Raw genomic sequence first — 223,647 nt, forward strand, 5'->3', positions numbered from 1 at the left:
CGCGTGCGGGACAGCGCCACCGCGCGTTGCTGCCCGTCGACGATCCACGCGGGTTTCGGCCGTCCGTTTTCCGCCATGGGGATGGAGAGCGTACCGGTGATGCCGAGCTCATCTCCCGGGAGCCGGTCGCCGCGGATTTTCTTGAAGTGCACTCTCGACGACAACGCCATGATGATCGGGTTGGGGAAGACCGCAACGTCGCTGTTCAGGTACTCGACGATCTCCTGGATATGTTTGCGCACCTCAGGGCGTTGATAGCCGATGAGCTTGCCGGCATGGTCACGACTGACCCGGGAGATCTCCGCGACCTGCAAAATCTCCTCGGCCCGGAGGGTGAAGACATATAGGGGATATTCGGTGCTCTGCGCGATGCACAAGGCCCGACGGACCATGCTGTTGGGAGGCGGTGAGGCAGGCATCAGGGGCGCGCCCCCCATGCCATCACCTCGGCGAAAAGTTGCCCGAAGCGGGCTTGCTCACATGACCGTCCCGACAGGCGAAGGCGTCGCAGCAATCCCGTCGCGGTGACTGCCCGTTCGCCCGCATGCCCACGGATGAAGGCGCGCACCTCTTCGTCGGTGAGACGCTGTCCAGCGGTGCGAGTTGCGGGAACTGGCGTTGCTTGGGTTGTCTGTTTCACACGCTCGCGCAGTCGTGCGCGCCGTAGGTCGTGATCGTCATCGACCGACGAGCGCAGCAGGAACGCTGCGACGCGGGCGTTGAGTGATAGCAGGCTGCCGCCGAGGTGAGGTTGCAGCCTGGCGGTCACCGGTACGACGAGGTCTTCGAGGTCATTAGTGGATGGCCCGACAACGGATAGTTGCTGCGTGTCGTGCAACAGACTGGCCGCAACGGTGACATCCGTGGCGCAGGCTCGCTGGTAGGCGTCAGAGAGCACCGCGATAATCGTGGCGTGTGGATCACGACGGGCTAGGTCCGCGAATGATCGCGGTTGGTCTGCGTCGGGGCCCGGCCACTCGGTCAGCCTTGTCCACCAGTCGCGGGCGGCGGTTTTATCCTTACCGACCGAATCGACCCCGCCCGAGGCGAACGTTGCCGCATAGGGCCGGATCGCCGTCGATGCGGCGATGAGCCCGTAGCCTGCTGAGCAGACCCATAACGTCGCGGTCCGCGGTGCGATCTGGTCGGGCAGGGTCCGGGCAATCTGCCAATGCTCACCGGCGTACAGATCAATGGCAGGGAAGCTGCTGGCAGAACTGGTCAACAGTCGGTTTGTCCAGGTGGCGAATCGCTGACCTGGAGCGCGTTCACGGAGGTGACCCACCCGTAGCCGGTCTGGCACTGTGTGTCGTTTCCGGTTGCTGCAGGTGACCACAACGTGCACGTTGGCCGGGCCGGAGTGACCGGTGCTAGCCATCGGTGGAGTTTCGAGTCGTTGCGGTCAGCGTCCAGGGGATCTGCGCGAAGGCGGCGTGGTTGTGGATGCTTTCGTCGTTGACCACGCGGATCCGGTACTCGGCGATGCGGACGTCGTGGTCCAGTGCCCCGGCAACGGTGCGGATCATGTCCTCAACGAAGACGGGGTTGTCGTAGCCGGCCATGGTCACGTGGCGTTCGTCCGGACGTTTGAGTAGCGCGTACACCGGCGATGATCCGGCTGCCTCGGCGATGTCGATGAGGTGGTCGAACCACAGGCCGGTGGCGGGGGTGTGTGGGCGGGCGTCGATGGTGACCCAGCCGCGTTGGTTGTGCGCGCCGCGGTCGCTGATCGCTTTGCTGCACGGGCACACGCTGGTGACCGGCACCTTCACGGCGAGCACCACTTCGTCCCCACGGTCGCTGGCGGCGGCGGTCAGGGTGCAGGTGTAGTCCATGAACGAGGCGATGCCGGTGACCGGGGCGAGGCGTTCCAGGAAGTACGGGAAGGTGAGAGCGACGCGGGCGGTAGCACAGCCCATGCGTTGGCGCAGGTCGTCGGCCATCAAGGTGACGGCTTGGCTGCTGAGTCGGTCGCGCCAGGTGTGCAGCACGTCGACGAAGCGGCTCAGGTGGGCGCCTTTGACGTGGTCGGCGAGGCTCACCGACATGGTGACTGTCGCGACGGTCTCGCGCTTGTTGCCACGCGCGTCGGAGATGAGCAGGGGGTAGCGAAGGCCCTCGACACCGACCTCGTCGAGGGCGATGCCCCGAGTGTCCGGTAGGGCCTGAACGTCTTGCAAGCTGTCGCCCTTCATCTCACTGATCGTCATGCGTCGCCTCGGTAGACGCAGCCTGACGTGCAGGTTTCCCGGACGAGGATCTCTGACAGCGGCAGTTGATCGATGAGTCGTTCCCAGATCCAGCGGGCAAGGTTTTCGCTGGTGGGGTTGTCCAACCCGGGGACATCGTTGAGGTAGTAGTGGTCGAGTTGGTCGTGCAGCGGGCGGAACGCCTTCTTGATCTCGGCGAAGTCCATCACCCAACCCGTCGCCGGATCGACGGCCCCGCGGACGTGTACCTGCACTTTGTAGGAGTGGCCGTGGAGGCGGGCGCACTTGTGCCCTTCGGGCACGCGAGGAAGCCGGTGGGCGGCCTCGAAGGTGAACTCGCGGTAAATCTCCATCAGGCTATTCCTAAATACTTGTGGGTCTGCAGGCTCAGTTGCCACTGCGGGTGAGCCAGGCAGTAGGCCACCGCCGCGCGGGTGTTGGCCTCCTGCTCTGGGCCGTCCATCGGCTGCAACCGCATGAACGTGAACGCGAGGTCCTCGAAAAGCTCAGGCATCGCGGCGGGCTGGGGATAGACGAGCTTGAGTTCGTCGCCGGCGGTCAACACCAGATCGGCGCCGGCCTTCGGGCTGACACAGATCCAGTCGAGGCCAGTGGGCGCCGGTTTGGTGCCGTTGGTTTCCACCGCAACCTCGAAGCCCTCGGCGTGCAGCGCCGCCACGGCGTCATCGTCGAGTTGCAGCAGCGGCTCCCCTCCGGTGCACACCACGTACGGCTTGCTACGGGAGTGCGGCAGGCCCTGCCATGTCTTGGCCACCGCTGTGGCGAGGTCCGCGGCGCTGGCGAAACGGCCCCCGCCAGGCCCGTCGGTGCCGACGAAATCGGTGTCACAGAACTGGCAGATCGCGCGGTGCCGGTCGGTCTCGCGTCCGGTCCACAGGTTGCAGGACGCGAACCGGCAGAAGACTGCGGGTCGACCAGCGTGGCTGCCTTCACCCTGTAGGGTGTAAAAGATTTCCTTGATCTTGTACATGACCCTGTTCAGCTCTGTGACGTCGTCAGGGCCGGATCGGTCAACCCCAGCTCGGCAAAGCCGCGGTTGCGCAGGAGGCACGAGTCGCACGTGCCGCAGGCGCGGTCGTCGACCGGGTCGTAGCAACTGTGGGTGAGGGCGTAGTCCACACTTAGTTCGAGGCCTCGCCGGATGGTGTCTGCCTTGGTCAACTGAATCAGGGGAGTGTGGACCTTCAGTCTCTGGCGGCCCTCGACCCCAGCCCTAGTGGCAAGGTTCGCCATCTCCTCGTAGGCCTTGATGTATTCCGGACGGCAGTCCGGGTAGCCGCTGTAGTCGAGTGCGCTGACCCCGATGAAAACGTCCGACGCGTCAAGCGTCTCGGCCCATGCCAGGGCGAACGACAAGAAGATCGTGTTGCGTGCTGGGACATAGGTGACGGGAATGTCATCGGCTGTGAGGTCGTCAACGCTGTCGTGATGTGGTACCGCGATCGACGCGTCGGTGAGCGCCGATCCACCGAAGACCCGCAGGTCAATGTCGGCTACCACATGCTTGGTCGCTCCCAGTGCGGCGGCGACGCGCTCTGCCGCCTGCAACTCGACCGTGTGGCGTTGTCCGTACCTGAAGCTCAGCGCGAAGGTCTCGTACCCTTCGTTCCGGGCGATCGCTAGCACCGTCGCCGAGTCCAAACCGCCGCTAAGGAGGACTACCGCCTTGCGCTGCGCCATGTCTGTGACCTGATCTTCCGTTCGGGATGAAACTGCAGACCCTCGGCAAACTACGGCAGTGTAGTTTACCGCTTGTTACGGTACCGAACGGATCGTCAACATCAAGTGCCGCGCCCAGAACCCCTGGCTAAGATCAGGCGGTCGAGGTGGTCGACAAGCTGGCGCTTACGACCTTGGGCAGCAACGACCCGAGCTCTAGGTCGTCTGAGTGTAGAAACTGCCACCCTGCGGCCAAGCACAGAGCTGCAGTTTACGCGATCACACTGCGTAGCTTCGTTGTCTACTCCGCCACTAGGGGTGCACGTCATGCCTTCCGCATAAACCCGATGTCCAGAATCAGGGGTCAAGCCTCATCAGCTGTTGGCCACGGCCGCTATCAGCGCCCCGGCGACCAAGTACGGACCGAAGGCGATGCTGTGCGCACGGCGCAGCGCCAGGCGTGCCAGCGCTTCGGGTACGGCGAGCACGAAGGGCAGTAGGCCGCCGAGTAGCACCGCAGGCCAGCTGATGGCGCCCAGTGCCGCGCCGAGCAGCGCGGCCAGCCGCACGTCACCCAAGCCCATTCCGCTGCCTCCTACGAGGACCAAGGCCAGGTACAGGCCACCGAGCGCAGCTGCGGCGAGCGCGGCGGTGAGCAGCGTCTGGGCTTGGCCCGTCGTCGCTGCCTGGCCGGCCAGCACGACGCCGACGCTCAGGGCGGCGGCGCTGATCACTGGGGTGGGTAGCCTGCGGACCGCGACGTCGACGGCGGTGAGCAGCACGCCGGTGTGCATCACTACCAGCCAGACCGCCAGCGGAGGCAGGGGTCTACTGCACCGATAGGTGACATCTGAGATGGCTTGCCCTGGTGGCGGGCTGGAAGGATGTCGCTGTGCCCAAGCCCTACCCTCGTGAGTTCCGCGATGACGTCGTTCGGGTGGCCCGTGACCGGGATCCGGGCGTGACGGTCGAGCAGATCGCCAAGGACTTTGGAGTCCATCCGATGACGTTGTTCAAGTGGCTGCGCCAGGCTGACGTTGACGCGGGAGTCAAGCCGGGTGTCAGTGGCAGCGAGTCAGCCGAGCTGCGTGAGGCCCGCAAGCGGATCAAGCTCCTCGAACAGGAGAACGAGGTCCTGCGGCGGGCCGCCGCCTACCTGTCGCAGGCGAACCTGCCGGGAAAAGGCTCTACCCGCTCGTGAGCGAGCTGGCCGCCGACGGGATCCCCGTCGCGGTGACGTGTCGGGTATTGACCATCGCTCGTCAGCCCTACTACCGGTGGCTCGCCCAGCCGGTCGGCAACGCCGAACTCGTTGCCGCTCACCGGGCGAACGCCCTGGTGGCCGCCCACCGCGATGACCCGGAGTTCGGCTACCGGTTCCTGGTCGACGAGGCCCGCAACGCCGGACAGGCGATGGCGGAGCGAACCGCGTGGAAGATCTGCTCGGACAACGGCTGGTGGAGCGCCTTCGGCAAACGCAAGAAGCGCGGCAAGGGTCGCAAGGTCGGGCCGCCGGTCCATGACGACCTCGTCAAACGCGACTTCACCGCCCACGGCCCGAACCGGCTGTGGCTGGCCGACATCACCGAACACCGCACCGGCGAGGGCAAGCTCTACCTCTGCGCCATCAAGGACGTGTGGTCGAACCGGATCGTCGGCTACTCCATCGACTCACGGATGAAGTCCCGGCTGGCCGTCACCGCGTTGCACAACGCCGTAGTCCGACGCGGCCCAGTGGCCGGCTGCGTGCTGCACACCGACCGCGGGTCGCAGTTTCGCAGCCGCAAGCTCGTCCGCGCACTCAACCAGCACCACATGATCGGGTCGATGGGAAGAGTCGGCGCCGCCGGCGACAACGCCGCCATGGAATCGTTCTTCGGCCTGCTGCAGAACAACGTCCTCGACCGGCGGACCTGGACCACCCGCCAGCAACTCAGGACCGCGATCGTGACCTGGATCGAACGGACCTACCACCGCCGCCGACGACAACACTCTCTGTCCCGGTTGACCCCTATCGAGTACGAGACCATCATGACCCCACCGGCCAGTCAGGCCGCGTGACTGCACCTGTCACCTATCGGTGCAGCAGACCCCTCGACCCGGACGACGGCAAAAGCAGCGTAGAGGTGCCGCCAGACACCGCCGGGGCCGTGGCCTACTGGTACCGCCAGGACCCGTCCCTTCACCCAGCCGACATCGCCACCAGAATCGGCCGGTCCGAGCGCACCGTCCGCCGATACTGGCCACCCGTGCCGCGAACCGCGAAAGGACGCGACACCAGCCGTGCCACCGAGCAGGTTGGCGCCTCGTAGTCGCCCGTTCCAGCCGGCCCGTATAGGCCCTACAGAGCGATGAGTTGCGAGCCGATGCCGAGGCTCCTGAGGTCGTCCATCAACCGCCAGTACACGTCAGACTCGTAGAAGCCCTCGGCGTCGCTGTTTCCCTCGGCGGGATCGATCTTGTAGATCTCCGGGACGTCATAGGTGAAGGTGTATCCCGCCTCAGAGTTGTTCCACTCAACGCGGACAACCATGTCGGCAGTGCCGATGTCGTAGTTGTCGTTCCCGTGGTTCTTGGCGATGTATTCGAACTGATATGTGAAGGTGTAGCTGTCGTCTTTCTTGAGCGACCGCAGATAGTCCTGCTCGTTTACGAAGCCATGGTTATCGGACTCACTCCACATGACAGCAGCATACGACCACCCAAGCCCGGCGAGGCCGCAGGCGCTGGTCTGCGGCTGCCGACGGCACGATGATCGAGCAGACGCAGATCCCGACCACCCATACCTGGCCGCCCTCGTTCATGCGGTCGGCGTCGCTCCCGCGGGCGGCTGGCGCGAACGGCGCGACGCGCGTTCGCGACAGTGAGCCTTCCAACCCTATCCGCGCTGCTCTTCGGTGTGTTGAAGGACGAGGACCCTAGGGGTGAGCGCGGCGGCTCGTAAGGGCGGCAGCGCACTACGTAGCAGGCGCCAAGCCTTGAGCGTGGCGTTCGCTCGTTCGCCGATGCCGCAGCGCCCGGTGAGTGTGCGGCACGGGTCTTCGGTGATCCAGACTGGCAGCGAGGTCAGTGCGGTGCAGTCGTCGATGGGCTCGGTGAGGGCGTAGACGGTCATCTCGCCGGGGACCGGGTGGCTCATTGGCTGGCGTTGACGAGCTGGCCGCGGGTTTGGGCGAGGCGCCAGCCCGCGAGTCCCGTCGGATCGCCGCGAACAGGTCAACCTTCCGCACTGGCGCCAGCGGCAGGCTCCCGTCTGTCCGTTGACACGGAATCTGAATCAGGGTCACCGCACTGACCAGGGCCCTGTTACAGCTGGGCGATGAGCGGCTGTGCGTGCGGGTCGAAGTTGTACCCGTCGTCCCAGGGGAACCGGCCCCCCTGGTCGGGCCACACCAGCTGCTGGAGGCGGATCTGGTCGCGGCCGTAGCGGTTGATCGCCATCGCGGGTAGCAGCTCGTCGGTGGGTGGTCCGTCGATGATGATCGCGTCGTAGCCGGCGATGAGATCGCTGATGCGCTGGCCGTGGGCGAACCGTTCGGCCTTGTCGTAGACCCGGCGAGCCAGGTCGTTGAGGAGGCTGTGGGCGACCTCGGGTGGCAGTCCGGCGGCGATTAGTTCGGGGTAGTCGTGGGCGGTAAGTCCGACGGTGTAGGCGAATGGGGCAGTGGTGTCGGGGTCGTCGTCGGTGGGCAGGACGTGGGTGACTGCCCAGCCGGTGGTGTCGATGATCTGGTCTTGGCGTCGGAGGAAGTCGTTGATGTCACGCATGGTGGGTGTCTCCTGGACATTCCGGGGTAGGGGCGGGGTTCGGGTCGGGTGGCTCGACGTCGACGAAGCCCCAGAGTCGTTCCATGACCTGACGCACACCGGCAGCCCCGAGACGATCCTCGTCTGCATCCGCGGCAACTCCGGTTCCGGGAAGAGCACCATCGCCCGCGTGATGCGGCGCCGGCACGGCCGCGGCTGCGCCCTCGTCGAGCAAGACCATCTACGCCGGATCCTGCTCAGAGAACGCGACAAGCCAGGTGGCCTGGCACCCGCGCTCATCGCGCAGAACGTCCGTTTCTGCCTCGACCACGGTTACCACGTGATCCTGGAAGGGATCATGCACGCCGCCCGGTACCGCACCATGCTCACGGAACTGCGCGAAGCCCATCGCGGGCGGACGTTGTTCGCCTATCTCGACGTGTCGCTACCCGAGACACTGCGGCGACACGAAACGCGCCCGGAGGCGACGGAGTTCACCCCCGACATCATGCGCAACTGGTACGCCCCGCGCGACCTTCTCGGCTGGCCGGGCGAACTCGTCCTGCCCGAGAGCACCTCAATGGAAGAAGCGATCGGCCTCATCGCCACTGCCGCCGGCCTACCGTTGACTGGTCGCGACAACGACCTACTACCAGCCGTCCCGTGACCACGCCTCACGTGACAACCCCGGACCGGGCGGGCGTTCCGATGGGCGCGGCGGGCATCGGGTGCGCGGCGCTCGTCGCCGGTGCCGCGCCCGCCGGGGTGGGCATCGAGCGGGTCGTACACCGCTCGGACAAGGCCGTCGTCGCCATCGGGCGCCAGGACGGCCAGCCAGTAGTAGCGAAACGTCCCATGGATGATCCTTACTGGGTGGGCCGGCGCCAGCTCCGCATCCGCACCCGCCTACCGGCCGCCGGCCTGCCCAGGTCTCGACTCGCGCAGTTGCGCCAGACGCTGCGGCAGGCACGTCGTGACCCTCGGGCACTGACGCGGTGACCAGAAGCCGGACGACCGCCAGCGTGCCCGCCCACCATCGGCCACCGGCCGCTGGTGGGGCATCGTCGCCTCTGAGCCGTGACTTCTACCGCCTGTGGGGCGCCTACTCGGTCAGCGAACTGGGATCGTCTGTTGGGGCCGGCGCGCTGCCACTGGTCGCGATCCTGCTGCTGGACTCATCGATTTTGCAGGTCTCCCTGCTCGCGGTGATCTCCGGCATCGCCTCAGCGGTCATCGTCCTGCCCCTGGGACCCTGGATCGAGTTCCGCCGTAAGCGACCCGTCATGTGCGGCGCCGACCTGCTGCGCTGTGCGGCCCTCGCCAGCATTCCTGTCACCGCCGCGCTGCACGAGCTGACCTATGCGCAGCTGTGCGTCGTGGCAATCGTCCAGACCACCAGCGGTATCGCGTTCGGCGCTGCCAGCGGCGCACACCTGAAGAACCTGGTCACGACCGAGCAACGCGTCACCGCCATCGGCCGGCTCGACACCTCCCAGTGGACTGCGAACAGCATCGGGTCACCCATCGGCGGGATCCTCGTCTCCTGGCTCGGCACCACCGCGTCCGTCACCGTTGACGCCGTTAGCTTCCTGCTGTCCGCACTCGGAATCCGCCGCCTGCGCACCCCCGAGCCACCACCGCCCCCACGCCACCCCGCGACCCGAGGCATGGAAATCGTCGAGGGCTGGCGGTATATCCTCCACCACGCCAGCCTGCGGGGGTTGCTGATCAACGCGGTCATCTTCGGCGGCGCCATCATGGCCGCCATGCCCGTCGTCACGGTGCTCATGCTCCGCGACCTACACCTCGCGCCATGGCAGTACGGCCTAGCCCTCGGGCTGCCCTGCGTCGGCGGAATCCTCGGCTCCCTGACCGCTGGCCCCCTCACCAACCGCTACGGCCTCCACGCGGCACTGCTCACCACCGGAGTGGGCCGCACCCTCTGGATGGGTCTCATCCCGCTCGCCCAACCCGGCACACCCGGCCTGATCGTCATCGTGATCGCGGAGACGCTCCTGCTCTTCTTCGCAGGCGCCTTCAACCCCACCTTCGCCACCTACCGCATGACCCACACCAGCGAACACTGCCTGTTCCGCGTCCTGACCGCCTGGTCCATCAGCAGCAAACTGACTCAGCCGATCTTCATCGCGGCGACTGGCATCCTCGCAGCCGCCACCGACCCCCGCACCGCCATCACCGCCACGGCTGCCCTCACTGCCGCCAGCGCCGCATTCCTGCCCTGGAATGCGACCTTGCGCAACCTGCCGGTGCAGCGTGGGTGCTAGCTCGGCAACCTCAAGCACCATGATCGACGGCTACACCGTCATGGCAGAAGGTGCGAACGGGTATTGCAATTCTCTGCTCCTGCCGGTCCCGTTAGTCGTTGCCCGGCGCCGTCGGGGCGGCGTAGCCGAGCAGTTTCATGGCGGTGCGGTTGTCGGCGCGGGACCAGAACAGCTCGTGGAGATCCTCAGGCAACTCGTCGCGGTGACTGCCGGTACGGCCGCGGCGAAAGAACTGGTCGTCGGCTTGGCGAAGTTCGGCGAGGGACGGGATCGAAGCATCCGCGAGCGGTGTGAGTTCGGGGGTCGTGGCGGCGATGACGGCTTGCACGGTCGCTGCTGGTGCGCGGGTCAGGTCCTCGTAGCGCAGCACGTATCGGTGCGGCACCGGTGGCTGGAGCCAGCTGAGGACATTGCTGCCCCAGCTGCCGGTACCGACCACGCTCTGGCGAAGGATCTTTGCGCGGAGTTCAACCTCGTAGCGGCTCGAATCATCTTCACTGTCCTGGCGGGCCCAGGAGACCAGAGCGTCGCGACCGTCACGGATCAGACAGATGGCGCGGTCATCGTCGTGGACGTCCGCGTCACGCTGCCGGTGGGTCTTGATGAAGTACGCATCGGGCGCCACCCGCAGCTCGTCGAGTGGTGCAAAACGCTCGGTGAAGCCGATGAGATCTGGCCCCAGGCGGGCGGCCACGCCATCGACGTCATAGATCGTTGAGGTACGGAGGCCGTACATGCGATGCAGGACGATCCGCAGGAAGGTGTTGCCGGAGCGGGGGAACGACGCGACCCACACAATCATCCACGAACTGTAACGATCTGATGCACAGGCGTGTAGACGTGAGGGCCTGCCGGGCTGTCACCCATCGACGCCGACGGGGCACCTTTCCTCGATGTCACACCCGCAGGCGTATCGCCCTGCACGCTGCCCGGCCGCGACGGGCGACCGCCCGCGACGGAAGCCTCTACCAGCAACAGCGGGTGAACGACCTACGCAGGCACGACCTCACGGTAGGGTAACGACTTACATCGAAGACCGCCTCTGGCCGGCACCCAGTTATCTCGCTTAGCCAGCCGAGGTGCGATGGCCCCGGGGAGGCGGCGGTGGCAGATCCGCACGACGTAAGCGAAGCGTGGCGCGCGCTCGGCCAGCAGTTGGCCGCGTACCGCAAGGCGGCCGGTCACACCCAGCACTCACTGGCACCCAGGATTACCGGCCGCAGCACGATCGCGAATACCGAAGTCGGACGCCAGCACCCGGACCGGGCCTTCTGGAAACGCTGCGACGAGGTCCTCGACACCGACGGCGCCCTCACCGCCGGGTACGACCAGGTCGCGGCCATTGAACAGAAGTACCGCCGGGCCAGGGGAGCAGCAGCATTCACCACCGCTCTGACCGCAGCCGGCACCACCCTGGTGACCGACACGAACGGGCAGCCCGCAGGGGAGGCGGATATCTTGGTGACTGTGGCAGACGGGCGAGGACGGCACGTTCAGGTCAGCCGCCGGGCTCTTCTGCAGGCGGTCCCCGGCAGTGTGGTGGCGTCCCTGGCGAGTGCGGAAACCGCTGCCCGCAGCGACACGGGCGGCGCAAGTTGATCCGGCCGTCGTGGAGCACTTCGCGGCACTGCGGTCGGTGCTCGTGGAATCTGACAACCGGGTCGGCGCCGCGGCGATCCTCCCAACGGCCCGACAGCAGCTCGGTCACATCGCTGGCTACCGCCGAGCCGCACGGGGCAGCCTGCGCGACGCGCTGTTGAGTACCGAGGCCCGGTGGGCAGAATTCGCCGGCTGGCTCAGCGACGATATGGGCGATCGGGACGCCGGCGAATGGTGGCTCGCCCAAGCGTTGACCATGTCTCAAGAAGCTGGCGACATGGAGTTCACCGCTTACGTTTTCGCTCGCATGGCGCAGCGGGCCAGCGACGCCGCCGACCAGGACCGCGTACTCGGGCTCGCCCGTGCCGCCGAGCGCGCTGGCAGCATCCGGGAGCAGGTGCGCGCGTTCGCGGCGGTGCAGCGCGCCCACGGGCACACGGTCGAAGGTGACACTGGCTCGTTCCGAGCCGCCATCGACGAGGCCCACCACCTCGCTGCCGCCACCGGAACAGACGGCGGTGGGCTCGGCGCGTTCTGCACCACGGCTTACATCAGTGCGCAGGAGGGCGAGGGCTGGCTTCGGCTGGGCCGCCCCGGCGCCGCCGTCCGGTGTTTCGGCGAGGCTCTCGATGCGTGGCCGGAAACGTACCGACGTGAACGGGGTCGCTATCTGGCGCGTACCGCCGTCGCCCACGCTGGCGCCGATGAACCCGGGCTGGCCGCTGCCGCTGCCCTAGCCGCGCTCAACCTGGCCAACCTCACCCGCTCGGTACGAATTCAACGCGAGGTCGCGATCGCAGGCCGTCAGCTTGCGGCGTTTCCCACCGAGCCCGGAGTGCAGCAGTTGAATGCCGCCCTGGCCGCTTCCGCGGCGAGCTCGTGACCGACAGCAGCGGTGCCGGCAACAGGGTCGATGTCGTCTTCGTCGGCCGGGCTAACATCGACCTGACCATCCATGTACCCCACCGTGCCCGGCCCGGCCGCACCGCCATCGGCTCGGCTTTGCCCGTCAATGCTGGCGGCAAAAGCCTCAACCAGGCCATCGCTGCCGCCCGCCGTGGCGGGCGCGCCGCCCTGATCGCCAATGTCGGCGCAGACACCTGGGGCCACCAGATCACCACAGCACTGACCGACGCCAGGGTCGACACGCGCCGCGTCCGGCTCGTCCCCGACGCCACCACCGGAGCGGCCATCATCGAGGTGACCCCAGACGGCGAAAGCTACATCACCCTCGCACTCTCACCCGCCACTGAACTCACCACCGACGATATCCACCGCGCCACCGCCGGCCTCGCCGCAGAAGCCGTGATCGTGCAGCTCGACTTACCACCCGAACCCGTGACCACGCTGCTGAGCCACCGCCGGGCGCCGATCCTCGTTGGCAATCTCGTCCCTAACCCCGACCTCGACCCCCGGCTGCTCGCGGAACTCGACGTCCTCGTGGTCAACCAGCACGAAGCCGCCGCCATCCTGCGCACCACCGCCGGCAACCCGCTCGAATCCGCCGCCGCGCTGCAACGCCTCGGCCCACCTACCGTCGTCGTCACCGCAGGCCCCAATGGCGCCGCCTTCACCCACCCCCACGGATCCGGCACCGTGCCGGCACCTGCCGTCCCGGTCGTCGACACCACCGGAGCCGGTGACGCATTTCTCGGCTCTCTTGCCTTGGACCTCGCCCGCCACACCCCGCTACCCGACGCCATCACCGCCGCCGTCCACGCCGGCTCCCGCACCGTCGGGCACAGCGGCGCTCACATCCGACACACCAACTCCCCTGGCGGAGGCCCTCGCTGAAGGGCGGCTGCTCAGTCGCTGCCATTCACCTGCAACTGAGCGTCGAGACGAGGTCTATCGGTGGACGTTACGTTGACAGGCAGCCGCCTCATCCACCCTCGCCGGCGGTTTCGGTGACACCGCGCACCCACTGCAGGTACGGCCGTGAACCTGCGACCACTGGCAGCGCGACGATCTCCGGGTTGGACCACTCGTGATGCTTCCTCAGAAAGCTCTCCAACTGGGGATACGCTCCGGCACTGGACTTGAGCACCACCTGCCACTCCTGGCCGGTGCCGAAAGACCCCTCATGCCAGAAGGCTGACTCGGCCGGCCCCACGACCTGGCCACCAGCCGCCAACCGCTCCCGCACTGCGCCCTGCACCAACCGCCGCGCGACCTCCAGATTGCCCGTAGCGGTGTAGACATACAGGACCTCATTCATGAAGCTGACACTACTCAGGAGGCAGCTGAGCTCGGCGGAGCTCACTGCGATATCGATGCGCGGGTAGCCGCATTCGACGGGAGATGACGGATGGCGCGCCGTGACTATTTCAACGACCCCAACGCGCCAGCTGCCAACAGCGTGGTGCCGTCGGTTGTGGCGGCAGTGCGTAACCAGCGCGGTGAGCTGTTGATGATCCACCGCACCGACAACAACCTGTGGGCGCTACCCGGCGGTGGTCACGACATCGGCGAGTCGATCTCCGACACGGTGGTGCGGGAGGTGCGCGAGGAAACCGGCATCGAGGTGAAGGTCACCGGCCTGGTCGGGATCTACAGCAACCCCCACCACGTGATGGCCTACGACGACGGTGAAGTACGCCAGCAGTTCTCGATCTGCTTCACAGCCCGACCCGTCGGCGGGAAACAGACGACCTCCAGCGAGTCGCGTCAGGTCCGCTGGGTGACCCCCGCCCAGCTCGACCAGTTGGACATCCACCCCTCGATGTGGCTGCGTATCGACCACGCCCTCAAGGAGCGGGCGACGCCGTACATCGGTTGAGCAAGGAGGGGCGCGTCACCTTGATGACGCAGAAAATCCCCTGTCTATGGGCCTGTGGCGATGGTTAGGTTGCGCAGATGAGCGCAACCTCGGTAGCCGCGCCGCGCCTGCAGTTCTGCACGACCCTGACCGAGTTCCTCGCGGTAGCTGGCGACCACCTGGCCGCCGACCCGGTAGTCAGCACGGTCGTGACCACCGTCGCGCACCGGCTGCTGGCGCTGCAAACCGATGGGATCGCGCAGCCCGACCGCAATTGGTGGTTGGTGGTTAGGGGTGCATCCGGCACGGTCGTCGGTGCCGGTATGCGAGCGGCGCCGTTCGCACCCTATCCGCCGTTCCTGCTGCCGATGCCCGACGAGGCGGCCGTGGCCCTGGCCTACGCTCTGCACGAGCGCGGGGAGGAGGTCCTTGCGGTCAACGGGGCCGTTCCTGCCGTTGCGCTGTGCGCCACCGAGTTGACCCGGCTCGGCGGGGGCAGGGTCCAGGTCAACCAGCACACGCGGCTGCACGAGCTGGCTCGTCCGGCGGCAGTGCCTGGCAGCCTGGAGCTAGCTGTAATGCCCAGCACCGTTGTTGACGCGGGTGATGGGTGGTTTGCCGCCGAGTGAGGTGTGGTTGCGGTGGTGGTTGTAGGTGTGGATCCAGGTTGGTAGGGCGTCGGTGCGGTGTTGGTTGCTGGTGTAGGGCTGTTGGTAGGCCCATTCGTCGAGGAGGGTGCGATTGAAGCGTTCGGCTTTGCCGTTGGTCTGTGGGCGGTAGCGGCGGGTGAAGCGGGCTTGGGCGTTGAGGTCGGCCAGGGCGTCGCGCCAGGCTCGTGAGCGGCGGTAGGCCATGGCGTTGTCGGTCATGACTCGTTCGATGTGGGTGATGCCGTGGGTGGTGAAGTGCTCGGCGGCGCGGCGGAGGAAGCTGGCGCAGGTGTCGGCTTTTTCGTCCGGGTGGATTTCGGCGTAGGCGAGGCGGCTGTGGTCGTCGATGGCGCAGTGGACGTAGTCGAAGCCGACGCGGGTGGCGTAGCGGGCGCGGCGGCTTTCGATGCTGTCGCGGCCGTGGACGCGCCAGCCGCCGCCGTCGCGCAGGCGGCCGAGCTTCTTCACGTCGACGTGGATCAGTTCGCCCGGCCGGTCCCGTTCGTAGCGGCGGATCGGCTCGCCGGTGGGCCGGTCCAGCCAGGCCAGACGGTGTAGGCCGTGGCGGGTCAATACCGCGTGCACCGTGGAGGCCGGTATGCCGAGTAGCGGCGCGATCCGGCGAGGTCCGAGTTTGCGGTCCTGACGTAGTTGACAAATCGCTGTCTCGACCGTGGCTGGAGTCTTGTGGGGCAGATGGTGAGCGGTGCTGGGTCGGTCCCGTAGTCCTTGATCTCCCTCAGCACGCCACCGGGCCAACCACTTGTAGCCGGTGGCGCGGGAACAACCCAGCTCTTTCACGACGTGGGCCACGGGTCGGCCCTCGCCGACGACACGCGCGATCAACAGCCGCCGGCCGTGCACTGTCAGACGGGCATTACGGTGGGGCATGAGACCTCCGGTCCGGTTGTGGGCGTCAGCACCTCACACCTCGCCGGAGGTCTCACCTCATATCAAGCCGCCACGCCGTCAACAACGCTCATGGTCACTACAGCTAGCGGTCGAGAAGGACGTCGAGCTGGTCATGAAGTGGTTCGGCGAGTTCGTGGGCGACGCTCACGAACAGGCGGGCCGCCGACGGGGTACCAGCGCACATGAGGTGCCCGACCGTGCGGAATTGCTGCGCCGACTGCGGGCCGGGCATCTGTGGTTCTGGGTCGACGGGACTGGAGAGCGGGTGCACCTCACCGGTGCCAACCCCCCATCGTTCGGGGTCGCGCGCATCGGCCCGGTGTACACGCCGCCAGCCCAGCGCGGGCGTGGATGGGCCAGCAACGCGGTTGCCGAGGTTTCCCGGCGGATCCAGGCCGACGGTGCGCGGGTGTGCCTGTACACCGATCAAGCAAACCCGACCTCGAACAAAATCTACGCCGCGCTTGGCTACCGGCCGGTGGTAGACATGGCCAACCTCGTCATCGTCCGCTGACGGGAATGGCGCCCACGGCGATGTCATGGTCGACCACTGCCCGCCCCGCACCGTTGGCGAGATAGGCAATGTTCATCGCCGATGGACTCGTGGCCTGCGCGCCTGGTGTATCCATAGGAGTTCAATAGCCTGTCCATGACTTCCACCCTGTTACTGATTGTCGGGAGCCGTGCGGCTAGGGCGCAGTTTCCGCCGGGCTGCCCTTGTTTTGCTGATGCCAATACGGGAGATCATATGGTGGCGAAGGTCGTGGTGGATAAGGTTCTCTGCTACGTGGTGCGAGAGGGGCGGTTGCTCGTCTTCCGTCACACCGACTACAGCTATGAGCAGGTGGGCGTCGAGGTGCCGGGAGGCACCGTTCGTGTAGGTGAGGCGCCGGAGGACGCCGCGCTGCGCGAGGCCCGCGAGGAGACCGGGCTGACGGGCTTTCGCGTTGTCCGCAAGCTGGGGGAGGTTGAGTACGACATCACTCCGCTCCGGTCCGAGATTCAGTACCGTCACGTCTTTTAGTTGGAACTCGTAGGGCCAGCGCCCGAGCGGTGGGCTAGTCAGGAAGACCACGACGGTACCCAGGAACCCACCCACCTCGAGTGTTTCTGGATACCGTTGAAGGCTGCGCATATCCTGCAGGCTGGCCAGGGTGCTCTCGTGGCCAAACTTTGTTCGTGATCGGGTGTACATCGCGAGGTTGGCAATGCGCGGCTATGGGACCGAAGTGCGCCAACGGCATTGCCTGATCATTGGCAATGCCGTTATGCCAATATCCCGCCATGCGTTGTGAGGCGACCGCGAGACCCGGGTGCGGATGCAGGCCGGTCGGATTGTTCTACATCCCTGCGGCAGGATGCGGCGGTGGCTCGACTGGCGACTCCGGTAGCTGGCGTTCGCCTCGGAGCAGCGCCCCAAGCCGCGGGCACTGGACCAGCACCGCACCCAGATCCCGCTCTTCCGCGACGGCCGCGATGAGGCGGAGCGCGTCGGTGGCCAGACCGAGTGCGCCGGGTTCCACGACCGTGCCGGCCTCCCCTTCCAGCACCGGGTCCATCCGCCGGGTCCAATCCGGCAGCAGGACCCACGACGCGTACAGGCGATCGTCGAGCCAGGCGACGGGCTGAGCCGCGAGGAACTCCTTCCGGTCGGTGGGGACCTCGACGAACACTGGGGTCGAGTAGACCGGATCCATCTGGGCGGCGGCCAGCAGAAGCGGATCCTGAACCAGGGTGGCGTCCACGAGCTGCGCGAACGACGGCGTCCAGACGACCATATGGCCATTCGTGGTGCCATCGGGGTGGACGACCGGCGGTCGTCTCCACACGCCGACCTCGGACACCTCGGTGAACGTGTCGGTCACCCGGTACAGCGTGGCGCACGCAGCGACCGCCTCGGCCTCGAAGCCAAGGTGCCGCAGCGCCCCACTGACCTGATGACTCGTCGGAACACAGGTGCCCACCGGCCTGCCACTCTGCGCCTGGTGCAGAACAGCTAGGACGGCGAGCAGTGGCACCATCTCCACCGGCGCGTCGAAAAGCCGCCCAAACATGGGGCTGTATTCGTAGACCGGCATCAGCGCCGTCTCGTCCGGGTAGCGAGGGCGCCGGCTGCCGGGCACGCGGGTGGGCGGGATCATCCGGCGGATCGGCTCCCGCCGCTGTTGACGGCCACTGCGCTTGCGATTACCCACCGAGCCTCCCGACGCGAACACCCGCACCGCCGTCCTCTCGATGCTGACACGTCGACAACCGCACAGGGCAGCGACAGGCCCCACGCGTTGGGGTGGATGCCTGTTGCCGACCGCCTTGCCGTGTCTGGTGGCCCCGCAAGGGACCCGGTAGTTTCAGCTGACGGGCACTTTCACTTTCGTTGATGGGGGATGCCGGTCACGTGTCGCAGATCGAGAAGATCGCCGGTGAACTCCGCGCGTTGATGGCCGGGGTCGAACGCGCGCACGGGTTGGCAGCCGCCGCCGACAGCCAGGCGCAGGAGGTGGCGCTACGGGCCGCGGGCGCGGGCTTCGTCGCCGTGGCGGCGGGTGTGGCGCGGGTCCGTAACGCGATCGCGGGCATCCAGGGCGGCCTGGGAAGTCTCGCCGGTGCGATCGGTGAGGCGACGAAGGCCACCGCAGCGGTGCCGAACGAAGCCACCCCGCAGGAGACGATCGCCGCGCTGGCGCCCGTGCAGAGCGCCGTGGACGCCGCTCGTGACGCGGCGACCGGGGCCATCACCGGAGTCGGTGAGGCGCAGCAACTCGTCGCCATGGTCCTGCAGGGCGGGCAGCCCGGGCCGCTGTTGCAGGCCCTGGACGGCATCAAGCAGGTCCTGGTGCTGGTCGTTGCGCGCACCGGCGGGGCCCGGCAGGCCGTCCAAGCGGCGATCGCGCAGGCCCGGCAGTTGGGCTCGTCGGGAAACTGACAGGGGCTGGCGGTCACCCACCGGCCAGCCCCACCCCTTCCCAGTACGGTGACCCGCCGAGACTTCATGCAGCCGGCGACACCTCATCAGCTGACCGTGACCACGGCACGCCTTGGACCAGGCAGCCAACCGGCGTCCCGGGCGGGACGCCGACCGGTCCGAGAACCAGAATTCCACCCAGGTTGGACGACGAAGGGCGGCGTCCGTTGGAGCTCGAGAACGAATGCGCCGATATAGTCGCCAGCAAGAGCTACCGGGTCCACCAGAACCCCACCAGGCAGGAGATCGCCGACGCCCGGCTCCGCACCGGCGACTCCGGCAACCCGAACAAAGACCCGGACTACCTGATCGAAGGTCACGTGTTCGACTGCTATTCGCCCACTCTCGGCAAGCCGGTGCGGGGTGTCTGGAGCGAGGTCCGCGCCAAGGTCGACAAGGAGCAGACCCAACGCGTGGTGCTGAACCTGCACGACTGGCACGGAGACCTCGCGGCCCTGCGGACACAGTTCGACACCTGGCCCGTCGAGAGGCTGAAAGAACTCGTCGCGGTAACGCCGAGTGGCGCGATCGTGCAGATCGTCCGTCGAGACTGAGGAGAGGCACAGAGATGGCTGTCGAGTTCAGGTTGACCCTGGCGGGTGACCTGCCCCTGGACCACGTGGCTGATCTCGTGGCGCCGGACGCCGCCGAGAGGCCCAGGCCGAGCGGCACCAACCCGCGGCTTTTCAGCGCTCGCCTCTACGACACCTGCGGGTACGCGCTGACCGTCTCCTCAGGGAGCCAGGGCTATTTCGATGCCGAGGCCGACGACGGTGCCCGCTGGGAGTGGGAGCCGGAGACGTACGTCGACATCGACTTCTCCATGCGGGCAGACGACGTGGTCGACAAGGGGATCCCGAACATGATGCAGGCCGTCGCCCGTGTGTTGGCCGCCCGGCAGGAGGACGCGGCGCTGGTCCAGAACGGCAACTGGCTGTTGCTGACCCGCACCGCGGGCGAACTCCGCAGGTATCGGCCTACCTGGTGGAGCCACTATGGCATAGCCGACCTCATCACCCCATGAGCCAGCCGAGCGCGGGTGCCCCGCTGACGGACGACGCGGCTTCGACCCGCCGTCCGTGCGTGATATCGACGTCGTCTTCCTCGACCCGGCGGACCTGACCCGCGACAACGACGACCGGGCCGCCGCAGCGCTGATGGCGACGTGGCCGGACCCCATGTGGGAGGCGACGCCAGCCAGGGAAGCGGGTAGCCCCAAATGATCTTCGATGATGTGCGCGGTGTGTGCTCTCCAGCGAATGCCAACCCGGGTGAACCGGTACCAACGCGGGTCACTGCGGCCGACCGCCGGTCGCAAACCGGGGTTCGTGTGCTCCGGGTGCTCCTGGGCTGGGAGAACGCGGTCCGGGGAACGTGGGGGAACGTGGGCCACTCCCTGCCACCCCAGGTGAACCCCCAGGTCGCTAGACTATGCGCTCGCGCCCTCGTAGCTCAGGGGATAGAGCATCGGTTTCCTAAACCGTGTGTCGCAGGTTCGAATCCTGCCGGGGGCACCTCGAAGATCAGCAAAAACCTCTCGATCCGGCGGCGGATGTCGGGGTCGGCGCCACCGGACACCTCTACACCGCAACCCTCCAGGTCCGTCAGGTCGCAGTCCTCGACCAGCCCTCCGGCGGATCCGCTGAACGTCAGACCACTGCCCCGTCCAGCGGAGATCCGGCATCGACGCACCGTCGGGCGGACTCGCGCACTCGCCAGCACCGCCCCCTGGCGTACACCCGTGAAGTCGCAGTCCTCGACGGTGCCGCGACCGCCCTCGAACGCTTCGAAGCCCTGACCGACGTTCTGGATATGGCAATGCCTCACAAGCGGCTCGCTATCCCGCTTGGACAGCACGGCGTACTCGTCGAGGTCCCAGAGTCGGCAGTGATCGACCAGGCCGCTGGAGTCGACGAAGGCGATACCCCGGCGCATCCCGCTGACAGAGCAGGTGCGTAGCTGGGCAGCACCCTGCTCGCACAACACGGCATTGATCGCTTGTCCCGTGACAGCGCATGACTCCATGGACAGGATTCCCCGTACCGCTGACACGGTGGCAGGGGCGTCAGCGCTCGACGTACGCAGCACCAGCCCCTGCAGCGGGACCTGTGCGTCTTCGCACCAGAGCGCGGGCGCAGCGTCGCGGTTCTCCACCACCACCGGCGCTGCACCTGGTGCGGCAGCCCGGATGGTGACTGCCTTTGCCCGTACCACGACCTGGCCGTCGTAACGGCCCGGCTCCACTACGATCACCGCGCCGTGAGGCGCAGCCGCCACCGCCGGCCCGATCCCTCGGTACGCGTTTGGCCGGGTCAGCGAGACGACCAGGGTCGGTGTCCCCATTTGGTCCTACCTTCCCCCGATCGTGCCGCTGTCAGCGGCTGCGACGAACCATCGCCGGAAGCATGGAACCCGCATACCGACTGATAGGTACCGCTGAGAACCGCAACAGGGTGCGGTGCCGGCGTCCGTACGAGCCGTAAGGTCCGCATGACGTGGCGGGCCGGGCGGCGGCCCACTCCCCAGCGGGGCCGTCCGGGTCCTCAATGATCAGTGCGGTTCAACGACCTCCCGCAGGATCTTCAACAGGTCCTTCGGCGCGTCCCGCATGAGGTTGTGCCGGCTGTCCAGTGCGTACGTCGTCCAGGCGGGGTCCGCACGCAGCCGGTGGTAGAAGGGGGTGAACGGTGACTCGCCGTCCCACCCGGCTGCGTACACGTAGACCCTGCGCCGGATGTGCGCAAGGTCGCTGGTCAGCTGTAGCGGCTGAAGCAATGAGGCGAGCGGGTGAGGCGTGGCCCGTGCGTCGAAGAACGGCAGAGGCCGCACACCGTAGCCGTTCTCCACGACGTCCAGGTACCACCGCCGCTCCTGGTCAGAGACCAGGGCCCAGCAGGAGTCACCGTTCGCCGGCACCACGGCGTCCAGGTACGCCAGAGAGTCGACCCGTTCGGGCATACGGTCGGCGACCGCCGTGATCACCATTCCCCCGTAGCTGTGTCCGACCAGCACCGCATCCTGGATGTCCTCAGCCGCGAGTACGCCGGTCACGTCCTGGATGTGCGTTTCGAGGTTCACCGTGGAGTGCAGGAGATGGCTGCGCTCGCTGATCCCGGTCAACGTGACTGGGTGGACGCGATGCCCATCGGCGCGGAGTTGTTCGGTGAGTTCTCCGAAGGACCAGCCGCCATGACACATGCCGGGGATGAGGACAAACGTTGCCACGATCGTGCTCCTTGTCGTTGCTTGACTCTGTTACTCGGACGCGGCCGAACTGCCGCTGGCCGTGTTGGGCTTCGGATGCGAGTTCACTGGACCCTGGCCTCAGGCACCTGTCTCGGTGACGCCGGGTCGCGCACCGTGGTCGCGGTGGAGTGACGGGAACGGCCTGCGGTGGCGGCGATCAGGGCCGCCACGGCGCACAGGATCGCGGTCCACGCCAGGGTGGCTTCGGTCGAGGTGTGGTCGGCGACGATGCCGGCGATCCAGGGGCCAGCCGTCTGACCCACCGCGAACAGCGTGGTGAAGGCCGCCAGTGTGGCGGTCCAGTCGGCGGGCGGGGTGTTGGCCCGGATGAGCGCGGTGACGGCGGCGGGAACGCTCATGAACGTGGCCCCGTAGGCGATCGCGGAGGCGATGATGACCGGCGGCGCGGGCGCCGCCAGCGCCAGTGCTGCTCCACCGGCCAGGACGCCGAGCAATGTGGCCAGGGCCCGGGTGCCGGGCCAGTGGGTGGTCGGACGGCTCCACAGCGCGGGTGCCGCCACCACGGCCAGACCCAGTGCCGTCCAGATGGCCACCACCTGCACGATTGGGGTGTGCCGGTCGGCGAGGTAGGCCGACAGAAAGGTGATGTAGGTGATGTATCCGGCGGCGAACAGCAGGTAGGCCAGGGCGGTTCCCCACAGCGGGCGTACCCGTGCCCGTCCGGCGGTAGAGCCCGTCGCGTCCCGCTCCGTACGCGCGGCGGTCCAGCTGACCAGCGTCGCCGCAGCGGCGGCGACACCCAGGGCGACCCAGGCGAGGCGCCATTGATCCCCTAGCGCTGGGATCGTCGCGCCGCTGAAGACGATGCCCAACCCGGTGCCCGCGAAGTAGACGGTGATGGGCACGCCGGAGGCGACTCGGGCGGCGATGCGCGATGCGATCACGCCACCGGCGATGAACACCACTGCCCCCGCCGCTCCGGCCGCCGCTCGCGCGGTCAGTAGCGCCAGGTAGTCATCGCCGGCCGCAGTCGTGGCGAGCGCCACCGCGGTGAGGGCCATCCCCCATCGGAAAGCGGCGGCGGCGCCCAAGCGGTGGACGACGGGGGCGGTCGCCAGTGCGCCGACGAGGTAGCCGAGCCCGTTGGCGGTGCCCATGGCCCCGGCTTCGGCCAGGGTCCATTGCAGGTCGTCACGCATGGCCGGCAGAAGCAGTCCGTAGGCGAAGCGCGCGAGACCGAGGGCCGAGGCGGTGCCCAGCGCCAGTCGCGCCGCCTGCCGTACGCCCTGGCGCAGGACCGGTGACCTCATCGGTCCTGGGTCTGGGACGTGGCGCGGCAGCCGCGGGACGGGCCAGGCAGCCGAAGCGCCCCGATCGCTGCGGGGGCCGATGAGGGGCAGGCTGGCATGGCAGGCTCCAATGGTCAAACCGATCGGTTCGATCTCAGACGGTAGCAGTTGATCGAACCGATCGGTACCATCTCTGTCATGCCAGTCGCCAAGGGCTCCACGATCGATCCGGAGCGCACCCGCGCCACCATCCTCGAAGCGGCCACCCCGGTCCTGTACGAGCGTGGGCTCGACGGCATCGGTGTCGCCGAACTATGCGCCCGGATCGGGGTGTCCAAGGAGACGCTCTACCGGCATTTCGGCACCAAGGACGCGCTCGTGGAAGCCGTGCTGGAGGCGCGCAGCGACCGGGTGACGAGCTGGCTGGCCGGTGCCGTCGCGGCGGCCGGAGAAGACCCCGCCGACCAGCTCAGCGCGGTGTTCGACGCACTTCAGCAGTGGTACGACGAGCCCGCCTTCCGCGGCTGCGCGATGCTGAACGCTGCCGCCCAGCACCATGTCGAGGCAGTACGTGCCATCACCGCGCGCCACCTGGGCCGCTACCTCGAACTCCTGACCGGCATCGCCAGCCGCGCCGGAGCCGCCGATCCGCCCGCACTGGGGAGGCAGTTGCTCATCCTGCTGGAGGGTGCGACGGTCGTCGCCGCACATCACTCTGCAGTCGGCGCCGGCGACCACGCTCGCCGTGCCGCCCTCATCCTGCTGTCGGCCGCCCGAACCAGCGTCGAAGGTTGACGCGGGGTTGGAATCTCCTCAATCCGCACCTACGTCCGCCGCTTCTGCCGGGCAATCAACAACTCCTGATACTCCACCGCCACTCGGCTTTGGAGTTGGGCGTGGCGCGGGTACGAGGAGGGCCACCGTACGTCTGACACGATCCTGCCTCCGGGAGCGTGTCCGGCCGCTCGCGGCGCGCCGCGCGAGAACGCTGCAGCCACGGGTCGGACGCGACATGATGAAGAGCGTGAATTCCTCCCTCGACACTCTGCCGAAGATCGGCGCACCAGCGACGCGGGCCTTGAACAACGCTGGTTACCCGGCCCTGCGCGACCTTGTAGGGGTGCCGCGCGCCGAGTTGGCCAAGCTGCACGGCATGGGGCCGAAAGCGCTCGAGATCATCCAGAGTGCGCTCGGGCAGCACAACCTGAGTCTGGGTTAGTCACTCAACGTCTCTTGATCTTTCGGCTGGTTCGGTGAGCGCGTCTGCGCTGGTAGCGGGATCGACGGGCCACGGCCACCGCACGATCTTCGGTTGCCGTGACGATCGCGAGGGTGACCGGTCACCGCCGAGGCCCGGGCGATCACTGCCGCGCCGCTACGCGGCTTGCCACCGGGTATCGCGGTCCAGTCGCGCGGCCGAACACCAGCGTCGTCGGTCACGCGCACCTAGGGAGGGCTTCAGAGATAGGAGTACTTGGCCAGTACGTCGGCGTGCCGAGCGAGGAAGTAGCGGAGGTGGTCGTCGGTAAGGTGGTTCCGCCAGTCTCCAGCGACTCCTTTCCGGAAGTGGCTGCCATTGTCGGGGACACCCGGCGTCCGGCCGCCGCTCATCCGGGAAAAGCTGTTCGCGTCCAGTACTTCTGCGAGCCTTTCCGTACCGACCTGCGGCATGAGCCCGAGGAAACGAAGGATCCCGGTGAACCCGCCGACCTCGTCGGCCATCAGGTCTTCCAGTTTCACCTCGAGAACGTCGGGTCGCTGCGACCACTGCCGGAGGTCGTCGAACATCGGTTCGAGGAAGTCCATCACGGCATAGAGGCCCTGTTCCTTGGGCATCCCGGCGAGCTGTTTACGGTGCCGGGCCAGGGCCGGAAAATCGTCGATGTCGTGTGAGAGAAGGTGCGAGAAATAGGCGGAGACCACGATGTCGCGGGGATCCCGCACCACGTGGAACGATCGCGTACCCGGTGGGAAGAGATCCACGTGGCGCGGATGCGCGTCGGTGAACGCGAAGGACCGGGCACCGAGACTGAGCCCTGCGGTCAAAAAATCCGTAGCGTAGAGCTGGTCGATTGGTTTTTCATCCGGGTCGAAGACCAGCCATGAACTGTAGGCGACGTACTTGAGCCCCAACCCGGCGCTCAGTTCCTCGAAGACGCGCCGGATCCAGAGGCTTGCGCACTTGTGATGGCCGAAGTACGCGTAAACCTGCCCGAATTCCCGCGACACCGGTGCCTGTGCCTGCGCCATCAGGCCGTCTCCTCTCTCGACATCAACTTACCGGGGTTGTAACCGAGGAGCAGTTGTTGGCGGTATCCCGACTCACTCGGCGACAGCCACCGGCATTCGGCGAACCCGGCCGCCTGTGCCAGCGACAGCAGCTCAGCACGGGGCCAGGCCCGGTAGCGGACCAACCGCTCCTTGACCGTCCACTGCGCCTCCGGCTGGCGTGACATCAGGAAGTAGCGGAGCCGGTACACGTCCGTCGACTGCCATTCCCACGCCTGGAAGGCCAGGCGATTGCCGTCGTCCATGATCCTTGGCGCCGTTCCGGTGATCTTGGCCGCGCGGTCGGAATCGTAGTCACGCGTGCTGACCAGCATTACTCCGCCAGGTCGGAGTCGGCTACGCATCGACGAGAAGGCCTGCATGATGTCCTGTGGTTCGAGCAGGTGCGAGATCGCGTTTTCAAGCGCCAACAGGGCGTCGTAATCACCCGGCACAACCTCTTCCAGGTGGCGGAAGTCCGCTTGCCGGAACTGGATCTGCGTCCCGAGGCGCTCGGAATTTTTGCCCGCCCGGGCTACGGCCGTTTCGCTGAGGTCGGTTCCGGTGACGGCGTAGCCCAGACCGGCGAGACCGACAGCCTGCGTTCCGATACCACACGCGCAGTCAAGTATCCGGCGGGCCGGAAACGGCAGCACGGATCGGAGAATAGCGTCGAGCCTGCCGGCTTCGTCACGCGTATGATCCTCCCAGTCCGAGTACAGAAGTTCGTAGTCCGACGCGAGGCTGTCGTAAAAGTCGGTTACTTCTTCTTGTCGTTCCACGGTGCCCTATCTGTCACGCTGCGCGACTGTCCCCTGACCCGTGACTCAGTTCCGGCCCAGTGATCCAATTGATAACATCTTTCCGTGGAATCCGCGAGCCATCCCTCCTTGCCGCTTCCGGCTCCGACCTGCACGGGAACGCCGGCACGCCCCAGCGCGTCACCGGCTCGCCGCACGGGCTACTGACACATCTGCCCATGACGCAGACTGCGTCTCAGTGGTTGGACTGGGCACCGCCGGCGACATGCGGCACGCTGCGGACGGTGCCTCGCGTCGGGGAGCCCGTCCCTTAGCATGGTTGGCCCCTGTCCAACCGTCGAAGCAGGCAGCCCCATGACCGGTACGGTTTTCGAGAACGCCCGGATCCACACGCTCGACCCCGCCCGGCCGCGCGCCGAGGCCATGCTGGTGCGCGGCGAGCGGATCGTCGCCGTCGGAAACCGCGACGAGTGCCGGGACCGGGCGGGCGGCGGAGCGCGTCGGGTCGACCTCGCCGGGATGACCGTGCTGCCCGGGATGATCGACAGTCACATCCACTCCGCGCTGTACGTGCGCGGCTTGGAGCAGGTGGACCTGCGCGGCACCGCCAGCCTCGACGAGGCGTTGACCCGGATCGGGCGGCACGCCGCCACCCTGCCGCCCGACGCCTGGCTCTTCGGTGGGCGCTGGGACAGCCACAAGTGGGCCCGGCCGGTGCAGCCGACCCGGGCCGACCTAGATCGGGTCTGCCCGGACCGCCCCGCCGTGCTGCCCAGCATCGACGGGCACACCACCTGGGTCAACAGCGCCGCCCTGCGGCGGCTCGGCATCGACGCCGATACCCCCGATCCGGTCGGTGGGCAGATCGCCCGCGACGAACGCGGCGAGCCGACCGGCATCCTGCGGGAGGCGGCCGGGGACGCGGCCTACGACATCTTGCGCTCCTCCGTCGCCGGGGACATGGTCGAGCAGTTACGCACCCACCTGCCCCGGTTGCTCGCCGTCGGCCTCACCAGCATCCACGACCTCGACGGGCAGGACTGCCGGGCCGCCTACGAGACCCTGTACGCCCGGGGCGAACTGCCGCTGCGGGTGCACAAGTCGATCCCGTCGACCGCGTTGGACGAGGTGATCGACCTGGGCTGGGCGACCGGCGACGGGGACCGGTGGCTGCGTACGGGACCGGTGAAGATCTTCACCGACGGGGCGCTCGGCTCGCACACCTGCCTGATGAGCGAACCGTACGACGGTGAGCCGGACAACCACGGCATCGCGGTCACCCCGGCGGAGGAGTTCGAGCGGCTGGTGGCGAAGGCGGCCGGGGCCGGTATCGCCGTGGCGGCACACGCCATCGGCGACGCGGCGAACCGGATGGTGCTGCGGGCGTACGCCCGCTGGCAGGAGTCGGCGCGCACCGACCCGACCGTCGCCGAAGCGGCACGGCGGCTGCGGCACCGGATCGAACACACCCAGCATCTTCGGCCGGAGGACGTGCCGCTGCTCGCCCGGCTGGGCGTGATCGCCTCGATGCAGCCGACCCACTGCACCAGCGACATCCCCCTGACCAGCAGGATGCTCGCCGGCCGGGACCTCGCCTCGTACGCCTGGCGGAGCCTGCTGGACGCTGGCGCGACGGTGGCGTTCGGCTCGGACGCGCCGGTCGAGGACCCGGATCCGTTCTACGGAATCCACGCCGCGGTGACCCGGCAGCAGCCCGACGGCAACCCGCCGGGAGGCGTGGACCCGCACGAGCGGCTCAGCCTCGACGCGGCGCTGCGGGGGTTCACCGTCGCCGGCGCGTACGCCTCCTACGAGGAGCACCTGAAGGGGCGACTCAGCCCCGGCATGCTCGCCGACTTCATCGCGCTGCCCGCCGATCCGTACCAGGTAGAGCCCGCGGACCTGCGTGACCTCACGGTGGCGCTCACCGTGGTCGGCGGCGTCGTGCGCTGGCAGCGCTGACCCCACAGCCCGACCGGATCGGGCACAGGATGTCGGGTCCGGCCGGGGTCGTCCTTCCTAGCGTGGTGGACATCAGAGAGGGAGATCCGGGTGCTGGACCGGCTGAACGAGGCGATGACGTACGTCGAGCGGCATCTCGACCAGCGGATCGAGGTGGCCGAGATGGCGCGGATCGCCGCCACGTCGGAGTACCACCTCCGGCGGATGTTCTCCGCGCTGGCCGGCATGCCGCTCTCCGAGTACGTCCGGCGTCGACGGCTCACGGTCGCCGCCGCCGAGGTGCTCGCGGGGGAGGCGACGCTGCTCGACATCGCCGTCCGGTACGGCTACGGCTCGGCCGAGGCGTTCGGCCGGGCGTTCCAGGCGGTGCACGGGGTCGGCCCGGGCGAGGCCCGGCGGACCGGCGCGGTGCTGCGGTCCCAGCCCCGGATGTCCTTCCGCCTCATCGTCGAAGGGGGCGCCAGCATGCGCTACCGCGTCACCGAGAAGGACGCCTTCCACCTGGTCGGGCGGAAGGCCCGCGTCCCGCTCGTGCACGAGGGGATGAACCCGGCCATCGTCGCGTTCGTCAGGGGCATCGACGCCGGGACGGTCGAGCGGATCGAGGCCCTCTCCGACCAGGAGCCGCGCGGGATCGTCAACGTCAGCGACAATCTGGGGGACAACCGGGAGGAGGGCGTCGAGCTGGACTACTGGCACGGCGTCGTCACCGGCGTCACCCCGCCGGAGGACCTGGACGCCATGCCGGTGCCCGCCGGCACCTGGGCGGTCTTCTCCAGCTCGGGCGAGTTCCCGCAGACCCTCCAGAACATCTGGCGGGACGTCTTCACCGAGTGGTTCCCGGCCAACCCGTACCGCAGCCGGCCGGGCCCGGAGATCCTCCAGGCCCGGGTCTCGGCGGACGGCACGCGGGCCGACGCCGAGCTGTGGATCGCGGTGGAGCGGGTCACGGCCTGAGCCGTCCGTCGCCCCGCCGCCGACGCGGCGCGGGGTGGGGCGACGGACAGCGGCCCGGCGGCGTACGACTCCTCCAGGGCGGGGCGGCTACGGCTCAGAGCGCCGCGCGCAGCGCCTCGGCGAGGGTGGTCGGCGGGCGGCCGATCAGCTTCGCCAGGTCGTCGCCCTCGACGTACAGGTCGCCCTGGGACAGGCCCCGGTCGCTGTCGGCGAGGAGGGTGGCGAACATCGCGGGGACGCCCGCGCCGGCCAGCACCTCGGCGTACTTCTCCGCCGGCAGGTCGGTGTACCCGACGGTGCGGCCGGTCTGCCGGGACAGCTCCTCGGCCAGCTCGGTGAGGGTGAACGCCTCGCCGCCGAGCTCGTACACTCGGCCGGCCTCGCCGGCGCCGGTGAGCGCCGCGGCGGCGGCCTCGGCGAAGTCCGCGCGGGTGGCGGCGCTGACCCGGCCGTCACCCGCCGCGCCGGTCACCCCGTACCGGAGGTACGTCGGGAGCTGGTCGGTGTAGTTCTCCAGGTACCAGCCGTTGCGCAGGATCACGTACGGCAGGCCGGCGGCGGCGATCTCCCGCTCGGTGGCCAGGTGCTCCCCGGCGAGGATCATGCTGGACCGGTCGGCGTTGGCGACGCTGGTGTAGACGACCAGCCCCACGCCGACCTCGCGGGCGGCGGCGACGACGTTGCGGTGCTGGGTCTCCCGCTGCCCGACCTCGCTGCCGGAGACGAACATCAGCTTCTCGGCCCCGGCGAACGCGGCGCGCAGCGAGGCGGGGTCGGTGTAGTCGGCCCGCCGGGTGACCACCCCGCGTCCGGTGAGGTCGGCGAGCTTGCCGGTGTCCCGGCCGAGCGCCACGATCTCCCCGGCCGGTACGCCCCGACGCAGCAGCGACTCGACGATCAGGCGGCCGAGGTGGCCGGTGGCGCCGGTGACGACGATGGACATGGTGAACTCCTCGAAGGTGTCGATGATCCTCGTTCGGTACCAACAGGGCGCTCTTCCCATCGCTTCCCGCTGGACGCCCGCTGATCCTCGCCGGCTGTCGGGGGCTGGCGCGCCCGGGCGGGAGGGGGTAGAAACATGGCGATCCCCCAAATCGTGAAGGGATGCCGGACGGCAGATCGAGAGAGCGCTCTCACGATCCGCCGCCCGGCCCCCACCGCCACCCGACAGGCAGGCCGATGACACCTCGCACCCGCCGCCACCTCCTGGCCCTGGCCACCACCACCGTCTCCCTCGCCGCCGCCGGTCTCGCCCCGGCGCCCGCCCTGGCCCATCCCAGCCACCCCGACGACCGCGACCCGGACCTCGGCCCGTACGTGCACGTCTACGACCCGTCCACCCCGACCGCCGAGATCCAGGCCACCCTCGACGCGATCTTCACGAAGCAGGAACGCAACGAGATGGGCACCGACCGGCACGCGGTGCTGTTCAAGCCCGGCCGGTACGACGTCGACGCGAAGCTCGGCTACTACACCACTGTGGCCGGCCTCGGCCGCTCCCCGGACGACGTCGACATTCACGGCGCGGTCCGGGTCGTCGGACAGCCCGACCCGAACTCGCCGGCCGGCATCTCCGCGCTGACCAACTTCTGGCGCTCGGCGGAGAACCTCTCCGTCACCCCCACCGACTGGTCGAACCAGTGGGCGGTCTCCCAGGCGTCCCCGATGCGCCGCGTGCACGTGCGCGGCACCCTCTGGCTCGAACCGGGCAACGGCGGGTACTCCAGCGGCGGCTACATCGCCGACTCGAAGGTCGACGGGACCACCATCAACGGCTCGCAGCAGCAGTGGCTGACCCGGGACAGCGAGCTCGGCGGCGACTGGAGCAACGGGGTCTGGAACCAGGTCTTCTCCGGCGTGACCGGGGCACCCGCCCAGGCCTTCCCCGACCCCCCGTACACCACGCTCCCGACCAGCCCGGTCACCCGGGAGAAGCCGTACCTGTTCGTCGACGGCAACGACCGGTGGCGGGTGGCTGTACCGGGCCTGCGGCACGACACCGCCGGCATCACCTGGGGGGCCGGCGGCCAACCGACCCCCTCGCTGTCGCTGCGCGACTTCTTCGTCGCCCGGCCCACCGACAGCGCCCAGCGGATCAACCGGGAACTGGCGCGGGGGCGGCACCTGCTGCTCACCCCGGGCGTGTACCGGCTGGACCAGGCGCTGCGGGTCACCCGGCCGAACACCGTCGTGCTCGGACTCGGCATGCCGAGCCTCGCCCCGACCACCGGCGACGCCGCGCTGCGGGTCGCCGACGTCGACGGGGTACGCGTCGCCGGGCTGCTGGTCGACGCCGGCCGGCGCGAGTCCGACGTGCTCGTCGAGATCGGCCGGCGCGACGGTCGCCGGGACCACGCCGCGAACCCGACCTCGCTGCAGGACGTCTTCTTCCGCATCGGCGGCCCCTGGGTCGGCCGGGCCCGGACCAGCCTCGCCGTGCACAGCGACGACACCCTGCTCGACAACATCTGGGCCTGGCGCGGCGACCACGGCAACGGCATCGGCTGGACGGCGAACACCGCCGACACCGGTGTGCTGGTCACCGGCGACGACGTGACGGCGTACGGGCTCTTCGTCGAGCACTACCAGCGCTACCAGACGGTGTGGACCGGCGAGCGCGGCCGGACTGTCTTCTACCAGAGCGAACTGCCCTACGACCCGCCGAGCCAGGCCGCCTGGGCCAGCCCGACCGGGCGCGGCTGGGCGTCGTACAAGATCGCCGACTCGGTGCGCCGACACGAGGCGTGGGGGCTCGGCGTGTATTCGTACTTCAACCAGGGGGTCGACATCCGGGCGGACCGGGCGATCGAGGCGCCCCGCCGGCCGGGCGTGCGGTTCCACGACATGATCACCGTCTTCCTCGACGGCAGCGGCGGCATCGAACGTACGGTCAACGACGCCGGCACCCCGGTCGTCGGCTCGTTCGGCACCAGCCCGGTGGTCAGCTACCCCTGACCGGACGACCGCCCGGGCGGACCCGCTGACCGGGTCCGCCCGGCGCGGCTCATGCCGAGAGCTGGTCGACCCGGGTGAGCACCTTGTCGATCAGGCCGTACTCGCGGGCCTGCTCCGCGGTGAACCACCGGTCCCGGTCCCAGTCCTGCTGGATCTCGTCCAGGCTCCGCCCGCTGTGTCGGGCGATCAGCTCCTGCATGGTGCGCTTGACGTGCAGCATGTTCTCCGCCTGGATGGTGATGTCGGCGGCCGTGCCGCCCATTCCGCCCGACGGCTGGTGCATCATGATCCGCGAGTGCGGCAGCGCGTACCGCTTTCCGGCCGTCCCCCCGCAGAGCAGGAACTGCCCCATCGAGCCGGCGAAGCCGAGCGCCAGGGTGGCCACGTCGTTGCGGATGTACCGCATCGTGTCGTACACGGCCATTCCGGCGCTGACCGAGCCGCCCGGTGAGTTGATGTAGAGGTGGATGTCCCGCTCGCTGTCCTCCGCGGCCAGCAGCAGGAGCTGCGCACAGATCTGGTTGGCCGACTCGTCGGTGACCTCGGTGCCGAGGAAGACGATCCGCTCCCGCAGCAACCGTTGGAACACCTGGTCGCCGAAGGCCGGCTGCCCGCCGTCCAGCATCCGTACGTCGTACCTGATCATGTCGACCTCCGCCGCGCCGGTGGGCGATTTCGACCGCCCCGGGGACCGGCCCGTCCAGCGTGCGCCCGCCCGGGGCGGCGACCCCAGCGCTTCTGCCGCTGGCAGATTCGCCGACGGCAGAACCGGGCGGGGCGCCGGCAGCCGGGCGACGCGGTGGGGCGACGTCCCTAGACGGTCACCGGCCGCCGCAGGCCCGCCGGGGCCCGCCCGCAGTGCACCAACCCGGCGGTACGCGGACCGACGGCGAACGGCGTCCCGGGCAGCGCCCGGTGCACGTCGCCCCCCCGCCGAGCACCGGTCAGCCGGTCACCAGGCCGCTCCAGCCGGGCCATCCGGTCGCCGTACCGGGGCAGCGGCAGCGCGACGGCGTGCGCCCCCACGGCAGCCCGGGGGCCCACCGGGGTGCGCGGCTCGACCCGGCGCAGGTCGTCCCGGGCCTCCTCCAACAAATCGGACAGGCGGATGCCGAGGGCACGGCAGATCGCCGCGAGCACCTCCGACGACGCCTCCTTGCGGCCCCGCTCGACCTCGGACAGGTAGGGCAGCGACACGCCGGCCGCCTGGGCGACCTCACGCAGGGTGCGGCCCTGTCTCGTCCTGATCCGGCGGAGCACCCCGCCGATGACCCGTCGCAGCAAAGACATGCGGCCTCACCCCCGGTCGTCTCTCCGCAGACAGCCCCATCATGCCCGGTGCGGGGCCGCCGGGCAGCCCCGGTCCGGCGAGCCGGTGCGGCCGGACGCGTCCCGATGGCACCCCGGGGTGCGGATCCCCGGGTACCGGCTATGTTGTGCACGTGCAGGCGACGGAGGCGGAGCAGGTTCGACGGTGATCCATTTTCCCGCGCAACGACGGGGCCCGCTGAGCGCGTTGAGCCTGCGCCTCGCCGCCGCCCTGGGCCTGGTCCTCGCCGTGGTCGCCGCGGTCTATCTCGACCGGGACGGCTACCGCGACGTCAACGAGGACGGCCTCACCCTCCTCGACTGCTTCTACTACGCGGTGGTCTCCCTCTCCACCACCGGCTACGGCGACATCACCCCGGCCGCCCCGTCCGCGCGGCTGGTCAACGTCCTGTTCGTCACCCCCGCCCGGGTGATCTTCCTGATCATCCTGGTCGGCACCACCCTGGAAGTCCTGACCGAGCAGTACCGGACCGGCCGGCGCCTGTCGCGGTGGAGGAGAAGCGTGAAGGACCACGTCATCATCTGCGGCTACGGCACCAAGGGCCGCAGCGCCGTCTCGGCGCTGTTGGAGAACGGCCTGGACAGGTCCCGGATCGTGGTGGTCGAGCGCAGCCCGACCGCCCTGCGGCAGGCCACCTCGGCCGGGTTGGTCGCGATCGAGGGTTCGGCGACGCGTTCGTCGGTGCTGATCGAGGCACACGTGAAGAACGCCAAGTCGGTGATCATCGCGACCGACAGCGACGACGCGTCGGTCCTGGTGGCGCTCACCGTCCGGCAGCTCACCGCCGGCCAGGTGCGGATCATCGCCGCGGTTCGGGAGGCCGAGAACGCGCCCCTGTTGAAGCAGAGCGGCGCCCACCACGTGATCGTCTCGTCCGCCACGGCGGGGCGGCTGCTCGGGCTGTCGACCTCCGCGCCGCCGCTGATCGACGTGGTGGAGGACCTGCTCACCCCGGGCCAGGGCATGGCGCTGGCCATGCGCTCGGCCGAGCGCAGCGAGGTGGGCCGTTCGCCGCGCGAGCTGGACTCCCTGGTCATCGCGCTGGTCCGCCGGGGCAAGGTGGTCACGCTCAGCGATCGGGCCGGTGCGGTGATCGAGACCGGCGACATGCTCGTGCACGTCCGTGACGATCGCCCCCAGCAGGCGAACACGCCGGGCTGACCCCGGCACCGGAGATCGGCGGTGGCTGGCGACACCCACCACGGAACATCGGCGTTGGTCGGGGCCTTCAACCTGCTCTTCTGATCGCCTGGGGTTCCCCCGCTGACGAAAGGGCCCGCAACCTGCGAAGGTTGCGGGCCCTTTTCCGTGTCGCGGGGCGGCGACGTCGTGCCGCCGTCAGCGGCGGGTCAGCGGATCGTCCAGGTGTCGCCGCTGGCGAGCAGGCCGGCGAGCTGCTGCTCCGGGGTCTCGGTCACCGCGGCCTTCGCCGCCGCGAGCTGCTCCTGCACCACGCTGTCGTAGGACGGGCGGTCGACCGAGCGGAACACGCCGATCGGGGTGTTGCGCAGGTCGAGCCCGGGCAGCCGGGACAGCGCGAACGCGTACGCCGGGTCGTTGACCGTCGCGTTGTGCACGACGATCTCCTCCGGGCTTACCGAGGCGGTCTCCCGCACCTCCAGGCCGAAGCCGCCCGGCGGGTGCACGACGCAGAACTGCCCGTCGGAGCCGAAGGTGATGGGCTGCCCATGCTCCAGCCGGATCAGGAAGTCGTCCCGGGTGCCCGGGTCCTTGAGCTGCTCGAACGCGCCGTCGTTGAAGATGTTGCAGTTCTGGTAGATCTCCACGAACGCCGAGCCCTGGTGCTCCGCCGCGGCCCGCAGCACCGACTGGAGGTGCTTGCGGTCCGAGTCGATGGTGCGGCCGACGAAGCTGGCCTCCGCGCCCAGGGCGAGCGAGAGCGGATTGAACGGCGCGTCCGCCGAACCGGCCGGGGTCGACTTGGTGATCTTGCCAACCTCAGAGGTGGGCGAATACTGCCCCTTGGTCAGGCCGTAGATCCGGTTGTTGAACAGCAGGATCTTCAGGTTGACGTTGCGGCGCAGCGCGTGGATCAGGTGGTTGCCGCCGATCGACAGCGCGTCGCCGTCGCCGGTGACCACCCACACCGACAGGTCCGGGCGGGACACCGACAGGCCGGTGGCGATGGCCGGGGCGCGGCCGTGGATCGAGTGCATCCCGTAGGTGTTCATGTAGTACGGGAAGCGCGACGAGCAGCCGATGCCGGACACGAAGACGGTCCGCTCCCGGGGAATGTTCAGCTCCGGCATGAACTGCTGCACGGCGGCGAGGATCGCGTAGTCACCGCAGCCGGGGCACCAGCGCACCTCCTGGTCGGACTTGAAGTCCTTCGCGGTGAGCTTGAGGGCGACGGGCTCAGACATTCTTCAGGACCTCTTCCAACATCGTCTCCAGCTCGACGGCGGTGAACGGCAGGCCGCGGACCTGGTTGTAGCCGATGGCGTCGACCAGGTACTTGCCCCGGATCACCTGGGCGAGCTGGCCGAGGTTCATCTCGGGAATGACCACCCGGTCGTAGGAACGCAGCACCTCGCCGAGGTTCGCCGGCATCGGGGACAGGTGCCGCAGGTGCGCCTGGGCGACGGACAGGCCGCGCTGGCGCAGCCCCCGGCAGGCGGCGCCGATCGGCCCGTACGTCGAGCCCCAGCCGAGCACCAGCACCCGGGCGTCGCCGTCCGGGTCCTCCACCTCGACGTCCGGCACCGGGATCGTCTCGATCCGGGCCGCCCGGGTGCGCACCATGAAGTCGTGGTTCGCCGGGTCGTACGAGATGTCGCCGGTCTTGTCGGCCTTCTCCAAGCCGCCGATCCGGTGTTCCAGCCCCGGCGTGCCGGGGACGGCCCACGGCCGGGCCAGGGTCTCCGGGTCCCGCAGGTACGGCAGGAAGGTGCCGTTCTCGCCGTTGGGCTCGGTGGCGAACTCGACCCTCAGGTCGGGCAGGGACTCCACGTCGGGCAGCAGCCACGGCTCGGAGCCGTTGGCGACGTAGTTGTCCGACAGCAGGATCACCGGGGTGCGGTACGTCAGCGCGATCCGGGCCGCCTCGATGGCCGCGTGGAAGCAGTCCGAGGGCGACTTCGGGGCGATCACCGCGACGGGGGCCTCGCCGTGCCGGCCGTACAGGGCCATGTTGAGGTCGGCCTGCTCGGTCTTGGTCGGCAGGCCCGTCGACGGGCCTGCCCGCTGCACGTCCACGATGACCAGCGGCAGCTCCAGCGCCACCGCGAGCGAGATCGTCTCGCTCTTGAGCGCCACGCCGGGGCCGCTGGTGGTGGTGACGCCGAGCGACCCGCCGTACGACGCGCCGAGCGCCGCGCCGACGGCGGCGATCTCGTCCTCGGCCTGCATGGTGACCACGCCGAGCCGCTTGTGCTTGCTCAGCTCGTGCAGGATGTCCGACGCCGGGGTGATCGGGTATGCCCCGAGGAACACTGGCAGGCCGGAGCGCACGCCCGCGGCCACCAGACCCAGCGACAGCGCCGCGTTGCCGGTGATGTTCCGGTACGTGCCCGGCAGCATCTTCGCCGGCTTCACCTCGTACCGCACCGAGAACGAGTCGGTCGTCTCGCCGAAGTTCCAGCCGGCCTTGAAGGCCGCGATGTTCGCCGCGACCAGCTCGGGACGCTTGGCGAACTTGCGCTCCAGGAAGCGCAGGGTCGACCCGTACGGCCGGGAGTACATCCAGGACAGCAGGCCGAGGGCGAACATGTTCTTGGCCCGCTCGGCGTCCTTCTTGGACACCTCGTTCTCGGCGAGCGCCCGGACCGTCATCGAGGTGAGAGCGACCGGGTGCACCACGTAGCCGGCGAGGGAGTCGTCGTCCAGCGGGCTGGACTGGTATCCCACCTTGGCCAGGTTGCGCTTGGTGAACTCGTCGGTGTTGACGATGATGTCGGCGCCGCGCGGCAGGTCGGCCAGGTTGGCCTTGAGCGCGGCCGGGTTCATCGCCACCAGCACGTTCGGCGCGTCACCCGGGGTGAGGATGTCGTAGTCGGCGAAGTGCACCTGGAAGCTCGACACGCCCGGCAGGGTGCCTGCGGGGGCGCGGATCTCGGCCGGGAAGTTGGGCAACGTGGAGATGTCGTTGCCCAGCTGCGCCGTCTCCGAGGTGAACCGGTCGCCGGTCAGCTGCATGCCGTCGCCGGAGTCACCGGCGAATCGGATGACCACCCGGTCGAGTTGACGGATCTGCTTGGTCACGCCTGAACCTCGCTTCGCTCGGCGCGGTGGCGCGGGCGGCTGAACATGATGGCGACCTTGCCTTGCCCGGCCACGCGACCTCCTTGACGCAACGCTGCCCCGCACCGCCCGTGGCTGGTCCGGTCCGCTGTAGTTCCTCACCTGAGAGCCTACGTCGAGTGGGGGGCCGAACTCGCCTTGTGGTCCGCCGAATGGGATCGAATCCGGTGCTGTTGTGCCCTGTTTAATGCTGTTTTGACGCGCCCGCCGTAATCAGAATCACCGGTCCGCCTCGGCTTTCGGTGGAAGACCGTGGGCGGGCCCGGACCCGTCGGGGCGACCGGAGCCGGGCGGTCGGTGGCGGGCGGGCCCCGGGTCAGTCCGACGGGGCCGGCGCGGGATTGGCCGGGCCGGCGAGCCGGCGGCGCAGCGAGGTGGTGGCCAGCACGAGCGCCAGCACGACCAGCAGCACGGAGACCACGATCAGGACGACCGCGCTGCGTTGCACCGAGGTGAGACCGCCGGCCGGGTCCGAGCCCACGCCGGCCGCGGCCAGCACGCCCTGGGAGCCGCCCGGGGCGGGGGTGGCGATCGGGGTGGACATCGCGGCCGCCGCGGTGATCCGGAAGCTCATCTGGAGCTGCCGGGCCTGTCCGCTGCGCGGGTCGACCCGGCCGATCACGGCGCCGGCCAGCGGCGCTTCCCGCTGGGCCTCGGCGGTCGCGCTCACGGGGAGCCGGACGGTGACGGCGCCGCCGGCCGGCACCGTGCCGACGTCGCAGCGGGTACGGGCGGGGCTCAGCGCGACGCAGCCGGGGGGCGGGGTCGGCACGGTCACCCCGGCGGGCAGGACCACCTCGATCCGGCCGGCGGCATCGGCCTTGCCCGTGTTGCCCAGCCGGACGCCCAGCTCGCTGGCGGCCCCGCTGATGTCGAAGGCCACCCCGTCGGCGTCCAGGGAGATGCCCGGCACGGGCGGCCCCGGCGGGAAGAGCACCGCGAAGCCCTCGTTGTCCTCGGCCGAGCCGGCCACGCCGGGGGCGCTCGCGCTCACCCGGACCGCGCCGCTGAGCGGCATCTGCCGCCAGGCGGCGCCGTCGACGCGCACCTTGACCAGGGCGCTGAACCGGTCGCCGGGCGCGGCCTGCCACCCGCCGCAGTGGTGCTCGCCGCCGCCGGCCTCGGCGCACCCGGGGGTGCCGGCGTCGGTCAGGCCCGCCGGGAGGGTGTACGAGAGCCGGATCAGCTCTGCCACCTCGCCGGTGTTGGTCACGGTGACCCGCAGGGTGGCCGTCGTGTTCTCCGCGTTCCAGTACGCCTCGGTCAGCGTGACGTCCTCGGTGCTGACCCGCACGCCCAGCCGGCTCGGCGCCGGTGCACCCGTGCCGGGGGCCGACGGGCGGGGCGGCGGGGCGGAGGTCGCCGGCGGCGGGAGGGACGGAGCGGTGGTGGCCGGAGCAGTGGTGGCCGGCGGGTCGACGGGCCCGGCCGGCGTGGTGGCCGCAGGCTCGGTGGGCGTGGGCGCCGGGGCGGTGGTCTCCGATGGTGGCGGCACGGTCGGTGGTGCCTCGGTGGGCGTCGGGTCGGTCGCGGTGGGCTCGACCGGAGGGGTCTCATCGACGGGCTCGCCGGCCGGGTCCACGGGTGGGTCGGCCCGCGCGACCGCCGCGCGGGCCACGGCGGGGGCGGCGGTGGCCCAGCCGGGCAGCGCCGCGACACCGAACGCGATGGACGCCGCGAGCAGTACGGCGACACGTCGATCGGCTACCCGCCGAACGGGGCGTACGTCCACGCGGGCCATCTCTCTTCCGGGACCATCAGGGCGAATTCATTATTCGGTAATACTTGCCGCAGGACACCAGTCCCGCCGGGAAACAGTTCCGTAACATGTCCGGTATGCGGCCGGGCGGGACACGGTAGGCTGACTCACCGTGACCGGCTACCTGGGCTCGTACGCGACGCTCGGGCTGTTGCTGCTCGCCGGCGTCCTCTTCTTCGTCGCGGCGTTCTCCGCGAACCGGGTGTTACGCCCCGCCCGCCCCGCGGACCCTCCCGGCAAGCGGGCGAGCTACGAGTGCGGCCTCGACCCGGTGGGCGGCGACTGGGCGCAGATGCAGATCCGCTACTACGTCTACGCCTACCTGTACGTGCTGTTCGCGGTCGAGGCGGTCTTCCTCTTCCCCTGGGCGGTGGTCTTCGACCGGCCCGGCTTCGGCCTGGTCACCGCCGCCGAGATGGGCATCTTCGTGGCGGTGCTGGCGCTGGGCATCCTCTACGCCTGGCGCCGGAACATCCTCCGCTGGACCTGAGCCCACCAAAAATCGGCGGCGACGCTCGGTGGCGTTGCTCTTGGCGGCGGGTTTCGGGGCTGACGCCAGTAGCCGTGCGGTGACGTTGGCATTGGGATTGCGGTTAAAGCTGCTTCGTGTGCCCGGGTAGCTCCGCGTCAGCGATGCCGGCGAGGATGTCCCCCAGCGAGAGCGGCTGGTCCACCAGGCACGTGCCATTGGACAACAGCAGTGCCGGCACCTTCGTGGTGAGCTCGGCCTCGCTCAGCACCCCGGCCAGGGCGCACAGCGCCTCCCCCTGTGCGCGGATGCGTTTCCGCAAGCCCGTCTCGCCGCCTGCGAGCGCGATGACGTGGTCCAGCGTCCACGGGTCCTGGGACGGGCGGTTGTCGTAGGTCGAGATCGTCCCCGACGCGACCGCAACGACAGTGCTGATGGTGGCCGCGCTGACGAGGGAGACGTGGGCCAGGATCTGCTCGGTGTTCCACTCGCCGGGCGGCGGTACGGCTCGGGGATTGGCGGCCAGCAGCGCGTCGTAGGCCTGCCGGAGCGAATTGGTGTTCATCGGGTCGGGTTCCTTTCAGGCGTGCGCGCGGTCATCTCCCACGGCTGCTGTGGAAGCGTGTCGCCGGTCTCCAGGAGGGACTTCAGGTTCGACAGGACGGCCGGCCAGCCGCTCGAGATGCCGTTGAACATGTCGAGGTTGGCGAGGTTTTCGTGCGTCACCGTGAGGCGCACGATGTCTTGGTGCGGTTCGACGAGGAACGTGACGACCGACGGCTCCCGATTCTCGAACGGGGTGTCCTCGAAGGTGATGACCAGGCGGCTCGGCGGCTCGGCGGTGAGCACCTTACCCACGACGTCGGCGACACCTGATCGGTCGGTGCGCTGGTGCTCCCACGTGGAGCCGGGCTGCCAGTCGGAGAGGTTGGCGTGGCCCCAGTACCGCGCCGTCAGGTCGGCGTCGGTTAGCACCCGCCATACCTGCTCGGCGGTGGCGCGGATGTAGGTGACGTATGCGTACGTCGGTACGGACGTCATGGCGTGTTCCTCTGCTTGGTGTTTGATGGCGCTTAGTGCACGCAGGCGGGGCTTGTCGAACCCGGAGATCCAGCGTTCCTCGATCTCGTGGATCGGTGCCGGGTTCAGGTAGTGCAGGCGCTCCCGCCCCCGTCGCACGACGGTGACGAGGTTGGCCCGCACGAGGATGTCGAGGTGCTGGGTGGCCGACTGACGGGCCATGGACAGGTGCTCGCAGAGTTCGCGCAGCGTCTGGCCGTTGCGTTCGCGAAGGCGGTCGAGCAGGAGCCGCCTCGTCGGGTCGGCCAGCGCCTTGAAGACCAGCTCCGTCTCACTCACGCCGCATTATGCAGGCATTCACCTGCCTAATGTCAACTCGAACCCGGGTCGCCGTAACGCCGGACCTGAGCCCCCCACCCGACGGGCGCTCAGGCCAGGCCGCGTCGGGTCAGCGTCGGCTGCCGGTCGCCCCGGATCGACGCCACCATGTCCAGCACCCGGCGGGTGGGCAGCACCTGGTGGGCGCGAAACACCCGGGCACCCAGCCAGGCCGACACCGCGGTCGCCGCGAGGGTGCCCTCCAGCCGCTCGGCGACCGGCAGGTCCAGCGTCTCGCCGATGAAGTCCTTGTTGGACAGGGCCACCAGCAGCGGCCAGCCCGTGCCGGACAGCTCGGCGAGCCGACGGGTGATCTCCAACGAGTGCCGGGTGTTCTTGCCGAAGTCGTGCGCCGGGTCGATGAGGACGCCGTCGGGGCGTACCCCCAGGGCGACCGCGCGCTCGGCGAGGCCGGTCACCGTCGCGACCACGTCGGCCACCACGTCGTCGAAGGCGGCCCGGTGCGGGCGGGTGCGTGGCGCGAGCCCGCCGGCGTGCGAGCAGACCAGCCCGGCACCGGTCTCGGCGGCGACCCGGGCGAGCGCCGGGTCGGCGCCGGACCAGGTGTCGTTGAGCAGGTCGGCGCCGGCCGCGATCGCCTCCACCGCCACCTCGGCCCGCCAGGTGTCGATGGAGATCACCACGTCCGGGAAGGCGGCCCGGACCGCGGCGATGGTGCCCACCGTGCGCCGGATCTCCTCGATCACGTCCACCTCGTCGCCGGGGCCGGCCTTCACCCCGCCGATGTCGATGATCTCCGCCCCGTCCGTGACCGCCCGCTCCACGGCGCGCAGCGCGCTGTCCTGGGCAAAGGTGGCGCCCCGGTCGAAGAACGAGTCCGGGGTGCGGTTGACGATGGCCATCACCGCCAGCTCGCCCGGCGCGAACGTGCGACTTCCGAGCCGAAACGCCCCGCTCATGCTCGCCTCCCGATCTCGCCACGGCCGTGCGACCCGGCCCGCCCTGCGACGCTAGCCGGTCGGCCGGCGTCCGGTCCGCCCTGCGACGCTAGCCGGTCGGCCGGCGTCCGGTCCGCCCGGCACGGCCCACAGATCCGCACCGATCTGTGGGAGGACCGCCCGGCGGGGTCGCTCCCGGCCCGTCCGCGTGCCACGATCTCCTACATGGGTCAGGTGCTGCTCCTGCTGGTCGTCGCGCTCACCGTCGCGGCGGTGGTCTTCGGGGTGACGGTGCTGGTCACCGGACGAGATCCCGGCCTGGCGCCGGTCGAGCCGGACGGGCGGGCGGTCCCGCTGCCCGCCAGCCGGCCGCTGCGCGAGTCCGACGTGGGCGACGTCCGTTTCGACACGGCGGCGCGGGGGTACCGGATGGCCCAGGTCGATCAGGCTTTGCGCCGGACGGCCTACGACATCGGGTACAAGTCCGAGCTGATCGGCGTGCTGGAGGCGGAGGTCACCGCGTTGCGCGAGGGACGGGCCGCGGACGCCGACGAGCTGCGCCGCACCCGCGAGCAGGCCGCGGCCGCCGCCGAGGCGGCCGACGCCACCCCCGTCGGCGACCCCGGCGAGGTCGCGTCCGCCGACGCCGACGGGCCGTCGACGGCGGGTGCAGAGGCCGACGGCCCGGCTGCGGTGTCCGCCGACGCCGATGAGCCGACTGCGGTGTCCGCCGACGCCGACGAGCCGACTGCGGTGTCCGCCGACGCCGACGAGCCGACCGCGGTGTCCGTCGACGCCGACGAGCCGACCGCGGTGGGCCCCGCCGACAAGCCGGCAACGGTGCCCGCGCGGGCCATCGACGCCGACGCCCCGGAGGCAGCCCCTTCCGGGGCCGGCGAGCCGGCGGACCCGGCCGGTGGGCGGGGGCCGGCGGTCCGGTCGGAGCCGGCGTGACCGGCGGGGCGGACGGCGACAGCCTGCGCGAGGCGGCCCAGCCCGGCGCGGGCGAGGTCACCGCGACGGTCATCGTCAACGCCCCGGCCGAGCGGGTGTTCGCCGCCCTCACCGCGTGGGAGCGGCAGTCGGACTGGATCCCGTTCACCACGGTGAAGGTGGTCGAGGGCGACGGTGGCGAGGGCAGCCTCGTGGAAGCGGTCACCGTGCTGGGCCCGGCGGTTCTGCGGGACGAGATGAGGGTGGTGCGGGTCGACGCGCCCTACGAGGTCGGCGTGGTGCACTGCGGCCGGCTGCTGCGCGGTCCAGGGGTGCTGCGCTGCACCCAGATCGAGGGCGGTCGGACCCAGGTGGTCTGGCACGAGTGGTTCCACCTCCCCGCCGGCGCCGCCGGCCGGGTGGCCTGGCCGGTGCTCTGGCCCGGCTCCAAGGTCAGCCTCACCCAGGCGCTGAAGAAGTTCGGCCGGCTGGTGGAGCAGGGCCGCCTGCCCTGACGGCCGGCCCCCGGGGCACCCGCCAGGTCGGTGACAACGCGGTTTCCCGGTGCCCGGACACCCCGGTTACGGCGGCACGGCGGCGGGCCGTCGGCGTCCCGGTCTAGCGTGTACGCCGTGACTGACCTGGTGATCGACGCGCACGGCCTGTCCCGTTGCGCGTGGGGGGCGAGCACCCCGGACTACGCCGCCTACCACGACGGGGAGTGGGGCCGGCCGCTGCGCGGCGACGACGCGCTCTACGAGCGGATGACTCTGGAGGCGTTCCAGTCGGGGCTGTCCTGGCTCACCATCCTGCGCAAGCGCCCCGCCTTCCGGCTGGCCTTCGACGAGTTCCGCATCGAGGCGGTGGCGGGCTACGGGGAGGCGGATGTGACCCGGCTGCTGGCCGACGCCGGCATCGTCCGGAACCGGGCCAAGATCGAGGCGACGATCGCCAACGCCCGGGCCGCCCTGGACCTGCCCGACGGGCTCTCCGCCCTGCTCTGGTCGTTCGCGCCGCCGCCCCGAGCCGCCCGGCCGGAGACGTTCACCCAGGTGCCGGCGCTGACCCCGGAGTCCACTGCGATGGCCAAGGCGCTCAAGAAGCGTGGGTTCCGGTTCGTCGGCCCCACCACGTCCTACGCGTTGATGCAGGCCACCGGGATGGTGGACGACCACCTGGTCGGCTGCCACGTCAGCGCGGCAGAGCCGGCGTGATGGGATGGTTTACATGACCGACACCGATCGCCGCGTGAGCGGCACGATCCACGTCCGGGGCGAGGGCGGGCCGGGTGACGGCGCCTGGGCTGTGCTCCTCCCACCTGGCCGGTACGACGCCGAGCGGCTCGTCCACCACGACACGCTGGAGCTGACCGGGCTCGACGCCGCCGGTGTGGCCTACCGGGCGGGTGCGGCCCTCGCCGGGCCGACAGCGCCCGCCAGCCCCCGCCCCGCCGGGCCGACCGCACCCGCCGGGCCCCGTCCCGGCGATCCGGTGGCGGTACTGACCGAGGGGCCGCTGCGGCTGGTGGCGCTGGGTCGGGTCGCCCGGCCCACCGTCGAGCGCCGGGAGGACCCGGACGACCCCCAGTCCGATCCCGCCGCCGGCTCGCTCGTGGTCGCGTACACCCGAAGGGCCTTCGACGAGCCGGTGGCGGCCGAGGGACTGACCCTCGACGGGCCGGTCACCGCGCTGCCCGCCGGCGCCTACCGGGAGCTGGCCGAGCGGCTCGGGCCGCCGCCGGCGCGCCGGCGGTGGCTGGTCAGCCTCGACCTCCCGATCGAGGCGGATACCCCGGCCGAGGCGGTCCGGTTGTTCTGGTCGTACGTGCGCGACCTGGGCCCGCAGGAGCTGCCCGCGTTCGTCTCGCCGTCCGGGAACGAGCTGGCCATGCAGGCGTTCGTGCTCGGCGCCGAGGCCAACCAGGACCCGGAGGAGGACGACTAGGCAGGGGCTCGCCGGGTAACGAGGGCTCGTGGCGGTCCGGCATCGACGCCCGGCCCAGGGGAGGTGCGATGCGGTTCCAGGACAAGGTCGCGTTCATCACCGGTGGCGCCTCCGGGCTCGGTGAGGCCGCCGCCCGGCGGTTCGCCGCCGAGGGGGCCAGGGTGGTGATCGCCGACATCAACGCCGCCGGCGGGCAGCGGGTGGCCGGCGAGCTGCCGGACGCGCTCGCGGTCACCGTCGACACCGGTGAGGCGGCGTCGGTCGAGCAGGGCTTCGTGGACGCCGTGCAGCGTTACGGCCGGATCGACGTGATCTTCAACAACGCCGGCATCGACGGCAGGCAGCAGCCGCTGCACGAGATGGACCTGGAGAACTGGGAGCGGGTCAGCCGGATCAACGGCGACGGCGTCTTCCACGTCCTCAAGTACGGCATCGAGGCGATGCTGCACGGCGACGGGGGCGCGATCGTCAACACCTCCTCGACCGCGGGGCTGGCCGCCCAGGAGAACATCTCCCCGTACACGTTCACCAAGGCCGGCATCATCGGGCTGACCCGCTCGGCCGCCGTCGAGTACGCGACCCGCGGCATCCGGGTCAACGCGGTCGCCCCGTCGGTGGTGGTGACCCCGCTGACGGAGCACTTCATCGCCAGCGCGCCGGACCCGGCGCAGATGCGCCGGCAGATGGAGTCGTTCAACCCGAAGCCGGGCATCCCCACCCCGGACGACGTGGCCGGGGTGGTGCTCTTCCTCGCCTCCGACGACGCGGCCTGGATCACCGGCCACACCGTCCCGATCGACGGCGGCTACGTGGCCCGCTGACCGCCGGCCCCACCGGGCCGCCCGCCCGCGGCTGGAGCGGATCGCGCTCAGCGTCCCTCGAAGACCGGTTTCTGCTTGTTCACGAAGGCCGTGGTGGCGGCCCGGTGGTCGGCGGTGGCGCCGCAGATCGACTGGGCCTGCGCCTCGGCAGCCAGGGCGTCGGCGAGGGTGCCGGCGTCGGCGACGGAGAGCTGGCGCTTGATCGCCCCGTACGCGACGGTCGGGCCGGCGGCGAGCCGGGCGGCCAGCTCCTGCGCGGCGGGCAGCACCTGCTCGTCGTCGTCGACCAGCCGGGTCAGCAGGCCCAGCCGGTGCGCCTCCTCGGCGGACACCGGCTCGGCGAGCATCAGCAGCTCGACGGCCTTGGCGTGGCCGACGAGCCGGGGCAGCGTCCAGGACGCGCCGGTGTCGGCGGCGAGCCCTACCCCGGCGAAGGCCATCAGGAAGCGGGTCTTCGGCCCGCCGACGCGGAAGTCGGCCAGGAGGGTCAGCGACGCGCCGGCCCCGGCGGCCATTCCCCGGACCGCGGCGACCACCGGCTTGGGCAGGCTGGCCAGCCGGGCCGCGATCGGGTTGTAGTGCGCTCGGACGGTGGCCAGCGGGTCCGCCCCGGCCGATTCGAGGGTCTGCACGTGCTCGCGCAGGTCCTGGCCCGCGCTGAACGACCCGCCCGCCCCGGCCAGCACCACGGCCCGGCAGCTGCGGTCGGACTCCAGCCCGGCCAGGGCGTCCCGGAGCGCCTCTTTGAGCGCCACGTCGAGCGCGTTCATCGCCGTCGGGCGGTTCAGCGTCAGGGTGACGACGGAGTCGGTGCGATCGACGAGCAGCGGCTCGGTCACGTTCTAACGACCCTTCTGTCGGGGGGTGCGGTTCGTGGCGTCGAGGCACTGCTCGACGTACCGGTCGGCGGCTGGCCGCAGCCGGGCGGCGTGCCGGTCGAAGAAGCTGGCCGCGGCGGTGCCGGGCCAGCGCTCGGGCAGCAGCGCCGGGGGGAGCTGGGGGTCCCGGAAGAGGAAGGTACGCCACGCGTGCACGAGCCGGAACCGTGCCGCGTACGCCTCCTCGTCGTCGCTACGGGCGGTCACCATGGCCAGCAGCGGGCGCTGCTCGGCGACGAACTGCTCGTAGGCCCGCCCGATCTCGCTGAGGTCCCATGCCCGGCGGACCACCTCCACCGCGCCCCGGGTGCCGGCGGCGTGGGACGCGGTGAACCGCTCGTACCGCACGCCCGCGTCGTCGAGCAACAGGTCGACGTCCTCCGCCGGCCGGGTGGCCACCCACGTCTGCTCGTCGAGGGTGCCGTAGCCGAGGAAGCTCAGGTTCGCGGCGAGCCGCTGCCGTTCCCGGCGGGAGGTGGGGGTCGACAGGACGAGTAGGTCGAACCGTCCGTCCCAGCTGACCCGGCCGGTCCGGTAGATCCGGGCAGCCGCCTCGTCGAGTCGTCGGGCGGCTTTCGGTGTGATCGAATATCCCGGCCCGGAGACCAGGCGGAGCGGGTCGAGCCAGCCCTGGCGGACCATCCGGCTCACCGCCGTCCGCACCGCCGGAGGCGCGATCCTGAGCGGCGCGAGCAGCTTGACCAGGGCGGCAACCGGCGCGCGGCCACCCCTGGGTCGGAGGTGGTCGCCGTACAGGTCGAAGAGTGCCGACCGTGCCTGCATGACCGCACATTGTGACAGGCCTTCTCAGGATATGCTAGATGCTGTTACATCAATGCTGCTTCGGTTTGGGTCCGGCGGTGTTCATCAGGGAAAATCGTCATCGGGCCGCCGTGCAAGTTGCGGCGGGCGATGGCGAAGAGGCTGTGGGGCAACCCACCGACCCTGGCGTAGGTCTGAGGGGAGACAACATGGCGGCGATGAAGCCGCGGACGGGCGACGGTCCGCTGGAAGTCACCAAGGAGGGCAGGGGCATCGTCATGCGCGTCCCGCTGGAGGGTGGTGGCCGGCTCGTCGTCGAGATGACTCCCGACGAGGCCAACGCGCTCGGTGACGCACTGAAGGCAGCTGCCGGCTGACCGAGGAGCGGTCCGGCCGACGGTCGTCGAGCGGACGGTTCGTACAACCCTGAGCCACCGGCCCCGCCGGTGGCTCAGGGCCTTCATCTTTGGTACGGGTGCCGGGCCCGTTCTCCCGGTCGTTCTGGAGGTCGTTGCAGCGTGCTGGCCATCCGTCTGGTGAGCGGGCCCGCGCGGCCCGACTCCCTGGCCCTGCCCATCCGACCCGCGTCGGCTGCCGAGGGCGGGGACGCCCCGGCCGCGCTGCCGGTCGGCCTGCCCGTGCCCGACGACGACGTGCTGGCCGAGGCGGCCGCCCTCGCACCTGCGGCCCGGGCCACCGGCCGGGCCGGCGAGGTGCACATGCACCTGCGCCCCGGGCGCACCCCGGGCCGGCTGCTGCTGGCCGGGATCGGGGCCGGCGACGAGGCCGGATGGCGTGCGGCGGGGGCCGCATTGGCCCGGACTGCGGGAGGTGAGACACATCTCACGGTCGGGCTGCCGGACGACGCCCCGGCCGAGGCGGTGCGCGGCCTCGTCGAGGGGCTCCTGCTGGCGTCCTACCGGTTCCGGCTGACCGAGGCCGGCGAGCGGCCCGCCCTGGCCGGCGTCGACGTGCTGGTGACCGACCCGTCCCGGTACGCCGGCGTGGTGACCACGGCCGAGGTCACCGCGCGAATGACCCACCTGGCCCGGGACCTGACCAACACCCCGTCCTCGGTGAAGAACCCGCAGTGGTTCGCCGAGCAGGTCGAGGCGGCGGTGGCCGACCAGCCCGACCTGCACGTGCGCGTGCGGCAGCCGGACGAACTGGCCGCCGAGGGCTTCGGTGGCATCCTCGCCGTCGGGGGCGGTTCGGCCAGTGGGCCCCGCCTCGTCGAGTTGGACTGGCGGCCGGCCGGGGCGCGTACCCATGTGGTGCTGGTCGGCAAGGGGATCACCTTCGACACCGGCGGCATCTCGATCAAGCCGGTGGCGGCGATGAAGCTGATGCGAAAGGACATGGCCGGGGCCGCGGCGGTGGTCGCCGCCACCCTGGGCGCGGCGGCGCTGGGGCTGCCGGTCCGGGTCACCACCCTGGTGCCGCTGGCGGAGAACGCGGTCAGCGGGTCGGCGTTCCGCCCCGGCGACGTCGTCACGCACTACGGCGGCATCACCAGCGAGACCACCAACTCCGATGCCGAGGGCCGACTGGTGCTCGCCGACGCGCTGGCGTACGCCGTCGCCGAGCTCAAGCCCGACCTGCTGCTCGACCTGGCCACCCTGACCGGCGCGAACGCGGTGGCGCTCGGCAAGCGCACCGGCGCCCTCTACTCCGACAACGACGAGCTGGCCGCCGACCTGCTGACGGCGATCGACGCGGCCGGCGAGGCGGCCTGGCGGATGCCGCTGCCGGCCGACTACGTCGAGCACCTCGGCAGTGAGGTGGCCGACCTGTACAGCGCCCCCAACCAGGGCGCCGGCTCGGTGCTGGCCGCGCTCTATCTGCGCGAGTTCACCGGCGATCTGCGGGGACGCTGGCTGCACATCGACATGTCCGCGCCGTCCTGGGCCGACGGCGACGCCGCCGAGCTGGCCCGGGGGGCCACCGGCTGGGGCGTCCGGGGCCTGCTGCGCTGGCTCGGCACCCTTGACTGACCGCCCCGCCGTCGCGCCCATCGGCTCGGCGTCTCCGATCGGCTTGGCGTCTCCGATCGGCCCGGCGTCTCCGGCCGGCCGGCTTTCGCGCCGGCCGGCCCGGCGTCGCCGCTGAGCGGTGCACCCGGCTGCGGATGGCGGGGCCGCCTACCGAACCGGGCGGTCCGTGAGGCTCAGCGGCCGGCGGGGGTGCGCGGGTGGTGGCTGCTCAGCATTTGACCGCGGCGAGCAGGCCGTGCCCGACGGGGAGCAGCGCCGGCGTCCAGTGCTCGGACTCCCGGATCGCCTTGATCGTCTCCCGGGTGGTCACCGTCTCCACGTCCCGGGCGGCCGGGTCGCCGATCCGACCGCCGGCCAGGGTGCCGTGCAGCGCGAGCACCCCGCCGGGGCGCAGCAGCCGCAGCGCCGCGTCCACGCAGGAGCTGAAGCTGGTGGCCTCGGTGTCGACGAAGACCAGGTCGTACGCGCCGTCGGCGAGCCGAGGGAGGACGTCCAGCGCCCGGCCGGTGATGATCCGGGTACGCCCGGCGGGGAAGCCCGCCTCGGCGAAGATCCGGCGGGCGATCCGCTGATGCTCCACCTCCACGTCGATCGTGGTGAGGACGCCGTCCACGCGCATGCCGCGCAGCAGCCACAGCCCACTGACCCCGGTGCCGGTGCCGATCTCCACCACCGCCCGAGCGCTGCCGGCGGCGGCGAGCAGCCGCAGTGCCGCCCCCGCACCCGGGGTCACCGCGTCGAGGCCCACCTCGTGGGCGAGGCTGCGGGCGGTCCGCAGCACGAGGTCCTCGGTGACGTACGACTCGGCGAACTGCAACGTCTGGAGCATGGAACTGCCGGAACTGGCGGCCGTGGCGATGGGACACCTCCGTCAGGGGCGGGTTGGCGCTATGAGCCTAGAGGCGGGGCCGGACGGACGCAGCCGCGAGTCCGGTCTCGGACGATCATGTGGACGTGCCGGACGGGGTTGCCGGCCGACGATCACCGACGGCAACCGCTGACTGCACGCGCGGCGTTCGTGTAATCCTGGATGCGGTATCCCCCGTCGTCGGGATCGGCCTCCCGTGCCGGTCCGAAGCGGGGGAGCCGGGGGACGACTGGGAGGCCTACGTGACCGACGGCTGGGACTGGCGCCAGCCCGGGGAAACTCCGACGCCGGCGGGCCCGCCGGGGAGCGGGGCGACGCCGGCGGGGTCCCCGAGGGCGTCCGACGGCCCTCCGGGCGGACCGACGAGTTCGCCCTGGTGGTCCGACGCGCTCGCCGACCCGTGGCGGGACCCGTACGCCCCCGCAGCGGTGGTCGTGCCCGGCCCGGTCGGGGGCGCCGACGCCGAGCCGGAGCGGGTCACCGACCCGGACGTGCCCGGCCGGCCGGCTCTGCGCCAGTTGCTGCTGATCCCGCTGATCACCGCGCTGCTCGCCGGCACCCTCGGCGGCGCCCTCGGGTACGCCTTCGCGGTGCGCGGCGGCGTGGCCGGCGGGACCGTGCTCGGCGCCGGTGCCGGCGCCGCCGACCCGCCCGCGCTCGCCCAGCGCCGGCCGGAGTCGCTGGCCGGGGTCGCCGAGAAGATCCTGCCCAGCGTGGTGACGGTCCGGGTGGCCGGCCTGGGCGGTACCAGCGAGGGCTCCGGCTTCATCGTCAGCACCGACGGGCACGTGGTCACCAACGACCACGTCGTCGCTGGCGGCGCTGGCAAGGTGGCGGTGGTCCTCAACGACGGCAGCACCGCCGCCGCCACCGTGGTCGGCCGGGACCCGGAGTCCGACATCGCGGTGATCAAGGTGTCCCGTACCGGCCTGCGGCCAGTGGAGTTCGGCGACTCCGACGCACTCGCGGTCGGCGATCCGGTGCTGGCCGTCGGCTCGCCGCTGTCGCTGGCCAACACGGTGACCGCCGGCATCGTGAGCGCCGTGGACCGGACGATGCAGGCCGGCGAGCCCGGCGGCCCCACCCGCTACTACGCGGCCATCCAGACCGATGCCGCGGTCAACCACGGCAACTCCGGCGGCCCGCTGGTGGACGGGGCGGGGCGGGTGGTCGGGGTGAACTCGACGATCAAGTCGCTGGTGGCAGACGGCCAGGAGGCCGGCAACATCGGGCTCGCCTTCGCCATCCCGATCAACCAGGCGAAACGGGTCACCCAGGAAATCATCGGCACCGGCAAGGCCCGGCGCACGGTGATCGGCGCCCAGGTCGGCGGCACCGGCGCGGCCAGCGGCGGCGCGGGCGGCGTACGGCTGGCGGCGGTGGAACCGGCCGGCCCGGCGGCCGGGGCCGGGCTGCGGGCGGGGGACGTCATCCTGCGGCTCAACGGCCGCCCGATGGCAGACTCCACCGACCTGATCGCTCTGGTACGGAAGTTCGCCCCGGGGTCGGTGGTGACCGTGGAGTATCGACGCGGGTCGAACCGACAGAACGCGTCGGTGACCCTCGCCGCGGACGCCAAGTGAGACCCGTTACCCCCTCCCGGTCGGGCGTCCGACGTGCGTAGTCTTGGCTGACGCCGACGAGGAGGCCCAGCAGTGTTCGACAACCTGAACTGGTGGGAGATCGGTGCGCTGCTGCTCCTGGCGCTGCTGATCTTCGGTGACCGGCTGCCCGTCGTGATCAACGACGGGCTGCGGATGGTCCGCAACCTGCGCGCCATGGCCCGCAACGCGACCGGCGACCTGAGCCGCGAACTGGGCACCGACATCCAGCTTGAGGACCTGCACCCGAAGGCGTTCATCCGCAAGCACCTGCTCAGCGAGGAGGACGAGCAGGCGATCCGGAAGCCCCTCCAGGGTGTGTACGACAACCTGCGGGCCGACGTCACCGGCGTGCACGACGACCTCAAGGACGTGGCCGCCTCGGTCGACCTGCGGACGAAGACCCCTGGCGGTTCGGCCGCAGGTGGCGCCGCGACGGCCCCCGCCCCCCGCACGGCAAGCTACGACGACGCCACCTGACCGGCCCGCCCCGGGCCGGGAGCCGAACGGGGACGGCGTGCCCCGTACGGAGCGCGCCGCCCCCGTTCGATACGACGGGTGGCCGGGTCAGCGGCCGGCGGGCTTGAGGCCGAGCGGCTTGCCGAGCAGGGACTCCCGCCGCACCGCCAGCCGGTCGGCGACCCCGTTCAGGGCCCTCGCCGCCGGCGACTCCGGCTCGGCCAGCACGATCGGGTTGCCGGCGTCGCCGGACTCCCGGACCCGGGTGTCCAGCGGGATCTGACCCAGCAGCGGCACCTGGGCGCCGATCGTCCGGGTCAGCGACTCGGCGACCGCCTCGCCGCCGCCGGAGCCGAAGACCTCCATCCGGGTGCCGTCGGGCAGTTCCAGCCAGGACATGTTCTCGATCACGCCGACCACCCGCTGGTGGGTCTGCACCGCGATCGCGCCGGCCCTCTCGGCCACCTCGGCGGCGGCGGCTTGCGGGGTGGTCACCACGAGGATCTCCGCGTTCGGCAGGAGCTGGGCCAGCGAGATGGCCACGTCGCCGGTGCCCGGGGGCAGGTCCAGCAGGAGCACGTCCAGCTCGCCCCAGTAGACGTCGGCCAGGAACTGCTGCAACGCCCGGTGCAGCATCGGGCCGCGCCACACCACGGCGGCGTTGCCGGGGGTGAACATGCCGATCGAGATGACCTTCACGCCGTGCGACTGCGGCGGCATGATCATGTCCTCGACGCGGGTGGGACGGGCGTCCGTGCCGAGCATCCGGGGCACCGAGTGTCCGTAGATGTCGGCGTCCACCACGCCCACCGACAGGCCCCGGGCGGCCAGCGCGGCGGCCAGGTTGACCGTGACGCTGGACTTGCCCACGCCGCCCTTGCCGCTGGCCACCGCGTAGACGCGGGTGCGGGAGCCGGGCTGGGCGAACGGGATCACCGGCTCCGCGGCGGCGCCGCCACCGCGCAGCTTCGCCTGGAGGCCCTGGCGCTGCTCGGGGCTCATCACCCCGAACTCGATCTCCACCCCGGTCACCCCGGGCACCGCGCCCACGGCGGTGGTGATGTCGGTACGCAGCTTGTCCTTCAGCGGGCAACCGGCCACGGTGAGCAGCAGCTCGACCCGGACCACGCCGTCGTCGCCGACCTGGGCGGAGCGGACCATGCCGAGATCGGTGATGGGCCGGCGGATCTCCGGGTCGTCGACGGTGGCCAGGGCGGCCTGGATGGCGTCCTCGACGGTGCTGACGGGTGCTGACATGCCCGCAATGCTACGTCGGGGGCGATCCGTGCCGGCCGCCGCCGGGACCGGTGTGAGCGAATCGATGGCCCCGACGACCACCGCTCCGGTCCGGGCCGTCAGCGTTCCCGGTCCGGGCCCTCCGGGCGGCCGTCCCGGGCAAAGTCGCCGTCCAACTCGTCGATCGGCTCGTCGAGCGGCTCCCCGGCCCCAGGCGGCTCCCCGGCCTTGAGCGGCTCCCCGGCCTCACGGGCCTGCCTGGCCTCAGGCGTCTCATCGCCCCCAGGGGCCTCCCTGGCACCACGGGGCTCCCCGCGACCACGTCGTTCACCGCGAGCGCGGGGCTCCCCGGCCCTGTGCGGGGCCGGCTTGTCCTGCTGCCGGCGCTCCAGCCGTTGCCGGCGCTGGCTGGCCTCGTCCAGCTCCTCGGCCAGCCGGGCCAGCTCCGAGCGGAGGAAGTCCCGGGTCGCCACCTCGCCCAGCGCGATCCGCAGCGCGGCGACCTCCCGGGCCAGGTACTCCGTGTCCGCCTTCTGCATCGTCGCCCGGCGCCGGTCCTCCTCCATCCCCACCCGGTCCCGGTCCGTCTGCCGGTTCTGCGCGAGCAGGATCAGCGGTGCCGCGTACGAGGCCTGCAGGGAGAGCACCAGGGTCAGGAAGGTGAAGGTGTACGGGTCGAAACGCAGGCTCGCCGGGGCCAGCGTGTTCCAGACGAACCAGGCGGCGATCACCACCGTCATGTAGACGATGAAGTTGGCCGTGCCCATGCCCCGGGCGATCCCCTCGGACCAGCGGCCGAACGCCTCCGCGTCGAACCGGGGCAGCTTCACCCCCCGGGGCTCGCGCGGCTGGTCCAGCCGCTCGGCCCGACGCTGCTCACTCATCCGCGCCGTCCAGCACCACGGGCCCGCTCGGGGCGGACTCGGCGTCCCGGTCCCGCCAGTCGCGCGGCAACGAGTGGTCCAGCACGTCGTCGACCGTGACCGCGCCGACCAGCCGGTTGCTCCGGTCCACCACCGGCATGGCGACCAGGTCGTACGTGGCCATCCGGCGGGTGATCTCCGGCAGCGGCGTGGCGGGGCGCAGCGGGTCGATGTCGTTGACCACCACCCCGCCGAGCAGGTCGGCCGGCGGCTCGCGGAGCAGCCGCTGGAAGTGCACCATGCCCAGGAAACGCCCGGTCGGGGTGGTCATCGGCGCGCGGGTCACGAAGACCTGGGCGGCCACCGCAGGGGAGAGGTGCTCCTCCCGGATCCGGGCGAGGGCCTCGGCGACCGTGGCGTCCGGGGGCAGGATCACCGGCTCCGAGGTCATCACGCTGCCGGCCGTGCCGGAGGTGTACTTCAGCAGCTGGCGTACCGGGTCTGCCTCGTTCGGCTCCATCAGGTCGAGCAGCATGTCCTGCTCGGACGGGGGTAGCTCGTTGAGCAGGTCGGCGGCGTCGTCCGGGTCCATCTCCTCCAGTACGTCCGCGGCCCGCTCCCGGTCCAGCGCGGCGAGGATCTCCACCTGGTCGCGCTCGGGCAGCTCGCTGAGCACGTCGGCCAGCCGCTCGTCGTCCAGCGCCGCCGCCACCTCGTTCCGTCGGGCGTCGGGCAGGTCCTGGAGGGCGTTGGCCAGGTCGGCCGGTCGCATGTCCTCCAGTACGGCGAGCAGGTTCGCCGTACCCCGGTTCTCGCCGATGCCGCTCAGGCCGCGTACCCGGTCCCAGTCGACCTGCTGGAGGTGGCCACGGCGGGTGAGTCGGCCAGTGTGTTCGCGGACGGCCACCCGGCTCAGCGACCACTCGCCGCCCCGGCTGTGCTCCATCGCCACGTCGACCACCGCGCCCGGCTGGCCGCCCGGGTCGATCTGCACCCGCCGGTCCAGCAGTTCCTGGAGCACCAGCAGCTCGTTGGGGCGCTTCTCGAACCGGCGCAGGTTGAGGGTGCCGGTGCCGAGCACCACCGCGTCGGCGTCGATGGAGGTGATCCGGTTGATGGACAGGAAGATCCGCCGGCGCATCGGCATTTCCGCCACCAGACCCACGACCTCGGGCGGGCGCTGGGTCGGCCGGATCCGGGCGACCGCGTCCCGCACCCGTCCTACCTGGTCGCCGTTCGGGTCGAAGACGGCGACTCCGGCGAGTCGGGCGATGTAGACCCGGTTCGGCGTGCTCACGGGCACCAGCCTAAGCGCCTACTGTTTATCAACATGTCGACCTTGGCGTACGAGATCGTGGACGTCTTCACCGACCGCCCCTTCGCCGGCAACCCGCTGGCCGTGGTGTTCGGTGCCGAAGGGCTGGCCACCGAGCAGATGCAGGCGCTCGCGCTGGAGTTCAACCTGTCCGAGACGGTGTTCGTGCTGCCTCCCACGCAGGTCGGGGTCACCTACCGGGCGCGGATCTTCACCCCCACCGACGAGCTGCCGTTCGCCGGGCACCCCAGCGTCGGCGCGGCGGTGACCGCGAGCCGGCGCGGGATGTTCGGTGTGGGGCAGGTCACCCAGGAGTGCGGGGCGGGGGCGCTGCCGATCGAGGTGACCGCGACCGGCGCGACGCTGACCGGCGGCATTCCCACCCTCGGCCCCGAGCTGGACCTGGAGCCGCTGCTGGAGACGACCGGCCTGACCGCCGACGACCATGCCGGCCCGGCCCCCCGGGTGGCCGGCTGCGGGCTGGAGTTCCCGTACCTGCCGGTGCGGCCGGACGCGGTGGCCCGCGCCCGGGTCAACGTGGCGGCGGCGGAGCGGTACGGGATCGAGCATGTCAGCGTCTTCTCCTGGGAGGCCGACTCGCAAACCGCACACGCCCGGGTGTTCGTGCCCGGGCACGGCGTCCCGGAGGACCCGGCGACCGGATCGGCTGCCCTCGGGCTCGGGGTGTGGCTGGTCGCCAGCGGCCTGCTACCGGGCGACGGCCGTTCCTCCTACGCCGTCCGGCAGGGCGCCGAGATCAATCGCCCGTCCTTTCTGGCCTGCACGGTCACGGCGGCCCACGGCGCCGCGGTCGGCGCCACGGTGACCGGCGACGTGATGGCGGTGGCCCGGGGCGAGATCGCCGTTCCGCCCTTCATCGGCTGAGCGGCGCGCCGGGCCCGCGTCGACGGTGCGGTGTGTGTGCGGGTGCGGCGGGCCGGCAAGGTCCGACCCGTGGTAGCGGTGCGGTCGCGCGGGCCCGAGGACATGCGGGAGGATGCCGGGGTGACGGACGAGGTGGACGAGCGGGTCACGACGACGCCCCTGGTCGACGAGGCGGTGAAGAAGGCCGCCGTCGCCTGGGTGGGCGTCGCGGGCGAGCCGGCACGGGCGCTGTGGTGCGTACCGTTCGAGGGGTCGCTCCTGGTGGTGAGCGGTCCCGGCGAGCAGGCGGCACCCGGCCTGGCAGAGGCAGCTGAGGCGCAGGTCACCCTGCGTGGCGACCACGGCGGGCGGATCGTCGCCTGGCCGGCCCGGGTGGCCCGGGTGACTCCCGACAGCGAGGAGTGGACGGCCCTGGCCCCGACGGTGGCCGCCAAGCGGCTGAACGCCTCCGGCCCCACGGCCGACCTGGTGCGGCGGTGGGCCACCGAGGGCTGCGCCCTGGTCCGGCTGGTTCCGGCTGGCGAGCCCACAGCCGGCGCCCGGCTTCCGGACTCCTCGCTCGCTGAGCCGCCCCGACCGGCCCCGGTGGTCCGGGTCACTCGCAGTCCGTTCCGCCTGCACCGGGTCCGCCGCCGCTGAACCGCCCCCCGCTTGCCGCGGTGGGGCAGCGCACTGCCAGCAGGTCAGAGCGGCCGGCCGTGAGATACCAGCGTGCCTGGCGCACCGGCGCGCCCCTGAGGCCCATCGGCCGCCCTCCGACCTGCCTACGGTGCCGGGCCCCCCGCCGCCACCCGGCGCGCGGTAAAGAGCGCCGGCCGGGCGGCCGTAGTCGTCAGTGGGTCCGGGCGGCGTTCGCGGCCCAGCCGGCCCGGAGTCGGGCGGCCGGCGGTGTGGCGGGTCAGGCCGGCACGGCGGCCGGGTCGACCAGCTCGATGACCTCGGTCAGCGAGCGGAGCACCGGCCCGGTCCAGTCCGGTTCGGCGTCGAACACCATGTGCTCGGCCAGGTCCGGGGCAGCCAGCCGCACCGCCGTCAGGCCCGCCTGCTCCGCGCCGGTGAGCTCCCGGCTGCCCCCGTCGCCGACGTACAGGCAGTCGGTCGGCGGCAGCCCCAGCAGCCGGCACGCGGCCAGGTAGAGCGCCGGGTCGGGCTTGCAGCGACCGAGCTCCACCGAGAAGACCCGCACGTCGAGCAGCGGATCGACGGCCAACTGGGGCAGGAACGCCGGCAGTTCGTGGGTGCAGTCGCTGACCAGCCCGGTGCCCAGGCCGCGCTGGCGCAGCGCCGCCAGCACGGGCACCGCCTCGTCGCGCAGCCGGGTGTCGGCCCGGACCGCCCGGTGCCGGGACCGGACCGCCGCGCGCAGCGCGCTCTCCGGCGGGTTCACCCCGGCCTGGTCGCAGACCCAGCGCAGGGTCGCCTGGGCGTCGCCGAACCGCCCGCTGGCGCGCTCGTAATAGCTGCGGTCGAGCACGGCGGCGAGCGCCTCGACCGGGCAACCGAGCAGTTCGGCGGTGGACCGGTGGGCAGTGCCGCGCTGCACGGAACGGGTGAGTGTGCCGAAGAAGTCGAACAGCACCGCATGGAAGACGGGCATGGGGAGGTGCCTCCGGGCGTCGAGGGGGAGGGTCGCCAGCGGAATTCCATGATCGTAACGGAGCGCTGACGTTCTGTGGTGTCCCGTGCCGTGTGAGGATTGCTTTCCGTGTCCGTACCCCCGCAGCACCGCCCGCCGGTCGACGCGCCGACCGTCGGCGTCGTCGCCCTGGCCGTCGTCGCGGTCTCCTCGTCCGGGCCGCTGGTCGCCTTCGCGGCCGCGCCGGCCCTGGCGATCGCCTTCTGGCGGAACCTGCTCTCGGTAGGCGTACTCGGCCCGTTCGTGCTGGCCCGGCGGCGGGCCGAGTTCCGGGCGCTGACCGTCGGCGTGGGCCGGCGCGAGGGCTGGTACTGCGTGCTCTCCGGGGTCGCGCTGGCCGCCCACTTCGCCACCTGGATGCCGAGCGTCCGACTCACCTCCGTGGCCGCTGCCACCGCCCTGGTAGCCACCCAACCGGTCTGGCAGGGGCTGATCGCCCGTGGCCAGGGGCGCCGGCTGCCGGCGGCGGTCTGGGCCGGCATCGGGGTGTCGGTCGGCGGCGCGGCGCTCGCCTCGGGGGCCGACTTCGGCGTCTCCGGCCCGGCGTTCGCCGGCGACCTGCTCGCGCTGGCCGGCGGCATGTTCGCCGCGGTCTACACCGCCCTCGGGGAGCGGGCCCGAAGGACGGTCAGCACCACCACGTACACCACCGTCTGCTACGGGGTGTGCGCGCTGGTCCTGCTGGCGGTCTGCCTGGTCGGCGGGGTGCGACTGGGCGGCTGGGACGCCGGCACGTGGCTGGCGATCCTCGCCCTGGTGGGCGGCGCCCAGCTCCTCGGTCACTCGATGTTCAACTACGCGCTGCGCCGGATCCCGGCGACCACGGTCAGCGTGCTGATCCTGCTGGAGGCCCCCGGGGCCGCCCTGATCGCCTGGGCCTGGCTCGGTCAGCTCCCCCGGGCCACCGCGCTGCCCGGGCTCGCGCTGCTGCTGGTGGGCGTCGTCGTGGTGGTGCTCGGTGGGGCGCGTGCCGGCCGCCGGGTCGTCCCCACCCCGCTGCCGGCCGACGCGACCCCGCTCACCGAGCGTCCGCCGGCCTGACCCGCGTACTTTCCGCGGCGAGTGTCGCGGTTCCGCCCGCCCCGGCGCACCTCTTCGGCGACAGTGCGAGGGGAGAGGGGCGGTGGGATGGGCGAAGGCGGTGGGGAGGGGACGGTCGTCACCCCGGCGGCGGAGTTCCCGGCCCTGGGGCCGGAGGAACTGGGGTCGCTGCGGCGGATCGGGGAACGGTGGCAGGTCACCCGGCGGGACCAGCCGGGGCCGGCGGGTGAACTGCCGGTGGACCCGACCCTCGGGCGGTACCGCCGCCGGCCCGCCCCGAGCCGGTTCGGCCGGCTGGCGCCGATCGAGATGTTCCAGGTCGGCGAGCCCGACGAGCTGGTCGCCACCGAGCCGGCGAACCTGCCCGGCTCCCGCCTCAGTCGCGGCCTCGGTCGGCTCCGCCGGGGGGCGCTCGGGCCGCCGCTGACCAGCTCCGCAGTGCTGTACGAGCGGATGCGCAAGCTGGTCGCCCTGCCGGTGCTCTCCTCCGACCTGCTCAGCTCGGTGGCGTACGGGCCGGAGGCGATGCTGACCGTGCTGGTGCTGGCCGGCAGCACCGCGCTCGGGCTGTCGTTGCCGCTGGCCGCGCTGCTGGTGGTGCTGATGATCACGGTCGGCGTCTCCTACCGGCAGACCATCCCGGCCTACCCGCACGGCGCCGGCTCCTACATCGTGGCCGGCGACAACCTGGGCAGCGGTGCCGGGCTCACCGCGGCGGCCGGGCTGATGATCGACTACGTGCTGACGGTGTCGGTGTCGATGGCCGCCGGCATCCGCGCTGTCACCTCGGCCCTGCCAGGGCTCACCGGGCTCACCGTTCCGCTCGGCGTGCTGATGATCGCGGTGCTGCTCGCCGGCAACCTCCGGGGCGTACGCACCGCCGGGAACCTCTTCGTGCTCCCCACGTACGCCTTCGTCGTCGCGCTGCTGGCGGTGCTCGGCGTCGGCTTCCTCCAGGCGGCCGGCCGGGGCTTCACGGCGCTGCCGCCGCCGGACGTGCCGGTGGCCGAGGGACTGGGCCTGCTGCTGGTGCTGCGGGCGTTCTCGTCCGGGGCGGTGTCGATGACCGGCATCGAGGCGGTGTCCAACGCGGTTCCGGCGTTCCGTCCGACGGAGTGGCGCAACGCGCGTACCACTCTGGCCTGGATGGTCGCCATGCTGGTGGTCCTGTTCGCCGGCATCGTCGTGCTGATCCACCTGAACGGCCTGGTGCCCAGGCCGGGGGAGACGCTGCTGTCCCAGCTCGCCCGGAGCAGCTTCCCCACCGGCCCCTGGTACGCGCTGGTGCAGGCGGCCACCGCGCTGATCCTGTTGCTGGCCGCGAACACGGCCTTCAACGACTTCCCCCGGCTGTTGTTCTTCATGGCCCGGGCCGGGCACGCCCCGCGCCGGTTCCTGCACATGGGGGACCGGCTGGCGTTCGGCAACGGCCTCCTGGCGCTCTCCGTGACGGCGGCGCTCGTCTTTCTCGCCTTCGGCGGGCACACCGAGGCGCTGATCCCGCTCTACGCGGTCGGGGTGTTCCTGGCGTTCACCCTCTCCCAGGCCGGGATGGTGGTGCACTGGCGGCGCCGGCGCGGGGCGGGCTGGCGCCGCCGGCTGGCGGTCAACGCGCTCGGCGCGACGCTGTCCGGACTGGTCCTGCTGACCGCCGCGGTCGCCAAGTTCGCCGAGGGCGCCTGGGCGGTGCTCGTCGCCGTGCCGTTGCTGGTGCTGCTCTTCCACCGGGTACAGCGGCACTACCGGCGGCTGGACCAGGCGCTGGCGCTGCGCCCGCCCGGAACTGTCCCGGCGTCCCCCGGGCCGCCTCTGCCGGCCGAGGGGCAGGAGGTGCCACAGCAGATCCGGCACCTGGTGGTGGTGCCGGTGGCTCGGCTCAACCGGGCCTCGCTGCGCGCCCTCGCGTACGCGGCGTCGCTCGGGCAGCCGACCCTGGCGGTACACCTCGCCCCGAACGAGGAGGAGGCCGACCGGTTCCGTGGGCAGTGGGAGGCGTGGGGGGACCACCTGCGGTTGGAGACGATCGTGTCGCCGTACCGGGCGGTGATCGGGCCGCTGGCCCACTACCTGGAGGCGCTGCACGCCTCCAGGGCCGACCTGGTGCTCACGGTGATCGTGCCCGAGGTGGTGCTGCGCCACCCCTGGCACCGGCCGTTGCACAGCCAGGTGGAGCGGCGGCTGCGCCGGGCGCTGCGGGAGCTGGCCGGGGTGGTGGTGACCAGCGTCCCGGTGCACCTGCCCGGGTGACCGACACACTGGTTCCCTCCGTGACCGCCCCGCCCGGCGTCTGTCCGGGTGAGGAGGCCGATTTGACTGACCATGATCGGGCCCGGGCCGGCTTCGCCGAGTTCGTGCGGGCCGAGATCGGCGGGCTGACCCGGCTCGCCCACCTGCTCACCGGTGACCGGCACCACGCCGAGGACCTGGTGCAGGTGGCGTTGGAGCGGGTCGCCGTGCGCTGGGAGAAGATCGACGACCCGGCCGCGTACCTGCGGCGGGTGCTGTGTACCCAGGCGGCGAGCTGGTGGCGGTGGCGCCGCGCCCGGCCGCCCGAGCAGCTCGGTGCGGCCCCGCCGGACCGGTCCGGCGCGGTCGCCGACGACACCGACCTGCGGCTGGTGCTGCGAGCGGCGCTGGCCCGGCTGACCGTGCGGCAGCGGGCCGTGCTGGTCCTGCGCTACTACGAGGACCGTTCCGAGGCCGAGACCGCCGAGCTGCTCGGCTGCCGGATCGGCACGGTCAAGAGCCAGACCCGGCACGCACTCGGCCGGCTGCGTGTCCTCGCCCCAGAACTCGCCGAGCTGGCCGGCCGCGGCTGGCAGGAGGTGTCCCGGTGAACCCGTTCATGTCTCTCATGCGGTCCGCCGTCGACGACGTTCCGCCAGCCGTCGTACCGGTGGACCTGTTCGACCAGGCACGGACCCGACACCGTCGTCGGCGAGCTGTCGCAGCCGGTGCGCTCGCCGTCGTGCTGCTGCTCCTGGGCAGCGGGTACGCGCTGCGTCCGGTGGCCCTGCCCGCGCCCGCCGCCCCCCGGCTCGACGCACCGGGCCTGCCCGACCGGTTGGTCGCCCCGCCGCTACGCGCCGCCGACGTCGCCGCGTCGGCGCCAGGCCGGGCGGCGATGCTCTTCGGCGGGCCGGCCGTGCGGGACGGCTGGAACGAGAGCCGGCTCGGCGTGGTCGCCGCCGCCGCCGACCGGTACCGGGTGCTCGATCCGGCCGCCCCGGTCGGCACCGGGTTCGAGGCGCTGCTCTCCCCGGACGGCCGGTACGTCCTCGCCGCCGGCCGGCTGTACGACCTGGAGACCGGGCGGTCGGCCCCGGACATGTCTGGTGGCATCCCGCTGGCCTTTTCCCCGGACGGGACGCGGCTGGTGCACGCCGCCGAAGAGACGTTCGCCCCGCCGAACACCTACGCCACCCCGTATGTCGGGGTGTGGGACCGGGCCCGCCGGGCCGACGTGCTGCGGCTCCGGGTGGGCACCGCATGGGTGGCCCCGAACGGCGCGGCGGCGCTCTCGCCTGACGGCGGGGAACTGGCCGTGCAGGTCCGCGACGAGGTGTGGCTGGCCAGGGCGGCCGACGCCGGCTCGGATGGCGTGGCCGAGCCGTACCGGAAGGTGCCGCTGGGCGGGGGACGGCTGGCCGGGGCCGGCTCCTGGCTGCCCGATGGGCGCACGGTGGCGATCCTGGACCGGCAGGCGTGCGGCGACTGCCCAGCGGGCCCGTACGCGCGTACCTGGCGGCTGGCGACCTGGAACGTCGCCGAGGGTGCGTTCACCCGTGGGCCGAGCTTCCCCGAGCTGCGCTCGGCCAGCTACGTCCATCTGCTCGGCTGGCGGTCGGCGGACGAGGCGGTCGCCCTGGTCGGAGTCTCCGCCGTGCCCGCCGCCGAGCGGCCGGACGAGCACGACGTCGCCTGGAGCCCGTACAAGGTACAGGACACCGTCGGGGTGGAGCTGGTGGTGCTGCGCCGGGGGGCCGCCGCCCCGGAGATGCTGTTCCGCACCCCGGACGGGATCACCGAGCTGGCGGTCGCCGCCGACCTCGCGGTCGACGGCACGGTCCGTCCCGCAGGAACGCCGGACTTCGGCCCGCCGCCGGTCTGGCTGCTCGCCCTGGCGCTGGTCGGGGCGCTGGTCGTTGCCGTTCCGGCATGGGCGCTCCTGCGCCGGCTGCGCCGGTCGCCCTCCCAGGGCGGCGGCCGGACCTGATCGGCGGCCGGGCGGTAGGGCCCTGCTCGACGGCCGGGCTGCGGGTGGGTCCTGTTCGCCCGCCCCGGCCGTCACGCCGCTACGCCGACCGCCTTCGCGCTGGCCGTCCAGAGGCGGGCGGCGAGCCGCGGGTCGGCGGCCTTGCGCAGCGGGCGGCGGGGCCGTCGGTCGGCGTAGTAGCCGCCGGACGTCAGCCTGGCCGGCTCCTGGTCGGCGAGCCAGACCAGCGTCTCGGCGCCCTTCTCCGGGCTGCGGAACGGCAGGAGCCGCATGCCCAGGGCCACCAGCCGGCTGTCCGCGCCGAACCGGGTCCGCACCACGCCCGGGTGGAAGCAGTACGCGGGGATCTGCGGCCAGCGCCGGGCGGCCTCGGCGGTGAACAGGATGTTCGCCTGCTTGCTGGTGCCGTACGCGCGCATCGGCCGGTAGCCGCGCAGCGTGGCGTTGAGGTCGTCCGGGTCCAGTACGCCGCTGCGGTGCGCCCCGGAGGCGGTGACCACCAGCCTGCCGACCCGATCCCGTAGCAGGGTGCTGAGCAGGAACGGGGCCAGGTGGTTGGCCTGCATCGACAGCTCGAACCCGTCGATCGTGGTGACCGGGCGCAGCACGATCGCCCCGGCGTTGTTGGCCAGCACGTCGATCCGGTCGTACGCGGCGCGTAGCCGTTCCGCCAGCCCTCGAACGTCGTCGAGGACCGCGAAGTCGGCCCGGAACAGTTCGGGCCGCTCGCCGCTGGCGTCCCGCACCCGGTCGCCGGCCGCCTGGAGGCGGGCCGGGTCCCGGCCGACCAGTGCCACCTGGTCGCCGCGGCGCGCCAGTTCCACGGCGGCGGCCAGCCCGATGCCGGAGCTGGCTCCGGTCACCACCACGATCCGACGCCCAGTGAGATCTTCCACAGGTCCATTCACCCCGGTCACGGCACGAGGTTACCGTGGCGTCACAAGCACCTTTGCGATCGTTAAGTCCGCCGGCGCGGCGGGCCCCGTCAGCCCGTCGGCCGGTTCGCCGACGCGGGAAGGAGCGCATCCATGACCGCTGTCGGTCGTCCTCGCCGGTCCTGCCTCGCCGTGCCCGGTTCCAGCGTCAAGATGCTCGGCAAGGCCCAGGGCCTCCCCGCCGACCAGGTCTTCCTGGACCTGGAGGACGCGGTGGCCCCGCTGGCCAAGCCGGACGCGCGCAAGAACATCGTGGCCGCGCTCAACGAGGGCGACTGGGCCGGCAAGACCCGGGTGGTCCGGGTCAACGACCTCACCACCCCGTGGACGTACCGGGACGTGATCGAGGTCGTCGAGGGGGCCGGCGCCAACCTGGACTGCGTGATGCTGCCGAAGGTGCAGAACGCCGCCCAGGTGCAGTGGCTGGACCTGACGCTCACCCAGATCGAGAAGACCCTCGGCCTCGAGGTCGGCCGGATCGGCATCGAGGCGCAGATCGAGAACGCCGCCGGCCTGGTCAACGTCGACGCCATCGCCGCCGCGTCGCCCCGGGTGGAGACCATCATCTTCGGGCCGGCCGACTTCATGGCCTCGATCAACATGAGGTCCCTGGTGGTGGGCGCGCTCATCCCCGAGTACCCGGGCGACCCGTACCACTACATCCTGATGCGCATCCTGATGGCTGCCCGGATGCACGACAAGCAGGCCATCGACGGCCCGTTCCTGCAGATCCGGGACATCGACGCGTTCCGGGAGGTGGCCGGGCGGTCGGCCGCGCTGGGCTTCGACGGCAAGTGGGTGCTGCACCCCGGGCAGATCGACGCCGCGAACGAGGTCTACTCGCCGGCCCAGGCCGACTACGACCACGCGGAGCTGATCCTCGACGCGTACGAGCACTACACCTCGGAGGCGGGCGGCCGGCTCGGCGCGGTGATGCTCGGCGACGAGATGATCGACGAGGCGTCCCGCAAGATGGCGTTGGTGATCGCGGCCAAGGGTCGTGCGGCCGGGCTGACCCGCACCTCCAGCTTCACGCCCCCAGCGGGGTGACCCGGTGCCGCCCCGGGCGCGGGGCGGCACCGCGTAGCGCCGGCCCAGCGTCAGTAACTGCTGCTGCTCGTGCTGCCCGCGTAGATCGCGATGCCGATCATCACGATGTAGAAGATGATCCCCAGCACTATCAGGCCGGTGAGGATCCAGCCGACGATGATGGCCGCCTTCGCCATCCCCTCCCCGCCCTCGCCGGTCTGCCGGATCTGCTTCTGGGCGACGTGACCCATGATCGCGCCCACCGGCGCGGTGATGCAGGAGGCGATGCCGACCAGGGCGAGCACCAGTGCCGCGATGGCCAGGCCGTTGGTCCTCGGCGGCTGCGGGTACCCGTACCCGGGGTAGCCGGCCGGCGGGTAGCCGGCGGGTGCGTAGCCGGGCACGGCGTACGGGTCGGCTGCGGGCACGGGCTGCCCCGACTTCATCCCCGCGTACGGGTCGACGGGCGCGTACGGGTCCGGGCCCGTCGGCTGGCCGGGGATTGGTTGCCCGCTGACCGGCAGGGTGGGGTCGACGGGCGGGGTGGACGGCTGGGACCAGGGGTCGGTGCCGGACGGCGGCGGATATGTCATCGGTTCTCTCCGTCTGTCGAGGGTGCGCGGTCAGGGTAGCCAGGCCCGCCCAAGATGGGCGTCCCCGTTACCGGGTGCCGCGTTGCCCGGCGGGGGCGTAGCGGGCAGGATCTCGGCATGGCAGCAGACGCGCGGTCCGCGGACCGTTCCGGAAGCCGACCGCGGCGGGACGCGAGCCGACCGGGCCTGGCCCGGCGCGGCCGGGTCACCGCCGCGACAGCCCCGGCCGACCAGGACGCCCCGGCGCCGCTGGCCGACCCCGTAACCATGCGGCTCGACGGCAGGGTCGCCCTGGTCACCGGGGCCGGCAGCCCCGACGGCATCGGGTACGCCACGGCCCGCCGGCTGGCCGACCTGGGCGCCCGGGTGGCCATCGTGTCCACCACCCGGCGCATCCACGAACGGGCCGGCGAGCTGGGGGTGACCGGGTTCGTCGCCGACCTCACCGACGAGTCGGAGGTCGGGGCGCTCGCCGACGCGGTCGCCGAGCAACTCGGCGACGTGGAGGTGCTGGTCAACAACGCCGGCCTGGCCAGCCGGGCCAGCCCCGAGGTGCTGCGCCCGGTGGCCCAGCTCAGCTACGCGGAGTGGCACGGCGAGATCGAGCGGAACCTGACCACCGCGTTCCTGTGCAGCCGCGCGTTCATCGGCGGGATGGCCGAGCGTGGCTGGGGGCGGATCGTCAACCTGGCGGCCACCGCAGGCCCGGTCAACGCCCTGCCCACCGAGGCGGCGTACGCCGCCGCCAAGGCGGGCGTGGTCGGCCTGACCCGGGCGCTGGCGATGGAGATGATCGCCGACGGGGTGACGGTGAACTCGGTGGCCCCGGGGACCATCCACACGGCTGCCTCCACCGTGGCGGAGATCCGGCAGGGGCTCGGCACCCCGGTGGGCCGCCCCGGCACCCCGGACGAGGTGGCCGCCGCGATCGCGTTCCTCTGCTCGCCCGCGGCGTCGTACATCACCGGGCAGATGCTGGTGGTGGACGGCGGGAACAGCGTGCGGGAGGCTCAGTTCCGGTGACCCGGCCCGGGCGTCAGTTGTAGGAGCTGCCGCCGCCGGAGCTGCCCCAGATCGCCAGCGCCATCCACCCGCAGCAGGCCAGCAGGCCGATCGCGGTGAAGAGGTAGCCGAGGATCAGGCCCCAGGTGGCGAGTTGGTCGCCCTCCTCGCCGGTGCGCCGGAGCTGCTGCTTGGCCACGTGCCCGAACACGATGCCGGCAGGCGGGAAGACGAACGCGAAGACCAGCGACAGCACGGCGAGGATGTTCGTCGCCCGGCCGGGCGGCGGCTGGCCGGGGTACTGCCCTGGCTGGCCGTACTGCCCGTAGCCCGGGGGTGGGCCGTACTGGCCCGGTTGCCCGTACTGCTCGTATCCCGAGGGCGGGCCCGACTGGCCGGGCTCGCCGGGCGGCGGCTCGTACGGCGACGGCGGCTGGTCCGGCTCCTGCGGTGGATAACTCATTCGGCCCCTCCCGCGCACCCTTGGTGACCTGCCCTGTTGCGGACGCTACCCGCAGCGGTGAACCTTTTCACAGCGGTTGTGTGGACAGGGTGCCTTGGCCTCGCCGGCCGGGAGGCAGATACTTACCGAGCGTTCAGTTACCCACGAGTAATGCGCCGATCCCCGGAGGCTGAGATGGCCCGACTCGCCCAGACACCCGGCCTGACCGACGTGCAGCGGTCGATCCTGGAAACCGTCCGGGAGTTCGCCGACAAGGAGATCATCCCGCACGCGCAGCGGCTGGAGCACGCCGACGAGTACCCCACCGACATCCTCGACGGGATGCGCGAGATGGGGCTGTTCGGCCTCACCATCGCCGAGGAGCACGGTGGGCTCGGCGAGTCCCTGCTGATCTACGCCCTGGTGGTCGAGGAGCTGTCCCGGGGCTGGATGTCGATCTCCGGCATCGTCAACACCCACTTCATCGTGGCGTACCTGATCTCCCAGCACGGCTCGGCCGAGCAGCGGGCCCGGCTGCTGCCGCGAATGGCGACCGGCGAGGTGCGCGGCGCGTTCTCCATGTCCGAGCCCGAGTGCGGCTCCGACGTCTCGGCGATCAAGTCCAGGGCGGTCCGCGACGGCGACAACTACGTCCTGAACGGCCAGAAGATGTGGCTGACCAACGGGGCGTACTCCTCGGTGGTGGCGACCCTGGTCAGGACCGACACCGGCGCCGACTCGGTGTACGGCAACATGAGCACCTTCCTGCTGGAGAAGGAGCCCGGCTTCGGCGAGACCGCGCCCGGCCTGACCATCCCCGGCAAGATCGACAAGATGGGCTACAAGGGGGTCGAGACCACCGAGATGGTCCTCGACGGCGTCACCGTCCCCGCCGCCACCGTGCTCGGCGGACCGGACAAGGTCGGCCGCGGCTTCTACCAGATGATGGACGGCATCGAGGTCGGTCGGGTCAACGTCGCCGCCCGCGCCTGCGGCATCTCCATCCGCGCCTTCGAGCTGGCCGTCGCGTACGCCCAGCAGCGGAAGACCTTCGGCCAGCCGCTGGCGAGGCACCAGGCGATCGCCTTCAAGCTCGCCGAGATGGGCACGAAGATCGAGGCCGCGCACGCCCTGATGGTCAACGCCGCCCGGCTCAAGGACGCCGGCCAGCGCAACGACGTCGAGGCCGGGATGGCCAAGCTGCTCGCCTCCGAGTACTGCGCCGAGGTGGTCCAGGAGGCGTTCCGCATCCACGGCGGCTACGGCTACTCCAAGGAGTACGAGATCGAGCGGCTGATGCGGGAGGCCCCGTTCCTGCTCATCGGCGAGGGCACCTCGGAGATCCAGAAGACGATCATTTCGCGTGGCCTGCTCAAGGAGTACAAGCTCTGACCGGTCCGGTCGGGGCGACGCCCCATCGGGGCAGGCGGATCAGGGCAGGCGGGTCAGGCCGGCGGCGGCGCGCTCGACGATGAGGCAACGGTCCTCGACATAGTCGATCCCGGCCTCCTCGGCGATCCGCCGCGCCTCCGGCGAGACGATTCCGAGCTGCAACCAGACCGCGGGTGCGCCGATCGCCACCGCCTCGCGGACCACGCCGACCGCGTCCCGGGCCGGGCGGAACACGTCCACCAGGTCGACCGGGTGCGGGATGTCGGCCAGCGACGCGTACGCCTGCTCGCCGAACAGCTCATCGACCGTCGGGTTGACCGGAATGATCCGCCAGCCGTACCGCTGCATCTGCGCCGGCACCCGGTGCGCGGCCTTGCTCGGGTCTCGGGATGCGCCCACGACGGCGATCACGGCGGAATCGGCGAGGAGTTCCTGGGCGGTGCGCACCCCCCGACTGTAACCGGCCGGTCGGGTGTTGCGGGCGAAGCGGTTGTGGCTGACCACCGCCGTTGGCGCTGAGGTCGCCGGTGTCGGTGGTGACGTCCCGAAGTGACCCGGCCCGAAGTGCCCCGGTGGGCCGGTCGTCCCGGCGAATTCCGGGATGTCGAACGTGCGAACTGTCGCGCCGGGCAGCGCCGGCGGCAGGGGTGGAGCCGCCGGCGCTGCCCGCTCGGAACCGCCCTCGTCCGGGGGAGCGGAGAGGTTGTCCCAGCGCATGGCCTTATTCGAACACGTGTGCGAAAGAAGCGCAAGTGGCCTGCCGGGCAGCCAGGAGGGCGTCGGGGGTGGCGCTCGGCCTACCCGTCGGAGACCTGGCGCAGCTGGTCCGGCTCGGCGACGTACCGGCTCTGCTGGCCCTCGATCTCGGCGCGGCGTCCTGGCCCAGGTCGGCACCGGCCGTACCGGTACTTTCCGGCCGCCGCCGCCGCCGCCGCCGCCGCCGCCGCCGCGACGACCGGCCCCGGTCCCGGCGACGGCCTCACCCCGGGACGCGACGACGGCCGGGCCCCGGAGCTGGGGCTCGGCCGTCGCGGTGGTCGGTTCAGTGGTTGTGCTCGGCCAGCTTCTTGCGGACGTCGTCCATGTCGAGGCCCTGAACCTGCTCGATGAGGTTCTCCAGGGCGGACTCGGGCAGGGCGCCGGGCTGGGAGAAGACGATCACGCCGTCCCGGATCGCCATGATCGTCGGGATGGAGCGGATGTCGAACTTGGCACCCAGTTCCTGCTGCGCCTCGGTGTCGACCTTGCCAAAGATGATGGACGGGTGCTTCTCCGAGGAGCGCTCGTAGACCGGGGCGAACCGCTTGCACGGGCCGCACCACTCGGCCCAGAAGTCGACGAGGACGATGCCGTCGCTGCCCGCCACCTCGTCGAAGTTCCCCGTGGTCAGCTCAACGGTTGCCATTTGCACTCTCCGATCACCGAGGAATCAACTACGCCTCCTGAAACCAGGACGGGTGCCCACGAATTCCCGGCCGACCGGTGCCGAAACCCCGCCGGCCGGCGGGCGGGAGCCCAGGGACATCGACCCACATCTGTCGTCCCCGGCGTGCGGCATGCACATGCACGACGCATTTGCGTGACGAGCCGTGATGGGAGCGCTTCCACAGCCGATGGCCCAGGCGGCGGCGCTGTGTCGGTGATCTGATGCCTGACTAGCGCCGATCCCGACCTGCGGAGATCGCTCCGGAACTGGTTGACGGTCACGCAGAGTATTGTTACGAAAAGATAAATGTGACGTCGGTCTCTGTTCGTTTGGCACCGCCGTACGGCAGAATCTGTCGCATCAGAGCGTGGGCGGCGGGTGCCGGGGAGGGCCCCGCCGCTCATTGCGTCTCCCCCCAAGTGCTGCCGCCGGTGTGACATTTCCTCGGCCGGCCGGCCTCGGCCCCTGCCTTAACACTCGATAAGGCATGCTGGCCCGAACTCTGTCGCCGCCGTTAAGGGGACATCGATGCAGTTCGGCCGCTACTACGAGGAGTTCGAGGTCGGCGCGGTCTACCGGCACTGGCCGGGCAAGACCGTCACCGAGTACGACGACCACCTCTTCTGCCTGCTCACCATGAACCACCACCCCCTGCACCTGGACGCCCACTACGCCGAGTCGGCGAGCCAGTTCCAGCGCAACGTGGTGGTCGGCAACTACATCTACTCCCTGCTGCTCGGCATGTCCGTCCCCGACGTCAGCGGCAAGGCCATCGCGAACCTCGAGGTCGAGTCGCTGCGGCACGTGGCCCCGACCTTCCACGGCGACACCATCTACGGCGAGACCACCGTGCTGGACAAGCGCGAGTCCGGCTCGAAGCCCGACCGGGGGGTCGTCTCCGTGGAGACCCGCGGTTACAAGCAGGACGGCACCATGGTCTGCGTCTTCCGCCGCCGGGTGATGGTCCCCAAGCGGGAGTACGCGGCCAACGCCGTAGGAGAGGGCGTCGACCCGGAGCGGCCGAGCTTCCCCGAGCCGCGCTGACCCTCCCGTTTGGCATCGGGCCCCGCCCGCCGTCTTCCGCGGGTTGGGGCCCTTTCCCTGGTCGGAGGCTTATGCTGGCGCCGGAGGTCCCCATGAGCCACTCCGTCGCCGGAGAGCCGCCCTCTGCCGGCCGCCGCGCCGCACCGCTGACCACCGCCGTCTACTCGGCCGCCGAGTGGGACCTGCTGACCGGGCTGCCCGGCCGCGTGCTCGTGGCCGCCGCCACGCCCGCCACCGGACGCCCGACGCGGGGCGTCGGCGCCGGGCTCGCCGGCCTGGACGCCGTGGCGGCGGGCCGTGCCTCCGACAGCGACCTGGTCCGTGCCGTGGTGGCCGCCATCTACGCCCGGCACGACGGGGCGCCCGCCCCGGCCGGCCGGCTCACCGACCTCGTCGACCTGCTGCCCGCCTGCCGGGCCGCGGTGCGGGTGCTGCGCCGCCGGGCCGACCCCGCCGACTCGGCCGCGTACCGGCAGTGGGTGCAGTCGGTGGCGGCCCGGGTCTGCCGGGTCACCGTCGGTGGGGTCCCGGCCCCGGCGGACGTGCCCACCGCGCCGGCCGACCGGCGCTTCCTGGACCGGCTCTGTGGTGCGCTCGACCTGGGCTGATCAGGCCGCCGTTCCCGCCGGCCGGCGACCGGCCCCGCGGGCACCCCAAGGCCGGCGGCCGACGGGCGGACCGTACCCTCTTCAGACCGTGACGGGTGACCAGATCGAAGTCGGCGTGGGGCCGTGGCCCGGCGACCGGCCGGAGGACCCCCGGTACGACCCGGAGCTGCTCGCCGAGGGCGACCGGCGCAACGTGGTGGACCGGTACCGGTACTGGCGGCGGGAGGCCGTGGTCGCCGACCTCGACCGGCGCCGGCACGACTTCCACGTGGCCGTCGAGAACTGGCAGCACGACTTCAACATCGGCACGGTGGTCCGCAACGCCAACGCCTTCCTCGCCGCCGAGGTGCACATCGTCGGGCGGCGGCGGTGGAACCGGCGCGGTGCCATGGTGACCGACCGGTACCAGCACGTCCGGCACCACGAGACGATCGACGAGTTCGTCGCCTGGGCGGTGGAGCGGGACCTGCCGGTGGTCGGCATCGACAACCTGCCCGGCTCCCGACCGCTGGAGACGACCACCCTGCCGCGCCGCTGCGTGCTGCTCTTCGGCCAGGAGGGCCCGGGGCTGTCCGAGACCGCCCGGGCGGCCTGTGACCAGCTCTTCTCGATCGCCCAGTACGGCTCGACCCGATCGATCAACGCCGGGGTGGCCAGCGGCATCGCGATGCACGCGTGGATCCGGGCCCACGCCGGCCCGCCGCCCGACTGAGCCGGTGTCCACACCGGTCCGCCGGCCCCGATTTGGGCGGGGCGCCGGCCCGATGACCCTGCGCCGCGGTCGGGCACGGTCGGTGGAATCCCGCCCCGACGCGCCGGGGGAACGGCCGCTCGACTTGACTGCCCGGCCGTCCGGGGTGACGGTGGAAACGTGAGTGTCACGGTGAGTTGTCCGAGGTGTGGTGGATCCGTGCGGGAGCCGGACCTCATGCACACCGAATGGCGGTGCCTGCGCTGCGGCCCGGTGCCGCCGTTGCACGTGCCCGAGCACATCGGCGCGGAGATCATCGCCAGCGTGGTGGACCGGGTCGCCGCCGCCGCGCCCGGGGCGGAGCCGGCCACGCCGGTGTGGTGCCCCTGGCCACTGCCGCCCGGCTGGACCCTGACGGGCGTGGCGTACGCCGGCGACGAGCGGACCGGGGTGCGGGCCACCGCGATCGCCTGCGCCGGGCCCGAGCCGCTCGGCGGCGGCCCCGCCGATCTGGTCTTCGTGGCCGAGGAGCCGGGCGTGGGCCTGGGTACCCGGCTCGCCGGGCTGGCGGGCCCCGATCCGGGCCCGCAACTCGCCGAGGCGTTGAACGAACCCGGCCCCGGGCATCCGGAGCACATCGGACAGGCCAGGATCCGGGTGGCCGGCCATCCGACTCCACTGTGGCTCGTGAATTCTCCGACAGATCGAAGCGCGTACGCCGGCGAGGCTCGGGGAATGTGGCTCCATGCGATAGCCTGGCCGGCGAGTGCGGGGCATCTGCTCGCCGAGGACGTGGAGTTGCGCGACCTCACGGAGTGGACGCCGTCCGAGCTCGTGTACGGCGCACCGTCCCCGTACCTGCACGGGAAGGCCTGACAAGTCTCCCGTTCTGTCGGAGAACGGACGCAAAGATTCACTGTACGACACCTTACTGATACTCTGGGTGCCGCTGCGGTAAATGGACCCGGCGCCAGCGCGAGAGGATGGCCCGCCATGGTCAAGAAGGTCCTCACCTGGGCCGGTATCGCATTCTTGATCTTCTTTGTCGCGTACCGGCCGAACTCGGCCGCAGACGTCTTCAAGTCGATCGGTGGCGGCATCATGGACATCGCCCAAGGCTTCGGCGACTTCTTCACCAGCCTCATCGCCTAGCCGCCGATGGGAAGCCCTTCCGGCCCCCCCTTCGATCCCGACGACCCCGACCGGGGGCGCCGGGATCGAGACACGGAGCCGATTCCCCGGGTCCGACCCGACGACGTGCCGGGTTCCCGTTCTGGTCCCTCGGACGGCCCCCCGTTCTCCGACGACGTCGGCTACGGCGACGGTCCGTACGCGGGCGAGGAGCGCTCCGGGCGTGCCTGGGTCCGCGACCCCGAGGCCGGCTACCAGGCCCCGCAGATCTCCGAAGAGGAGCTGGCCGGCCTGCGGGTCGACGCCTCCGGCATGCCGCTGGGCCCCCGGCGGGTCCTTCCGCTGGAAGACGAGCCCAGCTCGCTCGTCGCCCGCTACCTCTTCCCCACCGAGCGGTACCGGGGCGAGTGGAAGCGGCACTGGATCCACCTCACCACGCCGATCCTGGTGGGCATCGCCGCGACCTTCGTCCTCGGCTACCTCTCCGGCTTCCTCGCCGGGCGGGACGTGGGCGCGCTGACCACCGTCGCGGTGCTGCTCTGGTTCGCCGTGATGGGCTGGGTCGCCTGGCGGGTCGCCGACTGGTGGTACGACCGCTTCATCCTGACCAACAAGCGGGTGATGGTCGTCAACGGCATCATCACCCGCAAGGTCGCGATGATGCCCCTGGCCCGGGTCACCGACATGAAATACGAGCAGAGCCCGACCGGCCGGGCGCTCAACTACGGCACCTTCGTGCTGGAGTCCGCCGGCCAGGACCAGGCGCTCCGCGAGATCAAGAACCTGCCCAACCCCAACGAGCTCTACCTGCGCGTCGTCGAGGAGATGTACGAGCCGCAGGCAGTCGAGGCGCGGTTGGGCAAGGAGGCGGACGAGGCCAAGGCCGACGACGGCGCCTGAGAATTCCGTCCGAACATCGGAGAACAAGGCACCAATCGCCGTCGACCGACGCGCCCCGGCGTGGCAGCCTGCCAGCAGGGCACGGGGGTGCGGGAGGTGGGCGTGGCCGGTAGGGACCCGCTGGAGGAGGATTTCCGTGAGTTCGTCGAGGCCCGTTCCGGTGCCCTGCTGCGCACCGCGTACCTGCTCGCCGGGGACTGGGCCACGGCCGAGGACCTGCTCCAGACGGCCCTGACCAAGACGTACCTGGCCTGCCGGCGGCTCGGCGGGATCGACGCGATCGAGCCGTACGCCCGCCGGGTCATGGTCAACACCTCGACGAGCTGGTGGCGGCGACGCTGGCACGGGGAACGGCCGACGGAGGTGTTGCCCGAGCGGGCCGGGACCGACGAGATCGAGCAGCAGCTCGACCGGGACGTGCTCTGGCGGCACCTCAGGGCGCTGCCCAGCCGGCAACGGGCGGTGCTGGTGCTGCGCTTCTACGAGGACATGTCGGAGGCGCAGACCGCCGCGTTGCTGGAGATCTCCCCGGGAACGGTGAAGAGCCAGACGTCCCGGGCGCTGGCCACCCTGCGCCGCCGACTGGGCGAGCAGGCGGCCCTCGACCTGCCCGACCTGCCCGGGTCGACGCGGTCCGCCGGCCGGGATGCGCCGCGTCGCCCGTCCCGGGCCGCGGCGTCCGACGCCCCCGTCCCGGGCCGGGCCGGCCCGCGCCCCGGCGCGTCCCGGACGCCGCCGCTCCGGCCCGCGCCGGCCGGGGAGCCGCCCCGCGTGCCCGCACCCGCCTCGTCCCGCGTGCCCGCACCCGCCTCGTCCCGCGTGCCCGCACCCGCCTCGTCCCGCGTGCCCGCACCCGTCTCGTCCCGCGTGCCGGCCGATGCCCAACGTGCCGCCGGCGCCCCACGCCGCAGCGGCCACCCGAAGGACTCGGCAGCGGTGGCCGCCCCCACCCCGCCGGTCGCCGACGCCGTCGCGGCCGACGCCGTCGCGGCCGACGCCGTCGGGGCCTCGACCCGGGCCGTCGGCGCGGAGAGGCGGTGAGCGGCGTGCCGATCCCCGCTGACAACCGGACGAGGGGCCCCGGGCGTCCAATGGATGTGCCGAGAGACGAGCTGGAGCGCGCGGTCCGGGAGACCCTGTCCCGGCAGGCCGCCACGCTCCGACCCCTCGCAGTGGACCCGGCCGGGCTGGCCATCCGGCGCGCCAACCGCACCCGTCGCCGCCGTACCCTGACCGGCATCGCCCTCGCCGGGGCGGCCACCGTGCTGGTCAGTGCCGGCCTGGTGCAGCTCGGTGCGCAGGCGGGCCATCCGACCACCCCGACCGTGGTGCTCGGCGATCCGCGTGAAGCCACCGCCAGCCCGACCCCGCACCTGGTGGCGAGCCCGTCGGCCGGGGCCGCCCGACCGAATCCCGGCCCGGGCGGCTCCGCCGTCGACCTGATCGTCGGCACGACCCTGCGTACCACCCGGGGCGGGAGCATCCCGCTCGGGCTGGGCGCGGTCGACCGGGCCCAACGCATCCCCGACGAGGGCGGCTGGCTGGTGGTGAGCGGTCCGACCGCGGCGGGCCGGACCCTGGTCTCCGTGCGGCCGGACGGCAGCAGCCAGGTGCTCCTCGCGGGCGCGGAAGCCATCGCCGTCGCCACCACCGGCCGGCAGGTGGCCTGGCGGGACGGGGACCGGATCACCCTCGCCGGAATCGTCGGCGAGCGACTGGTCGCGGTCACCAGCACGCCGGCCCCCGGGCCGTCCGTCCCGGTCGGCTTCGTCGGCGACGCCGTCCTCGTGCGCCTCGACCCCACCCGTCCCGGGTACGCGGTGTGGCGACCGGCCGCGGGCGGGCTCTCCGCCGGCACCGGGGACCACGTCCTCGCCGTCCACGGGACGCTGCCGGACGGCCGGGCGATCGGCGTGGTAGCCACCGGTACGCCCGGCCGGCCCTGCCTGGCGCTGCTCGACCCAGCCCGGAACCTCGCCGTGACCCGTACCGCCTGCGGGCCGGCCCTCGACGCCGACGGGTTCGGCGCGGTCTCCGCCGACGGGCGCTGGCTGCTTGCCAACGGCCGCACCGGCGCGTCGAAGGCCACCGGGGCGCTCCTTGTCGACCTGGCCACCCTCGACGGGACGCCGGTGGCCCGCCGAGCCGGTCCGGCACTGGCCGGCGCGGCGGCCTGGACCCCGACCCGGACCGCCGGGTACGTCGACGGGCGCGGCTGGCTCGTGCAGGTGCGCACCGAACGGGCGCTCGCCGGGGAGCAGGCCGACGCCGCCCCCGTGGCCGGCGTCGATGCGGGCGGCCGGCCGGTGGTGGTCACCGACGTGACCCCCTGACCTCCCGCCCTGGCCGGGGCCGTGCCGGTGGCGGGTAGCGTCGGGCGATGACCCCGCACCCCGGGCCGGCAGCCCGCATCGACCTGCACACCCACTCGACGGCCAGCGACGGCACCCTCACCCCGGCCGAGCTGGTCCGGGCCGCAGCCGACGCCGGGCTGGACGTGTTGGCGATCACCGACCACGACACCACCGCCGGCTGGGCGCCCGCCGTGGCGGCGCTGCCTCCCGGGCTGACCCTGATCCGTGGCGCGGAGATCTCCTGCCGCTGGTACGGGGCCGAGCCGGCGGTGGCGCTGCACCTGCTCGCGTACCTCTTCGACCCGAACCACCCGGAGCTGGTCGCGGAGCTGGCCCTGATGCGGGCCGGCCGTGAGGTGCGTGGGGAGCGGATCGTCGAACTGCTGCGTGCCGACGGCATCGAGGTGAGCTGGCCGGAGATCCTGGCCGGTGCGGCCGGCGGGACGGTGGGCCGGCCGCACATCGCCCAGGCGCTGATCCGGGCCGGGCTGGTGACCACCACCGTCGAGGCGTTCGGGTCGGCCTGGCTGGGGGAGCGCTACCGGCTGCCCAAGGAGGACCTCGACGTGTTCCGGGCGGTCCGGCTGGTCCGGGCGGCCGGCGGCGTGCCGGTCCTCGCCCACCCGAGGGCCAGCCGGCGGGGGCCGATCGTGCCGGACGGGCTGATCGTCGAGCTGGCGGCGGCCGGTCTCGCCGGCCTGGAGGCCGACCACGAGGACCACTCGCCCGCCGAGCGGGCGCACGTGCGGGCGCTCGCCGCCGAGCTGGGCCTGTTCGTCACCGGCTCGTCCGACTTCCACGGCACCCACAAGACCGTCCAGCTCGGCGCGTTCACCACGGCCGTCGAGGTGTACGAGCGGATCCTGGCCGAGGCCGGCGGGGTGACGCCTGTCGCTTCGACCTGATCCGCTTCCACCCGCGCCGCTACCGTGTCCGGGTGGATGCCAAGCTCTTCGGCGAGGTCTTCGTCACCCTGCTGGTCATCGTCGACCCGCCGGGCATGATGCCGATCTTCCTCGCGCTCACCGGGCCGCTGCCCGCCCGGGACCGGAACCGGGCGGCGTGGCAGGCCGTGGCGCTGGCGCTCGGGGTGATCGTGGTCTTCGCCGTGGCCGGGCAGACCCTGCTCGCCTACCTGCACGTGGACCTGCCGGCGCTCCAGGCGGCCGGCGGGCTGCTGCTGGTCCTGGTCGCCCTGGAGCTGCTCACGGGCAAGGCCGACGACCCCACCCAGCAGTCCACCTCGAACATCGCCCTGGTGCCGCTGGGCACCCCGCTGCTGGCCGGGCCGGGCGCGATCGTGGCGACCATGCTCTTCGTCCAGCAGGCCGACCGGGCCACCGACTACGGCGCCATCGCGGCGGCCATCGTCGCGGTGATGCTCACGGTCTGGCTCGTGCTGCGCTTCTCCGGCGGAATCGTCAAGATCCTGCGGCCCGGCGGGATCGAGGTGCTCACCCGGATCGCCGGCCTGCTGCTCGCCGCCATCGCGGTGCAGCTCATCGCGGACGCCGTCGCTGCCTTCGTCACCCAGTACGTCAACATGGCCTGAGTCGACCGACCCGACCCGCCGACGGGGTCGGGCGGAGCGTCGTACCGGGGTGGCAGGATCGGTGGGGTGCGACGAGCCTCCTCACCCGGACGATCCACCTCCGGACGATCCACCTCCGCTGGGGCCCCCCGGGCCCGCGCCGGCCAGCCCGAGCAGCTCGGCTTCGACGGCATGCCGGAGCGGTTGTTCGTCTGCACGCCCAGCAAGCTCGGCGCGTACGCGGACTGCCCCCGCCGCTACCGCTACTCGTACGTCGACCGGCCGGCGCCGCCGAAGGGCCCGCCCTGGGCGCACAACTCGCTCGGCGCGAGCGTGCACACCGCCCTGAAGAACTGGTACGCGCTGCCCGCCGACCGCCGCCGACCGGAGGCGCTGGTCGCGCTGCTGAAGGGCACCTGGGTCCGCGACGGTTACCGCGACGACGAGCAGGAGCGGGAGGCGTACCGGCGGGCGCTGGGCTGGCTGGAGTCCTACGTCGACACCCTGGACCCGGAGGCCGAACCCGTCGGCGTCGAGCGGGTGGTGGCGGTCAAGACGGCGGTGCTGGCGTTCAACGGCCGCACCGACCGGATCGACTCCCGACCCGGCCCCGACGGCCCGGAGCTGGTGATCGTGGACTACAAGACCGGCCGTGCCGGGACGGACGCCGACGACGCGCGCGGCTCCCAGGCGCTGGCCCTCTACGCGTACGCCGCCGAGCGGGTGTTCCGCCGGCCGTGCCACCGGGTGGAGCTGCACCACCTGCCCACGGGGACCATCGCGGCGCACGAGCACACCGCCGAGTCGCTGACCCGGCAGCTCACCCGCGCCGAGGAGACCGCGCGGGACATCATGGCCGCCGAGCGGGCGGTCGCCGACGGGGCCGACCCCGACGAGGCGTTCCCCACCACGCCCGGGCCGCGCTGCGGCTGGTGCGACTACCGCCGCACCTGCCCCACCGGCTCGCAGACGCCGGGTAAGGAGCCCTGGGCGGCGATGGAGCGCACGGCCTGACGGCCTGACCGGCACCGCACCGCACGGCCTGACCGGCACCGCACCGCCGCGGTCGAGGGGGGCCAGGACCCGGCAGGCATCAGGCGGCGACGCTGGCCGCCCGAGCCTTGGCGGCCTGCTGCAACGGGCCCTCCCGCCAGCGGCGCGGCAGGGCCGCCAGGGCGAGCCGGAGGGCGCGCACGCTGAGGTCGGCCGACAGTTCGGTGGTCGGCAGCCCCAGCCCGCCGTACATCCGGCGGGCCCAGGGCGGCAGCAGCGCGAACGCGGTGCCGGCGACGCCGAGGTACGCGAACCGGGCCGGCCCGAGGCTCAGCCCGATCCGGGCCGGGAGGTTGAGCTTCCACGGGATCGGCGGAGCGGTGAGGAAGACGGCCGTCTCCGCCGCCTCCCGGGTGATCCGCAGGGCCGGCCGGACCCGCCGGTAGTACTCCGCCACCTCCGCGGCGGTGCCGGGCACGTCCGCCGGGTCCAGCCCGACCAGGGCCGCGACCCGGCGCTGCTCGCCGTAGTAGCCGTCCACCTCGGCGTCGGTCAGCCGCAGCCCGGCGCGGCGGGCGGTGCTGAGGAACGACTCCACCTCGGCCACGTGCACCCAGCGCAGCAACTCCGGGTCGTCGACGCGGAACTCCTCCCCGGTGGCCGGGTCGGTGGCGCGCAGCCGGGCGTGCAGCCGGCGTACCCGCGCCCCGGCGGCCTCGGCCTCGGCGGTGGTGCCGTAGATGGTGGTCGCCACGTACGTGGCGGTGCGGACCAGCCGCCCCCACGAGTCGGCGCGGTAGTCGCTGTTCTGCGCCACCCCGGCGACGGCCCGGGGATGTAGCGCCTGGAGGTAGAGCGAACGCAGGCCGGCGACGATCAGGATCGGCTCCTCGTGCACTTTCCACGTGACCGATCCCGGACCGAACAGGCCGAGGTCATCGGAGTCCACCCGACCAAGGGTGCCACGCCCCGAGCCCGGCCGGCGGGGGTGGTGTCAGTCGTCGGTGGAGCGGCGGGACTGGCAGGCCGGGCAGAGCCCCCAGAAGGTGACCTCCGCCTCGTCCACCTCGAAGCCGTACGCGATGTTCGGGTCGAGGCACGGGGCCGCGCCGACCGCGCAGTCGATGTCGGCGATCTCGCCGCAACCCCGGCAGACCACGTGGTGGTGGTTGTCTCCGGCCCGCGCCTCGTAGCGGGCGGGGCTGCCGGCCGGCTCGATCCGGCGGGACAGCCCGGCCCGGGACAGCGCGCCGAGGACGTCGTAGACGGCCTGGGTGGAGACGGAGTCGAGGCGTTCCCGCACCCGGCGGGTGATCTCGTCGACCTCCAGGTGGCCGCCGGCGGCGAGGACGTCCAGCACGGCGAGGCGCGGCCGGGTGACCCGTAGGCCCCTCGACCGGAGCAGCTTCTCACCACCGGACATGAGGTCAATGACAACACGGCCCCCACCAGGCGACAAGCGAGCTCCTCGACCGGGTGGCCCGGGCCACAGCCCGCCATCGTTCGGGCCACGGGCTGAACCGGGCAATCGACGCGTGCGTGTACCCGTTCGTCAGCACTGCCGTGGCGTCGGACCGTCGTACGCTGGCTGCCGCGGACCGCGTCCACTGCCGGAGGTGTCGGGTGTTCAGGGAGATCAACGGGCTGCCAGGCCACGTTCTGGTGATCCACGCCGCCGTGGTGTTCGTTCCGCTGCTGGCCGTGCTGGCTGCGGCTTACGGGTTGCTGCCGAGGTGGCGCCCCCGGCTCGGCTGGGCGGTGGCCGCCCTCGCGGTGGTCACCCCGATCGTCACCTGGGTGGCGACGGAGTCGGGCGAGGCGCTGGAGGATGCGCTGCGGGAGAAGGGCTACCCGCCGCAGATCCTCGACCAGGTCCACGAGCACGCGGAGTACGGCGGGACGCTGCTCTGGTTCACCGTCGGCCTCGCCGTGGCGGCCCTCCTCCTGCTGCTGGTGACCCGCAACGACGACCGGGTCTCCCGGCTGCCCTCCTGGGCGCCCCTGCTGTTGACCGTGGTGGTGGTCGTGCTCGGGGTGGCCTCGCTGGTCTACGTCTACCTGACCGGCGACACCGGCGCCCAGGCGGTCTGGGGCGGCACCCTCTGACCGTCCGTGCGGCGAGCCGGCCCGGTCAGAAGATCGCCCGGGAGCAGAGCAGGCAGACCAGGGCGACCAGCACCACCGCTGCGGCCCCGCCGACGCTCCAGGTGACCCACTGGGCGCGCTGTTCCTCCACGTCCAATCCGGCCGTGTCCTGCGGCGGCAGGTGCCGGGGCGGGGCCGCCCGCAGGTACACCGGGGGCCGCCAGCCGGGCGGCGGGGGCGTGGTGGGCGGCGGCCCGCCGTACCCGGCCGCCGGGCCGGGACTGTCGGTGCAGGCCGGCCGTTCCTGGCCGGTGGCCGCGCCGCCGGGGGCGTCCGGCGGGCGGCGCCAGTAGTCGTCCTCGGGGCGGTCACCGCTGGGCGTCGTCACGCCGTCCGACGCTACCAACCCCGGGACCGCGTGGCCGACCGGACGCGGGCCGGAACCGGTACTCTTGCCGCTCGTGAGCATCGACCCGGGGACGCAGGCGCGCGGCGACGACGACCGCGCCGTCGAGCTGAGCGACGACTTCGTGGTGCTGCCCGAGCAGACGGCCGACGACACCGACCGGGGCTGGGGCGAGCGGTCCGGCGGCAACGACGACTGGCTGCTCGCCGAGCGCCCGCCGCACTGGGCCTGAGCCCCGCCGCCCGTCGTCCCGGCCTGCCGGCCGTTCGGGCCCGCCGTTCGTCGCGCCACTGCGGCGCTCGGCCGTCCCGTCCCGCTCGGCGTCAGCTGCGGACCACGATGGCGAACCGGCTGCCCTCCGGCAGCCCGACGGCGCGCTGCGCCTGCTCGGGGCGCAGCGCCAAATAGAGCGCCGAGGAGCCGTCCGTCGCGCCGGCCCCGACCACGTCGAGCACCAGCGCGCGGGACGCCAGCAGGTCGGCCTCGGCGGCCCGGCCGGCCGGCACGGCGAGCAGGTCGACCCGGGCGCCGGGGCGGACCACGGCGAGCGCGGCGGGTTCGGCCAGTCGGACCGGGACGCCGACCGCCCCGTCGGGCAGCGGCAGCGCGGACGGCGGGCCGCCGGTGGACGGCACCGGGCCTGGGTCGGGGGAGCTGGAGCCGCGCGGCGGTGGCGGGCAGCCGGCCGGGGTCTGCAGGACCGCCGCGGCGAGCCCGAGGAGGGCGGCGACGAGGGCGGCACGCAGCAGCGCAGACCGTCCTGGAAGCCGGGGCCGGCGCACCGGCCGCAGTGATCCCGTGCCCGCCCCGGTGATCGCCATCCGGTCCTCCCGCCTCCCCCGGGCGCCGCAGTGGCACCGGGGCACCCCGCCTCCGCCCGGCACCGTGACGGCACCGGGAGCAGCAGGCTAGGCCGGGAAGGGCCGGCCCCGCCCGGGTCGGGGCGGGGCCTGTGGACAACCGGGCCGCCTGTGGACAACCCCCACGCGGCGCGGCGATCTGCTAGGAAACCGGGTCAGGAGGAGCTGGACCCGCTGGACGCCGGGGCCTTCGGCGTCCCGCCCGAGGACGACGACCCGGACGCGCCGCCCGAGGACGACGACCCGCCCGAGGACGACGACCCGCCCGAGGACGACGACCCGCCCGAGGACGACGAGCCCGAGGACCCGCTGGTCGAGCCGCCGGGCGTGCTCGACGACGATCCGGAGTCGCCGGACGACGAGTCGGACTTGGCCGGCTTCTCGGAGCCGCTCTTGGCCGGGTCGGCTCCGGAGCGGGAGTCGGTGCGGTAGAAGCCCGAGCCCTTGAAGACGATGCCGACCGAGTTGAAGACCTTGCGCAGCCGCCCCGCACACGCCGGGCACTCGGTCAGCGGCTCGTCAGAGAAGGACTGCACCGCCTCGAGCTGGTGACCGCACGCGGTGCAGGCGTACTGGTACGTGGGCACGTTCTCCTCCGGATGATCTGGCACGGCCGGTTGGCACTCGGCTCATTCGAGTGCCAATGGTGCGTCATCGGACCCGGGTTCGTCCAGCGGAAGTGCCGGGACCGACCCGGGGCCGCCTGTCAGCGTACGCAGCCCCGTGTCGGGGCCGACCACCGCGCGGACCGGCCGGTCGTGCGGCTCGACCGGGAGGTGTTCGCGTAGCTCACCGTCGTGCAGCAGGGCCACCGTCAGGGTCCCGTCGCCGACCCGGGCCAGCGCCCGGTCGTACGAGCCGCCCCCACGGCCCAGCCGTCGCCCGTGCCGGTCCACCGCCAGTGCCGGCACCACCACGAGCTGGGCGGCGGCGACCGCCGACCGGCCGAGCCGGGGGCCGGTCGGCTCCCGCAGTCCCCGCCCGGCCGCGACCAGGCAGCCGGGGCCGGTGTACGCCGCCCAGTCCAGGTCGAGGTCGTCGCACAGCACCGGCAGCAGCAGTTCGGCCCCGGGCGGCAGCGCCGCGCGCAACGCCTCCGGCAGCTCCGGCCCGCCCGGCTCGGAGCCGACCGGGACGTACGCGGTCATCCGGGTCGGGCGCAGCCGGCGGACCACCTCGACCAGCGCGGCCCGGACGCGCGCCGCCGCCTCGGCCCGGGCCGACGCGGGCAGCGCGCGGCGGCGGGCGAGCAGTTCGACCCGGGCACTCCGCTTCGCCGCATGGGTCACTTCCGCGTCATCAGAAAAATCAGGCACGCAACACTCCTGACGCAACGTTTCCCACCCGGTCGCACTGTGTCAACATCGCTAGCATCGGGCGCGGAACTTCCGGGGGGAAGCGTTGACGCTACGCGGGCGGTTGACGGCAGCCTTCCTCGCGGTGGTGCTCGGCCCGGTCCTGCTCGGCGCGCTCCTCGTCGGCTCGACCATGGCGGCCGTCGACCGCAGCCGCTCGGCGGAACGGCTCGGGCTGGCGGCGGCGAGCGTGCGTACCTCGGTCGACGCCCTCTGCCAGCAGTTGCGGGCGGCGGCCGACGCGGTCGCCCTCGTCGCCGACCAGGCCGGGCGGCCCGGCGCGGCCGGGCAGGTGGTGAGCCGGGGCCTGGCCGCCGCCGTGCTGGTCACCGACGTGGCCGGCGGCGTCCTCTACACCACCCCCGGCGCCCTGGCCGGGCCCTGGCGGGAGTGTTCCGCCGACGACTCCGCCGGTGGTCCGGTCCGCGCGCTCACCGCGCGGGTCGGGCTGCGCGACCGGGCGGGCGTCGACCTGGGCGCGGTCGCCGCGGCCCAGCCGGTCGACCCGGGTTTCGTGGCCCGGCTGGCGGCGGTCACCGGCGTCGCGGTCACCCTCCTCGACGACGCAGCCGGCGGCGTCGCGCACACCACCGAGGACCCAGGGGTACGCGACGCGGTCCTCACCGCCGCGCGGAAGGTCACCGGGGACCGGGTCACCGAGACCGTGGACGGCCGGTACGTCCGCCGGGTGGGCCCGTCGCCGGGGCAGCCGCTGCCGCTGGTGCTCTCCGTGCCCAGCGAGCAGCCCCCCGGCCTGTACGCGGCGCTGGTCGGCGCGGTGGTGCTGGCCGGGCTGCTGGCGGTGGCGGTGGCCTGGCGGCTGGCCCGGGTCACCACCCGGCCGCTGGTCGAGCTGGCCGGCGCGGTGGACCGGGTGGCCCGCGGCGACCTGGGCGCCCGGGTGCCGGTGCGCAGCCGCGACGAGATCGGCCGGCTCGCCGCCGCGTTCAATCGGATGACCCGGGAGACCGACTCCTACGTGCAGGCGCTCACCAGCAGCCGGGACCAGTTACGCGGGCATCTCGCGGTGCTCGGCGACACCCTGGCCAGCACCCACGACCTGCAACGCATCCTGCGGGTGATCCTGCACAGCGCGATCGCCGCGACCGGGGCCCGGGCCGGGGCGGTGCTGCTGGTCGACGGCGGGGTGCTGGTGGGGCGGTGCTCCGAAGGGCTGGACGGGCGCTGGCCCGCCGCCGGGGCACTGCCGGACGCCGCCGACCCGACGCGGCCCGCCGGCACAGACCCGGCGGCGCTGCGGGTGCCGGTGGGGCGCGGGGTGGTCGGCGCGGTGGCGGCCACCGGTGAGCCGTGCCGGGGCCGCGTCGATCCGGCGGCCGAACCGACCGGGGAGCCGCGCTGCGAGACGTACGTCGCGGTGCCCTTCGCCACCCCCGGCGGTCTCGCCGAACGGGCCGGCGCGGAGCTGGCGGCGGCGCTCGGTGTGCTGGTCCTCTACGACCGGCTCGGCGGGGACGAGTTCGACGACGACGACCTGGTCACCCTGCGCACCTTCGCCGGGCACGCGGCCGTGGCGGTGGACAACGTCCGGGTGCACGAGGAGGCCCAGCGGCTGTCGCTGACCGACCCGCTCACCGGGCTGTGGAACTACCGCTACCTGCGCGAGTCGATCCGCCGGGAGGTGGAGCGGGCCAGCCGGTTCGGCCGGATGCTCAGCGTCCTCGCGCTCGACCTGGACCGCTTCAAGGCGGTCAACGACACCTGGGGACACGCCGCCGGGGACGCGGTGCTCGCCGAGTTCGCCCGCCGGCTCCGGGGCGAGATCCGCGAGGTGGACCTGGCCTTCCGCCAGGGCGGGGAGGAGTTCGTGCTGCTGCTGCCGGAGACCGACGCGCGGGGCGCGACCATCGTGGCCGAGCGGCTCGGCGCGGCCGTGCGGGACACCCCCGTCGCGTTGGACGGGCCCGGCGGGGTGACCATCGGGGTGACCGTCTCCGTCGGCATCGCCGTGTATCCGGACCACGCCACCACCGGCCAGCAGGTCCTCGACGCCGCCGATGCCGCCCTGTACGCGGCCAAGGCGGCCGGCCGGGACGGCTGGCGGCTGGCCGAGGCGCGGCCCTGGCCCCCGGTGGAGGAGATCGCCGTGCCGGCCGCCGCGGTCAGCCCCTCCGACGGGCTGCCCCGGGCGGGCGCGGCGATCGACGGGCGGGAGTCCCCGGCCCGCGTCGCGGCGGCGGTCGGCCCGGTCGACCCGGAGGCCGGGCGGCCCGATGTGCCGGTGGCGCGGTCCGGGCCGGGCGGCGCGTCTTCCGGTCCTCACCCGTCGCGGCACGCCCGTGGCCGATAGTCTCGCGACATGTCGGAGCACTCAGCGAACCCCTCACCGGCCGTTGCAACCGGTCGTTCCCGCGCCGTCAAGGCCGTCATCCCCGCTGCCGGCCTGGCCACCCGGTTCCTGCCGGCGACCAAGGCGGTGCCCAAGGAGCTGCTGCCGGTGGTCGACCGGCCGGTGCTCCAATACATCGTCGAGGAGGCCACCCAGGCCGGCATCGGCGACGTGCTGCTGATCACCGGGCGCGGCAAGACATCGATGGTGGACCACTTCGACCGCCGGCCGGACCTGGAGGCCCGGCTGGAGGCCAAGGGCGACACCGAGCGGCTGGCCGCCGTGCGCGGGCCCAGCGAACTGGCCGAGATCTACACCTGCCGCCAGCCCGAGCAGCTCGGCCTCGGCCACGCCGTCGGGTACGCCGAGTCGCACGTCGGGGACCAGCCCTTCGCGGTGCTGCTCGGCGACGAGTTCGTCAAGCCGTCCGAGCCGCTGCTGCCGGCGATGCTGGAGCTTCAGGCCCGCACCGGTGGCGTCGTGCTGGCCTTCTTCGAGGTCGACCCGGCCGAGACGAAGCGGTACGGCATCGCCTCCGTCGAGCCGGCCGAGGCGGAGCTGACCGACATCGGCGAGGTCGTGAAGGTCACCGGCATGGTCGAGAAGCCGAAGCCGGAGGACGCCCCGAGCAACCTCGCCGTCCTCGGCCGGTACGTGCTGCCGGGGCGGATCTTCGACGCGATCCGGCGGACGAAGCCGGGCAGCGGCGGGGAGATCCAGCTCACCGACGCGATGGAGCTGCTGCGCACCGAGGGCGTGCCGGTGCACGCGATCGTCTACCGGGGCACCCGCTACGACACCGGCATGCCGCTGGGGTACCTCCAGACCGTGGTGCAGATCGCCGCCGAGCGGGAGGACCTCGGGGCCGAGTTCCGCGCGTGGCTCGGCGAGTTCGTCAACAAGGGCGACGAGACCGTCACCGCGGCGATCCTGAACGGGATGCGCGAGGGGTCGGGCGGTCCTAATACATGACCGCGACGGCCGACGCCGAGGCGGCCGCGAACGAGTTGACGCCGCTCGCCGACTACCTGGGCAGCGTGCTGCGCAGGTTACGCGCGCTGCCTCCGCTCGACCTCGACCTCACCCAGGCGTACGGCAACGTCCTCGCCGAGGACGTCGTCGCGCCGCACTCCTTCCCGGCCTTCGACCAGGCGGCCGTGGACGGGTACGCGGCCCGCTGGGAGGACCTCTCCGGCACGGGCCGGGCCGCCGGGTACCACCCCGGCCCGCCCGGGTCCCGCACCGTGCGGTTGAACGTGGTCGGCGACCTCGGCGCGGCGAGCTGGCGCCCGGTCCGGCTCACCCCGGGCTCCTGCTTCTCCGTCGCGGCCGGGGCGCCGCTGCCGATCACCGCCGACGTGGTGGTGCCGGTGGAGTGGACCGACCAGGGCATGGCCGCCGTGGAGATCTTCCGCACCCCCAAGCGGGGGTACGGGGTACGCCGCGCCGGTGAGGAGCTGCCCGCCGGGACGCTGCTCGCCCGCGCCGGCACGTACGTCTCCCCGGCCCTGGTCGCGGTGTTCGCCGCCACCGGCATCGGGCACGTGGTGGTCCGGCCCTGCCCCCGGGTGGTGGTCGTGGCCACCGGCGACGAGCTGGTCGACGTGGGCCGGGGCAGCCAGCCCGGCCAGGTGGTGGACGCCAACTCGCACGCGCTGACCGCCGCCGCGGCCGAGGTCGGGGCGCTGGCGTACCGGGTGGGCATCTGCGACGACGACCCGGAAGGGCTGCGCGGGCTGCTGGAGGACCAGACCCTGCGCGCCGACCTGATCATCACCACCGGCGGCACCGGCACCGGGCCGGGCGACATGGTGCGCCGGATCCTGTCCCGCCGGGAGGGTGGCCGGGCCGGGCCGGTCACCTTCACCGAGGTGGCCCTCTATCCCGGCACCGCCCTCGGGTTCGGTACGGTCGGCGCCGAGGAGGTGCCGGTGGTCTGTCTTCCCGGTGAGCCCGGCGCGGCGCTGATCGGCTTCGAGGTGCTGGCCCGCCCCGCCATCAACCTGCTGGCCGGGGCCGAGCCGGTGTTCCGGCCGAGCGTCCGCGCGCATCTGCTGGAGACCATCACCTCGCCCGGCGGGCTGCGCGAGTTCCGGCCCGCGCACGTCGCCGAGCGGCGCGGCGGCGGCTACACCGTCCAGCCGCTGTCGGGCGGCCCGTTCACCCTGTCCGGGCTGGCCGAGGCGAACGGGTTGATGGTGCTCGGCGAGCGGGTCACCGCCGCCGCCGCCGGCTCCACCGTGGACGTCCTCCTGCTGGACCGGCGCCGGTGAGCGCGAGGAGTGAGCTTGCGAGCCCCGCAGTCGCGAGGGAAAGGCGAGCTCGGTGAGCGCGAGGAGTGAGCTTGCGAGCCCCGCAGTCGCGAGCGAAAGGCAGACTCGGTGAGCCTGTTGCGGGCCGGGCGGTCGCCGGGCTGGCCGGTGGTGCTCGTGGACGGTCCGGTGCTGCTGCGGCCGTACCGGCGCTCGGACGCGGCGGCCTGGTCGGAGGTGCGCCGCGCCAACCGGGCCTGGCTGACCCCCTGGGAGTCCGCGCTGCCCGGGAGCTGGGACGAGATGAACTCGCCGGCCGCGTTCCGCTGGGTGCATCGGGACCAGCGCCGTTCGGCGCGTACCGGCGAGGGGATGCCGTTCGCGGTCTGCCTGCGCGAGCAGGAGCGGGAGCGGCTGGTCGGGCACCTCAACATCGGCAGCATGGTCCGGCGGGCGTTCTGCTCCGCGTACGCCGGATACTGGGTGGACTCGCGGGTCGCCGGGCAGGGGGTCATCCCCACCGCGCTGGCGCTCGCGGTGGACCACGCCTTCGGCCCGGGTGGGCTGCACCGGATCGAGGTGAACATCCGGCCGGAGAACAAGCCGTCCCGCCGGGTGGTGGAGAAGCTGGGCTTCCGTGAGGAGTCGTACCATGTGCGTTACATGCACATCGACGGCGCCTGGCGTGACCACATCGGATACGCCATGACCAGCGAAGAAGTGGCCGCCGAGGGCGGCCTGTTGGCCCGCTGGCACCGGCTGCGCGCGACCGCAGGGTGAAGCGGCCCACCTGTGCCTGATCGGCGCGGCGCACAATCAAGACGGTCGGCGGCCCGTAACCTCAAGTAACTGCAAGCAATGGCAAGCGTTGCCCGCCCGCAGGATCGACCGCCAGGAAGGCGATTTGTCGAAGATCCTGCGGCTGTACGGCGGTTGTCCCGAACTCGGTGACGGGAGGGGTGAGGGTGCCGACCTCGGTGCTCCTCGCCGTCCTCGCCGCCGCCGGTCTGCTCGCCCTCGCGCCGGCCCTGGTTCGTCGGTACGACGCCACCGAGCGGCTGGTGGCGGAGCGGGCGCAGTCGACGGCGCGGGTGCTCCAGCGCCGCCGGCGGGGCCGTACTGTCCCCGGCCGCCGGCCGGTCAACCCCTCCCGGGCACTTGTCGTGACCCTCAGTGAGGATGCGAACACGGGCGGTCTGTCTGCCCCGGTCTCCGCACCGCCCGCCGCAGGCCGCCGACGGCGTCGGTTGAGCGCAGTCCCGTCGGCGGCGCAGTCCCGTCGACGGGCCGCGCCCCGGCGCCGCCAGCACACCCCGGCGATCTACCGTCGCCGCCGGGTGCTGGCCGCCCTGCTGCTGCTCAACTTCGTCGAGCTGATCGGCGTGGTCGTGGTCGGCCCCGGGTTCTGGATCAGCTTCTCGGTCACCGCGACGCTGCTGGTGACGTACGTCGTGCACCTGCGCAAGCTGGCGCTGGTCGAGCGCCGCAGGCGGCGGGCCCAGGCCCGGGAGGCGGCGTGGCTGGCCGCCCGCCATGCCGAGGTGCGCCGCGAGCAGGCCCGCCGCGCGGCGGCCCGCCGGGAGGCGCAGCGCCGACTGGCGGCCCAGCGCGAGGCGGTACGCCGCAGGGCGATGGGCCTGGACCGCCCGGCCGACCTGCCGCCCGCGGCCAGCGGCGGCTCGGTGTCGTACCGGCGCACGGGCGGCCTGCGGGGCCGCCCGTACCAGTCGGGCCGCACCTCCCACTCGGCCTGACCCCGCTCGGGCTTCGTGGCGGATCAGGCTGCCTATGAGTGCGCGCGCTGGCCCGTTGGTCGTTCTGGGGCGATCTTGGAAGATTTGTGCCCCTCGGGGGGCCGTTTCCTACCAAGATCCGCGAGCGGGTGGGGCGGATTCGCTCGGCGGACGGGTGTGCTGTTAGTCTTGATGCCGGCCCGCCCGGTGAAAGCCGGGTGGGACCGAAGCCGGTTAGCCGGTGGAGGGGCTGTGGCGCAGACTGGTAGCGCACCTCGTTCGCATCGAGGGGGTCAGGGGTTCAAATCCCCTCAGCTCCACCCAGCAACACTAATGGCCAGCGGAAACGCTGGCCATTAGTCATTGGGCAGAGATCCGGCGCAACCCAGCCGGAAGCTCCACCCAGAGCGGTTGCCCGCAGCCTCCCGAAGTGCCGTGCTGACAATGTTGCGGCGCCGGTTCTTCTTCGGCCACCAGTGCACGGTACGTCTCCAGCGTGATCCGCAGGCTGGAGTGCCGTAGCGCGTTCTGCACGTCGGTCGGGTCGGTGCCCGAGGTGATCAGCCGAGTCGCGAAGTGGTGCCGCAGGGAGCGAAACGTGCCTTCCTCGGGTCAGCCCGCCGCCTTGCGCCAACCACGCCACAGGTCGGACCAATGCTGATCATGGATCGGCCCGCTGTTCAGCTCTACATCCTGAACGGGTAAGAGGTGTTCTACGGTTTCTACCCGGTCCCTGAGCGAACCACCCGCAACCACTCACGACGGTCACACACCTCCCTGAGCCCTGGTTGGGTCATGGACTACATCACCTTTACCTGACGGTAACCGAACTATTAATCGGATCGGCAATATAGCCGACACTCGCGGTCGACTACATACGCCATAGGCTGTCCCTCGAACGCGGGAAATTCTTGCGAATCGAGGAAGGAGATTTTCCATGCCGGATGTGGACTTGGGCGTGGCCACGGACTGGGACGAGGGTGACACCCATGGGCGAATCAAGCTGCGGCAGAATCAGTGCTACCCGACCTCACCCAAGCGGGACGTGCTGATCAGTTCCCCGGTCAGCATCGAACTGTCGGTGAACACCAACCACAGCACCAGCCAGGAGGCCGACAAGATCTTCTTCACTACCCATCACGGTAGTCAGAAGAAGATCATCGCCATCCTGGATTCCGACGGCAATCTAAAGATCGCCGGCCGCGTCACGGAAATGCAGACGAATCTGGAGTACCGGTAGCTACGCAAACGTGACCAGGGGAGTGCCCGCACACCGGCGGGTGCTCCCGTGCCATGCCGGGCAGGTCTGTTGAGTTTATGCAGTGGTCCATCGACCTTCGCGAAGCCGGCCAGCAGGGTGTGCCAGTTCCAGCTTGCTGGGCGCGTTGGCCGATCTTGACATCTGTGCTCGGTAAACGCCACTGGGCGACCAGAGCGCCAGGCGATCAGCGGCCAAGAATCTTCCGACCGACCAGACGCTGGTGTGAAACAAGTAACGGGCGATGCCAACCATCTTGTTGTCGAGCCTCGCGCAGATGCCACGAGCGAAGTGCGCGTGGGTCGATTCTCATCACGGTTGCCAATCCTTCGATCACCTCCAGCGTCCTCGGTGCTCGCAAAGGTTACTGTGCTCGGCCACGTGCGTCATCTGCCTGATTTGACGGCAGACGCTGACGGCAACGACGAGCCACCGAAGCAGACCAGGCCTGACGAGCTCGGATCGGAACGACGACGCCGGTTCCCCTGACGCGATGAATGCTGGCCGGTGCCTCGACACCGGGCCCCCTGCTTGATACGGTCCGGCAGTTTGCGCCCGGCTTCCCCGGCGGGGTTCCGATTTTCGCAGGAGCGATGTCTCGGCTGCCGGCCGAGTGACGGAAATCCCGGCTCTCCACGCTGTGATTACCTCGTGGAACGTTGCACGGATGCGGGTGGTGACTGTATCCCCGAAGATATGAAGCGTTTGCCGTGGGTGTGGCCTATGTCACTCGCATCGGGGGACCCGTGGGCCAGGAGGCTGTCGTCTTGCCGGTTGTGAGACGAAGTCTGGACGCGGCCGACGAGGACGAACTCGTGCGCCGCACCGCCGCCGGTGATCGGCGCGCATTCGACGAGCTGTACCGGCGTACGTCGCCGTGGCTGCTTGCCCGGTTGCGCCGCCGGTGTGCCGACGACGACGTGGTCGCCGACGTGATGCAGGAGACCTACCTGGCTGTCTGGCGGGCCGCGGGTAGCTTCGCCGGGTCGGCAACGTCGGGCAGCGCGGTCGGCTGGCTGTGGACCATCGCAGCCCACCGCCTCGTCGACGCGTTCCGCCGGAGGGCCCGGCAGAACCAGGTACCGGCTGTGCCTCTCGTCGAGATGGTCGCCCCCACCGCCGAGGAGGAAGTCATGGCGGGGCGCGTCGGCCAGGAGCTGGAACAGGCCCTGCTTGCGCTGCCGCCCGAGGCGCGGCAGGTCCTGCGGGCGATGGTTCTCGACGGGCTCTCGGTACGTGAGACCTCCCTGCTGCTGGGTGTCCCGGAGAACACGGTGAAGTCGCGGGCCCGGCGGGCCCGGATCGCTCTTCGGGAGGCGCTGTCATGACCACGCATCCGAGTCCCGCGGTGATCGCCCGCTACGCCGACCGGGAGATGAGCCTCGACGAAGCCACGGTGTGGTCGGTCGAGGTGCATCTGGAGAACTGTGCGGACTGCCGTGCCCAGATGGCCGGTAGCGCGACGGACGACTCGCGGGACCTGCTCGCTCGGGTCGCCGCCGGCGTGGACCACGACATCGCCGCCGGACCGGCTCCGGCCGGCCGCCGGAGCTGGTTGGCGGCCCGGAACCGCTGGCTGGTCTGGCATTCGGTGCCGTGGCTCATCATGACGGTGGCGGTTCTGGGCTGTGCGGTCCTGCTCGACGCACTACAGCCCAGCCTGCCGTCGGTGGTGTCGCTGCTGGCTCCGGTGGCACCGCTTCCGGGGGTGGCGATCGCGTGGAGCCGGCGTCACGATCCGGCCTGGGAACTGGTCGCGGGCACGCCGGCTGCCGGATTGGCGATGCTGCTGAGACGTACGGCTGGGGTGCTCGCCGTGGTCGTGCCGGCGCTCGTGTTGGCGAGTGCCCGTACCGGAGTCTCCCTGGCCTTGACGCTGCTGCCGTGCGTGGCCTTCACCGCGGCGACCATCACGCTGGGCGCTTTTGTCGGTGTACGCCGGGCCGCTACCGGGCTCGGCACTGCCTGGGCGCTTGCCGTGGTGGTGCCGGCCGTGGTCACCGCCGAGCCGCCGGCGGTGCTGCAACCGGGCAGTTCCGGCGTGTGGGCGCTGCTCGCCCTGACGCTGGCCGGTCTGGCCGCGACTCGGGCTGACAGCTTCCGCCGCCTGACCAGCCACAACTGATCTGTCGGGCACTGCCCGTCCTCGAAAGGACTGATGATGCGTACCGTGAGCGCGGCCGAGACAGCCACCACCACCTATCCCTGGGTGGTCCATGCCGAGGGACTGCGCGTGCGCGCCGGCCGGCACCTGGCCGTCGACGGGCTCGACCTGGCCCTCGACACCGGCGTCCACGGCCTGCTGGGGCCGAACGGGGCTGGCAAGACCACGCTGATGCGCGCGCTGGCCACGGTGGTGAAACCGGCCGGCGGGCGGCTGACGCTGCTCGGGGAGTCGGTCGACGGCCGTGCCGACCTGCGGCGGGTACGTCGCGGGCTGGGCTATCTGCCGCAGCAGTTCGGGTTCTACCCGCGCTTCACGGTGCGGGAGTTCGTCGAGTACATGGCGTGGCTCAAGGAGATGCCGAAGGCCGCGGTGCCGGGCGCGGTGCAGCGGGCGATCGATCGGGTCGGCCTCACGGCCAAGGCGGGTGCCCGGATGAAAACGCTGTCCGGCGGCATGCTGCGCCGGGCGGGCATCGCGCAGGCGATCGTCAACGATCCGGCGGTGCTGCTGCTCGACGAGCCCACCGTCGGTCTCGACCCGGAGCAGCGCCTCGACTTCCGGGAGCTGCTGCGCGACGTCGGCGTCGACAGCTGCGTCCTGGTCTCCACACACCTGGTCGAGGACGTGGTGGCCGCGTGCACCGACGTCGTCCTGATCAACGAGGGCCGGCTCGTCTACCAGGGCACCCCGAACGACCTGATCGCGCAGGGCGGGCAGGGCGACGCCGGCGACAGCGCGGCCGAGCGGGGCTATTCCGCGCTGCTGCGCCGGCACCGGGCGGAGGCCGGCCGATGAGCCGCATCTTCGGCATCGAACTGCGCCGCTCCGCCGCGCTCGGAACCGCCCTGACCCTGCTGGTGGTCGGCGTCGTGCTGCTCTTCTTCGCCGACGGGATCGGTTTCGCAACCGGATGGATGCAGCTGGCCATGACTCAGCGGCTCTATCTGGCAGTGCTGTGGCCACTGGCGCTGGCCGCCGGTGCCTGGCAGGCACGCCGCGAGCACCGCTCGAACGTGGGGGAACTGTTCGCCAGCACGCCTCGCCCGACGGTGCAACGGACGGTGCCGACGCTCGGTGCGATGACTGTCGCGGTGGTCTGCGGATACCTGGCGATGGCTCTGGCAGGGGCGTTGTGGATCATCGGCACCGCCGAGTACCTGCCGGTGTCGGTCCTCGGCGTCGTGGCCGTCGGCGGCCTGGCGCTGATTGCGGCGGCCTGGCTCGGCCTGGCGGTCGGCCGCCTGCTGCCGTCGCCGGCGACCGCTCCGGCGCTCGGCGTGGCGGGCCTGGCGCTGCTGCTGCTCATTCCCGCCGCGACCCGTCCCCGGGGATGGCTGGCCCTGGTGTTCTCGCCGATCTACGAGATGAACATGCCGGGGGCCTACTCGACCGTGCCCGGCCGGGCCAGCGTCGCCCAGGCCGTCTGGTTGACGGCTCTCGCCGTCTCCGCCGTGCTGCTGTTCGCGTTCAGCGGCTGGCGGATCCGCGTGGCGGCGCTGCTGCCGGTGGTGGTCGGCGCCGCACTGGCGATCACGGTCATGCCCCACCAGAACAGGCTCGTCACCGACGCGGTCGACCCGGTGGCGAAGGAACTGGTGTGCGCCGAGGACGAACCGCGGGTATGCGTCAGCCGGGTCCATTCCGGGCTGCTGTCCGAGGTGACCCCAGGAGCTCGGGAAGGTCTGTCGATACTGGCGAAGCTGCCCGACGCGCCGACCCGGGTGCACGAGGACACCACCACGTACTTCCCCGACAGCTACCCGCAGTGGAACAAGGATGTCGTCCTGCTCCACGTCGAGGCCGGCCCCAACGGCCACCTCGCCGACGAGGCCGGTGTGCCGGCGGACATGGTGTCCGGGGCGTTCGCCAGCCCACCTGGATGCAAGAACTCCGCCGAACCGGCAGAGATGCTGGCGGCCGCCTACTGGTTGATCGGACGCGAGCCGGCGGCCAGCGACATCTACGAAGCCGAGTATATCGCCGAAGCCGTGCAGCTGTGGCGTGACCTGCGAGGGCTGCCCGCCGGCGAGGGGGACGCCCGGGTGAGCGCACTGCGCCAGGCCGCGGTGACCTGCTCGGTCGGCGACGGACTGCTCTCCCGAAGCACGCGATGAGGTGGCTGACGCTGTACCTGCGCTCCCGGCGTGTCCCGCTGGCGCTGGTCGCGACCGGCGGTTGTGCGGCGCTGATGTGGTCACTGTGGTCGGTGTTCTCCGACCACCGCAACGTAGACGTACTAATGGTCGTCCTGACGGTCTTGCTGCTGGTCGCCGCCCTGACCGCCACGCTCGGCGGCCCCGACGACGCCTTCGAGAAGGCAGCCGGGATGCCTTGGCCGCCGCGGCGGGTCGCGCATCTGCTGGTGGCGTTCCTGGCCGTAGTGGTGTTGCTGCTGGCCACGTTGGCGACCGGGGCCCGCTTCGGCCCTGCCGGGCTGGTGGTACGCGATGCTGCCGGGCTGCTCGGACTGACCGCCCTGGGCGCCGCGACGATCGGCACCGCCCGAGCGTGGTTCCTGCCGCTGGGCTGGACGCTCGCCGCGATCCTGTTTCCCCAGTCGGAACCGATCGGGCAAATCCTGACGTGGCAGGCACAGCCTCCGGGGAGTACCGCTGCGGCCGTGACGGCAGGGCTGCTCGCGCTCGGTGGGCTCATCGCGTACGCGGCGGCCGGACCGGCTCCGCGCGCGCCCGCCGAAGCCGCCCAGCAATGACTGCCAAGAAATAGCAGTTCAAGGGCGGGTTCTCGAAAGATCGGGAGCCCGCCTTTGATCATTTGTCCGTCTGGCGTCCGTCGGACGGAGCCCCAGTCCGTGAACCACGGTGTACGGGCAACTGAAGGGACGAGGCGGCTGTTCCATTCAGCTCGGCGCATTGCCATACCATGACCTTCCATGGCCCGCTCCGCACCGGTGCAGCCCCCGGTTGCCCCGCTCACAGACGGCGCTGTCGCCTTACGGCTTCGGCAGGTTTCTGATCTCGACGCGATCGCCGCAGCGAGTCATGACCCCGAAACTCATCGCTGGCTGAACGACGAGCCGATGGACGGGGAGGCTCGCCGTACGAGCATCGCCCGAGCCGATGAAGCTTGGCGAAGCGGGAGGGCTGCCCCGCTGGTGATCGCAGACGCTGTGACCGACAAGCCCGTCGGGATCATCAACCTTCAGTTCGAAAGCGATGATGTCGCCACGGTCGCGTACAGCGTGTTCCCCGAGAACCGTGGGCAGGGTGTCGCCCCGAGGGCGGTGCGGCTGCTGGCGCGCTGGGCCTTGTCCGACCTTCGGCTGAAACAGGTGATCCTTGAGGCGAATGAAGGGAATGCGGCATCGATCAGGGTGGCCGAGAAGTGTCACTTCCGGTATGTCGGTACCCGCAGCGAGACGGTCGAGGATGGCAGTCAGAAGAGCACAGCCGTCTTCGCTCTCGAAGGACTCGGGTCCGCCGTTGAGTGACTACCTGGGTGACGATCCACGCGGATGAGGGCGGACGCCTGTGGCCGGTGGCCCCGCCCTGCCTCCAGGCCGACGACCCGATCGACGCCGGACGGGTCACACCGCACCGGCCTGGCCCGAGCTTGACGGATGAACCCAGGTCCGATCGAGAGGCTCCGACGGGGGACAGTAGGATCGACATCCTTCTACCTATGCGTCCTATTTGGAGGGAACCCCTCAATGACGGGTCTATTCACCCGGGTCCTCACGTCGGCCTGTCTGGCACTCGCGACCGCCGGTGCCTCGGTGCTCGCGGTCGCGGGCACCACCGCTGTCGTGGCCACGCCGGCCCAGGCCGCCGGCCCCCGGCCCAACTTCCAGATGCCGGTTTCCTGCGGCGAGACATGGAGGATGGCCACCTACTACGGTCACGACGACTACGACATCGATCTGACCTTCACCGGCGGGGCCAGCAACGGCCGTCCGATCCTCGCCTCGTACAGCGGCACCGTCACGTTCGCCGGCTGGGGGAGCAGCGGCGGCTGGTACGTGATCATCGATCACGGTGGCGGTTGGCGGACGCTCTCCCTGCACATGATCGAGGCGCCGATGGTCGCTGCCGGGCAGTGGGTGTCGACCGGCCAGCAGATCGGCCGGGTCGGCAGCACCGGCAACTCCACCGGCCCGCACCTGCACTACGAGCAGGTGCGTGACGGCGTCAAGACCGAGTCGTACTTCAACGGGGTGGCCTCCGGCATCACCTCCGACGGCAGCCCGTCCACCGGTCCGCTGTACATCTCCGGCCCCACCTCGCCGGCCCGGAACATGACCAGCCAGAACTGCGGGCAGGTCGTCTCCAACCGGCAGGTGTACGAGTCCGGCAGCCACAGCGGTTGGCAGATGCTGCCGGTCAACAGCATCACCGGCTCGACCACCGCGTCGATGGTCATCAACGGGAACAAGTTGCTCTACACGGTCAACGGCGGCAGGGTCTACGAGGCGTCCAGCGACACCGGGTGGCGCAACCTCTGGACCGGCATCTCCGGCGTCAGCAACAACGCCTTGGCCGTGATCAGCGTTGACGGCGTGAAGTACGTCTACACCGTGGCCGGTGGGATGGTGCACGAGGCGTCCAGCGCCAATGGCTGGCGGAACCTGAACACGGGTATCTCCGGGGTCAGTGCCAACGCCCTGGCCGCGATCAACCTCAACGGCGTGAAGATCGTTTACACCGTGGCCGGGGGCTCGGTGCACGAGGCGGCCAGCAACAGCGGCTGGCGGAACCTGAACACGGGTATCTCCGGGGTCAGCGCCAACGCCCTGGCCGTGATCAGCGTCGACGGCGTGAAGTACGTCTACACCGTGGCCGGTGGGATGGTGCACGAGGCGTCCAGCGGCAACGGCTGGCGGAACCTCAACTCCGGCATCTCCGGGGTCAGCGCAGACGCCCTGGCCGCGATCAACTTCAACGGTGTGAAGATCGTCTACACCGTGGCCGGGGGTGTGGTGCACGAGGCGGCCAGCAACAGTGGTTGGCGGAACCTCAGCTCCGGTGTCCGTGGCACGGCCGTCTCGGCGACGAGCAACAGCGGGGTGAAGATCCTCTACACCGTCTGACGGCCATTCCGGCACGCCCGGACCGCACGGTCCGACTCCGCCTGCCTGGCGATCAGCCCCGGGATCCCGCTGGATACCGGATCGGATCGCCAGGCAGGCGGCCCCGTTCAGGCCTCGTCCGATCGATCGAGGGCCAGGTGCGAATCCCTCAGCTGGGGACGCGCAGCCCGTCGAGCAGGAGCGTCGGCACCGCCCGGCGGGCACTGCGTACGCCGGCGGTGACTGCGGTGGCGGTTGCCGCCTGACCCGCCGCGCGACACCTGTCGGCCCATGTCCCCGACGGCACCGGTCGACGTGGTCGATCCCGGCCGCCACCCGGGCCGGTCCGGGTGCCGCCACCCCGGCGGCACCCGGACCCACGGGTCAGCTACCGCAGATGCCGTACCCGTTCAGGCTCCACGTGCCGGCGAAGCCGTCGGCGTCCTCGGTCGCCCGCACCCGCACGGTGGTGCCCGAGGTGATGTTGATCGCGTTGAGCAGCACCTGCCCGTTGCCGGCGTTGATGTCGGCCCCCGCGCTGTAGAGCGCCTTGCCGGCCGGGCAGGTCCTGAGGTGGGTTCTCTGCGGGTCGCTCGAGCTCGTCCCCGTCACCACGATCCGCTCCAGCCCGGCCGGCGCGGTGGCGCAGACCGCGAACGACGTGGCGCTCCAGCCGGTCGGCGAGGTGCCCTGCACCGCGACCGCCCGGACGGTCACCGACGACAGGTCGGACGACGGCACCACCTGGTCGAGCACGACGTCACCCAGGCCGCTGTTGATCCGCCCGCCCATCCCGATGACCTTCTTCGTCCCGCAGCTCGCCGTGACGAACTCCGTCCCGACCGCCCCGGTCGTCGCCACGACCTGGTAGCCGGCCGGTGTGGTGGCGCACTGGGCGAGGGCCTGGAGCCCCCAGTCGCCGGTGAAGTTCGTCGGGCCCACCTCCCGCATCGTCACGAAGAAGCCGGTGCCGTTCGCCAGCGGCTCCAGCCGGTCCAGCCCGACCCGGCCGTCGGCCGTCGACCCGGCCGTGAGGAAGCCGCCGCCCCCGGTGACGACCTTGCCGGCCGGGCACGACGCGAGCGCCGACTTGTCCAGGCTGCTCTCGGCCGCCGACTGGGTGACCGTCTCCAGCCCGGCGGGATCCGCCGAGGCCGGCACCGCCCCGCCGATCGCCCCCAGCACCGCCGCCGCCCCGACGACCGCCGTCAGCACGCCACGTCCCCTGATTGCTCGCATTGTCGATCTCCCTGTCCACCCCGGACGGCCGGTGCGCTGGCACCGGCCCGTCTCCGCCGGTCCATCGCCGACGGCTGGGGAAAGCCTGGGCGGACGCGCTTGGCGTCCGCTATCCGACCGCTTGCCGCCGGCAGCCCCGCACCTCCATCCATAGACTGGGGTCGTCCGATCACGACTGGTGGGGAACGTCATGCGGTGGTCCGTCCTCGGTCCTGTCCAGGCGACCGCCCGGGGCCGGGTCCTCGCCATCGACCGTCCCCAGCAACGCGCGGTGCTCGCGCTGCTGCTGCTCGACGCCGACCGGCTGGTCTCCGCCGGGCAACTCGTGGCGGCGCTCTGGGCGGACGACCCACCGGCCACCGCCCGGACCCAGGTGCAGGTCTGCGTCTCCCGGATCCGGGCGGCCCTGCGCGCCGAGGGCGTGGCCGACCTGCTGGTCACCCAGGGCGGCGGCTACCGGCTCACCGTACGCGGGACGGAGCTGGACCTGGCCGAGTTCACCGCGGCGGTCGAGCAGGCCCGCGTCGAGGAGGCGGCCGGCCGGCCGGCGGAGGCGGCGCGGCTGCTGCGCGCCGGCCTGACGCTGTGGCGCGGGCCGGCGCTGGCCGGGGCGGCGGGTGCCTTCGTCGTCGCCGCCGCCGCCGGCCTGGACGAGCAGCGCCTGGTCGCCCACGAGCGACTCGCCGCCGTGGAACTCGGCCTCGGCCGGTGCACCGGGGTCGCGCACGCCCTGCGCCCCCTGGTCTCCGCCCACCCGCTGCGCGAGCCGCTGGTGGCCCGGTACCTGCTCGCCCTGGCCGGCTGCGGCCAGCAGGCCGCCGCGCTGCGGCTGTACGCCGAGACCCGGCGCCAACTCGTCGACGAGCTGGGCGTGGAGCCGGGTGCCGAACTGGCCGAGGCGCACCTGCGGGTGCTGCGGGGCCAGGTGCCAATTCGGACCGTACCGTCGGGTCCTGGCCCGTCGCCCGCGCCCGACCGGCCCGCCGCCGGCCCACCGACGCCCGCCGCCCCCGGGCCGACGCCCGCCGCCCCCGTGCCCGCCGCACCCGCCGGGGCAGTCGCCGCCCAGCCCGCCGGGCCGCCCCCGGCGCAGCTCCCCGGCGAGCCGGCCTGGTTCACCGGGCGGACGGCGGCCCTGCGCGAGCTGAACGACCTGCTGCCCGGCGATCCTGCCGGCGAGGACGGCACCACCCGTACCGGCGGCGGGGACGGTGCCGGCCGGGCGGTCGTGATCTCCGCGATCGCCGGCACCGCCGGGGTGGGCAAGACCACCCTCGCGGTGCACTGGGCGCACCGGATCGCGCATCGCTATCCGGACGGTCAGCTCTACGTCAACCTGCGCGGGTTCGACCTCGATGGCCGGGCCGTCCCGCCGGCCGAGGCGCTGCGCGGCTTCCTGGCGGCGCTGCACGTGCCGCCCCAGCGGGTGCCCACCGACCTGCCCGAACAGTCCGCGCTGTTCCGGAGCCTGCTCGCCGAACGGCGGGTGCTGGTGCTGCTCGACAACGCCCGCGACGACGAGCAGGTGCGGCCCCTCCTGCCGGGCTCACCGGACAGCCTGGTCGTGGTGACCAGCCGCAACCGGCTCACCGGGCTGGTCGTCAGCGACGGGGCCCGTCCGGTGACCCTGGACCTGCTCGCGCCCGCGGAGTCGCGGGAACTGTTGGGCCGCCGGCTCGGCCGAGGTCGCGCCGGCACCGAGCCGATGGCGCTCAACGAGATCGTGCGGCGCTGCGCCGGCCTGCCGCTGGCGCTGGCCATCGTGGCAGCCCGGGCCGTCGGACAGCCTGACGTGCCGCTGGCCGCCCTCGCCGCGGAACTGCGCAAGACCAACGCGGACCGGCTCGCCGCGCTGGAGACCGGTGACCCCGCGACCGACGCCCGGGCGGTCTTCTCCTGGTCGTACCGGGCGCTCGACGCCGAGTCCGCCCGGCTGTTCCGGTTGCTCGGTCTGCACCCCGGCCCCGACGTCGCGCGGCCGGCGGTGGCCAGCCTGGCCGGCCTGCCCCCGTCCCGGGTCGGCCCGTTGCTGGTCGGGCTGGCCCGGGCGAACCTGCTCACCGAGCGCGTCCCCGGCCGGTACGCCATGCACGACCTGCTCCGCGCCTACGCCTCCGAGCTGTGTCACGAGACCGACCCGGAGGCCGAGCGGACAGCCGCCCGGGGCCGCCTCCTCGACCACTACCTGCACGCCACGCACGCGGCGGACCACCTGCTCGACCCGTACCGGCTGGCCCGGCCGGCGACGCTGCCGGCACCGGAGCCGGGAGTGACGGTGGGCGACCGGTCGGACCACGCCTGGGCGACCGGCTGGTTCACCGCCGAACACCACGTCCTGCTGGCCGCCGTGGAACAGGCGGCGGGCACCGGCCTGGACCGGCACGCGTGGATGCTGGCCGCCGCCCTCACCACGTACCTCGACCGGCGCGGGCACTGGCCCGAACTGGCCGCCGCGCAGCGCACCGCCCTCGCGGCGGCCCGGCGCCGGGACGACCTGGCCGGGCAGGCCCTGGCGCACCGGGGCCTGGCCATCGCCTGCACCTGGCTGGGCGACCACCGGGGCGCGCACCTGCACTACGGCCGTGACCTGGAGCTCTACCGGGAGCTGGGTGACGACACCGGTCGGGCGCACACGCACCTCGGGGTGAGCTGGGTGCTGGCCCGGCAGGGCCGGCACCGGGCGGCGCTCGACGAGACGCAGCGGGCGCTCGACCTCTACCGGGCCGCCGGCTACCGGGTCGGGCAGGCCAAGGCGCTCAACAACCTGGGCTGGCTGCACGCCCGCCTCGGCGAACCCGGGCCGGCGCTGCGCTGTTGCCAAGCGGCCCTGCGGTTGCACGAGGAGAACGGCGACCGGCACGGCGCCGCCCTGACCTGGGACAGCCTCGGCTACGTCCACCATGGGCGCGGTGACCACGGGCAGGCCGCGGACTGCTACCGGCGGGCGCTCGCGCTGCACCGCGAGTTGGGCGACCGGTACGACGAGGCGGAGGTGCTGGACAACCTCGGCGACGCCGAGCGCGCGGCCGGCGACCTTGCCGCAGCCCGGCGGGCCTGGCAGGCGGCGTCGGCCATCTTCGACGAGCTGCGCCACCCCGACGCCGACCGGCCCCGGGCCAAGCTGGCCGCCACCGCCGAGCCGGTACGACCACAGTCGTACCGGCCCGCCCCACTCGTGGTCGGTCAGACCGCCCCGGGCCACGCGGCGCCTGCCGAGCGGCACCCGTGAGGTGGGTGCCGCTCAGCCCTGCAGCGTCAAGACGGTGGCCGGTCGAGGCACCCGGCGAGCCGGGTACGCGGATCGGACCTACGGCTTCCAGGAGCCGGCGGCCTCCAGCTTGTGCCGGTACTCCATCGCGCCGTTCTGGTTGGCCACGTCGAAGGTGACGCTGCCGGTGCGCTTGCTGCCCTCCCGCAGGTTGACGCCGGAGTCGAGCAGGTCGCCGCAGCCGGCGAACGCGCCGGCGATCCCGTTCTCGGTGGTGCCGTCGTCGGCGACCCACTGGAAGTAGAACGGGTTGATCGACATGTTGCCCTTCTTCACCGTCGCGGTGACGTCCGCGATCAGGTAGAGCCCCTTGTCGGGTGCGGGCGAGTACGCCTTGCAGCCCTTGGTCGAGGTGCGGAACCGCAGCACCGTGATCTCCAGGGTGCCCTCGTCGTCGGTGATGACCAGGCTCTGGCCGGCCTTTAGGTTGAACGTCTCACCGTCCGCCGGGGTCGAGGTCGAGGACGGGCGGGCGGTCGGCCGGCCGCCCGGAGCGGCGGTCTCCACCGGCCCGGGAAGCTGCCGCTCCGCCTCCTTCTTCGTCTCGTCGATGCCCTTCACGAGCGCCACCACGCCACCGATGCAGCAGAGCAGGGCGAGCACCGCCGCGACGACCGCGATGATGATGATCGGCTTCTTGCTGCTCTTCTTCGGCTGGACCGGGCCGAGCGGGTAGCCCGGGCCGCCCGGCGCGGCACCCGGCTGGTACGGCTGGTACGGCGATCCCGAGGTGGGCGGGTACGGCATGCCGGACACCGGCGGATACGCCGCGTCCGGGGCGGGCGGCGGCGGGTACCCGCCCGGCTGGTACGCCGGATCCGGGGCGGGCGTGAACCCGCCCTGCGGCGCCTGGTACGGGGCGCCGGAGGCCGGCGGGTACGGGGCGCCGGAGACCGGCGGCGGCGCGTACGGCGCACCGGACACGGGCGGCGGGGGCAGCGGTGCGGTCGGATCGGCCGGCCACTGCGGCACGGGTGCCGTCGGCGGTTCCTGGTTCGGCTGGTATGGATCCTGCGGCCCGTAAGGGGGCTGGGGGTGGCTCACCGTACTCCTCGGCACCTGATCACGATCGCGACGACCTGACGGTATCGCCCCCGGCAAGGCTCCGGGTACACGTACCGTCTCAGCGGGGTAACAGGATAGCGGCGGTGCGGACCAGACCGGCGTCGACGGTGAACCGTCCGGTGATCGTCGCGGGCGGGTCGGGAACCGGGGCCGCGTCCAGCCGGGCGGCGGCGATCCGGGCCGTGAACAGGCCGGAGTCCGGGTCCAGCTCGACCAGGGCGTCGTGGAAGTCGAGCCAGGTGCCGACGATCGGGTGCCAGACCTTGTAGACGGTCTCCTTGGCGCTGAACAGCACCGCCGGCCAGGAGATGCCGGCCGGCAGCCGAGCGCACGCGTCCCACTCCTCGGGCAGGCCGATCAGCCGGCGTACCCCGGCGTTGAGCTCCTTGTGCTGCTCGGCGTCCATGCCGACGGAGCGGACCTGGTCAACGCGGGCCGCCGCCGCGGCGCAGTAGCCGTGGGTGTGGGTGATGGTGCCGACCACCCCGGCCGGCCAGACCGGGGACCGGTCCGGCGCCGACGGCAGGGCGACCGCCGGCATCCCGAGCCGGGTGAGCGCCCGCCTGGCGCAGACCCGCCCGGCGGTGAAGTCCCGCTGCCGGCTCTCCACCGCCCGCTCGCCGAGGCAGGCCCGCTCGGCGGGCAGCAACTCCCCGGTCCAGTCGTCGGACCCGGCGACGGCCACCGCCACCTCGGGCGGCAGCAGGTCACGCATTTCCGGCCCCGGCCACCTCGGCCCGCCAGGCCAGCACCTGCTCGGTGGTCAACTCCCGGATGCTCATCGGTGCCGAACGTACCGCAAGGGGGCGGCACCGGAGGGCCCCGGACGCGGCCCGACCGACCCCCGCCGGTGGCCACCCCCTCGCGGGAGGGAGCGGCCACCGGCACGTCGGCGCGCGGCACGGCCGGCAGGGGCGTCGGTCGAGGGCGGTGGGCCGGGAGGGGCGTCGGTCAGGGGCGGCGCGGGCGGCGGGTCAGGGCGAAGCCGACCACGCCGGCCACGGCGGCCAGCACGCCGCCGACCGTGGTCCAGACCCAGCGCGAGGACCCCTCGGGCAGCCAGCCGGTGAGGAGGGACTCGTCGTCCTCCTCCTCGGCCGGTGCCGCCGCCGGCTCACCGGTCAGCACCGTGCCGGCCTTCGTGTTCGGCACCAGCGCTGCCTTCAGTTCCCCGTCGTCGGCCGGGGCGTCGCCGTCGCCCACGTCCGAGACCAGCAGGTCCACGTCGATCGGCAGGCCGAGGTCCGGCTCCGGCAGGTCCACCACCGAGAGCCGTACGTAGTACGTGCCGGGCAGCGGGTCGGCCGACCACGGCTCCGCCCAGGACCGGACCTGACGCAGCGTGCAGCCGAGCGCGATGCTGGTGACCGACGCTACGGCGGTCGGGGTCTGCGCCCCCGCCGTGCACGCCTGCCGGCGGCGCAGGCCGTCGAAGACCTCGACGGTCCAGGTGGACGCGCCGGTGCGGCCCTTGGGGAAGCTGACCGTCGCGGTGATCTCGTGGATCTGCCCGGCGCGGGCCGGGAAGGACCAGTAGAGGTGGTCGCCGGTCGACGCACCGACCCGGACCGGCTGCCCGGCGGTGATGCCGGTGGCGGTCAGGAACGAGGTGCCGGCCTTGGTGACCGTGGTGGCCCCGGGGGAGGGGGTGGGCGCGGCGAGCTCGTCCCGGGTCGCGGGGGGCGGCGGGCCGGCCAGCGCGGGCGCGGTCGGCAGGGCCAGCGCGGCGGCGGTCGGCAGCGTCAGGACGGCGGCGGCGGCCAGCGCCGCCCCGGACCGGATCAGCGGGGTACGCATCGTCAGTTCTCCCTCCAGGTCGCGACCCACCAGCGGGTGAGCAGGCCGGCGACGAGGCCGGTGAGCAGGCCGGCCAGGGTCAGCAGCATCAGCAGCACCCAGCCCCGGCCCAGGTCCGGCCCGCCCGGGGCGGGCGACGAGGCGACCACGTCCACGGTCAGCTCGATCGGCATGCCGGGGGTGGCCCGGGTGCCGGGACGGGGCGCGAAGGCGTTGCTGACCACCAGGCAGACGGTGGTCGGGGCGGCGTCGGCCCCGCCCGGCGCCGGGGTCTGCGTCTGTCCCTCGTCGGCGTCGTCCGAATCGGCGGCGGCCGACCAGCGCAGGCCTGCGGAAACCACGTCGGTACGGCCGCTGCCGGCGTCCACGCCGCGGACCAGCTCGCGGCCGTCCGGCGCGGTGGCCCGCAGCAGCACCCCGTAGTCCGGGTTGACCGGGCGGTCCAGCGAGATGCTCACCGAGGCGCGCAGCTCCTGCCCGGGGCGCACCGGGACCCGGTACCAGCGGTGCTCGGAGAACTGCTCCCGGTCGGTGTAGACGCCGGGGGCGAGCAGCGGCGCGTCCGGGCAACGGGCGGAGCCGCCCACCACGGCCGGGGCCGCGGTGTACGTGTCGCGGGCCCGGTCGACCAGCTGCTTGATCCGTCCGGTCAGCTCCTCCGCGCTCTGCGCGGCCGTGTACGTCCCGCCGGTCGCGTTGGCGATGCAGAGCAGTTGCCGGCGCACCTTCTCGTCGGGGGCCAGGCCGAGGGTGTCCACCACCAGCTTGGTGCCCTGCGCGGCCAGGTCCCGGGCCACCTCGCAAGGGTCCGGCGGGGCGCAGGTGTCCTCGCCGTCGGTGATCAGCACGATCCGGCGGACGGTTGCGCCGGTGCCCAGGTCCTGGGCGGCCGAGCGGAGCGCCAGCCCGACCGGGGTGAAGCCGGTGGGCCGGAGGGTCGCCACCGCCGCCTTGGCCTGGGTCCGGTCCACCTGGCCGACCGGCACGATCTGCTGGGTGTCCTGGCAGCCGACCTTCTTGTCCTTGCCCTTGTAGGTGGCGCCGAGGACCCGGATGCCGAGCTGGGTCTCCTCCGGCAGCGCGTCCACGACCTCGTTGAACGCCTGCTGCGCCACGGAGATCCGGCTCCGCCCGTCGATGTCCCGGGCCCGCATCGAGCCGCTGACGTCGAGCACCAGCTCGACCCGGGGCGGCTCGGCGGGGGTCTCCTCGTCGGCCCACGCGGGCGCGGGCCCGCTCAGCACGATCCCGGGACCGATCAGGACGGTCGCCGCCAGCAGTCCACTGAGGACGGATGTCGATCGTCTTCTGTTGATCACCGGGGCGAGTGTAGTGAGATCCACTCCGGACGGTCGGTCGCCCCCCGGCGGCTGCCCCGCACCCGGCCGACGGCCCCGAACGGCCCGCATGACCAGCACTCCGGCGGTACCGGCCGCGGGGATCTTGTCAGGTCTTCCCCGGATGACTGACGGTTAGCTGCCAGGTGTAAACCACCAGGCTGGGGCGAGTCTCGTCAGAAATCTGACCCGAGTCCACCCGTTGTGCCAGTGGTTCCCGGTGGTTAAGCTTCACGTGCGCGCCCCAATCGCCCGCTTCCCCCGTGGCAGGCGATCGGGGCGCGCGTCTTCGTGCCGGGGCCATTTTTTCGTGCCCGGGCCCTTGAGGTCCTCGCGCCGGAGCCGCCAGCTATCCGATATCCGACGCCGCCTCCGGTTTCCGCTTGCCGGCCACCGGGCTCGTCCCGTCATTACCGTCCGCGACAGCCGGAGCGCCCCCACACCGGGGGCCGACCACCGGTCGCGGGGGCGCCCCTAGGCCGTCGTCAGGTCCAGCGGCCGTCCAGCCACATCCGGGCCGACCACTCCGCGTACGGCAGCAGCTTTCCCACGAAGATCGGATAGAAGTACGCGAAGCAGAGCGCGACCAGCAACACGTACACGCCGACCACGATCCCGCCGATGAGCCGGCGGTCGGCCGCGTCGTCCGGCCCGGGGGGTGGGGCCCCGGCGGGCACCCGGGCATCGGCGGGGGCCGGGGAGACGATGGCGCCCAGCACGTAGACCACCGCCAGCACCAGGAACGGCAGGGCCGGCGCGGCGTAGAAGGAGAACATCGTCCGCCCGTCCAGGGCGAACCAGAACCAGGGCAGCAGGCCGGCCGCCGCGCAGAGCAGGATCGCCCCGGCCCGCCAGTCCCGCCGGGCGACGCCGATCCAGGCCGCCCCGAACAGGGCGGGCAGGAACGACCACCACAGCAACGGCGTGCCGAGCAGCAGGACCTCGGTGGCACAGGTCGGCGCTCCGCAGGCACCGTCACCGGACCAGTGGAACGCCACCGGCCGGCCGAGCAGCAGCCACTGCCACGGCCAGGACTGATACGGGTGTGATTTGTCCAAAGTTGTGTGGAAGCCGTACGCGGCCTTGTGGTACTCCCACAGGTTGTTCAGCGCCCCGAGGTACGGGGTGTCGCTGAGCCCGGGCACGTTCGGGTACCGGGCGGCGAGCCGGTAGTAGCCGTCGTCGGTCAGCAGCCAGCCCGACCAGGTGGCCACGTAGGTGACGACCATCAGCACCCCGGCCAGGGCAAGCCAGGGCACCTCGTCGAGCAGGGCGTCGCGCCAGGGCCGGCGCACCCCGGCGGACCGGCGGACGCCGACCTCCCAGAACAGGGCCAGCAGCGCGAAGGCCGGCAGGAAGTACACGGCGCTCCACTTCACCGCGCAGGCGCAGCCGAGCAGCACCCCGGCCGCCAGCCGCCACCAGGGCCAGTTCCGCCAGCCGCCGGCCGGCCGGCCGGCCCGCCCCGCAGCGGTGGGGTCCAGCCCGGCCTCCAGCGCCCGGCTCCACCGCCGCCGACGGGCGTCCCGGTCGAGGACCAGGGCACCGAACGCGGCCAGCACGAACAGCAGCAGGAAGATGTCGAGCAGGGCGGTGCGGGAGAGCACCAGGTGGAAGCCGTCCAGGGCGAGCAGCAGGCCGGCGGCGCAGCCGAGCGTGGTGGAGCGGAACAGCCGGCGGCCGATGCGGACCAGCAGCAGCACCGACACGATGCCGGCGATCGCGGCGCCGATGCGCCAGCCGAACTCCGGGGCGGTGGTCATCAGGTGCCCCGGCACGGAGATGTTGTGCTCGGCGTCGGAGTAGCCGAAGGCCCACTCGCCGAGCCCGATCAGCCACTTGCCCAGCGGCGGGTGCACCACGTACGACGGGCCGTTGTCCTTGTAGTTCCACTCGACGCCCTTGTCGACCAGGCCCCAGCCGTCGCGGGCGTAGTAGATCTCGTCGAAGATCTTGCCCTTCGGGCTGCTGAGGCCGACCAGGCGCAGGATCGCCGCGATCGCCACCACGACGGCGGTGGCCAGCCACGAGTTGACGTCCAGCCGGGCGTCGACGGTCGCCAGCCGCCGCCGCACGACGCCGGGGACGCCCCCACCGCCGCTGATGGGGGGAGGCGCGGACTCCTCGGTCGCGGCGCCGGCTGCGGCGTGCTCCGATTTCGCCTGGCCCGCGCTCGCGCTCTGCGCTGTCGACGCACTCGTCACGAAGCGATCGTAGGCTGCGGAGGTGCCCGGTGGCGCCCGTCGTCCCCAATACCGGTACAACTGTCGATGAAGGAGTACGTTTCGTGGGTGAAATGTCCGAAGTTGGCCGCCTGATCCTCCTCGGCGCGCCGCTCGGCAACCCGGCCGACGCGTCCGCCCGGTTCCGCGAGGTGCTCGCCGCCGCCGACGTGGTCGCCGCCGAGGACACCCGGCGGCTCACCCGGCTGGCCCGGGACCTCGACATCACCGTGCCCGGCCGGATCGTCTCCTACTTCGAGGGCAACGAGGAGCGCCGCACCCCCGAGCTGGTCGAGGTGCTCCGCGAGGGATACGTCGTCGCCCTGGTCACCGACGGCGGGATGCCCAGCGTCTCCGACCCCGGGTACCGGCTGGTCCGGGGCGCGCTCGACGCCGGTGTGCCGGTGACCGCCGCCCCCGGCCCGAGCGCCGTCACCACCGCGCTGGCCCTGTCCGGGCTGCCCAGCGACCGGTTCTGCTTCGAGGGCTTCCTGCCCCGCACCCCCGGCGCTCGGCGCTCCCGGCTGCGCGCCCTGGCCGCCGAGGAGCGGACCCTGGTGCTCTTCGAGGCCCCGCACCGGATCGCCGGTGCGCTCGCCGACCTGGCCGCCGAGTTCGGTGCCGACCGGCCGGCGGCGCTCTGCCGCGAGCTGACCAAGACGTACGAGGAGGTGGTCCGCCGGCCGCTCGGCGAGCTGGCCACCTGGGCCGCCGACAGCGGGCCGCGCGGCGAGATCACTCTGGTGGTGGCCGGCGCCGCGCCGGCCGCCGCCGAGCGGCCGGACGACGCGACGCTGCGTGCCGCCGTGGCCGAACGGGAGGCCGCCGGCCTGTCCCGGCGAGACGCGATCACCGAGGTCGCCACCGGGTACGGCCTGCGCCGCCGCGACGTCTACGCGGTCGTGCACGCCTGAGGTGTCGGGAGGTCGCCCCGTCGTCGCCCCGTCGTCGCCCCGGCCGGCGGCGCGGACGCGGCGAGGTGGGCGGGACGGGACATGAAAGGCCGGCGGGGGCGTCACCAGGCGTTGGCGAGGAAGCCGGCCGTGATCACGAGCGGGCCGGCCACGGCGGCGGCCACCGCCCAGCGGCGGGCCCGCCGGTCGACGAACAGGGTGGCACCGGTGCACCGGGCGATCGCCCCACCGCAGGCCAGCACCAGCAGCAGCCCGAGCAGCCAGCGCAGGTGCCGGCCGACCCCGGTGTCGGCGTACGCCGCGTCGGACGCCGGCCCGGTCATCCCGGCCGGCAGGACGGAGCCGGCGGCGCTGCGCTCGGCGGGCACGCCGCTGATCCGCACCCCGAACGCGACGTACCGGCCGTCGTCGGCGGTGAAGATCCCCCGGCAGCGCTGGGTCAGCCCGCCGCCGGTGCACTCGTCGACCTCCACGGTGCCGGTGACGCGGTGCCCGACGGCCAGCCAGAACGGGCCGACGCTCACCCAGGCGAAGAATGCGGCGAGCAGGCTCAGCGCCAGAAGCGCGGAGAGCCCTCGCCAGGGCTCCGGCGGCCGGGCAGGGCGGTCGGCCTGCCGCCGTCGGGCCCGGGCCACCCGGTCGCCGTCGCCGTGCCGCCACCGGCCGTGCCCCTCCCCGAGCGGCGTGCCGTCCCAGTGCACCTCCTCGATCGGTGCCCAGAACAGCCCGTCGTCGGACCCCGGCGGATCGCCGACGGCGGTTCCCGGGCGGGGCCGGCCACCCGGCTGCCGGACCGGGACCCGGCGCGGCACGGCGCCGACCGGCGCCCCGGTGGTCGGCTCCACCTCCACCGGCCGGCCGGGGCCGCCGGTGGCCTGCCCGGGCACGGCGGTCGGCCGGGGTTCGGTGGCCGGTCCGGGCAGGGCGGTCGGCCGGGTCGGCCCCGGCAGGGCGATCGGTCCGGTCGGCCGGGGCGTGCCGGCGGCGTTGGCGGCGGGTGGCCCGGTCGGTTCGGCGGCCGGGACCGGCCGGGGCTGTGGCGCCACGGTCCCGGCCCGGGGCGACGGTCCGGGCGGCGGGTCGTCGTCGCGGGCCGACCCGGTGGGTGGCTCCTCGTGGTCCCGGGCGGCTCGGCTGGCAGTCACGGGCTTCATTGGACACCGGTCGGCGTGGGTGTCCAGGCAGCTCAGGCCGCGTGTCGACGACAATTCGGGCAACGATCGCCCGCCCCGACGCCGCCCGGTCGCCGAGGCCCCCTCGCCCCACCCCGTCCGTGCCGGCCCTGGGTGCCCGACGGGGCGTTGACCCGCCCGGGTGGCCTGTTGGTTCGCGGTGCACCCGGCGAGGTCACTAGGCTTGCTGGTCATGAGTCACGTTCTCGCGGCGGTAGCCTGGCCTTACGCCAACGGCCCGCGCCACATCGGCCACGTCTCCGGTTTCGGCGTTCCCTCCGACGTCTTCGCCCGGTACATGCGGATGGCCGGCCACGACGTGCTCATGGTGTCCGGCACCGACGAGCACGGCACCCCGATCCAGGTGCAGGCCGACGCCGAGGGGGTCACCCCGCGCGCGCTGGCCGACCGGTACAACCGGGTGATCGCCGAGGACCTGCGGGCGCTCGGGCTGTCGTACGACCTGTTCACCCGCACCACCACCCGCAACCACTACGCCGTGGTGCAGGAGTTGTTCGCCGGGATGCACCGCAACGGCTACATCGTTCCAAAGGTCACCGTCGGCGCGATCTCGCCGTCCACCGGCCGGACCCTGCCCGACCGGTACATCGAGGGCACCTGCCCGATCTGCGGGTACGACAGTGCCCGCGGCGACCAGTGCGACAACTGCGGCAACCAGCTCGACCCGGTCGACCTGATCAACCCGAAGTCCAAGATCAACGGCGAGACGCCGGAGTTCATCGAGACCGAGCACTTCTTCCTCGACCTGCCCGCCCTGGCCGACGCCCTGCGGCAGTGGCTGGACAGCCGGGAGGGCTGGCGGCCCAACGTGCTGCGGTTCTCGAAGAACCTGCTCGACGACCTCCAGCCCCGGGCGATCACCCGGGACCTGGACTGGGGCGTGCCGATCCCCCTCGACGGCTGGCGGGACCGGCCGGACAAGCGGATCTACGTCTGGTTCGACGCGGTCATCGGCTACCTGTCCGCGTCCATCGAGTGGGCCCGCCGCACCGGAGACCCGGAGGCGTGGCGGAAGTTCTGGAACCCGACGGGCGCCGAGGGCGGCACCGACGGTGACACACAGAGCCACTACTTCATGGGCAAGGACAACATCGTCTTCCACTCGGTGATCTGGCCGGCGCTGCTCGGCGGCTACTCGGGCGAGGGCGCGCGCGACGGCGAGCCGGGCCGGCTGGGCCGGCTCAACCTGCCCACCGAGGTGGTCTCCAGCGAGTACCTGACCATGGAGGGGCGCAAGTTCTCCTCCTCCCGCAAGGTGGTCATCTACGTCCGGGACTTCCTGGAGCGGTACGACGCCGACGCGCTGCGCTACTTCATCGCCGTCGCCGGCCCGGAGAGCAACGACACCGACTTCACCTGGGCCGAGTTCCTCCGCCGCAACAACGACGAGCTGGTCGCCGGCTGGGGCAACCTGGTCAACCGGTCCGTCTCGATGGCGGCGAAGAACTTCGGCGCGATCCCGCCGGTCGACCCGGCGGGGCTCACCGAGGCCGACGAGGCGCTGCTCGCCACCGCCCGGGCCGGCTTCGAGACCGTCGGCGGCCTGATCGGCCGGCACCGGCAGAAGCAGGCCATCGGCGAGGCGATGCGGGTCGTCGCCGAGGCCAACAAGTACATCTCCGACCAGGCCCCGTGGAAGCTCAAGGACGAGGCGGACAAGCCCCGGATGGGCACCATCCTGCACGTCGCCCTCCAGGTGGTCAGCGACGCGAACACGTTGCTGACCCCGTTCCTGCCGCACTCCGCGCAGAAGATCCACGAGCTGCTCGGCGGCACCGGCGTGCATGCGCCGATGCCCGTGCTGGAGGAGGTCGACGACCTCGACGGCGGGCCCGCGTACCCGGTGCTGACCGGGGACTACACGGTCGGGACGCGCTGGGAGTCCGTACCGCTGGAGGCGGGCCGGCCGCTCGCGGCGCCGAAGCCGGTCTTCCGCAAGCTCGACCCGTCGATCGTCGACGAGGAACTGGCCCGGCTCACCGGCTGACCACCGCGTCGGCCCGATCCACCGCGCCAGCGCGGCCCCCGCCCCCGGGGACCGCGCCGGCCGTACGGTCGCGGGCGGCCTCAGCGTCGGGCCATCGCCGGGGCCACCACGAACTCCAGGATCGCGCGGTTCACCTCGTCGCTGTTGGTCCACGGGATGCCGTGCGGCGCCCCCTTGAGCGTGGTCAGCCGGCTGTCGGGCAGCATCGGCTGCAATCGCTGCCCGGTCGCCGCGTACGGCAGCACCCGGTCCTGGTCGCCCTGCACGATCAGCACCGGCACGTCGATCCGGGGCAGGTCCGGCCGGAAGTCGGTCAGCCAGGCGTCCACGCTCTGGTACGTGCCGATCGCCGAGGCCCGCGTGCCGATCTCCCAGTGCGCCCGGTACGCCTCCTCGCTGACCAACTTGCCCTTGTTGTCCGCATAGTTGAAGAAGCTGTCGCAGAAGGTGGTGAGAAACGCGAACCGGTCGGCGAGGATCGCCTGCTGGAACCCGTCGAACAGGCTCCGGTCCAGCCCCTCCGGGTTGTCGGCGGTCTTCAGCAGGAACGGCGCGAGCGGGGCGAGCAGCACCGCCCGGTCCACCCGGCCCGACCCGTACGCGCCGAGGTAGCGGGTCACCTCCCCGGTGCCCATCGAGTGCCCGATCAGGATCGCGTTGCGCAGGTCCAGCTCGGTCATCAACACGTCCAGGTCGGCCGCGAACGTGTCGTAGTCGTACCCGGCGGCCGGCTGGCTGGAGTTTCCGAAGCCCCGCCGGTCGTATGTGATCGTGCGGTAGCCGGCGGCGAGCAGGGCGCTGGTCTGCTTCTCCCAGGTCGCCCCGTTGAACGGGAACCCGTGGATCAGCACCACCGGCTGCCCGGCGCCGTGGTCCTCGTAGTACAGGTCGATGGGCGCGGAGTTCTCCACGCCGACGGTGATGAAGGGCATGTCGTCTCCCGGAGCGGGGTCGGGGCCGTCGGACGCCCGACGCATTCCCGGCCCTCTTGCCGTTATGCCCGCCCACCACCGCTTCGGCCCGACCGGCGGTGTGTGATGCTGACGGCGATGACCGAGCCGACTGAGTCCCGCCGCCAACGGGCCACCCGCCGGGCCGGGGAGTTCCCGCCCGCGCCCGAGCCGCTGCCCCGCCCCGTGCCGGACAGCCACACCCACCTGGACATCACCGTCACCGAGGCCGGTGCCCCGGCCGGCGGGGCGGGCGGGAACGCCACCGCCGACGACCCGGTCGCGGCGGCCGTCGCGGTGGCCGCCGAGGCCGGCGTGGACCGGCTCGTCCAGGTCGGCGTGGACGTGGCGTCCTCCGCGTGGAGCGCCGACGCGGCCGACCGCTACCCGGCGGTGCTGGCCACCGTCGCCCTGCACCCCAACGAGGCGCCCCGGCTGGCAGACCTCGACGAGGCGCTGCGGCAGATCGAGGCGCTCGCGGCCCGGGACCGGGTGCGCGGGATCGGCGAGACCGGGATGGACTTCTTCCGCACCGGCGACGAGGGCCGGGCCGCGCAGGAGGAGAGCTTCCGGGCGCACGTCGCCATCGCCAAGCGCTACGGCAAGGCCCTGGTCGTCCACGACCGGGACGCGCACGCCGACGTGCTGCGGATCCTCGACGACGAGGGCGCCCCGGACACCGTCGTGCTGCACTGCTTCTCCGGCGACGCCGGGTTCGCCGCCGACTGCGTGCGCCGTGGCTACCTGCTCAGCTTCGCGGGCACCGTGACCTTCGGCAGCGCCGTCGCGCTGCGCGAGGCCGCCGCGCTCACCCCGCTCGACCAGCTCCTGGTGGAGACCGACGCGCCGTACCTCACCCCCACCCCGCACCGGGGGCGGCCCAACGCGTCGTACCTCATCCCGCTCACCGTGCGGGCGCTGGCCGCGACCACCGGCGCGGACCTCGACGAGCTGTGCGCGGCGCTGTCGGCCAACGGCGAGCGCGCCTTCGGCCCGTGGTGACCGGCCTGCTCGGCCCGGCGGAGATCCGGGAACTCGCCGCCCGCCTCGGCGTGCACCCGACCAAGAAGCTCGGCCAGAACTTCGTGCACGACCCGAACACCGTCCGCCGGATCGTCACCGTCGCCGGCCTGGCCCCGGACGACGTCGCCCTGGAGGTCGGCCCCGGCCTCGGCTCGCTCACCCTGGCCCTGCTGCCGGTGGCCGCGCACACCCACGCCGTGGAGCTCGACCCGACGCTGGCCGCCGCGCTGCCGGAGACCGCCGCCCGGTTCGCCGGGCCGGCCGCCGCCCGGCTGACCGTGCACCACGCCGACGCCCTGCGGATCGGCGCCGCCGAGCTGGCCGACCCCGCGCCGACCGCGCTGGTGGCGAATCTGCCGTACAACGTGGCCGTGCCGGTGGTGCTGCACCTGCTGGCCGAGCTGCCCAGCCTCCGGCAGGGCCTGGTGATGGTGCAGAAGGAGGTCGCCGACCGGCTCGTCGCCGGCCCCGGCTCCAAGGTCTACGGCATCCCGTCGGTCAAGCTCGCCTGGTACGCCCGCTCCCGTGCCGCCGGCAAGGTGCCGCCCAACGTGTTCTGGCCGGTGCCCAACGTCGACTCCGGCCTGGTCGCCTTCACCCGCCGCGAGCCGCCCCGCCCCGACGTACCCCGGAAACAGGTCTTCGCCGTCGTCGACGCCGCGTTCGCCCAGCGCCGTAAGACCCTGCGGGCCGCCCTGGCCGGCTGGGCCGGCGGCGCGGACCGGGCCGCCGCGGCGCTCACCGCCGCCGGCGTCGACCCCGGCGCGCGCGGCGAGTCGCTCACCGTCGAGCAGTTCGCCGCGATCGCCGCGTCGGCCCCGACCGCCCCACCGACCGCGCAGTAGGCTGGCGCGGTGACCGAGGCCTGGGGACCGGACGACGATGACGACCAGCAGCGGCGCGGGGCCAGCGGCCCGGTCCGGGTGCGGGTGCCCGCCAAGGTCAACCTGCACCTCGGGGTGGGCCCGCTGCGCCGGGACGGCTACCACGAGCTGAACACCGTCTACCACGCCATCTCGATCCACGACGAGCTCACCGCCCGCCGCGGCGACACCCTCACCCTGACGATGGAGGGGGAGGGCACCGGCGAGCTGGCCCTGGACGACACCAACCTGGCCATCCGGGCCGCCCGCGCCCTCGCCGGGTACGCGGGCGTCCCGCCGCACGCCCGGCTGCACCTGCGCAAGCAGATCCCGCTGGCCGGTGGGCTGGCCGGCGGCAGCGCCGACGCCGCCGCCGCGCTGGTCGCCTGCGACGCCCTCTGGGGTACCGGGCTGTCCCGCGACGAGCTGGCCGGGATCGCCGCCGACCTCGGCTCCGACGTGCCGTTCCTGATCTACGGCGGCACCGCGCTCGGCACCGGCCGGGGCGAGGCGGTCAGCCCCGTGCTGGCCCGCGCCACCTCCTGGCACTGGGTGGTCGCCATCGCCGACGGCGGGCTGTCCACCCCCGCCGCGTACGCCGAACTCGACCGGCTCCGCGACGCCGGGGCCGCCGGCCCGCCGCTGGGCAGCGCCGACGGGCTGCTCGCCGCGCTGCGCCAGCGGGACCCCCGGGTGCTCGCCGCCAGCCTCGGCAACGACCTCCAGGACGCCGCGCTCGCCATGCGCCCGTCCCTGGCCGGCACCCTGAAGGCCGGCGAGGCCGCCGGGGCGCTCGCCAGCATCGTCTCCGGCTCCGGGCCGACCTGCGTGTTCCTCGCCACGGACGCCGACGACGCCGAGCGGATCGCCGCCGAGCTGGCGACCGCCGGGGTGTGCCGCCAGGCGCGCACCGCGCACGGCCCGGTGCCCGGCGCGCGGATCGGCTGAGCCGGGAATACGCCCGCCGGGCGGGCGGAGCGTACGCCCGCCGGGGCGGCCCGGAGCGTCCGCGTACCCTTGGAGGCCAGGCGTCCTGAGGTGCCCGCCGGCACCGGGACGCCTTCATCATGAAAGGTGGGTTCGTGGCCAACATCGTCAACCTGGACCGGGTGTCCAAGGGGTACGGCGCCGCCGGGCCGCTGCTCACCGACGTCTCGCTCGGCCTCGACGATGCCGACCGGATCGGCGTGGTCGGCCTCAACGGCGCAGGCAAGTCCACCCTGCTGCGGCTGCTCACCAAGCAGGAGGAACCGGACGACGGCCGGGTGACCCACCGTCGCGACCTGCGCGTCCTGTGGCTTCCGCAGGCCCTGACGCTCGCCCCCGACGCCACCGTCCGGGATGTGGTGCTCGGCACCGCCTGGCTCGGCGAGAGCATGGGCGCCGAGCACGAGTGGGCCGGCGACGCCGGGGTCCGCAACATCCTCGACGGCCTCGGCATGCCCCACCTCGGCCTCGACCAGCCCGTCGGCCCGATGTCCGGCGGCGAGCGCCGCCGGGTGGCGCTGGCCGCCCTGCTGGTGCGCGACTCCGACCTGCTCATCCTCGACGAGCCCACCAACCACCTCGACGTCGGCGGCGTCGACTGGCTGGCGAAGCACCTGGTCGGCCGCAAGGGCGCCCTCGTCGTGGTCACCCACGACCGGTGGTTCCTCGACGCGGTCTGCACCGACACCTGGGAGGTCGCCGACCAGACCGTCCGGGCGTACGAGGGCGGCTTCGCCGCCTGGACCCTGGCCCGCGTCGAGCGGGAGCGGGTCGCCGCCACCACCGAGGCCCGCCGGCAGAACCTGCTCCGCAAGGAGATCGCCTGGCTGCGTCGCGGCCCGCCCGCCCGGACCTCCAAGCCGCAGTTCCGGATCGACGCCGCCAACGCGCTGATCGCCGACGTGCCGCCGGCGCGCGACACCATGTCGCTGCAACGGCTCGCCACCGCCCGGCTCGGCAAGCAGGTGTACGACCTGGAGGACGTCCGGCTGTACGCCGGCCCGAAGGAGATCCTGCACGACGCCACCTGGCACGTCGGCCCCGGTGACCGGATCGCCATCCTCGGCCGTAACGGCGCCGGCAAGACCACCCTGCTGCGGATGCTCGCCGGCATCACCCGCCCCGACGGCGGACGGTTCGCCACCGGCTCCACCGTCCGGCCCGCGTTCCTCTCCCAGGAGCTGGCCGAGCTGCCCGGTCACCTGCGCGTCCTCGAAGCCGTCGAGGAGGTCGCCCGCCGGGTGCAGCTCGGCGACCGGGAAATCTCCGCCGCCCAGCTCGCCGAGGTCTTCGGCTTCGACGACCGCCGGCTCTGGACCCCGGTCAGCGACCTCTCCGGCGGGGAGCGCCGCCGGCTCCAGATGCTCCGGCTGCTCGCGGGCGAGCCCAACGTGCTGCTCTTCGACGAGCCCACCAACGACCTGGACACCGACACCCTCGCCGCGCTGGAGGACCTGCTCGACTCCTGGCCCGGCACCGTCATCGTGGCCAGCCACGACCGGTACCTCATCGAGCGGGTCACCGAATCGGCGTACGGGATGTTCGGCGACGGCCGGCTGGTGCACCTGCCCGGCGGTGTCGACGAGTACCTGGCCCGGGCCGCGAACCAGCCGCTGGCCGTGGTCGCCGGCGAATCCACCGCCACGGTGGGCGCCACCCCGGCGGCCGGCGGGATGTCCGCCGCCGAGGCCCGGCAGGCGAAGAAGGACCTCACCCGGCTGGAACGCCAGATCGGCAAGCTGGACCAGAGGGAGGCGGCGCTGCTCGACCAGCTCGCCGCGAACGCCACCGACTACGCCAAGGTCGCCGAGCTGGACGCCCAACTCAAGGACCTGCGGGCCGAACGGGAGCAGGTCGAGGAGACCTGGCTGGCCCTCGCCGAGCAGGTCCCCGGGAACTGATCCGGCCGGCTCTCCCGGAAGGCGAGCCGGCCTCGGGTGGGGGGTGTGCGGCGTCACAGCCCGCCGTGCGGGACAATCAGGTGACCCCTCACCCGCACGGTCTTGGAGATTCAGACATGGCCCACACCCCCGTCAACCACCCCGCGCGGCCGATCTACCGGGCGATCGGCGGGCTCGTTGGTCTGTACTTCGTGGTCTTCGGAGTGCTCGGCATCATCGCCAGCGCCGGCAACGACTTCTTCGCCCAGGATGACACGAAGGTGCTGGGCCAGGGGACCAATCTCGGATTCTCGCTGCTCAGCATCCTGCTCGGCGCCGTGATCCTGGCCGGCACCGCGATCGGCCGCAACCTCGACGTCGCGATCAACCAGTGGCTGGCGTACGTGCTCATGGTCCTCGGCCTGGCCGCGCTGGCCTTCCTGCACACCGACGCCAACATCTTCAACTTCACCATCTTCACCGACATCGTGGTGCTGACCCTCTCGCTGGTGCTGCTGATGGTCGGCATGTACGGCAAGGTCGGCACCGAGGAGGAGACCGAGGCCTGGCAGAAGGCCCGGCTCGTCCTCTGACCAGGGGCGTCGCTGCGGGGATCGGCTGGTTCCGGTCCCGCTGCGGCGGTTCGGCCCGCATCCGGCACCCGCGCGGGCGACAATCCTTCCGAACGGACACATCCGGACGGAGGGGTTATGGTGCACTTTCCGGTCAATCACCCGGCGCGGGCGCTCTACCGCGTCCTCGCCGGGGTCATCGGGCTCTACATCCTGGTCTTCGGCGTTTGGGGAGTGGTCGCGACCTGGGGCGAAGGGCTGTTCGACCGGGGCAGCACCTGGGCCCTCGGCCTCCGCACCAACCTCGCGTTCGCGCTGGTTTCGGTGGTCTTCGGGGCCGTGCTGATGGTCGGGGCGTCCCGGCGGAGCAACCTCGGCCACTACATGAACCTGACGGCCGGGGTGGTCTTCCTGGTCACCGGCGTGCTGATGATGTCCGTCCTGCAGACCTCGGCGAACTTCCTCAACTTCTCGATGTCCACCGTCATCGTGTCGCTGCTGTTCGGGCTGGTGCTCCTCGCCACCGGCCTCTACGACAAGGTCGGCCCGCCCGAGCGCGCCGAGGCCGAACGCCGGCACCGCCGCGCGGCCGTCCCCGGCGGTCGCTGAACCCGGCCGTTCCGGACCCCGGTCACCGGCCCTTCGCCGTGATCAGGGTCGGCTTCGCGTCCAGGTGTGACAGACCGTTCCAGGCCAGGTTGACCAGGTGCGCGGCCACTGTCTCCTTACGCGGCTTGCGCACCTCCAGCCACCAGCGGCCCGTCAATGCCACCATCCCGACGAGGGCCTGCGAGTAGAGCTCGGCCAGCTTCGGGTCGTACCCCCGGGTCTTGAACTCGGCGCCGAGGATGTGCTCGACCTGGTGCGCGACGTCGTTCATCACGCTGCTGAAGTTGCCCGTCGCGGACATCACCGGCGACTCCCGGACCAGCACCCGGAACCCGCTGGTCTCCTCCTCGATGTACCCGAGCAGGGCCATCGCCGCCTGCTCCAGCAACTCCCGCGGATGACCGGCGGTCAGGGCCGTGGTGATCCGGTCCAGCAGGGCCCGGACCTCCCGGTCCACCACCACCGCGTAGAGCCCTTCCTTGCCGCCGAAGTGCTCGTAGATCACCGGCTTGGAGACCTTCGCCCGGGCCGCCACCTCCTCGATCGAGGTCGCGTCGAAGCCGCGCTCGGCGAACAGCTGCCGGCCGATCGAGATCAACTGCTCACGCCGCTGCGCCGCCGACATCCGCACCCGCGAGGGCGGCTTGCCCGCCGCCGCAACCGCGCGCCGCCGACCACCTGGGCCACCCTCGCCGACCGGACCGTCCGCCATGTCGTCACCTCGCCGGCGCTCGGGGACGCCTGTCGTGGGATGCCGCTGCCTCAGCTGTTCGCGCCGTCGACCCCGTCCGAACCCGGGACGGTGCCGCCGCGTCGTCCGACCGTACCCGTGCCGGCCGACCCGGCGTAGGCCGGCACGGCGGGAGCCGACGTGCGGGTGGAGCCGCATGGGACAGTTTCGTGCGTGGATGCCTTCATGCCGCGCGACCTGCCGTCGGAGTGCCGCGCCGGCCGCTCTGGAGGACCGAAGGGATCATGAGGGGAATGGGCGATGGCGTCGAGGGCTCGGGACGCTAAGGTGTAGAGGTCTGCCGACCGCTTGGTTTGTCCGTTTAGACCGTCCCGGGTCGTCTAATGGCAGGACGTCAGGTTTTGGTCCTGATTATAGGGGTTCGAATCCTCTCCCGGGAGCTTCCGCTGTACCGCCGCCATTGCGTGGTTAGCATGGCCGCGAGACTGTCGCCGTCCCGACGGGAGCTACATCGTGTCCCAGCTCCACCTCCGAACCGTCGTCGTGCTCGCCGCCGGGGAGGGCAAGCGGATGAAGTCGGCGCTGCCCAAGGTGCTGCATCCCCTGCTCGGCCGGACCCTGCTCGGCCACGTGCTGACCGCCGCCGCGCCCCTTGCGGCCGACCGGACCGTCGTGGTGGTCGGGCACGGCGCGGACCAGGTCCGGGCGCACCTGGCCGAGGTCGCCCCGGCGGCCACCCCGGTGCTCCAGGCCGAGCAGCTCGGCACCGGCCACGCGGTCCGGATCGGGCTGGACGCGGCGCCGGACGCCGCCGGGACCGTGGTGGTGATCAACGGCGACGTGCCGCTGCTCCGCCCCGAGACGGTCGCCGCGCTGGTCGACGCGCACGAGGGCGCGGGGGCCGCGGCCACGGTGCTGGCCGCCGAGGTGCCCGACCCGACCGGGCTGGGGCGCATCGTCCGGGACGCGGCGGGTCGGCTGGAGCAGATCGTCGAGGAGCGCGACGCCACCCCGGCGCAGCGCGCGCTGCGCGAGATCAACGCCGGCATCTACGCGTTCGACGCGGTGCGGCTGCGCGCCGCGCTGGGCAAGCTCTCCGCCGACAACGACCAGGGCGAGGAGTACCTCACCGACGTCTTCGGCCTGCTCGTCTCCGCCGGCGAGCCGGTGGCGGTGCACGTGGCCGCCGACCACGTCGAGACGCTGGGCTGCAACGACCGGGTCGAGCTGGCGGCGCTGCGCCGGCTGCTGCGCGACCGGGTCAACGAGGGGTGGATGCGCACCGGGGTCAGCATCCTGGACCCGGCGACGACCTGGATCGACGTGACGGTCGCGGTGGACCGGGACGCGGTGATCGACCAGAACACCCAGCTGCGCGGCGGGACCGTGGTCGGTGCGGAGGCCGTGGTCGGCCCGGACGTGACGCTGATCGACACGGTGATCGGCCCGGGGGCGACCGTGCTGCGCAGCCACGCCGTCGAGGCCGAGGTCGGCCCGGGGGCCAGCGTCGGGCCGTACGCGTACCTGCGGCCGGCGGCGAAGCTGGCCGAGCGGGCCAAGGTCGGCACCTTCGTCGAGGTGAAGAACTCCGAGGTCGGCGCGGGCGCGAAGGTGCCACACCTGTCGTACGTGGGTGACGCGACGATCGGGGCGAAGGCCAACATCGGCGCGGCGACGATCTTCGTGAACTACGACGGGGTCAACAAGCACCGCACCACGGTCGGCGAGGCGGCGTTCATCGGCTGCGACACCAGCCTGATCGCCCCGGTGGAGGTGGGCCCGGGCGCGTACGTCGCGGCGGGCAGCGCGGTCAGCCAGGACGTGCCGCCGGGTGCGCTCGGGGTTACCCGGGCACCGCAGCGCAACATCGAGGGCTGGGTGGCCCGCAGGCGGCCCGGCACCGCCTCGGCCGAGGCAGCCGAGCGGGCCCGCCAAGCGGTGGCGGAAGCGGCGGAGGATGCGCCGGAGGCCTGAGGGCCGCAAGGGAAGGTGAGGCAATCCACGGGGGTGCCGAGGCGGTTCGACGGCCGTCAGGCGGGGGAGATACTGCAACCGCATAGTCCCGGCCAGACCGCAGCCGGGACCACCGACCAACGGGAGCAGACGAGCCCATGGGCAGCATCGTCGCCGAAAACCGCAAGAGCCTGATGCTCTTCTCCGGACGTGGCTTTCCGGAGTTGGCCAAGGAGATCGGCGAGGTGCTAGGCGTCGCGCCGACGCCCGCCGACGCGTACGACTTCGCGAACGGGGAGATCTTCGTACGGTTCAAGGACTCGGTGCGCGGTTCGGACGCCTTCGTGGTGCAGTCCGTGACGCACGGGGTCAACACCTGGGTCATGGAGACCCTGATCATGATCGACGCGCTGAAGCGCGGTTCGGCCAAGCGGATCACCGTGGTCCTGCCGTTCTACCCGTACTCGCGGCAGGACAAGAAGCACCGGGGCCGGGAGCCGATCTCGGCGCGGCTGGTGGCGGACCTGCTGAAGACCGCGGGCGCGAACCGGATCCTCACGGTGGACCTGCACACCGCGCAGATCCAGGGCTTCTTCGACGGCCCGGTGGACCACCTGTTCGCGATGGACATCCTGGCCGAGTACGTGGAGCGCAAGTTCGCCGGTCGGCCGATGACGGTGGTGGCGCCGGACTCGGGCCGGGTTCGGGTGGCGGAGCGGTGGACGGACCGGCTGGGCGGCTGCCCGCTGGCGTTCATCCACAAGACCCGGGATCCGCTCAAGCCGAACCAGGTGGTGGCGAACCGGGTGGTCGGCGACGTGGAGGGGCGGGTCTGCCTGATCGTCGACGACATGATCGACACCGGCGGCACGATCACCAAGGCCGCCGAGATCCTCCGGACGGCCGGTGCGGCGGAGATCGTCGTGGCGTCCACCCACGCGCTGCTGTCCGACCCGGCGACCGAGCGGCTGAAGAACAGCCCGATCACCGAGGTCGTGGTGACCAACACGCTGCCGCTGCCGTCCGAGAAGCAGCTCGACAAGATCACCGTGCTGTCGATCGCGCCGCTGCTGGCCCGGGCGATCCGGGAGGTCTTCGACGACGGGTCGGTGACCACCCTGTTCGGCGGCCTGAGCTGACGGCCGACCGCGCGCCGGCCGTCGTTCCGAGGCCGGCGCGCGGGTACCGGACCGGCGTCCGGTTCGGCTCCGACCGGTGTCCGGTTCGGCCCCGACACTGCGTCCGGACCGGCTCCGACACGGCGTCCGGACCGGCTCCGACCAGCGTCCGGGCGATATTCGACCGGCGTTCGGGGCGGTGTCCGATGGGCGTTTTTGCTCCTGCGGATGGCGGAGGCGGGGACTGCCGTCGGGGGCGGAATCAACTCGGGTAGACTATTACGGTTGCCACGGCGAGGGTGCCCGGCGGGCCGCTGAAAAGCGCCGCTCGGATGCACCGTCATCGACGCGGTGCTCCGGGCAGTCGTTCATGACGCATGAGCCCCAGCGAGCCCCTCGCCCCAGCACCGCCAGTCGACAAGCCGCCGCAGCGAAAGCATCAGGAGTTTCCCCGTGTCCGAGGTAAAGATCAGCGCCGAGCCCCGTACCGAGTTCGGCAAGGGTGGTGCCCGTCGTACCCGCCGGGCCGGCTTGGTGCCCGCCGTGCTTTACGGCCACGGCGAGAAGCCCAAGCACATCGCGCTGCCCGTGCGTGAGTTCGCCGCCGCGATCCGTAAGGGCGGCGCCAACCAGCTCTTCGCGATCGAGGTCAGCGACGGCACCCAGGTGCTGGCACTGCCGAAGGCGATCCAGCGGGACCCGATCCGGGACAGCTACGAGCACGTCGACCTGCTGCTCGTCCGCCGCGGCGAGAAGGTCACCGTCGAGGTTCCGGTCCAGCTGACCGGCGAGGCCGCCAAGGACACGCTGATCGTGCACGACCACGACACCCTCTCGGTGACCGCCGACGCCACGAAGGTGCCGGACCACCTGGAGGCGTCGATCGAGGGTCTGGAGGCCGGCACCCAGGTCACCGCCGCCGACGTGGAGCTGCCGGCCGGCGTCGAGCTGGTCGCCGACCCGGAGGCCACGGTCGCCTCGGTGACCGCCGCGCCGACCGCCGAGCAGCTCGAGGCCACCCTCCCCGAGGTCGAGGAGGCCACCGCCGAGGCCGAGGCCGAGGTCGGCGAGGAGACCGCCGAGGGTGCCGAGACCCCGGCCGCCGAGGGCGAGCAGGCCCCGGCCGAGGCGAAGACCGAGGCCTGATCGGTCCCCGTTCCGTGCGGCAGGCGCTCCCGTGATCGGGGGCGCCTGTCGGCATATCGGGGTGGTCGTCGGGTCGCACGGCCCGTGGTGGGCGGCGCTGAGAGCGGGAGGGGCGTGGCGTGACGGACGAGGCGGGGCCGTGGCTGGTGGTCGGCCTGGGCAACCCCGGTCGGGAGTACGCGGGCAATCGGCACAATGTCGGTTTCATGGTGGCCGACCTGCTGGCCGCCCGCGTGGGTGGCAAGTTCGGCCGGCACAAGCGGGCGGTGGCTGAGGTCACCGAGGGGCGGCTCGGTTTCGGCGGTCCGAAGCTGGTGCTGGCGAAGCCGCTGACGTACATGAACCTCTCCGGCGGGCCGGTGGCCGGGCTGGCGCAGTTCCACAAGGTGCCGCCGGGCCAGGTGATCGCGATCCACGACGAGCTGGACATCGACTACGGGCAGGTGCGGGTGAAGTGCGGCGGCGGCGAGGGCGGGCACAACGGCCTGCGCTCGATGTCGAAGTCGCTGGGCACGAAGGACTACGTCCGGGTGCGGTTCGGCGTCGGCCGGCCGCCGGGTCGGCAGGACCCGGCGGACTACGTGCTGTCGGACTTCTCCGCCGCCGAGCGCAAGGAACTCGAGTTCCTGGTCGACCGGGCGGCGGACATGGTCGAGTCGGTGGTCATCCGGGGCGTGGAGCCGACCCAGAACCAGTATCACGGGGCGTGACCTGGGCGGGGCGTACGCGGGTGACCGAGGCCTGCCGGTAGTCTGCGCCTTTCGGGCGAACCGCAGCCGGCGGCCCGGTCGTCGGCAAGGCGACGGGAGCGAGTTGTGGGCAGTCCTCCGATGATCGACGGCGCGTTCGCCCGGTGGTTGGCGGCCCAGGCGGGGCAGGCGCTGCTGGGCCTGCGCACGGAGCTGGGTTTCGCCGACCCGGGGGCGTTGAAGTCGGCCGGGGACAAGGTCTCGCACGACCTGATCCGGACGGAGCTGGCGAAGTGGCGCCCGGGGGACGCGGTCCTCTCCGAGGAGGACGAGGGCTCGCGGCTGGCCTGGGCGGCGGAGGTGAACGCCGGGGCGGTGCCCCGGCTGACCGCCGACCGGGTGTGGATCGTCGACCCGCTGGACGGGACGCGGGAGTACGCCGAGGAGGGGCGCTCGGACTGGGCGGTGCACGTGGCGCTCTGGGCGCGTGACGCCGGCACCCCGCACGGCTTGGTGGCCGGCGCGGTCGGGCTGCCGGCGCAACACCGGGTGCTGGGCACGGACCAACCGCCGGCGTACCCGCCGATGGCGCTGGAGGCGGCGACCGCTGGCGGGGGGCAGGTCATCCGGTTGGCGGCCAGTCGTAGTCGTCCGCCGGTTTTTCTGACCGATCTGGCGGAGGATGTCGGCGCTCATCTCGTTCCGATGGGCTCGGCGGGGGCGAAGATCGCCGCAGTGGTGACCGGGGAGGTCGACGCGTACATCCACGCCGGCGGCCAGTACGAGTGGGACTCGGCCGCCCCGGTAGCTGTGGCGACGGCCACCGGACTGCATGCTTCCCGGATCGACGGTTCTGCGCTGAGATACAACGAGGCTGATCCGCGCCTGCCCGACCTGCTGGTCTGCCGCAAGGATCTCGCCAGCCGGTTGCTTGCAGCGTTGCAGAGGCAGTCCGGGTAGCCTGAGCGTTCTTCTTTACGTGTCCGACCGGAAAGGTCTGGAATCCCATGAGCGGATCCGAGCGAATCGAGGCCGTGTCATGACCACCCCCGCCGCGTACCAGGTCTCGCACCTCGACGCGTTGGAGGCGGAGAGCGTCTTCGTGATGCGCGAGGTGGTCGCGGAGATGGAGCGGCCGGTGCTGCTGTTCTCTGGTGGCAAGGACTCGATCGTGATGTTGCGGTTGGCGCAGAAGGCGTTCGCTCCGGCGAACATCCCGTTCCCGGTGATGCACGTCGACACGGGGCACAACTTCCCGGAGGTCCTGGAGTACCGGGACCGTCGGGTGGCGGAGCTGGGCCTGCAGTTGATCGTGGCGAGTGTGCCGGAGGCGTTGGCGCGGGGGTCCGTGCGGGAGGCGGCGGACGGGACGCGGAACCGGATCCAGACGCCGGTGTTGTTGGACGCGGTGGAGAAGCACCGGTTCGACGCGTTGTTCGGTGGGGCGCGGCGGGATGAGGAGAAGGCGCGGGCGAAGGAACGGGTGTTCTCGTTCCGGGACGAGTTCGGGCAGTGGGATCCGAAGAACCAGCGTCCGGAATTGTGGTCGTTGTACAACGGTCGGCATCACCCGGGGGAGTCCATCCGGGTGTTCCCGTTGTCGAACTGGACCGAGTTGGATGTGTGGCACTACATCGCGCGGGAGCGGATCCCGTTGCCCTCGATCTACTACGCGCACGAGCGCGAGGTGGTGGAGCGGGACGGGATGCTCTACGCGGTGAACGAGTTCTTCCACCCCCGGGCGGGTGAGGAGCGGTTCAAGGCCCAGGTGCGCTACCGGACGGTGGGCGATGCCTCCTGCACCGCTGCCGTGCGTTCGGACGCGGACTCGGTGGAGCTGGTGATCGAGGAGGTGGCCGCGACGCGGATCACCGAGCGGGGCGCGACCCGGGGTGACGATCGGGTCAGTGAGGCCGCGATGGAGGACCGTAAGCGGGAGGGCTACTTCTGATGAGTACCGACACTGTGGCCGCCGAGGTCGATCTCGGGGCGCGGCCGATGGACCTGCTGCGGTTCGCGACGGCGGGGAGCGTCGACGACGGTAAGTCGACGTTGATCGGCCGGCTGTTGTACGACACGAAGTCGTTGTTCACCGATCAGCTTGCCGCCGTCGAAGCCGTCAGCGCGGCGCGGGGGGACGAGTACACCAACCTCGCGTTGCTCACCGACGGCCTGCGGGCGGAGCGGGAGCAGGGCATCACGATCGATGTGGCGTACCGGTACTTCGCCACGCCGCGGCGGAAGTTCATCATCGCCGACACTCCGGGGCACACCCAGTACACCCGCAACATGGTCACCGGGGCGTCCACCGCCGATCTGGCGCTGATCCTGGTGGACGCGCGGAAGGGCCTCGTCGAGCAGTCGCGGCGACACGCGTTCCTGTGCTCGCTGCTGCGGGTGCCGCACCTGGTGTTGTGTGTGAACAAGATGGACCTGGTCGGTTTCTCGCAGGAGGTGTTCGAGCGGATCGCGGACGAGTTCACGGCGTTCGCGGCGAAGCTGGACGTGCCCGACCTGACGGTGGTGCCGGTGTCGGCCCTGCGGGGGGACAACATCGTGTCCCGGTCGGAGAACATGCCGTGGTACGACGGTCCGTCGTTGCTGCATCATCTGGAGCGGGTGCACATCGCCTCGGACCGCAACCTGCAGGACGTGCGGTTCCCGGTGCAGTACGTGATCCGGCCGCAGTCCACGACGGTGACCGACTACCGGGGGTACGCCGGTCAGGTGGCCTCGGGGGTGTTGAAGCCGGGCGACGAGGTGATGGTGCTGCCGTCGGGGTTCACCAGCCGCATCGCGGCGGTGGAGACCGCGGACGGGCCGGTGGAGGAGGCGTTCCCGCCGATGTCGGTCACGGTCCGCCTCGAAGACGAGATCGACATCTCCCGGGGTGACATGATCTGCCGGCCGAACAACGCCCCGGCGGTGGCGCAGGACATCGAGGCGATGGTCTGCTGGATGGACGAGACCCGCCCGTTGCAGGTCGGCGGCAAGTACGCGATCAAGCACACCACCCGCTCGGCGCGGGCGATCGTGCGGGGCCTGCACTACCGCCTCGACATCAACTCCCTGCACCGCGACGAGACCGCCGCCGAACTGAGGCTCAACGAGATCGGCCGGGTCCGGCTGCGGACGACGGTGCCGCTCCTGGCCGACGAGTACCGCCGCAACCGCACCACCGGCGGTTTCGTCATCATCGACGAGACCACCAACCGCACCGTAGGCGCCGGCATGATCGTCGAAACCGCCTGACCCCACCCTCGAACGCCCCGCATCTTCACGGAAAGAGTGGCCATCCAAGCCCGGATGGCCACTCTTTCCGTGAAATAGCGGGCGGAGTGGGGTGGGCGGGGGACGGGTGGGCGGGTGTGAGGCGGCGGGGTGTTAGGGGTGGGTGTTGGGGGTGGTCAGGTGGAAGTTGGGGGCGGGGAAGTTGTGGGCGGCGTAAGCGGTGGTGACGGCGGCGGACGCCGCGTCGGCGCGGTCGGCGTCGACCAGGGCGAGGACGCAGCCGCCGAAGCCGCCGCCGGTCATCCGCGCGCCGTACGCCCCGGCTGCGAGGGCCGCCTCGACCGCCGTGTCGATCTCCGGCGCGGTGATCTCGAAGTCGTCCCGCATCGAGGCGTGTGAGGCGGTCAGCAGCGGGCCGATGTCGCGGATCCGGCCGGCGCGCAGCAGTTCGACGGTGTCGAGCACCCGCTGGTTCTCGGTCACCACGTGCCGGACCCGGCGACGGGTCTCGTCGTCGTCGAGCAGGGCGAGGGCCTCGTCCAGCCCGGCGGCGGGGACGTCGCGCAGCGCGGCCAGCCCGAGCAGCTTCGCCGCCTGGTCGCAGGAGGCGCGGCGGGAGGCGTACTCGCCGCCGGCGTGCCGGTGCGGGGCCCGGCTGTCGACCACCAGCACGGCCAGGCCGGCGGCGGCCAGGTCGAACGGGATGTGTTCGACGGACTCGGTACGGCAGTCGAGGAACAGCGCGTGGCCGGGGCGGCAGCGGATCACCGCGGACTGGTCCATGATCCCGGTGGGGACGCCGACGTAGGCGTTCTCGGCCCGCTGGGCGAGTCGGGGCCGCCGTTCGGCCGGCAGGTCCACCCCGCCGAGGTCGACCAGGGCGGCCAGCACGGCGGCCTCCAGCGCCGCCGAGGAGGACAGCCCGGAGCCGACCGGCACGTCCGAGGCGATGGCGAGCCGCGCGCCGGGCACGTCGTGGCCGGCGTCGCGCAGCGCCCAGACCACCCCGGCCACGTACGCGCCCCAGCCGGCGACCCGGCCGGGCGCGGCGACCTCGTCGACCTCGTCGACGCCGAACTCGACCGGGGAGTCGGACAGCTCCGACCAGACCGTCCACCGCCCGCCGTCCTGCGGCGCGGCGGCGACGACGGTACGCAGCGGCAGCGCGAACGGCAGCACGAAGCCGTCGTTGTAGTCGGTGTGCTCGCCGATCAGGTTGGCCCGCCCGGGAGCCGCCCAGCGGCCGGCGGGTGGCTCGCCGTACCGGTGCCGGAAGCCGGCGCCGGCGCGGTCGGCGACGTCGCCGGCGGGGCCGGGACGCGCGGGATCGGTCACGGACGCTCCAGGACGTGCGTGCGGTAGAAGGCCCAGGCGTCGCCGACCATGTCGTGCAGGGTGGGCTTCTCGGGCACCCAGCCCAGCTCCTCGCGGGCCAGCGCGGAGGAGGCGACCAGCTCGGCCGGGTCGCCCTCGCGGCGTGGCGCCACCTCGATCGGCAGCGGCCGGCCGGTGACCTCGCGGACCACGTCGACGACCTGCCGGTTGGTGAACCCGGCGCCGTTGCCCAGGTTGTAGATCCGGTGCCGACCGGGAACGGCGGCGGTGAGCGCCAGCAGGTGGGCGCGGGCCAGGTCCTCGACGTGGATGTAGTCGCGCACGCAGGTGCCGTCGACGGTGGGGTAGTCGTCGCCGAAGAGCTGGAGCTTCTCCCGCCGGCCGGCGGCCACGTCCAGGGCGATCGGGATGAGGTGGGTCTCCGGGTCGTGCCGCTCGCCGATGGCGAGGTCGCCGCGCAGGTACGCCCCGGCGACGTTGAAGTAGCGCAGCGACACGGCGGCCAGGTCGTGCCCGATCGCCTCGGAGGTGAGCGCCATGTCGACGGCGAGCTTGGTGGCGCCGTACGTGTTGGTGGGGGCCTTGACGGCCGTCTCCGGGATGGGCAGCTCGACCGGGTTGCCGTAGACGGCGGCGGTGGAGGAGAAGACCATCCTCGGCACGCCGGCGGCCCGGACCGCGTCGATCAGGGCGAGCGAGCCGACGGTGTTGGTGTGCCAGTACAGCTCCGGCCTGACCATCGACTCGCCGGCGGCGATCAGGGCGGCGAAGTGCAGCACCCCGTCGAAGCCCGCCCCCGGGGTGAGCACCCGGGCCGCGTCGTGGATCGACGCGTCGACCCAGGTGGCCTCCGGGGCGAGCGCCTCCCGGTGCCCGGTGCGCAGGTCGTCGAGGACGACCACCTCGTGGCCGGCGTCGAGCAGCATCCGGGTCACCACGCTGCCGATGTAGCCGGCGCCGCCTGTCACGAGCAGTTTCACGTCGAGCCTCCTACCTGGCCGCGTCTCGCGTGGCCGTTCGTGATCACCTTACGACGGCTCGCTGTGGCCGCATGGGCCGTCGCCGGGCCCTCGGGGCTCTACCATCTACAGACATGCGGGAAGCGGGCGGTCCCGGGCTCCGGCGACGATCGCCGAGGCGGGCTCGACGCGTTCCGGGGCCGCTGGCCCGGGCGGTCGCCCGGCTCGTGGTCCGGGCCGCCGACGGCGCCACCCGGCTGGTCACCGACCTGCTCGGGGCCAGCCCCGCAGCCGGCCGGGAACGGATCAGCGAGGCGGAGCTGCGCGACCTGGTCGCCGCCAACACCGTTCTCGACCCGGACGAGCGGCGGATCATCGACGAGGTGCTGGTGGCCGGCGCGAGCCTGGTCCGTGAGGTGATGATGCCCCGCACCGAGGTGGTCTTCCTCTCCGCCGGGCTGAGCCTGGCCGAGGCGGAGCGGCTGGTCCGGGCCGAGACGCACACCCGCTACCCGGTGGTCGACGGCACCCACGACGACGTGGTCGGCTTCGTCCACCTGCGCGACGTGCTGATGCGCCCCGACCTTGATCCGGACGCCACCGTCGGCGAGCTGACCCGGGAGGTCAAGCGGCTGCCCGGCAGCAAGCGGGTGCTGGCCGCGCTGACCGAGATGCGCCGCGAGGGCCACCACCTGGCGGTGGTGGTCGACGAGTACGGCGGCACCGCCGGCATCGTCACCTGCGAGGACCTGATCGAGGAGCTGGTCGGGGAGATCCACGACGAGCACGACGACGCCCCCGAGCCGGCGCTGGCCGGGCTGCCCGCCGTGGTGGACGGCCGGCTCAACCTCGCCCACTTCGCCGAGCGCACCGGGGTGCGGCTGCCAACCGGCCCGTACGAGACGGTCGGCGGGTACGTGATGGCGGCGCTCGGCCGGCTGCCGATCGACGGCGACGAGGTGCCGGTGCCGCTGGCCCCGGGCGACGGCGGCGCCCCCGACGTCCCGCCTGAGGGGTGGCTGCTGCGGGTGCTCGCGCTGGAAGGGCGCCGCGTGGCCCGGCTCGCGGTCTCCGCGGTGCGCCTGCCCGAGCCGCGGTGCGAGGTCGCCGCCCCGGTGCCGGCGGCCGAGAGCCGACCCGCCGGCCCGTCATGACGTACGCCGGGGGGTGCTGACAGAATTGCCGGCATGTTTTCGCCGGCGTGCTTCGAGTAGCCGGCGCGACGTGATACGGGTGGACGGCTCGGTGGCCGAAGGGGTGGCGCGGAACGTGGATCGCAGGGACGGGGCGCCGGTGGCCGGCGACACCATCCAGATCGGGATCGCGGTGGACATCCCGGAACCGTGGGGCGGGACACTCACCCGGCGCCGGGTCGAGACCGGCGACCCCCTGGTGGTCCAGGCGCACGTGACGCTGCTCGGGCCCACCGAGATCCCGGTGGCGGCGCTGCCGGCGGTCGAGCGGCACCTCGCCGCGGTGGCCGCCGCCCACCTGCCGTTCGCGCTGCACCTGCGCGGCACCGGCACGTTCCGCCCCGTCACCCAGGTGGTCTTCGTGGCGGTGGCCGCCGGGATCAGCGAGTGCGAGCTGCTGGCCGCCGCGATCAGAGTCGCGCCCGAGCTGCACCGGGAGGCCCGCTTCCCGTACCACCCGCACGTCACGGTGGCGCAGGACGTCGCGCCGGAGGCGCTGGACAAGGTGTACGAGGACCTGGCCGACTTCTCGGCGATGTTCGAGGTGGGCTCGTTCACCCTCTTCTCCCACAGCGGGCAGGCCCGGTGGCAGCCGCGCCGGGATTTCCTGCTCGGCGCTTGAACCCGGCGGGCCGTCGACGTGCCGGCGACCGATCGGCGAGGATGACGGCGTGAACGTGATCGGGCGGATCGAGGCCGGCTTCGACCGGCGGGTCACCGCCGCGCGCCGCCGGTCACGGACGTTCGACCACCTGTGGCGGGCCGGGACGCTCTACGGCGACGTGCTCGCCGCGCGGCTGGCGGCGGCCATCGCGTACTACGGCTTCTTCGCGGTCTTCGCGCTCGGCCTGGTCGCGTACGCGATCTTCGGGGCGATCCTGGAGGACAACGACGAGATCAGCGCCGCCGCCGCCGGGTTCCTCCGGGAGAACCTGCCCTTCCTGGACCCGGCGCAGATCGCCCAGAGCAGCGGCACCGTGGGCGTGATCGGCCTGGTCATCCTGGCCTTCACCGGGATTGGCTGGGTGGAGGCGATCCGCTCGTCGCAGCGGCTGATCTACGGGCTCAACCAGCAGCCCGGCAACCTGGTAATGCGCCGGGTGATCGACCTGGGCGTGCTGGTGCTGGTGTTCGTGATGCTCGGTGTCTCGGTGGCCGCCGTGGACACGCTGGAGTCGCTGCTGCGGTTCCTGCTGCGCAGCACCGGCTCGGTGGGGCTGACGGTGGTGAGCGCGGTACTCAGCGTGCTGGTCAACGCGGTGCTGGCGACGGCGCTGCTGGTGGCGGTGCCCCGGCTTCGGATGAGCCGGCGCCGGCTGCGCCCGGTGGTGTTCGTGGTCGCGGTCGGGATCACGCTGCTGAACACGGTCGGGCGGTACTACGTGGTGCGCACCGAGCGGAATCCGGCGTACGCGGTGGTGGCCGGGGCGGTCGGCGTGCTGCTCTACCTCTACCTGCTCAACCAGCTCGTCCTGTTCGGCGCGGCGCTCGCCGCGACCAGCCCGTACGGCCGGGTGGTGGACCTGGCCGAGGGGCCGGTGCCGGCGGACATCGACGCCGACACCGATCCGGGTGCGCCCGGGGGAGCGGGCTGACATGCGGATCATCGTGGACCAGGCGTCGCCGGTGGCGCCGTACGAGCAGGTGCGTGGCCAACTCGCCGAGCAGATCGGGGACGGGCGGCTGCCGGTCGGTACCCGGCTGCCGACGGTCCGCCGGCTCGCCGGCGAGCTGGGGCTCGCGGCGAACACGGTGGCCCGGGCGTACCGGGAGCTGGAGGTCGCCGGGCTGCTGGAGACGCGGGGGCGGCACGGCACCTTCGTGGCGCCGGGCCGGGACGACGCGGTGGACCGGTTGCAGCGGGCGGCTGCCGGCTACGCGGCCGAGGCCGCGCGGCTCGGGGTCGCGCCGGACGCGGCGCTGGACCTGGTCCGGGCGGCCCTGGACGCGGCCCGGCGAGGGTGAGTGGTCCCGGGCGGGGCGGCGGGCAAGCACCGGACCGACAACCGAAGAACCGGCAATTCGGGCAAAAGCTACCCAGCTGAACGTGAGAATCAACCATGATGAGCGCGTGGGCGCTCTCGTGACGTTGGACCTGCCGGAAGACTCGCCGATGCTCGGCCTGCCGTGGATCATCACCTTCGGGCCGCTCGGCGACGCCGACGAGTGGGAGCCGGTGGTCTGCGGCCCGTACGAGCGAGCGCACGCGCTGGCCCTCGCCGAGTCGGTGGTGGCCGAGGAACAGCTCATGGCGGTGGTCGAGCCCCTGCTACCGGCGCTGTCGCCGGACGAGATCCGAAGCGAGATCGCCGCCGCCCAGCTCGCCGCGCAGGACGAGGACAACCGGATCGAGGCGGCCGACCTCTACGGCGACTTCGAGGACGTCATCGACGACGAGCTGGAGGTGGCGGCCGAGGCGGCCGACCGGACCGGGCCGCTCCCGGCGCCGGACGAGGCAGAGCTGCGGGCCGGCTTCGCCCGGATCGCCAAGCTGCTCACCGAGAAGGGCGGCTGACCCCGGCCGCCCGCGGGAATCCCCGGCTGAAGGTGACGGGGAACACTTCCGCCGTCCCGCCACCCGACGTGACGCGCGTCGGTCCCGTGGCCCAGATGGTCGCCGACGCCCCGCAGAGCGGACTCCGTGGGGCGTCGGCGGCACCTCACCCCCCACCACAAGGGGTCGACTGCCCAGCCCCCCGTCGGCGCGGGGCACAACGGAGGACCAGGGGCTCAAATGGGAGTCTACCCAGGTCAGCGCCGGTCGAACCACGCGGCGGCGTCCACCGGCAGGACGTGCCCGACGCCCTGCTCGGTGAGCTCCGCGCTGGCGGCGACCGGCCGGCCGTAGCCGTCGATCAGGACCTCGGCGTCGCTGAGGTTGACCACGCACGTCAGCTCGGCCTCGCCGGCGGTCCGGCGGAAGGCCAGCACCCCCGGGCCGGTGGTCTCCAGCCAGGTCACCTCGCCGGCGTCCGGGCCGAGCGCGGGGTGGGAGTGCCGGATCCGCAGCGCGGCGCGGTACAGCTCCAGCGTCGAGCCGGGCACCCCGGCCTGGGCGGCGACGGAGAGGGCGGCCCAGGTGGCCGGGGCCGGCAGCCAGCTCGGCGCGCTGCCCTCGGGGCCGAAGCCGTACGGGGCCACTTCGCCGCTCCACGGGATCGGCACCCGGCAGCCGTCCCGGCTCTCGCCCGTGCGCAGGAACGACGGGTCCTGGCGCAGTTCGTCCGGCAGGTCGAGCACCTCCGGCAGGCCCAGCTCCTCGCCCTGGTAGAGGTACGCACAGCCGGGCAGGGCGAGCATCAGCAGGCTGGCCGCCCGGGCCCGGCGCAGCCCGACCTCGCCGTCGCCGTACCGGGTGACGTGCCGCTGCTTGTCGTGGTTGGACAGCACCCAGGTGGTCGGCGCGCCGACGATCGTCGCCTCCGCCAGCGCGGTGTCGATCACCTTGCGGAACGAGTCGGCCGACCAGGTGGCGTCGAGGAAGTCGAAGCTGAAGGCCTGGTGCAGCTCGTCCGGGCCGATGTAGCGGGCCAGCCGCTGGGGCGTCTCGGCCCATGCCTCGGCGACCGCCATCCGGCCACCGGGGTAGCTGTCCAGGATCGGCCGCCAGGCCCGGTAGATCTCGTGCACCTCGTCCTGGTCGAAGTAGGGCAGCCGGCCCTTGCCGAGCAACTCCGACTGACGCCGGCCGGTGGTCATGCTGCTGAAGCCGACGTCCGGCAGCCCTTCGGCCTTGATCATGCCGTGGGCCACGTCGATGCGGAACCCGTCCACGCCCCGGTCGAGCCAGAACCGCAGGACGTCCTCGAACTCGGCGCGGATCTCGGGGTGGCGCCAGTCGAGGTCCGGCTGGGCCGGGTCGAACAGGTGCAGGTACCACTGGCCGTCGGGCACCCGGGTCCAGGCCGGGCCGCCGAAGATGCTCTCCCAGTCGTTCGGCGGCAGCTCGCCGTCGGCGCCCCTGCCCTCGGCGAAGAGGTAGCGGGCCCGCTCGGGGGAGCCGGGGGCGGCGGCGAGCGCGGCGGTGAACCACGGGTGCGCGCTGGAGGTGTGGTTGGGCACCAGATCGACGATGATCCGCAGGCCCAGGGCGTGCGCGTCGGTGATCATCGCGTCGAAGTCGGTGAGGGTGCCGAACATCGGGTCGACGTCGCGGTAGTCGGCCACGTCGTAGCCGCCGTCGACCATCGGCGAGGTGTAGAAGGGGGTGAGCCAGAGCGCGTCGACCCCGAGGTCACGCAGGTACGGCAGGCGCTCGCGGATACCCGGCAGGTCGCCTGTGCCGTCGCCGTTGGAGTCGGCGAAGCTGCGGACGTAGACCTGGTAGACGACCGCGGAGCGCCACCAGTCGTCGTCGGAGGTCAGTGGCGTCGGGTTGCTGGCGGTCATCGGTGGCGATCCCCGTTCTGTGGCGCGGGACGGCGGGTATGGCGTGGCACGGCGGTGTGTCACCCGGGTGTCAGAGCAGAATGCCGTCCGGCCACTGCAAGAGTCAAGCAAGGTTTGCGCAAGAAATGACGCCCTTGGTGGCGGGGCGCGGAGTCGACGCCGCCCCGGTGGTGGGACTCGCCGGGCGATCCACGGTGCGGACGGCGGCCGGCGCGGCCCGGGGCCGGCTCAGGCGGGGGCGGGCCGGGGGCGGCTCAGGCCGGGAGAGGAGGGCCGGGGTGGCTCAGGCAGGGACGGGGAGGGCCGGGGGCGTCGGGCGCTGCCGGGGCTGGCCGCCCGTCGCCGGGCCGGCGGCGTCCTGGCGGACGACGGCGGTGGAGCCGCGTACCACCAGCTCGGGCCGGAACAGGTACTCCGAGTGCGGTGCGGCGTGCCCGTTGATCTCGTCGACCAGGGCCCGGACGGCGGCCACGGCCATCGCGGCCACCGGCTGCCGCATCGTGGTCAGCGGCGGGTCGGTGAAGGCCATCAGGGGCGAGTCGTCGTACCCGACCACCGACAGGCCGCCCGGCACGGACAGGCCGCGCTGCCGGGCCGCCCGGACCGCGCCGAGCGCCATCAGGTCGGAGCCGCAGACCAGGCCGGTCACCCCGCGCTCCAGCAGCCGCCCGGCCGCCGCCTCGCCGCCCTCCACCCCGAAGAGGGTCAGCTCGGCCAGCTCGTCCAGCTCGGCGTCGGGCAGGCCCGCCAGGCGCTCCATGGCGGCCCGCCAGCCGGCCACCCGGCGCTGTACCGGGACGAACCGGTCCGGGCCGGTGATCAGGCCGATCCGCCGGTGCCCGAGGGCGACCAGGTGGGCCACGGCCAGCTCGGTGGCCTCCCGGTCGTCGCAGGAGACGAAGGGCGCGGCGACGCCCGGCACGTACCCGTTGATCATGACGACCGGCAGCGGTCGGGCGATCAACGCCCGGTACCGGTCGTGGTTGGCCGCGGTGTCGGCGTGCAGCCCGGAGACGAAGACGATGCCGGACACCTGGCGGTCGAGGAGCATCTCGACGTACTCGTCCTCGGTGACCCCGCCCGGGGTCTGGGTGCACAGCACCGGGGTGAACCCGCTCTGCGCCAGGGTCGACTCGATCACCTGGGCGAAGGCGGGGAAGATCGGGTTTTCCAGCTCCGGCACGACCAGGCCGACCAGGCCGGCGCTGCGCTTGCGCAGCCGGGCCGGGCGCTCGTAGCCGAGGACGTCGAGGGCGGTGAGGACGGCCTGCCGGGTCTCGGGGGCCACGCCGGGGCGGTCGTTGAGCACCCGCGACACCGTGGCCTCGCTGACTTCGGCCTGTTGGGCGATGTCGGACAGTCGAGCGCGCATGGGCGCACTTTAGCCCAAGGGCAACTTCTTGCGTACGCGACTGCAAGCTCTTCCATTATCTGCAACCTCTTGCTAACGTCCCCGCAACATACGGGAGTAGCGGCGCAGCAACCGGGCGCCGGGCAGCAAGAACTTACGAAGGTTTCCACTGGCGGGCCGCCCTTCCCCCGGCGCAACCGCCATGACGACAGGAGTACCGATGCGCATCCGTACCGCGGGTGTGGTCGCCGTCCTCGGCCTGGCGCTGGCCGCCACCGGCTGCGGCGGTGGCGACGACGACAGCAACGCGCCGGCCGCGAAGGAGTCCGCCAAGGCAGCCGGCGGCAAGCTGGTGATCTGGGCCGATGACAAGCGCACCGCCGCCCTCAAGCCGTTCGCCGAGAAGTTCGGCAAGGAGAACGGCGTCACGGTCGAGGTCCAGGCCGTCTCCAAGGACCTGCAGACCAACTTCGTGACCGCCTCGCAGCAGGGCAGCGGCCCGGACGTCGTGGTCGGCGCGCACGACTGGATCGGCAACCTCGTCCAGAACGGCGCCATCGACCCCGTGCAGCTCGCCGCCGAGCAGAAGAGCGGCTTCAACGAGACCGCCGTCAAGGCCGTCACGTTCAACGGCCAGCTCTACGGCGTCCCCTACGCCATGGAGAACCTGGCGCTGATCCGCAACACCGAGCTGGCCCCCGAGGCGCCCAAGACCGTCGAGGACCTGGTCGCCGCCGGCAAGAAGCTCAAGGCCGAGAAGAAGGCCAGCGAGATCCTCTGCCTCCAGTCCGGCCAGAACGGCGACGCCTACCACATCTACCCGTTCTACACCTCCGGTGGCGGGTACCTCTTCGGCACGGCCGCCAACGGCGACTACGACCCGAAGGACCTGGGCGTGGGCAAGCCGGAGTCGATCGAGGCGTTCAAGAAGATCGCCAAGCTCGGTGAGAAGGGCGACGGCGCGCTGAAGCGCTCGATCACCGGCGAGAACTCGATCGCCACGTTCACCGGCAAGAAGTGCGCCTTCCTGGTCTCCGGCCCGTGGGCCGTCGCGGACGCCAAGAAGGCCAACATCTCCTACGACATCTCCCCGGTCCCCGGCTTCGCCGGCGGCAAGGAGGCCCAGCCGTTCGTGGGAGTCCAGGCGTTCTACGTGGCGGCCAAGGGCAAGAACAAGGCCCTCGCCCAGGAGTTCGTGGCGAACCACGTCACCACCCCCGAGCTGGCCGTGGCGCTCTACAACGCCGAGGCCCGCCCGCCGGCGCTGACCGCCGCCCTCGACCAGGTCAAGGGCACCGACCCGGACCTGGCCAAGTTCCAGGAGGCCGGCAAGAACGGCCAGGTGCTCCCGGCGATCCCGGCCATGGCCACCATCTGGGACCCGTTCGGCAAGGCCGAGGCCGCCATCATCGGCGGCGCCGACCCGACCAAGACGATCACCGCGGCCGGCAAGACCATCTCCGGCCAGATCAAGTAATGAGCACGTCGCTGTCCGGCCCGGGGGCTGCCACGCAGCCCTCGGGCCGGGAGCCCGTCGGCCCCGGGCTCCCGGACAGGTCCTGCACCGCGCGGCACCGCGCGCCGATCACCGCGACCGGTCTGCTCGTCAAGGTGGTCCTGCTCGGCCTCACCGCCGGGATCGCGGTCTGGGCGGCCTTCCCGCTCATCGAGGCGGAGAAGTGGGTCGGGCTGGCCCTGCTGGCCGCCACCACCGCCGGGCTCTTCTACCTCTACCTGACCCGCCGGCACATCCCGGCGAAGTACCTGGTCCCCGGCACGCTGTTCCTCATCGCGTTCCAGGTGGTCCCGGTGCTCTACACGGCGAGCACCGCCTTCACGAACTTCGGTGACGGCCACCGCGGCACCAAGGAAGACGCCGTCGTCGCCATCCAGACCGCCTCGGTCAAGCAGGTGCCCGGCTCCACCGAGTACGCCCTCTCCGTGGCCACCCAGGGTGACCCGGCGACCGGCCCGCTCGTCTTCCTGGTCAGCGACCCGGGCACCCGCGCCGTCTCGGCCGGCGATGCCGGCGGGCTGCGCCAACTCGATGCGGCCGACGTCACCGTGGCCCCCGGCGGCAAGGTCACCGCCGCCGACGGCTACACCGTGCTCAACTTCGGCCAGGCCAGCGCCCGCAGCCAGGAGATCACCGACCTGGTCGTGCCGACCTCCGGCGGCGCGCTGCGTTCCGCCGGCCTGTCCCGCGCCTACGAGGGCAAGGCGATCCGGGCGTACGACGCCGGCTGCGACTGCGTCAAGGACATCGAGACCGGCAAGACCTGGACGGCGGACGAGGAGTCCGGCGCCTTCGTCGCCCCCGACGGCGAGCGGCTGGCCCAGGGCTGGAAGGTCACCGTCGGGCTGAAGAACTTCTCCCGGGTGCTCACCGACCCGGCCATCTCCGGGCCGTTCTTCGGCACTCTGCTGTGGAACTTCGCCTTCGCCGTCGGCTCCACCGGCGGCACGTTCATCCTGGGCATGTTCATCGCCCTGGCGCTGCACTCGCCCCGGATGCGGGGCACCAACATCTACCGGGTCCTGCTGATCCTGCCGTACGCCATGCCGTCCTTCGCGATGCTGCTGGTCTGGCGGGACATGTTCAACACCGACTTCGGGCTGATCAACAACCTGTTCGGGCTCGGGGTGGACTGGTTCGGCCAGGAGTGGTCGGCCCGGATCGCGGTGATCCTGGTGCAGCTCTGGCTCGGCTACCCGTACATGTTCCTCGTCGCCACGGGCGCGCTCCAGGCCATCCCGAAGGAGCTGACCGAGGCGACCTCGGTCGACGGCGCGTCGCCCTGGCAGTCGTTCCGGGCGGTCACCCTGCCGCTGCTGCTGGTCGCGCTCTCCCCGCTGCTGATCGCGTCGTTCGCGTACAACTTCAACAACTTCAACGCGATCTACCTGACCACCGAGGGCGGCCCGTTCCCGGCGGACAACCCGACGGCGGGAGCGACGGACCTGCTGATCACGTACACGTACCGGCTGGCCTTCGGCGCGCAGGGCGCCCAGTTCGGCCTGGCAGCCGCAGTGTCGATCTTCATCTTCACCATCGTCGCGGTGGTGTCGGCGGTGAGCTTCCGGCGCACCCGTAAGCAGGAGGAGGTGTACTCGTGACCTCGCTCAGCGGCACTCCGGTCGCGGGCGGCGCGACCGGCACCGCCCCGGCCGTCAACCGCAACGCGGGCCGGCGTGGCAACCGGTGGTTCGCCCAGGTCGGCTGGCGCCACCTGGTCGCCATGCTGGCGGTCGCGTTCAGCCTCTTCCCGATCCTCTTCGTGCTGTCGGCCGCGCTCAACCCGCTCGGCACGCTCTCCTCGACGGAGCTGCTGCCGACCGGGGCGTCCCTGGAGAACTTCACCAACCTGTTCGACCGTACGGCGTTCGGGTGGTGGTTCCTCAACTCGCTGCTCATCGCCGGGGTGGCCTCGTTCGTGTCGGTCGTCCTGTCGGCGCTGGCGGCGTACGCCTTCTCCCGGATGCGGTTCTCCGGTCGGCGGGTCGGGCTGTTGTCGCTCCTGCTGATCCAGATGTTCCCGCAGTTCCTGGCGATCGTGGCGATCTTCCTGCTCTTCACGACGATCACCGACCTGTGGCCGGCGATCGGCTTCAACACCCCGTGGGGCCTGCTGCTGCTCTACCTGGGCGGCGCGCTGGGGGTGAACACCTGGCTGATGAAGGGCTTCTTCGACACGCTCCCCCGGGAGCTGGACGAGTCGGCCACGATGGACGGTGCCACGCACGCCCAGGTCTTCTTCCGGATCATGCTGCCGCTGGTGGCACCGATCCTGGCGGTGACCGGCCTGCTCGCCTTCATCGGCACCATCAACGAGTTCCTGATGGCGAACGTCTTCCTGACCAACAGCGAGTCGAAGACCCTCGCGGTCGGGATGTTCGGCCTGGTGGCCGGCGAACGCAACAACAACTTCGGGATCTTCGCGGCGGGCACCCTGCTCACCGCGATCCCCACGGTGCTGGTCTTCCAGATGGTCCAGCGTTACATCGTCTCCGGCCTCACCGCCGGAGCCGTCAAGGGCTGAGCCTCCTCGGCTCACGCTGCGGCAAGGGCGTCGGCGTCCGACGTACACCGGAGCAGTCACGGATCGACCGCCGCGGTCGGGGAACCGGCCGCGGCGGGAGACCCATTCCTCTCCCCGTCCGACCGACGCGAAAGGCACCGCCATGCCCCTGTTGCCGCACCACGACGGATCCGCCCTGTACGTCCCCGAGCAGGAACCCGCGCTCGGCGACACCGTCGACGTCTTCGTCCGGGTGCCGGCCGGCGCCGACGTCCGGCAGGTGCACGTGCGCACCACCGGCGACGGCGAACCCCGGTTCACCGAGGCGGTCGTCGACCGCACCGACGGTGGCGACATCTGGTGGCGGGTCCCCGTCGAGGCCCGCAACCCGGTCAGCAACTACCGGTTCATGCTCACCGGCAGCCGCGGCTACCGCTGGCTGAACGCCGCCGGCGTGGTGCCCCACGACGTGCCCGACAACGGCGACTTCAAGCTGGTCACCCACGCCCCGCCCCCGGCCTGGGCCCGGGACGCGGTGATCTACCAGATCTTCCCGGACCGGTTCGCCCGCTCCGCCGCCGCAGACGGCCGGGACCTGCCGGACTGGGCCATCCCGTGCGACTGGGACACCCCGGTGATCGGCCGGGGCCCGGAGACCCCCCGCCAGTTCTACGGCGGCGACCTGGACGGCGTCACCGAGCGGCTGAACCACCTGGACCGCCTCGGCGTGAACACCGTCTACCTGACCCCGATCTTCCCGGCCCGCTCCAACCACCGCTACGACGCGGCCAGCTTCGACACCGTCGACCCGCTGCTCGGCGGCGACGCCGCACTGGCCCGCCTCGCCGAGGCCGTACGCGCCCGGGGCTGGCGGCTGCTCGGCGACATCACCAGCAACCACACCGGCGACGCGCACGAGTGGTTCACCCGGGCCGCCTCCGACGTGTCCGCGCCCGAGCGGGAGCTGTACTACTTCGACGAGGTGACCGGCTGCGACTACGAGTCCTGGAACGGGGTCAGGTCGCTGCCGAAGCTGAACTGGGGCAGCGCGGAGCTGCGTCGCCGTTTCGCCACCGCCGACGACTCGCTGCTGCGCCGCTGGCTGCGCCCCCCGTACGGGCTGGACGGCTGGCGGGTGGACGTGGCGAACATGACCGGCCGGCGGGGGGCCGACGCGTACACCCACGAGGTGGCGGCGCTGCTGCGCGAGGTGGTGGCCGACACCCGGGCCGACGGGCTGCTGATGGCCGAGCACGGCCACGACCACACCGGCGACCTGGACCGCGGCGGCTGGCACGGCACGATGAACTACGTCGGCTTCACCGACCCGGTCTGGTCCTGGCTGCGGCACGGCGACGAACCGGTGCCGAACTTCCTCGGCACCCCGGGCGGGGTGCGGCGGCGGGACGCGGACGCGGTGCTCGCGACGATGGACACCTACCGGTCACTGATCTCGTGGCGGTCGTACACCCACTCGTGGCAGTTGCTCGGCTCGCACGACTCGGCCCGGATCCGCACCGTCGTCGGGGACGCGGCCCGGCAGGAGGTGGCCGCCGGCCTGCTCGCCACCATGCCCGGCACCCCGGTGATCTTCGCCGGGGACGAGTTGGGGCTGACCGGCGCCAACGGCGAGGGCTCGCGGACCCCGATGCCATGGCACCGGCCGGAGAGTTGGGACGCCTCGACGTTCGCCTCGTACCGCGCCCTGATCGCGCTGCGCCGCTCGGAGCCCGCGCTGCGCCACGGCGGCCTGCGCTGGCTGCACGCCGGCGCGGACACGCTGGTCTTCCTGCGTGAGGCCCCGACCGGTGCGGTGCTGGTCCTGGCCCGCCGCGCCGCCGGTGACCCGGTCCGCCTGACCGGCCTGGGACCGGCGGAGAACCTCTACGGCGGCGCCCCCGCCCTGCACCCCGACGCGGACGGCACGATCACCCTCCCGCCCGACGGCCCCACCTTCCAAACCTGGCGCCTAACCTGACCCACCCCTACCCACCCCTACCCTGCCCCCAAGCCCCACCCCCAAGCCCCACCAGCTGCGGCGATCTTGCACTTGCGGCCCCGACATGAGGGGCATCTGACCCAAATCGAGGGCCCAAAGTGCAAGATCGCGGAGCGGGGGGCGGTGGGGGCGGGACGGGGGCGGGACGGGGGTGGGTGTGGGGTGGTAGGGGTTAGGTCAGTGGGGAGGGGGAGGGGGTGGGCGGGTGCGGGTAGGTGGTGTGGTGGGGGCGGTTACCGACGTGCGTTGGTCTGCCCCGCTACTACGATCTGTCGTTGATGGGGGAGGATGGTCCGGTGGAAGCTCTGAGACTGATCCTTCTCTACGTCCATCTGATCGGGTTCGCCCTGCTGCTCGGCGGCACGATCGCCCAATACGTCAGCGGCCGGCTGCGGATCAACGCGGCCATGCTCTGGGGGTCGGTCATCGGCCTGCTGACCGGAATCGGGCTGTCCGCCCCGTTGCGTGACGGCGACGAACCGGCCCCCGCGAAGCTTGTTACCAAGTTGGTGCTCGCGCTGCTGATCTTTGTCATGGTCTTCTTCTCCCGTAAGCGGGAATCGGTCAACCGTGGCCACTTCCTCGCCATCGCAGGCTTGACCCTGGTCAACGCGGCGGTGGCAGTTTTCTGGCGGTAGCGTCCTGACCAGGGGACAGGCCGCGGGAAACGGACGTTCGTGACACCGAACCGGCTACTGCCAGGACGACAAGTGATCTGCCGCACCCAACGGATCACATAGGGGTAACAGGCGCTCAACAGTCGTGCACGATTGTCGGTCGGTGGGTGGACGCGGGCGTACGCTCCCGTCCGTAACGTGGGACGCCGGCGGCGCAGCGCAGGCCGGCTCAAGGGCTGCCACCGCGCAGAGCGGTGTGCAATGGGAAGGAGACGTCTTGCGCTCTGTGCGTGGGATGCGGATCGCCTCCGCCTTCGTGGCGGGTGGGCTCGTGCTGGGCGCCGCCGCGTGTGGTGAGGCCCCCGAGGACGACAAGGACGCCGGGAGCACCGGTGCCAAGAAATACAGCGCCTGCATGGTGACCGACGTCGGCGGCATCGACGACAAGTCGTTCAACACCTCCGCCTGGAAGGGCCTGGAGGAGGCCAAGAAGGCCAACGACAACATCGACATCAAGTACGTCGCGTCGAAGGCCGAGGCGGACTACGAGGTCAACCTGACCGGGTACGTCAACCAGAAGTGCGACTTCGTCCTGGCCGTCGGCGGTCTCATGACCGACGCCACCAAGAAGATCGCCCAGGCGAACCCGAACCAGCAGTTCGGCATCGTCGACTCGAACCCGGGTGTGGCCAACGTCTACCCGATGCAGTTCGACACCGCGCAGGCCGCGTTCCAGGCCGGTTACCTCGCCGCCGGGATGAGCAAGACCGGCAAGGTCGGCACCTACGGCGGCCTGCCGATCCCGCCGGTGACCATCTTCATGGATGGCTTCGCCGACGGCGTGGCGCACTACAACAAGGCCAAGAGCAAGAACGTCCAGGTGCTGGGCTGGGACAAGGCGGCCCAGAAGGGTTCCTTCACCAACGACTTCAGCAAGCAGGACGAGGGCAAGAAGGTCTCCGACACCCTGGTCGCCCAGGGCGCGGACATCATCATGCCGGTCGCCGGCGGCGCGGGCCTTGGCACCACCTCGGCGGCTCAGGCCTCCGGCGGCAAGTACTCGGTCATCTGGGTCGACGCCGACGGCTGCGAGAGCACCCCGAGCTGCTCGGTGCTGCTGACCACCGTGGTCAAGAACATCGCCGACTCCGTCAAGGAGGCCGTGGTCAAGGCCGCCGGTGGCGAGAAGCTCCAGGCCACCCCGGGCTTCGTGGGCAACCTGGCCAACAACGGCGTCTCGCTCGCCCCGTACCACGACTTCGACAGCAAGGTCCCGGCGGACCTCAAGGCCGAGGTCGAGAAGCTCAAGGCGGACATCGCCGCCGGCACCATCACGGTCACCTCGAAGGCCCAGCCGGCCAAGTGACCGCTCCGTCGGCCACCGCGGTGTGATCATCGACCGCGGGGGCCGGCGGGCTCCACGCCTGACGACCGGCCGCCTCGACGTACGCGGGGAGCACCCCTGCGGCGCCGGGGCGGCCGGTCCGCGCCACCCGACGCCCGGCCCGGCCGGCGACCGGCCCCGCGGCGGCCCCGCCGCACCATCGCTCGCACTCCAGGAGGTTGCGCTGAAACTCGAACTGCGCGGCATCACCAAGCGGTTCGGTGATCTGGTCGCCAACGACCACATCGACCTGACGGTGGAGCCTGGAGAGATTCACGCCCTGCTCGGCGAGAACGGCGCCGGCAAGTCGACCCTGATGAACGTGCTCTACGGGCTCTACCAGCCCGACGAGGGCGAGATCCTGGTCGACGGGAAGCCGCTGAAGCTGAAGGGCCCCTCGGACGCGATCGCGGCCGGGATCGGCATGGTGCACCAGCACTTCATGCTGGTGCCGGTCTTCACCGTCGCCGAGAACGTCATGCTCGGCGCCGAACAGGTCAAGGGCGGCATCGCCGGTTTCCTGGACCGGCGGCGGGCCCGGCGCGAGGTCGCCGAGGTCTCCGAGCGGTACAACCTTCGGGTCGACCCGGACGCGGTGATCGAGGACCTGCCGGTCGGCATCCAGCAGCGGGTGGAGATCGTCAAGGCCCTCACCCGCGACGTCGACCTGCTGATCCTCGACGAGCCGACCGCCGTGCTCACCCCGCAGGAGACCGAGGAACTGCTCACGGTCATGCGGTCGCTCAAGGCCGCCGGCAAGTCGATCGTCTTCATCACCCACAAGCTCGGCGAGGTCAAGGCCATCGCCGACCGGATCACGGTGATCCGGCGCGGGAAGACCGTGGGCACCGCCTCGCCGACCGCGAGCCGGGACGAGTTGGCCGCCAAGATGGTGGGCCGCAGCGTCCGGCTGACCGTGGAGAAGCCGCCGGCCACCCCGGGCCGGCCGATCCTGGAGGTCGCCGGCCTGGTCGTCGACGACGACCGGCAGATCCGCGCCGTCGACGGGGTCGACCTGACCGTGCGCGCGGGCGAGGTGCTCGGCGTGGCGGGCGTGCAGGGCAACGGCCAGACCGAGCTGATCGAGGCCATCATGGGCCTGCGTCCGGTCCTCGCCGGCACGGTCACCCTGGACGGCCAGCCGGTGCACGGCTGGTCGACCAAGAAGGTGCTGCGCGCCGGGGTCGGCTACGTCCCCGAGGACCGCAGCGTCGACGGCCTGGTAAAGGAGTTCTCCGTCGCCGAGAACCTGGTGCTGGACATCTACGACCGCCCACCGTTCGGCAAGGGGCTGTCCCTGAAGCCGGACGCCATCGCGAAGTCGGCGCAGGAGCGGATCGAGCAGTTCGACGTCCGTACCCCGTCGGCCGACGCGGCCGTCGGCACCCTCTCCGGCGGCAACCAGCAGAAGGTGATCGTGGCCCGGGAGCTGTCCCGGCCGCTGAAGCTCTTCATCGCAGCCCAGCCGACCCGTGGCGTCGACGTCGGCTCCATCGAGTTCATCCACTCCCGGGTGATCCGGGAGCGGGACGTGGGCACCGCCGTCATGGTCGTCTCCAGTGAGCTGGACGAGGTGATCGGCCTGGCCGACCGGATCGCGGTGATGTACCGGGGCCGGATCATCGGCATCGTGGGCCCGGACACCCCGCGCGAGGAGATCGGCCTGTTGATGGCCGGCATCACCCCCGACGCGGCCCCCGAAGCCGACGGCGCGGCCCCCGGCAGCACCGCACCGGCCGCCGGCGCGGCGATCGAAGCCACCGGCCCGGCCGCCGGCAGCACCGCACCGGCCGCCGGCGCGGCGATCGAAGCCACCGGCCCGGCCGCCGGCAGCACCGCACCGGCCGCCGGCGCGGCGACCCCGGCCCCCGAGGGCCCCCGTAACGAGGACGAGGCATGACCAACCCCAACCCGGCGTCGGGCTCGCCCGACAAGGAGCCGGCGACCGAGGCGCAGGCCGCGCAGGTGGCGGCCGGTGGCGTCGACCGCGCCGCGACGGCGACCACGCCGAAGCGGGAGCCGGAACCGGACCGACCCGCCCTGGGCCGGCTGTTCCTGGACAACCTGTGGGCGGCCAACACGGTCACCGTCACGGTGCTCGCGGTGCTGCTGGCGATGCTCGTCGGCGCCGTGCTGATCATCGTGTCGGACCCGGAGGTGCTGGCCACCTACGCCTACATCACCGCCCGCCCGGCCGATGCGCTGAACGCGAGCTGGACGGTGGTCAGCGAGGCGTACGCGAACCTGTTCAAGGGCGCGATCTTCGACCCGGAGGCGTCCGGGTTCACCGCGGCGCTCGGCCCGATCTCCGAGACGCTGACATACACCGCGCCGCTGGTCTTCACCGGCCTGTCGGTGGCGCTCGCCTTCCGGGGCGGCCTGTTCAACATCGGCGCGCAGGGCCAGGCCACCATCGGCGTCATCCTCGCCGCGCTGGCCGGCTTCCTGCTGCCGCTGCCCCCGGTGCTGCACCTGATCGTCGCGCTGCTCGCCGGCGCGGTCGGCGGCGCGCTCTGGGGCTTCATCCCCGGCATCCTGAAGGCGCGCGCCGGTGCCCATGAGGTGATCAACACGATCATGCTCAACTACGTCGCGGTGTACTTCCTGTCCTGGATCATCATTCAGAGCGGCGTGCAGAACCCCGACCGGGCCGACGCGATCAGCAAGCCCGTCGACTCCTCCGCCCAGCTCCCCCGGCTGCTCGGCGGCGACCTGCGGGTGCACGCCGGCATCCTGCTGGCCGTGCTGGCCACCTGGTTCGTCGCCTGGCTGCTCAACCGCTCCACCTTCGGCTTCGAGCTGCGCGCGGTCGGCGCGAACCCGAACGCCGCCCGCACCGCCGGCATCAGCGTCGCGAAGACGTACGTGCTGATGATGGCGATCTCCGGCCTGCTCGCCGGGCTCGGCGGCAGCCAGATGGTGCTCGGCTCGACGGCGAACGCGCTCACCCCGCTGGTGGTCGCCCAGATCGGGTTCGACGGCATCCTGGTGGCCCTGCTGGGCCGGGTCAAGCCGTGGGGCGTGCTGCTGGCCGCGCTGCTGTTCGGCGCGCTCCAGGCCGGCGGCAACCGGATGCAGTCGTACTCGGGAATCTCGCTGGAGCTGGTCACCGTGCTCCAGGCACTGATCGTCATCTTCATCGCCGCGCCGGCCCTGGTGAAGGCGATCTTCCAGCTCCGGGCCGCCCGTGCCGCCCGGTTGCAGACGAGCCTGGCGAAGGGCTGGTAACGCATGTCAACCATGGCTGTTCCGGACGTCGCCGTGGCCCAGGTCGACGAGGGCTTCTGGACCCGTACCCGCAAGATCGGCGCGACGCTGCTGGCGCTCGGCGTGCTCTCGGCGGTGCTCTTCGGGGCGCTCGCCACCGACCAGCAGGCCCGCTTCACCCTCAGCGAGACCGAGGCCGGCGCGGCGCTGGAGATCAACGGCACCGTCGGGGCGATCCTGTTCGGCGTCATCGCCGCGGCGGCCGGCGCGGCCCTGCTCGCCGGGGTGCCGAAGCGCTGGTTCACCGTGCTGCTCGGCGTCGGGCTGGTCGCCTTCGTGTTGTCGTTCCTGTGCTGGCAGGTCTCCGCCGCCCCCGAGGGGCGGAACTTCATGCCGATGGTCAACATGGTGCGCGCCACGTTCATCCTGGCCCTGCCGCTGATCTTCGGCGCCCTCGCCGGTGTGCTCTGCGAGCGCTCCGGCGTGGTCAACGTGGCCATCGAGGGGCAACTGCTGATGGGCGCGTTCAGCGGCGCGCTGTTCGGCAGCCTCTCCGGCAGCGTCTGGGTGGGCCTGGTGGCCGCCGCGATCGGCGGCGCGTTCATCTCGCTGCTGCTGGCCGTGTTCGCCATCCGCTACCTGGTGGACCAGGTGGTCATGGGCATCGTGCTGAACCTGCTGGCGGTCGGCATCACCGGCTTCCTCTACGAGCGGCTGATGCAGACCAACGCGGAGAAGTACAACTCCGCACCCCGGTTCAGCAACTGGGAGATCCCACTGCTCAGGGACATCCCGGTGCTGGGGCCGGCGCTGTTCCGCAGCAACATCTTCCTCTACCTCGGCCTGCTGCTGGTGCTGGTGATCCACATTGCGCTGTTCCGCACCCGCTGGGGCCTGCGCACCCGGGCGGTCGGCGAGCATCCCACCGCCGCCGACACCCTCGGCGTGAAGGTGCTGCGGCTGCGCTACCGCAACGTCCTGTTGGCCGGGGTGGTGGCCGGGATCGGCGGGGCGTCGTACACGCTGGCGCTCTACTCGTTCACCAAGAACATGATCGGCGGCAAGGGCTTCATCGCCCTGGCCGCGCTGATCTTCGGCCGGTGGAGCCCGACGGGGGCGCTGCTCGCGGCGCTGTTCTTCGGCTTCGCCGACCAACTCGGCACGTACCTCGGGGCGATCGGCAGCAGCATCCCCAGCCAGTTCCTGGCCATGCTGCCGTACCTGGCGACCATGCTGGCGGTGGCCGGACTCGTCGGCAAGGTCCGCGCGCCGGCCGCCGACGGCAAGCCGTACATCAAGGGCTGAGCCCGCCCGGATCCGTGCCCGGCGGGGGAGCCCCGCCGGGCACGGTCGTTCCTGCGGTACGTGACGCAGCTGTGACCCCGTGATGACGCGGTTCGCGTGCCCTGCCCGTGCCTGACCGGCGCCAATTGGGCAGAATGGCGGGATGACCGACATCGACTGGGAGCGGCTGCGGGCCGCCGCCACCGAGGTGATGCGCCACGCGTACGTGCCGTACTCGAAGTTCCCGGTCGGGGCCGCCGCCCTGGTCGACGACGGCCGGATCGTGGTCGGCTGCAACGTCGAGAATGCCGCGTACGGCGTGGTGCTCTGCGCCGAGTGCGGGGTGGTCTCCTCGCTGCACGCCACCGGCGGGGGCCGGATCGTCGCGCTCTCCTGCGTGGACGCCACCGGCGAGCCGCTGATGCCGTGCGGCCGGTGTCGGCAGTTGCTCTGGGAGCAGGGCGGCCCGCAGTGCCTGGTCGAGGCCAAGGACGGCCCGCTCACCATGGCCGAGCTGCTGCCGCACGCCTTCGACGTGGCCGACATCGAGGCGGTGACCGGCGAGCGGCCGGTGCCGGTGGTGCCGGACCGGCTGGCCGCCTGGCGGGGGCGGGGCACCGTCTTCGTGCACCCGGACCTGTCCGGCGGGCAGCAGGTGTGGACGGCGTACTGGGAGCGGTCGGCCGGGGACACGGAGGGCGCCGAGACCGGCGTGCTGGAGGAGGGCCCGAGCTGGGGCGACCCGGCCGAGGCGATCGCCTGGGGTCATGCCCGCACCCCGCGCGTGGTGGTGGTCGACGAGACCGGCACCATCTTCTGGGCCGGCGAGGGCGAGCCGCCGATGGAGGTGCCGGTCCGCTGGGCGGGCTGAGCCGGGTGGGGGCGGGCCGCGGTCCGGAAGCTGCGAGGACGAGAAGAGGAACTCAACGGTGAGTGCTTTCACGGCGGTCGACGTCATCCGGGCCAAGCGGGACGGCGGCGTGCTGAGCGACGCCCAGATCGACTGGGTGGTCGACGCGTACACGACGGGTCTGGTGGCCGACGAGCAGATGTCGGCGCTGGCCATGGCGATCCTGCTGCGCGGGATGAGCGCGCCGGAGATCGCCCGGTGGACCGCCGCGATGATCGCCAGCGGGCAGCGGCTGGACCTGTCAGCCGTCGACCGGCCGACCGTCGACAAGCACTCCACCGGCGGCGTCGGTGACAAGATCACCCTCCCGCTCACCCCGCTGGTCGCGGCATGCGGCGGCGCGGTGCCGCAGCTTTCCGGGCGGGGGCTCGGGCACACCGGCGGCACGCTGGACAAGCTTGAGTCGATTCCCGGCTGGCGGGCCGCGCTGAGCAACGACGAGTTCATCCGGCAGCTCCGCGAGGTGGGCGCGGTGGTCTGCGCGGCCGGCGACGGCCTGGCCCCGGCCGACCGCAAGCTGTACGCGCTGCGCGACGTCACCGGCACCGTGGAGGCGATTCCGCTGATCGCCAGCTCGATCATGAGCAAGAAGATCGCCGAGGGGACCGGCGCGCTGGTGCTGGACGTGAAGGTCGGCTCCGGTGCGTTCATGAAGTCCGTCGACGACGCCCGGGAGCTGGCCCGCACCATGGTCGAGCTGGGTGGCGCGCACGGGGTGCGGACCGTCGCCCTGCTCACCGACATGTCCACCCCGCTCGGGCTGACCGTCGGCAACGCGGTCGAGGTGACCGAGTCGGTCGAGGTCCTGGCCGGGGGCGGCCCCGCCGACGTGGTGGAACTGACCCTGGCCCTGGCCCGGGAGATGCTCGACGCGGCCGGGCTGCCCGACGCCGACCCGGCGGCGGCACTGCGCGACGGCCGGGCGATGGACTCCTGGCGGGCGATGATCCGCGCCCAGGGTGGCGACCCGGACGCGCCCATGCCCACGGCGAACGAGATCGAGGTGGTGACCGCCGACGCGGACGGCTTCGTCTCCTCGGTCGACGCGTACGCGATCGGGGTGGCGGCCTGGCGGCTCGGCGCGGGCCGGGCCCGCAAGGAGGACCCGATCAGCGTGCCGTCCGGGGTGGTGCTGCACAAGCGACCCGGCGACCCGGTGCGGGCCGGCGAGCCGCTGTACGAGCTGCGCGCCGAGCACTCCGCCCGGATCCCGGCGGCGCTGGCCGAGGCGGCCCGCGCGGTACGGATCTCGGCCACCGCCCCGGCCGGGAAGCCGCTGGTCATCGAGCGGATCGGCTGAGCCGGCCGAGCGACAGGGTGCCCGTGGTGCCGCCCACCGGAACCGGCTACTCTCCCAGGCCAGGGGGGACGACCAGCGCTGAGCCGATGCGACTGACAGGGATCTGAGCCGTGCGCGTACCCGCCCCCGACCCGCGAGAGGTCCGAGAGGCCAGCCTGGACGAGCTGTCCCGGTTGGGACTGCCCCTGCCCCCGAGCCAGTTCCCCCTGGTGTGGGAGCCGGGCGACGAGATCGAGCTGCGGCCGACCGTGGAGATCGAGGCCAGGATCGCGGTGCTGCACCTGATCCTGGCCCGGTGTTTCGGTATGCCGCCGCAGGCCGCGATGAGCTGGCTGCTCGCCTCGCACCTGGTCGACATGGTCACCCCGCCGGAGGGGCAGTTCGTGATGGGCGGCCGGGGCGACCACCGGTCGTTCGTGCTGCACCACGACGCGCTCTTCTCCCTGGCCTGGGTGCTCGGCCTGACCAAGCAGCTCGACCCGACCATGCCGGTGGACGACCGGCTGGTGGAGCGGCTGCCGCAGATCGCCGCGGGGGAGACGTTCACCGAGTGGCGTTCCCGCATCCTCGCCGCGCCCCAGCACCCGGCCGACGCGGCGGCCCTGCTCGACCTGCACTACTGCCTCGACTGGGCGTACCTGGAGCTGGAGCGGTCCGGCCGGTCGCTGCCGGGGCTGGTCGACGCGAACGCCATCGGGCAGCGCCGGTGGGCGCTGGAGTGGGCCGTGGTCCTGCGGGGGCAGTACCACGACGAGCCGCCGGGCTGGGAAGAGGTCGACCTGTCGACCTGAGCCGCTCAGCGGGGACGGTGCACGCTCAGCCGGACCGCGAGGGTCACCCCGACCGGCTCGGGCAGCCCGGCGGTGCGCGCGGCGCGGGCGGCCGGGTCGGCGTGCCAGGCGCTGGGCCCCATCCCGACCAGGGTGGCCACCTCCGGGTGGGTCAGTTCCAGCCGGGTCCGCAGCACCGTCGTGGCGACCTCGTCGAACTGGCCGGCCAGGCTCCCGGCGACCCGGTCGGCCTTGGCCGGGTCGACCCTCAGCAGGTCGAGCGCGTCGACCAGTTCGGTGAGGTGGTCCTCGGCCGGGGTGACCACCAGCAGCGCGCCGGCCGGGTGCAGCACCCGGCGGAACTCGGCCCCGTTGCGCGGGGCGAAGACGTCGAGCAGCACGGCGACGCTGCCGTCGGCCAGCGGTAGCCGCTGCCAGGTGTCGGCGAGGGCCGCCGCCGCGCGCGGATGGGCCCGCGCCGCCCGGCGCAGCGCCGGCTTGGACACGTCGAGGGCGAGACCCACGGCGTCGGGCAGCGCCGCCAGCACCGCCGCGAGGTGCCGGCCGGTCCCGGCACCGGCGTCCACCACCAGCGGGTACGCCCCGTCCGCCGCCCCCGTCGGCACGTCGCGGGCCGCCTCGGCGAGCGCGGCGGAGACCGGGTCGTAGTGGCCGGCGGCCAGGAAGTCGGCGCGGGCGGCCACCATCTCGGCGGTGTCCCCGACGTGCGGGGCGCGGCCGGCGAGCAGGTTGACGTACCCCTGTCGGGCCACGTCGAAGCTGTGCCGGCGCGGGCAGCGCAGCGCCCGGCCGGTCCCGGCGACGGCCTCCGCGAGTGGTTCCGCGCAGACCGGGCAGCGCAGCCGGTCGACGATGCGGGGATCGGTCACCGGGGTCACCGTACCGACCGGCCCTCGTCGGTCAGGTGGTCGACCACCCGGTGCGTGAGCGCGTCCAGCGCGGCGATCTCGTCGGGGGTCAGCAGGTCGATGAGGTGCCGGCGGACCGCCGCCACGTGCCCGGGGGCCGCCGCCTCGATGGCGCGTCGGCCCTCGGCGGTGAGCGCGACGACCGCGCCCCGCCCGTCCGCCGCGCACTCCTCGCGGGTGACCAGGCCACGCTGCTGCATGCGGGTCAGGTGGTGGGAGAGCCGGCTGCGCGACCAGAGCATCCGGTCGGCCAGCTCGCTGAGCCGCAGCCGCTGGTCGGGCGTCTCCGCCAGGTCGGAGAGGACGTCGTAGTCGGGCTCGGAGAGCCCCGCGTCCCGCATCAGCTCGCGGGCCAGCTCCAGGTCGAGCAGGCGGCGCATCCGCCGGTATCCGCGCCAGGCGCTCTGCTCCCGCTCGTCGAGCCAGCGTGGTCGTTCCATGCCGGCCATCCTAGCCATCTGGTTGACATGTCATCAATTCGCGACCCGGGGCGCCCGGCCGGACCAGACCACGGGGCCGGTCCGGCCCGGATCGGCGGCACGCCGACCGCCGATCCGGGCCGGGCCCATAGGCGGGCCCGGCGGAGCCGACTAGGGTCTCAGCATGGTCGCGACAATCCGTTACGAGGACATCGTCAAGGTCCCGAAGGCGCTGCTGCACGATCACCTCGACGGCGGTCTGCGGCCGGCGACGATCGTCGAGCTGGCCGCCGAGGTGGGTCACGAGCTGCCCACCACCGACCCCGAGTCGCTGGGCCGGTGGTTCGTCGAGGCGGCCAACTCCGGCTCCCTGGAGCGCTATCTGGAGACGTTCGCGCACACCGTCGCCGTCATGCAGACCCCGTCGTCACTGCGGCGGGTGGCCAGGGAGTGCGCCCAGGACCTGGCCGCCGACGGGGTGGTCTACGCCGAGGTGCGGTTCGCCCCCGAGCAGCACCTGGAGCGGGACCTGACCCTGGACGAGGTGGTGGAGGCCGTCGTCGCCGGGTTCACCGAGGGCGCGGCACTGGCCGCGGAGGCGGGCACCCCGATCCGGGTCGGCACCCTGCTCACCGCGATGCGGCACGCCGCCCGGTCGCAGGAGATCGCCGAGCTGGCCGTCCGGCACCGGGACGCCGGGGTGGTCGGCTTCGACATCGCCGGCGCGGAGGCGGGCTTCCCGCCCACCCGGCACCTGGACGCCTTCGAGTACCTCCAGCGGGAGAACTTCCACTTCACCATCCACGCCGGCGAGGCCTTCGGTCTGCCGTCGATCTGGCAGGCCATCCAGTGGTGCGGCGCGGACCGGCTCGGCCACGGGGTGCGCATCGTCGACGACATCACCCCCGGCGATTCGCCGACGCTCGGCCGGCTGGCCGCGTACGTGCGGGACAAGCGGATCCCGCTGGAGCTGTGCCCGTCGTCGAACGTGCAGACCGGGGCGGCGGCGTCCATCGCCGAGCACCCGATCGGGCTCCTGCGCGACCTGCGCTTCAGGGCGACGGTGAACACCGACAACCGGCTGATGAGCGGCACCTCGATGTCCCGGGAGATGGCGCTGCTGGTGGACGCCTTCGGCTACGGCTGGAAGGAACTCCAGTGGTTCACCATCAACGCGATGAAGAGCGCCTTCATCCCGTTCGACGAGCGGCTGGCGATCATCGACGAGGTGATCAAGCCCGCGTACGCGAAGCTGCTGGGCTGATCAGTGGTGGTGCGGGTGGCCGGCTAGCAGGTCGGCCACCCGGCGCAGCACCTCGCCGGCCGGGGCCGGGTGCGCGCCGAGCCCCGCCTGCCGGCGCAGCACCGCAGGCTCGGCGCGCAGCAGGGCCAGCCCTCGGCGCAGAAGTACGCCGGGGGCCTTGCGCTGTTCGGCGAGGTCACGGGTCAGCCGACGGAGGAAGGTGGTCCCCCGCGGGCGGCGCAGCGCGTACGCCCCGGCGAGCAGCCCTCGGCGTCGACATTCCTCGACGATCTCGGCGGCGAAGATTCCTTCGGCGATGAAGAATGGCGACCCGGCGACCTCGAATGGCCGGGTGGCCACCCGGCGGTCCGCACCGATCGCATAAACCGGCACTTCGGCCTTTCCGTGCCGGGACAGTCTGGCAATCGTCTCCACGGCCGCCTCGGCGTCCCACGACCGCGGTGAATCCCAGTCCACGAGGTTGTTCTGACGTGGCAACGTAGGGTCATCACCGTCCTTGTAGAAGTCGTCGAGGCATAGCACCGGGAGCCCGGTTCGTTGCGCGATGTACGACTTTCCGGAGCCGGATGGGCCAGCGAGCAGGACGACGCGGTGCGGATGATCCATTACTTTGTGTGACTCCGGCCAGACGGATTGCGAGCAAATTGCATCAACATCTCATCACACCCCCGGCAACCGCCAACCTGGGCTTTCTCTTTGGAACACGGCGTGATGGAATCTCGGAGGTCCGACCCACCGGGTCGGTCGCTGGGCGTTGCCCGGGGCAACGCGCGGACGCTGTGATCGCGAGGGCGGTGACGTGAGCAAACGGCCGAAGACGGCGGGCTCCTTCCTGTCGCGACTGCGTCGGCCGGCCGGCCGACTCCGCGACATGCCGATCTGGTCCAAGCTCGGTCTCATCATGATCGTGCCGACCATCGCGACGGTGGTCGTCGGTACCAGCGGCCTCGTCGACAACCTGGACACCCTCGGCAACGCCAACCGCTCCGGCGACCTGGCCAACCTCGTCGGCCACTCCGGCAAGCTGGTCGACAGCCTCCAGAACGAGCGCACCTCGGCGGTGCTGCTGCTCGGGGCCGACGGCGAGCAGTCCAGGGCCCGGTACCAGGAGTCGTACAACCGGGTCAACGGCCAGGTGGACCAGGACACCAGGCCCTACCTGCAACAGCGGGACAAGATCGAGGACCTGCCGGCCAGCCTGGACGGCCTCCTCGACGGGATCGACCAGAACCTGAAGGACCTGCCCGGCACCCGCAGCCAGGTGTTCAACGGCAAGCTGAAGATCATCGACGCGATGCAGGCGTACGAGGGTCTGATCAACGACCTGCTCGCCGTCCGCGACTCCGCCACCCAGCTCGCCGGCGACAACGACCTGAGCGACCGGATGCGGGCCTCGGCCGCCGTCGCCCGCGAGAAGGAATACCTCTCGGTCCGCCGGGTCGTGGTGCACCGCGCGCTGATCCAGCGCGAGCTGACCCCGGTGCTGCGCACCGACTACATCGCCAGCGGCACCGGCCAGCAGCAGGCGCTGCAGAGCTTCAAGGCGGTCGCCAACTCCGCCGAGGCGGACCTGCACGACCAGACCGTATCCGGCGGTGACCGGCGCGAGGCGCAGAACTACACCGGCTGGATCGACGGCAACATCAACGGCAGCATGACCGAGGCGCCGTTCGCGGCGGACCAGTGGGACGCGGCCATGGTGGCCAACGCCAAGCTGATCCGCACCGTCGAGGCGAAGCTGGACGGCGACGTGGTCCGGCAGGCCGACGGGTTGCGCTCGGACGTACAGCGCACGGTGTTCCTCCAGACCGGCCTGCTGCTCAGCATGCTGCTGCTGGCCATCCTCTTCGCCTACCTCGTCGCCCGGTCGATGGCCCGCTCACTGCGCGACCTGCGGGAGGGCGCACACAAGATCGCCCGGCACGGGCTGCCCCAGGCGGTCGCCCGCCTGCGCGACCCGCAGCTCTCCAGCCAGCTCTCCCCGGTCCAACTGGCCAACCAGATCGCCGAGCCGCTGCCGGTCCGCAGCAAGGACGAGTTCGGTCAGGTGACCGAGGCGTTCAACGCGGTACACCTGGAAGCCGTCCGGACCGCGGCCGAGCAGGCAGCGCTGCGCGCGTCCGTCGCGACCATGTTCGTCAACCTGGCCCGCCGCTCGCAGATCCTGGTCGACCGGCTGATCGGCCACCTCGACCGCCTGGAGCGCGGCGAGGAGGACCCGGACCGGCTGGCCGAGCTGTTCCAGCTCGACCACCTGGCCACCCGGATGCGCCGCAACGACGAGAACCTGCTGGTGCTCGCCGGTGCCGACTCCACCCGCGTGCAGCGCGAGCCTGCGGCGCTGATCGACGTGCTCCGGGCCGCCCAGTCCGAGGTGGAGCACTACACCCGGATCGAGTTCGGGGTGATCGACCGGGACATCGAGGTCGCCGCGCACGCCGTCAACGACCTGGTCCACCTGGTCGCCGAGCTGTTCGACAATGCGACCGCCTTCTCCCCGCCGGACTCGCAGGTGATGGTGGAGGCCCGCCGCGTCGGCGACCGCGCCTCCCTCTACGTCGAGGACCGGGGCATCGGCATCAGCAACGACCAGCTCAGCGAGCTGAACGATCGGCTGGCCACGCCGCCGCAGGTGGACGTGGCCGTCTCCCGGATGATGGGTCTGGTCGTGGTCGCCCGACTGGCGTCCCGACACGGGGTCAGGGTCGAGCTACGGCCCGGAGCCGACCGAGGCACCGTCGCCGACGTCACCCTGCCCACCTCGGTCCTGGTGCCCCGCGCGCTGTCCGGCCGGGTCCAGCAGCCGTCCGCGCTGTCGGCCTCCGGCCCGCAGCCGTACGCGCTGCCCCCCGGCCCGCAGCCGGCCGGGGCGCCCCCGACCCTGGGTGCCTTCGCCGCCTTCGGTGGCGGCCCGTCGGCTTCCGCGCCGACGCAGCGGCCGGGGCACTCCGGCAACCAGGTCACCCTGGGCGGCCGGACGTTCGACCCGGCCTCGCGCAACGGCCAGGGCACGCCCGCCCCGGCCGGCGGTGCGGCCCGGTCGATGCCGGCCTGGTCCGACCTGACGGGGGCCAGTGGGGCCGGCGGCGGTGACACCCGCAGCCCGCGCACCTCGAACGGGCAGCCGATCGACCCGCTGCCGCAACGGCGTGCCCCCGGTGACGCCGACCCGGACAGCACGGGTCAGCAGCCGGTGATACCTCGGCAGCTGCCGAGCAGCCCGGAGGCCCGGGGGTGGACCCCGCCGCCGGTCTCCGCCCCGCCGGTCTCGGGCCCGCCGATCTCCGGCCAGCCGATCTCGGCCGCCCCGTTCCCAGGCCAGCCGGTTTCCGGCCAGCCGTACTCCGCAGCGCCCGTCTCCGGTCAGCCGTTCTCCGCGCCGCCGCTGCCGAGCCGGCCGACGTCGTCGGCCCCGGGGCCGGCCGCTCCGCCGGCCTGGCCGCCGGTGGCCCCGCCGGAGCGGGAGCCGGCCACCCCGCCGGTGCCCGAGCGCCTCGCCGCCGCCCTGGACATGACCACGGAACTGCCGCGGGTGCCGCGCACCGACGTGCAGCCGGGGCCGTACGCCCAGGCTGCCCAGCCGGCCCCGGCCCGGCCGGGGCCCCCGCAGGCCCAGAACCAGCAGCGGTACGCCGACGAGACGATGGAGCTGCCGATCTTCCGGGAGCTCGAGTCGGCGTGGTTCCGCACCCGCCGGGCGGGCTCCGAGGAGGGCGCCGCCCAGCCGGCGCAGGCCAACGGAGCCACGGACCGGGCCAACAGCGCCGTGACCCAGCAGTTCTCCGCGGTCGACGTCGCCGACCGGGCCGTTCAGACATCAGGACCCCGGACGACAGGTAACGCACCGATGGCAGACATCCCGATGGCCGCAGGAGTGTCCCGCGACAACGGGCTGACGGGCAGCGGTGGCACCCAACGTGGTCCCTCCGCCGACCCGTTGACGGGCCGCCGGCCAGGCAGCGCCTGGCAGACCTCGGCCGACGACGGCTGGCGGGCCGCCTCGGCGGCCACCGAGGTTCCGGTCGCGGAGACCACCCGCCAGGGCCTTCCCAAGCGGGTGCCGATGGCCCAGTTGGTGCCGGGCGCGGTGGAGAAGCCAGCCGTCTCCGCCCAGCGCCGTACGCCGGAGGGGGTCCGCGGCCTACTCTCCGCCTACCATCGAGGCGTGCAGCGCGGGCGTACCGAGCCCGACGGTAACTCGACCAGCCCGGACGTGACTCCGGGAGGGCAGCAATCCTCGCAGTCTGGCTCAGGCCCGGTGGCCGGGAGCGGGCAGAAGGAGCAACAACGATGACAACTACGCAGGATCTCGGTTGGCTGCTGGCCAACTTCGCCGACCGGGTGCCCGGTGTCGCGCATGCGGTCGCCGTCTCCGCGGACGGCCTGCTCCTCGCGTCGTCACGAGACCTTCCGCGTGACCGGGCCGACCAGTTGGCCGCGATCGCGTCCGGTCTGGTCAGCCTGACCCAGGGAGCGGCCCGTTGCTTCGAGGGCGGCGCGGTGTTGCAGACAGTGGTCGAGATGGACAACGGCTTCCTGTTCCTGATGTCCATCTCGGACGGTTCGTCCTTCGCCGTGCTCGCAGCTCGCAGCTGCGACGTCGGGCAGGTCGGCTACGAGATGGCCCTCCTGGTCGACCGGGTGGGCGACGCGTTGACCCCGCAGCCGCGTGCGGCTGTGGGGATGATGGGCTGACCTACGCGCTGACCGGTCGGTCAGCGCTGGGCGGCAAGGACAACGACGAGGGGTTCCGTTCCAGGGACCAGCCGGTGTCAGGGACGAAGGGAGGTGAGCGGCGAGATGGTCGATCGTGACGAGCCGACCGGAGCGTTGGTCCGTCCGTACGCCGTGACCCGCGGTCGTACCCGCCCCCGGCTGGACATCGCCCTGGAAGCGCTCGTCGAGACGACGGTGCGCGGCCGTACCGCTGCCAGCAGTAATGGCAGCCAGGGCCGTGAACACCAGTACATCGCCGCGCTGTGTGACGGACGTGTACAGTCGCTCGCCGAGATCGCGGCGCGGCTGCAGCTTCCGCTCGGCGTGGCTAGGGTGCTCATCGCCGACATGGCGACGGACGGCCTGGTCGCGGTCCACGAGCCGACCATTTTGGGCGACTCCGACGACTCGGTGGGCACTGAACTGCTGGAGAGGGTGCTGAGTGGACTTCGCAGGCTCTGACATGTCGCACCGCCCGCCCGCGCCGAGCGGCCGGGTGACGTCGGCGAAGATCGTTATCGCCGGTGGGTTCGGCGTCGGCAAGACGACGCTGGTCGGCTCGGTCTCGGAGATCACTCCGTTGACCACCGAGGCCATCATGACCTCGGCCGGCGTGGGCGTCGACGACACCCGGCAGGTGCCGGGCAAGACGACGACCACGGTGGCGATGGACTTCGGTCGTATCTCGATCGACCGGGACCTGATCCTGTACCTGTTCGGCACACCCGGCCAGACCCGGTTCTGGTTCATGTGGGACGAACTGGTCCGGGGCGCCATCGGCGCGGTGGTGCTGGTCGATACCCGACGACTGGCCGACTGCTTCGCGGCCATCGACTTCTTCGAGCACCGGCGGCTGCCGTACCTGGTGGCCATCAACTGCTTCGACGGGATGCAGTACCACAACCCGCAGGACGTCCGGGACGCGCTGGCGATCTCGCACGACGTGCCGGTGGTGGCCTGCGACGCCCGGAACCGGGAGTCGACGAAGCACGTGCTGATCTCGCTGGTCGAGTACGTGTTGACGATGCGCCGCTCGCGCGCCGTCACGCCGGCCTGAGATTCGCCCGGGCAGCGCCCGGTGACCGGCACGCGTCGGGTCACCGGGCGCTACCTGCTGTCCGAGACCGCCCGCCCGCTCGCAGCCTGTCCAGACCGCCCGCCCGCCGTCCGATCCGCTCCGCCTTTCGGCGGGCCGGCGGGGTGGGGCCGGCCGCTCGGGTGCCTGCGGATCGGGTCAGGACACCCGGACCCAGCCGCCGTGGTCGACCCGGTAGATGCCGAGGGAGTTGCGGTCCATGCCGCCGTGCCGGATCGGCGCGAACGCGTACGCCCCGGCGATGCCCTCGGTGACCTGGTTCTGCAGGTACGCCCGCAGCCGCCCCCGGTCCACGCTGGCCGCCGACCGGGACGCGTTGACGATCAGTTGCAGCGCGTCCGAGGCGTACGGGGCGAAGCCGCTGAAACCGCCGTGTCGCTGGATGTAGCGGTACACGAAGTCCCGCCGGGCCAGCGCCGCCGTGGTGGTGTTGGTGAGGGTGGACCCGCCCAGGCAGATCGGGTGCACCGCGTACGCGCCCTCCAGGGCGGCCGAGTTGCCGTCGGCCAGGGTGTCCTCAGCGACGCCGCCCGCGTCCAGGTAGAGCGGCCCACGGTGGCCGGCCCGGCGCAGCGCCAGGGCCGCCCCGCCCGTGTCGGGGGCGGTGCCCCAGAGCACCACGGCGTCCGGCTCCGCCGCCACCACCCGTTGGGCGGCCCGCAGGAAGCTCTCGCCGGCCCGGGGCAGCCGGACGACCTCGACGGGCCGCAGCTCGACGGCCCGCAGGGCCGCTGACATCGCCCGTACGCCCGAGTCGCCGTGCAGCCCGTCCGCAGCCAGCACCACAACCCGTTTCCGCCCCTGCGAGGCGATGAGGCGGGCCAGCCGGCGGGCAACGTCGGAGGCGTCCGGGGTCAGCTTGTAGACGTACGTCCGCTGGGCCAGCGGCAGCACGATCCCGTCCCCGTACGCCAGCGAGACGTACGGGGTCCGGAGTCGCTGGGCGACGCCGACGATGGCGGCGGAGGTCTCGGTGACTGTCCCGCCGAGCAGGGCGTGCGCCCCGTCCCGCTGGATCAGCTCGGTGGCGTGCCGGGCGGCCAGGTTCGGGTCGCTGGCGTTGTCGCGTACCTCCAGCCGGACGGTCCGGCGCAGGTTGCCGACGGGCACACCGTCGGCGTTGAGCGACTCCAGACTGATCCGTAGGGCCCGCTCCTGAAGCACCCCGAGCGCCGCGCCGGCACCGGTCAGCTCCAGGCTGACGCCGAGCACGAGTTCCTGGCCGTCGGTCCGGTCGGCGCCACCGGTGGGACCGTCCTGCGCCCCGGTCCGTCCGCAGGCGGTCAGCAACAGGACGCCCGCCGTAGCCGCGAGCACCCCCCGCCGGTTGGGTGTGGCCGGGTCGATCGCCGGTGTTGCCATGTTCCAGTCGCCTTCCCCACCCGGCGATACCTGCCGCCGGCCGTTACCGTCCGGTATGTTCCCGGCCGCCGCGACCCGGCGTCAACTTCTCCGGGTGTGGGCATGAACACGCAGGTGGGAGGCGGTTTTCGGGGGGCCGAGGGCGGCGGTGGCGGGGTCCTTCCCGGGCTGTTGCCGTCCGGCGTGCCGACTGACCCGCCACGGGGCGTGGCGGGTCAGGGGGTTGGCGTCGCACCGGCGCGTCGGGCCGCCCGGATCGGGCGTGCGGGTCTCAGGACCGGTATCCGGCGGACCGGTACTCGTACTCCCGGTCGTCGTCGCGGTCCCCGGTGTCCCGGGTGAAGTCCCAGCCGCCGGCCGCTTCCCGTCCCGGACGCCCGCCGACCGCGAAGCCGCCGATCTCCTGCCCGCGACGCCAGCCCCGGAAGTAGCCGGTGGTGTTCTCGGCCAGGCTGGCCGCGTCGCGGACGATCCGTAGCGGACGCTCCTCGCGCAGCGGTGAGCCCGGGACCAGGTTGGCCTGCGGCACCCGCTTCGGCAGCCCGGCCTTCGTCTCGGCGCCCACGGCCGGGCGGGCGGCCTGCTCGGCGGCCTGCCACCCGGTGTCCGCGGTGCTCGACCAGTCGACCTCGGCCTCTTCGTCCTGGCCCACGAACCAGGCCGACTTGGCGGCGGCGAAGATCAGCAGGTCGCCGTCGCCCTCGTCGGAGATCGGCGGAGTCCGCCGCTCCATCGGCGCGGCACGCGGCGGCTGGACCGGGGCCGGCCGGTGCTCCATGGCCGGCCGGTCGATGCGGTGTTCCATTGCGGGCCGCTCGGGACGGTATTCCATCGCGGGCCGCTCGGGACGGTGCTCCATGGCCGGTCGGTCGAGGCGGCGTTCCATCGCGGGCCGCTCGGGACGGTGCTCCATCGCGGGCCGGTCCGGGTGAGGTTGCGGGGCGGGCCGGTCGGCGCGGATGGACTCCCCTCGGTCGACCAGCCGCAGCGGCGGCGTCTCCAACTGTGGGTCGCCGGACGGGGCCGACCCCTCGCGCAGCGCCCGGTCCGCCAGCGGCGGCGGCTCGACCAGCCGCAGCATCGGCGGCTCCTGAGGCAGGTCGTCGGCGAGCCAGGGCGGGGTGACCCGACCGTCGGCAGGCACCAGTTCCGTCGGCCCGTCGATCTGTCGCGGCCCCCGGTCCTCGAAGGACCGGGCGACCGGGTTGTCGGCGGCGCTGTCGGACGGGTCCTCGGGGTTGTTGACCAGCGGCCAGTTCGCCCGCGAGCCCGGGGGAGCGGCCTCCTGGCCGGGCCGCGGGGTCGGGACCGGCACGCTCAGGTCGGTGGCGCTGAACCCGCCGGCGGGTCGGGCGCCCTCGCCAGTGGTCTTCGGCCGGGGCGGGATGACGGTGCGTTGCCGCTCCGCCCGGGCGTGCTGGATCGCGGCGGTGGTCAGCGTGGGCCGGAACGGCTCGCCGGCCTCGGCCGGCGGCACCGAGCCGCGATCGCGCTGGGCCGGCGCGAACGGGGTCATCCCCGGCGGCGGTGGTGGCGGCGCGGACACCGGCCGGTTGGTCGGGCCGTCCACCACCCGGCGCGGCTCACCGGCCGAAGGCGGTGCGGAGACGGGCGGGGTGGCGGTGGCGGCCGGGGCCATCGGGCGCGGGGCGCTCGGCGGCGGGGCGATCGGCTCCGGCGCGATCGGCGGCGGGCCGAGGGGGCGGGGCGAGGGCGGCATTCCGCTGCCGGGGATCGGCTCGGGGCGGCTGCGGCGGCCGAGAGGCTCGGGTTCGGTGGGCCGCAGCGCGCGCAGCCCGGTGCCGGTGCCGGTGAGGCCGGTCAGTTCGGCGACCGGTTCGCCCCGGCGAGCGGCGGCCCGCCGGCCGGATGACTGGGCCGGATTGGTGACCCGGGCGCCGAGCGCGCTGACCAGCGCCTCACAGCCCGCGTCGCAGGCCCGCACCGAGGCGACCGCCTGGCGGACCGTCTCCGCCACGGCCGAGGTGAGCGCCCGGCTGACCGCCGCGCGGCGTGGGGTCTCGGAGATGGCGACCTGCAGGGCGGTCACCGCGTCGTTGATCTCATCGGCGTCGGCCACCCCGTCGGCCGCGAGGTGGGCGGCGATGGCGTCCGCCGCCACCGACACCTCCCGGCCCCGGGCGATCGTGCCGCCCAGCATGCCGGGCTCGGGCAGGGCGTCGAGCACGGCCAGCGCGACCGGCTCGGCCGGGTCCGGGTACGCCCGCAGCGCGGCCGGGTAGAGCTCCCGCAGCACCTCACGCAGCGCCACGGCTGCGGAGTGCCGGCCGCTGGCGAGCGCGGCGTGGGCAGCGAGGACCTGCTTGTAGCCGGTGAGATCCCGGGGTGCCGGCAGGGTGACCGCGGAGAGCGCCCCGGCCTGGAGGGCCCGGGCCAGCCCGACCGCCTGCCGCTCGGCCGGCGGGGACTGCATCTCCTCCAGCGAGTCGTCGTCGGCGAACCGCTCGGCGAAGTCGTCCACCGAGTCGTCGTCTGCGATGGCCAATGGCCGCCCGGCGGCGCTGAGCAGCGCGGTGACCGTGTGGTCATCGCTGTCGGCCGCGATCGCGGCGCCGCTCGGCCCGCCCGACCGCTCCACGAGCAGGGCGACCAGCTGAGCGTATCCGGCCGGGTCGTCGCCGATCTCGCAGACATGGAGCAGCCGGCCTGCGTCGTCGACGACAGCAGATGTCAGCGTCGAACCGGCCGAAGTCGGTCGGTCGGCTGGATCCGCTGAGGCCAGACCGCAGTACACGCGCACGAGCGCCACGGCGTCGTCCTCCTCCCGGGACTGAGGTCTTTCTCTGCCAGTGACTGATGCTCCCTGGAACGCGTCAGTCGCGCCAGTCCACGACTGCAGAGATCTTGCCGACAATGGTGCGCCAACCGAGACTCGCCGTCTGCGCCCCGATCTTCTTGAGCCGCCGCCGGCCGAGGAAGCCGCCGATCCCGCCGTTGACCGTGGACCGCAGCGCTTCGTCCAGGTTGTCCAGGCTGGAGCCGGCGGAGAGCATGTCCAGCACAGCGGGCAGACGCAGCGCGTACGCGACGTCCCGGGCCGCCTCGCCGGCCTCGATGAGCAGGGGAGCGTCCCAGGTGTCGTGTCCGCCGCGCAGGTTCTCCACGACCAGGTCGAGCTCGTAGGTGTCCTCGTCGAGGGGCGCGATGTCGGCCGGGGTCAGCCGATCGGACAGTTCATTCCAGCTGTCCAGCTGGGACATGTCGGAGGGTGCGCCGGACCGGACGAAGCTGACCAGCGACTCCGGCGTCTTGAACAGCAGCAGCTTGCCCCGGTGGCTGAGGAAGACCGGAACCTCTTCGTCGCCCCCCTCGTCGGCCTCGTCCTCGTCCTCGGCGTCCTCGTCGGTCTCGGCGTCCTCGTCCCCGTCGGCCTTGGTCGAGGAGTCGTCGGTGCCCCGGCGTCGGGACTTCCCGCCGTTCTCCTCCTCCTCTTCGGCCTCGGCGAACTCGGCGGCCACCTCCTCGTCGAGGATCACGATCTCGTCGTCGTCCTCGTCGACCTCGATCGCCTGACGGCGGGCCAGGAACGGGTCGTCGGCGTCGCGGTCGGCGACGTCGGTGGGGGTCAGCTCCCGCGCCGGCCGGTACGCCCGCAGCGTGTAGCCGGTGCCGGAGGGCAGTGCGATCTCCACCGGGTCGATGCGCACCTCGTCCCAGAGCGAGCGGTCGGCGTCCCGCGCCGACGGGCGCTCGACCTCCTCGTCGACGTCATCGATGGTGCCGTCCTCTTCGACGGTGCCGTCGGTCTCGTCGAGCTCGGGCTCGTCGGCGTCGGGCCGTTGGGGCGACTGGCGGGCCACGCTGACCTCCGTGTGCTTCGGGTTGCCCACCCGGCGGCGTCTCCGGCCGCCGAGTGACTCTGGGCACATACCCTAGTGGGCGGCCACCGGGGACCGGTGCCCGCACCCCGGTGGCGGTCGGGCGGGCGGACAAGTAGCGTTGCTACCTATGAAGGCCCAGGCGCTGCACGGACACCTCGACGCGCTGCTGCTCGCGGTGCTGGAACGGGGCGCGCTGCACGGCTACGCGATCATCGAGGCGCTTCGGGCGCGCAGCGACGGCAGCCTCGACCTGCCGACCGGCACGATCTATCCCGCGCTGCGCCGGTTGGAGCGGGCCGGGCACGTGGCCAGCGCCTGGAGCACCGTCAATGGCCGGGAGCGCCGCACCTACGAGCTCACCGACTCCGGGCGTCGGGCGCTGGCCGGTGAGCGGGCCGGCTGGCGGGAGTTCAGCGTCACCGTCGGCCGGTTCCTCGACGACACCCCCGCCGCCCCGGCCTGACCGCCGCGCGACCGCCCCCGGTCGGCCTGCCGGCCGTTCGGCCGCGCCGTCGGTCACTTCCGGGCGACCGGTCGCCGTGCCCCTCGTCAGCGAGCCGCGAGCAGCCAGGACCGGGCCGCCCGGCCGATCCAGAGGAAGCCGGCACCGGTCACCAACCCGCCCACGATCATCGGGGGCCAGGTGAGGGCCGCTGTCCACAGCCCGATCGACCAGCCGTACAGGGCCCCGCCGCTCAGCACGCCGACGGTGAGCGCGGTGGTGAGCCCGAAGCCGGTCAGCCGGGCGAGCCGGGGCAGGGCCGGGTGGGCCGACCGGGCCGAGGCGGCCACCAGTAGCAGCCCGGCCACCGCCAGCAGCGCGGTGGCGGTCCACAGGCCGTTCAGCGAGGCGGACAGGAGGCCGTAGCCGGCCGGCGGGACGGACCCGCCACTCCAGCTCGACCCCTTCCAGGTCAGGTCGCCCGCCACGACCAGAACCCCGGCCACCGCGAGCACCCGCAGGGCCAGGCCGCGCAGCGAGCCGGCCGCCAGCTCCGCCTGGTAGGCCGGGGCGAGCCGGGAGGCGTCGCCGAACTCGGCCACCGCCCGCCGTTCGGCCTCCGCCGCCGGCAGCCCCCCGTCCTGGTACGTCTCGACGGCGTCCTGCAACGCGTGCCGCGCCTCGGTCAGCAGGTCGGCCTTGAGCCGTGGCGGACCGTGCAGCCGGTCGTCCAGCTCGCGCAGCCGGTCCTCCACGCGTACGACGTCGCACCGGGCCATGGGACCGAGCCTGCCACGGCGGTGCCCCCGTCCGCGTCGGGGAGATTCCCGGAGCCGGCGCTCAGGGACGGGGGGTCAGGGCCAGGTAGCCGCGTTCCGCCGCCTCCTGGAGCAGCCACTGGTCCCGGTACCAGCCCGGCGCGGCGATCAGCTCGGCGTGCCGGCCGCGCTGCACCACCCGGCCGGCGTCGAGCACCACGATCTCGTCGAGGCCGGCCAGCCCGCTGAGCCGGTGGCTGATCAGCAGCACCGAGTGCCCCGCCGGGGTGGCGGCCAGCGCCGAGGCGAGCACCGCGTCGGCCGCGGCCGGGTCGAGGCCCTCGGTCGGCTCGTCGAGCACCAGCACCCCGGGCGCGGCGAGCAGCGCCCGGGCCAGCGCGAGGCGTTGCCGCTGGCCGCCGGAGAGCTGCCCACCCTCCTCTCCGACCACGGTGTCCCAGCCGGCGGGCTGGGCGTGTACCCAGTCGAGCAGGCCGGCGGCCCGGGTCGCGGCGGTCAGCGCGTCGGTGTCGGCGGCGGGCCGGCCGAGCAGCAGGTTCTCCCGGACCGTGGTGTGGAAGACGTACGCCTCGGCGAGCAGCCCGCCGACCGCCCGGGGCAGTTCCTGCGCCGGGTACGCCGACAGGTCCACCCCGTCCAGGGTGGCCCGGCCGCCCTCGGGGCGCACCGTGTCGGTGAGGACGGCCGCGAGCGTGCTCTTGCCGGCGCCGCTCGGCCCGACCACGGCGACCCGGCGGCCGGCCGGCAGGTCCAGGGTGACCCGGTCCAGCGCCGGTGCCGCGCCCGCCCGGTACCGCACGGTCACCTCGTCCAGGCGCACGTCGTGCGGGGCGGCGGCGGTCACCGTGGCGGGGGCCTCGTCGGTGCGGGCCTCGTCGGCGGGGGCCGGGGTGGGACCCGCATCGGGGGCGGTCGGGGCGGCGCCGGCCTCGGGGGCGGTCAGCAGGGCGGCGACCCGGACCAGGCCGGCCCGGAGCTGGGTGCGCTGCCGGGCGGCACCGACCAGGGCGAGCGCCACCTCGACGGTGGCCAGGGAGCCGACCGCCAGCACCCCGACCAGCACCCCGTCGACCCCGGCGCGCAGCGCGGCGACCACCACCCCGGCGGCGGTCGCCCCGGCCACCAGCACCCCGGCCGCGTCCACGGCGAAGCCGGTTGCGGCGAGCCGCCGTTCCAGCCGGGCCAGCCGCCGGGCACGCTTGCCGGCAGCGGCCAGCGCCTGCCGGGTGGCGCCGAACGCGGCCAGGTCGGCTGCGCCGTGGGTCAGGTCGACCGCGTCCGTGGCGAGCGCGCCGCGCAGCGGGGCGACCTCGTCGGCGGCCCGGCGGGTCAGCGCCGTGGCCGCCAGCGGCAGCGCGACCCCGGCGACGAGCAGGCCCAGCGCCAGCACCCCGGCCGCCGGCAGCGAGACGAGACCGGCCCCGGCCACGGCCAGGACGCTGACGCCGGCGGCGGCCGACCCGGGCACGAGCACCCGCAGCAGCAGGTCCTGCACGGCCTCCACGTCGGAGACCAGCCGGCTCAGCGCGTCCCCGGTGCGACCCCGGGCGGCGTCGCACCGGGCCGCCAGCGTGGCGAACACCCGGGCCCGCACGTCGGTGATCATGCGCAGCACGGCGTCATGGCCGGCCAGCCGCTCGGTGTAGCGGAACACGCCCCGACTGATGGCCAGTGCCCGGACCGCGACGATCGCCACGGTGAGCCGGTCCAGCGGCGGCTGGCCGGCGGCGCTCATCAGCAACCAGGTGGCGGTGGCCATCAGGGCCAGCCCGGCGAACTCGGTGACGGCGGCGAGCAGCCCCGCCCCGACCAGCCGCCCCAGGTACGGCCGGGCCAGCCGGAGCACGGTCCGCTCGGCGGCCCGGACGCTCCGGCCGTCGGGCGGCGGGGCTGCAGCGGCGTCCGCGCCCGGGCTCAACGGCGGGGCCGCAGCGGCGTCCGCGCCCGGGTTCGGCGGCGTGGACGCGCCGTCGGCGGGACCGGTGCTCATCGGGCCACCTCCGCGACCGTCGCACGGATCAGCTCGGTGACCCGGCCGTCCTCGACCCGCAGGATCCGGTCGGCGTCCTCCAGCAGCGCCGGCCGGTGGGCCACCAGCAGGGCGGTCCGCCCGGCGACGAGCCGGCGGGTGGCGGCCAGCACCACGGCCTCGCTGGCGGTGTCGAGCCGCGCGGTGGGCTCGTCGAGGAGCACCACCGGGGCGTGCCGGAGGAACGCCCGGGCCAGCGCCACCCGCTGCCGTTGGCCGCTGGACAGGCCGTGGCCGCGCTCGCCGAGCATCGTGTCGAGCCCGTCGGGCAGGGCGGCGACCACCTCGTCCAGCGCGGCGGCGGTGACCGCCGCGGCGAGCGCGTCGTCGTCGGTGTCGGGCGCGCCGAGCCGGATGTTGTCGGCCAGCGTCGCGGCGAACAGGTGGGCGCGCTGCGGCACCCAGGCGAGCCGGCTGCGCCAGCCGTCCGGGTCGACGCCGGCCAGGTCGACCCCGCCCACGGTGATCCGGCCCCGGGTCGGGGCGACGAAGCCGAGCAGCAGGTTGAGCAGGGTGCTCTTGCCCGCGCCGCTGGGCCCGACGACGGCGATCCGCTCGCCCGGCCGGATGGTCAGCGTGACGTCCCGCAGCGCGACCGTCCGCTCGTACTCGACGGTGACGCCCTCGAAGCGGATCTCGCCCCGCCCGTCGGGGGCCGGCGACGGCTCCGCCCGGTCGGCGGCCGGCTCGACCGCGGATAGGGTGAGCGCCTCGTCCAGCGCGGTCAGCCCCTCCATGCTGGCGTGGAACCGGCTGCCCGCCGCCCGCAGCGGCAGGTACGCCTCCGGGGTGAGCAGCAGCACCAGCAGCGCGGTGGAGAGGGTCAGCCCTCCGCCGAGCAGCCGGATGCCCACCGGCACCGCGACCAGTGCCACCGACAGCGTGGCGACCAGTTCCAGCACCAGCGCGGAGAGGAACGCGATCCGCAGCGTCTTCATGGTGGCCGTGCGGTGTCCGTCGGCGATCCGGCGTACCGCCTCGACCTGCCCCCGTACCCGGCCGAACGCGCGCAGGGTGGGCAGCCCGGCGACCATGTCGAGGAAGTGCCCGCCGAGCAGCGACAGCCGTCGCCACTGGCGGTCCGTGGCGGCCTGCGCCTGCCAGCCGAGCAGCGCGCCGAAGACCGGGATCAGCGGCAACGTCAACGCGATGATCACCGCCGAGCCCCAGTCGGCGAAGACGATCCGGGCCAGCACGGCCACCGGCACGGTGACGCTGAGCACGAGCTGCGGAAGGTACCCGGTGAAGTACGCGTCCAACGCGTCGAGCCCGCGCCCGGCCAGGGTGGCGAGCTGGCCGGCCCGCTGGCCGGCGACCCAGCCGGGGCCGTGCCGGCCGACGGCCGCGAGCAGGTCCTCCCGGAGCGTGGCCTTGACCGTCGCGGCGACCCGCGCCGCCACCGTGCCCTGCGCCCAGGTGACCAGCGCCCGCCCGGCCACCGCGGCGAGGAGACCGGCCAGCGCCGGCCGGTCCAGCCGTCCGTCGATCGCCGTGGCCAGCAGCATGGCCAGCGCGGTCGCCTGCCCCACGACCAGCAGCGCCGTCGCCCCGCCGAGCAGCGCGAGCACGGCGAGGTCGCGCCGGGCCGCGGGGACCCGGCGCAGCAGACGCGGGTCGAAGGGACGGCGGTTCACCAGTACACCGGTGCCCTGCCGTCGGTCCGTCCCCGGAACACCCACCAGCACATTGCCTGAAAGCCTAGTAGGGCCGGCAGGAGCGGAACCGTCAGCCAGCCCAGCAGCGCCAGGGTCGGCCCGCTGGCCGCCCCGCCGGTCACCGTCAGTGATGCCGCCGGATCGGTGGTGGAAACCAGCGCGTAGGGCCAGAGCGCCGCCCCGACCAGCGCCACCGGCAGCGCCAGCGCCGCCGAGGTGGCGACGAAGGCCACCCCGGGCCGCCGCCGCGCGAGCGCCGACCGCGCCACCAGCAGCGCCGTGACCAGCACGAACGGCAGCAGTACGGCGAAAAGCGGGCGCTGCGTCGCGGCGCGTACCCGATCGGAGAGGCCGCCCGCGACGGTGGCCAGGGCGACGGCGGCGAGTGCCACCGCGATCAGCCGGTGGGCGGTACGCGCCAGCGGCGCGGCGTCGGCGGCCGGAAGCCGGAGCGTGAGGAAGGTCGCACCGTGCACGGCCACCAGGGCCACCATCGCGACCCCGGCGGCGGCCACGAACGGGGTGGCCACGTGCCCGAGCCCCGCCACGTGCCCGGCGGCGGTCAGCGGCACGCCCTGGAGCAGGCCGGCGAGCAGCCCGCCCCAGCCGAGCGCGGCGAGCAGGCTGCCGGCGACCACCACCCGGTCCCAGGCGGCCCGGGCCCGGCCGTCGGTCGGGCGGCTGCGCAGCTGCACGCCGACGGTCACCGCGACGACCCCGGCCAGCGCGGCGGCGACGACCGGGTAGAACCCGGAGAGCAGTTCCCCCTCCAGGGTGGGGAACGCGCCGAACAGGATGCCGACCGCGGCCACCAGCCAGACCTCGTTGCCGAGGAAGAACGGGCCGACGGCGGTGAGGGCGGCCCGGCGGCGTTCCGGGGAGTCGCCCCGGGCGAGCAGCAGCCCGACGCCGTAGTCGTAGCCGCCGAGCACCAGGTAGGCGGCGAAGAAGAGGCCGAGCAGGGCGTACCAGGCGAGTTCCACGGCGGCTCCCTCAGGCGAGGACGGACACGGGGCGGACCGGCTCGGGGGCCGGGTCGGGCGGGCGGCCGAGTGGCGGGTCGGCGGCGCCCCTGGCGGCGTGCCGGGCGAACAGCATCCCGTTGGCGACGGCGAGCGCGCCGAGCAGCAGGGTGAAGCCGATCAGCGAGGCGAGCATCACGCCCGGCCCGACGGGGGAGACCGCCTGCCCGGTGGGCAGCAGCCCGTACGCGACCCAGGGCTGGCGGCCCACCTCGCGGGCGATCCAGCCGAGCAGCACCGCCGCGAAGGGCAGCGGCAGCGCCACCAGGGTGATCCAGAGCGGGACGCGGAGCCGGATGATCCAGTCCCGCCAGAGCAGTGGGAGTAGCAGCCAGACGCAGCCGAGCAGCATGCCAATCATGATCATGAAGCCGAGCCCGACGTCGGCCAGCACGGGCGGGGCGTAGTCGCCGGGCCCGAACCGGGCCGTCCACTCGGCGACCAGGGCGTCCCGGCCCGCGCCGCCGCTGAACTTGGTCGGCTGCGCCTGCGCGACCGGCCCGAACTGGGCGAAGCCGAAGCCCAGCACCAGGGTGACCGCGAGCGCCGCGGTGACCAGCCCGATCCGCAGCGACGTGCGGAACAGCGCGAAGTCGGGGGTACGCCGGAGCAGGTGCCAGGCGCTCACCGCGGCCATCAGCATCCCGCCGGTCAGCAGGGCGGCGGCGACCACGTGCCCGAAGGCCATCCCGAGGGTGGGGTTGGTGAGCAGGGCGCCGAAGTCGGTCAGGTGGGCCACCCCGTCGCGCAGCTCGTAGCCGACGGGGTTCTGGAGCCAGGAGTTCGCCACCATGATCCAGAAGGCCGAGGCGTACGCGGTCAGCGCCACGCCCCACAGCAGCGCGAGGTGCACGCCCCGGCGCAGCCGGTGCCACCCGAAGATCCACATGCCGAGGAACGTGGACTCCAGGAAGAACGCGACCAGGGTCTCGATCGCCAGTGGCGCGCCGAACACGTTGCCGACATAGCGCGACAGGCCGCTCCAGTTCAGCCCGAACTGGAACTCCATCACGATTCCGGTGGCGATGCCGAGCACATAGTTGATCACGTAGAGCTGGCCCCAGAACCGGGTCAGCCGTTCGTACGCCGGGTTGCCGGTGAGCACCCAGGCGGTCTGAAGCCCGACGAGCAGGGTGACCAGCCCCAGCGTGACGGCGACGAAGAGGAAGTGCAGCGAGGTGGTCGTGGCGAACTGCAGACGGGCGAGGAGCAGGGAGTCCATGGCCGCTCTCCGGGGGTAGGCTCGCTTTTAGTAGGGAGCCTACACGTAGACCGACTACCTATTAAGGGGTGTGCGGCGGCGGTCGGATCGACGGGGGTCGGTCCGGTGGGCCGTCAGCTCAGGAACAGGGAGATCGGCAGCGTGACCAGGGTGGCCGCCACCGCCAGCGCGGTGGCCCCGATCAGCCGGGGTGGCCGGTCGGCGATCAGCAGCCGCTGGACCCGGACGTCCAGGTCCCCCTCGCCCATGCCGAGCGCGCCGGCCGGGGTGACCCGGTGGCCGGCCTCGGCGAACCGCCGCAGCGCGCCCGCGAGAGGCGCCTCGGCGTGCAGCTCCCGGGCCTTGTCGTCGGCGCGCATCTCGACCAGCAGCGCGACCCGCTCGTGAGCGTCACGCACCCAGCGGAACCAGGGCAGCGCCCGGCACAGCGCCGTGAACGGCAGCAACACGAGGTCGTGCCGCTCCTGCGCGTGCGCCCGCTCGTGGGTGAGCACCGCCTCCAGCTCGGCCCGGTCGAGCATGCTGAGCGTCCCGACGCTGACCACCACCCGGGGCCGCACCCCCGGCAGGCAGTACGCCGCCGCGCCCGGATGGTCCAGCACCAGCGCCCCCGGCACCTCGGGGTCCCGGCGGGCGACCAGGGTCAACAGGTCCCGGTGCCGGCGCTGGGCGCGGACGGCCGCGTGCAGGCTGCGTACCGTCGTGCCGAGCAGCACCGCCCCGATGCCGAAGCCGACGCCGACCAGCCCGAGGTGGATCGCGCCCATCCCGGCGGGGAGGGTGCCGTGGGCCAGGTCGGAGCCGAGGGAGAGCAGCGCGCCGCCCGTCGGCCGGTCGTACGCGGTCAGCCCGAGCGCCATGGGCAGGCCCATCGCGGAGAGGCCGAGTGCGAGCCCGACCGCCTGCCAGCAGACGATCGCCACCCGGGGGCTGCGCCACGTCCAGGTGGAGGCCGCGAGGACCTGGGCGGTCAGGTAACAGGCCAGGACCGTCGCGGCGAAGTGCGCGGCGTACGCCATGACGGCGCCCTACCGGTCCGTGGCCTCGTCGGCCAGGGCGGGCTGCCCGGCCCGGTCCGTACGCGGATCCTCGACCCGATCGGTCAGCGACCCGGCGGCCTCGGCGCCCAGGGCGGCCCGCAGCACGTCGGCCTCGGTCCCCGTGACCGAGCGGGCGAAGCGCACCAGCGCGGCGTCCCGGCTGCCACCGAGGTCCAGCGCGTCGAGCATGAGCCGGGCGATGTACGCCTCGCGGCTGGCCGTGGCCCGGTACCGCCAGGCCCGCCCCTCCCGCTGGCGCTGCACCATGCCCTTGCCCGCGAGCCGGTCCAGCACGGTCATCACCGTCGTGTACGCCAACTCGCGCCCGTCGAGCGCGTCGGCGACCTCACGCACGGTCACCCCGTCCGATGTGCCCGGGACGGTGTCCCACAGCACATCCATCACCGCACGTTCAAGATCCCCAAGCCGCGTCACCGATCAATCCTACCCTCCGTAGTAGACCCCCCATCACCCCCGCTGGCCGGCCCCCCAATGGGCCGGCCAGCGGTGGGTGGGTGGGGGGTCAGACGCCCTTGGGGTGCCAGACCGTCTTCGTCTCCAGGAGAGTGGTCATCCGGGTGATGCCGGGGTCGGCGGACCAGTCGTGGTCGGCCGGGGCCGGCCGGAGCACCCGCTTGAGGTTCTCCGCCGCCTTCACCTCCAGCTCGGTGGCGAGCGAGGGGTCGGTCACCCCGGTCAGGTCGATCGCGTTGACGTCCATGTGGCCGGCGAGCGCCGGCGCGGTCTCGGTGATCTTCCCGGTGAGGATGTTGACCACCCCGCCGGGCAGGTCGGAGGTGGCCAGCACCTCGGCCAGGGTCACCGCCGCCAGCGGCTGCGCCGGGGAGGCGGCCACCACCACCGTGTTGCCGGTGACGATCGCCGGGGCGATCACGCTGACCAGGCCCAGCAGCGCCGGCTGCTCGGGGGCCACCACCGCCACCACGCCGGTGGGCTCGGGCGCCGACAGGTTGAAGTACGGGCCGGCGACGGGGTTCGCGCCGCCGTACACCTGGGGGAGCTTGTCGGACCAGCCGGCGTACCAGACCCAGCGGTCGATCGCCGCGTCGACCTCGTCGGCCGGCACACCGAGCCCGACGAACTGCTCGCGGCGGCCCTCCAGCATCTCGGCGACCCGGTAGAGGATCTGACCCCGGTTGTACGCGGTCGCCCCGGCCCAGCCCTTCACGGCCGCGCGGGCGGCGACGACGGCGTCCCGGGCGTCCTTGCGAGAGGCAAGCGACACGTTCGCGGATTGCACGAGATACGACCGTCCCGACTCGCTGCGCGGGAACTTCCCGCCGATGAAGAGCTTGTACGTCTTGCGTACCGCGACCCGCTCAGACATTGAGGTAGCCCTCCAGCCCGTGCCGGCCGCCCTCGCGACCGTAGCCCGACTCCTTGTACCCGCCGAACGGCGAGGTGGGGTCGAACTTGTTGAACGTGTTGGCCCAGACCACCCCGGCGCGCAGCCGGTCGGCCATCCACAGGATCCGGGAGCCCTTGTCGGTCCAGATCCCCGCCGACAGCCCGTACGGCGTGTTGTTGGCCTTCTCGACGGCCTCGGCCGGGGTGCGGAAGGTCAGCACGGACAGCACCGGGCCGAAGATCTCCTCCCGGGCGATCCGGTGCGCCTGGGTGACCCCGGTGAAGATCGTCGGCGCGAACCAGAAGCCGCGCTCGGGCAGTTCACACGGCGGCGACCAGCGCTCGGCCCCCTCGGCGGCGCCGGCGTCGGACAGCTCGCGGATGCGGGCGAGCTGGGCGGCCGAGTTGATCGCCCCGATGTCGGTGTTCTTGTCCAGCGGGTCGCCGACCCGCAGCCGGGCCATCCGCCGCTTCAGCGACTCCAGCACCTGCTCGGCGACGGACTCCTGGACCAGCAGCCGGGAGCCGGCGCAGCAGACGTGCCCCTGGTTGAAGAAGATGCCGTTGACGATCCCCTCGACCGCCTGGTCGATGGGGGCGTCGTCGAAGACGATGTTCGCCGCCTTGCCGCCCAGCTCCAGGGTGAGCTTCTTGCGGGTGCCGGCGACCGACCGGGCGATGGCCCGGCCGACGTCGGTGGAGCCGGTGAAGGCCACCTTGTCCACGCCCGGGTGCTCGACCAGGGCCCGGCCGGTGTCGCCCGCGCCGGTGACGATGTTGACCACGCCGGCCGGCAGGTCGGCCTGCTGGCAGATCTCGGCGAACAGCAGCGCGGTCAGCGGCGTGGTCTCGGCGGGCTTGAGCACCACCGTGTTGCCGGCCGCCAGCGCCGGGGCGATCTTCCATGCCAGCATGAGCAGCGGGAAGTTCCACGGGATGACCTGGGCGGCCACGCCCAGCGGCTGCGGGTCCGTGCCGAAGCCGGCGTGCGGCAGCTTGTCGGCCCAGCCGGCGTAGTAGAAGAAGTGCGCGGCGACCAGCGGCAGGTCGACGTCCCGGGACTCCTTGATCGGCTTGCCGTTGTCCAGCGACTCCAGCACGGCCAGCTCGCGGGAGCGCTCCTGGATGATCCGGGCGATCCGGAACAGGTACTTGGCCCGGTCCCGGCCCGGCATCGGGCCCCACACCTTCTCGTACGCCTTGCGGGCGGCGCGGACCGCGCGGTCCACGTCCCCGCTCCCGGCCCAGGTGACCTCGGCGAGGACCTCCTCGGTGGCGGGGCTGACCGACTTGTTCAGATGCTCGCCGTCGACGAACTCGCCGTCGATGAACAGACCGTAGGAGGATCTGATGTCGACGATCGCGCGCGACTCGGGCGCAGGGGCGTATTCGAACATCACTCTCAGTCCAGGGTGAAGTAGTCGGGACCGGAGTAGACGCCGGTCGTCAGCTTGGTGCGCTGCATGAGCAGGTCGTTGAGCAGGCTGGACGCGCCGAACCGGAACCAGTCCGGGTCGAGCCAGTCCGCGCCGACGGTCTCGTTGACCATGACCAGGTACTTGATCGCGTCCTTGGTGTTCTTGATCCCGCCGGCCGGCTTCACACCGACCTGCCGCCCGGTGGCGTCGCGGAAGTCGCGGACCGCCTCCAGCATCACCAGGGTCACCGGCAGGGTGGCGGCGACCGGGACCTTGCCGGTGGAGGTCTTGATGAAGTCGCCGCCGGCCAGCATGGCCAGCCAGGAGGCCCGCCGCACGTTGTCGTACGTGGCCAGCTCGCCGGTCTCCAGGATCACCTTGAGGTGGGCGTCCCCGCAGGCTTCCTTGGTGGCCACGATCTCGTCGTAGACCTCCTTGAAGCGCCCGGACAGGAAGGCGCCCCGGTTGATCACCATGTCGATCTCGTCGGCGCCGGCCGCCACGGCGGCCCGGGTGTCGGCGAGCTTGACCTCCAGCGGCGCCTGCCCGGAGGGGAACGCGGTCGCCACGCTGGCCAGGTGCACGCCGCTGCCGGCCAGCACCTCGGCCACGTGCGGGACCATCGCCGGGTAGACGCAGACCGCGCCGACGTGCGGGCAGGACGGGTCGGCCGGGTCTGGGCGCAGCGCCTTGGCCGCGAGCGCCCGTACCTTGCCGGGGGTGTCCGCCCCCTCCAGGGTGGTCAGGTCGACCATCCGGATGGCCAGGTCGATGGCCTGCGCCTTGGCCGTGGTCTTGATGGAGCGGGTGCCGAGCTGCGCCGCCCGCTGCTCCGCGCCCACCTGGTCCACGCCGGGCAGGCCGTGCAGGAAGGTCCGCAGAGCGGTCTCGGATCGTCCCAGCCCGGAGAGATCCGACCGGGCCGACGTCGCTGTCGCCGTCATGCCGGGGAGTCTACGCATCCACTCGGGTAGTGAGACTGATCACGGTGCGCCGCTGCGGGCACCGCCGCGCCGCCGCAGATTCATCGGGCCGCCGCAGGGTCGTCGGGTTGCCGCCGGGGTGAGCCGGGTCGCTGCCGCGCCCGCTCCCGCACTGCGGGAGCCAACCGTTCGGTAGGTTGAGCGATCGTGGACGTACACGTCATTGACCACCCGCTCGCCCAGTCGCGGCTGACCGCCATGCGGGACGCCCGCACCGACTCCTCTTCGTTCCGGGCCGCGCTGCACGAGCTCACCACCATGCTCGTGTACGAGGCCGCACGCTCTTTCCCCGTCGAGAAGTACCCGGTGCAGACCCCGGTGACCGGTGCCGAGGGCACCCGGCTGGCCAACCCGCCGCTGCTGGTGCCGGTGCTGCGGGCCGGCCTCGGGATGGCCGACGCGGCGCTCGGCCTGCTGCCCGAGTCGTCGATGGGCTTCGTCGGCCTGGCCCGGGACGAGGAGACGTACGAGCCGCGGGCATACATGGAGTCGCTGCCCCGCGACCTGGCCGGCCTGCCGGTGCTGGTCCTGGACCCGATGGTGGCCACCGGCGGCTCCCTGGAGCACTGCTGCCGGCTGCTGGCCGACCGGGGCTGCACCGACATCACCGTGCTCTGCGTGCTGGCCGCGCCGGTCGGCATCCAGCGGCTGGAGCAGTCCGGCCTGCCGCTGCGGCTGGTCACCGCCTCGATCGACGAGGGCCTCAACGACAAGATGTTCATCGTCCCGGGCCTCGGCGACGCAGGCGACCGCCAGTTCGGCGGCATGCCCCGCTTCTGACGGCGGTCCGGCGGTCGGGCCGGTCGAACCTCGCGAGCCGGTCGCGCCGGTGCCGCTCGGGAGGGGCGGGAAGGGCACCCTTCCCGCCCCTCAGGCATCGACCGGGGGCCTTTCGCCCCGCCGGGCGGGTTGGGGGGCCCGCCGGGTGCGCGCAGGCGCTACCGTCTCGGGCCATGACTGGTGTTGCGCTTGCCGAAGAGTTGCTGCTCCTCGCGTACGACGACGAATCCGGCAAGGCGACCATGCCACGGATCAGCCTCGACCTCGGGATGGCCGCCGCGGTGCTGATCGAACTGGCCCTGGCCGGCCGGATCACGTACGCCGACGGGAACCTGGTGGTCGCCGACCCCACCGGAACGGGCGAGCCGACCCTCGACGAGGTGCTGGCCCGGATGGCCGCCGACACCCCGCACACCCCCTCCTCCTGGGTGCAGCGGCTGCGCCACGGCCTGCGCGACCGGATCCTCGGCGACCTGGTCGCCCGGGGCGCGGTGCGCGACGTCGAGGAGACCGAGTTGGGCTTCATCCACGTGCACCGCTACCCGACGGCGGACGCCTCGGTGGAGGCGGACACCCGCCGCCGGCTCGCCGAGGCGCTGGCCGACGGGCAGCTCCCCGACGAGCGGACCGCCGCGCTGGCCACCCTGGTCGCGGTGCTCCGGATGGAGCCGGCGCTCGGCCTGACCGGCGACGCAGCCCGGGACGCCCGGGTACGGCTGGAGGAGATCGCCGGCGGCGCCGGTTTCTCCGGCACCGTCGGCCTGGACGACTCTGTGGTCCGCCCCTCGGTGGCGCTGGTCGTCACCGCCCTGGGCGTCGCCGTCGACGCCGCCCTCGGCAAGCGCGCCTGACCCGATCCGGCGCCCCGCCGCCGGCCAGTCTCCCTGGCCGGGGCGGGGCCGTCAGGGTGGCGAGCTGGTCGGTCTTGACGCCGGTGACGAAGGCCGACCAGGCGGCGGGCGGGACGGTCAGGGCCGGGCCGGCCGGGTCCTTGCTGTCCCGGACACCGACGACGCCGGGAGGCATACCTGCCGTGGAGCGGCGCCCACGCCAGGAACACGAGAGGCCGGCAGAAGCGTCACGCTCCGCGAGCGTTGCACAGGGGGCAGCAGAGCAAAGGGGGGCGCTGCGGCGTTGCCCGCTGGTCGGCGACGACGTCAGCGTCGGCGTTCCCGCCCCCGTCCCGTCCTTGGGGTGGGACTTCACGATCGTCTGCTGATTTCGGAGAACTCGCCCGGCGTGTCGTCTCACAAATCAGCAGACGATCATGCCACGACAGGCTGCCGTGCACCCCAGACCTCTTGATCGAAGCGCTCCCGCCCGACTTCGCAATCGCCTTGGACGCCGACCGGCTCCGCTGCGGCCCGGCACTCGGTGCCATCCACGACGGGTTTCGCGCGGACCTGCGCCGGCTTCGACGCCCTCCCGTGACCACCCCGCCCCGGTGGGTCAGAGGTTCAGGACGCTGGCGATCTCGGTGCGGAGGGTGGCTGCGGTGGTGGCCGCGCGGGTGCGGGCCGCCGGCACGTCGCCGTCCGTGACCGGCTCCACGACCTCCAGGTACGCCTTGAGCTTCGGCTCGGTGCCCGACGGGCGGATCACCACCCGGGCCGTGTCGGTGCGCAGGATCACCACGTCCGCCTCGGGGAGCAGGTCCCGCGCCTCGGTGACCGGGTGCCCGAGCAGCGTGGTCGGGGTGGTCGCCCGGACCCGGGCCATCGCGTCGGCGATCACCCGCAGGTCGTCCACCCGGACGGAGAGCTGGTCGGTGTGGTGCACGCCGAACTCGGCAGCCAGCTCGTCCAGCCGGTCGGTCAGCGTGCGGCCCTCCGCCTTGAGGCCGGCGGCCAGCTCGGCAACGGTCAGCGCGGCGGTGATGCCGTCCTTGTCGCGTACGTGTTCCGGGGCGACGCAGTAGCCCAGCGCCTCCTCGTAGCCGAACACCAGCGGCGCGGACCCGCCACCGGCCCGGACGATCCACTTGAACCCGGTCAGCGTCTCGTCGTACGGCAGGCCCCGGGCGGCGCACATGGCCCGCAGCAGGGACGACGACACGATCGTGGTGGCGTACAGGCCCTGCACGCCCCGGCGCATCAGGTGGTCGGCGAGCAGGACGCCCACCTCGTCGCCGCGCAGCATCCGCCAGCCGCCCTGCTGCTCCTCGGCCGGGACCGCAGGGCCCGCAGGCGCGCTCCTCGCGCTCGCCGGCCCGCCGTCGCGGACGGCCACCGCGCAGCGGTCCGCGTCCGGGTCGTTGGCGATCGCCAGGTCCGCGCCGGTCCGCTCGGCGAGCGCGACGAGGCGGTCCACCGCCCCCGGCTCCTCCGGGTTGGGGAAGCTCACGGTCGGGAAGTCCGGGTCGGGCTCCGCCTGCTCGGGCACCACGCCGGGGACGCCGAACCCGGCGTGGGCGAAGGCGGCGGTCAGCACCGCCGCGCCCACCCCGTGCAGCGGGGTGTAGGCCACCTTCAGGTCCCGAGGGCCGGCCGGGTCGATCACGGCGGCGGCCCGGTCCACGTACGAGGCGACCAGGTCGTCACCGAGCACCTGGCCGGCCGGGCCGAGCGGCACCTGAGCGAGCGGGCCGACCGCCCGGATGGCCGCCTCGATCCCGGCGTCGGCGGGCGGCACGATCTGCGCCCCCGCGCCCAGTTCGCCGCCGAGCCGGGCACCCAGGTACACCTTGTAGCCGTTGTCCTGCGGGGGGTTGTGGCTGGCCGTGACCATCACGCCGGCCGCCCCGTCGAGCTGCCGCACCGCGTACGCCAGCACGGGGGTGGGCAGCGGGCGGGGCAGCAGCAGTGCCGCACGGCCCGCGCCGGTGGCGACCTGGGCGGTGCGCTCGGCGAACTCCCGGGAACCGTGCCGGGCGTCGTACCCGATCACCAGCGGGCCGGTCGCGCCCTGGGCGGCGAGCCAGCCGACCAGCCCGGCGGCGGCCTGACTGACCACGGCGAGGTTCATCCCGTTCGGGCCGGCCCGCAGCGGGCCGCGCAGCCCGGCGGTGCCGAAGGTCAGCGGCCCGGCGAACCGGTCGGCCAGCTCGGGCGCGCTCGCCGGCAGCCGGTCGAGCACGGCTCGCAGCTCCTCGCGGGTGGCCGGGTCGGGGTCGTCGTCGAGCCACCGCCGGGCCCGGTCGCGAATGTTGTCAAGGTCAATGGTTTCCGCCGCCATGCCTCTTGATAGCAGGCGGCGGATCACCACGTCCCGGCGGCCTCGCTCCGGTCGGCCCGGTGGGGCTCAGTTCGCCCCGCCGAGCTTGAACGACTCCACCATCCGGTCGAAGATCGGCTTGCTCTCCGCGAACCGGGCGTCGGTGGAGGAGAGGTAGAACGAGTAGACCTTCCCCTCGTGCACCACCCCGCGCCACACGCCGTGCCGCATGCCGTCGCCCTCGCCGCAGGTGTACTCGAACTCGGCCGCCGCCTGACCGTCCAGCTTCTGCTCGGTCATCGACACCTGGTTGTACGGCTTCGGGCAGGAGGTCGACTTGGTCCGGAGGCCCTTCTCGGCGACCTCGGCCCAGCGCATCGACGACGTGCCACCCCAGTCCTCGGAGAGGACGCGCACCTTGCGGCCGCTGTCCTCCGGGTCGACGAAGTCGACCCACACGCCGGCGCTGTTGCGCTGCCAGCCCTTGGGCACCTGCACCGTGATGCCCCGGGCCGACTGCTCCTGCATCTCCACCGGCGCGGTGGCGGGGGCGGTGGGCTGCGCCGAGGGGGTGGTCGGCCGGTCCGGGTCGTCGCCGCCGAACAGGACGACCGCGCCGACCAGCAGCAGCACGACGAGGCCGCCGGCCGCTGCGAGCTGCACCTTGCGCGGCCAGCCCTTGACGGTGGCGACGAGGCCGCCGACCCCGCCGGGGGCACCGCCGCCGGCCGGGGAGGGCGCGGCGGCGGGGGCGGCCCACGGCTGGCCGGTGCCGGGCACCGACCACTGGCCGCCGCCGTACGTCCCGCCCACCCGCTGGGTCGCCTCGGGCGGGCCACCGAAGCCGGGCACCGCCTGGGTTGCGTCGGGCTGGCCGGCCCGCTGGGCGGCGTTCGCCCCGACGCCGAACGGGACCTGCTGAGTGGCGTTCGCCCCGACACCGAACGGGACCTGCTGGGTGGCGTCCGGGCGGGGCCCGAACGGGACCTGCTGGGTGGCGCCGGGCGATGTGCCGTACATCACATGTTGGGTGGCCTTCGGCGCACTGCCCCCGTCGACCCGCTGGGTGGCTTCCGAAGACCCGCCGTTCAGCGGACCGGCCGGCGACGTCGGCGCCTGCGTGGGCATCGCCCCGGTGGGGGTGTGCAGCGGGCCGGCGAGCGCGTCGGCGCTGGTGTCGTCCAGCGCGGCGGCGCTCGCGGCGGCGGCGGTCTTCTTCCTCGCCTTCTCGCCCCGGCGCAGCGCGGCCAGCCGGTCGGTCAGCGACTCCTCGGGGGAGAGCATCGCCCGGCCGCCGATCTGCCCGCTCGGCTTCGGCTCCGGGCCGGGCGGCGGTGGCGGGGCGACCACCGGCCGCTGCACCGGCACCACCGCGTACGGGTCGGTGACCGAGTTGACGGCGGTCGCTGTGCTGGTCAGCGGGCCGGCCAGCAGCTCGCGCAGCATCGCCCGGGAGGTGTGCACGTCGAGCCGGCGGGCCGGGTCCTTCTCCAGCAGGCCCATCAGCACGCGGGTCAGCGGGCCGCTGCGCTGTGGGGTGGCAGGCGGGTCCTCGACCACGGCGTGCATGGTCTCGATCGGGTCGCCCTTGTCGAACGGGGGCCGGCCCTCGACCGCCGTGTACAGCGTCACGCCGAGGGAGAAGAGGTCGCTGGGCGGGCCGAACTCCTGGCCCATCGCCCGCTCGGGGGAGATGAAGTGCGGCGAGCCGAGCACCATCCCGGGGGTGGTGAGCTGCACGTCGGTGGGGAGCTTGGCCACCCCGAAGTCGGTCAGCACGCACCGGCCGTCGGTGCAGATCAGCACGTTGGCCGGCTTCACGTCGCGGTGCAGCACGCCGATCGCGTGCGCCACCTCCAGCGCGCCGAGCAGGGCGATACCGATCTTGGCGACCGCGCGGGGCGCGACCGGCCCGTCCTCGATCACCATGTCGGCCAGGCTGCGGGCGTCCAGCAGTTCCATCACGATCCAGGGGCGGCCACCTTCGGTGACCACGTCGTACACCTGGACCACGGCAGGGTGCTGGATGGCCGCGGCGGCGCGGGCCTCGCGCAGTGTCCGCTCGTACATCGAGTCGCGGTCGCTGGGGGCGAGGCCCGGCGGAAGGATTACCTCCTTCACCGCCACGTCGCGCCGCAACAGGGTGTCTGTGGCACGCCAGACCGTGCCCATTCCGCCGTTGCCTACTGCGGACCGGAGTGAGTAGCGACCACCGATGGTGGTGCCGGGCGCCGCGCGTCCGTGGGGTGGACTGACTGGTCCGCCGCTCCACGTCGGGATCTGAGTCACAGAAAAGCCACCGGGGGAAATCGAGGGGGCTGGGACACAACTCCCCTATCTTGCTGGTTCCGACGCCCGATGCGAAACCCGACGCGGCGGACGTTTACCGAACTCCACGGTACGTGTCCGGTCGCTCACCCTGAGGTCGACGAAAGTCGGGGCCCCTGTGCGGAATCCCTCACCCGTCGATGCATCGGCGCGTCCTACCATCCGGGGATGAGCGAACGGCGGTCAAGCGAGTCCGGCTTCCCCATCAAGGGCCTCTACACGGCGGATGACCTGCCCGAGGGTCTGGACTCCCGGCTGGGCGCCCCCGGCGAGTTCCCGTACGCCCGCGGGGTCTACCCCACCATGTACACGTCGCGCCCGTGGACCATGCGCCAGTACGCCGGCTTCGGCACCGCCACGGAGTCCAACGCGCGCTACCACCAGCTCCTGCGGGCCGGCACGATGGGTCTCTCCGTCGCCTTCGACCTGCCCACCCAGATGGGGTACGACTCCGACGACCCGATCGCGCACGGCGAGGTGGGCAAGGTCGGGGTGGCCATCGACTCCGTCGAGGACATGCGGCTGCTGTTCGCCGGCATCCCGCTGGACAAGGTCTCCACCTCGATGACGATCAACGCGCCGGGCTCGGTGCTGCTGCTGCTCTACCAGCTCGTCGCCGAGGAGTCCGGGGTCGAGGGTTCGGCGCTCAACGGCACCATCCAGAACGACATCCTCAAGGAGTACATCGCCCGGGGGACGTACATCTTCCCGCCGAAGCCCTCGCTGCGGTTGGTCGCCGACACGTTCGCCTACTGCCGCAAGGAGGTGCCGAGGTGGAACACCATCTCCATCTCCGGCTACCACATGGCCGAGGCCGGCGCGACGCCCGCGCAGGAGATCGCGTTCACCCTGGCCAACGGCGTCGAGTACGTCCGGGCCGCGCTGGCCGCCGGGCTGGCCGTGGACGACTTCGCGCCCCGGCTGTCGTTCTTCTTCGTGGCCCGGACGACCCTGCTGGAGGAGGTCGCGAAGTTCCGCGCCGCCCGGCGGATCTGGGCCCGGCTGATGCGCGACGACTTCGGGGCGAAGAACCCGAAGTCGATGATGCTGCGCTTCCACACCCAGACGGCGGGCGTGCAGCTCACCGCCCAGCAGCCCGAGGTCAACCTGGTCCGGGTGGCGGTGCAGGGGCTCGCCGCCGTGCTGGGCGGCACCCAGTCGCTGCACACCAACAGCTTCGACGAGGCCATCGCACTGCCCACCGAGAAGGCCGCCCGGCTGGCCCTGCGCACCCAGCAGGTGCTGGCGTACGAGACGGACCTGACCGCCACCGTCGACCCGTTCGCCGGGTCGTACGTGGTGGAGGCGATGACCGCCGAGATCGAGGCGGCGGTGGTCGAGCTGATGGACCGGGTGGCCGATCACGGCTCGGTTGTCGACGCCATCGAGGCGGGCTTCCAGAAGCGGGAGATCGAGCAGTCCGCGTACCGGTTCGCGCAGGAGGTCGACTCGGGTGAGCGGGTGGTGGTCGGGCTCAACCGGTTCACCATCGACACCGACGAGCCGTACGAGCCGCTGCGGGTCGACCCGGAGATCGAGGCGGCCCAGGCCGGGCGGCTGGCCACGCTGCGCGCGGAGCGCGACGGGGGCGCCGTCGAGCGGGCCCTCGCCGAGCTGCGCGCCGCCGCCGAGGGCACCGAGAACGTGCTCTTCCCGATGAAGGAGGCGCTGCGGGCCCGGGCCACGGTGGGCGAGGTCTGCGGCATCCTGCGCCAGGTCTGGGGGACGTACCGCCCGAGCGACCGGTTCTGACCCCTGCCGGCCCCCGGCACGCGTGTGCGGCCCGGGGGCGATGGGTAACCCGTCGGGGTGAACGGGACGGACAGCGTGTGCGCGAGCGTCGCGTCCCGTCGTGTCACCGTCGGGAGTCGCCCCGCCGCCGGGTGCGGTCGGCTAATTGTCCGAGTGGCGGGTAACCGAAGCGACTAATGTGACAATTCGGGAAACGGCTGCCCCGGATCGACGGTGATTTCGGAACGCCGACTCGGTTACGGGTTGTAGGAGGTGTGGGGCAGATGACGACGTTCGACCGCGATCTACCTGCTGTCCCGCAGATTGTCGAGCCCTTCCACCAGGGCTTTCGTGACGCTGCGCCATCTGATCGCTACGGGAATGAAGTTGCACAGCGTCACCGTCGGAGGTCTAGGCTGTCTGCTGTCATCCCCGATGATCCATCCATTTCTAGTGATCGAGATATCGACGTGACGAGTGCGTTGACGCTGCCGAACGGCAGCAAGCTGGCGTTGTCGGACTCGCCGGAGGCGCCGTCCGGGTCCCAGCCCCTGCCCGCCGAGCTGGACCACCTGCTCGCCCTGAGGGTGCCCGGGCTCATCGCCACCCGCCGGCACATCCACTCTCATCCGGAGCTCTCCGGCGAGGAGTTCGAGACCGCCGCCCTGATCGCCCGCGAGCTGTCCCTCGCCGGGCTGAACCCGCGCATGCTGCCGAAGGGCAACGGCGTGATCTGCGACATCGACGGCCGCCCCGACGGCCCCGTCGTCGCGCTCCGCGCCGACATCGACGCGCTGCCGCTCAACGATGTCAAGGACGTGCCGTACCGGTCCACGAAGGACGGCGTGTGCCACGCCTGCGGCCATGACGTGCACACCACCGTGATGCTCGGCGTCGGCATGCTGCTCGCCCAGCTCGCCGACCTGGGCGAGCTGGACGGCCGGGTCCGGCTGATCTTCCAACCGGCCGAGGAGATCCTGCCCTGCGGCTCGCTGGAGGTCATCGAGGCCGGCGGGCTGGACGACGTGGTGCAGATCTTCGCCCTGCACTGCGACCCCAACCAGCCGGCCGGCAAGATCGGCCTGCGGGTGGGCCCGATCACCGCCGCCGCCGACAACGTCACCATCAAGCTCACCGGGCCGGGCGGGCACACCGCCCGCCCGCACCTGACCGTCGACCTGGTCGACGCGCTCGGCCGGCTGGTCACCGAGGTACCCGCCCTGGTCGCCCGCCGGGTGCCGGCCAACAGCGGGCTGCTGCTGGTGTTCGGCCAGGCATTGGCCGGCACCCGGAACAACGTCATCCCGTCCGAGGCGAGCGCCTCCGGCACCCTGCGGGTGATGGACCGCGACACCTGGGCGCAGGCTCCCAAGATCGTCGCTCAGGTGGTCCGGGACGTCATCGCCCCGACCGGCGCCACGGTCGACCTGGAGTACCTGCGCGGCCGCCCGCCGGTCTGCAACGACGCCGGGGCGATCCAGGTGCTCACCGCCGCCACCGTGGCCGCACTCGGCCCGGAGGGCGTGGCGGAGACCCCGCAGAGCATGGGCGGCGAGGACTTCTCCTGGTATCTGGAGCACGTCCCCGGCGCGCTGGCACGCCTCGGCGTCGGCAGGTCCGGCCCGAACGTCGACTTGCACCGGGCCACGTTCGACGTCGACGAGCGGGCCATCCCGTTCGGCGTCCGACTCATGGTGCAGACCGCGCTGCGGGCACTGGCGGCGACTCGCTGAGCACCGGCGCCGGCCTGCGCCGGCGCCGGCGCAGCACCGCCACCAGCAGCGCCACGGGCACGCCCAACGCCACCGCGAAGGGCAGCAGCGCGCCCAGCACGGTGAGCAGCACGCCCAGCGAGGCGACGAACGCGTCCCAGCCGCCGCGCAGCCCCACCAGGAAGCCGGTCCCGTCCTTCTCCTCCTCGGAGGAGGTGTCGGCGTCCGACCCGACCAGGGTGAGGGTGATGGTGGAGAGCGCGGTCAGGTCGGCCAGCCGGCGCTTCTTCGCCTCCAGCGAGGCGAGGTCGGCCTCCCGCCGGGCCACCTCGCCCTCCAGCGACACCAGGTCCTCGATCGAGCTGGCCCGGGCCAGCAACTTGCGGCCGCTTTCCACCCGGGCCCGCTGCGTGATGATCCGGGCGTCCAGGTCGACGGTCTGCTCGGTGACGTCCTCCGTACGGATCGAGCGGCGCTCCTGCCGGCCCAGCTTGGCCAGGTCCTCCACCACGGCGGAGAACCGCGGCGCCGGCACCCGCAGCTCCAGTTCGGCGCGGGCGTTGTCGCCCGTGCTGCTGCGTTCGTCGCCGCCGACGAAACCGCCGACCGCGGTGGCCGCCGTGACGGCGGACCGGGCGGCGGCGTCCACATCGTCCACCCGCACCCGGATGTTTCCCGTGTAGATGATCGACCGCTGGTCGACCCGTAGGTCCGGCGCACCGCCACCGGTGCCGGCCTTCGCCCCTCCCGCCTCGGCCGGCGCCGCGCCGCCCGGCGCCGCCTTCTCCGGCGCCGATGCGGCCGAGTCCTCCGACGTGTGCCCACCGCTGAGACCACCGCACCCACCCACCGCCAGCAGGGCTGCCAGCCCCACCGCGGTCAGCAGTGCACCTCGTGCGCGTCCGTCCATTCCCGCTTCCCCCTGTTCCTTGCCCGTCGGGCGTTACGTCAGACGTGACGCGGAGACCCGTGGGTTCCGGCAGACTGCGCTGAGGGACGTCACGATTTGGTAATCAGGGGGTCATGATGCAACTCACCAAGTACGCCCACTCCTGTATCCGCGTCGAGCACGACGGCGGGGTGCTGGTCGTCGACCCGGGCGGGTTCAGCGACCCGGCGGCGCTGGACGGGGCGGACGCGGTGCTGATCACCCACGAGCATCCCGACCATCTCGACGTCGCGGCGGTCACCCGGCAGCTCGACCGCCGGCCGTTCCGCGTCCACGGCCCGGCCTCGCTGGCCGGTGTCCTCGGCGACGCGGCCGAGGCGCTGGACCCGGTCGCCCCCGGGCAGTCGTTCACCGCGGCCGGCGTGCCGGTCCGGGCGTACGGCGGGCGGCACGCCGTCATCCACCCGGACATCCCGGTGGTGGACAACCTGGGGTACCTGCTCAACGACGTGGTCTACCATCCCGGCGACTCCCTCGTGGTGCCCGAGGACGTCCAGGTGGACACCCTCTTCGCGCCGATCCACGCCCCCTGGTCGAAGTTCTCCGAGGTGCTCGACTTCATCCGCGCGGTCGCCCCGCGCCGCGCCTTCGCCGCCCACGACGGGCTGCTCAACGACAACGGCCTCGCGGTGCTCAACCGCCAGTACGCGGCGCTGTCCAAGACCGACTACCAGCGCCTCGAACCGGGCAGCCGGCTCGACGCCTGACCCGGTGCCGCCCCCTCGGGACCTGGTCCGACGGCTCTACGAGGAGCCGCCGGACCGGTTCGTCGCCACCCGGGACGCGGCCGTCGCCGAGGCCCGGCGGGCCGGCGACCCGGCCACGGCCCGGGAGATCGCCCGACTGCGCCGCCCGACCGTGGCCGCCTGGCTGGTCAACCTGCTCGCCATCCGGCGCCCCGAACTCGTCGCCGATCTGGGCCAGCTCGCCGAGGCGCTGCGCGCGGCCCAGCGCGACCTGCGTGGCCCCCGGCTGCGGGAACTCTCCGCCCAGCGGCGGGCGGTGGTCGCCGCGCTGGTGGCCGAGGTGCGCCGGCTGGCGGCCGACGCCGAGGGTGGCCCGCCGGGCGGGAAGCTGCCCCTGGCCGAGGTGGAGGCGACCCTCAACGCCGCCCTGTCCGACACCACGGTCGCCGAGCAGGTGCGTACCGGCCGGCTGCTGCGGGCCGCCAGCTACGCCGGCTTCGGCGAGGTGCCCCGCCCCCAGCTGCGGCTGGTCACCGACGACGCGGAGCCCGCACCGGCCACCCCGGACCGGGCCGCCGACCGCGATCGGGCCGCCGACCGCGATCGGGACCGGGCCGCCGGCCAAGACCGGGATCGGGCCGCCGACCGGGACCGGGACCGGCGGGAACGCGACGAGCGGGCAGCGGAACGCGCCGCCCGGGCCGAGCGGGCCCGGCAGCGCCGGGCGCTGGAACGGGAACTGGCAAAGGCGCGTACCGACCAGGGCCGGGCCGAGGCGGAGCTGGCCGGCGCGGCGGACGCCGAGCACGACGGCACCGAGGAACTGGCCGACATCGAGCGCTCGCTGGCCGAGCTGGAACGGCAGCGGGCCGAGGCCGAGCAGGAGCTGAGCCGGCGGAAACTGGCCCGGCGGGCGGCGGAACGGGCCGTCACCGCCGCCCGCCGGCGCACCGGCGAGGTCGAGGGGGCGATCGAGGCGATCGACGCCGAAGAGGGGACTGACGCCGGGGGCGGCGGCGGGGCAGACTGATTGCGATGACGCCGGAGCAGGTCGCCGCCGCGAGCAAGCCGTTCGTGCTGGAGCTCGGGGAAACGTTCACCCGCTGCCCCGGCACGCTGCGCAGGGCCCGCCTGCTGGGCATCTCCGGCTGGGCCTTCTACATCACCGGCCGGGCCGGGGCGCTGGGTGACGTCCGGGCCCCGACGGTGGCCGCCGCCCTCGGCTTCATCGCCCCGGACGCCGTCGCCGACGGCTGGGACGCCGCCGCGCGGGTGATCCGTCCGCTGGAGGTGGCAGCCGCGAACCTCGCCGAGTGCTGCCGCTGGGGCGACGAGCATCTCGCCGCCCTGCCCGGGGCGCGCCGGCTGGGCGCGCTGCTGCGCCGGGTGGTCGGCGCGGCGGACGCCAGCGGCATGCCGCTGTTCGCCGCCTGGCGGGCCATGCCGGTGCCGAAGGACTCCCCGGGCGCCCGAGCCGCCGTCGGGCTGCTGCTGCTGCGCGAGCACTTCGTCGGGGCGTACCTGATGGCGGTGCGGGCCGGCGGGATGACCCCGCTGGAGGCGGTGCTGGCCGGGCCGGAGGGGGAGGCCGGCGCGCTGGCCTGTGGCTGGCCGCCGCCGTACCCCCGGGTCGGGCCCCTGGTGCGGCGGCGGTTGTGGGCGGAGGCGGTGACCGACCGGCTGGTCGCGGCGGGCTTCCGCGGCCTCGCCCCCGGCGAGGGCACCGAGCTGCTGGACCTGCTGGCCACCACCCGCGCGCAGGTGCAGGGACGGCCCACCCAGCGAGATCCCGACCGGCCGGGGCGGGGATAAATGGGCGGCGGCGGGCGGTGGGCTGCTGCCAGGATCGCCGGATGACCCTTCCCGTCGGCTGGAGCGCCCGCCGCCCCACCCTCGACGACGTGCCGGCGATCCTTGCGGTGGTGCACGCCGCCGACACCTTCGCGATCGGCCACCCCGACTTCGACGCCGAGGACGTCGAGGCCGCGCTGACCGCCCCCTTCGTCGACCCGGCGCTCGACTCCTGGCTGGTCGGTGACCACGACGGGAGGGTTGTCGGGTGGACCGTGGTAAACAACCCGAGCGGGGTGGGCCGGGAGTTCGTCGACGTCTGCGTCGACCCGGTGCGCGCCGAGGCCGCGCGCGTCCCACTGCTCACCCGGATGCTGGGCCGGGTCGCCGAGCGGGCCGCCGAGCGGGGCCTGCCCGCGCTGACCGTCCGCACCGCCGCCTTCGCGCCGGAGACCCGGTGGGTGGCGGAGCTGGCCGAGGCCGGCTTCACCCGGGCGAAACGGTACGTGCGGATGAGCAGGACACTGACGGGCCTGCCCGCCGAGCCGCCGTGCCCGCCGGGGGTGACGATCCGCCCGCTGCACGTCGGCGACGACGCGGACCTGCGCCTGTTCCACCGGATCTTCGACACGGCGTTCCGGGACACCTCGGACTACGAGCCGGTCGGGTACGAGCAGTGGCGGGAGCACCTGCCCCCGTACGTCAGGACCTGGGACGAGTGGTTCGTCGCCGAGGTCGACGGGGTGCCGGCCGGCGCGCTGCAGTCGTCCGACCAGGCGTTGGAGCAGGACCAGGGGTGGGTCCGCACCCTTTCGGTGCTGCCGGCGTACCGGCGACACGGGGTGGGAGCCGCGCTGCTACGGCGGGCCTTCACGGTCTACGCCGCCAAGGGCAGGCGGTCCGCCGGCCTGGGCGTCGACCTGGCCAACCCGACCTCCCCGGCGACGCTCTACCGCTCGGTGGGGCTGGGCGAGGTGCGGTGGACCGACTTGTACGAGCGGGTGGTTCCGGCGGTCGGCATGTGACCGGAGCCGCCCGCCGGGGGGCGGCTCCGCGCGCCGCCACCCACCCGGAGCAGACTGGGGGGCGTGGTAGACGCGCTACGCCGACGCGGTGCCGGTGGGGCGGGACCGCAGCTCGCTGACGTAGTCGTCGGGCGCGCCCGCCTTCTCGGCGGCGTTGGCGATCTCCGACAGGTACCACGCCGTCGGCAGGCCGCCCTCGTACCCGTCGAAGACGTAGACCGAGGCGGTCACGTCCCCGTCGAGGGTGGAGACCCGGACGTGCAGCTTGCGGTACGTCCCGGAGGTCACCCCCTCGATGTCGTCGAGCTGGCCGGCGTCGTACGGGTTGATGTCGTAGAGCGCCACGAACACCCGGTCGCCGGGGGACTCGACGATGGTGCTGACCGCGCCCTCCCAGCCGATGACCCCCTCACCTGCGAAGGTGAGCCGCCAGCCTTCCAGCCAGCCGATGCCCACCATCGGCGAGTGCGGACAGTAGGCGCGCATCCGGGCGGGGTCCAGGTTTGAGCCGTAGGCGGCGTAGTGACGCACGGCGATGACGATAGCCCTACGGACGGGTGGGGGAGAATACGACGGTGCGTGTCGGACGCGTCGGGGAGAAGAAAGTCACCGCGAACATGGACGAGGGGCGATAGCTGTGAGTCAGATCGTGATCATCGGCGGGGGGCCGGCCGGGTACGAGGCGGCCCTGGTCGCCGCCCAGTTGGACGCTGAGGTCACCGTGGTGGAGGCCGAAGGGGCCGGCGGTGCCTGTGTGCTGTCCGACTGCGTCCCGTCCAAGACCTTCATCGCCAGCTCCTCCGTGGTCACCGGGTACCGGGACACCGAGGAGTTCGGGGTGCACTCCGACGGGCTGGAGGCGGTCACCGTCGACGCCCGGACGGTGCACGAGCGGGTCAAGCGGCTCGCCCTTCACCAGTCGGCCGACATCCACGCCAAGCTGCTGAAGGCCGGCGTCACCTTCGTGGCCGGCACCGCCCGGCTCGGTGAGGACACGCTCGGTCACACCCACCGGGTCGTCGTCACCCCCGCCGACGGGGCCGAGGAGTACTCGATCGCCGCGTCGACCGTGCTGGTCGCCACCGGGGCCACTCCGCGTCAGCTTCCCACCGCCGTGCCCGACGGCGAGCGCATCCTGACCTGGCGGCAGGTCTACGACCTGCCCGAGCTGCCCGAGCACCTGATCGTGGTCGGCTCGGGCGTCACCGGGGCCGAGTTCGCCAGCGCGTACCTGGCCATGGGGGTCGAGGTCACCCTCGTCTCCAGCCGGGACCGGGTGATGCCGCACGAGGACGCCGACGCCGCGATGGCCATCGAGCGGGTCTTCCGCTCCCGGGGGATGACCATCCTCAACAACTCCCGCGCCGAGGGCGTCCGCCGCACCGCCGACGGGGTGGAGGTGGAGCTGGCCGACGGCCGGCTGGTGCAGGGCTCGCACGCGCTGATCGCCGTCGGGTCGATCCCCAACACGGCCGGCCTCGGCCTCGACGAGTACGGCGTCGAGCTGGCCCGGGGCGGCTACGTCACCGTCGACCGGGTGTCCCGGACCAACGTCCCCGGCATCTACGCCGCCGGCGACTGCACCGGGGTGCTGCCGCTGGCCAGCGTCGCCGCGATGCAGGGCCGGATCGCGATGTGGCACACGCTCGGCGAGGCGGTCCGGCCGCTGCGGCTGCGTACGGTCGCGGCGAACGTCTTCACCGACCCGGAGCTGGCCACCGTCGGCGTCTCCCAGGACGAGGTGGACGCCGGCAAGACGCCCGCCCGCGAGGTGATGCTGCCGCTGGGGGGCAACGCCCGGGCGAAGATGGACGACCTGGCCGACGGCTTCGTCAAGCTGTTCTGCCGCCCGGCCAGCGGCCAGGTGATCGGCGGCGTCGTGGTGGCCCCGAAGGCGAGCGAGCTGATCCTGCCGATCACCCTGGCGGTGGAGAACAACCTCACGGTCAACGAGCTGGCCCAGACGATCACCATCTACCCGAGCCTGTCGGGCTCCATCACGGAGGCCGCCCGCCAGCTCATGCTGCACGAGCTGGAGTAGCCGCCTCGGGTCGGCTCGTCGGTCAGTCCGCCGGGGCCTCGGGGCGGGTGCGGCGGGCGCTGAGGGCCGACATCGCCCAACCGGCGGCGGCGAAACCGGCCGCCGCCGCGGCGGCGATCACCAGCAGCTGCCACGCCGACTCGGTCAGCGCCGTGCCGCCCAGGTGCCCGACCAGCGTCCCGTACGTGGCCCAGCCGGCCGCCGCCATCGCCTCGTACGTCAGGAACAGCCGGTACGGGTACCGGCTGCGGCCGGCGGCGAAGCAGGCGGCCATCCGGCCGCCCGGCACGAACCGGCAGAGCAAGATCACCAGCGGACCGGGCCGGCGCAGTCCCTGGGTCATCCGTCCGGCCATCCGGCGGACCCGGCTCGGCTCGCCCTGCCGGCCCTGCCGGCGGTCCGGTGCGCCCCGGCCGAGCAGGTAGCAGGCCAGGTCGCCGACGAAGACGCCGAGCGCGCCGACCCCGATGGTCAGCGGGAGGCTCAGCCCGCCGTACACGGTGAGCGCCCCGCCGGTGATCATGATCGCCTGGGTGGGGATGACCGGCACGAACGCGTCTACCGCCAGCAGCCCGAGCAGCGCCAGGTACGCCCACAGCGGCGACGCCATGTGGGTGAGTAGCTCAAGCACGACTGACACCTCGCCGGGGCCGGCAGATCGGGTGCCCCGAGCCTGGCCCCGTGGCGGGGGTCACCGGAGCCCACCCCGGCCGGTGGTGACCACCGACACGACGGTTCCGGCCCCCGACGTGCCAGGATGCGGCGGCTCGGCCGCCCTGAGCGACCTCGGCGTACGGGCCGAGCCGGGCGGCGGATCGGCTACGGGCGGCGTACCGTTGTCGGCGCGCGGCCTCGGGCGCGTCGGGCCCCCCGTTTCCGACGACCGGGCCGCCGCGGGCCGCCGGCAGGTCCCGTGCCGGCGGCCCGCTCCTGCGCCGCAGGCCCGCCGCACGCCAGCCCGGGCGCGGTGCGCGCAGCCGGCGGGGCCCGAAATCGGATGCGTGCCGGCCCGCCGCCGGTCTACCGTCTCCCCATGCGCAGCGCGGTATGGACCACGACGCCGGGAAACCCCGGCGCGCCGCACTGACGTCACCGTCATCGAGGCCCCGGGGCGAACCGCCCCGGGGCCTCGCGGCGTTCCGGGCCAGGTCGCCTCCGGGTCGTACCCGAGGGAGAGCGACATGACCGACCACCGCAGGCTCGGCCGGGAGCTGGAGCTGTTCGTCTCCGACCCGCTGGCCGGCGCCGGCCTGCCCATCTGGCTGCCGGCGGGCGCCGCCGCCCGGCACGCCGTCGAGGCGTACGTCCACGAGCTGGAGCGACGGGCCGGCTACCAGCACGTCTACTCGCCGCCGCTGGGCAAGCGGGAGCTGTTCGAGCTCTCCGGCCACCTCGGCTACTTCGCCGACGACATGTTCCCGCCGATGCGTCTGAGCCCGGACGACGAGTTCGTGCTCCGCCCGGCGCTCTGCCCGCACCACGCCCTGGTCTTCCGGGCCCGGGGCCGGTCCTACCGGGAGCTGCCGCTGCGGGTCGGCGAGCTGGGCGGGATGTACCGGGCGGAGCGCTCGGGGGTGCTCGGCGGGTTGTCCCGGGTGCGCGCCATCTCGCTCAACGACGCGCACAACTTCTGCGCCCTGGACCAGGTGGGTGAGGAGGTCGCGGCGATTCTGGCGCTGATCCGCGAGGCACATGCCGCGCTCGGCGTCCGCCCGGCGGGTTTCCGGCTGTCGCTGCGCGGTCCGGGCCAGCGGTACGTCGGCACCGACGAGCAGTGGCGCCGGGCCGAGGACCTGCTCCGGGAGGCGCTGAACGGGGTGAACGTCATCGAGGCCCCCGGCGACGCCGCGTTCTACGGGCCGAAGATCGACATCCAGGTCGCCGACCCGACCGGCCGGGAGTCCACCCTCGCCACCGTCCAGCTCGACTTCGACAAGCCCGAGAAGTTCGACCTGTCGTACACCGGCCCCGACGGCGGCCGGCGGCGGCCGGTGATGGTGCACCGCAGCCTGGTCGGCAGCATGGAGCGGCTGTTCGCCCACCTGATCGAGGCGCACGACGGGGCCTTCCCACCCTGGTACGCCCCCGTGCAGGTGACCGTGCTCCCGGTCGACCCCGACGATCCGGGCCAGGCCGCGGCGGCCGACCGGCTCGCCCGGGACGCCGTCGCGCTCGGCCTGCGGGCCGAGGTCGACGGGGGTGGGTCGCTGGGCTCCCGAATCCGCGACACCGCCCGCCGCCGGGTGCCGTACGTCGCGGTGCTCGGTGCCCGGGAGGCGGCCGACGGCGCGGTCGCCCTGCGCCTGCGCGACGGCCGCCGCCTGGACCCGCGCCCTGCCGCCGACGCCCTGGCCCTGGTCGCGTCGGTGGTCGCCACCCGGTCGGCGGCGCTGCTGCCCTGACCCCGGCCCGTCACCCGGCCCGAGGCCGGTCGCTGTCGCTGGATCTCCGGCCACGACGATCAGCCCTGGACCGAGGCGGCGGGCAGCGACACGGGGTCGGGGGGGAGGACCGGATCGGGCTGGCTGAACTGGGACTGGTAGAGCCGGTGGTACGCGCCCCGGGCGGCCAGCAGCCGATCGTGGGTGCCCTGCTCGACGATGCTGCCGTTCTCCATCATCAGGATCAGGTCCGCGTCCCGGATGGTGGAGAGCCGGTGGGCGATGACGAAGCTGGTCCGGTCCGAGCGCAGCGCCGCCATGGCCCGCTGGAGCAGCACCTCGGTCCGGGTGTCCACCGAGCTGGTCGCCTCGTCGAGGATCAGCAGCGACGGCTCGGCCAGGAACGCCCGGGCGATGGTGATGAGCTGCTTCTCGCCGGCGCTGACGTTGCTGCCCTCCTCGTCGATGACGGTGTCGTAGCCGTCGGGGAGGCTGCGGACGAACCGGTCCACGAAGGTGGCCTTGGCGGCGGCGACGATCTCCTCCTCGCTCGCGGCCGGCCGGCCGTACGCGATGTTGTCCCGGATGGTCCCGCCGAACAGCCAGGTGTCCTGGAGCACCATGCCGATCCGGCCGCGCAGGTCGTCCCGGCTCAGGGCGGTGACGTCCACCCCGTCCAGGGTGATCCGGCCGGCGTCCAGCTCGTAGAAGCGCATGATCAGGTTGACCAGGGTGGTCTTGCCCGCCCCGGTCGGCCCGACGATCGCCACCGTGTGCCCCGGCTCGGCGACCAGCGACAGGTCCTCGATCAACGGCTTGTCCGGCTCGTACCGGAAGGAGACGTGCTCGAACTCGACCCGGCCGTGCGGGTCGGTCACCCGGGCCGGCTCGGCCGGGTCGGGGCTCTGCTCGTCGGCGTCGAGGACGGCGAACACCCGCTCGGCGGACGCCACCCCGGACTGGAGCAGGCTCGCCATCGAGGCGACCTGGGTGAGCGGCTGGGTGAACATCCGGGAGTACTGGATGAACGCCTGCACGTCGCCGAGGCTCATCGACCCCGATGCCACCCGCAGGCCGCCGACCACGGCGATCGCCACGTAGCTGAGGTTCCCGACGAACATCATCGCCGGCATGATGATCCCGGAGATGAACTGGGCGCCGAAGCTGGCCCGGAACAGCTCCTCGTTCTTGGCGGTGAAGGTCGCCTCCACCTCGCGCTGCCGGCCGAAGACCTTGACCAGCTCGTGGCCGGTGAACGCCTCCTCGATCTGGCCGTTCAGCTCGCCGGTGTGCTTCCACTGGGCGATGAACTTCGGCTGCGAGCGCTTGGTGATCTGGCCGGTCACCACCACCGACAGCGGCACCGCGACCAGGGCGACCAGCGCCAGCAGCGGCGAGACCCAGAACATCATGGCCAGTACGCCGACCAGGGTGAGCAGCGAGGTGAGCACCTGGCTCAGGGTCTGCTGGAGGGTCTGCGAGATGTTGTCGATGTCGTTGGTGACCCGGCTGAGCAGCTCGCCGCGCGGTTGCTTGTCGAAGTAGGGCAGCGGCAGCCGGTTCAGCTTCTCCTCCACCTCGGCGCGCAGCCGCAGCACGGTGCGCTGCACCACGCCGTTGAGCAGCCAGCCCTGCCACCACATCAGCAGGCTGGACGCCAGGTAGAGGACGAGCGCCAGCAGCAGCACCCGACCCAGCGCGGCGAAGTCGATGCCCACCCCGGGCACCAGGTCCATCCGGGCGAGCATGTCGGCGAAGTTGTCGTTGCCGGACGCCCTGGCCGCCGCCACGGCCTGCTCGGTGGTGGTCCCGGGCGGGAGCTGCCGGCCGATCACCCCGCTGAAGATCAGGTCGGTGGCGTGGCCGAGGACCTTCGGCCCGTACACGCTGAACCCGACGCTGATCAGGGCGAGCCCGACGATGGCGACGAGCGGAAGCCGGTGTGGCCGCAGCCGCCCCAGCAGCCGGCGGGCCGACGGCCCGAAGTTCATCGACTTCTCGGTCGGCATGCCGGCGCTCGGCAGCGGACCGCCGCGGTGGCCGCCCTGGGGCAGCCGCTTCGGCGTCTGCGCCTGGGCGTCGGCCGCGGGCCGTTCCTGCGGCGCGGGCTTCTGACCCGGTACGGCGGTCATGCCGGCACCCCCGCGCTCTGCTGGGAGGCGACGATCTCCGCGTACGTCGGGCAGTTCTCTAGTAACTCGGCGTGTCGGCCCATCCCGACGATGCCCCCGTCCTCGAGCACGATGATCTGGTCGGCGTCGACGATCGTCGAGACCCGCTGGGCCACGATCACCATCGCCGCGTCCGCGGTGACCGGCCGCAGCGCCGCCCGGAGCCGGGCGTCGGTGCCGAGGTCGAGTGCCGAGAACGAGTCGTCGAACAGGTAGATCTCCGGCCGGCGGACCAGGGCCCGGGCGATGGCCAGGCGCTGCCGCTGCCCGCCGGAGACGTTGGTGCCGCCCTGCGCGATCGGGGCGTCCAACCCCTCGGACAGCTCGGCGACGAAGTCGCGCGCCTGGGCGATCTCCAGGGCCGCCCACAGCTCCGCGTCGGTGGCGTCCGGGTTGCCGTACCGCAGGTTGCTGGCGATCGTCCCGCTGAACAGGTACGGCCGCTGCGGCACCAGCCCGATCCGCCGCCACAGATCGTCGGGTGCCAGGTCGCGGACGTCCAACCCGTCGACCAGCACCGCGCCCGCCGTGGTGTCGACCAGCCGGGGGACCAGCGAGAGCAGGGTGCTCTTGCCGGATCCGGTGCTGCCGATGATCGCCGTCGTGCGCCCGGCCGTGACCCGGAAGGAGATGCCGTGCAGCACCGGCTCGCTCGCCCCCGGGTACTGGAACCGCACGTCGCGCAGCTCCAGCTCGCCCCGGCTGGTCACCTCGGTGACCGGCGCGGCCGGCGGGACCACCGAGGAGTCGGTGTCCAGCACCTCGACGATCCGCTCGGCGCAGACCGCGGCGCGCGGCACCATCATCAGCATGAAGGTGGCCATCAGGACGGCCATCAGGATCTGCATCAGGTACACGAGGAAGGCGGTGAGCGCGCCGATCTGGATCTGCCCGGCGTCCACCCGTTGCGCGCCGAACCACAGCACGGCGACGCTGGAGACGTTGAGCACCAGCATCACCACCGGGAAGATGAGGGCCATCAGCCGGCCGGTGCGCAGGGCGGTCGCGGTCAGGTCGACGTTCGCGCGGGCGAAGCGTTCCGTCTCGTACGGCTCGCGGACGAACGCCCGGACCACCCGGATGCCCGTGATCTGCTCGCGCAGCACCCGGTTGACGGTGTCGATCCGGGTCTGCATGAGCCGGAAACCGGGCACCATCCGCCGGACGATCAGCCCGAGCGCGAGCGCCAGCACCGGGACGCAGACCAGCACCAGCCAGGACAGCCCGACGTCCTCGCGCAGCGCCATCACCACCCCGCCGACGCTCATGATCGGCGCGCCGACGAGCATCGTGCAGCTCATCAGCACGAGCATCTGCACCTGTTGCACGTCGTTGGTGTTGCGGGTGATCAACGAGGGCGCGCCGAACCGGGCCACCTCGCGGGCGGAGAAGCGGTTGACGTGGCCGAAGATCTCCGCCCGGACGTCCCGGCCCAGGCCCATCGCCGTGCGGGCGCCGAGGTAGGCTGCGGCCGTCGAGCAGGCGATCTGGACCAGGCTGACCAGCAGCATCCAGCCGCCAATGCGCATGATGTAGTCGGTGTCGCCACGGGCCACGCCCTGGTCGATGATGTCGGCGTTGAGGCTCGGCAGGTAGAGCGAGGCCATCGTGCCGACGAGCTGGAAGGCCACCACCGCCGCCAGCGGGCGGCGGTAGGGCCGCAGGTGGGTGCGGAGAAGCCGGATCAGCACGCCGGCTCCTGCGGTCTCGTTTCGGGACTCGTCATATGTGACTCCTCTCCACTGCCAATTACCTCGATCAGGAACTCCCGGATGACGGCTGCCTTCACCGGGTCGGCGTCGACGGAGGTCAGCGGCCCTCTGGTCTGCATGAGGGTGCTGAGCTTGGCGACCCGCTCCCGACCGGCGGGGGTGAGGGTCAGCCGTACGCTGCGCCGGTCGGCGTCGTCGCGGTGCCGCTGCACCAGGCCGTCGCGTTCCAGGGTGTCGACGATGCCGGTGAGGGTGGCGGGCCGGACGAAGCAGCGCTCGGCGACCACCCGGTGCGGCAGTTCGCCGTACCGGGCGAGGGTGATCAGGGTTCCCATGCCGGCCTGGGTGAGGCCGTGCTCCTCTGCCAGGTAGCGGTTCCACTGCTGGCCGACGATGTGGCCGGCGGTGACCACCAGGCGGCCCAGCGGCACTTCTCCCAGCCCGATCACGTCCATGTCCCTCAGATTAGCTCCCTGATAGTCAGGCCCCAAACGATATTACGACGTCGGTAGCGAGGAACACCGCTTGGAGTAACTACGTGGGGCGAGCGGGGTTACCGGCCGGCCGGTCAGCGTCAGGTTACGCCGTCGCCCGATCCGGCGACTCTGAGCAGTCGCCCGATCGGCACATCCCGTAGCGAGGTCGGTTCCATGGCCGCACTCAGCTCCATGATCATCAGGCGCCAAACGAAATAGCGAGCGCCACGGCGACGTACAGGGCCTGCTCAGCCGTTCGCCGCCCCAGGGGTGTTGCCGGCCGGCCTCCGAAGGGCACCCCGCGCCGGGCGGCCGAGACGTTGGCCGGAAACATGGCCATCATCAGCAGGGCCAGGCCGGCCGCGGCCCAGCGGGCGCTCGTCGGCGCGAGCAGCCCGACCGCGCCGACCAGTTCCAGCACCCCGGTCGCCGTGACCAGCAGGTCGGGCCGAGGCAGGGTGGGCGGCACCATCGCGATCATGTCCCTGCGCAGGGGTGGGGCGAAGTGGGCGACGCCGGTCACCACGAACATCAGGGCCAGCCCCACCCGCAGTGCGGGATGCCAGCCGTCGAGTGCCCCCACGCCGGCCAGGCCGGCCAGCCGGGCGAGCGCGGTGCCGGCCACGAGGGCGATGAGTGGAGCCACGGGGAACCTCCTCGGGTGACGGATCTTGTCGCCGGCAAGATTGCCCCTCCCGGCGCTATCTTGTCAACAGCAAGATAGACTGGCGGCATGACCCGAACGCGCGGCTACCACCACGGCGACCTGCGCCGATCCCTGCTCGCTGAGGCGGTGCGGGTGATCGAGGAGGCTGGGCCGGCGGCGTTGAGTCTGCGCGACCTGGCCCGCCGGGCTGGCGTCTCGCACGCCGCCCCGGCGCACCACTTCGGCGACAAGGCCGGGCTGCTCACCGCGCTCGCCGCCGACGGGTTCGACCTGCTCGCCGAGGCGCTGCACGGCGCGGGCGACGACCTGCTGGACAGGGGCGTCGCGTACGTCGACTTCGCGGTCCGCCACCGCGCGCACTTCGAGGTGATGTTCCGCCCGGACCTCTACCGGCCCGACGCGGAGGAGCTGGTGGCGGCCCGCGAGCGCGCCGGCGACGCGTTGCACTCGGGGGTGGCCGCGCTGCCCGAGGGACGCCCCACGGCGGAGGACCCGCAGGGCGACGCGCTCGCGGCCTGGTCGATCGTGCACGGGTTCGCCACGCTCTGGCTTTCGGGCGCGCTGCCGGCCCGGGTCGGCGACGACCCCCGGGCCGCAGCCCGCGCGGTCGCCCACCGCCTCTTCCAGAAGACCTGACGAACCCTGCGGCGGGCTAGGCTCGCCGATCAGAGTGACCGGGTCACCAGCTCGTGGGCAGCGGCATCCCCTCGGTGTAGCCGGCCGTGCTCTGAACTCCGACCAGTGCACGTTCGTGGAACTCGGCCAGGTTCCGCGCGCCCGCGTACGTGAAGGCGCTGCGTACCCCGGCGATGATCTCGTCGATCAGGTCCTCGACGCCCGGCCGGGTCGGGTCCAGGTACATCCGGGCCGAGGAGATGCCCTCCTCGAAGACCGCCTTACGGGCCCGGTCGAACGGGCTGTCGTCGGCGGTCCGGGCGCTGACCGCCCGGGACGAGGCCATCCCGAAGCTCTCCTTGTACCGCCGGCCGTCCGCGTCGGTGTACAGGTCGCCCGGTGACTCGTACGTGCCGGCGAACCAGGACCCGATCATCACGTTCGACGCGCCGGCCGCCAGCGCGAGCGCCACGTCCCGGGGGTGCCGCACCCCGCCGTCGGCCCAGACGTGCCGGCCCAGGTCCCGGGCCGCCGCCGCGCAGTCGAGCACGGCGGAGAACTGCGGCCGGCCGACCCCGGTCATCATCCGGGTCGTGCACATCGCACCCGGTCCGACGCCCACCTTCACGATGTCCGCGCCGGCCTCGACCAGGTCGCGTACCCCGTCGGCGGTGACCACGTTGCCGGCCGCGACCGGGACACCCGGGTCGAGCCTGCGCACCGCCCGCAGCGCGGAGAGCATCCGTTCCTGGTGGCCGTGCGCGGTGTCCACCACCAGCGTGTCCACCCCCGCCTCCAGCAGCGCGGCGGCCTTGCCGGTGACGTCGCCGTTGATCCCGACCGCCGCCGCGACCCGCAGCCGGCCCCGGTCGTCCGTCGCCGGCCGGTAGAGGGTGGCGCGCAGCGCGCCCTTGCGGGTCAGCACCCCGACCAGCCGTCCCTCGCCGTCCACCACCGGCGCGAGCCGCCGCCGGCCCGCCGAGAGCCGGTCGAATCCGGTACGCGGGTCCGCGTCCGCCGGCACCGTGTGCAGCTCGGTCGACATCACGTGCCGGAGCTGGGCGAACCGGTCCACCCCGACGGTGTCCGCCTCGGTCACCACGCCCAGCGGGCGACCGGCCTCGTCGATTACGACCACCGCGCCGTGCGAGCGTTTCGGCAGCAGGTGGATGGCGTCGCCGACGGTGTCCGTCGGGCCGAGCGTGATCGCGGTGTCGTGCACCAGGTGCCGCCGCTTGACCCAGGCGACGACGGTGGCCACCACCTCGATGGGGATGTCCTGCGGGATCACCGCGACGGCGCCCCGCCGGGCGACCGTCTCGGCCATCCGCCGGCCGGCCACGGCCGTCATGTTGGCCACCACCAGGGGGATCGTCGTGCCCGTGCCGTCCGCGGTGGCCAGGTTGACGTCCAACCGGGAACCGACCTCGGAGCGGGTGGGTGCCATGAAGACGTCGTTGTATGTCAGGTCGTGCGCGGGGACCGCGCCTTGAAGAAATCGCACGTCGCCATCATTCCCGCCCGCCGACGCCCGCGCCCCCGGTGGTAGCCGAAAACACCCTGACCAAGTCCGGCGCCGACGTGGTCAGCCGAGCAGCAGGGTCACCGCGACCGCGACCATCACGAGGGCGACCGCGCCGTCGACGAGCCGCCAGGCCGCCGGGCGGGCCAGCACGGGCGCGAGCCGGTGGGCGGCGGCGCCGATGACCGTGAACCAGACCACGCTGGCCAGCGCGGCACCCGCGCCGAAGGCCCAGTGGCGCGGATGCTGGCGGGCCACCCCACCGAGCAGGAGGACGGTGTCGAGGTACACGTGCGGGTTGAGGTAGGTGAACGCGAGGCAGGCCAGCAGCGTCGCCCCGAGGGTTGCCGGCGGCCGGTCGGCGGGGGAGAGCGCGCCGGGCCGCAGCGCGCGGCGGACGGCCAACGCGGCGTACCCGAGCAGGAACGCGGCGCCGAGCCAACGCACGGCGGTGACGGCGGCGGGGTGCTCCGCCGTGGCGGTGCCCATCCCGGCGATGCCGAGCGAGATGAGCAGAGCGTCGGACGCGGCGCAGACGGCGACCACCGGCACGACGTGCTCCCGGCGCAGGCCCTGCCGCAGGACGAAGGCGTTCTGCGCGCCGATGGCGGCGATCAGCGCGATGGAGAGGGAGAAACCGGCGGCGGCGGAGCCGGCCACGGAGCTGCTGAGGATTACGGGCACGGGCCGACGCTACGAGCCGCATGCGATGCAGCCCAGCTGAAGATTCTCATGGCGGATAAGCTCAGCTTCATCATGCTGGACTCCGCGCAGCTCCGGACGTTCGCCGCGGTGGTCCGCGAGGGCAGCTTCGAGGCGGCGGCGCGGTCCCTGCACGTCACCCCCTCGGCCGTCAGCCAACGGGTCAAGGCGCTGGAACAGGCCGTCGGGCAGGTGCTCATCCGCCGGTCGAAGCCGTGCCGGGCCACCGACGCGGGCCGTCCGCTGCTGCGGCTGGCCGGGCAGGTGGCCCTGCTGGAGCGCGAGGCGCTGCATGCCGCCCGACCGCCGACGGTCGGCGGACCCACCCCCACCCGGGTGACGATCGTCGCGAACGGGGACTCGCTCGGCACCTGGTTCGTCGGCGCGCTGGCGCTGCTGCCCACCGAGCTGGCGCTGCTGTTCGACGTCCGCCGGGACGATGAGGACCACACGGCGGAGCTGATTCGCGACGGTACGGCGATGGCGGCGGTGACCGCGCAGCGGGAGGCCGTCCAGGGCTGCCGGGTGGAGCGGCTGGGCGCGATGCGGTACGTCGCGCTGGCCCGGGCCGGGTTCGCCGACCGGCACTTCCCCGACGGGCTCACCGAGGCGGCCCTCGCGTCGGCGCCGATGATGGCGTTCGACCGGAAGGACCAGCTTCAGCACAGGTTCGCCCGTACCGTGACCCGCCGTCGGATCGACCCGCCGATCCACTACGTCCCGTCCTTCGACGGCTTCAACGAGGCGGTGCGGCTCGGGTTGGGCTGGGGCATGGTCCCGGAGCGGTTCGCCCGCGTCGACCTCGCCGCCGGGCGCTGTGTCGACCTCGGCGCCGGCCGTCACCTGGACCGCCCGTTGTACTGGCAGCACTGGCGGGTGGCCTCCGCCGCCCTGGACGCGCTGACCGCCGCCGTCCGGACGGTGGCGGGCGCCGAGCTGCGCTGACGTCGCCCACCCGCGTCCCGCTCTGGGTGGGCTCGGCGTGTGCCGCCCCCGCCCGGGGCGGGTAAGTCAGGCGATGGTGCAGATTGCCGCGCCGGCGGTGATGACGGCGCCGACCTCGGCCGCGAGGCCGCTGACCGTACCCGCCTTGTGGGCGTGCAGCGGCTGCTCCATCTTCATCGCCTCCAGCACCACGACCAGGTCACCCTCGGCGACGGTGTCCCCGTCGGCGACGGCGATCTTGACGAGGGTGCCCTGCATCGGGGAGGTGAGCGCGTCCCCGCTGACCGCCGCGCCGGCCTTGGCCCCGCCGCCCCGGCGGGCCGGCTTGCGCGTGGCGGGCGCGGCTGCGGTCGTACCCGCGCCGAGGCCGACGGGGAGGCTCACCTCCAGCCGCTTGCCGCCGACCTCGACCACGACGGTCTCGCGCCCGGCCGGCGCGTCGGCGGGGCCGGCGGTGGCGGTGAACGGTGGGACGGTGTTGTCGAACTCGGTCTCGATCCACCGGGTGTGCACGCCGAACGGTTCGGCGGTGAACGCCTCGTCGCGCACCACGAGCCGGTGGAACGGCAGGGCGGTGGCCATCCCCTCGACGACCATCTCGTCCAGCGCTCGCCGGGCCCGCTCCAGGGCCTCGGTGCGGGTCTCTCCGGTGACGATCACCTTGGCCAGCAGCGAGTCGAAGTTGCCGCCGATCACGTCGCCGGCCGAGATGCCGGTGTCCACCCGGACGCCCGGGCCGGTGGGCAGCCGCAGCGCGGTGACCGTGCCGGGGGCGGGCAGGAAGCTGCGGCCCGGGTCCTCGCCGTTGATCCGGAACTCGATGGAGTGCCCGCGCGGGGTCGGGTCCCCGGCCAGCCGCAGCTTCTCGCCGTCGGCGATCCGGAACTGCTCACGGACGAGGTCGATGCCGGCGGTCTCCTCCGTGACCGGATGCTCGACCTGGAGCCGGGTGTTGACCTCCAGGAAGGAGATGGTGCCGTCCGCGCCGACCAGGTACTCCACGGTGCCGGCGCCCTGGTACCCGGCCTCCAGGCAGATCGCCTTGGCGCTCTCGTGGATCTGGGCGCGTTGGGCGTCGGTGAGGAACGGCGCGGGGGCCTCCTCGACCAGCTTCTGGTGCCGGCGCTGGAGCGAGCAGTCCCGGGTGCCCACGACGACGACGTTGCCGTGCTGGTCGGCGAGGACCTGCGCCTCGACGTGCCGGGGCTTGTCCAGGTACCGCTCGACGAAGCACTCGCCCCGCCCGAACGCGGCGACCGCCTCCCGGGTGGCCGACTCGAAGAGCTGCGGGATCTCCTCCATCGTGCGGGCCACCTTGAGGCCGCGCCCGCCGCCGCCGAAGGCGGCCTTGATGGCGACCGGCAGCCCGTGGTCGACGGCGAAGGCGATGATCTCGTCCGGGCCGCCGACCGGGTCGGGGGTGCCGGGGACCAGAGGAGCGCCGGCCCGCTGGGCGATGTGCCGGGCGGTGACCTTGTCGCCGAGGTCGCGGATCGCCTGCGGGGCCGGGCCGATCCAGGTCAGGCCCGCGTCGATGACGGCCTGGGCGAAGTCGGCGTTCTCGGAGAGGAACCCGTACCCGGGGTGCACCGCGTCCGCGCCGGCCCGCGCGGCGACCTCGATCAGCTTGTCGATCCGCAGGTACGTCTCGGCGGCGGTGTCGCCGCCCAGGGCGTACGCCTCGTCGGCCAGGGTGGCGTGCAGTGCGTCCCGGTCGGAGTCCGCGTAGACGGCGACGCTGCCCAGGCCGGCGTCGCGGCAGGCACGGATGACGCGGACGGCGATCTCGCCGCGGTTGGCGATGAGTACCTTGCGCACCTTGGTGGCTCCTCCCCGGAGGTTACTGACCGGGAGTTTATCGGCCGCCGTCGGCACCCTAACGATCGCTCAGTGTGGCATGCGGCACTGCCCGAACGTCGTTAGTCAAACTTGTCTAATACGCTCGTCCGGTGTCTGCCACACGCATGATGATTCTCGGGCTGGTCAAGTGGATGCAGCCGGTGCACGGCTACGACGTACGTCGTGAGCTGCTCAGCTGGGGTGCCGACAAGTGGGCCAACGTGCAGCCCGGCTCGATCTACCATGCGCTGCGCAAGCTGGCCCAGGATGGGCTGCTCCGCGAGGTGGCGACCGAACAGGTCGGGGCCCGGCCGGCCCGGACGACGTACGAGATCACCCCGAGGGGGCTCGGCGAGTTCGAGACCCTGCTGCGCGACCTGTGGTGGGGCACCCAGCAGCCCGCTGACCCATTCGTGGCCGCGTTCGCGTTCCTGCCTGCGCTGCCCCGCCCGGAGGCGGTGGCCGCGCTGCGCAGCCGGGGGCAGGTGATCCGGGCCGGCGTGGAGAGCATGCGCGCCTCGATGGAGTCGTCCTGGATCCGGGATTCCAAGCCGGTCGGGGTCGCCTGGACGTACGAGTTGTGGATCGCCCGGGGGGAGGCGGAGGCGGACTGGTGCGACCGGGTCGCCGACCGGATCGAGGCGGGCGCGCCGTACCTGCCGGAGGGCCTGGCCGGCCGCGACGGCCGGATCGCGGTGGAACCGGCCGCTGCCCTCGCCCCGACCCAGGAGTCGGAGCCGGAGCCGGAATCGCCGCCGAGAGTCGGCGGGAACGCGTAATAATCAAAGTTGACCAGTGAAGCTATATCGCGTTAGCCTCGTGGGACGTCCGGGTGACGCCCTGTGCCCACCCCTGCGGAACGGCCGGTTCGGTCCGGCCACGGACGAACAGGAGCGAAGATGATCGAGACCAGAGGGCTGCGGAAGTCCTTCCGCTCCCGTGCCGGTCGGGACAAGAAGACCGTGGACGCCGTCCGCGGGGTCGACCTGAACGTCGCCGAGGGGGAGATCTTCGGCTTCCTCGGGCCCAACGGGGCCGGCAAGACCACCACCCTGCGGATGCTGGCCACCCTCATCGAACCCGACGGCGGCGCGGCCACCATCGCCGGCGCCGACCTGCTCCGCCGGCCCGCCGAAGTGCGCCGCCGAATCGGCTACGTCGCCCAGGGCGGCAGCACCTGGGACGACTCCACCGCCCGCGAGGAGCTCGTCCTGCACGCCCGGATGTACGGCATCCGCAAGGCCGACGCCCACCGCCGCGCGGAGCGCGCCCTGGCCGCGTTCCAGCTCACCGAGTACGCCGACCGCAAGTGCAAGACCTACTCCGGCGGCCAGCGACGGCGGGTCGACATCGCACTCGGCATCATCCACGAGCCACGGATCGTCTTCCTGGACGAGCCGACCTCCGGCCTCGACCCGCAGAGCCGGGCCCACATGTGGGACGAGATCCGCCGACTGCGCAGCGAGGGGATGACCGTCTTCATCACCACGCACTACCTGGACGAGGCCGACGCGCTCTGCGACCGGATCGCGATCATGGACCATGGCGAGCTGGTCGCCGAGGGCACTCCGGTCGAGCTGAAGCGCGAGATCTCCGGCGAGGTGGTCGTCGTCGGGCTGGACGCCGCCGCGACCCCGCACGCCGCCCAGTTGCTCGACTCCGAGCCGTACGTCAACAAGCTGGAGACCGTCGACGGCGGCGGCCTGCGCCTCCACGTCGACGAGGGGGCGACCGCCATCCCGCAGATCCTGCGCCGCATCGACAACGCAGGCCTCGCGCTGAGCTCCATCGAGCTGCACCGGCCCAGCCTCGACGACGTCTTCCTCACCAAGACCGGCCGCTCGCTGCGCGAGTCCTGACCCGCCCCGACAGGAGAACCCCCGTGAAACTCGCCCGCGACACGTGGCTGATCTTCCAGCGCCAGATACAACTGCTGCTGCGTAACCCGGTCTGGGTCGTCGTCGGCGTCTTCCAGCCGGTGATGTACCTGCTCCTCTTCGCCCCGCTGCTCAAGCCGGCCCTGAACGCGCCGACCCAGGCCGAGGCGTACAAGATCTTCGTGCCCGGCGTGCTCGTGCTGCTGGCCATCTTCGGCGGCCTGTTCCAGGGCTTCGGCCTGATCGCCGAGCTGCGCGCCGGGATCATCGAGCGGTCCCGGGTCACCCCGGTGAGCCGGCTCGCCCTGCTGCTCGGCCGTTCGATGCGCGACGTGGTGTCGTTGCTGGCCCAGGCCGTCATCATCACCCTGCTCGCGCTCCTGTTCGACCTGCGGGTGTTCATCGGCGACCTGCTGCTGGCGTACCTGATGCTCGCCCTGATCGCGCTGATGACCTCGGCCGTCTCGTACGGCGTCGCGCTCAAGGTCAAGAGCGAGGACGCGCTCGCCCCGCTGATGAACACCGTGGCCCAGCCGGTGCTGCTGCTCTCCGGCATCCTGCTGCCGCTCACCTTCGCCCCCGGCTGGCTCCAGGGCGTAGCCAAGTGGAACCCGTTCTCCTGGGCGGTCGACGGCACCCGGGCGCTGTTCGCCGGGGAACTCGGCAACGACAAGGTCTGGCAGGGGCTGACCATCATCGCGGTGCTGGCCGCCGCCGGCGTCGTCTGGGCCGCCCGCCAGTTCGCCCGCAGCGTGCGGTGAGCCGGAGGGCGTCCTCCCAGCGCCCGCCGCGGGTGGGGCAGGGGCGCCATTCATCGCCGAGAGCTGCCTCTCACCGAGGGCGGGGCACCGGTCCGACGCGCGTAGCGTAAGGGCAGTGCCCCGCCTCACCCATGACCGAACCACCTGGTTGGCCTACTCCCAACTGGCGTTGTGGGGCTTCTTCCTCTACGGCTTCGGCCCCGTCGTCCCGCTGCTGCGCGACGAGCAGGGCACCAGCGCCGCCGTCGCCGGCCTGCACAGCACCGCCATCGCCGTCGGCGCGCTCCTCGGCGGGGCGCTGTTCGCGCCAGTCGCCCGCCGGATCGGCCGGGGCCGGGCGGCCTGGCTCGGCCTCGCCGGGGTGGCCGTCGGCGTCACCGGGTTCGGCACCCTCCGGCCCCTGCCCGCGACCCTCGCCGCCGTCGTGGTGATCGCCACCTTCGGCATGATGGTGATCAGCGGGGTCAACGTCGTGCTCACCGCCCACCACGGTCCCACCGCGCCGGCCGCCCTCACCGAGGCCAACGCAGCCTGCGCCGGCATGGGCATCCTGGCACCGCTGCTCATCGGGGCGACCGTCGACGCGGGGCTCGGCTGGCGGCCGGTGATGGCCGTCGAGGTCGGCCTGATCGCGCTGCTCGCCCTCGCCGCCCTGACCTTCCGGGTACGCCCACCCGCCGCATCGCCGGTCCCCGCCGTGTCGCCGGCACTGTCGGTCCCCGTCGCGTCGCCGGAGCACGCGGTCCCCGCCGTCGCGTCCCGCGTCGGCGGACCCCCGGCCGCGCCGACCGGGGTGCCGGCCGGTGCGGGCCGTACGAGGGGCGGAGGGCTGCCCCGGCCGTACTGGATCGCCTGGGTCCTGATGGCGGTGACCGGTTCGATCGAGGTCTGCCTGTCGCTGTGGACCGCCGACGTGCTCCGCTCGCACGCGGGGTTGGGTGCCGGGGCGGCCTCGGCGGCGGTCGCCGCGATCGTCGGCGGGATGTTCCTCGGCCGGCTGGCCGGCGGCCGGGCCGCCCTGCGCTACCGGCCCGTGCCGCTGCTGCTGGTCGCGCTGGCCGTCTCGCTGACCGGGTTCGCCGTCTTCTGGGTCGCTCCGGTCGGCTGGCTGGCGGTGACCGGGCTCGTCGTGCTCGGCCTCGGCAACGCGCTGCACTACCCGCTGGCCATCTCGATCGCCCTGGCCGTCGCCGGGCCGGCCGCCGACAAGGCGGCCGGCTGGTCGTCGTACTCGATGGGGGTGGGCTTCGGGATCGCGCCGGTGGCGCTCGGCTGGGTGGCCGACGGCGTCGGCTCGCACCCGGCCTTCCTGCTGCTACCCGGGTTCATCGCGACGGCCGCGCTGCTCACGCTGCGGCTGGGCCGCGCGCTGCGCCCGCACGATCATGATCGACATGACGTACGGCAGGCCGGTGTCTCCCGCCGGGCCCAGCCCGCGACATCCCACACATCGATCTGATCAAGGACGGCCCGGAGGCGGTCAGCGCACCCGGGCGAGGGTCAGCCCGTCGGCGATCGGCAGCAGCACCGTTTCCACCCGGACATCGGCCATGATCTCGTCGTTGAACGCGGCGATGGCCCGATCGTCGGCGTTCTGCGGGGCGAGCACCCGGCCCCCGCGCAGCGTGTTGTCGACCGCGACGATGCCACCCGGACGCATCCGCGGCACCAGCTCCGCCCAGTAGACCGGGTACCCGGTCTTGTCCGCGTCGATGAACGCGAAGTCCAGGTGCCGGTCGTTCGGCAACTCCCGCAGCGTCTCCCCGGCCGGCCCGATGCGCAGCTCGATCCGGTCGGCCACCCCGGCCCGCGCCCAGTACCGCCGGGCGATGCCCGTGTACTCCTCGGAGATGTCGAAGCAGGTCAGCCGCCCGTCCTCGGGCAGCCCACGGGCGATCGCCAAGGACGACAGTCCGGTGAAGGTGCCCACCTCCACCGCCCGCCGCGCTCCGAGCAGCCGGGTGAGGAAGGTCAGGAACGCCGCCTGCTCCGGCGCCACCCGCATCCCCGCCTGGGCCGGCAGCGTGGCGAGGGTCTCCTCGACCAGGTCGCCCATCACCTCGTCCGGGGCCGAGCCGTGGGCCACGACGTACGCGTGCAGTTCCGGGGTCAGCGGCAGCGATTTGCTCATGGCTGGAAGCTAGCCCAGCGGCTCGACCGACTGGCCGCCGGGCGCGATCTTCGTCCACAGGTCGGTGATCTGCAGGTCCAGTTCGGCGAGGAGCCTGCGCAGCAGCGGCAGGGAGAGCCCGACCACCGTCCCCGGATCGCCGTCGATCCCGTCGAGGAAGGCCCCGCCCAGCCCGTCGATGGTGAACGCCCCGGCCACGGCGAGCGGCTCGCCCGTAGCGACGTACGCGGCGATCTCGTCGTCGCTGACGTCGGCGAACCGGACGGTCGTCGAGGCGACCGCCTCTGCGCGCGACTCGTGGACCACGTCGATCAGGCAGTGACCGGTGTGCAGCACCCCACTGCGCCCCCGCATCCGCTCCCAGCGCCCGGCGGCGTCCGCCGCGTCGGCCGGCTTCCCGAGGATCTCGCCGTCGAAGGCGAGCAACGAGTCGCAGCCCAGGACAAGAGTCCGCTCGTCCGGGGACGGCCGCATCCGGCCGACGACCGCCTGCGCCTTGAGCCGGGCCAGTTCCAGGCACAGCTCCTCGGCGCTCTCGCTGACCACCTGGGACTCGTCGACCCCGCTCACCAGCACGTCGGGTTCGATCCCGGCGGCGTGGAGCAGCTTGCGGCGGGCGGGGCTCGCCGAGGCGAGCACGAGACGGAGCGGCATCGAGTTCGGCACGAAGCCGACGCTACCGGCTACCCCCGCCCCCACGCGTCGCGGCACCCGGCCATTGGTTCTTTCGCCCCCGGGCCCGCCTCTGATCGACTGCGTTCCAGTGACACCGGGTGTCCCAGTGCCCCGAATGCTGCCACTTCACGACGTGGAGTTGAGCAGAAGCGCCGGACGGTCGAGCCGATGCCGGCCGCTCACCGGCTGATTCGTGGCGGCGGGTCGTCGCCACGGCGCCGCCGTCGGGCGACCAGCGCCCAGGCACCCCCGGCGGCCACGATCACGCCCAACGTGGCCAGTCCTCGGGCGGTCGCCCCGCCGTCGCCCCCGCCGTTGCCGGCCGGCTCCGCGACCGCCGTCGTGACCGGCCCGGACCCGGCCGGGGCATCCGCCGTCGCCGACCCGAAACCCACCGGGGGTACGTCTGCCGTCAGCGCCGCGACCAGGTCGATGACTCCGTAGCCGTACTCGTCGTCCCGGCCCGGCGGGCCCTTGTCGACGGCGGTGGCGGTGAGCCGGTGGACGACTTCCGCAGCGGGGAGGTCGGGATACTTGGACCGAACCAACGCGGCGGCTCCTGCCACAATCGCAGTGGCGTCCGAGGTGCCAGTGCCCTTGCGGTACTTACCGTTGATACTGGTGCTGTAGATGTCGACAGCTGGTGCGACTAGGTCTACTTCAGGGCCGCTGACGGATACATCGGCATGACGTCCACTGCGATCTATACCACCGACTGCCAGTACGGCAGGTTCTCGAGCGGGGTAGCCCACGGACTGCTCTAGAGGTTCGTTGCCTGCGCCAGCTACCACCACAATATCCGATGCTAGTGCTGTACCGACTGCTCGATTCAGGCGAGGGCTCGTGGCGCCGCTGCTGGAAATGCTGATTATGTCGACATCTTGAGAGATGGCAAATTCAATCCCTTGAGCTAATTCGTCGGGATTCTCATCCCCTTTGGGAGACGAAGTGAGGATTGGCAAGATTGTCGCTTGAGGGGAGACTCCGAGAGCGCCCGTTCGGTGTGGTTGACCATGGGCGGCAATAAGTCCTGCCATCCCCGTGCCATGGCTGTTCCGGTCCTGCTGGCCCTTGCCGTTGCCTCCGGGAATTATGTCGACCCCCGGGCGCAGATTCCTTCGGAGATCGGGATGCGGATCTACTCCGGTGTCGGGCACGGCCACGACCACTCCGTCGCCCTGGCTGATCCGATGGGCCTCGATAGCTTTTAAATAGCGGAGGTGCCATTGTTCGGCACGTATCGATTTAGAGGCGTTGGAACTGGCTTCACTCGGCGTTTCGTCGACCACCGTGGAAGCGGTAGCCGGTAGAAATAGCACTGCGATTGTTGGCCAGGTGACTAGTCTTCTCACCGGTCAAATCCGATGGCCGGGCCTGGATCTATTGGCCCATCTTCGTCTGGTGGGCGAACGACTGGAGCCACTCCTTTTTTGGTTTCCCATGGATGGTTTGGGTCCCAGCGGTGACCTTCGTTTTCGACCTCTTCGGGATGTGAAGGTCGTCCTGGTCCTCTGCCCATACTCGGGTTCGGATCGAGTGGGGAGATTCCGTGAAGGCTGCCGAATTGGCTTGCCCGGCCCTGTCTGGGGCGAGAGCCGGCGGCGCCGCCGGGCGCCGTCCCGGCACCGCCACCGCCTATAACGCCACCTATCGGGTTGACTCGACGAGATGGCGGGGTGCCGCCGGGTTGACCGAGCCCCGAAGATGGGATGCCGCCTATTAGCCCCGATGGTGGCATAGGGCGAGCCGGAGTTGCGTGTGTAGTGCCGTCGCCGCCGGCAGGGGGCCGGGTGGTGGGCCCAAAGGGACTGCGGGACAGCGGCGTGCTGGGGCGTTCCGTCTTGCCATTAGCAGGAAGAATCGGGGGCAAGCCAGCGCCCATGCCGCTCGCCGAAGGGGCTGTGATAGTCCCTGGGATGCCTGGTTTGGCTGAAGGTGGTGATAGGTCGGCTCCGGTTCCGCCAAGGATGGGTCCTGTGGTCGGTGCTGTTGGCGCGGATGTGTGGGGCGTCGAAACAGTAAAACGTTTCATCAAAGAGTCGCTCTTGGACGCCGATATGGGTACTGGCACAATTGGAGGAATGACGGGAGCTGAGGGCGTGCTCGTACTTGCGACCGAAGAGTCTGCATCGTCGATTCGGGGCCGGATCACCGGTGGCCTTTGGAGCATTACCTGGGCCTGTTGGAGTTCGCCGCTGAGGCCGTACATCAGGGTCCGGGCCTGGGCGTTGAGTCGTTCCAGGTCGACGTCGGTCACCGGCTTGTCCGGCACCCGGCTGCCCATCGCCGCCTTCGGGTCCGCCAATGTCGCCTCGTACGTCCGCTTCTGCTGGAGCTTGGTCACGTACTCGTCGTGGAGCGGCTTCAGTTCGACGCGGGCGCTGCTGATCGCGCGGGTGGCCGCGGCGAGGGCGTCGTAGTTCGCGGCGGCCGTGTCGTGGGTGCGCTGCATCTTGTCGATGAGGTCGTCGAGTTCGCCCAGATAGGCCCGGGCGGCGGCGTTGGTGGCCGGTGGCCACGCCTCGGCCAGGCCGCGCCGGTACTCCTTCAGTCGGCCCAGGTGGGCCTGGGCGAGGTCGCAGACCTTGCGCCAGCCGGCGACCTGCTTCCAGTGCCCGGCGGTGTCGTGGTCCTGAATGCAGGCCCACATGCTGAGCAGGTCCATCAGCAGCCACTGGGTGAGGCCGGACGTCCGGCCGCTGCCTCGCTCGATCACGGCAGCACCACCCGTCCTGACCCGCTGTTGGGGCCGGTCGGGTCGGGCAGGGTTGGCGTGGGACGGGTCGGGACGACGCTGCTGGGGTCGGCCAGGGCGCGCTCGACGTCGGAGACGCGGGCGGCGGAGAAGGCATCGGTGTCGGCGTACTTCGTGGCGATCCTGCCGGCCGCAGCGGCCAGGCGGCCGGTGGCGCCGCCGACGGACCAGACCATCGTGGCCGTGGCCTGCTGGGTCTCGTTGTGGGCCTGGAGGAACTGCACCAGCTCCACGAAGGCGTCGGCGGGGTTGGGGATCTTCGCCTTCATGTCGTCCGCGATGTACGACAGGTGGGGCGTGTAGTTCCGCTCCACCTCGGCCTGGAGCCTGTCGGCGAAGTCGCGCAGCTGGCGGATGTCGGCCTCGATGCCCCCGTAGTCACTCAACCAGGGCGCGGGGCGGTCCTCCTCGGGGATCATCGGCCCTCCCTACCTGTCACGGCACCGTGTCCCTGAGTGAGGTTAACGGGTGCCGGTGACGTCCGGCAGCCCCGTGCACGCCTCGAGTCAGCGGGGCAGGCCGGAGGCCCGCCACGCTCCGGGGCCGGCGGCGGACGTCGCTGCGGCCGGTCGGCTGCTGCGGGTCCAGACCGAGGCGGCGACCGGTCCGGCTGCGGCGGCGGGGCGGGTCCGGGAGACAACCGCGCCGACCAGGGCGGCCAGTTCCTCGGCGGTCGGCACGCCCCGGGTAACCCGCAACAGCGGCTCTTCGGCAGACATGAGCTCAGCGTACGCGTCGCGAACTTGACCTTCGCCGCACTGTGGCGTGCCGGCGGTGTACGGCGAGCCGCCGCCGGGTACCGTCTCCTGCGATGTCGAACCCGCTTCCCCAACTCGTCGCCGACCGGTACCGGCTCCTCTCGCCGCTCGGCCAGGGTGGCATGGGTCGGGTGTGGAAGGCGCGCGACGAGGTGCTGCACCGGGACGTGGCGATCAAGGAATTGGTCCCGCCGCCCAGCCTCACCGCCGACGAGCGCCGCGAGATGCGGGAACGCTCGCTGCGGGAGGCCCGCGCGATCGCGCGGCTCAACCACGTCAACGTGGTCCGCATCTTCGACGTGCTACGTACCGACGGTGATCCGTGGATCGTCATGGAGTACGTCCCGTCGAAGTCCCTTCAGGACATTCTGGCCGAGGACGGGCCGGTGTCGCTGGCCAAGGCGATCGATGTCGGCCTCGGTGTGCTCGGCGCGCTGAATGCGGCGCACAAGGCTGGCGTCATGCACCGCGACGTCAAGCCCGGCAACGTGCTGATCGGCGACGACGGCCGGGTGGTGCTGACCGATTTCGGGCTGGCCACCATCCCCGGCGACCCGAACGTGACGCGGACCGGCATGGTGCTCGGCTCCCCGGCGTACATCGCCCCGGAGCGGGCGAGGGACGGCACCGCCGGGCCGGAGGCCGATCTGTGGTCGCTGGGCGCGACGCTCTACGCGGCGGTCGAGGGCAAGTCGCCGTACGCCCGGCCGTCGGCGATAGGGACCCTGGCCGCGCTCGCCACGGAACCGATGCCGCCGCCGAAGAACGCCGGCCCGCTCAAGGCGGTGCTGACCGGCCTGCTTCAGAAGGACCCGGCCGAGCGGATCGACGCGGTGGCTGCGGAGCGGCTGCTGCGCCGGGCTGCGGGCCGCCGGGCGAAGGGCATCTCGCTGCTCGACGGCGTACGCCGGCCGGGGCCGAACGGCCCGCGTGAGCCGCGCCGGACCGTGGTGCCGGCCCCGCGCCCGGCCGAGCAGGGCACGGAGCGGACGGTCACCCCGCCCACGCCGCGTACCCCGGGGTTCGCCGCTGCCGCGGCGGCCGGTTCGGGTGCGGCCGGCGCGAGTGGCGGCGACGCGACCGCGAAGGTCCCCGCCGGCTCGGACGCCGATCCGACCGCGAAGGTCGACCGGACGACGCCGCCCACCGACGCGGATCCGACCGCGAAGGTCACCGAATCCGGTCCGGCCTTCGACCAACCGGCAACGGCTGCCGGCGCGGGAGGGACGACCGCTGACCCGACGGCGAGGATCGCCGACGCGTCGGGTTCGGTCGCCGACCCGACGGCCAAGCTGTCCGAGCCGGAGACCGCGCGTGGCGGTGGCGCCCCGCGCGGTGCCGTCGACGACACGCGCGTCGAGCCGGCTGCCGACGCGCCGGTCTCGCCGCCCATCCCGCCCCGTGAGCGGGCCACGTCCGTGATGCCGGCCCCGGTGAGTCCTCCGCCGGTCTCGTCGGGCCGGGCCGCCGTCGTCGCGGGCGTCAAGCCCGATCACCGCCGGCGCAACCTGCTGATCGGCGCACTGGTCGCGGTGCTGCTGATCGGGCTGCTGGTGGTGGTGGTCCCGTTGCTCGGCAACGACGATGATCCGGAGAAGGGTGGCGGCAGCCCGCAGGCCGGTGCCACGAGCGCCGCCCCGTCGGCGCCGGTGACCTCGGCGCCCGCGCCGTCGCCGACGAGCGCCGCCCCGCCGACGCCGAGCCCGACCGGGCTGGTGCTGCCCGACGGGTGGACCCTGCACAAGGATCCGACCGGCTTCAGCATGCCGCTGCCGAAGGGCTGGCGGCGCAGCGCGGGCACCACCTGGGTGCAGTTCCGGGAGCCGAACGGGGTCCGCGAGGTGACCATCGACCGGACCGACAGGCCCCAGAGCGACGCCGCAGCGGCGTGGCGGGCCATGGGCGACCGGGACGTCACCAACTACAAGAACCTGGGCATCCGCACCGTCCCGGGCTTTTGGAAGACCTGCGCGGACTGGGAGTGGCTGGAGACCCGGGACAACACCCGCATCCACGTCCGCAACCGCGGCTTCGTGACGGCCAAGAACCGCGGGTACGCCATCCGCTGGGAGGTCGCCGCCTCCGAGTGGGCGGCCAACCTCGACGAGTTCGAGCTGATCGCGAAGAACTTCAAGCCCGACCGGAAGGACTGACCGGCGGCGGAACACGGCCGGGTCGCGGCGGGATTCCCGTCCGCGCGAGATTGACCTGCATGACCTTCCGTCACACGGGGTACATGACCTCCACGACGGAAGGAGGTACGACATGGGACACCGAATCAGGGACACTCGGCCCCGGCTGGCACTGTGGATGCTCGTCGCCCTCGGCGACGTGGTGCTGCTGCTGGTGAGTGCAGGTCTTCCGGCGCTGTTCGCGCTGCTCAGCGTCGTGACCGTAACCGCCGCCGGGGTGGCCGCCTGGCGGATGACCCGGCAGGGTGCGATGACCCGGCAGGACGGGATTCACGCCCCGGTCGCGGCGCCGGTCGTGTCGCGCCGGAGGGCCTGAGGCCGGTCGCCAGGGCGACGAGGAGGCGGCAGCCGGACCGGACGTCGACCGCGCGGTCGCATCCGGTCCCGCTGCCGTCAGCCGCTACCGGTGCACTGGTTCCACCAGCTCGTGGTGGAGATGACCGCGTACCGGCCGGTGCGGGCGCCGCAGCCGGGCGTCGCGACGTGGCCGGGTCGGTCCGGGGCCGGTAGGCTCGCGCCCCATGGTGTCGATCGACGGGCTGGGCACGCTCTGGGACCGGCTGTTCACCGCGCAGCCCGACCCCCCACCGCTGCTCGTCCTCGTCACCGCCGCGGTGGCGCTGGCGGTGGTGGCCACCCGGCTGCCCTGGCGGATCGCCCGCAACGCCGTCACCATCGCCCACGAGGGCGGGCACGCCCTCGCGGCCCTGCTCACCGGCCGCCGGCTGCACGGCATCCGGCTGCACTCGGACACCTCCGGCCTGACCCTCTCGGCGGGCCGGCCGACCGGGCCCGGCATGATCCTCACCCTGCTCGCCGGGTACGTCGCCCCGTCGCTGATCGGCCTCGCCGGTGCCTGGCTGCTGGGCGGCAACCGGATCACCCTGCTGCTCTGGGTGGCCGTGGCGCTGCTGCTGGCCATGCTGGTCATGGTCCGCAACGTCTTCGGGGCGCTGTCGTTGCTGGTCACCGGCGGGGTGGTGCTCGCCGTGTCCTGGTACGCCTCCCCGCAGGTCCAGGCCGCCTTCGCCTGGACCTGCGTCTGGTTCCTGCTCCTCGGCGGCGTACGGCCGGTGGTCGAACTCCAGCGGATGCGCTCCCGGGGCCGGATGCCGGAGTCCGACGCCGACCAGCTCGCCCGGCTCACCCCGTTCCCGCCGCTGTTCTGGGTGGCGCTGTTCGCGCTGGTCAACCTGCTGGCCCTGGTCGTCGGCGCGGCGCTGCTGGCCGGCCCGATCCTCACCGACGCCGGCGGGTTCCCGCACATCGGTCTCTACGCCTGATCGCCGCCGCGACCCCGGAGCTCCCCGCCCCGGTCGACGGGACGGCCGGAAATCCGGTCGGCTGATCCGGCAACCGCGCCACCCGGCCCGCGCGTGTCCACTGCGACCGACACGGGGGAGGTGGCAGGTGCCGGACGTCGACGGGTTCGACGAGTTCTACCGGGGTAGCCGGCAGCGGCTGCTCGGCTTCGTCTTCGCGCTCACGGGCAATCTCGCCGAGGCGCAGGACGCGGTGCAGGAGGCGTACATCCGGGCCTGGCAGCGCTGGTCCACGGTGTGCGGCTACGACGACCCGGAGGCGTGGGTCCGGGTCGTCGCCTCCCGGATCGCGGTCAGCCGCTGGCGGAGCCTGCGCAGCCGGGCCCGCGCGTACCTGCGGCACGGCGTCGACGACATGACGCCCGCGCCGAGCACCGACACCGTTGCGGTGGTGGCCGCGCTGCGCCGGCTCCCCGAGGAGCAGCGCACCGCCCTCGCCCTGTACTACCTGCTCGGCATGCCGGTCGCCGAGGTGGCGCGGGAGACCGCAGCCCCCGTCGGCACGGTGAAGGCCCGACTCTCCCGGGGGCGGGCCGCGCTCGCCGGGCTGCTCGCCGTCTCTGACCTGGAGGAGGCCGCCGATGCGTGACGACCTGACGTTCGCCGAACGGATGCACCGGGACCTGCGGGACGTTCGCTGGCCCGAGCCGGCGGAGCTCCGGGCCCGGGCCCGCCGCCGCAGCCGGCGTACGGCGGTGGCGGCGGCGACTGCCGTGCTGGCCGTCGCTTCGATCTCCGCCGTGGCGGTCGGCGGCCGGGACGGTGCGGTCGCGCCGTTGTCGTCCTGGGACGACCGGCGGCTGTTCCAGCCCGAGCCGGAGCCGTCCGGGCAGGCCGAGATCCCACAGGAGGCGTTGTTGGAGTTGACCGACGTCGGCGTGCCGAGCAACGTGCGGCTGGGGGACACGGGGCTGCGGGAGCCGGTCCAGGTGGACCCGCTGCTGGAGATCTGCGCCGACGGCAGGGGACTGTCGGGGCAGCAGACCGCGTCCCGCTACTCCCGCTCGCAGACCCTGCTTCAGAACGACAGGTCCGCTCAGGGCTGGTCGTCGGGTGGCCCGGTTCTCACCCAGGACGTCTACCGACTCGCCCCCGGGGCGTCCGCCCGGTTCCTCACCGAGCTGGACCGGACCGTGACCGCCTGCGCCGGCTGGACCGAGGTGGCACCGAGGCCGTGGGGCCTGGGCACCATCGCTGTCTCCGTGGCGCACACCTGGCGGGCGGTCGAACGCGACTTCGCCGGCGACGAGGCGGTCCTGCTGCGCCACACCCTGTCGCAGCCGGTGGACGTGGCGACGGGAAAGCCCCTGGACGGGCAGTTCCCCTCGGAGACCCGGATGGTCGTCCGGGTCGGGGACCTGGTCACCGTGATCGTGCCGGCGTCCGGGCTGGGCGTCGACGGGCCGAACATCGTCGGGTCCACGAGCGACGCGGAGCTGCTCGAACTGGGCCGTACCGCCGCCCGGCGGCTGTGCGTCGCCGCCAACCCGTCCTGCTGAGGACCGGCGTCGGCCGGGGCTCCTGCCGGGGGTACGTGCGCCCGGCAGGAGCCTGCCACCCGCCTACAGCGGGATGTTGCCG

Annotated in this window: 215 protein-coding genes, 3 tRNA genes and 8 pseudogenes (2 of these 226 cut by a window edge); 130 read left to right on the forward strand and 96 right to left on the reverse strand. The window is 72.5% G+C overall.

The window, feature by feature from the left end:
- From dbpB to ACQPZO_RS03415, 7 genes are all read right to left on the reverse strand, one after another.
- Positions 1-437, reverse strand: the start of a protein-coding gene (gene dbpB, locus ACQPZO_RS03385; RefSeq protein WP_433346936.1) for a DGQHR domain-containing protein DpdB. The gene continues 724 nt to the left of window position 1, outside the view; only the first 437 of its 1,161 coding nucleotides appear in the window; it begins with the start codon at positions 435-437; its stop codon lies off the left edge, out of view.
- Positions 419-1,225, reverse strand: a complete 807-nt coding sequence (locus tag ACQPZO_RS03390) for a hypothetical protein (RefSeq protein WP_433346938.1) — start codon at positions 1,223-1,225, stop codon at positions 419-421. The genes dbpB and ACQPZO_RS03390 overlap by 19 nt, the downstream gene beginning before the upstream one ends.
- 145 nt (positions 1,226-1,370) lie before the next feature.
- Positions 1,371-2,210: a GTP cyclohydrolase FolE2 gene (gene folE2 / locus ACQPZO_RS03395; RefSeq protein WP_433346940.1), complete on the reverse strand. Its 840-nt coding sequence runs from the start codon at positions 2,208-2,210 to the stop codon at positions 1,371-1,373.
- A complete protein-coding gene (gene queD, locus ACQPZO_RS03400; protein WP_433346942.1) occupies positions 2,207-2,563 on the reverse strand; it encodes a 6-carboxytetrahydropterin synthase QueD in 357 nt (118 codons plus the stop codon). The genes folE2 and queD overlap by 4 nt, the downstream gene beginning before the upstream one ends.
- The gene (gene queE, locus ACQPZO_RS03405) at positions 2,563-3,201 is read right to left on the reverse strand and encodes a 7-carboxy-7-deazaguanine synthase (RefSeq protein WP_357243765.1); all 639 of its coding nucleotides are present in this window, start codon (positions 3,199-3,201) and stop codon (positions 2,563-2,565) included. Before queE ends, queD begins: the two co-directional genes overlap by 1 nt.
- An 8-nt stretch (positions 3,202-3,209) precedes the next feature.
- A complete protein-coding gene (queC, locus tag ACQPZO_RS03410; protein ID WP_433346945.1) occupies positions 3,210-3,911 on the reverse strand; it encodes a 7-cyano-7-deazaguanine synthase QueC in 702 nt (233 codons plus the stop codon).
- Between the two features lie 353 nt (positions 3,912-4,264).
- Positions 4,265-4,684 carry a prepilin peptidase gene (locus ACQPZO_RS03415; protein ID WP_433346947.1) on the reverse strand — a complete coding sequence of 140 codons (420 nt, stop codon included), beginning with the start codon at positions 4,682-4,684 and terminating at the stop codon, positions 4,265-4,267.
- Positions 4,685-4,782: 98 nt separating this feature from the next.
- On the opposite strand from ACQPZO_RS03415, the gene ACQPZO_RS03420 reads away from it, so the two are divergent.
- Positions 4,783-5,951, forward strand: a protein-coding gene (locus ACQPZO_RS03420; RefSeq protein ID WP_433350763.1) for an IS3 family transposase whose coding sequence is annotated in 2 segments (ribosomal slippage) — positions 4,783-5,067 and positions 5,070-5,951 — 1,167 coding nt in all. Because the reading frame shifts where the segments join, the coding sequence is not laid out codon by codon here.
- Positions 5,952-6,231: 280 nt separating this feature from the next.
- Here the strand turns inward: ACQPZO_RS03420 and ACQPZO_RS03425 are convergent.
- Positions 6,232-6,573: a hypothetical protein gene (locus ACQPZO_RS03425; RefSeq protein WP_433346949.1), complete on the reverse strand. Its 342-nt coding sequence runs from the start codon at positions 6,571-6,573 to the stop codon at positions 6,232-6,234.
- A 623-nt stretch (positions 6,574-7,196) separates the two neighbouring features.
- Positions 7,197-7,658: a DUF4262 domain-containing protein gene (locus tag ACQPZO_RS03430; RefSeq protein WP_433346951.1), complete on the reverse strand. Its 462-nt coding sequence runs from the start codon at positions 7,656-7,658 to the stop codon at positions 7,197-7,199.
- 127 nt (positions 7,659-7,785) lie between these two features.
- Here ACQPZO_RS03430 and ACQPZO_RS03435 point away from each other — a divergent pair, with 127 nt between their 5' ends.
- The 3 genes from ACQPZO_RS03435 to ACQPZO_RS03445 are packed head-to-tail and all read left to right on the forward strand — an operon-like array spanning position 7,786 to position 9,922.
- A complete protein-coding gene (locus ACQPZO_RS03435; protein ID WP_433350765.1) occupies positions 7,786-8,304 on the forward strand; it encodes a kinase in 519 nt (172 codons plus the stop codon).
- Positions 8,301-8,636 (forward strand): hypothetical protein, encoded by a 336-nt coding sequence (locus ACQPZO_RS03440; RefSeq protein WP_433346953.1) that lies wholly within the window; start codon positions 8,301-8,303, stop codon positions 8,634-8,636. Before ACQPZO_RS03435 ends, ACQPZO_RS03440 begins: the two co-directional genes overlap by 4 nt.
- Entirely contained in the window at positions 8,633-9,922 is a 1,290-nt protein-coding gene (locus tag ACQPZO_RS03445) for an MFS transporter (RefSeq protein ID WP_433346954.1), read from the forward strand. The genes ACQPZO_RS03440 and ACQPZO_RS03445 overlap by 4 nt, the downstream gene beginning before the upstream one ends.
- 91 nt (positions 9,923-10,013) lie before the next feature.
- Here the strand turns inward: ACQPZO_RS03445 and ACQPZO_RS03450 are convergent, their stop codons facing one another.
- On the reverse strand, positions 10,014-10,724 hold the full coding sequence (locus ACQPZO_RS03450; protein WP_433346956.1) for a sulfotransferase domain-containing protein: 711 nt from the start codon (positions 10,722-10,724) through the stop codon (positions 10,014-10,016).
- Between the two features lie 302 nt (positions 10,725-11,026).
- On the opposite strand from ACQPZO_RS03450, the gene ACQPZO_RS03455 reads away from it, so the two are divergent.
- From ACQPZO_RS03455 to ACQPZO_RS03465, 3 genes are read left to right on the forward strand one after another with little or no spacing between them, the layout of a single operon-like run.
- Entirely contained in the window at positions 11,027-11,521 is a 495-nt protein-coding gene (locus tag ACQPZO_RS03455; protein WP_433346958.1) for a helix-turn-helix domain-containing protein, read from the forward strand.
- A 10-nt stretch (positions 11,522-11,531) separates the two neighbouring features.
- On the forward strand, positions 11,532-12,404 hold the full coding sequence (locus tag ACQPZO_RS03460) for a hypothetical protein (RefSeq protein WP_433346960.1): 873 nt from the start codon (positions 11,532-11,534) through the stop codon (positions 12,402-12,404).
- Positions 12,401-13,315: a PfkB family carbohydrate kinase gene (locus ACQPZO_RS03465; RefSeq protein ID WP_433346962.1), complete on the forward strand. Its 915-nt coding sequence runs from the start codon at positions 12,401-12,403 to the stop codon at positions 13,313-13,315. Before ACQPZO_RS03460 ends, ACQPZO_RS03465 begins: the two co-directional genes overlap by 4 nt.
- 88 nt (positions 13,316-13,403) lie before the next feature.
- Here the strand turns inward: ACQPZO_RS03465 and cutA are convergent, their stop codons facing one another.
- Positions 13,404-13,739: a divalent-cation tolerance protein CutA gene (gene cutA / locus ACQPZO_RS03470; RefSeq protein WP_433346964.1), complete on the reverse strand. Its 336-nt coding sequence runs from the start codon at positions 13,737-13,739 to the stop codon at positions 13,404-13,406.
- Between the two features lie 90 nt (positions 13,740-13,829).
- Between cutA and ACQPZO_RS03475 the strand changes: the two genes are divergently transcribed.
- Together ACQPZO_RS03475 and ACQPZO_RS03480 are read left to right on the forward strand one after the other, a co-directional pair.
- The gene (locus ACQPZO_RS03475) at positions 13,830-14,300 is read left to right on the forward strand and encodes an NUDIX hydrolase (RefSeq protein ID WP_433346966.1); all 471 of its coding nucleotides are present in this window, start codon (positions 13,830-13,832) and stop codon (positions 14,298-14,300) included.
- A gap of 77 nt (positions 14,301-14,377) precedes the next feature.
- Complete coding sequence (locus tag ACQPZO_RS03480) at positions 14,378-14,908, forward strand: hypothetical protein (protein WP_433346968.1); 531 nt, start codon at positions 14,378-14,380, stop codon at positions 14,906-14,908.
- On the opposite strand, the gene ACQPZO_RS03485 is transcribed toward ACQPZO_RS03480, so the two are convergent.
- Positions 14,849-15,820, reverse strand: a complete 972-nt coding sequence (locus tag ACQPZO_RS03485; RefSeq protein ID WP_433343862.1) for an IS481 family transposase — start codon at positions 15,818-15,820, stop codon at positions 14,849-14,851. The genes ACQPZO_RS03480 and ACQPZO_RS03485 overlap by 60 nt on opposite strands.
- A 133-nt stretch (positions 15,821-15,953) precedes the next feature.
- On the opposite strand from ACQPZO_RS03485, the gene ACQPZO_RS03490 reads away from it, so the two are divergent.
- Positions 15,954-16,355: a GNAT family N-acetyltransferase gene (locus ACQPZO_RS03490; RefSeq protein WP_433346970.1), complete on the forward strand. Its 402-nt coding sequence runs from the start codon at positions 15,954-15,956 to the stop codon at positions 16,353-16,355.
- Positions 16,356-16,490: 135 nt separating this feature from the next.
- Complete coding sequence (locus ACQPZO_RS03495; RefSeq protein WP_433346972.1) at positions 16,491-16,865, forward strand: NUDIX domain-containing protein; 375 nt, start codon at positions 16,491-16,493, stop codon at positions 16,863-16,865.
- Between the two features lie 316 nt (positions 16,866-17,181).
- Here the strand turns inward: ACQPZO_RS03495 and ACQPZO_RS03500 are convergent, their stop codons facing one another.
- Positions 17,182-18,036, reverse strand: a complete 855-nt coding sequence (locus ACQPZO_RS03500) for a hypothetical protein (RefSeq protein ID WP_433346974.1) — start codon at positions 18,034-18,036, stop codon at positions 17,182-17,184.
- Between the two features lie 200 nt (positions 18,037-18,236).
- On the opposite strand from ACQPZO_RS03500, the gene ACQPZO_RS03505 reads away from it, so the two are divergent.
- From ACQPZO_RS03505 to ACQPZO_RS03525, 5 genes are all read left to right on the forward strand, one after another.
- Positions 18,237-18,764: a DUF6244 family protein gene (locus ACQPZO_RS03505; protein WP_433346976.1), complete on the forward strand. Its 528-nt coding sequence runs from the start codon at positions 18,237-18,239 to the stop codon at positions 18,762-18,764.
- A gap of 182 nt (positions 18,765-18,946) precedes the next feature.
- Positions 18,947-19,357: a hypothetical protein gene (locus ACQPZO_RS03510; protein ID WP_088986537.1), complete on the forward strand. Its 411-nt coding sequence runs from the start codon at positions 18,947-18,949 to the stop codon at positions 19,355-19,357.
- Between the two features lie 14 nt (positions 19,358-19,371).
- Positions 19,372-19,827 carry a SitI3 family protein gene (locus ACQPZO_RS03515; RefSeq protein ID WP_433346978.1) on the forward strand — a complete coding sequence of 152 codons (456 nt, stop codon included), beginning with the start codon at positions 19,372-19,374 and terminating at the stop codon, positions 19,825-19,827.
- 55 nt (positions 19,828-19,882) lie between these two features.
- Entirely contained in the window at positions 19,883-20,026 is a 144-nt protein-coding gene (locus ACQPZO_RS03520; RefSeq protein WP_433346980.1) for a hypothetical protein, read from the forward strand.
- Between the two features lie 218 nt (positions 20,027-20,244).
- Positions 20,245-20,317, forward strand: a tRNA-Arg gene (locus ACQPZO_RS03525).
- A 97-nt stretch (positions 20,318-20,414) separates the two neighbouring features.
- Here ACQPZO_RS03525 and ACQPZO_RS03530 read toward each other — a convergent pair.
- The 3 genes and pseudogenes from ACQPZO_RS03530 to ACQPZO_RS03540 form a co-directional block, all read right to left on the reverse strand.
- Positions 20,415-21,146, reverse strand: a pseudogene (locus ACQPZO_RS03530) (right-handed parallel beta-helix repeat-containing protein); the annotation flags it as partial.
- A 207-nt stretch (positions 21,147-21,353) separates the two neighbouring features.
- Complete coding sequence (locus ACQPZO_RS03535) at positions 21,354-22,028, reverse strand: alpha/beta fold hydrolase (RefSeq protein WP_433346982.1); 675 nt, start codon at positions 22,026-22,028, stop codon at positions 21,354-21,356.
- Positions 22,029-22,111: 83 nt separating this feature from the next.
- The gene (locus ACQPZO_RS03540) at positions 22,112-23,320 is read right to left on the reverse strand and encodes a YbfB/YjiJ family MFS transporter (protein ID WP_433346984.1); all 1,209 of its coding nucleotides are present in this window, start codon (positions 23,318-23,320) and stop codon (positions 22,112-22,114) included.
- Between the two features lie 177 nt (positions 23,321-23,497).
- Between ACQPZO_RS03540 and ACQPZO_RS03545 the strand changes: the two genes are divergently transcribed.
- On the forward strand, positions 23,498-24,094 hold the full coding sequence (locus tag ACQPZO_RS03545) for a TetR/AcrR family transcriptional regulator (protein ID WP_433346986.1): 597 nt from the start codon (positions 23,498-23,500) through the stop codon (positions 24,092-24,094).
- A gap of 217 nt (positions 24,095-24,311) precedes the next feature.
- Positions 24,312-24,518: a helix-hairpin-helix domain-containing protein gene (locus ACQPZO_RS03550; protein WP_433346988.1), complete on the forward strand. Its 207-nt coding sequence runs from the start codon at positions 24,312-24,314 to the stop codon at positions 24,516-24,518.
- Between the two features lie 239 nt (positions 24,519-24,757).
- Here ACQPZO_RS03550 and ACQPZO_RS03555 read toward each other — a convergent pair whose 3' ends face one another.
- Positions 24,758-25,549, reverse strand: coding sequence for a sulfotransferase domain-containing protein (locus tag ACQPZO_RS03555; RefSeq protein WP_433346989.1), 792 nt, complete (start codon positions 25,547-25,549; stop codon positions 24,758-24,760).
- On the reverse strand, positions 25,549-26,349 hold the full coding sequence (locus tag ACQPZO_RS03560; RefSeq protein WP_433346991.1) for a class I SAM-dependent methyltransferase: 801 nt from the start codon (positions 26,347-26,349) through the stop codon (positions 25,549-25,551). Before ACQPZO_RS03560 ends, ACQPZO_RS03555 begins: the two co-directional genes overlap by 1 nt.
- Positions 26,350-26,682: 333 nt before the next feature.
- Between ACQPZO_RS03560 and ACQPZO_RS03565 the strand changes: the two genes are divergently transcribed.
- Both ACQPZO_RS03565 and ACQPZO_RS03570 read left to right on the forward strand, forming a co-directional pair.
- Complete coding sequence (locus tag ACQPZO_RS03565) at positions 26,683-28,290, forward strand: amidohydrolase (RefSeq protein ID WP_433346993.1); 1,608 nt, start codon at positions 26,683-26,685, stop codon at positions 28,288-28,290.
- A gap of 90 nt (positions 28,291-28,380) precedes the next feature.
- A complete protein-coding gene (locus ACQPZO_RS03570) occupies positions 28,381-29,247 on the forward strand; it encodes an AraC family transcriptional regulator (protein WP_433346995.1) in 867 nt (288 codons plus the stop codon).
- A 94-nt stretch (positions 29,248-29,341) separates the two neighbouring features.
- Here ACQPZO_RS03570 and ACQPZO_RS03575 read toward each other — a convergent pair whose 3' ends face one another.
- Positions 29,342-30,190, reverse strand: coding sequence for an SDR family oxidoreductase (locus ACQPZO_RS03575; protein WP_433346997.1), 849 nt, complete (start codon positions 30,188-30,190; stop codon positions 29,342-29,344).
- A gap of 236 nt (positions 30,191-30,426) precedes the next feature.
- Here ACQPZO_RS03575 and ACQPZO_RS03580 point away from each other — a divergent pair, with 236 nt between their 5' ends.
- Complete coding sequence (locus tag ACQPZO_RS03580) at positions 30,427-32,202, forward strand: adenylyl cyclase (protein WP_433346999.1); 1,776 nt, start codon at positions 30,427-30,429, stop codon at positions 32,200-32,202.
- 49 nt (positions 32,203-32,251) lie between these two features.
- Here ACQPZO_RS03580 and ACQPZO_RS03585 read toward each other — a convergent pair whose 3' ends face one another.
- Positions 32,252-32,848 carry a ClpP family protease gene (locus tag ACQPZO_RS03585; RefSeq protein WP_387019367.1) on the reverse strand — a complete coding sequence of 199 codons (597 nt, stop codon included), beginning with the start codon at positions 32,846-32,848 and terminating at the stop codon, positions 32,252-32,254.
- Between the two features lie 392 nt (positions 32,849-33,240).
- Positions 33,241-33,492 (reverse strand): annotated as a pseudogene (locus ACQPZO_RS03590) (helix-turn-helix domain-containing protein); the annotation flags it as partial.
- Between the two features lie 184 nt (positions 33,493-33,676).
- Between ACQPZO_RS03590 and ACQPZO_RS03595 the strand changes: the two are divergent.
- Complete coding sequence (locus ACQPZO_RS03595) at positions 33,677-34,693, forward strand: potassium channel family protein (protein WP_433347001.1); 1,017 nt, start codon at positions 33,677-33,679, stop codon at positions 34,691-34,693.
- A 188-nt stretch (positions 34,694-34,881) separates the two neighbouring features.
- On the opposite strand, the gene ACQPZO_RS03600 is transcribed toward ACQPZO_RS03595, so the two are convergent.
- The 3 genes from ACQPZO_RS03600 to ACQPZO_RS03610 all read right to left on the reverse strand — a co-directional run bounded on the left by ACQPZO_RS03600 (position 34,882) and on the right by ACQPZO_RS03610 (position 39,533).
- Positions 34,882-35,916, reverse strand: coding sequence for a 2-oxoacid:ferredoxin oxidoreductase subunit beta (locus ACQPZO_RS03600; RefSeq protein ID WP_433347003.1), 1,035 nt, complete (start codon positions 35,914-35,916; stop codon positions 34,882-34,884).
- The gene (locus ACQPZO_RS03605) at positions 35,909-37,753 is read right to left on the reverse strand and encodes a 2-oxoacid:acceptor oxidoreductase subunit alpha (protein WP_433347005.1); all 1,845 of its coding nucleotides are present in this window, start codon (positions 37,751-37,753) and stop codon (positions 35,909-35,911) included. Before ACQPZO_RS03605 ends, ACQPZO_RS03600 begins: the two co-directional genes overlap by 8 nt.
- 355 nt (positions 37,754-38,108) lie before the next feature.
- The gene (locus ACQPZO_RS03610) at positions 38,109-39,533 is read right to left on the reverse strand and encodes a hypothetical protein (protein ID WP_433347007.1); all 1,425 of its coding nucleotides are present in this window, start codon (positions 39,531-39,533) and stop codon (positions 38,109-38,111) included.
- A 130-nt stretch (positions 39,534-39,663) separates the two neighbouring features.
- On the opposite strand from ACQPZO_RS03610, the gene ndhC reads away from it, so the two are divergent.
- Positions 39,664-40,041, forward strand: coding sequence for an NADH-quinone oxidoreductase subunit A (gene ndhC / locus ACQPZO_RS03615; RefSeq protein WP_433347009.1), 378 nt, complete (start codon positions 39,664-39,666; stop codon positions 40,039-40,041).
- A 103-nt stretch (positions 40,042-40,144) separates the two neighbouring features.
- On the opposite strand, the gene ACQPZO_RS03620 is transcribed toward ndhC, so the two are convergent.
- From ACQPZO_RS03620 to folP, 3 genes are all read right to left on the reverse strand, one after another.
- Positions 40,145-40,585: a hypothetical protein gene (locus ACQPZO_RS03620; RefSeq protein WP_433347011.1), complete on the reverse strand. Its 441-nt coding sequence runs from the start codon at positions 40,583-40,585 to the stop codon at positions 40,145-40,147.
- Complete coding sequence (locus ACQPZO_RS03625) at positions 40,582-41,379, reverse strand: ArsR/SmtB family transcription factor (protein WP_433347013.1); 798 nt, start codon at positions 41,377-41,379, stop codon at positions 40,582-40,584. Before ACQPZO_RS03625 ends, ACQPZO_RS03620 begins: the two co-directional genes overlap by 4 nt.
- A gap of 89 nt (positions 41,380-41,468) precedes the next feature.
- Positions 41,469-42,338, reverse strand: a complete 870-nt coding sequence (gene folP, locus ACQPZO_RS03630; protein WP_433347015.1) for a dihydropteroate synthase — start codon at positions 42,336-42,338, stop codon at positions 41,469-41,471.
- Positions 42,339-42,542: 204 nt separating this feature from the next.
- On the opposite strand from folP, the pseudogene ACQPZO_RS03635 reads away from it, so the two are divergent.
- The 5 genes and pseudogenes from ACQPZO_RS03635 to ACQPZO_RS03655 form a co-directional block, all read left to right on the forward strand.
- Positions 42,543-42,909 (forward strand): annotated as a pseudogene (locus tag ACQPZO_RS03635) (DivIVA domain-containing protein); the annotation flags it as partial.
- A gap of 358 nt (positions 42,910-43,267) precedes the next feature.
- Positions 43,268-43,765 carry an SRPBCC family protein gene (locus tag ACQPZO_RS03640; protein ID WP_433347016.1) on the forward strand — a complete coding sequence of 166 codons (498 nt, stop codon included), beginning with the start codon at positions 43,268-43,270 and terminating at the stop codon, positions 43,763-43,765.
- A gap of 117 nt (positions 43,766-43,882) precedes the next feature.
- Positions 43,883-44,464, forward strand: a complete 582-nt coding sequence (locus tag ACQPZO_RS03645; RefSeq protein WP_433347017.1) for a DNA-3-methyladenine glycosylase I — start codon at positions 43,883-43,885, stop codon at positions 44,462-44,464.
- Between the two features lie 13 nt (positions 44,465-44,477).
- Positions 44,478-45,194, forward strand: a complete 717-nt coding sequence (locus ACQPZO_RS03650) for a hypothetical protein (RefSeq protein ID WP_433347019.1) — start codon at positions 44,478-44,480, stop codon at positions 45,192-45,194.
- 68 nt (positions 45,195-45,262) lie between these two features.
- Entirely contained in the window at positions 45,263-46,015 is a 753-nt protein-coding gene (locus ACQPZO_RS03655) for an SDR family NAD(P)-dependent oxidoreductase (protein ID WP_433347021.1), read from the forward strand.
- A gap of 47 nt (positions 46,016-46,062) precedes the next feature.
- Here ACQPZO_RS03655 and ACQPZO_RS03660 read toward each other — a convergent pair whose 3' ends face one another.
- Both ACQPZO_RS03660 and ACQPZO_RS03665 read right to left on the reverse strand, forming a co-directional pair.
- The gene (locus ACQPZO_RS03660) at positions 46,063-46,854 is read right to left on the reverse strand and encodes an enoyl-CoA hydratase/isomerase family protein (protein WP_433347023.1); all 792 of its coding nucleotides are present in this window, start codon (positions 46,852-46,854) and stop codon (positions 46,063-46,065) included.
- Between the two features lie 3 nt (positions 46,855-46,857).
- Entirely contained in the window at positions 46,858-47,676 is an 819-nt protein-coding gene (locus ACQPZO_RS03665) for a PaaX family transcriptional regulator (protein ID WP_433347025.1), read from the reverse strand.
- Between the two features lie 188 nt (positions 47,677-47,864).
- Between ACQPZO_RS03665 and ACQPZO_RS03670 the strand changes: the two genes are divergently transcribed.
- Together ACQPZO_RS03670 and ACQPZO_RS03675 are read left to right on the forward strand one after the other, a co-directional pair.
- Entirely contained in the window at positions 47,865-48,032 is a 168-nt protein-coding gene (locus tag ACQPZO_RS03670) for a DUF3117 domain-containing protein (protein WP_007455245.1), read from the forward strand.
- 141 nt (positions 48,033-48,173) lie between these two features.
- The gene (locus ACQPZO_RS03675; protein ID WP_433347027.1) at positions 48,174-49,649 is read left to right on the forward strand and encodes a leucyl aminopeptidase family protein; all 1,476 of its coding nucleotides are present in this window, start codon (positions 48,174-48,176) and stop codon (positions 49,647-49,649) included.
- Between the two features lie 208 nt (positions 49,650-49,857).
- Here the strand turns inward: ACQPZO_RS03675 and ACQPZO_RS03680 are convergent, their stop codons facing one another.
- On the reverse strand, positions 49,858-50,478 hold the full coding sequence (locus ACQPZO_RS03680; protein WP_350883865.1) for an O-methyltransferase: 621 nt from the start codon (positions 50,476-50,478) through the stop codon (positions 49,858-49,860).
- Positions 50,479-50,759: 281 nt separating this feature from the next.
- On the opposite strand from ACQPZO_RS03680, the gene ACQPZO_RS03685 reads away from it, so the two are divergent.
- Entirely contained in the window at positions 50,760-52,100 is a 1,341-nt protein-coding gene (locus ACQPZO_RS03685; RefSeq protein WP_433347029.1) for a trypsin-like peptidase domain-containing protein, read from the forward strand.
- A 72-nt stretch (positions 52,101-52,172) separates the two neighbouring features.
- On the forward strand, positions 52,173-52,598 hold the full coding sequence (locus ACQPZO_RS03690; protein ID WP_433347031.1) for a preprotein translocase subunit TatB: 426 nt from the start codon (positions 52,173-52,175) through the stop codon (positions 52,596-52,598).
- A gap of 87 nt (positions 52,599-52,685) precedes the next feature.
- Here the strand turns inward: ACQPZO_RS03690 and ACQPZO_RS03695 are convergent, their stop codons facing one another.
- The 3 genes and pseudogenes from ACQPZO_RS03695 to ACQPZO_RS03705 form a co-directional block, all read right to left on the reverse strand.
- Entirely contained in the window at positions 52,686-53,834 is a 1,149-nt protein-coding gene (locus tag ACQPZO_RS03695; protein ID WP_433347033.1) for an Mrp/NBP35 family ATP-binding protein, read from the reverse strand.
- 281 nt (positions 53,835-54,115) lie between these two features.
- Positions 54,116-54,697, reverse strand: a pseudogene (locus ACQPZO_RS03700) (DUF1003 domain-containing protein); the annotation flags it as partial.
- The gene (locus ACQPZO_RS03705) at positions 54,690-55,973 is read right to left on the reverse strand and encodes a magnesium transporter MgtE N-terminal domain-containing protein (protein ID WP_433347035.1); all 1,284 of its coding nucleotides are present in this window, start codon (positions 55,971-55,973) and stop codon (positions 54,690-54,692) included. The pseudogene ACQPZO_RS03700 and the gene ACQPZO_RS03705, both read right to left, overlap by 8 nt.
- A gap of 33 nt (positions 55,974-56,006) precedes the next feature.
- Between ACQPZO_RS03705 and ACQPZO_RS03710 the strand changes: the two genes are divergently transcribed.
- Together ACQPZO_RS03710 and ACQPZO_RS03715 are read left to right on the forward strand one after the other, a co-directional pair.
- A complete protein-coding gene (locus ACQPZO_RS03710) occupies positions 56,007-56,876 on the forward strand; it encodes a PhzF family phenazine biosynthesis protein (RefSeq protein ID WP_433347037.1) in 870 nt (289 codons plus the stop codon).
- A gap of 102 nt (positions 56,877-56,978) precedes the next feature.
- Entirely contained in the window at positions 56,979-57,515 is a 537-nt protein-coding gene (locus tag ACQPZO_RS03715) for a hypothetical protein (RefSeq protein WP_433350767.1), read from the forward strand.
- Between the two features lie 259 nt (positions 57,516-57,774).
- On the opposite strand, the gene ACQPZO_RS03720 is transcribed toward ACQPZO_RS03715, so the two are convergent.
- Entirely contained in the window at positions 57,775-58,473 is a 699-nt protein-coding gene (locus ACQPZO_RS03720) for an HAD family hydrolase (RefSeq protein ID WP_433347039.1), read from the reverse strand.
- Between the two features lie 99 nt (positions 58,474-58,572).
- Here ACQPZO_RS03720 and ACQPZO_RS03725 point away from each other — a divergent pair, with 99 nt between their 5' ends.
- The 4 genes from ACQPZO_RS03725 (at position 58,573) to ACQPZO_RS03740 (ending at position 63,769) form a co-directional block, all read left to right on the forward strand.
- Positions 58,573-59,553: a DMT family transporter gene (locus ACQPZO_RS03725; protein ID WP_433347041.1), complete on the forward strand. Its 981-nt coding sequence runs from the start codon at positions 58,573-58,575 to the stop codon at positions 59,551-59,553.
- Positions 59,554-59,640: 87 nt separating this feature from the next.
- Positions 59,641-61,800: an APC family permease gene (locus tag ACQPZO_RS03730; protein WP_433347043.1), complete on the forward strand. Its 2,160-nt coding sequence runs from the start codon at positions 59,641-59,643 to the stop codon at positions 61,798-61,800.
- Positions 61,801-61,862: 62 nt separating this feature from the next.
- Positions 61,863-62,390, forward strand: coding sequence for a SigE family RNA polymerase sigma factor (locus tag ACQPZO_RS03735; protein ID WP_433347045.1), 528 nt, complete (start codon positions 61,863-61,865; stop codon positions 62,388-62,390).
- Positions 62,387-63,769, forward strand: a complete 1,383-nt coding sequence (locus ACQPZO_RS03740) for a hypothetical protein (RefSeq protein WP_433347046.1) — start codon at positions 62,387-62,389, stop codon at positions 63,767-63,769. The genes ACQPZO_RS03735 and ACQPZO_RS03740 overlap by 4 nt, the downstream gene beginning before the upstream one ends.
- A 71-nt stretch (positions 63,770-63,840) precedes the next feature.
- Here the strand turns inward: ACQPZO_RS03740 and ACQPZO_RS03745 are convergent, their stop codons facing one another.
- Complete coding sequence (locus tag ACQPZO_RS03745) at positions 63,841-64,665, reverse strand: SDR family NAD(P)-dependent oxidoreductase (protein WP_433347048.1); 825 nt, start codon at positions 64,663-64,665, stop codon at positions 63,841-63,843.
- A gap of 132 nt (positions 64,666-64,797) precedes the next feature.
- Here ACQPZO_RS03745 and ACQPZO_RS03750 point away from each other — a divergent pair, with 132 nt between their 5' ends.
- Positions 64,798-65,754, forward strand: coding sequence for an HpcH/HpaI aldolase/citrate lyase family protein (locus ACQPZO_RS03750; RefSeq protein ID WP_433347050.1), 957 nt, complete (start codon positions 64,798-64,800; stop codon positions 65,752-65,754).
- A 50-nt stretch (positions 65,755-65,804) separates the two neighbouring features.
- On the opposite strand, the gene ACQPZO_RS03755 is transcribed toward ACQPZO_RS03750, so the two are convergent.
- Positions 65,805-66,326: a DUF4190 domain-containing protein gene (locus ACQPZO_RS03755; protein ID WP_433347052.1), complete on the reverse strand. Its 522-nt coding sequence runs from the start codon at positions 66,324-66,326 to the stop codon at positions 65,805-65,807.
- A gap of 186 nt (positions 66,327-66,512) precedes the next feature.
- Here ACQPZO_RS03755 and ACQPZO_RS03760 point away from each other — a divergent pair, with 186 nt between their 5' ends.
- Positions 66,513-67,349 (forward strand): SDR family NAD(P)-dependent oxidoreductase, encoded by an 837-nt coding sequence (locus ACQPZO_RS03760; protein WP_387020359.1) that lies wholly within the window; start codon positions 66,513-66,515, stop codon positions 67,347-67,349.
- 13 nt (positions 67,350-67,362) lie between these two features.
- On the opposite strand, the gene ACQPZO_RS03765 is transcribed toward ACQPZO_RS03760, so the two are convergent.
- Positions 67,363-67,791: a DUF4190 domain-containing protein gene (locus tag ACQPZO_RS03765; RefSeq protein ID WP_433347054.1), complete on the reverse strand. Its 429-nt coding sequence runs from the start codon at positions 67,789-67,791 to the stop codon at positions 67,363-67,365.
- 174 nt (positions 67,792-67,965) lie between these two features.
- Between ACQPZO_RS03765 and ACQPZO_RS03770 the strand changes: the two genes are divergently transcribed.
- The gene (locus ACQPZO_RS03770; RefSeq protein WP_433350770.1) at positions 67,966-69,162 is read left to right on the forward strand and encodes an acyl-CoA dehydrogenase family protein; all 1,197 of its coding nucleotides are present in this window, start codon (positions 67,966-67,968) and stop codon (positions 69,160-69,162) included.
- A gap of 39 nt (positions 69,163-69,201) precedes the next feature.
- Here the strand turns inward: ACQPZO_RS03770 and ACQPZO_RS03775 are convergent, their stop codons facing one another.
- The 3 genes from ACQPZO_RS03775 to trxA form a co-directional block, all read right to left on the reverse strand.
- Entirely contained in the window at positions 69,202-69,609 is a 408-nt protein-coding gene (locus ACQPZO_RS03775) for a CoA-binding protein (protein ID WP_433347056.1), read from the reverse strand.
- 350 nt (positions 69,610-69,959) lie between these two features.
- On the reverse strand, positions 69,960-70,145 hold the full coding sequence (locus ACQPZO_RS03780) for a hypothetical protein (protein WP_433347058.1): 186 nt from the start codon (positions 70,143-70,145) through the stop codon (positions 69,960-69,962).
- A 59-nt stretch (positions 70,146-70,204) separates the two neighbouring features.
- The gene (trxA, locus tag ACQPZO_RS03785; RefSeq protein ID WP_433347060.1) at positions 70,205-70,567 is read right to left on the reverse strand and encodes a thioredoxin; all 363 of its coding nucleotides are present in this window, start codon (positions 70,565-70,567) and stop codon (positions 70,205-70,207) included.
- A 549-nt stretch (positions 70,568-71,116) separates the two neighbouring features.
- On the opposite strand from trxA, the gene ACQPZO_RS03790 reads away from it, so the two are divergent.
- The 11 genes from ACQPZO_RS03790 (at position 71,117) to ACQPZO_RS03840 (ending at position 79,861) form a co-directional block, all read left to right on the forward strand.
- Positions 71,117-71,632: a MaoC family dehydratase gene (locus ACQPZO_RS03790; RefSeq protein ID WP_387019458.1), complete on the forward strand. Its 516-nt coding sequence runs from the start codon at positions 71,117-71,119 to the stop codon at positions 71,630-71,632.
- A 71-nt stretch (positions 71,633-71,703) separates the two neighbouring features.
- Positions 71,704-72,240: a hypothetical protein gene (locus ACQPZO_RS03795; protein ID WP_433347062.1), complete on the forward strand. Its 537-nt coding sequence runs from the start codon at positions 71,704-71,706 to the stop codon at positions 72,238-72,240.
- 88 nt (positions 72,241-72,328) lie between these two features.
- Positions 72,329-72,952: a TrmH family RNA methyltransferase gene (locus tag ACQPZO_RS03800; protein WP_433347064.1), complete on the forward strand. Its 624-nt coding sequence runs from the start codon at positions 72,329-72,331 to the stop codon at positions 72,950-72,952.
- Positions 72,953-73,150: 198 nt separating this feature from the next.
- The gene (locus ACQPZO_RS03805; protein ID WP_433347066.1) at positions 73,151-73,807 is read left to right on the forward strand and encodes a DUF6758 family protein; all 657 of its coding nucleotides are present in this window, start codon (positions 73,151-73,153) and stop codon (positions 73,805-73,807) included.
- A gap of 117 nt (positions 73,808-73,924) precedes the next feature.
- Positions 73,925-74,083, forward strand: coding sequence for a hypothetical protein (locus tag ACQPZO_RS03810; RefSeq protein WP_165878125.1), 159 nt, complete (start codon positions 73,925-73,927; stop codon positions 74,081-74,083).
- Positions 74,084-74,089: 6 nt separating this feature from the next.
- Positions 74,090-74,962 carry a PH domain-containing protein gene (locus ACQPZO_RS03815; protein ID WP_433347068.1) on the forward strand — a complete coding sequence of 291 codons (873 nt, stop codon included), beginning with the start codon at positions 74,090-74,092 and terminating at the stop codon, positions 74,960-74,962.
- A gap of 102 nt (positions 74,963-75,064) precedes the next feature.
- Positions 75,065-76,003, forward strand: coding sequence for a SigE family RNA polymerase sigma factor (locus ACQPZO_RS03820; RefSeq protein ID WP_433347070.1), 939 nt, complete (start codon positions 75,065-75,067; stop codon positions 76,001-76,003).
- 50 nt (positions 76,004-76,053) lie between these two features.
- The gene (locus ACQPZO_RS03825) at positions 76,054-77,295 is read left to right on the forward strand and encodes a hypothetical protein (protein WP_433347072.1); all 1,242 of its coding nucleotides are present in this window, start codon (positions 76,054-76,056) and stop codon (positions 77,293-77,295) included.
- A gap of 47 nt (positions 77,296-77,342) precedes the next feature.
- Positions 77,343-78,221, forward strand: coding sequence for a PHP domain-containing protein (locus tag ACQPZO_RS03830; RefSeq protein WP_433347074.1), 879 nt, complete (start codon positions 77,343-77,345; stop codon positions 78,219-78,221).
- Positions 78,222-78,253: 32 nt separating this feature from the next.
- Positions 78,254-78,868 (forward strand): MarC family protein, encoded by a 615-nt coding sequence (locus ACQPZO_RS03835; RefSeq protein WP_433347076.1) that lies wholly within the window; start codon positions 78,254-78,256, stop codon positions 78,866-78,868.
- A gap of 171 nt (positions 78,869-79,039) precedes the next feature.
- Positions 79,040-79,861: a RecB family exonuclease gene (locus ACQPZO_RS03840; RefSeq protein WP_396669870.1), complete on the forward strand. Its 822-nt coding sequence runs from the start codon at positions 79,040-79,042 to the stop codon at positions 79,859-79,861.
- A gap of 79 nt (positions 79,862-79,940) precedes the next feature.
- Here the strand turns inward: ACQPZO_RS03840 and ACQPZO_RS03845 are convergent, their stop codons facing one another.
- A complete protein-coding gene (locus ACQPZO_RS03845) occupies positions 79,941-80,789 on the reverse strand; it encodes an oxygenase MpaB family protein (protein ID WP_433347078.1) in 849 nt (282 codons plus the stop codon).
- Positions 80,790-80,834: 45 nt separating this feature from the next.
- Positions 80,835-81,263 carry a Fur family transcriptional regulator gene (locus ACQPZO_RS03850; protein ID WP_433347080.1) on the reverse strand — a complete coding sequence of 143 codons (429 nt, stop codon included), beginning with the start codon at positions 81,261-81,263 and terminating at the stop codon, positions 80,835-80,837.
- Between the two features lie 200 nt (positions 81,264-81,463).
- Here ACQPZO_RS03850 and ACQPZO_RS03855 point away from each other — a divergent pair, with 200 nt between their 5' ends.
- Positions 81,464-81,946, forward strand: a complete 483-nt coding sequence (locus ACQPZO_RS03855; RefSeq protein ID WP_433347082.1) for a DUF2231 domain-containing protein — start codon at positions 81,464-81,466, stop codon at positions 81,944-81,946.
- Positions 81,947-81,971: 25 nt separating this feature from the next.
- Here the strand turns inward: ACQPZO_RS03855 and ACQPZO_RS03860 are convergent, their stop codons facing one another.
- Entirely contained in the window at positions 81,972-82,313 is a 342-nt protein-coding gene (locus tag ACQPZO_RS03860) for a hypothetical protein (protein ID WP_433347083.1), read from the reverse strand.
- A gap of 64 nt (positions 82,314-82,377) precedes the next feature.
- On the opposite strand from ACQPZO_RS03860, the gene ACQPZO_RS03865 reads away from it, so the two are divergent.
- Positions 82,378-82,563 carry a hypothetical protein gene (locus ACQPZO_RS03865; protein WP_350883799.1) on the forward strand — a complete coding sequence of 62 codons (186 nt, stop codon included), beginning with the start codon at positions 82,378-82,380 and terminating at the stop codon, positions 82,561-82,563.
- Positions 82,564-82,654: 91 nt separating this feature from the next.
- Here the strand turns inward: ACQPZO_RS03865 and ACQPZO_RS03870 are convergent, their stop codons facing one another.
- Positions 82,655-83,152 (reverse strand): flagellar biosynthesis protein FlgA, encoded by a 498-nt coding sequence (locus tag ACQPZO_RS03870; RefSeq protein WP_433347086.1) that lies wholly within the window; start codon positions 83,150-83,152, stop codon positions 82,655-82,657.
- Positions 83,153-83,302: 150 nt separating this feature from the next.
- Here ACQPZO_RS03870 and ACQPZO_RS03875 point away from each other — a divergent pair, with 150 nt between their 5' ends.
- The gene (locus ACQPZO_RS03875; protein ID WP_433351408.1) at positions 83,303-83,623 is read left to right on the forward strand and encodes a hypothetical protein; all 321 of its coding nucleotides are present in this window, start codon (positions 83,303-83,305) and stop codon (positions 83,621-83,623) included.
- 62 nt (positions 83,624-83,685) lie between these two features.
- Here ACQPZO_RS03875 and ACQPZO_RS03880 read toward each other — a convergent pair.
- Both ACQPZO_RS03880 and ACQPZO_RS03885 read right to left on the reverse strand, forming a co-directional pair.
- Positions 83,686-83,802 (reverse strand): annotated as a pseudogene (locus ACQPZO_RS03880) (FmdB family zinc ribbon protein); the annotation flags it as partial.
- An 18-nt stretch (positions 83,803-83,820) separates the two neighbouring features.
- Positions 83,821-84,507 (reverse strand): 5-formyltetrahydrofolate cyclo-ligase, encoded by a 687-nt coding sequence (locus ACQPZO_RS03885; RefSeq protein WP_433347088.1) that lies wholly within the window; start codon positions 84,505-84,507, stop codon positions 83,821-83,823.
- 85 nt (positions 84,508-84,592) lie between these two features.
- On the opposite strand from ACQPZO_RS03885, the gene ACQPZO_RS03890 reads away from it, so the two are divergent.
- From ACQPZO_RS03890 to ACQPZO_RS03915, 6 genes are all read left to right on the forward strand, one after another.
- A complete protein-coding gene (locus ACQPZO_RS03890; protein WP_433347090.1) occupies positions 84,593-86,857 on the forward strand; it encodes a diguanylate cyclase in 2,265 nt (754 codons plus the stop codon).
- 9 nt (positions 86,858-86,866) lie between these two features.
- Positions 86,867-87,868 (forward strand): UTP--glucose-1-phosphate uridylyltransferase, encoded by a 1,002-nt coding sequence (locus tag ACQPZO_RS03895; RefSeq protein ID WP_396669237.1) that lies wholly within the window; start codon positions 86,867-86,869, stop codon positions 87,866-87,868.
- The gene (locus ACQPZO_RS03900) at positions 87,865-89,169 is read left to right on the forward strand and encodes a molybdopterin molybdotransferase MoeA (protein WP_433347092.1); all 1,305 of its coding nucleotides are present in this window, start codon (positions 87,865-87,867) and stop codon (positions 89,167-89,169) included. The genes ACQPZO_RS03895 and ACQPZO_RS03900 overlap by 4 nt, the downstream gene beginning before the upstream one ends.
- A 108-nt stretch (positions 89,170-89,277) precedes the next feature.
- On the forward strand, positions 89,278-89,928 hold the full coding sequence (locus tag ACQPZO_RS03905) for a GNAT family N-acetyltransferase (protein WP_396669239.1): 651 nt from the start codon (positions 89,278-89,280) through the stop codon (positions 89,926-89,928).
- A gap of 179 nt (positions 89,929-90,107) precedes the next feature.
- Entirely contained in the window at positions 90,108-90,902 is a 795-nt protein-coding gene (gene sepX / locus ACQPZO_RS03910; RefSeq protein WP_433347094.1) for a divisome protein SepX/GlpR, read from the forward strand.
- A gap of 225 nt (positions 90,903-91,127) precedes the next feature.
- A tRNA-Ala gene (locus ACQPZO_RS03915) sits at positions 91,128-91,201 on the forward strand.
- 40 nt (positions 91,202-91,241) lie between these two features.
- On the opposite strand, the gene ACQPZO_RS03920 is transcribed toward ACQPZO_RS03915, so the two are convergent.
- Complete coding sequence (locus tag ACQPZO_RS03920; protein WP_433350772.1) at positions 91,242-91,469, reverse strand: tyrosine-type recombinase/integrase; 228 nt, start codon at positions 91,467-91,469, stop codon at positions 91,242-91,244.
- 349 nt (positions 91,470-91,818) lie between these two features.
- Here ACQPZO_RS03920 and ACQPZO_RS03925 point away from each other — a divergent pair, with 349 nt between their 5' ends.
- From ACQPZO_RS03925 to ACQPZO_RS03960, 8 genes are all read left to right on the forward strand, one after another.
- Positions 91,819-92,121 (forward strand): DUF6342 family protein, encoded by a 303-nt coding sequence (locus ACQPZO_RS03925; protein ID WP_433347096.1) that lies wholly within the window; start codon positions 91,819-91,821, stop codon positions 92,119-92,121.
- 794 nt (positions 92,122-92,915) lie between these two features.
- Complete coding sequence (locus ACQPZO_RS03930) at positions 92,916-93,467, forward strand: RNA polymerase sigma factor (protein ID WP_328822463.1); 552 nt, start codon at positions 92,916-92,918, stop codon at positions 93,465-93,467.
- Positions 93,464-94,264 carry a zf-HC2 domain-containing protein gene (locus ACQPZO_RS03935; protein WP_433347099.1) on the forward strand — a complete coding sequence of 267 codons (801 nt, stop codon included), beginning with the start codon at positions 93,464-93,466 and terminating at the stop codon, positions 94,262-94,264. Before ACQPZO_RS03930 ends, ACQPZO_RS03935 begins: the two co-directional genes overlap by 4 nt.
- A gap of 36 nt (positions 94,265-94,300) precedes the next feature.
- Positions 94,301-95,101 (forward strand): ABC transporter ATP-binding protein, encoded by an 801-nt coding sequence (locus ACQPZO_RS03940; protein WP_433347101.1) that lies wholly within the window; start codon positions 94,301-94,303, stop codon positions 95,099-95,101.
- Positions 95,098-96,420: a hypothetical protein gene (locus ACQPZO_RS03945; protein ID WP_433347103.1), complete on the forward strand. Its 1,323-nt coding sequence runs from the start codon at positions 95,098-95,100 to the stop codon at positions 96,418-96,420. Before ACQPZO_RS03940 ends, ACQPZO_RS03945 begins: the two co-directional genes overlap by 4 nt.
- The gene (locus ACQPZO_RS03950) at positions 96,417-97,019 is read left to right on the forward strand and encodes a hypothetical protein (RefSeq protein ID WP_433347105.1); all 603 of its coding nucleotides are present in this window, start codon (positions 96,417-96,419) and stop codon (positions 97,017-97,019) included. The genes ACQPZO_RS03945 and ACQPZO_RS03950 overlap by 4 nt, the downstream gene beginning before the upstream one ends.
- A gap of 180 nt (positions 97,020-97,199) precedes the next feature.
- Positions 97,200-97,757 (forward strand): GNAT family N-acetyltransferase, encoded by a 558-nt coding sequence (locus ACQPZO_RS03955; protein WP_433347106.1) that lies wholly within the window; start codon positions 97,200-97,202, stop codon positions 97,755-97,757.
- Between the two features lie 219 nt (positions 97,758-97,976).
- Positions 97,977-99,353, forward strand: coding sequence for a M23 family metallopeptidase (locus ACQPZO_RS03960; RefSeq protein WP_433347108.1), 1,377 nt, complete (start codon positions 97,977-97,979; stop codon positions 99,351-99,353).
- 363 nt (positions 99,354-99,716) lie between these two features.
- On the opposite strand, the gene ACQPZO_RS03965 is transcribed toward ACQPZO_RS03960, so the two are convergent.
- The gene (locus ACQPZO_RS03965; RefSeq protein WP_433347110.1) at positions 99,717-100,571 is read right to left on the reverse strand and encodes a hypothetical protein; all 855 of its coding nucleotides are present in this window, start codon (positions 100,569-100,571) and stop codon (positions 99,717-99,719) included.
- Between the two features lie 190 nt (positions 100,572-100,761).
- On the opposite strand from ACQPZO_RS03965, the gene ACQPZO_RS03970 reads away from it, so the two are divergent.
- Positions 100,762-103,800, forward strand: coding sequence for an AfsR/SARP family transcriptional regulator (locus ACQPZO_RS03970; RefSeq protein WP_433347112.1), 3,039 nt, complete (start codon positions 100,762-100,764; stop codon positions 103,798-103,800).
- 78 nt (positions 103,801-103,878) lie between these two features.
- Here the strand turns inward: ACQPZO_RS03970 and ACQPZO_RS03975 are convergent, their stop codons facing one another.
- From ACQPZO_RS03975 to ACQPZO_RS03995, 5 genes are all read right to left on the reverse strand, one after another.
- On the reverse strand, positions 103,879-104,883 hold the full coding sequence (locus ACQPZO_RS03975) for a hypothetical protein (protein WP_433347114.1): 1,005 nt from the start codon (positions 104,881-104,883) through the stop codon (positions 103,879-103,881).
- Between the two features lie 79 nt (positions 104,884-104,962).
- Positions 104,963-105,619, reverse strand: a complete 657-nt coding sequence (locus ACQPZO_RS03980; protein ID WP_433347116.1) for a 4'-phosphopantetheinyl transferase family protein — start codon at positions 105,617-105,619, stop codon at positions 104,963-104,965.
- 236 nt (positions 105,620-105,855) lie between these two features.
- Positions 105,856-106,701 (reverse strand): peptidase, encoded by an 846-nt coding sequence (locus tag ACQPZO_RS03985; RefSeq protein ID WP_433347118.1) that lies wholly within the window; start codon positions 106,699-106,701, stop codon positions 105,856-105,858.
- Between the two features lie 2 nt (positions 106,702-106,703).
- Positions 106,704-108,020: a VWA domain-containing protein gene (locus tag ACQPZO_RS03990; protein ID WP_433347120.1), complete on the reverse strand. Its 1,317-nt coding sequence runs from the start codon at positions 108,018-108,020 to the stop codon at positions 106,704-106,706.
- Between the two features lie 503 nt (positions 108,021-108,523).
- Positions 108,524-110,242, reverse strand: coding sequence for a dolichyl-phosphate-mannose--protein mannosyltransferase (locus ACQPZO_RS03995; protein ID WP_433347121.1), 1,719 nt, complete (start codon positions 110,240-110,242; stop codon positions 108,524-108,526).
- 92 nt (positions 110,243-110,334) lie between these two features.
- Between ACQPZO_RS03995 and rsmI the strand changes: the two genes are divergently transcribed.
- Positions 110,335-111,174 (forward strand): 16S rRNA (cytidine(1402)-2'-O)-methyltransferase, encoded by an 840-nt coding sequence (gene rsmI / locus ACQPZO_RS04000; protein ID WP_433350774.1) that lies wholly within the window; start codon positions 110,335-110,337, stop codon positions 111,172-111,174.
- Positions 111,175-111,275: 101 nt separating this feature from the next.
- On the opposite strand, the gene ACQPZO_RS04005 is transcribed toward rsmI, so the two are convergent.
- Positions 111,276-112,328: a hypothetical protein gene (locus ACQPZO_RS04005; RefSeq protein ID WP_433347123.1), complete on the reverse strand. Its 1,053-nt coding sequence runs from the start codon at positions 112,326-112,328 to the stop codon at positions 111,276-111,278.
- A 211-nt stretch (positions 112,329-112,539) separates the two neighbouring features.
- Here ACQPZO_RS04005 and metG point away from each other — a divergent pair, with 211 nt between their 5' ends.
- A complete protein-coding gene (metG, locus tag ACQPZO_RS04010) occupies positions 112,540-114,354 on the forward strand; it encodes a methionine--tRNA ligase (protein ID WP_433347125.1) in 1,815 nt (604 codons plus the stop codon).
- Between the two features lie 80 nt (positions 114,355-114,434).
- On the opposite strand, the gene ACQPZO_RS04015 is transcribed toward metG, so the two are convergent.
- Positions 114,435-115,286: an alpha/beta fold hydrolase gene (locus tag ACQPZO_RS04015; protein WP_433347127.1), complete on the reverse strand. Its 852-nt coding sequence runs from the start codon at positions 115,284-115,286 to the stop codon at positions 114,435-114,437.
- Positions 115,287-115,391: 105 nt separating this feature from the next.
- On the opposite strand from ACQPZO_RS04015, the gene ACQPZO_RS04020 reads away from it, so the two are divergent.
- From ACQPZO_RS04020 to ACQPZO_RS04045, 6 genes are all read left to right on the forward strand, one after another.
- The gene (locus ACQPZO_RS04020) at positions 115,392-116,306 is read left to right on the forward strand and encodes a TatD family hydrolase (RefSeq protein WP_433347129.1); all 915 of its coding nucleotides are present in this window, start codon (positions 115,392-115,394) and stop codon (positions 116,304-116,306) included.
- On the forward strand, positions 116,303-117,172 hold the full coding sequence (rsmA, locus tag ACQPZO_RS04025) for a 16S rRNA (adenine(1518)-N(6)/adenine(1519)-N(6))-dimethyltransferase RsmA (protein WP_433350776.1): 870 nt from the start codon (positions 116,303-116,305) through the stop codon (positions 117,170-117,172). The genes ACQPZO_RS04020 and rsmA overlap by 4 nt, the downstream gene beginning before the upstream one ends.
- Positions 117,173-117,181: 9 nt before the next feature.
- Positions 117,182-118,138, forward strand: a complete 957-nt coding sequence (locus ACQPZO_RS04030) for a 4-(cytidine 5'-diphospho)-2-C-methyl-D-erythritol kinase (protein WP_433347131.1) — start codon at positions 117,182-117,184, stop codon at positions 118,136-118,138.
- A 134-nt stretch (positions 118,139-118,272) separates the two neighbouring features.
- Entirely contained in the window at positions 118,273-120,078 is a 1,806-nt protein-coding gene (locus ACQPZO_RS04035) for an ABC-F family ATP-binding cassette domain-containing protein (protein WP_433347133.1), read from the forward strand.
- A gap of 116 nt (positions 120,079-120,194) precedes the next feature.
- Entirely contained in the window at positions 120,195-120,650 is a 456-nt protein-coding gene (locus tag ACQPZO_RS04040) for a DUF4383 domain-containing protein (protein WP_433347135.1), read from the forward strand.
- A 117-nt stretch (positions 120,651-120,767) separates the two neighbouring features.
- Positions 120,768-121,238 (forward strand): DUF4383 domain-containing protein, encoded by a 471-nt coding sequence (locus ACQPZO_RS04045; protein WP_433347137.1) that lies wholly within the window; start codon positions 120,768-120,770, stop codon positions 121,236-121,238.
- Positions 121,239-121,260: 22 nt separating this feature from the next.
- Here the strand turns inward: ACQPZO_RS04045 and ACQPZO_RS04050 are convergent, their stop codons facing one another.
- Positions 121,261-121,950 (reverse strand): TetR family transcriptional regulator, encoded by a 690-nt coding sequence (locus tag ACQPZO_RS04050; RefSeq protein ID WP_405113901.1) that lies wholly within the window; start codon positions 121,948-121,950, stop codon positions 121,261-121,263.
- A gap of 348 nt (positions 121,951-122,298) precedes the next feature.
- Here ACQPZO_RS04050 and ACQPZO_RS04055 point away from each other — a divergent pair.
- From ACQPZO_RS04055 to cysN, 8 genes and pseudogenes are all read left to right on the forward strand, one after another.
- Positions 122,299-122,369, forward strand: a tRNA-Gln gene (locus tag ACQPZO_RS04055).
- Between the two features lie 70 nt (positions 122,370-122,439).
- A pseudogene (glmU, locus tag ACQPZO_RS04060) lies at positions 122,440-123,989 on the forward strand (bifunctional UDP-N-acetylglucosamine diphosphorylase/glucosamine-1-phosphate N-acetyltransferase GlmU).
- Between the two features lie 51 nt (positions 123,990-124,040).
- Positions 124,041-125,021: a ribose-phosphate diphosphokinase gene (locus tag ACQPZO_RS04065; RefSeq protein WP_433347139.1), complete on the forward strand. Its 981-nt coding sequence runs from the start codon at positions 124,041-124,043 to the stop codon at positions 125,019-125,021.
- Between the two features lie 432 nt (positions 125,022-125,453).
- On the forward strand, positions 125,454-126,146 hold the full coding sequence (locus ACQPZO_RS04070; RefSeq protein ID WP_433347141.1) for a 50S ribosomal protein L25/general stress protein Ctc: 693 nt from the start codon (positions 125,454-125,456) through the stop codon (positions 126,144-126,146).
- Between the two features lie 119 nt (positions 126,147-126,265).
- Complete coding sequence (pth, locus tag ACQPZO_RS04075) at positions 126,266-126,856, forward strand: aminoacyl-tRNA hydrolase (protein WP_433347143.1); 591 nt, start codon at positions 126,266-126,268, stop codon at positions 126,854-126,856.
- Positions 126,857-126,976: 120 nt separating this feature from the next.
- Entirely contained in the window at positions 126,977-127,795 is an 819-nt protein-coding gene (locus ACQPZO_RS04080) for an inositol monophosphatase family protein (protein ID WP_433350778.1), read from the forward strand.
- Positions 127,796-127,874: 79 nt separating this feature from the next.
- Positions 127,875-128,786, forward strand: coding sequence for a sulfate adenylyltransferase subunit CysD (cysD, locus tag ACQPZO_RS04085; protein WP_433347145.1), 912 nt, complete (start codon positions 127,875-127,877; stop codon positions 128,784-128,786).
- Positions 128,786-130,087, forward strand: coding sequence for a sulfate adenylyltransferase subunit CysN (cysN, locus tag ACQPZO_RS04090; RefSeq protein ID WP_433347147.1), 1,302 nt, complete (start codon positions 128,786-128,788; stop codon positions 130,085-130,087). The genes cysD and cysN overlap by 1 nt, the downstream gene beginning before the upstream one ends.
- A 132-nt stretch (positions 130,088-130,219) precedes the next feature.
- Here cysN and galK read toward each other — a convergent pair whose 3' ends face one another.
- Positions 130,220-131,401 (reverse strand): galactokinase, encoded by a 1,182-nt coding sequence (galK, locus tag ACQPZO_RS04095; RefSeq protein ID WP_433347149.1) that lies wholly within the window; start codon positions 131,399-131,401, stop codon positions 130,220-130,222.
- Entirely contained in the window at positions 131,398-132,327 is a 930-nt protein-coding gene (gene galE / locus ACQPZO_RS04100; RefSeq protein WP_433350779.1) for a UDP-glucose 4-epimerase GalE, read from the reverse strand. The genes galK and galE overlap by 4 nt, the downstream gene beginning before the upstream one ends.
- Positions 132,328-132,494: 167 nt before the next feature.
- On the opposite strand from galE, the gene ACQPZO_RS04105 reads away from it, so the two are divergent.
- From ACQPZO_RS04105 to ACQPZO_RS04125, 5 genes are all read left to right on the forward strand, one after another.
- Complete coding sequence (locus ACQPZO_RS04105) at positions 132,495-133,514, forward strand: hemolysin family protein (RefSeq protein WP_433347151.1); 1,020 nt, start codon at positions 132,495-132,497, stop codon at positions 133,512-133,514.
- A gap of 73 nt (positions 133,515-133,587) precedes the next feature.
- On the forward strand, positions 133,588-134,175 hold the full coding sequence (locus tag ACQPZO_RS04110; protein WP_405116478.1) for a 2'-5' RNA ligase family protein: 588 nt from the start codon (positions 133,588-133,590) through the stop codon (positions 134,173-134,175).
- A gap of 49 nt (positions 134,176-134,224) precedes the next feature.
- Positions 134,225-135,148 (forward strand): YhjD/YihY/BrkB family envelope integrity protein, encoded by a 924-nt coding sequence (locus ACQPZO_RS04115; protein ID WP_433347153.1) that lies wholly within the window; start codon positions 134,225-134,227, stop codon positions 135,146-135,148.
- A 1-nt stretch (position 135,149) separates the two neighbouring features.
- Positions 135,150-135,518 (forward strand): GntR family transcriptional regulator, encoded by a 369-nt coding sequence (locus ACQPZO_RS04120; RefSeq protein ID WP_433347155.1) that lies wholly within the window; start codon positions 135,150-135,152, stop codon positions 135,516-135,518.
- 106 nt (positions 135,519-135,624) lie between these two features.
- Positions 135,625-136,068 (forward strand): hypothetical protein, encoded by a 444-nt coding sequence (locus ACQPZO_RS04125; RefSeq protein ID WP_433347157.1) that lies wholly within the window; start codon positions 135,625-135,627, stop codon positions 136,066-136,068.
- 236 nt (positions 136,069-136,304) lie between these two features.
- Here ACQPZO_RS04125 and ACQPZO_RS04130 read toward each other — a convergent pair whose 3' ends face one another.
- Together ACQPZO_RS04130 and ACQPZO_RS04135 are read right to left on the reverse strand one after the other, a co-directional pair.
- On the reverse strand, positions 136,305-137,942 hold the full coding sequence (locus ACQPZO_RS04130) for a glycoside hydrolase family 13 protein (protein WP_433347159.1): 1,638 nt from the start codon (positions 137,940-137,942) through the stop codon (positions 136,305-136,307).
- 283 nt (positions 137,943-138,225) lie between these two features.
- Complete coding sequence (locus tag ACQPZO_RS04135) at positions 138,226-139,314, reverse strand: LacI family DNA-binding transcriptional regulator (RefSeq protein WP_433347161.1); 1,089 nt, start codon at positions 139,312-139,314, stop codon at positions 138,226-138,228.
- A gap of 199 nt (positions 139,315-139,513) precedes the next feature.
- Between ACQPZO_RS04135 and ACQPZO_RS04140 the strand changes: the two genes are divergently transcribed.
- From ACQPZO_RS04140 to ACQPZO_RS04195, 12 genes are all read left to right on the forward strand, one after another.
- Positions 139,514-140,770, forward strand: coding sequence for a sugar ABC transporter substrate-binding protein (locus tag ACQPZO_RS04140; protein ID WP_433347163.1), 1,257 nt, complete (start codon positions 139,514-139,516; stop codon positions 140,768-140,770).
- Positions 140,770-142,410, forward strand: a complete 1,641-nt coding sequence (locus ACQPZO_RS04145) for an ABC transporter permease subunit (protein ID WP_433347165.1) — start codon at positions 140,770-140,772, stop codon at positions 142,408-142,410. Before ACQPZO_RS04140 ends, ACQPZO_RS04145 begins: the two co-directional genes overlap by 1 nt.
- A 122-nt stretch (positions 142,411-142,532) precedes the next feature.
- A complete protein-coding gene (locus ACQPZO_RS04150; protein WP_433350781.1) occupies positions 142,533-143,333 on the forward strand; it encodes a sugar ABC transporter permease in 801 nt (266 codons plus the stop codon).
- A gap of 142 nt (positions 143,334-143,475) precedes the next feature.
- Positions 143,476-145,290 carry an alpha-amylase family glycosyl hydrolase gene (locus tag ACQPZO_RS04155; RefSeq protein WP_433347167.1) on the forward strand — a complete coding sequence of 605 codons (1,815 nt, stop codon included), beginning with the start codon at positions 143,476-143,478 and terminating at the stop codon, positions 145,288-145,290.
- A 317-nt stretch (positions 145,291-145,607) separates the two neighbouring features.
- Positions 145,608-145,949 carry a hypothetical protein gene (locus tag ACQPZO_RS04160; protein ID WP_350883704.1) on the forward strand — a complete coding sequence of 114 codons (342 nt, stop codon included), beginning with the start codon at positions 145,608-145,610 and terminating at the stop codon, positions 145,947-145,949.
- 274 nt (positions 145,950-146,223) lie between these two features.
- Positions 146,224-147,294, forward strand: coding sequence for a BMP family lipoprotein (locus ACQPZO_RS04165; RefSeq protein ID WP_433350783.1), 1,071 nt, complete (start codon positions 146,224-146,226; stop codon positions 147,292-147,294).
- Positions 147,295-147,316: 22 nt separating this feature from the next.
- Positions 147,317-149,212, forward strand: a complete 1,896-nt coding sequence (locus tag ACQPZO_RS04170; RefSeq protein WP_433347169.1) for an ABC transporter ATP-binding protein — start codon at positions 147,317-147,319, stop codon at positions 149,210-149,212.
- Positions 149,209-150,540 carry an ABC transporter permease gene (locus tag ACQPZO_RS04175; RefSeq protein WP_433347171.1) on the forward strand — a complete coding sequence of 444 codons (1,332 nt, stop codon included), beginning with the start codon at positions 149,209-149,211 and terminating at the stop codon, positions 150,538-150,540. Before ACQPZO_RS04170 ends, ACQPZO_RS04175 begins: the two co-directional genes overlap by 4 nt.
- A gap of 3 nt (positions 150,541-150,543) precedes the next feature.
- Positions 150,544-151,824, forward strand: coding sequence for an ABC transporter permease (locus ACQPZO_RS04180; protein WP_433347173.1), 1,281 nt, complete (start codon positions 150,544-150,546; stop codon positions 151,822-151,824).
- Positions 151,825-151,966: 142 nt separating this feature from the next.
- A complete protein-coding gene (locus ACQPZO_RS04185) occupies positions 151,967-152,674 on the forward strand; it encodes a cytidine deaminase (RefSeq protein WP_433347175.1) in 708 nt (235 codons plus the stop codon).
- A gap of 58 nt (positions 152,675-152,732) precedes the next feature.
- Positions 152,733-154,013, forward strand: coding sequence for a thymidine phosphorylase (locus ACQPZO_RS04190; protein WP_433347177.1), 1,281 nt, complete (start codon positions 152,733-152,735; stop codon positions 154,011-154,013).
- A gap of 110 nt (positions 154,014-154,123) precedes the next feature.
- The gene (locus tag ACQPZO_RS04195; protein ID WP_433347179.1) at positions 154,124-154,804 is read left to right on the forward strand and encodes a DUF4272 domain-containing protein; all 681 of its coding nucleotides are present in this window, start codon (positions 154,124-154,126) and stop codon (positions 154,802-154,804) included.
- 5 nt (positions 154,805-154,809) lie between these two features.
- Here ACQPZO_RS04195 and ACQPZO_RS04200 read toward each other — a convergent pair whose 3' ends face one another.
- Positions 154,810-155,673, reverse strand: coding sequence for a putative RNA methyltransferase (locus tag ACQPZO_RS04200; protein WP_433347181.1), 864 nt, complete (start codon positions 155,671-155,673; stop codon positions 154,810-154,812).
- Between the two features lie 5 nt (positions 155,674-155,678).
- The gene (locus ACQPZO_RS04205) at positions 155,679-156,152 is read right to left on the reverse strand and encodes a MarR family winged helix-turn-helix transcriptional regulator (RefSeq protein WP_433347183.1); all 474 of its coding nucleotides are present in this window, start codon (positions 156,150-156,152) and stop codon (positions 155,679-155,681) included.
- A 163-nt stretch (positions 156,153-156,315) separates the two neighbouring features.
- Between ACQPZO_RS04205 and ACQPZO_RS04210 the strand changes: the two genes are divergently transcribed.
- On the forward strand, positions 156,316-157,395 hold the full coding sequence (locus ACQPZO_RS04210; RefSeq protein ID WP_433347185.1) for an adenosine deaminase: 1,080 nt from the start codon (positions 156,316-156,318) through the stop codon (positions 157,393-157,395).
- On the opposite strand, the gene ACQPZO_RS04215 is transcribed toward ACQPZO_RS04210, so the two are convergent.
- The gene (locus ACQPZO_RS04215; protein ID WP_387019631.1) at positions 157,396-157,734 is read right to left on the reverse strand and encodes a hypothetical protein; all 339 of its coding nucleotides are present in this window, start codon (positions 157,732-157,734) and stop codon (positions 157,396-157,398) included.
- Positions 157,735-158,194: 460 nt separating this feature from the next.
- Here ACQPZO_RS04215 and ACQPZO_RS04220 point away from each other — a divergent pair, with 460 nt between their 5' ends.
- The 4 genes from ACQPZO_RS04220 to ACQPZO_RS04235 all read left to right on the forward strand — a co-directional run bounded on the left by ACQPZO_RS04220 (position 158,195) and on the right by ACQPZO_RS04235 (position 163,168).
- On the forward strand, positions 158,195-161,689 hold the full coding sequence (locus ACQPZO_RS04220; protein WP_433347187.1) for a nitrate- and nitrite sensing domain-containing protein: 3,495 nt from the start codon (positions 158,195-158,197) through the stop codon (positions 161,687-161,689).
- Entirely contained in the window at positions 161,686-162,090 is a 405-nt protein-coding gene (locus tag ACQPZO_RS04225) for a roadblock/LC7 domain-containing protein (protein WP_117671056.1), read from the forward strand. Before ACQPZO_RS04220 ends, ACQPZO_RS04225 begins: the two co-directional genes overlap by 4 nt.
- 105 nt (positions 162,091-162,195) lie before the next feature.
- A complete protein-coding gene (locus tag ACQPZO_RS04230) occupies positions 162,196-162,573 on the forward strand; it encodes a DUF742 domain-containing protein (RefSeq protein ID WP_387020390.1) in 378 nt (125 codons plus the stop codon).
- A gap of 1 nt (position 162,574) precedes the next feature.
- Entirely contained in the window at positions 162,575-163,168 is a 594-nt protein-coding gene (locus tag ACQPZO_RS04235) for a GTP-binding protein (RefSeq protein ID WP_396669302.1), read from the forward strand.
- Positions 163,169-163,345: 177 nt separating this feature from the next.
- Here ACQPZO_RS04235 and ACQPZO_RS04240 read toward each other — a convergent pair whose 3' ends face one another.
- The 3 genes and pseudogenes from ACQPZO_RS04240 to ACQPZO_RS04250 all read right to left on the reverse strand — a co-directional run bounded on the left by ACQPZO_RS04240 (position 163,346) and on the right by ACQPZO_RS04250 (position 168,420).
- Positions 163,346-164,569, reverse strand: coding sequence for an ABC transporter substrate-binding protein (locus ACQPZO_RS04240; protein ID WP_433347190.1), 1,224 nt, complete (start codon positions 164,567-164,569; stop codon positions 163,346-163,348).
- Positions 164,570-164,840: 271 nt separating this feature from the next.
- Positions 164,841-166,343, reverse strand: a pseudogene (locus tag ACQPZO_RS04245) (hypothetical protein); the annotation flags it as partial.
- Positions 166,344-167,403: 1,060 nt separating this feature from the next.
- Positions 167,404-168,420, reverse strand: coding sequence for a DNA primase (locus ACQPZO_RS04250; RefSeq protein ID WP_433347192.1), 1,017 nt, complete (start codon positions 168,418-168,420; stop codon positions 167,404-167,406).
- Between the two features lie 118 nt (positions 168,421-168,538).
- On the opposite strand from ACQPZO_RS04250, the gene ACQPZO_RS04255 reads away from it, so the two are divergent.
- Positions 168,539-168,874 (forward strand): PadR family transcriptional regulator, encoded by a 336-nt coding sequence (locus ACQPZO_RS04255; RefSeq protein ID WP_387019646.1) that lies wholly within the window; start codon positions 168,539-168,541, stop codon positions 168,872-168,874.
- A gap of 86 nt (positions 168,875-168,960) precedes the next feature.
- Here the strand turns inward: ACQPZO_RS04255 and ACQPZO_RS04260 are convergent, their stop codons facing one another.
- The 10 genes from ACQPZO_RS04260 to deoC form a co-directional block, all read right to left on the reverse strand.
- Complete coding sequence (locus ACQPZO_RS04260; RefSeq protein WP_433347194.1) at positions 168,961-169,632, reverse strand: permease prefix domain 1-containing protein; 672 nt, start codon at positions 169,630-169,632, stop codon at positions 168,961-168,963.
- Between the two features lie 61 nt (positions 169,633-169,693).
- The gene (gene cydC, locus ACQPZO_RS04265; protein WP_433347196.1) at positions 169,694-171,622 is read right to left on the reverse strand and encodes a thiol reductant ABC exporter subunit CydC; all 1,929 of its coding nucleotides are present in this window, start codon (positions 171,620-171,622) and stop codon (positions 169,694-169,696) included.
- The gene (gene cydD / locus ACQPZO_RS04270; RefSeq protein WP_433347198.1) at positions 171,619-173,295 is read right to left on the reverse strand and encodes a thiol reductant ABC exporter subunit CydD; all 1,677 of its coding nucleotides are present in this window, start codon (positions 173,293-173,295) and stop codon (positions 171,619-171,621) included. The genes cydC and cydD overlap by 4 nt, the downstream gene beginning before the upstream one ends.
- On the reverse strand, positions 173,292-174,299 hold the full coding sequence (locus tag ACQPZO_RS04275; RefSeq protein WP_433347200.1) for a cytochrome d ubiquinol oxidase subunit II: 1,008 nt from the start codon (positions 174,297-174,299) through the stop codon (positions 173,292-173,294). Before ACQPZO_RS04275 ends, cydD begins: the two co-directional genes overlap by 4 nt.
- Positions 174,300-174,309: 10 nt before the next feature.
- Entirely contained in the window at positions 174,310-175,560 is a 1,251-nt protein-coding gene (locus ACQPZO_RS04280; protein ID WP_433347202.1) for a cytochrome ubiquinol oxidase subunit I, read from the reverse strand.
- 113 nt (positions 175,561-175,673) lie between these two features.
- On the reverse strand, positions 175,674-176,579 hold the full coding sequence (locus ACQPZO_RS04285) for a M56 family metallopeptidase (RefSeq protein WP_433347204.1): 906 nt from the start codon (positions 176,577-176,579) through the stop codon (positions 175,674-175,676).
- 9 nt (positions 176,580-176,588) lie between these two features.
- Positions 176,589-177,035, reverse strand: coding sequence for a BlaI/MecI/CopY family transcriptional regulator (locus tag ACQPZO_RS04290; RefSeq protein ID WP_433347206.1), 447 nt, complete (start codon positions 177,033-177,035; stop codon positions 176,589-176,591).
- 88 nt (positions 177,036-177,123) lie between these two features.
- Positions 177,124-177,948 (reverse strand): aldehyde dehydrogenase family protein, encoded by an 825-nt coding sequence (locus tag ACQPZO_RS04295; RefSeq protein WP_433347208.1) that lies wholly within the window; start codon positions 177,946-177,948, stop codon positions 177,124-177,126.
- Positions 177,941-179,365, reverse strand: a complete 1,425-nt coding sequence (locus ACQPZO_RS04300; RefSeq protein ID WP_433347210.1) for an aldehyde dehydrogenase family protein — start codon at positions 179,363-179,365, stop codon at positions 177,941-177,943. Before ACQPZO_RS04300 ends, ACQPZO_RS04295 begins: the two co-directional genes overlap by 8 nt.
- A 5-nt stretch (positions 179,366-179,370) precedes the next feature.
- A complete protein-coding gene (deoC, locus tag ACQPZO_RS04305) occupies positions 179,371-180,330 on the reverse strand; it encodes a deoxyribose-phosphate aldolase (RefSeq protein WP_433347212.1) in 960 nt (319 codons plus the stop codon).
- Between the two features lie 186 nt (positions 180,331-180,516).
- On the opposite strand from deoC, the gene upp reads away from it, so the two are divergent.
- Both upp and ACQPZO_RS04315 read left to right on the forward strand, forming a co-directional pair.
- Positions 180,517-181,149 carry a uracil phosphoribosyltransferase gene (gene upp, locus ACQPZO_RS04310; protein ID WP_161686960.1) on the forward strand — a complete coding sequence of 211 codons (633 nt, stop codon included), beginning with the start codon at positions 180,517-180,519 and terminating at the stop codon, positions 181,147-181,149.
- A 173-nt stretch (positions 181,150-181,322) separates the two neighbouring features.
- Positions 181,323-182,000: a GOLPH3/VPS74 family protein gene (locus tag ACQPZO_RS04315; RefSeq protein ID WP_433347214.1), complete on the forward strand. Its 678-nt coding sequence runs from the start codon at positions 181,323-181,325 to the stop codon at positions 181,998-182,000.
- An 85-nt stretch (positions 182,001-182,085) separates the two neighbouring features.
- On the opposite strand, the pseudogene ACQPZO_RS04320 reads toward ACQPZO_RS04315, so the two are convergent.
- The 3 genes and pseudogenes from ACQPZO_RS04320 to ACQPZO_RS04330 all read right to left on the reverse strand — a co-directional run.
- Positions 182,086-182,181: pseudogene (locus ACQPZO_RS04320) on the reverse strand (DUF397 domain-containing protein); the annotation flags it as partial.
- 417 nt (positions 182,182-182,598) lie between these two features.
- A complete protein-coding gene (locus tag ACQPZO_RS04325) occupies positions 182,599-184,323 on the reverse strand; it encodes a phospho-sugar mutase (protein WP_433347216.1) in 1,725 nt (574 codons plus the stop codon).
- 66 nt (positions 184,324-184,389) lie between these two features.
- Positions 184,390-186,591: a serine/threonine-protein kinase gene (locus tag ACQPZO_RS04330; RefSeq protein WP_433347218.1), complete on the reverse strand. Its 2,202-nt coding sequence runs from the start codon at positions 186,589-186,591 to the stop codon at positions 184,390-184,392.
- A gap of 207 nt (positions 186,592-186,798) precedes the next feature.
- Between ACQPZO_RS04330 and ACQPZO_RS04335 the strand changes: the two genes are divergently transcribed.
- Together ACQPZO_RS04335 and ACQPZO_RS04340 are read left to right on the forward strand one after the other, a co-directional pair.
- Entirely contained in the window at positions 186,799-188,382 is a 1,584-nt protein-coding gene (locus ACQPZO_RS04335; protein ID WP_433347220.1) for an acyl-CoA mutase large subunit family protein, read from the forward strand.
- A 449-nt stretch (positions 188,383-188,831) separates the two neighbouring features.
- Complete coding sequence (locus tag ACQPZO_RS04340; protein WP_433347222.1) at positions 188,832-190,094, forward strand: amidohydrolase; 1,263 nt, start codon at positions 188,832-188,834, stop codon at positions 190,092-190,094.
- Here the strand turns inward: ACQPZO_RS04340 and ACQPZO_RS04345 are convergent.
- Positions 190,051-190,983 (reverse strand): DUF4349 domain-containing protein, encoded by a 933-nt coding sequence (locus tag ACQPZO_RS04345; RefSeq protein WP_433347224.1) that lies wholly within the window; start codon positions 190,981-190,983, stop codon positions 190,051-190,053. The two genes, ACQPZO_RS04340 and ACQPZO_RS04345, sit on opposite strands and share 44 nt — an antisense overlap.
- Before the next feature lie 116 nt (positions 190,984-191,099).
- Between ACQPZO_RS04345 and ACQPZO_RS04350 the strand changes: the two genes are divergently transcribed.
- The 4 genes from ACQPZO_RS04350 to ACQPZO_RS04365 are packed head-to-tail and all read left to right on the forward strand — an operon-like array spanning position 191,100 to position 194,524.
- A complete protein-coding gene (locus ACQPZO_RS04350; protein WP_433350785.1) occupies positions 191,100-191,729 on the forward strand; it encodes an MBL fold metallo-hydrolase in 630 nt (209 codons plus the stop codon).
- 4 nt (positions 191,730-191,733) lie between these two features.
- On the forward strand, positions 191,734-192,738 hold the full coding sequence (locus ACQPZO_RS04355) for a hypothetical protein (protein WP_433347226.1): 1,005 nt from the start codon (positions 191,734-191,736) through the stop codon (positions 192,736-192,738).
- Positions 192,739-192,743: 5 nt separating this feature from the next.
- Positions 192,744-193,520, forward strand: coding sequence for an SCO6745 family protein (locus tag ACQPZO_RS04360; RefSeq protein ID WP_433347228.1), 777 nt, complete (start codon positions 192,744-192,746; stop codon positions 193,518-193,520).
- Positions 193,521-193,561: 41 nt separating this feature from the next.
- A complete protein-coding gene (locus ACQPZO_RS04365) occupies positions 193,562-194,524 on the forward strand; it encodes an N-acetyltransferase family protein (RefSeq protein WP_433347230.1) in 963 nt (320 codons plus the stop codon).
- Between the two features lie 75 nt (positions 194,525-194,599).
- Here ACQPZO_RS04365 and ACQPZO_RS04370 read toward each other — a convergent pair whose 3' ends face one another.
- Complete coding sequence (locus ACQPZO_RS04370) at positions 194,600-195,055, reverse strand: gamma-glutamylcyclotransferase (RefSeq protein ID WP_433347232.1); 456 nt, start codon at positions 195,053-195,055, stop codon at positions 194,600-194,602.
- 106 nt (positions 195,056-195,161) lie between these two features.
- Between ACQPZO_RS04370 and ACQPZO_RS04375 the strand changes: the two genes are divergently transcribed.
- Positions 195,162-196,565: an NAD(P)H-quinone dehydrogenase gene (locus tag ACQPZO_RS04375; protein ID WP_433347234.1), complete on the forward strand. Its 1,404-nt coding sequence runs from the start codon at positions 195,162-195,164 to the stop codon at positions 196,563-196,565.
- Between the two features lie 22 nt (positions 196,566-196,587).
- On the opposite strand, the gene ACQPZO_RS04380 is transcribed toward ACQPZO_RS04375, so the two are convergent.
- Positions 196,588-197,196: a DedA family protein gene (locus ACQPZO_RS04380; RefSeq protein ID WP_433347236.1), complete on the reverse strand. Its 609-nt coding sequence runs from the start codon at positions 197,194-197,196 to the stop codon at positions 196,588-196,590.
- Positions 197,197-197,746: 550 nt separating this feature from the next.
- On the opposite strand from ACQPZO_RS04380, the gene thrS reads away from it, so the two are divergent.
- Positions 197,747-198,967 (forward strand): threonine--tRNA ligase, encoded by a 1,221-nt coding sequence (gene thrS / locus ACQPZO_RS04385; protein WP_433347238.1) that lies wholly within the window; start codon positions 197,747-197,749, stop codon positions 198,965-198,967.
- Positions 198,968-199,026: 59 nt separating this feature from the next.
- On the opposite strand, the gene ACQPZO_RS04390 is transcribed toward thrS, so the two are convergent.
- The 4 genes from ACQPZO_RS04390 to ACQPZO_RS04405 form a co-directional block, all read right to left on the reverse strand.
- Entirely contained in the window at positions 199,027-200,955 is a 1,929-nt protein-coding gene (locus ACQPZO_RS04390) for an ABC transporter ATP-binding protein (protein WP_433350787.1), read from the reverse strand.
- Between the two features lie 119 nt (positions 200,956-201,074).
- On the reverse strand, positions 201,075-202,808 hold the full coding sequence (locus ACQPZO_RS04395) for an ABC transporter ATP-binding protein (protein ID WP_433347240.1): 1,734 nt from the start codon (positions 202,806-202,808) through the stop codon (positions 201,075-201,077).
- Complete coding sequence (locus ACQPZO_RS04400) at positions 202,802-203,284, reverse strand: MarR family winged helix-turn-helix transcriptional regulator (RefSeq protein ID WP_433347242.1); 483 nt, start codon at positions 203,282-203,284, stop codon at positions 202,802-202,804. Before ACQPZO_RS04400 ends, ACQPZO_RS04395 begins: the two co-directional genes overlap by 7 nt.
- Positions 203,285-203,504: 220 nt before the next feature.
- Complete coding sequence (locus ACQPZO_RS04405; RefSeq protein WP_433347244.1) at positions 203,505-203,951, reverse strand: DoxX family protein; 447 nt, start codon at positions 203,949-203,951, stop codon at positions 203,505-203,507.
- 87 nt (positions 203,952-204,038) lie between these two features.
- Between ACQPZO_RS04405 and ACQPZO_RS04410 the strand changes: the two genes are divergently transcribed.
- Positions 204,039-204,608, forward strand: a complete 570-nt coding sequence (locus ACQPZO_RS04410; RefSeq protein WP_433347246.1) for a TetR/AcrR family transcriptional regulator — start codon at positions 204,039-204,041, stop codon at positions 204,606-204,608.
- A gap of 43 nt (positions 204,609-204,651) precedes the next feature.
- Here ACQPZO_RS04410 and ACQPZO_RS04415 read toward each other — a convergent pair whose 3' ends face one another.
- Both ACQPZO_RS04415 and ACQPZO_RS04420 read right to left on the reverse strand, forming a co-directional pair.
- Positions 204,652-206,091, reverse strand: coding sequence for a GuaB1 family IMP dehydrogenase-related protein (locus ACQPZO_RS04415; protein ID WP_433347248.1), 1,440 nt, complete (start codon positions 206,089-206,091; stop codon positions 204,652-204,654).
- A gap of 81 nt (positions 206,092-206,172) precedes the next feature.
- On the reverse strand, positions 206,173-206,769 hold the full coding sequence (locus ACQPZO_RS04420; protein ID WP_433350789.1) for a LysE/ArgO family amino acid transporter: 597 nt from the start codon (positions 206,767-206,769) through the stop codon (positions 206,173-206,175).
- Positions 206,770-206,865: 96 nt separating this feature from the next.
- On the opposite strand from ACQPZO_RS04420, the gene ACQPZO_RS04425 reads away from it, so the two are divergent.
- Positions 206,866-207,756 carry a LysR family transcriptional regulator ArgP gene (locus tag ACQPZO_RS04425; RefSeq protein ID WP_433350791.1) on the forward strand — a complete coding sequence of 297 codons (891 nt, stop codon included), beginning with the start codon at positions 206,866-206,868 and terminating at the stop codon, positions 207,754-207,756.
- 66 nt (positions 207,757-207,822) lie between these two features.
- Here the strand turns inward: ACQPZO_RS04425 and ACQPZO_RS04430 are convergent, their stop codons facing one another.
- Positions 207,823-209,574 carry an acetyl/propionyl/methylcrotonyl-CoA carboxylase subunit alpha gene (locus ACQPZO_RS04430; protein WP_433347250.1) on the reverse strand — a complete coding sequence of 584 codons (1,752 nt, stop codon included), beginning with the start codon at positions 209,572-209,574 and terminating at the stop codon, positions 207,823-207,825.
- A 131-nt stretch (positions 209,575-209,705) separates the two neighbouring features.
- Between ACQPZO_RS04430 and ACQPZO_RS04435 the strand changes: the two genes are divergently transcribed.
- From ACQPZO_RS04435 to ACQPZO_RS04450, 4 genes are all read left to right on the forward strand, one after another.
- Positions 209,706-210,374 (forward strand): PadR family transcriptional regulator, encoded by a 669-nt coding sequence (locus tag ACQPZO_RS04435; protein WP_433347252.1) that lies wholly within the window; start codon positions 209,706-209,708, stop codon positions 210,372-210,374.
- Positions 210,375-210,494: 120 nt separating this feature from the next.
- Positions 210,495-211,454, forward strand: a complete 960-nt coding sequence (locus ACQPZO_RS04440; RefSeq protein ID WP_433347254.1) for an ATP-binding cassette domain-containing protein — start codon at positions 210,495-210,497, stop codon at positions 211,452-211,454.
- 23 nt (positions 211,455-211,477) lie between these two features.
- Positions 211,478-212,233 carry an ABC transporter permease gene (locus tag ACQPZO_RS04445; RefSeq protein WP_433347256.1) on the forward strand — a complete coding sequence of 252 codons (756 nt, stop codon included), beginning with the start codon at positions 211,478-211,480 and terminating at the stop codon, positions 212,231-212,233.
- A gap of 115 nt (positions 212,234-212,348) precedes the next feature.
- Entirely contained in the window at positions 212,349-213,692 is a 1,344-nt protein-coding gene (locus tag ACQPZO_RS04450) for an MFS transporter (RefSeq protein ID WP_433347258.1), read from the forward strand.
- Positions 213,693-213,713: 21 nt separating this feature from the next.
- Here ACQPZO_RS04450 and ACQPZO_RS04455 read toward each other — a convergent pair whose 3' ends face one another.
- From ACQPZO_RS04455 to ACQPZO_RS04480, 6 genes are all read right to left on the reverse strand, one after another.
- Positions 213,714-214,364, reverse strand: coding sequence for an O-methyltransferase (locus tag ACQPZO_RS04455; RefSeq protein WP_433347260.1), 651 nt, complete (start codon positions 214,362-214,364; stop codon positions 213,714-213,716).
- Positions 214,365-214,373: 9 nt separating this feature from the next.
- On the reverse strand, positions 214,374-215,030 hold the full coding sequence (locus ACQPZO_RS04460) for a Maf family protein (protein ID WP_433347262.1): 657 nt from the start codon (positions 215,028-215,030) through the stop codon (positions 214,374-214,376).
- A 188-nt stretch (positions 215,031-215,218) separates the two neighbouring features.
- On the reverse strand, positions 215,219-216,328 hold the full coding sequence (gene mycP / locus ACQPZO_RS04465) for a type VII secretion-associated serine protease mycosin (protein ID WP_433347264.1): 1,110 nt from the start codon (positions 216,326-216,328) through the stop codon (positions 215,219-215,221).
- Positions 216,329-216,387: 59 nt separating this feature from the next.
- Positions 216,388-217,755 carry a hypothetical protein gene (locus tag ACQPZO_RS04470; protein WP_433347266.1) on the reverse strand — a complete coding sequence of 456 codons (1,368 nt, stop codon included), beginning with the start codon at positions 217,753-217,755 and terminating at the stop codon, positions 216,388-216,390.
- On the reverse strand, positions 217,752-218,213 hold the full coding sequence (locus ACQPZO_RS04475) for a hypothetical protein (protein WP_433347268.1): 462 nt from the start codon (positions 218,211-218,213) through the stop codon (positions 217,752-217,754). Before ACQPZO_RS04475 ends, ACQPZO_RS04470 begins: the two co-directional genes overlap by 4 nt.
- Positions 218,214-218,300: 87 nt before the next feature.
- Positions 218,301-218,513 (reverse strand): acyl-CoA carboxylase subunit epsilon, encoded by a 213-nt coding sequence (locus ACQPZO_RS04480; protein ID WP_433347270.1) that lies wholly within the window; start codon positions 218,511-218,513, stop codon positions 218,301-218,303.
- 92 nt (positions 218,514-218,605) lie between these two features.
- Here ACQPZO_RS04480 and ACQPZO_RS04485 point away from each other — a divergent pair, with 92 nt between their 5' ends.
- The 5 genes from ACQPZO_RS04485 (at position 218,606) to ACQPZO_RS04505 (ending at position 223,565) form a co-directional block, all read left to right on the forward strand.
- The gene (locus ACQPZO_RS04485; protein WP_433347272.1) at positions 218,606-220,705 is read left to right on the forward strand and encodes a protein kinase domain-containing protein; all 2,100 of its coding nucleotides are present in this window, start codon (positions 218,606-218,608) and stop codon (positions 220,703-220,705) included.
- 112 nt (positions 220,706-220,817) lie between these two features.
- On the forward strand, positions 220,818-221,060 hold the full coding sequence (locus ACQPZO_RS04490; RefSeq protein ID WP_433347274.1) for a hypothetical protein: 243 nt from the start codon (positions 220,818-220,820) through the stop codon (positions 221,058-221,060).
- Positions 221,061-221,265: 205 nt separating this feature from the next.
- Positions 221,266-222,027, forward strand: a complete 762-nt coding sequence (locus ACQPZO_RS04495; protein ID WP_433347278.1) for a M50 family metallopeptidase — start codon at positions 221,266-221,268, stop codon at positions 222,025-222,027.
- Between the two features lie 127 nt (positions 222,028-222,154).
- Positions 222,155-222,655 (forward strand): SigE family RNA polymerase sigma factor, encoded by a 501-nt coding sequence (locus ACQPZO_RS04500; RefSeq protein WP_433347280.1) that lies wholly within the window; start codon positions 222,155-222,157, stop codon positions 222,653-222,655.
- A complete protein-coding gene (locus ACQPZO_RS04505; RefSeq protein ID WP_433347282.1) occupies positions 222,648-223,565 on the forward strand; it encodes a hypothetical protein in 918 nt (305 codons plus the stop codon). The genes ACQPZO_RS04500 and ACQPZO_RS04505 overlap by 8 nt, the downstream gene beginning before the upstream one ends.
- A gap of 63 nt (positions 223,566-223,628) precedes the next feature.
- On the opposite strand, the gene ACQPZO_RS04510 is transcribed toward ACQPZO_RS04505, so the two are convergent.
- Positions 223,629-223,647, reverse strand: the 3' portion of a protein-coding gene (locus tag ACQPZO_RS04510; RefSeq protein WP_433347284.1) for an acyl-CoA carboxylase subunit beta. 1,565 nt of this gene lie beyond the right edge of the window; the window shows 19 of its 1,584 coding nt (coding positions 1,566-1,584); the start codon falls outside the window, past its right edge — the gene reads right to left on this strand; the stop codon is at positions 223,629-223,631.

The sequence above is a fragment of the Micromonospora sp. CA-111912 genome (genome assembly GCF_050948415.1).
Lineage (GTDB): Bacteria > Actinomycetota > Actinomycetes > Mycobacteriales > Micromonosporaceae > Micromonospora.

Bases quoted from the DNA above. Each gene is read 5' to 3' on its own strand.
- folE2 (WP_433346940.1), bottom strand. From the start codon at position 2,210: ATGACGATCAGTGAGATGAAGGGCGACAGCTTGCAAGACGTTCAGGCC.
- queD (WP_433346942.1), bottom strand. From the start codon at position 2,563: ATGGAGATTTACCGCGAGTTCACCTTCGAGGCCGCCCACCGGCTTCCT.
- queE (WP_357243765.1), bottom strand. From the start codon at position 3,201: ATGTACAAGATCAAGGAAATCTTTTACACCCTACAGGGTGAAGGCAGC.
- queC (WP_433346945.1), bottom strand. From the start codon at position 3,911: ATGGCGCAGCGCAAGGCGGTAGTCCTCCTTAGCGGCGGTTTGGACTCG.
- ACQPZO_RS03415 (WP_433346947.1), bottom strand. From the start codon at position 4,684: ATGCACACCGGCGTGCTGCTCACCGCCGTCGACGTCGCGGTCCGCAGG.
- ACQPZO_RS03425 (WP_433346949.1), bottom strand. From the start codon at position 6,573: ATGTGGAGTGAGTCCGATAACCATGGCTTCGTAAACGAGCAGGACTAT.
- ACQPZO_RS03430 (WP_433346951.1), bottom strand. From the start codon at position 7,658: ATGCGTGACATCAACGACTTCCTCCGACGCCAAGACCAGATCATCGAC.
- ACQPZO_RS03450 (WP_433346956.1), bottom strand. From the start codon at position 10,724: ATGATTGTGTGGGTCGCGTCGTTCCCCCGCTCCGGCAACACCTTCCTG.
- cutA (WP_433346964.1), bottom strand. From the start codon at position 13,739: ATGAATGAGGTCCTGTATGTCTACACCGCTACGGGCAATCTGGAGGTC.
- ACQPZO_RS03475 (WP_433346966.1), top strand. From the start codon at position 13,830: ATGGCGCGCCGTGACTATTTCAACGACCCCAACGCGCCAGCTGCCAAC.
- ACQPZO_RS03480 (WP_433346968.1), top strand. From the start codon at position 14,378: ATGAGCGCAACCTCGGTAGCCGCGCCGCGCCTGCAGTTCTGCACGACC.
- ACQPZO_RS03485 (WP_433343862.1), bottom strand. From the start codon at position 15,820: ATGCCCCACCGTAATGCCCGTCTGACAGTGCACGGCCGGCGGCTGTTG.
- ACQPZO_RS03490 (WP_433346970.1), top strand. From the start codon at position 15,954: ATGAAGTGGTTCGGCGAGTTCGTGGGCGACGCTCACGAACAGGCGGGC.
- ACQPZO_RS03495 (WP_433346972.1), top strand. From the start codon at position 16,491: ATGACTTCCACCCTGTTACTGATTGTCGGGAGCCGTGCGGCTAGGGCG.
- ACQPZO_RS03515 (WP_433346978.1), top strand. From the start codon at position 19,372: ATGGCTGTCGAGTTCAGGTTGACCCTGGCGGGTGACCTGCCCCTGGAC.
- ACQPZO_RS03540 (WP_433346984.1), bottom strand. From the start codon at position 23,320: ATGAGGTCACCGGTCCTGCGCCAGGGCGTACGGCAGGCGGCGCGACTG.
- ACQPZO_RS03545 (WP_433346986.1), top strand. From the start codon at position 23,498: ATGCCAGTCGCCAAGGGCTCCACGATCGATCCGGAGCGCACCCGCGCC.
- ACQPZO_RS03550 (WP_433346988.1), top strand. From the start codon at position 24,312: ATGATGAAGAGCGTGAATTCCTCCCTCGACACTCTGCCGAAGATCGGC.
- ACQPZO_RS03555 (WP_433346989.1), bottom strand. From the start codon at position 25,549: ATGGCGCAGGCACAGGCACCGGTGTCGCGGGAATTCGGGCAGGTTTAC.
- ACQPZO_RS03565 (WP_433346993.1), top strand. From the start codon at position 26,683: ATGACCGGTACGGTTTTCGAGAACGCCCGGATCCACACGCTCGACCCC.
- ACQPZO_RS03575 (WP_433346997.1), bottom strand. From the start codon at position 30,190: ATGTCCATCGTCGTCACCGGCGCCACCGGCCACCTCGGCCGCCTGATC.
- ACQPZO_RS03580 (WP_433346999.1), top strand. From the start codon at position 30,427: ATGACACCTCGCACCCGCCGCCACCTCCTGGCCCTGGCCACCACCACC.
- ACQPZO_RS03585 (WP_387019367.1), bottom strand. From the start codon at position 32,848: ATGATCAGGTACGACGTACGGATGCTGGACGGCGGGCAGCCGGCCTTC.
- ACQPZO_RS03600 (WP_433347003.1), bottom strand. From the start codon at position 35,916: ATGTCTGAGCCCGTCGCCCTCAAGCTCACCGCGAAGGACTTCAAGTCC.
- ACQPZO_RS03610 (WP_433347007.1), bottom strand. From the start codon at position 39,533: ATGGCCCGCGTGGACGTACGCCCCGTTCGGCGGGTAGCCGATCGACGT.
- ACQPZO_RS03620 (WP_433347011.1), bottom strand. From the start codon at position 40,585: ATGAACACCAATTCGCTCCGGCAGGCCTACGACGCGCTGCTGGCCGCC.
- folP (WP_433347015.1), bottom strand. From the start codon at position 42,338: ATGAGCGGGGCGTTTCGGCTCGGAAGTCGCACGTTCGCGCCGGGCGAG.
- ACQPZO_RS03650 (WP_433347019.1), top strand. From the start codon at position 44,478: ATGACCGACACCGATCGCCGCGTGAGCGGCACGATCCACGTCCGGGGC.
- ACQPZO_RS03655 (WP_433347021.1), top strand. From the start codon at position 45,263: ATGCGGTTCCAGGACAAGGTCGCGTTCATCACCGGTGGCGCCTCCGGG.
- ACQPZO_RS03665 (WP_433347025.1), bottom strand. From the start codon at position 47,676: ATGCAGGCACGGTCGGCACTCTTCGACCTGTACGGCGACCACCTCCGA.
- ACQPZO_RS03670 (WP_007455245.1), top strand. From the start codon at position 47,865: ATGGCGGCGATGAAGCCGCGGACGGGCGACGGTCCGCTGGAAGTCACC.
- ACQPZO_RS03680 (WP_350883865.1), bottom strand. From the start codon at position 50,478: ATGCTCCAGACGTTGCAGTTCGCCGAGTCGTACGTCACCGAGGACCTC.
- ACQPZO_RS03695 (WP_433347033.1), bottom strand. From the start codon at position 53,834: ATGTCAGCACCCGTCAGCACCGTCGAGGACGCCATCCAGGCCGCCCTG.
- ACQPZO_RS03710 (WP_433347037.1), top strand. From the start codon at position 56,007: ATGTCGACCTTGGCGTACGAGATCGTGGACGTCTTCACCGACCGCCCC.
- ACQPZO_RS03715 (WP_433350767.1), top strand. From the start codon at position 56,979: ATGCGGGAGGATGCCGGGGTGACGGACGAGGTGGACGAGCGGGTCACG.
- ACQPZO_RS03720 (WP_433347039.1), bottom strand. From the start codon at position 58,473: ATGCCCGTCTTCCATGCGGTGCTGTTCGACTTCTTCGGCACACTCACC.
- ACQPZO_RS03730 (WP_433347043.1), top strand. From the start codon at position 59,641: ATGGGCGAAGGCGGTGGGGAGGGGACGGTCGTCACCCCGGCGGCGGAG.
- ACQPZO_RS03750 (WP_433347050.1), top strand. From the start codon at position 64,798: ATGACCGCTGTCGGTCGTCCTCGCCGGTCCTGCCTCGCCGTGCCCGGT.
- ACQPZO_RS03755 (WP_433347052.1), bottom strand. From the start codon at position 66,326: ATGACATATCCGCCGCCGTCCGGCACCGACCCCTGGTCCCAGCCGTCC.
- ACQPZO_RS03765 (WP_433347054.1), bottom strand. From the start codon at position 67,791: ATGAGTTATCCACCGCAGGAGCCGGACCAGCCGCCGTCGCCGTACGAG.
- ACQPZO_RS03770 (WP_433350770.1), top strand. From the start codon at position 67,966: ATGGCCCGACTCGCCCAGACACCCGGCCTGACCGACGTGCAGCGGTCG.
- trxA (WP_433347060.1), bottom strand. From the start codon at position 70,567: ATGGCAACCGTTGAGCTGACCACGGGGAACTTCGACGAGGTGGCGGGC.
- ACQPZO_RS03790 (WP_387019458.1), top strand. From the start codon at position 71,117: ATGCAGTTCGGCCGCTACTACGAGGAGTTCGAGGTCGGCGCGGTCTAC.
- ACQPZO_RS03795 (WP_433347062.1), top strand. From the start codon at position 71,704: ATGCTGGCGCCGGAGGTCCCCATGAGCCACTCCGTCGCCGGAGAGCCG.
- ACQPZO_RS03810 (WP_165878125.1), top strand. From the start codon at position 73,925: ATGGTCAAGAAGGTCCTCACCTGGGCCGGTATCGCATTCTTGATCTTC.
- ACQPZO_RS03815 (WP_433347068.1), top strand. From the start codon at position 74,090: ATGGGAAGCCCTTCCGGCCCCCCCTTCGATCCCGACGACCCCGACCGG.
- ACQPZO_RS03825 (WP_433347072.1), top strand. From the start codon at position 76,054: ATGGATGTGCCGAGAGACGAGCTGGAGCGCGCGGTCCGGGAGACCCTG.
- ACQPZO_RS03830 (WP_433347074.1), top strand. From the start codon at position 77,343: ATGACCCCGCACCCCGGGCCGGCAGCCCGCATCGACCTGCACACCCAC.
- ACQPZO_RS03840 (WP_396669870.1), top strand. From the start codon at position 79,040: ATGCCGGAGCGGTTGTTCGTCTGCACGCCCAGCAAGCTCGGCGCGTAC.
- ACQPZO_RS03850 (WP_433347080.1), bottom strand. From the start codon at position 81,263: ATGTCCGGTGGTGAGAAGCTGCTCCGGTCGAGGGGCCTACGGGTCACC.
- ACQPZO_RS03870 (WP_433347086.1), bottom strand. From the start codon at position 83,152: ATGGCGATCACCGGGGCGGGCACGGGATCACTGCGGCCGGTGCGCCGG.
- ACQPZO_RS03895 (WP_396669237.1), top strand. From the start codon at position 86,867: ATGTCGGAGCACTCAGCGAACCCCTCACCGGCCGTTGCAACCGGTCGT.
- ACQPZO_RS03900 (WP_433347092.1), top strand. From the start codon at position 87,865: ATGACCGCGACGGCCGACGCCGAGGCGGCCGCGAACGAGTTGACGCCG.
- ACQPZO_RS03925 (WP_433347096.1), top strand. From the start codon at position 91,819: ATGCCGGATGTGGACTTGGGCGTGGCCACGGACTGGGACGAGGGTGAC.
- ACQPZO_RS03935 (WP_433347099.1), top strand. From the start codon at position 93,464: ATGACCACGCATCCGAGTCCCGCGGTGATCGCCCGCTACGCCGACCGG.
- ACQPZO_RS03940 (WP_433347101.1), top strand. From the start codon at position 94,301: ATGCGTACCGTGAGCGCGGCCGAGACAGCCACCACCACCTATCCCTGG.
- ACQPZO_RS03945 (WP_433347103.1), top strand. From the start codon at position 95,098: ATGAGCCGCATCTTCGGCATCGAACTGCGCCGCTCCGCCGCGCTCGGA.
- ACQPZO_RS03950 (WP_433347105.1), top strand. From the start codon at position 96,417: ATGAGGTGGCTGACGCTGTACCTGCGCTCCCGGCGTGTCCCGCTGGCG.
- ACQPZO_RS03955 (WP_433347106.1), top strand. From the start codon at position 97,200: ATGGCCCGCTCCGCACCGGTGCAGCCCCCGGTTGCCCCGCTCACAGAC.
- ACQPZO_RS03960 (WP_433347108.1), top strand. From the start codon at position 97,977: ATGACGGGTCTATTCACCCGGGTCCTCACGTCGGCCTGTCTGGCACTC.
- ACQPZO_RS03965 (WP_433347110.1), bottom strand. From the start codon at position 100,571: ATGCGAGCAATCAGGGGACGTGGCGTGCTGACGGCGGTCGTCGGGGCG.
- ACQPZO_RS03970 (WP_433347112.1), top strand. From the start codon at position 100,762: ATGCGGTGGTCCGTCCTCGGTCCTGTCCAGGCGACCGCCCGGGGCCGG.
- ACQPZO_RS03980 (WP_433347116.1), bottom strand. From the start codon at position 105,619: ATGCGTGACCTGCTGCCGCCCGAGGTGGCGGTGGCCGTCGCCGGGTCC.
- ACQPZO_RS03985 (WP_433347118.1), bottom strand. From the start codon at position 106,701: ATGCGTACCCCGCTGATCCGGTCCGGGGCGGCGCTGGCCGCCGCCGCC.
- rsmI (WP_433350774.1), top strand. From the start codon at position 110,335: ATGTCCGAAGTTGGCCGCCTGATCCTCCTCGGCGCGCCGCTCGGCAAC.
- ACQPZO_RS04005 (WP_433347123.1), bottom strand. From the start codon at position 112,328: ATGAAGCCCGTGACTGCCAGCCGAGCCGCCCGGGACCACGAGGAGCCA.
- metG (WP_433347125.1), top strand. From the start codon at position 112,540: ATGAGTCACGTTCTCGCGGCGGTAGCCTGGCCTTACGCCAACGGCCCG.
- ACQPZO_RS04015 (WP_433347127.1), bottom strand. From the start codon at position 115,286: ATGCCCTTCATCACCGTCGGCGTGGAGAACTCCGCGCCCATCGACCTG.
- ACQPZO_RS04020 (WP_433347129.1), top strand. From the start codon at position 115,392: ATGCTGACGGCGATGACCGAGCCGACTGAGTCCCGCCGCCAACGGGCC.
- ACQPZO_RS04040 (WP_433347135.1), top strand. From the start codon at position 120,195: ATGGCCCACACCCCCGTCAACCACCCCGCGCGGCCGATCTACCGGGCG.
- ACQPZO_RS04045 (WP_433347137.1), top strand. From the start codon at position 120,768: ATGGTGCACTTTCCGGTCAATCACCCGGCGCGGGCGCTCTACCGCGTC.
- ACQPZO_RS04050 (WP_405113901.1), bottom strand. From the start codon at position 121,950: ATGGCGGACGGTCCGGTCGGCGAGGGTGGCCCAGGTGGTCGGCGGCGC.
- ACQPZO_RS04065 (WP_433347139.1), top strand. From the start codon at position 124,041: ATGGGCAGCATCGTCGCCGAAAACCGCAAGAGCCTGATGCTCTTCTCC.
- ACQPZO_RS04080 (WP_433350778.1), top strand. From the start codon at position 126,977: ATGATCGACGGCGCGTTCGCCCGGTGGTTGGCGGCCCAGGCGGGGCAG.
- cysD (WP_433347145.1), top strand. From the start codon at position 127,875: ATGACCACCCCCGCCGCGTACCAGGTCTCGCACCTCGACGCGTTGGAG.
- cysN (WP_433347147.1), top strand. From the start codon at position 128,786: ATGAGTACCGACACTGTGGCCGCCGAGGTCGATCTCGGGGCGCGGCCG.
- galE (WP_433350779.1), bottom strand. From the start codon at position 132,327: ATGCTGCTCGACGCCGGCCACGAGGTGGTCGTCCTCGACGACCTGCGC.
- ACQPZO_RS04105 (WP_433347151.1), top strand. From the start codon at position 132,495: ATGCGGGAAGCGGGCGGTCCCGGGCTCCGGCGACGATCGCCGAGGCGG.
- ACQPZO_RS04120 (WP_433347155.1), top strand. From the start codon at position 135,150: ATGCGGATCATCGTGGACCAGGCGTCGCCGGTGGCGCCGTACGAGCAG.
- ACQPZO_RS04130 (WP_433347159.1), bottom strand. From the start codon at position 137,942: ATGACCGCCAGCAACCCGACGCCACTGACCTCCGACGACGACTGGTGG.
- ACQPZO_RS04135 (WP_433347161.1), bottom strand. From the start codon at position 139,314: ATGCGCGCTCGACTGTCCGACATCGCCCAACAGGCCGAAGTCAGCGAG.
- ACQPZO_RS04140 (WP_433347163.1), top strand. From the start codon at position 139,514: ATGCGCATCCGTACCGCGGGTGTGGTCGCCGTCCTCGGCCTGGCGCTG.
- ACQPZO_RS04145 (WP_433347165.1), top strand. From the start codon at position 140,770: ATGAGCACGTCGCTGTCCGGCCCGGGGGCTGCCACGCAGCCCTCGGGC.
- ACQPZO_RS04150 (WP_433350781.1), top strand. From the start codon at position 142,533: ATGCTGGCGGTCGCGTTCAGCCTCTTCCCGATCCTCTTCGTGCTGTCG.
- ACQPZO_RS04155 (WP_433347167.1), top strand. From the start codon at position 143,476: ATGCCCCTGTTGCCGCACCACGACGGATCCGCCCTGTACGTCCCCGAG.
- ACQPZO_RS04165 (WP_433350783.1), top strand. From the start codon at position 146,224: ATGCGGATCGCCTCCGCCTTCGTGGCGGGTGGGCTCGTGCTGGGCGCC.
- ACQPZO_RS04175 (WP_433347171.1), top strand. From the start codon at position 149,209: ATGACCAACCCCAACCCGGCGTCGGGCTCGCCCGACAAGGAGCCGGCG.
- ACQPZO_RS04180 (WP_433347173.1), top strand. From the start codon at position 150,544: ATGTCAACCATGGCTGTTCCGGACGTCGCCGTGGCCCAGGTCGACGAG.
- ACQPZO_RS04185 (WP_433347175.1), top strand. From the start codon at position 151,967: ATGACCGACATCGACTGGGAGCGGCTGCGGGCCGCCGCCACCGAGGTG.
- ACQPZO_RS04205 (WP_433347183.1), bottom strand. From the start codon at position 156,152: ATGGAACGACCACGCTGGCTCGACGAGCGGGAGCAGAGCGCCTGGCGC.
- ACQPZO_RS04210 (WP_433347185.1), top strand. From the start codon at position 156,316: ATGGTCGCGACAATCCGTTACGAGGACATCGTCAAGGTCCCGAAGGCG.
- ACQPZO_RS04225 (WP_117671056.1), top strand. From the start codon at position 161,686: ATGACAACTACGCAGGATCTCGGTTGGCTGCTGGCCAACTTCGCCGAC.
- ACQPZO_RS04230 (WP_387020390.1), top strand. From the start codon at position 162,196: ATGGTCGATCGTGACGAGCCGACCGGAGCGTTGGTCCGTCCGTACGCC.
- ACQPZO_RS04235 (WP_396669302.1), top strand. From the start codon at position 162,575: ATGTCGCACCGCCCGCCCGCGCCGAGCGGCCGGGTGACGTCGGCGAAG.
- ACQPZO_RS04240 (WP_433347190.1), bottom strand. From the start codon at position 164,569: ATGGCAACACCGGCGATCGACCCGGCCACACCCAACCGGCGGGGGGTG.
- ACQPZO_RS04255 (WP_387019646.1), top strand. From the start codon at position 168,539: ATGAAGGCCCAGGCGCTGCACGGACACCTCGACGCGCTGCTGCTCGCG.
- ACQPZO_RS04260 (WP_433347194.1), bottom strand. From the start codon at position 169,632: ATGGCCCGGTGCGACGTCGTACGCGTGGAGGACCGGCTGCGCGAGCTG.
- cydC (WP_433347196.1), bottom strand. From the start codon at position 171,622: ATGAGCACCGGTCCCGCCGACGGCGCGTCCACGCCGCCGAACCCGGGC.
- ACQPZO_RS04280 (WP_433347202.1), bottom strand. From the start codon at position 175,560: ATGGACTCCCTGCTCCTCGCCCGTCTGCAGTTCGCCACGACCACCTCG.
- ACQPZO_RS04285 (WP_433347204.1), bottom strand. From the start codon at position 176,579: ATGGCGTACGCCGCGCACTTCGCCGCGACGGTCCTGGCCTGTTACCTG.
- ACQPZO_RS04295 (WP_433347208.1), bottom strand. From the start codon at position 177,948: ATGTCTGAGCGGGTCGCGGTACGCAAGACGTACAAGCTCTTCATCGGC.
- ACQPZO_RS04300 (WP_433347210.1), bottom strand. From the start codon at position 179,365: ATGTTCGAATACGCCCCTGCGCCCGAGTCGCGCGCGATCGTCGACATC.
- deoC (WP_433347212.1), bottom strand. From the start codon at position 180,330: ATGACGGCGACAGCGACGTCGGCCCGGTCGGATCTCTCCGGGCTGGGA.
- ACQPZO_RS04315 (WP_433347214.1), top strand. From the start codon at position 181,323: ATGACTGGTGTTGCGCTTGCCGAAGAGTTGCTGCTCCTCGCGTACGAC.
- ACQPZO_RS04325 (WP_433347216.1), bottom strand. From the start codon at position 184,323: ATGGCGGCGGAAACCATTGACCTTGACAACATTCGCGACCGGGCCCGG.
- ACQPZO_RS04335 (WP_433347220.1), top strand. From the start codon at position 186,799: ATGAGCGAACGGCGGTCAAGCGAGTCCGGCTTCCCCATCAAGGGCCTC.
- ACQPZO_RS04345 (WP_433347224.1), bottom strand. From the start codon at position 190,983: ATGGACGGACGCGCACGAGGTGCACTGCTGACCGCGGTGGGGCTGGCA.
- ACQPZO_RS04350 (WP_433350785.1), top strand. From the start codon at position 191,100: ATGCAACTCACCAAGTACGCCCACTCCTGTATCCGCGTCGAGCACGAC.
- ACQPZO_RS04360 (WP_433347228.1), top strand. From the start codon at position 192,744: ATGACGCCGGAGCAGGTCGCCGCCGCGAGCAAGCCGTTCGTGCTGGAG.
- ACQPZO_RS04365 (WP_433347230.1), top strand. From the start codon at position 193,562: ATGACCCTTCCCGTCGGCTGGAGCGCCCGCCGCCCCACCCTCGACGAC.
- thrS (WP_433347238.1), top strand. From the start codon at position 197,747: ATGACCGACCACCGCAGGCTCGGCCGGGAGCTGGAGCTGTTCGTCTCC.
- ACQPZO_RS04390 (WP_433350787.1), bottom strand. From the start codon at position 200,955: ATGCCGACCGAGAAGTCGATGAACTTCGGGCCGTCGGCCCGCCGGCTG.
- ACQPZO_RS04400 (WP_433347242.1), bottom strand. From the start codon at position 203,284: ATGGACGTGATCGGGCTGGGAGAAGTGCCGCTGGGCCGCCTGGTGGTC.
- ACQPZO_RS04410 (WP_433347246.1), top strand. From the start codon at position 204,039: ATGACCCGAACGCGCGGCTACCACCACGGCGACCTGCGCCGATCCCTG.
- ACQPZO_RS04425 (WP_433350791.1), top strand. From the start codon at position 206,866: ATGCTGGACTCCGCGCAGCTCCGGACGTTCGCCGCGGTGGTCCGCGAG.
- ACQPZO_RS04440 (WP_433347254.1), top strand. From the start codon at position 210,495: ATGATCGAGACCAGAGGGCTGCGGAAGTCCTTCCGCTCCCGTGCCGGT.
- ACQPZO_RS04455 (WP_433347260.1), bottom strand. From the start codon at position 214,364: ATGAGCAAATCGCTGCCGCTGACCCCGGAACTGCACGCGTACGTCGTG.
- ACQPZO_RS04475 (WP_433347268.1), bottom strand. From the start codon at position 218,213: ATGATCCCCGAGGAGGACCGCCCCGCGCCCTGGTTGAGTGACTACGGG.
- ACQPZO_RS04480 (WP_433347270.1), bottom strand. From the start codon at position 218,513: ATGTCTGCCGAAGAGCCGCTGTTGCGGGTTACCCGGGGCGTGCCGACC.
- ACQPZO_RS04485 (WP_433347272.1), top strand. From the start codon at position 218,606: ATGTCGAACCCGCTTCCCCAACTCGTCGCCGACCGGTACCGGCTCCTC.
- ACQPZO_RS04490 (WP_433347274.1), top strand. From the start codon at position 220,818: ATGGGACACCGAATCAGGGACACTCGGCCCCGGCTGGCACTGTGGATG.
- ACQPZO_RS04495 (WP_433347278.1), top strand. From the start codon at position 221,266: ATGGTGTCGATCGACGGGCTGGGCACGCTCTGGGACCGGCTGTTCACC.
- ACQPZO_RS04505 (WP_433347282.1), top strand. From the start codon at position 222,648: ATGCGTGACGACCTGACGTTCGCCGAACGGATGCACCGGGACCTGCGG.